The sequence below is a fragment of the Bacillus cereus group sp. MYBKT14-1 genome, assembly GCF_051915185.1.
GTDB lineage: Bacteria > Bacillota > Bacilli > Bacillales > Bacillaceae_G > Bacillus_A > Bacillus_A cereus.
Genome location: NZ_JBQAEF010000001.1, coordinates 286,672 through 517,357, shown reverse-complemented (window position 1 = coordinate 517,357; position 230,686 = coordinate 286,672). Strand labels below are relative to the sequence as shown.

Here is a 230,686-nt window from a genome sequence, read left to right as displayed (position 1 = left end):
CTTTTTTCACCACTTTTTCTGTCAAAGCGAATACATTTTGCTCAACGGATTTTGGTACAAGCTCTGCAACAAGTTTCGTCGTAATCTCTCCGCCCATACCAACGTATAACGTTAACTTGTCCATTTCCTTCGCCAACATTGTTACATTACTTCCCACAAGCTCTAGCAACAAACTAACAGCCGTGTTATCAATATGCACATGCACTTCATCTGCACGAGCAACAATCCACTTCTGAACATCCTGTATTTGCATCGCATTTGCTTCTACTACATCTGCTGTTTTCTTTAATAGTTTTGTAATTTTTTTTCGCTCATCAAGTTTTTCGTAAGGCGCAACAAAAACAAGAATAGAAAATGGAGAAGGTTCACCAATGTATTCTTCTAAAATTTTTATATTTTGCTCTAACTTTTCTTTTTGCGAAGTCAAAAATAGCGGTGATTTTATTAACAGTACTTTCCGTTCTCCGAAGAAAGGAAGCGTACGCGCATCCTCAACCACATCTTCTAAATACGCTTCTTCTAAATCGTATGTCACAACATTAAACTCTCGATCTTCTTCTTCAAGTGCTTCTGTCGTAATAAGCTTTATCGTTTCATTTATAAAAAAAGCTTCCGTTCCATATAGTAAATATAACGGAGCAAACTGTTTCTTTTTAATTTTTTTATGTATATCACTCATACTTTTTCCTACTCCCTAACTTGGCAATATATATTTATACTAATGCCCTAGCTTTTGTTTTACAAGTACAAAGGAACAGGCTTTATAACCCGTCCCTTTATTTATATTAAACGCCACGCAATAAGCCCCGGGTTTCTTATTGGTGTGCGGTAATCACCTTCCCTTTATTATTCGCAATAAAAATTTGAGTATAAGTGCCAACTGTTAACATGCTTGGAAACGAAAAACTCACATTACTTCATGATTTAAAAGTAGCAAAAAAGCTCGTTTTCTCTTCATATGGAAATTGTAGATTTTTTTCTGACAATATTTTATACTAAAGTGGAATGTTGGGGAGGGATTCTAAATGAATGATTTTGAACAAAACGTTCAAAGTAAACGCAATGACGCTATTGATTCAGGGGTAGGATTTATCGTCTCATTTGGTTTTTTCGCAACACTTTTCATCATTGCAACTGTTATTAAATTTATCGGTTCTTAAAGACTGCCACTTCATGGCAGTCTTCTCTTTTTCATCTATTATGTGTTTTATCATATGTGATTTTACTTTTAAAGGTTCCATTTTCCCCTTTAAAAACATAGGAAATAGCACCTTGCTTGTCCGTGCGCCATATCGCACTCCCCATCTTCTCAAAACGCTCTATCACTTCTTTATGCGGGTGTCCATACCTATTCTGCTTACCAACAGATATAATCGCTACACGAGGCTGTATGACGTTCAAAAAAGGCTCTATAGATGACGTATTACTCCCATGATGAGCAACTTTTAAAACATCCACTTGTAAATCTGGATATACCTCTACTAAAATCTTTTCCCCTTCTTCTTCCAAATCGCCTGTAAATAGCCACTTCAACCCTCCAAATTTTGCCCATATTACAATTGAAGCGTTATTTTCGCTTTTTTCTTTTCCTTTTGGAGCTAAAACGAAAAATTCCGCTTCATTTACACTCCAACTCGCCCCTTCCCCCACTTCAGTTATTTTCATTTCCTTTTCTAATGCCTGTTTCTTGACTACTTTTTCTAATACTGCATCTTTTCCCTTTCGGCCAAATACCACTTCTTTTACAGGTATATATGATAATAATTCTTGCGCAGCACCTATATGATCTGCATCTCCATGCGTTACGATTAATTTATCAATTGTTTTAATACCTTCTTTTTGTAAAAAGGGTATTAAAACATCATTCCCAACAGAAAATTCATGCTTTTTTTGTTGCCATTCTTCCTTATTCACACGAAGCGTTCCACCTGTATCAATAAGATAAATCCCTTTATCATACGGAAGGCGAATTAATATTGCATCACCTTGTCCAACATCAATAAATGTTACACTTCCGCTTCCTCTAAAATATGGATATACATAATGACATGTGCTAATAAAAATAAATACACTCGCAACTATACAAACCATTTTTTTCGGCGCTCTTCTTTCCCAAACCATCAATATACTGACAATACTCGCGCAATATACAGCTACAAGATTGAAGGGCGTTTCCCCGAAGATAAGCTGGGTAAATGGTAAACTTTCACAATAACTTAGAAAATCATTAGACATACTCAAGCCTATTGATAATACATCCGCAAATCCTTTTGCGAGAAACGGGACAATTGGCATACACAGTAAAATAATAATGCTACATGGTAATACAATGATAGATAAAAACGGAACGTATAAGAGATTGAGGAGAATGCTATATGGAGAAAAATAACCAAAGTGATATAACAAAATCGGAGTACTAACGAGCTGTGAAATGATAGAAATATAAATAGAATTTCGGATTACTCCGTTGCTACTCCCTAACAATAACGGAGCAGACAAAAGTAAAGCGAAGCTACCTACAAAAGAAAACTGAAATCCAATATTAAAAACAAGATAAGGGTCATATATAAGCATACATATAGCTGTTACACTTAAAGCATCTAAACTAGATAAACGAATCGAGCACATAAAAGCAATCAACATCAAAACCCCTGTTATAGAAGCTCTTATAACAGAGGGTGAAGCCCCTGCTAAAACCATATACAAAGGAATACAAATGATAAGGCAAATTGTTGCTACCTCCCTCGTCGCACCGCTTCTTAGCAAAATAAAATATACTATCACCATCAACAATACAATGTGTGAACCTGAAATTGCTAACAAATGTACAAGACCAAATTGTTGATATTGCTCTTCCACTTCAAACGTCATTTGTTGTCTATCACCAAAGAGTAATGCATTCATAAAAGCACCTGATTGCTCTGGAAACATTTCTGTAACTTTCGAGATTGCTTGTTGCCTTAAAAGAAGAATCCATTGCGTGAGCGACAATGATGTTTTATAGCATTCAGAAATATATGTAGCCTTAAATGTGAAATGAATATGTTGCTTGTATAAATAATCACGGTAATTAAAACCATGAAAATTCCGAGCTGTTTCCGGTTCTTTCCTCTCACCCTCGAATACACATGATATCCCTGCGTATAATTGTTGCATTTTTTTCTTTTCCAAAGCTGATTTTATTCTATAACTTAACTGCACTATATTTTTATTCTGATCTTCAAATTGAAAAGATAGGCGATCCCCATTAACAAGCGGTGTGTTTTGTATAACCCCTCTTGTAACTGCATAGGGCTTCCCTAGAGGCTTATTCCATACTTGAACATAGGAAGTGTATATAACGCTACTAAAGCACGCTACAATACAAAAAATGAAGGTTTTACGCGAAGTGCGATATAAACAGAAGAAAACATTTAAAAAGAGGCAAAAAACTATCAATAAAAGTGACGAGGAAAAGGCAATTGCAATCCCTATTATAAACGAGATTGCAACATACCCCCATTGTTCTTGCAACTTATACTCACTCCTTATAGCATCATTTTTGCTTTCGTGAATACATGCTGTAATTCTTCCATTGATAAATTATCTTTTTCTAAAGACACAAATAATTCTTTCAACTCTGTATAACGTTTTTGATCCTCTAATGCAGCAATATCATATTCTAGCGGAACGTGTTTCACTGTTACATTCGCTTGTTCAAATAACTCTATGGCGTATGGATGATTTTTATAATCCTGCGCATAATAAACCGCTGTAATACCACTTTGAATAATTGCCTTACAACATTGTAAACAAGGGAAATGCGTAACGTAAATTTCTGCTTCCTCTGTTTTCGCACCAAACTTGGCACATTGTAATAAAGCATTCATTTCGGCATGAATTGTCCGAACACAATGATTATCGATTACGTAACAACCATCATCTATACAATGTACGCCACCTTTAATTGAACCATTATATCCACCAGCAATAATTCGTTTATCGCGAACGATTGTCGCTCCTACCGCAAGCCTTGTACATGTACTACGCAAAGATAGTAGATGGCTTTGCGTCATAAAATATTGATCCCATGAAATTCGTTCCATATTTTTCACCTACTTTTTTGTCTACTTGTAGTGTAGCGAAAGAAGAAAAACTTCGTCAATCTTTTACGGAATAATAATTTGATCTTTTATCTTTTCAAGAGACTTCGCACCAATCCCATCAATCTCTAATAAATCTTCTATTTTCTGAAACGGACCATGTTCTTCTCGATATTTCAAAATACTTTCTGCCTTTCGAGAGCCAATCCCTGTAATTTTTTCTAGTTGTTCTTTCGCCGCTGTATTTATTCGAATCTTGCCATCTTCCTTAGAAGAAGTAAGCACCCCTTGTTCTGATTCATTTTTACTCGGTATATAAAGAAGCATTTGATCTTGTACAATTTGTGCTAAATTCACTTTTTTCATATCTACTTCTGATAAAAAACCACCAGCCTTTTGAACCGCGTCCTTTACGCGATCTCCTTCCTTCATTTCATATACCCCTTCTTTACTAACCGCTCCTTTCACATCAATTATAATTGTTCTTTTCTGTTCCTTTGTATCCGATATTTTCGGTTTACCCTTTTTTTCGATCTCCTTCTCTTGTACATTCATTGTAATAGGCATTCGTTCTACACTCTGATTCGTTTTCCAAAAAACAAGAAAAAGTAAAGTTCCAATAATAGCTACTAAACCTAACCACTTTTTCGGAAAATCCCACATCATTTTACACCTCTAATCATAAATTTATAACATCATTCATATTGTTTAGGAGAAAGCTGTTACGAAGGAGGGATGAAACTTTGAACATAGGAATTATAGGGACAGGAAACATGGGGAATATACTAATCGATGCATTTTTAGAAACCCGTGCTGTCAAACCTTCGTGCCTTACAATCATTAATCGGACGCCTGCAAAAGCATATCATATAAAAGAAAAATACCCTTCTGTTCATATAGCAAAAACAATCCCGGAAGTAATCGAACAATCACAACTTATTTTTATTTGTGTCAAGCCGATAGATATATACCCTATCCTAAAAAAATACGCTGAACATTTTTCTGATGAAACGTGCTTAGTTTCTATTACAAGTCCAATATCTCCATCACAATTAGAGACTCTCGTACCTTGCCACGTCGCGCGTATCATTCCAAGTATCACAAATCGCGCGCTCTCTGGCGCCTCACTATTTACATTTGGAGATAATTGCTCTGAAGAATGGCAACAAAAACTACTTCGTCTATTCAAAAACATTTCTACACCTCTTGTAATAGAAGAAGATATAACGCGCGTTTCATCTGATATAGCAAGTTGCGGTCCTGCTTTCTTTAGTTATTTACTACAATGCTTCATTAACGCTGCTGTAGATAAAACAAATATTACACACGAAGAGGCTACTACTTTAGTAAGTGAAATGGTCGTGGGGATGGGGAAATTACTTGAAAAAGAAATCTTCACATTACCTACCTTACAAGAAAAGGTTTGCGTGAAAGGCGGCGTTACTGGGGAGGGCATTCGGGTTTTAGAAGAGCACGTTGGAGATATGTTCCATAAGTTAATCGAGCGAACACATGAAAAATTTGATGAAGATTTAGAATGCGTTGATCAGCAATTCAATAAACACACATAATAAATACGTCATTTTCATTCCAAATCCTTTTTATAAATACTTACTTTTTTACAATACATTTTCACTTCAACTACTATTCCCACACTTTACGCATACAATCTTCAGATTATGCTAGAACTAAAAATACATCTTCTTTATAAAACAAAAGCAACCTTCTCGGTTGCTTTTGTTTTTATCCGTTTTTCTTCGCCATGAAGAAAATACGCTCTGTTTGTTCTGTAACTTCAAGTCGCTCAAAATCACCTGTTACACGAAGCACTGTAAAACCTGCTTCTTCAAGCCATTTCGTTAACTCTTCCACTTGATATGCACGTTGCACGTGACATTCGTCAAACCGATGGTACACATCTTCTTCCGGATCTTGAACAAAGAATGTTAAATCATGCTCTACACTATTTGATTCTTCACCAGGGAAGCAATTCCAAATAAGAGATATTTCTTCTCCATTCACTGTATACGTTTCATTTTGAAATACATGATGTATTTTATATAAAGAATGTACATCAAATAAAAACAAACCATCTTGACGTAAATGGTGAAATACTCTTCTAAATGTTTCTTGTACTCCATCTTCTTGCAATACATAATTTAACGAATCACAAAAGATGGTTACACAATCAAACTCACCTGGAACATCAAGCTCTCGCATGTCTTGTTGATAAAAAGGAATAAAGTATCCCTCTCCTCCTAGTTTTTGCTGAGCGACTGTTAACATTTCTTCTGAAAGATCGACACCTATTAAATCGTAACCCTTTTGCACAAGCGGCAGGGTTACATTACCCGTACCGCATGCTACATCAAGAATTTTTGCCTCTTTCATATCTGCCTGCTGTAAACTTTCCTCTGTAAATTCCACCCATTTATCATAAGGGACATCATTCATTAGTTCGTCGTACAACAATGCAAATTGTTCGTATTTCATTGGCCTAACTCTTCTGTAATATCTTCACGTGGCACATCGCCCCATAGACGCTCTAAATTATAGTGATTACGCTCATCTTTATGGAATACATGAGCAACTACATCTCCAAGATCAACTAATACCCAACGTGCTTCGTCAAACCCTTCCATACGTTGTACGTCGATTTGGAACTCATGTGCTTTTGATTTAATTTCACGTGCAATTGCTTGCACTTGTTTGTCTGAATTTCCGTGACAAATAATGAAATAATCTGCAATTGGTGAAATACCTTGCATATTTAGGACAACCATATCTTCTGCTCTCTTATCATCAGCTGCTTTTGCCGCTAATACTAATAAATCTTTATCGTTCATTTACTCATTTCCTCCTTGATAACTGCATTGTATGTTTGGAATGTTAATGGATAAATCGTCTGATTTTTTTCCATTAAAAATTGAATTGTTCTCTTTAACGCAAATAATAAAGCTTGATTTATATCCGTATATGCGAGTTTACGAGCCTCTTCCACTCCTGGAAACTTTCGCCCAGGTTCAATGTAATCAGCTACATAAATCACTTTATCTAACATCGTCATATTCTCATGACCACTTGTATGATATGTAATAGCTTGCAAAATTTCAGAATCCGTAATGCCTACTTCTTTTTCTACTAAGTATGCCCCAACAGGTGCATGCCATAACTCTTTGTTATAGCAAAGTAAGTCTTTCGGCAAATCTTCACGTTTAATAATTTCTTCCATCTCTGAAATTGCTCTACATTTCGCATAATCATGGAATATAGCTGCCATCTCTGCTTTTTTTTCGTCCACACTGTATAACTTAGCAAGCTCAATCGCTGTCTCCATTACACCAATTGTGTGTATATAACGTTTTTCATGCATTTGTTGTTTGACAATATGCAGTGCATTCTCACGATTCATACAACCCATTCCTCTCGATATATACCTGTACTTTTTCGGGAAGTAAATATTTACACGTTTTCTTCTCCTTATATCTCTCACGTAATAAGGATGAAGAAACTGCAAATTCCGGAATTTCCACTGTAGTAATCTTATATGGTGTATGCAATGTATACCCAGGTCTTGCAACTCCAACAAACGTTACAAGATTAAGTAAAGCTTCAATGTTATGCCACTTCGGTAAATACTCAACCATATCCCCACCAATAATAAAGTGAAACTGCACATCCGGATACTTCTTCGTCAATTGTAACATAGTGTCATACGTATAAGATGGGCCCTTCCTACTTAGCTCTTCTAAACAAATAGAAAAGTGCTCTTCTGCCTCAGTCGCGAGCTCTAACATATGTAAACGACTTTCTACACTTGTAATATTCCGCCCTTGTTTATGTGGCGGAATCTGGTTTGGCAAGAACCATACTTCTTCCAAGTTCAAAGCATGATATACTTCATTTGCAATTAGCAAATGTCCATAGTGAGGCGGATCAAATGTACCGCCAATGATGCCAATTTTTCTCAAAAGAAACGCCCCTTCCTTTTACATACAGCAACTCTCCTCGGTTAGGAATGAAGAGAGTTGCTATTAATAAAAGTTCAATTGGTTTCGCTCTCTACATCATTACGCATAAACGATAAAAATAGCGCATGCTAGTCTTTTTATCGAGGAAGCTTAATTTGTTTATTTTCTCTTGATTCTTTGTATAAAACGATTGTGCTTCCAATTACTTGAACGATTTCAGCACGTGCACCTTTTGCAAGTTCTTCCGCAACCTCACGGCGATCAAATTCACAGTTTTGTAATACACTTACTTTAAATAACTCACGAGCTTCTAAAGTATCTGCGATTTGTTTAATCATATTTTCATTTACTCCGCCTTTTCCTACTTGAAAAATTGGTGTTAAATGATGTGCTTGTGCACGTAAAAATCTTTTTTGTTTTCCTGTTAACATATATGTTAGCCTCCAAGCTTTTCTATAACTAATTGTTTCATTCTCTCGATATTTGGCGTGCGTCCTGTCCACATTTCAAATGCAAGTGCTCCTTGATAAACAAACATATCAATACCATTTTGAATGATTGCGCCTTGCTCTTTTGCCTCACATAAAATTTTCGTTTCAAATGGATTATAAATTATATCTGATACAATCGTTCCTTTTTTTAACGAACAAATTTGTAATGGCGTATGTTCTACGTGTGGATGCATACCTATCGTTGTCGTCTGAATGATAATATCATAATTTCCTTGTTCTTCTGTCGCTTTTTCTAACGACAAAGCAACAGAATTAACATCGGCCGTACGTGCAGCAATAAGTTCCTTCGCCTTATCTACTGTACGATTGGCTACATCAATCTCTTTTACACCTACATCAGCAAGAGAAAAATAAATAGCTCGGCTAGCACCACCTGAACCAAGTAACAAAATACGTTTCCCTTGAAGTGGTTCATTACTAATTGACTGCAGCGCTCGAACAAAACCAATCCCGTCTGTGTTATAGCCAATTAATCTTCCATCCTTATGAACCACTGTATTTACTGCACCGATTTTCCTTGCCAATGGGTCAATCTCATCCAAATACTCCATAATAGCAACCTTGTGCGGAGTTGTTACATTAAATCCTGAAATACCTAATGCTTTTAAACCTCTTACTGCTTCCCCTAGCAATTCCTCTTCAACAAGGAACGCATGATAATGGGCATCCATATTCAAGTGTTCAAATGCATCGTTATGCATAACGGGTGATAATGAATGTCCAATTGGATTTCCGATTACACCATATAATTGTTTCATAAATCCCTCTCCATATTAAATTAAAGATTTACGTAGTGAAACACTTACTCCTTTTGGTACGTGTGCAACAATTTTTGCTCCTGGTTCGTTCACAGTAACCCATCCTAATCCAGAGAATACAACATCCGTTTTAGGTTCACGAATATTAAATTCGTATTTCACTAGCTCAGGCATATTTGCTAATTCTTCTGGCGTTGGTGGGCTTAGTAAATCCCCGGCATGATTTTTATATAATTCATCTGCTTTCTCAAGCTTTGTACGATGGATTGTTAAGCGATTCGAGAAGTGACAAGTAAATGCACGACGACCACCACTTACATAATCAAAACGTGCCAACCCACTAAAGAATAACGTTTGTTCTTCATTTAATTGGAATACCATCGGCTTAATTTCTTTTGTTGGTGTAATAAGCTTTAAGCTTTGCTTTCCAACATAATGAGCCATTTGGTGGTGGTTAATAATACCTGGCGTATCATATAAAGAAGACTCTTCGTCCAATGGAATATCAATTAAATCAAGTGTTGTTCCTGGGAAATGAGATGTTGTAATTACATTTTCAGTCTCATCACTAAATTCTTTAATCATACGATTAATAAATGTCGATTTCCCTACATTCGTACATCCGACAACATAAACATCTTTGCCGCCGCGATAATACTCAATAGCATCTGCTAGTTCAGCGATTCCTTGTCCCTTCGCTGCACTAATTAAAAAGACATCTTCTGGTTTTAATCCTAGCTGCTTTGCACTATAGCGCATCCAATGTTTTACTTTATCATGTTTTACTGACTTTGGAATTAAATCAGCTTTATTTCCAACAAGTAATACTTTATTATTCCCTACGAAACGATGTAAGCCAGGTAACCAGCTACCATTAAAATCAAAAATATCTACAATTTTGACTACTAATGCATCTGATTTTCCAATTCCATTTAAAATGCGTAGGAAGTCATCATCTGTTAACGATACATCTTGAATTTCATTGTAATGCTTCAAGCGAAAACAACGTTGACAAATAACTTGTTCTTTCTCTAAAGATGAGGCAGGAGCATACCCCACTTCGTTTTTATTTTCTGTTTGAATTTCTACACCGCAACCAATACATTTAATTGTTTCAGTCAAACTTTATTCCTCCCAGTTAATTAAACCTTTTTTCTTCATATTTTTCATAATTCTTCGTTCAATTTTTCGATTAAAACGCGTTACTAATCCGTCCGTTTGTGCTACCGGTACAACTAAAATTGTATGAAGGCCTACTCGGTTGCCACCAAGCACGTCCGTCAGTAACTGATCTCCAATTACTACAACTTCATCTGGCTGCAAACGCATCTCTTGTATCGCACGCTTAAATGCGCGAACAAATGGTTTACGTGCACTATGAATAAATGGAATACCTAATGGATCAGCAAAATCTTTTACACGTTGCTCATTATTATTTGAAACGACCGTTACTTGAATGCCTTGCTCTTTCATTTCCAAGAACCATTTTTCAAGTTGCGGTGTTGCATTGGGACGATCCCATTCAATTAAAGTGTTATCTAAGTCAGTAATAACGCCTTTAATCCCACGTTTTTTTAAATCTTCTGGTTGAACATGATATACATTTTTCACATATTCATTTGGTAAAAATAGTTTCAATTTCTTTCACCTCTTTGAGGATTTTTCATAAAATTTTTCGACAACATTTTTCGATATATAACCTGTGGATAAAATTGTACACATTTTCCACATTAATTTTTCAGTTAATTTGGAATTTACTAACAAACTATACACACTTTATCCACCTAGGTATGTGGATAACCACTCATTTGTGACTGTCATATTTTTTTGGTACATTAAATGCATCAACGAATCAATCCTTATATTATTAGGAGGTGACTCACCTTGAAAACAAAACATATGGAACAGTTATCCACTGAGTTACTCACTGAGTCTTATTATAAAGCAAAAGAACTAAAATTAAATCCCGACTTCATTTTACTTATAAAACAAGAAATCATTAGACGCTCATTAGAGGACAAGCTTGTCAAATCATCTTGATTACATATAAAGTGAAAGTTTAATCAGCCCTTACCAATTAAACAGTTAAAGGATAATTTATTGGATGCCCTGTAAAAAGAGCCATCCTACGATGGCTCTCGAATAAACAAGTACTCCCATCTAGGGGATTTCATCATTAAGTATCTTTGCCCATAACTCTTACTTACGGTTATAAAAGCTTTTCTTTATTTATGAGCTAAGCGAGTAGCTATTTTTTCACCAAGACGAAGCTCTTGTCCACTCTTTAATTCCTGCACTACTTCTATCATATCTTTTTCAAACAATAACACAACTGTTGAACCAAATGTAAAGTATGCCATTTCTTCACCTTTTTGAACAGTGTCTCTCTCATGTAAAAGCTCAATACTATTAACAAACATGGCCCCTACTTTTACAAGAGCCATATGCTCGCCATCACTGCTTACTTCTGTAACAGAACGATAATTTTTTGACAGTGGTTCTTTCCCGTATTCCATACCAGCTGCATTTACCGGATATGATTTTCTACCGAGTACAAATCTTTCAGTCACAGAACCAGAAAGCGGACTATGAATGCGATGATAATGACTTGGACTCAAATAAATTACCATATATGTACCGCCTGCATATCGCGTTGCACGTTCTTCATTACCTAGCATATCCACAATTGAATAGCGCTTTCCTTTAATATAAAATGTTTTTGTATCCTCAATAGGACCATGATCTGCAAAAACACCATCAACAGGACTAACGATACTCGATGCATCTGTATCAATACTACGCTTTCCTTCTTTTAGCTTACGCGTAAATAATTCATGCAATGTTCTATATTCCTTCAAACCCTTTTCCATCTCATCTTGATTAATTTGAAAAACTTTCGCATACGATGGAATAATGATAGAGCTCAAACGAGATTGTGCAAATTTACGTAATATATAAGAAGTAAAGCGACCATTTGTAAGTTCTATCATAAGTCGATATAATGTACGTCGCAAATTGCGAAACCCCCTAATCAGTCTATAACTTTAGTTTTCCCTTCTTTTCTTTCTATATCATATGTAAAATTGGTTCTTATTCCCACATATCATATAAAGCAGCCTTATTATATATACAGAAAACTAAGTATGGTATTATTCTTAAATTATTTAGCACCTTCTAATATTACAGATAGAATCCGTCATTTTCAACAGTGAACATGTATTTCTTCTTAGCATAACGCGTTTTCTTTTCTTATTTACAATAAGAAAAGCAGCCCATTTTAAATATGGCTGCTTCTAATACACTTTACTCTTTCGCTTTTTTCTCTTTCTCTGCCCTGACAAACTCGTGGAACATTTTCATTAAAGCACGCTTTTCAATCCGTGATACGTAGCTTCTAGAAATACCAAGCGCCTTAGCGATTTCCCGCTGTGTTTTCTCCTTATCTAGCCCAAGTCCAAAACGTTTCACAATCACTTCTTTTTCTCTTTCGTCTAAAATATCGATATACTCTTTAATTTTTTCTAACTCCATACTAAGCTGAATCATATCAATTACATCTTCAGACTCTGATTTTAATATATCAATAAGCGATATTTCATTGCCCTCTTTATCTTGCCCGATCGGATCATGAAGTGAAACATCTTTTTTCGTTTTCTTTAGTACACGTAAATGCATCAAAATTTCATTTTCAATACAGCGTGCTGCATACGTCGCAAGCTTCGTTCCCTTTCCTGCAGAATAGCTCTCGATCGCTTTAATGAGCCCAATCGTACCAATTGAAATTAAATCTTCTGCATCTTCTCCTGTGTTCTCAAATTTTTTAACGATATGAGCTACAAGCCGTAAATTATGTTCAATTAAAAGATTTCTCGCTTGAGCATCACCTTGCTCCATTAACTCTAAGTACTTTCTCTCATCATCTGATGATAACGGCTGCGGGAACGCATTATTCTTCACATAAGAAACAAAGACAAACACTTCTCGAACCATATATCCAATTGCGGCGAATAGACTCAAACCTTTCACCTCCGCCAAAATAGTGGTCTTTATTATGTGTATGTGGGCGTGAGGTTGTTTGTGTCTGTACAGTTTATTTATAAAACTCAACACTTCCAACATTTAAAATAATTTATTGTTATATTATAATTATATAAAATTGTTATTTATATATGAATATGCTATTAAAGGGGACATTATTCATGCTTACATTAGATCGATTATTAAATGTAACAATTTATTTAGGAGTATTTTTACTTTTCATTTCGTTCATTACTTTTGTTATTAAAAGAGGGCCTGATTTATTATTTTTTCAATTTGGGATTTCTTTGTTTTTTGGAGCTCAAATTATAACTGGAATAAAATTTTTTCATAACTATGGTTTCTCCTTTCACTCAAAACTAGAACTACTTATCTTTATTTTCTATGTAATTGGAATTATTACATGTATATTATTGTTCTTTCATTTTCAAAATCTGTATCGAATTTTTTTATTAATTTGTAGTTTTTTATTTTTAACTGGATCCAATTATTACTTTAAAGAAACATTAAATTTTAGTAAAAAAATTCCAAAGCAACATAAAACTTTTTTAAGTACACAAGAAGACTCTTTTCCAAAAGAAGTCCGTAAATTTTCAGAGGATTACAATAACATAATAAGGAATGACTTTTATGAAATACCGATGATTCCTACTGAATTACAGATTACAAGCAAAAAAGATTCTTCCCATAGTACATCTTTCTTAGTTGAACTTCATAATAGCGAGAATGAAATTACTGATGACTCTGTACAATTAACTCCATCAGACCGTTTTTATGTGCTGTTAAATACACAAAAAACAAAAATATCAAAAATAGTATATGAAGGGCAGAATTTTTTCACATTTACAGTCACACTAAAGGCTCTTAATTTACAGCAAGAACCAGAAATTCATAATATGTTTTTAGAAATAGATAAACGTAGAGCGATGAATCTTCTTAATTTTGAAATTAAAGCCCATACTAAAGAATGGAAAGTAATATTTAAAAGTGATAGTTCTCATTCCAATCTTCCTATCACATTTACTTTTGAAAAGCGAACAGGCAAATTATAAAAATAAAAAGAGTTATTTTCTTTGAAAAATAACTCTTTTTATTTTACTTACTCCAAATCTTTCTCCCAGTTTGGGCATCAATATAACGAATTTCCCGACTACAATCAAAAGGTTCTTTATGTTTTTCATCTGTCGTTTGTTTGTACAGTAGTTTGTATTTCGTTTCCTCTGCATCATGATCTACAAACCATTCTAATTTAACTCGGATAGCCTCTCTGTATATTTCTAACGCTTTTTCTTTTGTTACTTTTGGTGTTGTTTCATATGTAAGTAATTTTTTTATAAAGTTGCTAGACTCCCCCGAGTAGTGCATAACAGCACCATTTTCTGCATTGATGTTGATCATAAATTGGTTATACTCTGCCGGAATATCATTTATATATACAGAAAAGATAAATCTTTCAATCCCATCTTCTGCTTCTTCACGTTCCTCCCAAAGACGCAGATATTGTTTGATATCTGGAATAACTCGTTCTAAAAATTGAAGTGCTTTTTGTAAACATTCCTCTCTAGACAGTATTTGCTTTACTTTTTTATCATCTGTCAGTTTTATAAAACCAGTTAATTCATTGGTTAATTTATCAATTGTAACGCTAACTAAATTATTATATTTCAACATCGGTAAATGCTTGTTAAAGAATTCATTCATTAAATACGGATTCTTTTCTTCTTTCTGTTTTTGTAATTCCTCTTTCGGAACAAATTTCATCCTTATTTCATCATCATTTTCCGTCTCATCTACTTTTGTAAAACCTTCTTTATTCCAGTCAAACAAATCGAATACATCATCTTGTTGGCTACCCCTTTTTTGTTTTCTAACAGCCACTGTTGGCGGTAATTTATAATGATCTGGTCCAAATAAATCTTTACCTGTACTTGCATCAATAAATACATGACTAGGTTCTGGTACATACACAAGGTGGTACCCTTTTACTTCTTCTCCATTTTCATATTTACATAAAGAATGTGTTAAATCTACAAATACAAGCCTCATATCTTGTTTAGCCTTTAAGTTGTCTAAAACGATATTCTCCTCAACAATCTCACTTGGCCATAACGGCTTTTCTTTTATGCTTTCTCGTCCGTTATAATGAAAATTCACAACATTCCCTGAAGGATGCACTTGCACCACACATCCTGTATCCGGTAATGGATATCCATTTACTTCTTGCATATAATTTATTTCTTTCCAGCCACGCCAATCATCCTGGATAGTTACATATGTATAAAACTCTAATCCTTCTTCCACGTGTTTTTTTATAAATACATTTGCAATCTCTCTTACCCTATTCTCCTCTATAACTTCCTTATCACTCGAAAAATAATTTCCATCATCTATCCTAAATTCAATTAAATTACCAGTATGTCTATTCAATGTAATTTGTATCGTTCTCTCCTGATCCTCTTTATGCTCCCACCATAATAGATGATACGGGTCATCAACCCCTTCTTGATCATCTACAACAAGACTATATTCATCTGGAATGTTAATAATATGAGCCACTCGCTCTTTTCTTTCTTTATCTTTTTGATTCATCATACCGCTCCCTTTATTACATTTTAAGGTAATTATAGAAAAAAAACCAAGTAACTATAAAAAAAAGACTAGAGATATCTCTAGTCTTTTACTTCGTCTCACGATGTAACGTTACTCGCTTTAATCGTGGACAATATTTTTTTAGTTCGATGCGTTCTGGATTGTTTCGTTTATTTTTCTTAGAAATGTAATTACGATCGCCGCACTCCGTACAAGCTAATGTAATATTTACACGCATATTTAATTCTCCTTTCTTTCAAAGATTGCAACTAAAACGTAATGATTACGATTTATATATTATAAAACTTCATTCTATTTGTCAATTGCAAAAACAAGAAGATTCCATTTAGAATCCCCTTGTTTTTATAGTTAAATCAATTTTCTCCCGCATTAACGGGCAGTAAGACCCCCACTAATTAAAAGTTTCACTTTATTAAAACGATTCGTATGTAACAAATTCACTAATCGGCTTTCGATATCCTCGTGGGCGAGTTTTAGTCATATCACTTTTTCCTATCGTAATCATTAAAACAGGTACTATATGCTCCGGCATATTTAATTCACTTTGTACTGCTTTTTCATCGAAACCAATCATTGGACATGTATCATAGCCATAATATTTAGCTGCGTACATAAAAGTCATCGCGCTTAACGAAGCATTTCTAATCGCTTCATCCTCCATGAAACGCTCTCCTTTTCCTTCATATAAACCTTTCGTTTGCCTAATTGTATCTTCATATTCACATTCATCAATCATTTTTAAAACTTTCATACCGAAGTAAATATTTTCAACATTTTGGTATGCCTTTTTATCACCACAAACGAGCACTACCGCTGATGCACTCGATACTTTATATTGACCGAAAGCTAATTCTTTTAATCTTTCTTTTCGCTCTTGATCACGAATTACAACATAATGTGTGTGCTGCAAATTATAGCAAGATGGAGAAAGCTTAGTTAACTCAAATATTTTTTTAAAATCCTCATTAGGGATTTCTATACCTTGTATAAATTTCATTGCAGAACGTCTAGCAATTGCTAATTCTTCAAAGTTCACCATATATCCTCCTCAATAACTATAAATTCAAATATACATTAATTTATACAAATAGATAAATCAAATAAAAACACTTTAAATCCGAATAATAATTATGATTAACAGCAAAAAAGACAAAAAGCTGAAACAATTAGTTCATACGAAATTCACACGAATCTATTACTATAGAAACTGTACATAGTGAACTTATTAACAATCACGTTTATTTATATAAAATCTTACTCGAAAGGAGTTGAAAGTATGAAAACTAAATATCGCTTTATGATCTCATCATTTGCTGCTTGCGCTTATATGATTTGGTATTTAGTATAATAACGACCTCACTTGCAAATAGGAAAAGGTGTGTATATAAATGGAATATAATCAATCAACAGTTAACTACTGGAAAGCTTTTGTATTACCATATACATTTGCTTTAGAAGAGTTAAAAACTAAATTTGAAATTATGAACCGGGAAGCTCAATTTCTAGAGGATTACAACCCGTTTGAACATATAAAAACAAGACTAAAACAACCTGAAAGTATTATTAAAAAACTAGAGCGCAAAAGCTTATTACCAACAGTTGAAAACGCCCAAACACATTTACAAGATATTATTGGTATTCGTATTACATGTTGCTTCGTAGAAGATATCTATCATTTGAAAGAAGTCATTCAAAAACGCGAAGATATGGAAGTCATAGAAGTAAAAGATTATATCGCTAATCCAAAACGAAACGGATATAAAAGTTTACACATGATTATTAAATACCCTTTATCACTAAATTCTGGTACAAAAGATGTATTTGCAGAAATTCAGTTACGTACACTAGCAATGGACTTTTGGGCAAGTTTAGAACACAAACTTTATTATAAATATGAAGGGAAAATACCGGAGTATTTAAAAGATGAACTACATGATGCAGCAATGAAAGCTGAAGATCTTGATAATAAAATGGCCACAATCCGTCAAGATATTGATGATATTGAGGCATGCTCAAATCAAATTATGCTACCACTATAAAAAAAGGTTCTCGCCAATGAGAACCTTTTTTCTACCATTTTGGGAAGTACGACTCCTACACTTATTAAAGTTTCACGTTATTTTTTCTCTATTGTTCGAACCTCTTCAATCTTCCATTTATCCTCTTCTTTTCCAAGGGCATACTGTACTTTCTTTTGAAGAGTGATACTGTCGTCTACTTCCTTTTCTTTCGTTTCAACAATAACATACCCTACTTTACTAACTTTCATATCTATATGTTCCAATTCAATTTTCTTATTTCCCTTTTGAAATGCGGCTTCTTTTTGTGTTTTTAAGTCTTCAGCACTAGGCATCTTCTTTGAAAATAACTCCATATGTTCTGCAAGATTTTTTTCATTCGTCGTTCGCACAAATGTATGAATAACATCTTGAATAGATCTCTCTTCTTCTTTTGTTATTTGTACCTTTTCCTCAGTTTTTTTAGTAGTAGATTTTTGTTCTACATTATTCTCTTCTTGTTGACATCCAACTAGTAATACTACAAATACTAAAAGGAATCTTAATTTCCTAAATAACTTTTTCATATTCCCAACTCCTAAAAAGAAAAGTGAGGCATTTCGCCTCACTTTCGCTCTTAATTAGCGTCTTCCTTTATTCGGATCGCCGCCGCCAACAATATCAAAGACACGTTTCGCTATATTTGTATTCTCTTGAACGCCAGAGAACAAGTATTTACCTGGACCAAATGCATATACGTTCACATCTTCCCCTGTATGTCCACCCGTTGTCCAGCCTGTAACCGAGCGCTTATTGAAAATATCTTCAATTGCATTATCAATCTTTGTTACATCTTTTGAAGGAGCTATATCATTTACAGCTTGAATTTCTTCTGGAGTTAATTGTAAATCAATATACTTTTTCAATGTTTCTTCTACATTTGCACCTTTTGCAATCTCATTTGCCATAAAGTCTGGTGTACGCTTTGCAGCTTTAATTGGATCTACTTTAAAGTTATACTCGCCATTGGCACCTAAAGATAATCCACCAGTAGCGTGATCTGCCGTTGCAACAACTAACGTATTTTTATCTTTTTTCGCAAACTCAATTGCTGCTTTGAAAGCTTTTTCGAAGTCTTCCATTTCACTCATTGCACCAACAATATCATTATCATGTCCAGCCCAGTCGATTTGACTTCCTTCCACCATTAAGAAGAAACCATTTTTATTTTTGTTCAAACGCTCAATTGCTGCATTAGTCATTTCTTCTAATGAAGGTGTTTTCTCATTACGGTCAATCATTTTATCTAATCCACCTGGTGCAAATAAACCAAGAATTTGATCATTTTTATCATTTAACAATTGATCTCGATCCGTTACATAGCTATAACCAGATTTCTTGAACTCTTCTGTAAGATTACGATCTTTTCTAACAAAGTTCTTTACGCCGCCGCCAAGCATAACATCTACTTTATGCTTCCCTTTAATTTTCTCATCAAAATAATCATTTGCAATTGCGTCCATATTTTTACGGCTAATGTCATGCGCACCGAAAGCAGCTGGTGTTGCATGTGTAATTTCAGAAGTTGCAACGAGTCCCGTTGATTTCCCTTTTTCTTTCGCTTGCTCAAGAACTGTTTTCACTTCCGCTTTATCATTATCAACTGCAATTGCAGCATTATATGTTTTAATCCCTGCTGACATAGCTGTTGCTGCCGATGCAGAGTCTGTAATATTTTCATGTTCATCTTCTGGGTATGTTTTTTGTGTTCCTACAAGATGCTTATCAAATTCTGTAGATTCCATTTCAAAGGTTTTTGGATTATCTTTCATATAACGGTGAGCCGTCATATATGAAGGGCCCATACCATCCCCAATTAATACGATAACATTTTTAATCTTTGCATTGCTTCCGTTCTCATCTGCATTAACCTCACTAGAACGAGTAAAATTCCATGTTGCTACCGAAGTAACTGCTAATGATGCCACAACTGCAAATGGCCATGCTTTTTTCACAAACTTTTTCACTGTCTTGTCCCCCTAATTAGGTTATTCATTTCCCACTATCAAATTTAATGGAAGACTATTAAGAGAAAATTAGCTGTATGTAAATTTTTTGTTAACTTATGTAAATATCAGTTATAATTTGTATAACTTTGTCTTTTTGTATCAATCATCCCGCCCTTTACAATTTAAATATAAACAAGTTGGATTTCATTTAACGTAAATCTCTTTTTTTACATTTTGACTCTATTTTTATGAAAATAAATAGAAATGCGGTGAGCCTTTATGAAAATAGTAAAGCTAAATGAGTCTTTTATTTTTGAATTACTTAATCTTTGCAAATCTGTTGGATGGTTACACGATGAAATTTTTATGAAAAAACAATTCGAAATGTATCTTTCTATCGGCACACTTGTAGGTTACATTCATGAAAACAAACTCATTGCGACTGGAGGAGTATTTCCCTTTCCAAGTAACTTCGCTTCCATTGGTATGTTAATCGTTCACCCTAATTTTCAAGGACGCGGATTAGGGCGCATGTTGCTAAATCATTGCTTGGAACAAATTCATCCAAAACAACCCATTGCACTTATTGCGACAAAAGCTGGCGAACCTCTATACACATCATGTGGATTTCAAACAGCAACAACGATTCATCGTTTTGAAAAGCAGACTATTAAGACGTATCCTTCTCACTTACAACAAGTACAAGAAGAAGACCTTATATCTCTTACTTCTCTGGATCAAATTGCAACTGGTATGAATCGTTCTCTACTTTACTCTTTGCTATTACCAAGGGCCGTATACTCTTTTAAAATTGAAAGAAATAACTGTATAGAAGCTTTTTCATTATGCATACAAAAGGGCAATATATTATGTATCAATCCACTTATCGCCAAGCAAGAAGAAGATGCTATCCAATTATTAAAAAAGATATGTGAATGTTGGAATGGTATAGTACGAATTGATGTTCCACACTCACAATTTACATTTCGTCAATTTCTTCAAACAGAAAATTTCCAAGAAACGCTCCTTTCACCTCTTATGATAAAAAATGGTAGCCAACTTCCTGGAAATCGTAATATGCTATTTGCTATGATAGATACAGCGTTATGTTAGAAAGGAGACACCTAATTGAAGCGATTTAGCTATTTTATGGTAGGTTGTCTTACTCTTACACTATTAGTAGGATGTAGTGCAGCAGAAAAGCCAGTAGAACAAGTAAAACAAGTTAAAAATACAATTACAGCGAAACTAGCTACCGAGGAAAAAATGGTAGAAATAGATGGTCAAACCATTTACTTTAAAAAGATTGGTAATGAAAAACCACCTTTACTTATGATTCATGGCTTTGGAGGGTCATCAGATGGTTTTCAAAAGATTTACTCCGATTTAGCAAAAGATCATACAATTATTTCTGTAGATGCTTTAGGATTCGGGCGCTCATCTAAGCCAATGGATTTTTATTATTCTTTTCCAACTCATGCAAATTTGTATTATAAATTAATGAAAAAACTAGGGTATGATTCATTCGCAATACTGGGGCATTCCATGGGGGGAGAAATTTCTCTAAATTTAACATATTTATATCCTGAAGCAGTTACTCACCTTATTTTAACTGATGCTACAGGTGGCCCTCATACATTCATTAATAAACAAGGCTCACCAAAACCACAATTGTCGACTGATTTAAATGCCGTTTCTTCTATTACAGATTATGATGAAAGCAAAGTGAAATTCAAACGTAATGATGAAGAGCATTATAATAAAATGAAATTATGGCCTAGACGTCTTAAAATTAATGCAAATGAAATAAAACAGCCAACTTTAATTATATGGGGCAGAAATGATAGTAGCGTTTCCTGGAAAGAAGGAGAAACGTATCATCAATTCTTAAAAAATAGCACTTTACATATTATTGAAAAAGGTTATCATGCACCATTTCGCCAAGAACCACAAGAATTTGTCGGGTATGTAAAAGATTTCTTTAAGAACAATCCGATTAAAGTTGAAAAATAACATAAACGGGTATCTCAAAATGAGATACCCGTTTTCATATATTAAGCAGCTTGCTTTTGGCGTTTTGGAGTTTTTGATCCTAATACTTTCGGGATAACGAAGCCATCCATTCCAAATTTCCCAGCGTTCATACCGGAAACAAGAACAAACATAGATAAGATAACCATCTCAGGGTTCACACCAATTGACCCACTAAACATATAGGAAAAGTTCATTACAAGACCAAAAAAGACCGCTGTTTTTGTTAAACAGCCTACAATTAAACCAATTCCGACTAAAATTTCTCCCCATGTTACAAGTGTATTAAACAAATCTACATTTGGAATTGCAAATTCTTGTAAGAATGATGCCCACCAAGATTGAACAGCCGGTTGTGCACCTTTAGATTTTTCAATTGCCCCTTGCAAATAACCTGTTGCATCGAATCCTTTTCCTTGTAGTTTACCGATTCCAGCCATTAACCATGTGTAACCAAGATATACTCGAATTACTGCTAATGCAAAAGAAACTGCTTTGTTTTCTCTTAAAAATTGAATAACCATATCTTCCTCCTAAAGTTGTAATTAAGTTAGTTACAGATAATATAATAACATTAGTTACTTATTTTTCAAATGTTAATTATGAATAATCTGTGACATGCGTATGAAACATTAAAAGCTAACGTTTATATAGTAACTTTTATTACCTGTAAAAACTTGAACATATCATACCACAAGTGATAACCATTTTCATTGAAAAAAATGTAAAAAAAATGTGAGTTAAATGTGAAACACGTTTATTCGAATATAGAATAAACGTGTTTCACACTAATTATAGAATCGAAATGTATGTGTCTCCTCATCAATTAAACTCGCTTCTTGAAAGGCTTCTTCTAACGTTTTCCCATGGTTAATAACCCCATAAAATAAGCGTATAGTAAACATAAGTGCTGCATTTCCATCTACATAATCAATCGATCCAATATATGATTTCGCACCACTATGTAAAAAAGATTTTGCTAGATTTTGCTCCCCTAACGTGCACCCGCTATTTACAATATGTGTATTATGCAATTTTGCATATTTATAAATTTCTTCTGTACCAAAATACCCTCTCGGTTCATCTTGTTCATATACTTCTTCGCCTAACTCTTCCATGACAAACTTCCCTTCTTCACCATGAAAGCAAAAAATAATATAATTAATATCGTTAAATAAGTTCTTTCCAGAAAGAACTTCTACAAAATCTTTCGGTCTACCAATCCAATATGTCACAACCCTTGCACCAAAATATTCAAGAGATGCTCGGATTGATTGCGCCTCTAAATCCGAATTAAAACCAACTACTAATGCAATATTCAACATACAACCCCCATCCTATAATCAGCCCTTATCAATCAGAATTTTATGGGATAAATCCATTTCATATATGCCCGTTTCTTTCAAAAAAGCTGATCTAGTTAAAACGACTTTCTGTAAATATTGCCTATATGCTGTAATTGTTCCATCGTGAGATACAATGCAAATTCTTTCCGCACCCAGTTCATAACACCAAAGAAGAAATTTATCTACGATTTGCTGAAAACTATTCTCTGAAATAGTGTTTATACCTTCCTTCCATAACTGATTATTTGAGCTTTTCTCTATCGAAAAATGCGGAAGTAAATTTGTTATTACCCCCTGATCTACTATGTGGTCACATGGTAATGTTTTTGCTCCTTCTCGATAAGGAAAAATACGCGGAGATACATATGGATGAACGATTTTTTGACAAGCAACTTTCGCACTCCATATTGTCGCCGTTTGCAAAGTTCTAAGTGTAGGACTAGCAATTAATATATCCGCCTCTTGTAATGGCACATTGCATTGAAGTAATTTAGCCTGATTCCTTCCTTCATCCGTCAATGGCGGATGAAGCATTTTTAAACTTGATGGCAAATCCCTTGTATGTTCTCCTTCACCGTGCCGAACAAAGACGAGTTTCATACCCATCCTCCTCTCAATATGGAATCCTCTTACATATTTCTTCCCTATTTGATCCTTTATTCCTGCTACATACAAAACTGATATGTAAAAAATATTTGACACAACAAATTGGAAAACATTACAATTGTATATGTAAAATACTTTTTACAAGAGAGAGGAGAAACATACATATGAAATGGGTAACCATCTTAATTGGCATGATTATATGGGGATATATAAACGGATTTTTTAGCAGTGATAAAACTGCCAATCCTTGGATTACAGATGATGAACGTGAAACAAAAATTAAACAGAAAGCAATTATTGCAAGCTGGTCCGGTGTTTTTATGTTTTGTACCATTAACCTCTTAAACAAATGGTTAGGTGTAGAAACAAACAATACATCACCTTACTTACCGTCTTCTATCGCAACTATTTTAAAAGAAAATATAGAGTTACAAATTTTATTTATGCTATTTATTACGTATGGCATCTTTTACATATACTATCGAAGAAAATTAAGCGCTTAACTTTTTATCTCATGATTATCCTCCTAAATGGTTATAGTAATTAGGACAAGATGAAAGGAGCGATAGAAAAATGAGTAACTCGAATGACTTTTTAGATACACTGCATGAAAAACAAGCAAAAGATGAACAAAATAGAAAACGTCAAGGGAACGGAAACCCAGCGAAAAAGAAGCCAAATAAAACACATAAATAACAGTAAAAAACTGCCTAAAACAATCTTTTAGGCAGTTTTTTATTCTTCTTTCACCGAGATAACATTTTCCCAATTCCATTTCTCATAATACCACTCTGGTATATCTACATTTTCAATCCACTTTTTTTCATGTTTTCCATCACTATGAGCTATCCATATATTAGCTTTCTTACGATCTGAACGTATCCATATTAATTGATTGCTCTTCTTCATGAAAATTGGATGATAATCGCCTTGCTTATTAGATGACTTTGTAATTTGATATTGTTTATCGCTTGTGCTATTTATCTCATATAAAGATGGGAATGGCCTTTTTTCTGGCAGAGTTTCAAACCCTCCCTCTTTTGCTCGTGAAACGATAATTACATTATCGTTCTTCCATGTAAAATCCCAATCCACATATCCTTTCGGCGTAAATGTTTGCTGCTGGAGTACTGGCAGTTCTTTTATTTTTAAATGTTTATTCTCTAATGCAACTCTCCCGCTTCCTTCAATATAAGCCAATATGTTTTTTGATGGCGCCCATTTGAACCATTCTGTATTTAATAGCATTTGATCTACTATTTCAAACCGACTACCATCTGCTCGAACTAAGCAAAGCGTATTGCTATCAGCTGACCATGAAGCTGTCGGTACTGCTAAAAATGAAATCCACTTTTGATCTGGCGACCACTGAAAGCCACTTGCAACTAATGCTAGGAAATCATCATGTTCATTTGGTAATGCATACAAATGCTTCATTTTGTGAGGATTCATATGTGCATCTTTTTGCACTTCATATAGCTGAGCCCCTGTCCATCCTGTTGGAAGTAAGTGTGCTTCAGAGGATACAAAAAACTTCTTTCCATCAGGATACCATGCATAATCTCCTACACCTGCCGATACATTTTCAAAATCTGTATTCTTTTTTTCTACATCAAATGTATGTAATGTACCTGTAAATATAAATGCAATTATATTTTCTGTTGGTGACCATTGATAATTCGATGCTTCTGAGTGAAACGGCGTAACTTTCTTCCCATCTTTCAGCCGATATAACTCAAGAATACTTTGTTTCTTCCCTTTTACATACGCTAGCCACTCCCCATCATATGACCACTTCGGCCCTGTTATGTACTCTCCTTTTGTAATCTGTATTTCTTTCCCATCAACTTTAATCCAAAGATTATGATGACGAATAAAAGCAACTTTCACACTATTATTTTCTGCACTAGTAATAGTGATAGAACATAAAAACATAAACAACACTACACTACTACTTACTATTAGCCTTTTCATACCATCACTCCATTTCCCTCATAGCATTCCTCACTTTATCCCTACAATATGTGAAAAATATCGATTCGACATAATCAGAAAAAATTTCCCAAGAAATTTCCAATCCATAGAGGATTGGTATGAATTATGTCGAAAGTATAGTTTAGCCAACATTTATATGTATAATTTCTAACTAAAATGCAAGATTTTTTCTGAATATTAGCACTTTTTATTAGGGGGAGTATCAATGAAAAAAACTACATCTACACTATTAAGCATGGCGCTTGTCTTTTCTAGTTTTGGAGCTTTAAGTGCTCATGCTGAATCACTACAAAAGGAGAAGCAATTTAGTCCACAATTAAAAACAACGATTGAACAGTGGGGAGAACATAAAATCGCTCAAAATGTTGAAACGAAAACAACAAAAGAAATATCAGTAATTGTAGAATTACAACATGCACCTCTCGCTGCTCAAAGTAATATTCAGCATGCTCCAGATTTACAAAATAGTAATGCACAGTCTTATCATGCTGAGCTCAAAAAAGCACAAGAAGATACGACTAAGAAAATAAAAGAAAAAGCACCTGGTGCAAAAATTAAAGAAGTGTATAATACGTTATTTTCCGGATTCTCTATTTCAATTCCTGGAGATCAAATTACCTCTCTTGCCTCTTTACCTGAAGTAAAAGCAGTCTATCCGAACTTAACATATAAATTGCATGAAACATCAAAAAGTACTACTAACGAAGAAGCACCAAATATCGGTGGACCGACAATTGGTGCACCTGAAGCGTGGAATTTAAAAGATCCATCTGGCAAACCGCTTGATGGAAAAGGCATGAAAGTAGCCATTATCGATTCTGGCGTAGACTATACACACCCTGACTTAAAGGCAAATTATATCGGTGGATATGACACGGTTGATGAAGATAGCGATCCAATGGATGGTAACGTACATGGTACTCATGTAGCTGGAATTATTGCTGGTAACGGAAAAATTAAAGGCGTTGCTCCAAACGCTTCTATTCTAGCCTATCGTGTAATGAATGACGGTGGAACTGGTACAACAGATGATATTATCCAAGGGATTGAGCGAGCGATTCAAGATGGTGCGGATGTGTTAAACCTCTCCCTTGGGCAGGATTTAAATGTACCTGATCAGCCTGTAACATTAACGTTAGAACGAGCAGCGAAACTTGGTGTTACTACTGTCGTTTCAAATGGAAATGACGGACCAAAACCTTGGTCTGTTGATGCTCCCGGTAACGCAAGTAGTGTCATTTCTGTTGGAGCATCTACGGTTTCTATCCCGTTTCCAACATTCCAAGTAGCTGGTCCAGCAAAACATATCAAGGGTTACCGTTATCAAAATCCGATTTTCCAATAGGAAATGATTCCCCTCTTGTATACGTTGGTTATGGCAATCCAAGTGATTATGCAAAACAAGATGTGAAAGGGAAATTCGCACTTATTTTACAAGGTACTTCTAGTACATTAGTAAAAGCAGAACAAGCGAAGCAAGCTGGGGCACTTGGTGTGTTATTAATCTCTAGCGAAAAAGAAATTAATATGATGCCGGAATATTTTTCACGTGAACATCTAGCTGTCCCAGTAATGCAATTATCAAATACAAATGGGGAAGAATTAAAAACTTTAATTACAAAACGAAAGAAAAATATAAAAATTGGACAACCAAAGCAAACAGAACTTATCGGTAACTTTAGTTCAAGAGGACCATCACAAGGAAGTTGGCTAATAAAGCCTGATGTTGTTGCACCTGGAGTACAAATTACTAGTACAGTACCGCGAGGCGGCTATGAATCGCATAACGGAACAAGTATGGCTGCTCCGCAAGTAGCTGGAGCGGTTGCCCTCTTGCGTCAAATGCATCCTGATTGGACGACAGAACAATTGAAAGCGGCTCTTGCTAACAATGCAAAAACATTACATGATGTCAATGAAAATACATACCCTGTTATGGCACAAGGATCAGGTTTAATTAACATTCCGAAAGCAGCTCAAACAAATGTATTAGTAAAACCTAACAATGTCAGCTTTGGTCTTATTAAGCCAAATAGCGGAAAAGTAAAACTGACCCAAAATGTTACATTACAAAACCTTTCTAGTAAAAAGAAAAGTTTTTCAACTCGTGTGGAATTACTAGATGCAAACACAAACACAAAAGTAAGAGCTTCTGTCCCTTCATCGATTAGCATACAACCAAATAGTAGTACCGAAAAACCATTTACTATCAATGTAGATAGCTCACTACCACAAGGTGTGTATACTGGAAATGTATATGTAAAAGAACAAGGGGCAAAAGAAAAAATTCGAATTCCATTCACATTTAGTATCGATCCTAAAGATTATAAACGTATCGATGGACTTGAAATTATTAATTCTACTTTTAGCCCAAATGGCGACCACGTACTAGATGATAATCTCATCAACTACTATTTAGTTGCGCCTGTGGATGATGTCACATTGCATGCAAATTTAGTTACGAAAGAACGTGTAACGTATCAAGGGATTATCCATCAAGCTAAAAATGCAACTCCTGGATACAAACCTTTCAAATGGAATGGTACAAAAGCCGATGGCACTCCTTTAGCTGACGGGCTATATCAAATCGAAGCAGTTGCTTCTAATTCTGGCGGAGAAACAAAACAAACAGCTGCTGTATTTCTTGATCGAACTGCACCTAAGTTAACATACGAAGTTGACCAAGAAAATCTCGTAATTAAAGGAAAAGTTGATGATATTCTACTAGATTGGATGTCAGAATCTGGTTGGATAGCACCTGGTATTCCAGTGAGAATGCAATATGAAATTAACGGAAATGGTGTATGGGACCAGGCATTCCTGAACCCTTGGGAGAAAAGCTATGACATTTATTTCGATCGTACTCAATTACAAGAAGGAAAAAATACTATTCACATTGTAGCAACTGATGCAGCTGGCAATACCTCTAATTTAACTGTTAATTTAGAAGTGAAATAAAGTGAAACTCTAATCAGTGGAGATTTCGTTCATCCCCACTGATTATTAGCCTTCACCAATCGGGAGTTACGGGCAGTTAATCTCCCCTCTCACTTCTTTACTCCAACCGAATTTTGAGGTAGGAATTTTACTGCTCATTAACACGGGATAAAAAAATTTTGTTGACAATTTTTTTAATATAGTTTTATAATACAAAACATAGTTTAGTTGAACGAATTATATATCGGCTTTGAAGGAATACTAGTAGCGACTTATATCACTGTCTCAGAGAACTGATGGTTGGTGCGAATCAGTACATATACAAGCGTGAATTACAATTCTGGAGCTTCTTTCCCGTAATGCTTTTTATGCATGAAGAGAAAGACGGATCTTTCCGTTATCGTAAAGTGAGTGGTAAACAATTAGTTGTTTACAAATAGGGTGGTACCGCGATTTTTATCGTCCCTATCGGATTTTCCGATAGGGACTTTTTTGCGTCCATCCTCTTACACAATTTCATATATACGCGTTGAAAGAATCGCAGTAGTATCTTATATCCCTGTTACAGAGAGCTAATGGTCGGTGGAAATTAGCACATATATAAGTATGAATTACAATTCTGGAGCTTCTTTTTCGTAGTGCTTTTATGCATGAAGGAAAAGACGGAATTTTTCCGTTATCATTAATTGAGATGTAAGTATATTTTCACTTACAAATAGGGTGGTACCGCGATTCTTTCGCCCCTATCGGACTTTCCGATAGGGGCTTTTTCTATTTCTCACAGAAACAGATGTTAAATAATTCCGAATCTTATGATAAAATTTTATAAGCGCTTACAAAAATGAAAGGAGGTGATACAAGCTATACGAAATCGATATTCAATTTTATTGAAAAAAAGGAGGATGTCTAAATGACAAAGAAAACAGAAATTCCATCACATTTAAAACCATTCGTATCCACACAACATTATGATCAATACACACCGGTGAATCACGCTGTGTGGCGTTATATTATGAGACAAAATCATAGCTTCTTAAAAGACGTTGCTCATCCAGCCTATGTGAACGGACTACAATCATCTGGTATTAATATAGATTCAATTCCAAAAGTAGAAGAAATGAATGAGTGTTTGGCACCAAGTGGCTGGGGTGCTGTAACGATTGACGGACTTATTCCCGGCGTAGCATTCTTCGATTTCCAAGGACACGGATTACTACCGATCGCAACAGATATTCGGAAAGTAGAAAATATCGAGTACACACCAGCGCCAGATATCGTACACGAAGCCGCAGGACACGCACCGATTTTACTTGATCCTACATATGCAAAATATGTGAAACGTTTTGGGCAAATTGGTGCAAAAGCTTTCTCTACAAAAGAAGAACATGATGCATTTGAAGCTGTTCGTACATTAACGATAGTAAAAGAAAGCCCTACTTCTACTCCTGATGAAGTTAAGGCTGCTGAAAATGCTGTAATTGAAAAACAAAACTTAGTTTCTGGTTTATCAGAAGCTGAACAAATTTCACGTCTTTTCTGGTGGACAGTAGAATATGGATTGATTGGAAATATAGATGATCCAAAAATATATGGTGCTGGTCTCCTTTCTTCTGTTGGCGAAAGCAAACATTGCTTAACAGACGCTGTAGAAAAAGTTCCATTTTCTATCGAAGCATGTACAGGGACAACTTATGACGTAACAAAAATGCAACCACAACTATTCGTTTGCAAGTCCTTTGAAGAATTAACAGATGCGCTTGAAACATTTTCTAAAACAATGGCCTTTAAAACAGGTGGAAAAGAAGGTTTAGAAAAAGCAATTCGCTCTGAGAACTATGCAACAGCTGAGCTAAATAGCGGATTACAAATTACAGGTACATTTAGCGAGACAATTGAAAACGATGCAGGTGAATTAATTTACATGCGAACAAATTCGCCAACGGCATTAGCACTTCATAATAAACAGTTAGCGAATCATTCTACTTCTGTACACAGTGACGGATTTGGAACACCAATTGGATTACTCACTGAAAATATTGCATTAGAAAATTGTACAGACGAACAACTACAATCATTAGGAATTACAATTGGAACTATCGCTGAGTTTACTTTTGCAAGTGGTATTCATGTAAAAGGAACAGTAACAGATATTGTAAAAAACGATAAGAAAATTGCTCTTATTTCCTTTATCGATTGCACAGTTACTTATAACGCCCGCGTTTTATTTGATGCTTCATGGGGCGCATTTGATATGGCTGTTGGCTCACAAATCACTTCAGTATTCCCAGGTGCCGCAGATGCAGCAGCATTTTTCCCAATGGATGAAGAAGTTCAAGAAATTCCTGCTCCACTTGTACTGAATGAACTTGAACGTATGTATCAAACAGTTCGAGATATTCGAAGTGAGGGGATTTTACACGAAGCGCATATCGATCAATTAGTAGCAATTCAAGAAGTATTAAATAAATTTTATGCGAAAGAATGGTTGCTGCGCCTTGAAGTATTAGAGTTACTTTTAGAGCATAACAAAGGGCATGAAACATCTGCAGCATTACTACATCAACTTTCTACTTTCACAACTGACGAAGCTGTAACACGCCTTATTAACAATGGTCTTGCGTTACTTCCAGTAAAGGATGTGAAAAATGATGCTAAGATTAACTGAAGAAGAAGTTCACGAGGAATTATTGAAGGTAGATAAATGGATGGTAAAAGATGAGAAATGGATTGAACGAAAATATATGTTTTCCGACTACTTAAAAGGAGTCGAATTTGTCTCTGAAGCCGCCAAACTATCAGAAGAACATAATCACCATCCATTTATCCTTATCCAGTATAAAGCAGTTATTATTACTTTGTCATCTTGGAATGCAAAAGGTTTAACGAAACTAGATTTTGAGCTTGCAAAACAATTTGATGAACTATTTTTACAAAACGAAAACGCAATTATAAGAAAATAAAAAAGAGAAGCCTTTTTAGGCTTCTCCTTTTATTTTGAAATGGATACAATGTCCAAATGGATCCTCGACTTGTAATATTCCATCTTTGTACGTAGCAATCTTGCCAATATTTTTTAAGCTTTCACATACTTGCTCTTTTTGTTTTTCATCCGCTAGTACAATTGTGAAATATTTTAAACCAACAGAACCTGGCATTTGCGGTGGTACCCCTTCACCTTGCCACGTATTTAAACCGATATGGTGATGATAACCACCTGCTGATACGAACAACGCTCCATTACGAGCTGGGATCGTTACTTCAAAACCAAGACCATCAACATAGAAACGTTTCGCTTCCTCTAAATCAGCTACATGGAAATGAATATGCCCCATCACAGTACCAGCTGGAAATCCATTCCATGTACTTCCTTGCTGTAATAATTCTTCACCAGCTAACGGGTTACTAACAAATGGGAGTTCTCCATTCTCATCACGCCAAACTTCTTTTTGTCGATCATGATAAATTTCAATCCCGTTTCCATCTGGATCAGCTAAATAAAGAGCTTCACTAAAGTAATGATCGGCTCCGCCATGTAGTGGATATACCATCTCTACAAGATGACGAAGAACATTCGCTAAATCCTGCCTACTTGGTAATAAAATTGCGTAATGATATAACCCTGTTCTTCCTCTTTGTTTCGGAAAAGCTTCTTTCTTTTCTTCAATGATAAGAAGTGGTTCATCATTTTCATTCCCAAATGTAACGACTGCTTCTTCTTCTTTTAGCACCTTCATACTTAGTACTTCCGTATAAAACTCTAGTGATTTCTTTACATTAGATACGTATAAATGAACAACATCAAGTGTTGTATCGGGATGAAGTTGAAAACTCATCTTGTTAGCCCCCCCATTTAAATTAGTTCTTCTTTGACATTTTTTCTTTTAAGAAATTATCTACAAAACCATCAGCTTTTGCAACAAATAAATATGCACCCATTGCTAATAATGCAAGTTCTAATTCGAAACCAGGATTTTTTCCATCTCCCAATAAACCAGCTGACCATTTCACTTTTACGATTGCTCCAACCATAACAAGCGCAAATAATAATCCAATATATCTTACACCTAAACCTAGAATTAATAATAGGCCTCCAACTAATTCAAATGTTGCTACACCGTATGCAAGTCCTCCTGGTAAACCAATGCTTGTAAACCACCCTGCAATATTGTCAATTCCTGATTGGAATTTTGTTAAACCGTGCATGAAGAATGTTACCCCTAACACGATACGAATAATTAAGTTACCAATATGTTGATTCATTTCTTTCTCTCCTTTATAGTTTTCTTATACAAAACTTTTATTTACATTACAAAACATACACTAATTTTTTTTATTCGTCAATTCATTTTCACTGGGAAAAAATATATTTTTTTTGCTATGATACAAATAGTTGTTTACAAAAAGGAGCTTGATTTTATGAATATTGGTTCTGCAATACGTGAAATTCGTCAACGTAGGGGCATAACAATCGCACAAATTTGTGAGGGAACAGGTCTTTCTAAAGGATTTATGAGTCAGGTTGAAAATAATAAAACATCACCATCTATCTCAACTTTAGAAACGATCTCCAATTTTTTAAACGTTCCCCTTCCCTATTTATTGTTAGAGCAAAAAGATCGATTAAAAATTGTCAAAAAAGAAGAACGGAAATACAGTGTATACGGCAAAGATGAGCAAAGAATTGAACATGTTGCGGAGCAAGGGGGCCTTCGCCTATCTTTAGTAGAAATCCCTACTGGATTCCCGAAAGAAAATTCACCAAATGCCCATGAAGGGGAAGAATGTCACCTTGTATTACGCGGAAAATTAGAAGTTCAGCACGGTGAAGATATTGCAATTGTAGAAGAAGGTGATTCTTTCTCATGGAATGCATGCGTTCCTCATATTGTTCGTAATATAGGAGAAGAAACTGCATTATTACTCATCTCTAGTTATGCAGAAAATCGAAAACGTGTTTACTAAATAATAAAAAAGAAGCCTGTTAAACAGGCTTCTTTTTTATCCCCTTATAATTCCATAACTTGTCCCAACTAGTACAGTCTTTTCATGCTGATTGCGATAAACTGACTCGATTGAAACTTTTTTATAGCCTTCCATTTGCTCAACATTTGTTAAAGTTAGTTCACAAGTGATCGTATCTCCTGTGAAAACTGGTCTAATAAACTCACTTACTAATTCTCTTGCTATGTAATGTAACTCTTCTCCCACTTTCGTCCCAATGCTAGCAGTCAATAAACCATGAACCATTAATCTTCCATTTTCATCGTATTCCACATGGTGTCTACCTTTATCACCGGTAATATTTGCAAATTCAAAAACTTCTTCCTCAGTAAATCTTCTTTCATATTTAAATACATCCCCAGCTTTTACACTCATTTTTATCCCCCTAATAATAAACAGAATTTTCTTTTATTTTATCATAAAACGAGCCTCAATCCATTCTCTATTATCAAAAGTCTCAAAATTACCTCGCTATACTTTTTTACTTTCCATTCATTTATCGGTGACCATCTCTTTTTGCGACTTGATATCCATAATACGCACATGTTCCATTTCTCGATAGCTCTCTAACTTCAAATCCACAGCTTCTATAAAAATCAAAATTGTTCGCTGATGTATGCGCAAACCAATCACCGTGGGGAAGTTTTTGCAGGCAAAGAGCTACAAGCTTCTTACCTAATCCCTTCCCTCTATATTCACACTTCACAACTAAATTTACTATGTTCGCAATCATAATTCCATCAGAAATGACTCTAACCATCGCAATCATCTCTTCCTCATCCCAAATTGTGAAAGCCCATGTTGAATTTTCAAATGCTATCGTAAATTTTTCAATTTGCCAAGAAGGGATATTATCATTACTCCAACCAGCATCTTCAAACAAAGCTTTAATTGCATATGCTGGTACGCTACTCGTTCCCTCACGAATAATAAGTCCATTATGATAAATGTACATGTAACCCCTCCCTTTATTTTCATATACCATTCTTCAAAAAATGCAATTTACCTTTAAAAAAGTAATTTTTTCATCCAACACGCTTAATAGAATAAACTAGAACATCGATTCCATGAAATGACGTTGTTTTCTCATAGCTGAGCCCAGTTTTTCTAGCAACAAATATTGAGGCGGGATGATTCGGATTAATAAGAGAAATTAATTTATTCATTCGTAATGCTTGGAAACCATAGTCACGAAATGCTGCCGCCGCTTCTTTTGCATACCCTTTTCCCCAATACTGAGGAAGTAACCAATAACCAATTTCAATTTCCTCTTTTCCATCTATCTTCTGCTTTACCAGCCCTGCATGACCAATTCTTGTTCCCGTTTCCTTTTCAATCAATACAAATAAACCGAGACCGTTTTTATAGCTAGGAATCACCCATTCCTCCAGACTTTTTTTACACTGCATATATGTTTTTAACGTCCCATTTCCAATATAACGCATTACCTTCTCGTTCCCCCACAGTGAAACGTAGAACTGTAAATCATCCATTGTATATTTGCGAATTTGTAAACGTTCTGTATGAAACATGCTGGCACTCCTTTCCACTAATTTATTCTTCATTTCACGATCATGTTTTGTATGTATACGGTATGTTACTATTTATTATAAAGTGAAACTTTAATCAGTGGGGAATTTTGTTCACCCCACTGATTATTAGCCTTTACCAATCGGACGTTTACGGGCAGTGGATCTCCCGTCTAACTTCTTTGCTTTAACTGAATTTTTAGGCAAGAGTCTTACTGCCTGGAAAATAGCGGGATAAATGAACCAACGATAAAATACACAATATTCATTCCAAATAACTAAAAAAAGCAGTAGACAAATATTGTCCACTGCATCCATATCATAACTAGCATAAAGAAAACTACAATTGAGGGGGGTGTAGGATTTTCAAATATACTAGATACTTATCCCGTTCTAACGGGCGGTAAACTTTCCAATTGTTTCAAGTGAAAAGTTTACCGCTCATAAGAACTTCCTTCGTTCATTAAGATAGTATTGCTAAATAATCATATACACGCTTAGATTTCTCTCCACCCATTCGTGCATGTTGAAGAAGAGAAATACCATGAGGGCCAGATGCGCGCAATGCTTCTGGTTGAGCTACTAAAATAGCTTGTACAACTTCTAATTCACCAAGCATAGCTGCTGCAAAAATATCCATCCGAGCACCCTTTTCTAGTAAATAAAGAGCAATATCTTTACGACCTACATGTGCCGATGCGCCTAACGCACTTTCCCAATCTGATCCACCCCAATTATAAGAAGCGTGAAGTAAGCTTGGTGATTCAACCAATAGCTCTTGTACTTTCTCTAAATCTCCGTGAGCTGCCATAACAAATTCTCTTACTAATTCAGTGGTAATACGCTCTTCTGTTTGCATCGCTCTTCTCCCCTTTTAGAAATTCGTTTCGGTGTAAAAAAAGGCTTGTCACTTCCCTGAAAAATATCTACATCTATGCCAAATACATGTTGAAACATTTCATGGCATAGTACTTCTTCTGGTATACCATCATACTGAATCTTTCCTCGCTTTAATACAAGTAAACGATCACTATATTGAGCAGCTTGGTTAATGTCATGTAAAACCATTATAATTGTCATTCCAAACTCCTCATTTAATCGTTTCACAAGTTCCATTACTTCCAACTGGTGAACGATATCTAAAAAGGTTGTTGGTTCATCCAATAATAAGACATTTGTACGTTGCGCTAGCGTCATCGCAATCCAAGCACGTTGCCGTTCCCCTCCTGATAAAGAATGTAAAAGACGATATTCATACCCTTCAAGATTTGTAACAGACAATGCCCAATCAACAATTTCTTCATCTTCTTTATTTAAGCGGCTACTCCATGATTTATGTGGACCTCTTCCGAACTCAATTAGTTCTTTCACTGTTAAGTCTAATTGATGATCATGCATTTGTGGTAACATTGCTAATTGCTTCGCTACATCAGCACTCTTCATCATATGAATATTTTTCCCATCTAAAATGATGTCCCCTTCGCTTTGTTTCAGTAGCCTTGCTATTAAACGAAGCAAAGTAGATTTTCCCGATCCATTCGGACCAATTAAACTAACGATTTCTCCAACCTTAATATGTACATTCATATTTTGCATTTGAAATCTTTCAGAGTGTGCGTAAAACACTTTGTTAACGGAAATCACTTTGTTTTCCTCCTCTATGAATTAAATATAAGAAGAACGGACCACCTAAGAAGGACAGTAAAATACCAACAGGCAATTCGATTGGGTCAAACCAACTTCGAGCTATTGCATCCGCAAAAACAAGTAATACCCCGCCGCCAAGGCATGATAAAGGTAGCAAATATCTATAATCATTTCCAACTAATAAACGTAGCATATGTGGTACGACAAGACCGACAAATCCAATAAGACCAGACACACTTACTGCAATTCCAGCTAATAATGTACTTACTACGATTAAATAAAACCGACTTTTTTCCACATTATGTCCTAATAACTTTGCCATTTCATCTCCAAGCATTAACACTCGAATATGCTTAATACCAAAGAAAGCTAATATAATGGCGAATATTGCATAATAAATAATCATGTTTAAATGTGCCCAACTTACACCACCAATACCGCCCGCTAACCACGGTAACACCGATTGTACTTTGTCACTATGTAATAACATTAATGCTGACGTTGCTGCACCAATTAATGCATTGATCGACACCCCTACTAAGACGATTCTTGAAGGTGGTGCCCCTTTTTGCCATGATAAAGCATAAATAACCATCGCTGTTATGAAAGCTCCTAAAAACGCCCCTAGTGGTAAAAAAGCTAGATGCTGTGGGAATAAAATCATGATGACAATTGCTACAAAGCCTGCTCCAGATGAAACTCCGATAATACCAGGATCTGCAAGAGGGTTTCTCATAACCCCTTGTAGCAGTGTACCAGATGCAGCTAAACATGTTCCTACTATAAACCCAATAAGCACTCTCGGTATGCGAAGATCCCATACAATTCGATGAACTGTCGAACCTTCCTCTTGTATACCTGTTAAAATATCTCGTATAGAAAAGGATAAACTTCCTGCGAAAAGACCGTACAAGAGACCTAGGATTGTTAATATAACTAAAGCAACTGCTATTATCCATCTTTTTTTCGCAAAAGGATGTTCCTTTTCTCTTACTACTTCACTACTTTCCATACGTATCATTTCCTTACATCTTGTATACTTTTATACATAAAGTCCATTGCTTCTGTAACTTTTGTACCAGGATTAGATCCAAATAAATCAGGTGGCAAAATAACTACGCGGTTTTGTTTTACTGCCTCTAAATTTTTCCACGCTTCATTTTTCATCATTTCGCCTTCGAATGCTTTTTTCACACTTTTTGGATCTCCGTGTGTAATTAAATAAATCACATCTGGATTCGCCTCAATAATACGTTCTACACTTAGCTGTGCATATTGCGGATATTCTTTCGTTTCTGGAAAATCAGAAGCAATATTTTTTCCGCCTGTTTTTTCTAAAATATCACCTGATAAAGATGTTGGTAATGCCGCTAAATAAGTACCTGGTGCGCCATACACTAGCAATGCTTTCACATCGCTCTTTTTCTCATATTTCTTCATTTGATCATTCATTTTTTGATTAATTTCTTTTGCTTTATCTTCTTTCTTCATTACCGTTCCATATAATTCAATATTCTTTTGAATATCTTGTACAGAATTCGCAGAAGAAATGATAACTTGCGTTCCTTGTCCTTCAACCGTTGGCACATTCTTTTGGAATCCATTGTTAGCAACAAGTACATCGGGCTTTAAACTAGCAATTTGCTCAAAATTCGGTTGATGTGCATTCCCAATTACTTGTGCTTTCTTTAACTCCTCTGGAAGAGTTAATTTCGTATCCGGGCGACCTACTATTTTTCCACCTAAAGCATGAATAATATCCATGTCCCCCATACTTAATGTTGCAAAACTTTCTGGCACTTTATCGAATGTTACCTTTCTTCCTGATAGGTCGGTAATTTCGATTTTCTCTTTTCCTTTTTCTGTTTTGGTTGCAGACGCTTTTTCGTCCCCTTTGGCACTGCAACCTATTAACAAGAAAAAAATAGATAAAATCGCTGTAAATAGCGTAATAGATTTTTTCATTCCTTCACCTCTAATTGATAATGATAATCATTAACTACTATTCTACTTTAATTGATAAGGATTATCATTGTCAACACGAAACGCATACATTTTTCTACAAAAAACAAAAAGCGTGACAAAAAGATTTTTTCTTTTCGCCGCGCTCTAGTTAACAATATTATTCACATTCATTTTCCTCTAGCTGGTCACGCATCACTTTCACACGCTGAAAGAAAAAGAACGATAAACTTAAAAATATAACGATGCTCCCCATCATAACAAAAAATTGGATTGTCTCTTTTGCTCCATTCGGAATCAACAAGCCAACCATTAACAATGTACTTACAGCGAGAAGAATTTGTCCGAACCGAGTATAGTCTTCTATTTTTCCTTTTAATTCTTTCATTATATTCTCACTCCTCCATTTCACTGTATCATATTCTATGAAACTGAAAGACCAGTAAATACATCCATTCTGGGAGATGTTTTCCAATAAAAAAAGAGCCGCTTTACTGCGGCTCTTTTTTAATCATTATTCACCTTTATATGCTTCCATATAAATTTCTTTCAGTTCTGAAATAAGCGGCAACTTTGGATTAGCAGTTGTACATTGATCTTCAAAAGCTCTTTCTGCTAATACTCCAACAACCTCTTCAAATTGCTCTTTATCTACTCCTTGTCCTGCAATACTCATATTAATATTTAAGCTTTTTCCAAGCTCAATAATTGCTTTGACGAGTGATTCCACCCCTTCTGCTGCCGAGCTTGCTGGAAGCCCGAGCATTCTCGCTATATGTGCATATCTTTCATCTGCCACAAAGTGCTCATATTTTGAGAACAATGCGTGTTTTCTTGGCTTAATAGCATTATAGCGGACTACATGCGGCATTAGAATGGCATTTGCGCGTCCGTGCGGAATATGGAATTCTGGTCCAATTTTATGTGCTAAGCTGTGATTAATACCGAGGAAAGCATTTGCAAATGCCATACCTGCAATTGCAGAAGCGTTATGCATTTTTTCTCTTGCTTCTTCATCATTTCCATCTTTATATGCTCTCGGTAAATATTTGAATACGAGATCAATAGCTTTTAATGCTAATCCATCTGTATAGTCATTTGCCATAACAGACACATACGCCTCAATTGCATGTGTTAAAACATCCATACCAGTATCTGCTGTTACATGTGGTGGTACTGTCATTACAAATTGCGGATCAACAATTGCTACATCTGGTGTTAATTCATAATCTGCAAGCGGATACTTTATATTATTTTTCTTATCTGTAATAACCGCAAATGGTGTCACTTCTGATCCCGTTCCTGATGTCGTTGGAATCGCAACAAACTGCGCCTTATTTCCTAATTCCGGATATTTACATGTACGTTTTCTTATATCTAAAAACTTCTGTTTAATGCCATAGAATGTCGTTTCTGGATGCTCATAGAATAACCACATTCCTTTTGCTGCATCCATAGCTGAACCACCACCAAGTGCGATAATTACATCTGGCTTAAAGCTTCTCATCATTTCCGCACCTTTAAAAACAGTTTCATCTGATGGATCTGGTTCGACCTCAAAGAAAACTTCAACTTTCACATCATTTGCATGCTTGTTTAAATAGTGCGCGACTGTATCGACATAGCCATGTTCAACCATTCCAGGGTCCGTTACAATAAATGCACGTGAAATGTTAGGCATATTTGCTAAATAAGCTGTAGCATGTTTTTCAAAATAAATTTTTGGTGGCAATTTGAACCACTGCATATTCTTTTTTCTATTTGCCAGCCTTTTTATATTTAATAAATGAGTGGCTGTTACATTTTGGGAAACTGAATTCTTTCCGTATGAACCACAACCAAGTGTAAGTGATGGAATAAATCCATTATATATATCCCCTATTCCACCTTGTGATGAAGGTGCATTTACAATGAGACGGCAAGCTTTCATACGTAACCCAAATTGCTTTTGCACATCTTTATTTGTAGAATGGATAACTGCTGAATGTCCTAAACCACCGAGGTTCAACATTTCTTCGCAATATGTAAATCCTTCTTCTAATGAATTCGCCTTCACACAAGCTAATACTGGACTCAGTTTCTCACGAGATAACGGATATGCTGCTCCGATACCTTGAATTTCAGCTACAAGCATTTTTGTATGTTCAGGAACAGTAATCCCAACTAAATCGGCAATATACTGTGCTGATTTCCCTACAATATCACTATTTACTGCACATGTATTTTCATTTATAACAAGCTTTTCTAATTTTTCTCTTTCTTCTTCTGTTACAAAGTAACAATTGTTTTCAATCATTTCTGTTTTAACATCATCATAGATTTCTTTATCGACAATGATTGCTTGTTCCGATGCACAAATCATACCGTTATCAAATGTTTTCGATAAAATTAAATCATTAACAGCTCGTTTTACATGTGCTGATTTTTCTATATAACACGGTACATTACCAGGCCCAACGCCTAACGCTGGTTTTCCAGTAGAGTAAGCTGATTTCACCATACCAGCGCCTCCAGTTGCTAGAACGAGTGCTACACCATCATGGTTCATTAATTGTTTCGTCGCTTCAACAGACGGTCTTTCAATCCATTGAATACAGTGTTTTGGTGCACCAGCTTTCATCGCTGCATCATATACTGTTTTCGCCGCTGCCACAGAACATTTTTGTGCGGAAGGATGAAATGCGAAAATAATTGGATTTCTTGTTTTTATCGCAATTAACGCTTTAAACATTGTTGTCGACGTTGGATTCGTTACTGGCGTTACCCCAGCTACTACACCGACAGGTTCCGCGATTTCTATTATTTCTTCATGAGAATCTTCGTGAATAATTCCTACCGTTTTATCTTGCTTTATACTATGCCAAATATATTCAGTGGCAAAAATATTTTTAATGCATTTGTCTTCATATACACCACGGCCAGTTTCTTCAACTGCTAATTTTGCTAGCGGCATATGTTGATCAACACCTGCTAATGCCATTTCATGAACAATGTTGTCAATTTCCTCTTGTGTAAAACTTTCTAATGCTTGTAAAGCTTGTTGACCATTATTTACTAGCGTATCAATCATCTTTTTTACTTCCTGCATTTCATTTACAACTTTCTCTTTGACTACCATGTAAATTTCCTCCTATTCTACTATCACGTTCCTTATATGTCCCTATAGGTCAAAATAAGTCCCAATTAACATAAAAAAATAGAGATGCTTTCCTACATGAATTTCATTGTTTGTGAAATTTTTCACAAGTTTGTTCGTGAGTAACATTTCCTGAATTCAATATACATGAAATCATTTCGTTTGTGTATGTCTATTTTGTGAAATGTTTCACAAAATAATGTAATAAAAAAACGCACTGCTAATATAGAGCAGTGCGTTTTTTTATTATGCTAGCGCTTGTGCTAAATCTTCAATTAAATCTTCACCATCTTCAATACCGACAGAAATACGAATTAATGTATCTGTAATTCCTAATTCTTTGCGGCGATCAGCTGGGATTGATGCATGTGTCATTTGAGATGGAATAGAAATTAAACTTTCTACTGCTCCTAAACTTTCAGCAAGTGTAAAGTACTGCAATTTCTCAAGTACTTTATTTAATGTCTCTTCACTATCTACATCAAATGAGATAATTGCCCCAAATCCATTTGCTTGTTCTGTTGCTAACTCGTGGTTTTGATGTGATTCAAGACCTGGGTAATATACTTTATTTACTTTTGGATGATTATTTAAGAACTCAGCAATAGCGCGTGAATTCGTTTCATGTTCTTCCATACGAATTCCTAATGTTTTTAAACCACGAAGTAGTAAGAAGCTGTCTTGTGGCCCAAGAATACCTCCTGTTGAGTTTTGTACAAAGTGAAGATCTTCTGCTAGTTGTGGGCTATTTACAACTACTAGACCTGCAACTACGTCACTATGACCTCCTAAATATTTCGTTGCACTATGAAGCACAATATCTGCTCCTAAAGAAATCGGCGACTGCCAATATGGCGTCATGAATGTGTTATCAATAATTGTTAATAAGTCTTTCTCTTTAGCAAGAGTAGATATTTTCTTAATATCAGTAATTTTTAGTAGTGGGTTCGTTGGTGTTTCTACATAAATTGCTTTCGTATTTGGACGAATCGCTTCTTCAACTTCCTCTAAGTTTGTTGTATCTACAAATGTATGCTCAATACCGAAACGGTTTAATACTTTCGTAATAACGCGGTATGTTCCGCCATACACATCATCTGTTAAAATAACGTGGTCACCTTTTGAGAACAACATAATTGTCGCTGTAATAGCAGCCATTCCTGAACCAAATGCAAATCCAGCATGCCCATTTTCTAATACAGCAATCATTTCTTCTAAAGCTGCACGTGTTGGGTTACCTGTACGTGAATATTCATATCCTTGATGCTTACCAACTGCTTCTTGTTTGTACGTACTTGTTTGATAAATCGGTACGTTTACAGATCCAGTTGAAGGTTCTCCTATGCGAATACCATGAATTAACTTTGTCTTTGCTCTCATTTTTTATTCCCATCCTTTGTATATGTCTTTACTTAAATAGCGCTCACTGCTATCTGGAAAAATGGTTACAATATTTGTACCTGGTGCTGCCTTCTCTGCCTCAAGTAAGCTCGCATGAAATGCTGCTCCTGAAGAGCTTCCAACGAGAAGTCCTTCTTTTTGCGCTAATTCTTTCACTCGTAAAAATGCATTTCGATCAGAAATCGTATGAATTTCATCAAAATAAGATGTCTTCAAAAATGGGGGGATAAATTCCAGTCCAATTCCTTCGGTCTCATGTGAACCAGCCTTACCACCATTTAAAATAGATCCTTCTGGCTCTACGATAACTGTTTTAATATCTATATTTTTTTCTTTCAAGTAAGATGCAGTCCCCATAAACGTACCGCCAGTTCCTGCTCCAGCAACAAATATGTTAATCTCTCCATTCAATGCGTCCCACAGTTCAGGTCCTAATGTTTTAAAATATGCACGAGGATTTGCCTCATTTGCGAACTGACTTGGAGAGTATGAATTCGGTATTTCATTTACTAACTCTTTTGCTTTAGCAATTGCACCGGTCATTCCTTGCTCAGTCGGTGTATGCATGACAGTTGCACCTAGTGCTTTCATTAATTCTTGTTTTTCAATACTAAATTTCTCTGGTACACAAACAATAACACGTAAATCATGTTCTAATGCTGCAAGTGCCAGTCCAATACCAGTATTCCCAGCAGTCGGTTCAATAATTGTTCCACCCTGGGTAACAAGCCCTTTTTCTAGCGCATCTTCGATTAATTCTCTTCCTAAACGATCCTTAACGCTTCCGCCTGGATTATAAAATTCAAGCTTTGCAAATAAACGGACCCCTGTTGGAAGTGAAAAACGAGTAATTTCTACAATTGGTGTATGACCAATTAACTCATGAACTCCACGATATACATTCATCGTGTTCTCCCCCTTGTTTGCCAATAAAGAAAAGGCAACTGTATGTATTTTCTTTATATGAGACAGTTGCCTTTTTGTTACATTACTTTAACTCTTCTAACACTTTTACGATAAAGTTTGTAGAATGAAGAGCTGCTTGATCTAAAAACTGATCAAATGAAACATTTGATTCTTTACCAGCAATATCAGAAAGTGCGCGAATGATAACAAACGGAATTTCATATTGGTGGCATACTTGTGCAACAGCTGCTGCTTCCATTTCTACCGCATAAAGATTTTCAAATTTATCACGGATGGCTGCAACGCGGTTCGGATCACTCATAAATGAATCACCTGTTGCAATCATACCTTTTACAACTTGAATATTTTCTTCAGCCTGCATACATTTCTCAGCTAATGCAACTAACGCCTCATCAGCTTTAAATCCAGGCGGCATTCCTGGTACTTGACCATATTCATAGTTAAATGCTGTTACATCTACGTCATGGTGACGAACTTCAGTGGAAATAACTACATCACCAACGTTTAGAGAATGATGGAATCCACCAGCTGAACCAGTATTAATGACTTTTTCAGGCTTATATTTTTCTAATAAAATTGTCGTTGACATCGCTGCGTTTACTTTACCAATACCAGACTTTAACAAGATTACTTCATGCCCTGCTAATAGCCCTTTCGTAAATTCACAACCAGCAACCGTTTCTGTTTCTGCTTGTTCTAATTTGTCACGTAAAATACGTACTTCTTCTTCCATTGCTCCAATTACAGCAATTCTCAATCTAATCCCTCTTTCTATTGCTTAGTTGCCTCCATTACCCAAACGAAATGATTTAATCTCGTGAAAGTTACATGGAAGCCATTGTTTTCAAAAATAGTCTGCATAACTGGAATACGTGTATAGTATTCCGTTTGCAAATCGTTTGCTAACTGGTGGAAACCTCTTTCTTTTGCTGTTTCAACAGTTTTATCATATGCATCTTGATCTGCAAATATCGTATCAGCAAACACTATTTTACCACCTTTGTTTAGCAATTGACTATACTTCGCAATCGCTACATTTTTTTCATCATCTGTTAAATGATGAAATGCATAGGTGCTTACAATGGTATCAATTGAATTTGGAACTTCAAACGAAAGAAAATCACCCTCTGTAATTGAAAATTCTTTTGGCAATTTCTCTTTTGCAATCATGCGCATTTCACGCGACGGTTCTATACCGTAAACTGTGCGGCCAGCAAGTAATAATTTATTTGTTAAATTACCTGTACCGACACCAAATTCTAATACATTACCAAATGACTTGTTAACTACATCCTCTAGAATGTCCTCATAATGAGCGAAAACTTCTTTATATTGTATATCTTCGCCTTGTACAAATGAGTCGTACGTATGAGCCCACTCATCAAATAAACCATTAAATTCTGTACCCATAAAAATTCCCCTTTTTCTTATCGGTTTTATCAGTATGATATTCCCTCTTTCTAAAAATGTCAATTGAAATGTACATGGTATTTCCTTCTTTTCTTTGTTACACTATAGTTGATTACATAGGAGAGGGGCCGTCTTCATGTCATTTACCTTTGAAATGTTAGAAGATAAAGTAGAGTTTTTTGAAGCGGGAGACTTAGCTTCTTTAGAACGAAAAATTAGTGAACAAATTGATAATAATAAAGCACTTATGCTTGAAGTTCATCACATCTCTCATCAAATGGTTATGGATCCTGAAAGCAAAAGACCGTATTATAGCGCGGTTGTTCATTTTAAATTAAAGAAATTACGTTAACAAAAAAGAGAAGCTCCTAAGGAGCTTCTCTTTTTTAGTTTAGAGTTTGAACAAGTACTGGTTTCCAGCCCTCATTGTCTACCCAATCAATATTTACGTAATATCTTTTCCCACTTTGCTTATCTTGAACATCACCATAAGCTTTGCTCTTTCCAGTTTTGTCTCTTCCAACAAAATGGAATACTAATTGCTCTTTCGGTATCTCAACACCTGCAGCAATTGCACTTTGCATCTCATTCCAATCTGATGACCCTTGTTTAAACGTCATCGCCGGTGATGAACCTTGTTCTGTTCCTACAGCTTTCCAAGAAGGTTTTGTGTAAGCCTCTTTTGCCTTAGATACAGTTTTTTCAGCTGATACTTTCTCGTTAGCTTTCGCTTCTTCTTCAGCTTTTTTCTGTTCTTCTTCAGCCTTTAGCTTCTCTTCTTCAGCTTTTTTCTTAGCTTCTGCTTGCTCTTGTTCTTTTTCTTTTTTCTTAGCAGATTCTTTATCTTCTGATTTTCCAGCTTTCTCATTCTTTGTTGTTTGTTGAGAGACTTTCTTATCAGTAGAAGATGCTTGCTCTTTCGTACTAGGAACGAACAATTGATATGCTACAATAGCTACTAATAGTAATACAATAGCGATTGCAATATTTAAAACACCGTTTTGACGACGTTTTTGTTGTTTCTGTTGGAATCTTGATCCTCCTGCCATTCTCCAAACCTCCATGCAGTTTTTCCTAATTGCTATTGTAACATTAAATCTAGAAAGGTTGAACATTTACAATGATATTTTCATGAAATGAAGACATTTCACTATAAATTGCAAGATTACTTTTCATTCTCCAATTGATAGATTGCTCCCACCATATCTTTAAAAGTAGGTGTAACTTTATTCACTTTGCTATCAGTCTCTAGATCAACAACAACTAAAGCATATCTTGGATTCTCATACGGAAAATAACCTGCAAACCAGCGATTCACCCTCGTCCCTTTCCCTGTTTGCGCTGTCCCGGATTTTCCAGCAACACTTAGTGGCAACGAACGGAATGCTGTTCCTGTTCCTTTCTCCCTTGTTACAACGCCTCTTAATAACTCTTGTAATGTTTTCACTGTTTCATACGAAAGCTGTTTTCCATTTAACGTATGGCTCTCAAATGTAAAAAAATCCGCTCCATTTTTATATACTATTTTTTCAACAGCTTTCACTTCCATCTTTTCTCCATTCCTCGCAATCGTCGCCATCATATTTGCAATTGCTAGAGGTGATATACGTACATCTTTCTGTCCAATCGCTGTTTGTTCTACCGCTTTTTTATTACTTTTATTTTCTTCATTCCCCCAAATAGTAGTGCCTTTCTCTTCTGGCATTTGCTCAAAATGAGGTGTATGAAATACAGAACCTTTCCATCCAACCTTTTCATTTGCTCCTAGAGCTGCTACGTATGTTTCTAACACCGTCCTATCCTTTTGTAATAGCTCGTTACCTAACTCGGAAAATGTCCTGTTACAGCTCCTAGCAAAGCTCTCTTTAAAGTTAAGCGTACCCATCCTAACTTGCGGGTCGTTTTCACCATATAAATCTTTATTACAGTTAAATGTCCGATTAAACAAATTTACTTTTTGATCAATGACTGCAGCTGCAACTACTGTTTTAAAAACAGAGCCTGGAAAATGTGGCGTTAACATTTGATTTTCAAGTGTAGTTTTATATAAATTCTCATCCCTTACTTGTAAAGACGGCTTACTAACCATCGCTAATATTTCATTTGTCTTTACATCAAGTAATACTAATCCTCCCTTCTTTATTTCGTTTGCTTCAATCACTTCTTCTGCTTTTTGCTGCAACTCTTTATGTAAAGTAGTTTGAATCCTAACTGGATAAAATGGATTTCCTGGTGAAGTGTATTTCGCTTGCTTTCCGAAAATTGGTTCTCCTTGCCGATCTACTTGATATAATACTTTTGCCTCTCCATCAGTCAATAGAAATTCATCAAATGATTGCTGTAATCCTGAAATACCTATCGGCGTTTGTTTTGAAATTTTTTTCAATTCTCCATATCGCTTTTGAAATTCCCTTTCGTTCTCCCCTACATCACCAATTAAATGACTTATCTCTCCAGTTTGTTTTAATCGCACTTCAGCTGCTACAATACCTAATACATGTAATTCATTTACCTTCTCCATCTGCTCTCGTGTCACTCGAAATGGAGCAGTTTCTCCTTGTAGGGTAAATGCATTTTTGTTATTTTTCATTTGTCTTCTAATCTCTTGTCTCGACACACCAATGATATGCGCGATTTTCTCTAACATGTCATTTTTTATTTGTAAAAATGGAAAAATAATTAAAACAGGATATTTTTCCTCACCTATTTCTTTACCATTACGATCTATAAACTGCCCACGTCCATCGTCTACTGTAATAGATTGTGTGCGTTGCGTAACACTTTTTTCAATTAAATTTATTTTGCGATCATTAAATGATTCTGTATCTATAATTTGAATTTGGATTAAACGACAAAGCAATAAAAACATAACGCTCATAAAACAAATTAAAACAATTGTAATTCTCCGTTTTATTTTCATAAAAAACACCTCGTCTATTGTAGTTTAGACGAGGTACTATTTTATTTATACAAGCTCCAAAACAAAAATAGATATTATATAAAGCTATTATTGTTTTTTTGGCTTCTCTAAAAATTTCGTAAGAAGCGATTTAAATTCAGTTTCATTCACTCCAGTGTTTTTAGCAACTTCAATTACAGTAGTTGTTACATTAGCCGCTACTTTTAAATAGTCCTTACTGAAATTATCCATTTCATTTCTTTTTTCTTTTGCATTCTCAACTGTTACAGAATCAATACAAGTAATCATCTTATCTACAATATGTAAATAATTATTTTGTGCATCTATTATTTTTTGAACGTCATCTTTATTACTTACTTTCGATTGTTTTAAATATGTATATGCTTGATTCACTTCATCTTTTAAAATTTTATCATTATTTTTCGCCTGTTCTTGTAACATATTCTTCATATCATCTATTGTTTTTTGATCCATCGAATCTCGCAATAAATAATCTGGATTCCCAATCGCATAATCGTACTTAATCGTTACATCTTGAAATATTTTCATCACAATAGCTAATTGATACGCTACATCAAAATCATTGAATTCCTTTTTATCTTGTGGATTTGCTAAGGCTTTTGAACTCTCAGTTGCTTTTGAACTCTCAGTTGCTTTAATATCCTGTTTTTCTTCTTGCTTCACTTTTTCTCCCTTTGATGATGTAGTTTCCTCTTTCGTTCCGCAGGCAGCAAGTCCTAATATAGAGATACTACAAACCAATCCTGTAAAGATTTTATGTTTCATAATTAGCCCCTTTTCCCTTTTGAAACCTATATTCTCCAATTATGATATCAAAGTTTAAAATGTTTTTTTGACATTTTTTGTCGAATCACTCTAAGGTTTACACAATTTTTTCTATTCTACAGATAAAGTGAAACTTTAATTAGCCCTCACCAAGCGGGCGTTTACGAGCAGTCCGACGCCCACCTAACTTCTTTACTTCCGCTGAATTTTGAAATGAGGGTCTTACTGCCTGGCAAGTAGCGGGATAAAAAAAAAGATTCTCCCGATAGGAGAATCTTTTTTTATTTTACAGAGACAATCTCTACTTGCATTTCTCCGCCTGGTGTTTGGATTGTTACTTTCTCACCAATTTGCTTACCTAATAAGCTTTTTGCGATTGGAGAATCGTTAGAAATTCTTCCTTCGAATGGATCAGCTTCCGCGCTACCTACGATTGTGTATGCTTCTTCATCTCCGTTTGGTAATTCTTTAAATGTTACTGTTTTACCTAATGTAACAACAGTTGATACTTCGCCAGTATCTTTAATAATAACTGCGTTACGAATCATATTTTCTAATTGTGTAATACGTCCTTCTACGAACGCTTGCTCATCTTTCGCTGCATCGTACTCAGAGTTCTCAGAAAGATCCCCGAAGCTACGTGCGATTTTAATACGTTCTACTACTTCTTTACGTCTTACTGTTTTTAATTGCTCAAGTTCGTTCTCTAGTTTTTGCTTACCCTCTTGCGTCATAGGGTATGTTTTTTCTGTTGACATATTTTCCACTCCTTTTATATACCAATCCCCCGAAAAAAAGAGGAGTTCCATATGAAAACTCCTCCGCTTCCATTGTTAGCGGAGGTTTCTAGTACCCTTGCACTAGCGGAGTTGTCACATACAACCCCGTATTTCCAATTCTTCTTTATATAAAGAAGATATGTATGGAAAGTTGATATAAATATGCCCTCACCTATATATAGATGAGGTTGCATGTTTCATTGTATTCGATAGGAAGGGAAAAAATCCCTTCCTATCGAATATCTTTTACTATGCTATTACAAATTTACTTTTTGTTCAAGAATTGTTGCAATTTTTGTCACCATAATATCAATTGCAACGTGGTTTTGTCCACCTTCAGGGATAATAATATCCGCAAATTTCTTAGAAGGCTCAATAAATTGATTGTGCATTGGACGTACAACATTTACGTACTGATCAATAACTGAATCCATCGTACGACCGCGCTCTTTAATATCACGCTGCATGCGGCGCAGAATACGAAGGTCAGCATCCGTATCAACGAATAATTTAATGTCCATTAACTCGCAAAGACGTGGGTCTTCTAAAATAAGAATTCCTTCTAAAATAATTACATCTTTCGGCTCAACTGGAATAATTTCTTCTGAACGCGTATGCAATGTATAGTCATATACAGGCTTATCAATTTGCTCATATGCAAGCAACTGCTGCAAATGTTCAATTAACAGATCATTATCAAACGCAAGCGGATGATCATAATTTGTTTTTAAACGCTCTTCCATTGGTAAATGGCTTTGATCTTTGTAATAATAATCTTGCTCTAAGATTAAAATAGAATGACCTTTAAAATGGTCAAAAATCGCTTTCGTTACACTCGTTTTACCTGATCCCGAACCACCAGCAATTCCAATTACAACAGGCTTATTCGTCCCCATTCGACTATCACTCTTTCTTATTGAAGTATGCTTTTGCGCATCATATTATTCACATACACTCGTTGATCCACTTTGAATTTCACGATTTGCAACGGATGTCTCGCTGCATCTAATTCGTTTCCATCCTCATCCCAAATTTTCTCCACCGTTTGCGTAAAGTTTTCTATTTCTGGTCCAAAGAACTCCACTTCATGTCCTGGTTTGAAATGATTACGTTGCTCAATCGTTACGATGCCCGTTTCTTCATTATAATCTAACACTAAACCAGCAAAATCATACGTTGTTTTCTTACTATGATTTCCAAACATTTGCTCTTGATGTCCTGGAACCCCTTCAAAGAATGCAGGAGCTGTATCACGATTTGCACATTTATCAAGCTCATCTAACCATTCTTGTTTAAACTCAAAGTTATCTGGATCCGCACAATAAGCATCAATTACTTTACGATATACAGTTGCTACAGTCGCTACGTAATGGATTGATTTCATACGTCCTTCTACCTTTAAGCTATCGATTCCGATTTCAATCATTTTCGGAATTGATAAAATTAAATTTAAATCTTTTGGACTCATCGCAAAGTGAGCATCTCCTTCTTGGAATAGAGGAAGCTCTTTTGCATCTTTATGTTGTGATACTGTTTGAACTAAATCATAATCCCAGCGGCAAGATTGGCAACAACCACCACGATTAGAATCACGCGCTGTCATATGGTTACTTAATGTGCATCTTCCTGAATATGCGATACACATTGCACCATGTACGAATGCTTCAATTTCAATATCCACTTTTTCTTTAATTTCTTTCATTTCTTCATAGCTTGCTTCACGAGCTAATACAAGACGATGTAAACCTTCTTCTTTCCAATACTGTGCTGCTTTCCAGTTGGATAGTGATTGCTGTGTGCTTAAATGCACCTCAACAGAAGGCGCTACGCGTTTACAAGTCTCAATGATAAGCGGATCAGCAACGATAATTCCCGTTACGCCAGCTTTTTCAATCCCTTTTAAATATTCCTCTAGCCCGTCCATATTTTCATTATGTGCAAAGATATTTGTTGTTACGTATATTTTTGCTCCATACTTCTTTGCAAACTCAACGCCTTCTGCCATTTCTTCTAGCGTAAAGTTACCTGCATTCGAACGAAGACCAAATTCTTGTCCACCTAAATATACAGCATCTGCCCCGTAATGGATAGCTACTTTTAATTTTTCTAAGTTACCCGCAGGGATTAACAGTTCAGGTTTCTTCACAATAACACGTTTGCCATCGATCACTCGTGAAATTTCTTGTACAGTCATTTCCTACACCCTCCTCGTTTAGTAAACCGTTTCTTTAAAGAAGAATCCTGTATCTAACGGACGATTTACTGGTTGCATTTCTTCTATTTCTTTATATAGATCATCTTTCACGTCATAATATGCATCACGATCTTCTACGCATAAATCAATCGCTTGACGATATTTCTTCGTTACTTCAATAATGTATTCAGAGCTTTTTAGTACACCGTCGATTTTTAAGCTATCAACTTCAGCTTCGATTAGTTCCTCTAATTCATCGATGAAACAAATATCGTTGGGACTCATAATGTGAGTACCATTTTCATCTTCATAAATTGGATATTTATTGTTACGCTCTGGGTCATATAAGAACATATTCTCTTCATATTTTTTCTTTTCAATGTCAAGATTACGTCCTTGATACTCAAAGTAGTTTCCTACTAATGAACGCTTCGATTGGAACATACAAGTCATACCGTGAATTTGTACTTCTAGTTCCACTTCAGCATTTTCTTTTAAATCAACAATTTCATCTAAGCTCAGCTCACGAGCTAATACAGCACGCTTCGCTCCTCTTTGTCCCCAGTAATTACAAGTGAACCAGTTTGTTGCTGTCGTTTCTGTATTCCAGTGCAACTGCATATTTGGTGCTACTTCGCGAACAGCCATTAATACCGCTGGATCTCCGAAAACAATTGCATCTACATTTACTTCGTTTAAAAATGAAACGTAATCTGTTAATTCTTCTACTTTATCGTTGTGGAACATAGCGTTCATGGCTACGTATACTTTCACACCATTTTCATGTGCAATCTTCACAGTTTGTTTTACATCTTCACGTGAAAACTCCCCTGCTAAACGTAAACCAAACTTTTGCTCACCGATCATTACCGCATCTGCTCCTGCTTTCGCAAGAGGTTCGATATCCGCCACCGCTCTTGGCGTTACTAACAATTCAGGTTTCTTCATACCTTGGTCACCCTCTCTTTTTACTAACAGCTACTCCATCACCAATTGGGAAAATCGTTGTATCATATCCTTCATGATTCATAAGCCACTCATTGTACGTCTTAATACGACGGATTAAACCACGTGTACGTCTGTTTTCAATTTTCTCTTTTGTCGTTACAAGACCGTGGTACATAACATTATCTGAAATAATTACGCCACCAGGATTTAATAACGGTTCATATAAGTCAAAAAAGCGACGATACTGTCCTTTTGCTGCATCAATAAAAATAACGTCAAATGTCCCGTGTTCTTTTACTTGTTCACCTGTCTCTAACGCATCACCGTAAATAACTGAAATACGATCTGTTACTGGGGAACGTTCTATATATTCAAGTGCTTTTTCATATCTCTCACGATTGCGCTCAACTGTCACAATACGTGAATTTGGAATAGCTTGCATCATACGAATACTAGAATAACCGATTGCTGTTCCAAGTTCTAAAATGCTTTTCGGTCCAATTAAACGTAAAAATTGCAGCATAAATTCCATTCCAAGTCGATCCATAATCGGCACATGATTTTCTGTTGCATATTCTTCCATTTCAAGAATTAATTTATCTTTCGGATCAATAAATGATAATAGGTACTCGTTAACTGCATCCTCCATAAATGGTCCTCCTTATTTACATGGAGAAGTGCCTCTATGACGTCTTTTCACACATAGAATGCAATAAAAATACAAGCCAGCTTTACCCTTAGCTTGTACGTCCCGTTTTGATATTAAAAACGATTCTTCTGCCAGTTTTTAACCCGATATATTTTACCACAAAAAAGAGGGATGTGCGACTTTTTTCGCTATCCCTCCCCATTTCACTGTTTTTTCGTAATGTATTTTTGCTTTAATGCATTATGCTCTTCTAACGTTTTCGCATAATACACTTCACCACTTGGTGCAGCTAAGAAATAATAATAATCTGTTTGCGCAGGTTCTAACGCAGCTTCCACTGAATGTTTACCAGAGTTTGCGATCGGCCCTACCGGCAATCCTTTTACAACATACGTATTATACGGTGAGTTGACCTTTAAATCTTCGTATAATACACGTTGTTTATGCTTTCCAAGTGCATATAATACCGTTGGATCCGTTTGAAGTGGCATACCTTTTGTTAAACGATTATAAAAGACACTAGAGATCTTTTGACGATCTGTAAAACCAGTTGCCTCTTCTTCAATAAGTGAAGATAATGTTAAAAGCTGATGAACATCCCAATTCTTCGCTTTCATTTTCGCCTCATTTTGAACAATGATTGCATTTGTTTTCTCAAGCATTGGAATTACAATTTCTTCTAACGTCGTATCTTTCTTATAAAACGAATACGTTGCAGGATATAAATAACCTTCTAATGGGTATTTAATATTACTATCAAAGATTTTATCTGTTAATAACTTCGGATACTTTTGCTGCATTTTTTGAATAAATGCTTTATCGTTTAATTGACGCGTAACATCATCTTTATTCCACTTTAGTTCTGTCGCAATCGTTTCTGCAATTTCAGTTACTTGCGCCCCTTCTTTAATCGTCACTTTATAAAGAGCTGGACGATGCACGTTGCCAGATGACATTTGTTCGATTACATCTTCAGCATTCATTGAAGGATTTAATAAATATGTACCTGCTTGTAAACTTTTCGATTTAGCCTTTGTATAAAAACTAAAAACTGTACCGTTTTTTACAGCGCCTTTTTCTTCTAAAATTTCTCCAATTTTACTTGTAGATGATCCTTTCGGAATTTCTACTTCAATCTCTTTTTTATTCCCGCTATCAACTGGTCCTAATGCGGATGAAATATACGCATAGACTGAACCACAAACTAAAAGCAGTGCAATAATCGAAAATAAAAAGATGCGTCTACGCTTCTTTTTCACTTGATTCTCTATCAAAACATTTCCTCCTTACTTAATTGTAGACCGTATGTACACCTTTCTATACAGCACGATGTAAAAACGCAACAAATTCACTTATCTTTTTTAATTGACACTTTATTTTTCTACAATCCGTCTCATTATACTACAAAGACTTACACAGTTTCGACAAAAAATCTTTCATTTTACATATAAATACAAAAAAAGATGGACTGTATGTCGTCCATCTTTTCAGTACTTATTATTCAGCTTCTTGCTCATCAGCAATAGTGTTAAACGTTTCTTGTACCATTTCCCACTCTTCTTCTGATTCGATTGGAAGTAAAACTCCGCCCTCTTCTTCATTTTGCTCATAAGCCATTGCATCATAAATTGGGTCTCCATCTTCATCTACTTCACCGATTGGAGAGAAGATTACGTATGATTTTTTACCAAATTTGTCAGCATCAAAAGTGAAAATAATTTCACATAAATGTTCGTTACCTTTTTCGTCTACAATTGTAATTTGACGTTCTTCCATTTTGGTCACCTCTTATTTTCTATCTAAAAATCCTTGTAAGATTACGACTGCAGCCATCTTATCGATTACTTGTTTTCGCTTCTTACGACTTACATCAGCTGAAATGAGTAGACGTTCCGCTGCCATTGTTGACAAACGCTCGTCCCACATTACAACGTCTAATTGTAACAGCTCTCGTAGGTTTTCTGCAAATTGTTGGCACGCTTCGCCACGTGGGCCAATTGTACCATTCATATTTTTAGGTAAACCTACTACTATTTTGTCCACATTGTACTGTTTTACTAACTCAGAAATACGATCAAAACCAAAGTGACCTCGTTCTTCGTTAATCTTAATTGTTTCTAATCCTTGTGCTGTCCAGCCCATTTCGTCGCTAATTGCAACTCCGACTGTTTTTGTACCTACATCTAAACCTAATATCCGCATAAACTACTCCTCACGATGATGTTTCAAGTAAGACTTCACAAGCTCTTCAATTAACTCATCACGTTCAAGCTTGCGAATGATGCTACGTGCATCTTTATGGCGAGGTATGTATGCTGGGTCTCCACTTAATAAATAACCGACGATTTGGTTAATCGGATTATAGCCTTTTTCTTGAAGTGCATCATACACAGTTAAAAGTACATCATTTACATGGACACTCTGTTTTTCATCTTGAATGCTAAACTTCATTGTTTTATCAAAACCGTCCATTTCAAGCACCTCACTTATATAGTAAGTATAGGGAGAAGAACTTCTCCTCTCCCTACCATTGTACACTACTATCTCTTTATTTTGAAACAGATTTAACGTACTCTTGTACAAATGCTAAAGCTTCTTCGACTTGAGCTGGGTTTTTACCGCCTGCTTGTGCCATATCAGGACGGCCACCACCGCCACCGCCGCAACGAGAAGCTACTTCTTTCACAAGTTTACCAGCATGGTAACCTTGGCTAATTAAGTCTTTCGTTACACCTGCTAGGATGTTTACTTTATCGTCATTAACAGACGCTAATACAACAACTGCTGACTCTAATTTATTTTTCAGATCATCCATCATCGTACGTAAGTTGTTCATATCTGCAACATTTACTTTCGCTGCTAATACATTCACACCATCAACTGTCATTACAGAATCAGTTAAGTTTCCAGCTTCGATATTGCTTAATTTCGCAGCAAGAGATTCATTTTCTTTTTGCAGTTGTTTCACTTCAGCAAATAGACCATCAACTCTTGTTAAAATATCTTTCGGATTTGTTTTCATTTTTCCTGCTGCTTCTTTTAATAAACCTACTTGATCGTTCATTAATTCGTATGCAGACTTACCAGTTACTGCTTCAATACGACGAGTTCCTGCACCAATACCAGACTCAGCAACGATTTTGAAAATACCGATAGAAGCTGTATTATCAACGTGACAACCACCACAAAGCTCTAAGCTGTAATCGCCAACTTGTACAACGCGTACAACATCTCCGTATTTTTCACCGAATAATGCCATTGCGCCCATTTCTTTCGCTTCTTCGATTGCTTTTTGAGAAATCTCAACATCAATACTTTCCCAAATTTTTTCGTTTACCATACGCTCAATTTTTTCTAATTCGTCAGCTTGTACTTGACCGAAGTGAGAGAAGTCAAAACGTAGACGTTCAGAAGTTACAAGAGAACCTGCTTGGTTAACGTGTGTTCCAAGTACGTCTTTTAATGCTTGGTGTAGTAAGTGAGTTGCTGTATGATTTTTTACAACGCTACTACGGTTTTTCGTATCGATAATAGCTTTTACAGCCGCATCTTTCGTTAATGTACCTTCTTCAACAACAACTTTATGCAAGTTTTGGCCGTTTGGTGCTTTTTGTACGTCTTTTACAAGAACTTTCACACCATCTGCAAGAAGGTAACCACGGTCTGCAATTTGTCCACCACTCTCAGCATAGAATGGTGTTACATCAAGAATTAACTGTCCTTCTTCACCAGCTTGTAAGCTGTCTGTGTATTCGCCGTTTTTCACAAGTGCAACAACGTTACTTTCTGTTGCAACTGTACCGTAACCAACGAATTCGCTCGCTACTTTAATTTCTCCAAGGACACCACCTTGAACTTGCATAGAATCAACGTCTTGACGAGCAGCACGTGCACGCTCACGTTGTTTTTCCATTTCATTTTCAAAACCTTCATGATCAACTGTCATGCCAGCTTCTTCTGCATATTCTTCTGTTAATTCAATTGGGAAACCGTATGTGTCATATAGACGGAACGCATCTACTCCAGAAATAACAGTTGTTTTTTCTTCTTTTGCTTTTGCAATTACTTCAGCTAAAATCGCTTCACCATCATGAAGTGTTTCATGGAAACGCTCTTCTTCGTTCTTCACAACTTTCGCAATGAAATCTTTCTTTTCAAGTACTTCTGGATAGAAGTCTTTCATTACTTCTCCAACAACCGGTACTAATTCAAACATAAATGGACGGTTGATGTTTAATTTCTTCGAATAACGAACAGCGCGGCGTAATAAACGACGTAATACATAACCACGGCCTTCGTTAGATGGAAGAGCACCGTCACCAACAGCGAATGTTACTGTACGGATATGGTCAGCAATTACTTTGAATGCCATATCTTTTTCTAAATCGCCATTACGATATTTTTCACCAGAAATTGTTTCTGTTGCACCAATCATCGGCATGAATAGGTCTGTATCAAAGTTCGTAGGTACATCTTGAACGATAGATGTCATACGCTCTAGACCCATCCCTGTATCAATGTTTTTCTTAGGAAGTGGTGTATATGAACCGTCTGGATTATGGTTAAATTGAGAGAATACAAGGTTCCATACTTCTAAGTAACGCTCGTTTTCTCCGCCTGGATATAATTCTGGGTCACTAAAGTCATTACCGTAAGCTTCTCCGCGGTCATAGAAAATCTCTGTATTCGGTCCACTTGGCCCTTCACCGATATCCCAGAAGTTTTCTTCTAAGCGAATAATACGCTCTTTTGGAACGCCCATTTTCTCATTCCAAATTGTGAATGCTTCTTCATCTTCTGGATGGATTGTAACTGATAGTAATTCTTTATCGAATCCGATCCATTTGTCGCTCGTTAAGAATTCCCAAGCCCATGTAATTGCTTCTTCTTTGAAGTAATCACCAATTGAGAAGTTTCCTAACATTTCAAAGAATGTATGGTGACGAGCTGTTTTCCCTACGTTTTCAATATCGTTTGTACGAATTGATTTTTGAGCATTTGTAATACGTGGATTTTGTGGGATTACACGTCCATCAAAATATTTTTTTAATGTAGCTACACCACTATTAATCCATAGAAGAGATGGATCTTCATGTGGAACTAGTGATGCACTAGGTTCTACTGCATGTCCTTTTTCTTGGAAAAAGTCTAAAAACATTTGACGAATTTGTGCGCCTGTTAGTTGTTTCATTGTATTTTCCTCCTTAAATATAAAAAACTCCCGTCCCTATAAAAGGGACGAGAGTTAACTCGCGATACCACCCTAATTATGAATTGATTACAATAACAATCAATTCATCACCTCATGGTGCCGTAACGTGGCAAGACGGCAGTGATTAGCTGCTCTCAGGATTAGCTTTCTGTTACCCTTCATTTAAAGCTTCTTTCAGCCATATGGAAGCTTCTCTCTGTAAATGGACTGTAACGTACTTGTTCCGTCATTGATTTAATGTATTATATGACTAAATATAATAGAATTCTCTTAAGTTTGTCAATGTAGATAATCATTTATATTGTATTAATTGCTTATTTATCATAGGTATTCTACTATTCATTCTTAACAGCCTTTTCATATATTATGCGTTTATTAACAAATCGGAATCTCCTTATAAGAATGATTTATAAAAATTTCTAAATATTACTTTTTTTGCTACAATTAAATTATTGTTAATAAAATAAAGGAGCGATCACAATGACAACCTTACTTAGCAAAGCTAAAAACATATTAGCGACTGACGAAACGATATTATTTTACGCAGCATGTTCATTAGACATATTTATTTATCGTTCCGTCGCAAGGCCAGGATTGCTAATTTTAACGAACAAAAGACTATTCTTTTATGGGCCAGATGTAAGTAAGAATCCAATATTTGAAGAGTACTCTTTCGCAAAAATTTCTAATCTAAAAGAACAAAAGCGGCTTTTCAATAATCAAATTATATTTATGTATGATAACGAATGGAAAAAAATAAAACATATTCAAACAAATGATGTGAGCTCCCTCGTTCAAAAAATACACGAGCAACTTTCTAAATAAATATATGATTAGCCCTCTATTTCTTACATAGAGGGCTTCTATACTTACACATCTTCTTTTTTCAAGAGCGGTCTCACATGAACAATGACAGTGCGAATAACTGCTAAAATCGGAACCGATATTAGCAATCCTACAATCCCAGCTACCTCTCCCCCAACTAGTAAGGCAAGCATAATAATAACGGGATGCATACGAAGTGACTTACCAACGATGTAAGGCGATAAAATGTTACTCTCCACAAATTGCAAAATCGCAATCGTGATCCCCGCCTTAATAAGTAAACTCGTTGATACTGTTGCTGCAATCATTAACGTCGGGATCGCTCCTAAAATAGGACCGAAGTATGGGATTATATCCGTTACCCCAATAATAATGCCAAGCAATAATGGATATTTCATACCGATAAACCAAAAAGAAAGAGCTGATACTCCCCCTAATACTAAACAAACAAATAACTGTCCTCGAATATAGCTTCCAAGTGACTTATCAATTTCTTTCGCAAGCATTTGCCCCGTACCTCGCCATTTACTTGGGACTAGTTTCCAAAAGATATGATAAAACTCACCATAATCTTTTAATATGTAAAATACAATAAACGGTATTAAGAAAATAATGAGCAATGAATCGAGTACACCACGAGCTGTACTCATCACTTTATTTAAAAGCGCTTGAATCTTCGTTTCCACACCCACAAAAAGTTGCTTCACCTTTTCATGAATGAACGAAGGGAAATTCGCTGTTTGTTCTGTAACGCCATCCATCCACGAATCGTACATCTTTGTAAACTGGGGAAATTGTTCATTAATCTCTTGTAACTGTTTAATAACAACTGGTGTTCCTTTATAAATCCCATAACCAATTCCGCCAAAGAAAAGGATATAAATGAGCAAAATGGCAAGTGTACGGGGCATCCCTTCCTTATGAATTTTTTCAATTAAAGGGTGCAATAAATACGCAATAAAACACGCGATAAGAAACGGCGTGATTGCTACTTTAAATACAAAAATAATCGGTGCCCATAGCGGCTTAATTTTTAAAAAGACGAGCAGACAAAGAAAAACAAGTAACAATAATCCTAAACGATATATCCAAATGATTTTAAGATTCTTCACATGAAAAACCTCCTCCACCTTTATTTTGAAAATAAATGGGGTAGGTTATGTGCGAAACTTTTAAAATCTTTTCATACGGACCATACTGTTTTTTAAAGACGTACATATAAATAACATAGCAAGGACAACCACCCCTGAGAATACAGCATGAATTAATATAATCAGGAGGGCTAATTATGGTTTTGTTTATGCTTGGATTATCAGCACTTTTTATGATTCTTGAATGGATTTGTATCGGGTTCGGTATTTGGAAGGGGTTCTTTATTCATTCCTCACGTAAAGAAAAAGCGAAGCAATTATGGCAGTATGGAATACTTGGCGTTGGCTGCTACGGTCTATCTTATCTTTTCTCAGAGATCGGACTTTTTTATTTGCATATGGGTGCATAAAAAAACTCCCTTGTCTACAAGGGAGTTTTTCAATTTATCGAAATGATTATAAGTAAGACTTAATCATCTTACGTGCTTTTTTCATATTGCGTTTTGAAAATACATCTTGTTTACGAGCATATTGATATGCTGCAGCTCCAACACCTAATGCGATTAATGAATTGCGTAGATTCAAAGTAAATCCCCCTTTTCGTTATCCGATCGTTCTTTCATTCTCATCAAATAAATCATCAAGAGAGCTTAATGAACCGTCTTCCTCAACTTGATGTGTATGGATTTTCCCCTTTGAAACCGATAATTCGATATAACAATTCCAGCAATAAAATTGGTTGACACCTATTTTTCCAATGTCTTTCCCTTTGCAATTTGGACAAATGAACATATGGCTTTCATCTCCTTACAGTCTCCCAGATTCTATTCGCCATTATGTCCAAACTGCATTCATTTATACATTACTGGAGCCTTTCAACGCTATGCGTTTGAAAGTTTCACTATATAATTTCACCTTGTTACATGAAATCATACGGTGAAATGTTTTCCACGTCCATTTCCTCGCCATTAACTGTGACCATCTGTACTTCTCCTTGTGATTCTTGCAAGCGACTAGCTAAAGTTGTTTGACGCATTGCATCATCAAGGCGATTTACACCAGATTGGAAAGCTGCTTCCTCCCCGCAAATAATAAGGAACTTCTTACTTCTTGTAATACCCGTGTAAATTAAATTACGACGTAACATACGGTTGTAACTTTTCACGATTGGCATAATAACAATCGGAAATTCACTACCTTGTGATTTATGAATGGAACAACAATATGCATGCGTAATTTGATTTAAATCGGGCTTCGTATACGTTACCTCAATTCCATCAAATGAAACGATAATCATATCTTGTTGCTCAACGTTTTCTTTTGCATAAAACACCGAAACAATTTCCCCAATATCACCATTAAACACTTGGCTCTCCGGCTGATTCACGAGTTGCAGTACTTTATCACCTCTTCGGTACACAACATCACCGTAAGCAATTTCTTTACTCTTTTCCCTCTTCGGATTAAATACTTGTTGCAGCGCTTCGTTTAATACATTAATACCAGCAGGCCCGCGGTACATCGGTGCTAATACTTGTACATCTCTTGCGCTAAAGCCTTTTGTTTTAGCATTTTCACAAACTTTTTTCACAACCTCAACAATTTGAGCTCCTGTACAGCCGATAAATGAACGATCTTTTTGATTTTGTGCTAAATCGGGTGGTAGAGTTCCATTTTTTATCGCATGGGCAAGTTGAATCACTGATGAGCCTTCCGCTTGACGATAAATTTCAGTAAGCTTCACTGTCGGAACTGCGCCTGCATTTAATAAATCTTTTAATACTTGTCCAGGTCCTACAGATGGCAACTGATCTTCATCACCTACAACGATAACTTGAATGTTCGTCGGCAACGACTTAAATAGCTGATTCGCAAGCCAAATATCAACCATTGAAAATTCATCGATAATAAGGAGCTTACCTTGGACAGGATCCGTTTCATTACGCTGGAAAGATCCTTCTGGCGTCCAACCAAGTAAACGGTGAATTGTGCAAGCTGGAAGTCCTGTCGATTCACTCATCCGCTTCGCTGCTCTTCCTGTTGGAGCTGTTAATAGTATTGGAAATGGATTATCATCACTGTATTCATTCGGATTTAACGATAACCCGTGTAGTGATGCATACATTTCAACAATCCCTTTAATAACTGTTGTTTTCCCTGTTCCTGGTCCACCTGTCAATAACATCATCGGTTTATGAAGTGCCGTTTGAATTGCTTCTTGCTGAAACGGTGCATATTGTACGTTGAGTTGTTCTTCAATTTCACCTAACGTTTTTAACACTTCTGCTTCTGGAAATGAAGGTGTTTCTTCTTGATTCATAAGCCTGCGAATAGACTTTACAACACCTTTCTCAGAGTAGAATAACGTTGCTAAATACACTCGTTCTTCTTCTATGATGACTTTCCCTTCACTTTGCATCGTTTCAATACAACCTATAATATCTTCCTCAGTCACTCTTCCTTCTTGATTGTTTAAAAGTGACATCGTTTCTCTTACAAGTTGATCTTTCCTCATATAAACGTGACCAAGTTGTAATGAGACATTCTCTAATGTGTAAAAACATCCTGCGCGTACACGGTCGTCATGATTACCCGATATCCCTAACGCACGCCCTATATCATCCGCTCTTCCAAAACCAATCCCGTCCACTTCTTCGATAAGTTGATACGGATTATTACGAATCACTTCTAATGTCATCTCTTTATATTGCTGGTAAATCTTAATAGAAAGTTTCGTTCCAAAACCGTAGCCATTTAAAAAGCTCATTACTTTCTCTAGCCCTTGATGTTCAACAATTGTCTCATATATTTCCTGAGCCTTTTGTTTATTAACAACACCATTTAATGCCTCAGGGTCATCCATAATTTTAGAAATAGCATGTTCTCCGAGATGGTCCACAATTTTTTCAGCTGTACGCTTTCCTATCCCTTTAAATAAATCACTCGCTAAATATTGCACCATACCTGCTTTTGTTTGCGGCAATTCTTTTTTAAATGTTTCAACCATATATTGTTTTCCATACTTTGGATGGTCCTTAAAATGACCTGTCAATGTAAACACTTCATCTTCATGCATGCGGGGAAAATGACCGTTTATCATTACTTTCTTTTCGTCATACGTTTCATTCGTTTCAATGACTTTCATACTGACAACGGAATAGAGGTTTTCTTCGTTGTGGAAAATGGTATGAAGAACTTGCGCTTTTATAAACTTTTTCTCTTCCTCAAACAAATCCATTGCATGTTGATTTCCCATTTTTCCTCTCCTTTCCGGTATTTTCACTTTAATAAGCAGTACATCCCCCACCTTTTTAGATGAGGGATAACTACCCATTAAACTATATTTTTATCTTATTCAGCTTCTTGCTCTAATAAACGAACGCCATTACCCGCTAAAAAGTGATCTGGCTGAATTTCAGTTGCTTTCTTAAATAAAGCGAGAGCCTTCTCATTATTTTCCTCAAATACGTACGCAACACCTAAATTGTAATACGCATCTGCATGCTCCTCATCCATTTCTAATACCTTTTCAAAATAAGGTTTCGCCTCTTGAACGTGTTCTAATCGCGCGAAGCAAAGTCCGCACTGGAATACAGCTTCTACATCGTTTTCATCTAATTCTGTTGCTCTTTGTAAGAATGGTAGTGCAAGACGATCATTTCCAAGCTGTACATGTGTGATACCTAACATAAATGTTACATCAGCTGATTGTAATCCAGCTTGCATTGCTTGTTCAAATACAGCTTTCGCTTCAGTAAATTGCTCTTGGCCATAATATACATTTCCTAAACCATAATAGGCTGCTGCAGATTTATCATCTAACTCTAGTGCACGTTTATAAAATAAAATCGCTCGCTCGCTATCACCTAATACGTCTAATAAATTTGCAAAATTAATGTACCCAAGCGCATCTTTCGGATTTTCTTCGATTGCTTCTGTAAAATTTTTAGCTGCTTCTTCCCAGTTTCCTTCTTGCATATATTGAATACCTGTTTCAAGTTTGTTTGACATGTCCTTCACCTCTACAACAAATTATAACAAAGAATGTATTTTCCAAGCGAACGAAAATTCGCTTTATGTAAAAGAAACCTCTAACCGCTAATCGGCAGAGGCTTCTCATTTATCCTAAATAATCCAATTTCTTACCACTACGGTATACTTCATCAATTGTAGCACCGCCTAAGCACTCATCTCCATCATAGAAAACGACTGCTTGTCCTGGTGTAATTGCACGAATTGGCTCATCACAAAGAATACGAACTGTATTTTCATCAACTATTTGAACCGTTACTTTATTGTCTTCTTGACGATAACGGAATTTCGCCGTGCACTTAAATTCTGTTTCTTTTTCTTTGTTACTTACCCATCCTACATTCGTAGCAATAACTTCATCACCATATAGAAGTTCGTTATGGAATCCTTGATCAACATATAAAATGTTTTCTTTTAGATTTTTCCCAACAGCAAACCATGGATCACCATTACCACCAATTCCAAGGCCATGACGTTGTCCAATTGTATAATACATTAAACCGTCATGCTTCCCTTTCACTTCACCAGATAATGTTTGCATTACACCTGGTTGTGCCGGTAAGTAGTTACTTAAGAAATCTTTAAAGTTACGCTCACCAATGAAGCAAATACCTGTACTATCTTTTTTCGCCGCTGTCGCTAAGCCAGCTTCTTTCGCCATTTCACGAATTTGCGGTTTCTTTAATTCACCTAACGGGAACATTGTTTTTGATAATTGCTCTTGGCTTAATTGATTTAAGAAATATGTTTGATCTTTATTGTCATCAACACCGCGAAGCATTTTATATTCGCCGTCCATATAAGCAACGCGTGCATAATGGCCTGTTGCCACATAATCCGCACCAAGCGCAATTGCATGCTCTAAAAATGCTTTAAATTTAATTTCTTTATTACACATTACATCTGGGTTTGGTGTACGACCAGCTCGGTACTCATCTAAGAAGTACGTAAATACTTTATCCCAGTATTGTTTTTCAAAGTTTACTGCATAATACGGAATACCAATTTGGTTACACACTTCAATTACATCATTGTAATCTTCTGTTGCTGTGCAGACACCATTCTCATCTGTATCATCCCAGTTTTTCATAAAAATTCCGATTACATCATAACCTTGCTCTTTTAATAAAAGTGCTGCTACAGATGAATCGACGCCACCGGACATTCCGATGACAACGCGTGTTTCGTGAGGTAGTTTGTTCATCATGTCACCTCCCATGCTAATTTTGTGTTAATCGCTTCACGATTTTCACTGTTTCGTACGCCGCTTTTTCAATTTGCTCTTTCGTATTTCCAAGTCCAAAACTAAAGCGTACGGATGAACGTATTTGATCGGAGTCTTTTCCAAACATCGCTACTAATACATGTGATGGATCAATCGAACCAGCTGTACAAGCAGAACCGCTTGATACTGCAATACCAGCAAGGTCTAAGTTCACAAGAAATGGTTCAATGTTCATTCCTGTAAAACTTACATTAAGTACATGCGGTAAGCGATGTTCTAAGTTTCCGTTTACCTCGAAAGTAATGCCTTCATTTTTGAAGACAGATACCATTATATCTTTAAACTCTTCATATTGGGCATTTTTTTGCTCACGAGTTTTTTCAGCTATAAGAATTGCATGCTGAAGCCCAGCAATACTAGGCACATTTTCCGTACCAGCACGGCGTTTTCTTTCTTGCTCTCCGCCTATTAATAACGGTTCAAATTTCACATTTGCACCAGCGTATAAAAACCCTACACCTTTTGGCCCATTAATTTTATGAGCTGAAATTGATAATAAATCAATTCCAAACTCTTTCACATTAATTTCTACTAAACCGTAAGCTTGTACCGCATCTGTATGGAAATAAGCTTGATGATCTTTTAGCAACTTTCCTATTTCCACAATTGGTTGCATTGTCCCTACTTCATTATTCCCAAACATAACAGATACAAGAATCGTCTCTTCTGTTAATGCCTTTTGTATGTCAGAAACTTGAATAAGCCCTGTTTCATCGACAGGTAAATATGTCACTTCAAACCCTTCACGCTCTAACAATTCGCACGTATGCAAAATCGCATGATGTTCAATTTGCGTCGTTATTATGTGGTTACCTTTATGACGGTTCGCACGTGCTACACCGATAAGCGCTAAATTATCAGCTTCTGTACCACCGCTCGTAAATATAATTTCATTCGGATTCGCATGAATGCTGCGTGCACACACTCGTCTCGCCTCATCTACTGCATGGCGAGTTTGACGTCCATAAAAGTGAATACTAGACGGGTTCCCGAATATTTCTGTCATATATGGAATCATCTTTTCGACCACTTCTGGGTGAGTCGGAGATGTCGCAGCATGATCTAAGTAAATGCGTTCCATTAAATCTCCTTCTTTCCAAATCGTTTCACAAGGAATTAAATGTAAAACATATAGCCCCCGTGATTTTCTTCCTCATAACGTACTAAATCTTCTAACGTTGTACTATCTAACACTTCTTGCACCGCATCACGAACACGCATCCATAACTGGCGCTGTGCTGGCTCTTCTTCTTCTATCATTTCTACAACACTAATCGGTCCCTCTAATACACGGATTACATCCCCAGCTGTAATGTTAGCCGGTTGATCAGATAATACATATCCGCCGTATGCCCCGCGCGTACTCTTTACAAGACGAGCGTTACGAAGTGGTGAAATTAATTGCTCTAAGTAATGCTCGGATAAGTCATGCGCCTGCGCAATTGATTTTAATGAAATCGGACCTTCACCAAACTTTTTTGCAAGATCAATCATAATTGTTAAGCCATAGCGGCCTTTTGTTGAAATCTTCATCTATTTTGCACCTCTTTTCAAATTTTCACTTCTATTGGTTATATCTTATTTATAAAAAGAACACAATTTAAAATCCTATGAAATTATAGCATAATATAGTATTATAAGAAATTTCAACTTGTGTATCAAAATGATAACATAAAATCACATTGAAAAACTCGGAAATTATTACAATTGAAAGAAAAATGAAAATATTAACCTTCATTTTTCCCATAAAACAGCATCCTATTTCAAATTCCGTAGAAAAAAATGATACGATAGAACGAGATTATATATTAAGGGAGACGGTCCAAATGAAACAACCACTCGCACATCGAATGCGCCCTACAAATATTCAAGAAATTATTGGGCAACAACATTTAGTTGGTGAAGGAAAGATTTTATGGCGAATGGTCCAAGCCAATCATTTTCAATCTATGATTTTATACGGTCCTCCAGGTACAGGAAAAACATCCATTGCCAGTGCAATTGCAGGAAGTACCGGTACCCCGTTTCGTCTATTGAACGCTGTTACTCACAATAAAAAAGATATGGAAGTTGTCGTACAAGAAGCGAAGATGCATCGACACCTCGTTTTAATTTTAGATGAAGTTCACCGTCTAGATAAAGCAAAGCAAGACTTTCTATTACCTCACTTAGAAAGCGGACTTCTTACTTTAATTGGTGCTACGACAAGTAATCCATTCCATGCAATAAACTCCGCTATTCGAAGCAGGTGTCAAATTTTCGAATTACACGCACTAACAGAAGAAGATATTTTAATTGGGTTAAAAAGAGCTTTAGAAGATAAAGAAAAAGGGCTTGGAGAATATGCAGTAACGGTAACAGATGAAGCACTACATCACTTTGCAAACGCCTCTGGTGGTGATATGCGTTCCGCTTATAACGCACTTGAGCTTGCTGTATTATCTAGCTTTACTACAGACGATCAAGCGGCTGAAATCACACTCGAGATTGCAGAAGAATGCTTACAAAAGAAGAGCTTCGTCCACGACAAAGGCGGCGATGCTCATTATGATGTATTATCAGCATTTCAAAAATCAGTGCGCGGAAGTGATGTAAATGCAGCACTCCATTATTTAGCACGCCTTATTGAAGCAGGTGATTTACAAAGCATTGGCAGACGCCTTCTTATTATGGCTTATGAAGATATTGGACTTGCTAGCCCACAAGCTGGACCACGTACACTAGCTGCAATTGAATCAGCTGAACGAGTTGGATTCCCAGAAGCACGCATCCCACTTGCAAATGCCGTTATCGAGCTATGCTTATCACCAAAATCAAATTCAGCTTATAAAGCACTTGATGCTGCATTACACGATTTACGCAACGGTCAAACAGGTGACATTCCAAGCCATTTAAAAGATAGTCATTACAAAGGCGCAGAATCACTTGGAAGAGGCATTGGATATTTATATCCGCACGACCATCCAAACGGCTGGGTAAGGCAACAATACTTACCTGATAAAATAAAAAGCAAGCAATATTATAAACCGAAAACGACAGGAAAATTTGAGCAAGCACTTTCTACTGTTTATGAAAGATTACAAACTTCGAATAAAACGAAAAATAAAGGGTAACATAAACGAAAACGTCACCATTATGGAGGCTTCGCTTATGAAAACACGTCAAGATGCATGGACAAAAGAAGATGATCTCCTTTTAGCAGAAACTGTTTTACGACATATTCGCAGCGGAAGTACACAAATAAAAGCATTTGATGAAGTTGGCGATGCGTTGAACCGGACTTCAGCAGCTTGCGGCTTTAGATGGAATGCTGAAGTAAGACCGAATTACGAAGATGCGGTGCAGCTTGCAAAAAAACAACGTAAAGAATTAAAACGTTCTGAAGCTAATATAGAAAAAAATCGGTTCACGAAAACGAAACAACTCGTAATTGACGCCGATTTTTCAGAAGATATTACGCCAAGTAAACAAGATCTTACAATGCAAAATGTCATTTCATTTTTACAAAATTTAGAACATAACAATCCTTCACTTGCAAAGTTGCAAACTGAAAATGATGTATTACAAGCTCAACTCACCTCTCTGCAAAAAACGAATCATGAACTTGAAACGAAATTAGCGGTACTCACAAAAAAACAACAAGCAATCGAAGAAGATTACGCGATGCTTGTTCGAATTATGGATCGTGCTCGAAAACTTGTTTCAGTCGAAGAGCAAGAAGAGCAAATTGCCCCGATTTTCAAAACCGATCAAAATGGGAATTTAGATATTATTTATTCTGCAGAGAATTAAAAACAGGGATGTCACTTTTTTAACTGAGTGACATCCCTGTTTGTTTTCGGTAAACCATATATAGATATCGGTAAATGAAATTATATTAACGGTTTTTCGAATATATCTATCACAACTTGCAATATATCAACGATTTTTCAAATATATCTATCACAACTTGCAATATATCAACGATTTTTCAAATATATCTATCACAACTTACAATATATCAACGATTCAATAAAGGATATCGATTTAACGACAAAGATTGACAATAACATTCCTCCTTGTCATACAAGGAAACTCCTAAAACGGATTAGATATTTTTTACTAAAATGTTATTATAAACATATACCTTTAAAGGGAGATGGTTGCTATTTCATTAATAATCTTCAAAATAACTCTTGGCCTTCTCGTCCTAACTTTAGCTCTTTTCACCATTAACAGTCTAAAAAAGACATCCGCCTATAAATCAGATAAATATGATTATTGCTTACTAACCTTACTTACATTTGAACTAGTAGTGATGCAAATATTCATATTTCTTTAATACATGTCAACTCCCCCCACTGAGATGAAACATTTCAGTGGGGGCTTGAGTTAGAACGCTAGGTCTTTTCGTCTATCGCTAGACAGTTGACGCTCTAGTATTCATGCCACCTTACGGTAACACCCCAAGTATGTTTTTGGTTGGTACTGGCAACGAACGATTGTTTTCCCACTTGCACCACCCTTTCGAAAAAGAGCAATTCTTCCTTATAGAAGAAGCCACCACTCAGATGACTCCGGCGTGTGCTACAAGCCCCGACAAGTCGAGTACACATGGATGGTTGACGCACCCACTAAGCTATGCGCGAAGCAACAGCCTTACATTGTTGCACTTCTAATAGAATCGGCGTTTTCACCTTGAGATTGTCATCCAATTCTACAACTCTTGATTTTTGCAATGTATTCAATGCACCATTAATATCAGCATGGATACATGTTCCTGCTTTACTTTGGTACAGACCACGAGTCATTCGTTTGCCACTAAAGTGATAATACTTCTTATCATCCTTAGACCAAACAGGAATCGGATCTTTGTCTAGGAAACTGGCTTTTGAAGTATAGCTTTCTTCTTGTTTCAAAAATCGGATGCCTTCTTTTACACACTTATTCTCAATTGCTGCAATCAGTTTATGAAATGGGATTTGAACAAACTTTTGATTATTCTTTTTTCCCATATCTGATTTTTGTTTCCAACCAGCATTATACCCTACGACAACCGTATCTATGCCAAATACTTTCACTTTTTTGAACAACAAGCCTACAGTTTGTGAAATGTAACCATTTATTTGTCGTTCTCGTTTATGCCAAAGTGCGGCCATTTTATTCGTTACAACGCGTTTTGAAAGTCCATTTTCCATATTTTTCAGTTGCAGATTACGTATCGCTTTGTTGAAATATTGGTTTATGGATTTTAATTTTTTTCCATCAATTAAAAATGTATCACCCATATTTGTCACGCAACTTACTAATCTGTCTACACCTAAATCGCAACTCAAAGCGCTACTAGTAGTCGTGGATTGTTTCTTCATTTGAGAAACGTACATCTCATATGTGTAATGCACCTCAAAGAACCGACCTTTTTGCTTCGGTACAATCTCAATGTAGGAGATTTTTTTATTTCTCAAGTTTTTAGGCATACATATTTTAATGGAACCGAATTTTTTTCTGAATGCCACATTCATCGGAATGATCCAATACCCGTTATCATCCACTTTTGGAACTTGATAGATTTCAATGATTCGTTTGTCATTTGAACGAGAATAATTTGGAAACTTAGGACGACCTGTGAATGTTTCAGTTTTTTTCTTCCACTGTTCCAATGCCTTAAAAAAGCTTTTTACTTCTGCATATAAGGCTCTACGAATTGCTTGGACAGAGTTTGATTGAATGCCCCAGTAGTTCATATCGGTTTGCATGGCAGTGTCCACTTCTTTTACAGTAGCCATTTTATTATGATTCAAGTAACTTTGTTTCATCGTGTACAACCCAACATTTCGTAACGCTTTTGAACTATGTGACATGCGTTGCAGTAAGCGGAATTCTTTTGCAGTCAAGCAAGCTCGCCCAATATTCTGTTTCTGCGTGAATCGTTGCATGTTTTCTCTTTTCTTTTGTTTACGTAATACTTTCACTGCTTTCTTTCTAACCATTGCTTTCACCACCTTTCTTAGAGAGTTTATTAAAATTATTTCTTTTAGCTCAAGTAACCAAATTATTATTATCCAATTTCGTTATCTTACGATATATCCCCTCCTTATCTAAGGGCAGATTATATCGTAAGACAAAAAGAAACAAATATTCGCCCTCAAGAAATTGTTATGAACGAAACAAAGGTGTTTGGTCTACCTTCTTACGGCAACTCATCTCCACCTGAATTGTTGATTTTCACCCGTAACACAAATCAGATGGAGTTTTCTTTCCCAAAGAGATAAAAAAGCATATATCCAAAATGGATATATGCTTTTCTTTTATTCTTGCCCTACACGTTTCACTTCTACGTTTTTAATGCGTTCACGTACAACGTGACTTGCCATAATTAAGCCTGCCACAGATGGTACGAATGCATTTGATGAAGGCGGTAATTTCGCCTTACGAATTTTTGCATTCTCGTCTGGTACAATTTCTTTACGTACTTCTTCACGAATTACGATTGGGTTTTCGTCAGAGAAGACAACTTTTACACCTTTTTTAATACCCTCTTTACGAAGCTTCGTACGAATGACTTTCGCAATTGGATCTGTATGTGTTTTAGAGATGTCCGCAATACGGAAACGAGTTGGGTCCATTTTATTCGCTGCACCCATACTTGAGATAATTTTAATTTTACGACGTAAACATTGTTTAATTAAATGAATTTTGAACGTAATCGTATCAGATGCATCCACTACAAAGTCTAAACCGTACTTAAAGAACTCTTCATATGTTTCATCTGTATAAAACATTTCTAGTCCAATTACTTCACACTCTGGGTTAATGTCCGCGATACGCTCTTTCATTAATTCTACTTTTGAACGTCCTACAGTAGATACTAAAGCGTGAATTTGACGGTTTACGTTTGTAATATCTACAACGTCTTTATCAACTAATACGAGACGTCCTACGCCAGAACGTGCTAACGCTTCCGCTGCAAAAGAACCTACGCCGCCAATTCCTAAAATACCGACTGTACTATTTTTTAATATTTCAAGTCCTTCTTTACCGAAGGCTAATTCATTACGTGAAAATTGATGTAACATTCAGCTCTACACTCCTATTACAAAAATGGTCTACCATGTATTCTAGCGTTTTTCCGACTATTTGTATAGAAAAAGTTATAGAATTCCTAAAAATACATATTTCGAGAATGAAAACATAGACCAGAATTTTATTTCTTCCTAAATACACGTTTAAAAAGGAGGATTTAGAGAACCGAGCAGATCGAGGCGCTGAAGCCAGGAGGAGCGCAGTGTAGAAACACTACTCGAGCACCGGACTGGCGAAGCAACGATGAGATGCGACAGTTATCTAAACCGGACTTTTTAAACAACCTCTCAAAAAAAGTCTAGACGGTTATAGTATAACCATCTAGACCCTATTCTTACTTCTCTTCTTTCAAGCTTAATTTTAAGTTCAGTTCTTCAAGCTGCGCTTCTGCAACTGGGCTTGGAGCTTCTGTTAATAAGCAGCTTGCGCTTGCTGTTTTCGGGAATGCAATTGTATCACGAAGGTTCGTACGGCCTGCAAGTAACATAACAAGACGATCTAAACCTAATGCGATTCCGCCGTGTGGTGGTGTACCGTATTCGAATGCTTCTAATAAGAATCCGAATTGCTCTTGCGCTTCTTCTTGTGAGAATCCAAGTGCTTTGAACATTTTTTCTTGTACGTCACGCTCGTAAATACGAAGTGATCCACCACCAAGCTCATAACCGTTTAATACAAGGTCATATGCTTGTGCACGTGCTTTTTCTGGTGCTGTTTCTAGTAACTCAACGTCTTCACGGAATGGCATTGTGAATGGGTGGTGAGCTGCGAAGTAACGATCTGCATCTTCATCGTACTCAAGTAGTGGCCAATCAGTTACCCATAGGAAGTTAAATTTACTTTCATCAATTAACTCAAGCTCTTTACCTAGACGTAAACGAAGTGCGCCTAAGCTATCTGCAACAACGCTCTTCTTATCTGCTACGAATAGTAATAAGTCGCCAGCAGTAGCTTCTAATGTGCTCATTAACACATTTGCATCTTCTTCACCGAAGAATTTCGCAATCGGTCCTTTTAGGCCGTCTTCTTCAACTTTAAGCCAAGCTAGACCTTTTGCACCGTATACTTTCACGAATTCAGTTAATGCATCGATGTCTTTACGAGAATATTTACTTGCAGCACCTTTTGCATTAATTGCTTTTACTTGTCCGCCGCTTTCTACAGCACTTGTAAACACTTTAAAGCCACAATCTGCTGCAAACTCAGATAAGTCTGTTAGTTCCATTTCAAAGCGTGTATCTGGCTTATCAGAACCGTAGCGAGCCATTGCATCAGCATATTTCATACGAGGGAATGGTGCACTCACTTCTACACCTTTTGCATCCTTCATAACTTTCGTCATCATACGCTCCATCATATCTAAAATTTCATCTTGTGTTAAGAATGAAGCTTCGATATCGATTTGCGTGAATTCTGGTTGACGATCCGCACGTAAATCTTCATCACGGAAACAACGTGCTACTTGATAGTAACGCTCAAATCCGCCGACCATAAGAAGCTGTTTAAATAACTGTGGTGACTGTGGTAATGCATAGAATTCACCATCATGTACACGACTTGGCACTAAATAGTCACGAGCTCCTTCTGGCGTGCTTTTCGTTAAAATTGGTGTTTCTACTTCTAAGAACTCTTCTGTATCTAAGAAGTTACGAATTGTTTTTGTTACATCGTGACGCATTTTGAATGTGTTGAACATTACAGGACGACGTAAGTCTAAATAACGATATTTTAAACGCACATCTTCTGATGCATCTGTATCATCAGCAATGATAATTGGCGTTGTTTTCGCTGCATTTAGTACATTTACTTTTGTCGCTTGTACTTCAATACGACCAGTTGCCATATTGTCATTAATTGCGCCTTCACCACGTTCAACAACTGTACCTTCTACGTGTAATACGTATTCGCTACGAATTGTTTCTGCTACTTCTAACGCTTCTTTTGATGTTTCTGGGTTAAATACAACTTGTACGATACCTGTACGGTCACGTAAATCGATAAAGATTAATCCACCTAAGTCACGGCGTTTTTGTACCCAACCTTTTAATTGAACTGTTTGTCCAACAGCTTCTACTGTTACTTTTCCACATGCATGTGTTCTTTCAGCCACTGTAAGTTCCCCCTATATTAATTTCTCTGCTACGTATGAAGCAAATACATCTAACGCCACTTCTTCTTGTTCACCTGTTGCCATATCTTTTAAGTTAATGATGCCTTTATCTAGCTCATCTTCTCCTAATACAGCTACAAATTTCGCCTTTAGACGATCTGCTGATTTAAATTGTGCTTTCATTTTGCGATCTAAATAATCTTTTTCAACTGACAATCCAGCTTTACGAAGATCGAACGCAACTTTTGCAGCATGGTCTTTCGCTTTTTCGCCAAGCGCTACAACATAACAATCAATGCTATGTTCAAGTGGTAATTCAATGTTTTCAGCTTTTAGCGCCATAATTAAACGTTCAATACTCATTGCAAAACCGATACCTGGCATTTCTGGTCCACCGATTTCTTGTACAAGTCCGTTATAACGGCCACCACCGCTTAATGTAGTGATCGCACCGAAACCTTCTGCCTCACTCATAATTTCAAAAACAGTGTGTTGATAGTAGTCTAAACCACGCACTAAGTTCGGATCTTTTTCAAATGGAACATCCATCATCGTTAATAGTTCTTGAACTTTGTCATAGTATACTGCTGAATCTTCGTTTAAGTATTCTGTAATAGATGGTGCTGTTCCCATTAATTCATGGTTACGGTCTTTCTTACAGTCTAAAATTCGAAGTGGGTTCTTTTCTAAGCGAGATTGACAGTCAGAACAGAATTCGCCGATACGTGGCTCAAAGTGTGCGATTAATGCATCACGGTGTGCTTGACGGCTCGCTGCGTCACCTAAACTGTTTAATACAACTTTAATATTTTTTAAGCCCATGCCGCGGTAAAATTCAACAGCAAGTGCAATTACTTCTGCATCAATTGCAGGGTCATTACTGCCGATTGCTTCGATACCGAATTGTACGAATTGACGATAGCGACCTGCTTGTGGTCTTTCATAACGGAACATTTGACCGATATAGTATAATTTCGTTGGTTGTGTCGCATCACCAAACATTTTATTTTCAACGTAAGAACGTACAACAGGTGCAGTACCTTCTGGACGTAATGTTAAGCTACGCTCTCCACGATCTTGGAATGAGTACATTTCTTTTTGTACGATATCTGTCGTATCACCAACACCGCGTAAAAATAGCTCAGTGTGTTCAAAGATTGGTGTACGAATTTCTTTATAATTGTAACGACGGCAAATTTCGCGTGCTTGCCCTTCGATATACTGCCATAACTCAACAGTGCCTGGAAGAATATCTTGCGTTCCGCGTGGGATTTGAATAGACATATTCAGTTCCTCCTCAAATTGTTTTAATCTTAATAAAAATAAAAAAACTCCCGCCTCTACTGTTTAAACAGTAGGGACGAGAGTATTATACCCGTGGTGCCACCCTAATTGAAGCACGTATGCTTCCACTTTTTTAATAACGCTTAAATATGCGTTCATCCCTACTAAGCATATATGCCGTTCAAGTTGAAACCTCTAGAGTGTCATTCAATCAGTCATCATGCAGAAATGTTTTCAGCCTAAGACATTCCTTCTCTTTCCATGTGTGTCTCATTTACTCTTCTCTATCAACGGTTATATTCATATGTAAATATAAAATTACTATACGTTTGTTAAGTAGGATTGTCAAGTGCTCTAAGAACGTTCAATCTGCTTCTTTAAACGCTTTACATCTTGAAGAGAAATCCCAAACTCGGAAGCAAGCTCCATTGAAGTATTGTTTTGCTCTTTTGAAATAAAATCATGAAAATTCACGTTAAACAGTTGATTTGCACCATTTGTAACAGAATGCCCTTTTTCATTCATACGCATACGTATATCCCTCACATTCAATATGGATGTTTTACTTTTTATTGTTCCATATTGATGAGAGAGTTATACATAACCGAAACTGCTATTGATTCCAAATAAATGAACAAAACATACAACAATGTATAAAAAAGAGAGGATTATATAACCCTCTCTTTTTTATGAACACTATTTACTTTCTACAATTAAGGTCACCGGACCATCATTGATCAAAGAAACGTCCATCATTGCTCCAAACTTTCCTGTTTCCACATGTAATCCTTGTTTACGAACTTCTTCATTAAAGAAATCGTATAAACGCTCTGCATAGTCAGGTTTCGCAGCATCCATAAAGTTTGGACGTCTGCCCTTGCGGCAATCTCCGTATAATGTGAATTGCGAAATAGATAGAACTTGTCCTTCTACATCAAGTACAGAATGATTCATCTTTCCGCTCTCATCTTCAAAAATACGTAAGTTTGCAATTTTTTCCGCAATGTAAGTTGCATCTTTTTCTGTATCTTCGTGCGTAATGCCAACTAGTAATGTTAAACCGAACGGAATTTGTCCTACGATCTCACCGTCTACTGTGACAGACGCTTTCTTTGATCGTTGTAAAACAACTCTCATCTTTCTACACTCCCTATTAATGCATCATGCGTCGTACTGCATAAATTTCTGGAACGCGTTTAATGCGTTCTACTACTTTTTTCAAGTGTTGTAAGTTACGAATCGAGATTGACATATTAATTGTTGCCATCTTATTACGGTCACTTCTACCAGAAACAGCTGAAATGTATGTTTTCGTCTCTGTAACAGCTTGCAGTACTTCATTTAATAAACCGCGGCGATCGTAACCTGAAATTTCAATATCAACGTTATACTCAATTTCTTTTTCAGGGCTACCTTCCCACTCTACCTCTAATAATCGTTCTACAGCTTCTTCTGTATGAACATTTACACAATCACGGCGGTGAATTGATACACCTCGGCCTTTCGTAATATACCCAACGATATCATCGCCCGGAACTGGGTTACAGCATTTCGATAAACGGATTAATAAATTATCAGCACCGCTTACCTTTACACCAGAATCCCATTTTCGAATTTTCATCGGTTTACGGACTTCTTTAACTTCAACAATTTCTTCTTCTTCGCGTTGTTTGCGGAACTTGTCCGTTAGTCGCGTAACAATTTGCGAAGCTGTAATTCCGCTATATCCAACTGCTGCAAACATATCTTCTTCATTTGCAAAGTTAAATTTCTCAGCGACGCGTTTTAAGTTATCCGGCGCCAATACTTCTTTCATCTCATACTCTAGACCACGTACTTCCTTTTCAACAAGTTCACGGCCTTTTTCAATATTTTCGTCTCTACGTTGTTTCTTAAAGAATTGACGAATTTTATTTTTCGCATGAGATGTTTGAGCAAGTTTTACCCAATCCTGGCTTGGGCCATATGAATGTTTCGACGTTAAAATTTCAATGATGTCGCCTGTTTTTAATTTATAATCCAGCGTCACCATTTTCCCGTTTACTTTTGCACCAATTGTTTTATTCCCAATTTCCGAATGGACACGATACGCGAAATCAATCGGAACAGATCCAAGTGGTAATTCCATTACATCGCCTTTCGGTGTAAAGACGAATACCATGTCAGAGAATAAATCAATTTTTAATGACTCCATAAATTCTTCTGCATTAGAAGCTTCATTTTGCCATTCTAATATTTGACGGAACCATGTGAGTTTCTTCTCTAATGTACCTGTTGTTTCTGCTGTTTTTCCTTCTTTGTATGCCCAGTGTGCCGCGATCCCGAATTCTGCAATTTCGTGCATTTCTTTCGTACGAATTTGCACTTCAAGTGGATCACCTTTCGGTCCAATTACAGTCGTATGAAGAGATTGATATAGATTTGCTTTTGGCATTGCAATATAATCTTTAAAACGACCTGGCATCGGCTTCCAGCACGTATGAATAATTCCAAGCACAGCATAACAATCTTTAATACTATTTACAACGACACGTACAGCTAATAAATCGTAAATTTCATTGAACTGCTTATTTTGCAGTGCCATTTTACGATAAATACTGTAAATATGTTTCGGTCTTCCAGAAATCTCAGGTTGAATTGCAACTTCTTTTAATTTCTCACGAATACCAGTCATTACTTCGTCTAAATATTCTTCACGTTCTGCACGTTTACGCTTCATTAAATTTACAATACGATAATATTGTTGTGGATTTAAATAGCGAAGTGACGTATCCTCTAGCTCCCATTTAATAGTACTAATTCCGAGTCTATGTGCCAAAGGTGCAAAGATTTCTAACGTTTCATTCGCTATGCGACGCTGCTTCTCTTGAGGCAAATGTTTCAATGTACGCATGTTATGAAGACGATCAGCTAGTTTAATTAAAATAACTCGAATATCTTGAGCCATTGCAATAAACATTTTGCGATGGTTTTCTGCTTGTTGTTGTTCGTGAGATTTATATTTGATCTTCCCAAGCTTTGTAACGCCATCAACAAGCATAGCAATTTCTTTGTTAAATTCCCGTTCAATATCTTCTAACGTAATCTCTGTATCTTCCACTACATCATGTAAGAAACCTGCTGATACCGTAGCTGGATCCATGTGTAAATCAACTAAAATACCTGCAACTTGAATCGGATGAATAATATACGGTTCACCCGATTTTCTATATTGTTCGCTATGCGCATCACGTGCATATTCATAGGCACGTGCCACTAGCTCAATATCTTCATCCGCTAAATATTGACTTGCTTTCTCGAGTACCTGTTCAGCTGTTAGTACCTGCTCATTTGCCATCGAATCACCTTTTATTGAAAATTGACTTTATCTTTATTTAATAGAATAAATTATATTCTATCATTATAACCCAATGATTGTGAATTGTGAAAAGGAAAAGATTTTACTGACATTTCACCATAATTTTTTGTTCAATTATACAAAAGTACCCGCTCCTCTCCAAGAGATTCACGGGTACTTTTTATCACCGTAGTTTTACCTATATAGTGATTAGTATTTTTCTAATACTAATACATCGTAACCATCTAACATTTTACGACCATCTAAGTAAGTAAGTTCTACTAAGAATGCAATTCCTGCTACAACTCCGCCTAGCTCTTCAACTAGCTTAATTGTCGCTTCGATTGTTCCACCTGTAGCTAATAGATCATCTGTAATTAATACGCGTTGACCTGGCTTAATTGCATCTTTATGGATTGTTAAAACATCTTTACCATATTCTTTACCGTAGTCAACTGTAATTACTTCACGTGGTAATTTTCCTAATTTACGAACTGGCGCAAATCCTACTTCTAACGCATAAGAAACTGGGCAACCGATAATAAAACCACGAGCTTCTGGTCCTACTACAACATCGATATCTCTTTCTTTTGCGTACTCTACGATTGCATCTGTTGCTGCTTTGTATGCTTTACCGTCATTCATTAAAGGTGTAATGTCTTTAAACACAATACCTTCTTTCGGATAATCCGGTACAATTGCGATATGTTGCTTGAAATCCATATTTCTGAATCCTCCTCAGATCTAAAAGGTTTGTAAATACAAATCCTTTACCCTAACTGTTCTACTTCTTTATGATTACGAATCGTTTCAAACCATGTATATAGTTGCTGATATGTGCTATAAACCAATTCTTTTTCTAATTGTAAGTGGTTCATTTTTTCACGATATGTGTTCGATTCAATTAAATCACGCTTTTGTTTTTTGTCTGCCATAAAAATGACGCCATCTTTTATTGTAACAAATTCTAACTCAAAAAACACCTGTGTCATGAAATTTACTGTATCTTTTGACCAACCTTTATGACGACATAATTGTTCTCCATATTGCCTTAAAGAAAATGGTGTTTTTTGGCTTAAGAAAGAATAGTACCATTTAAAGTGTTCTCTCGTCGGAACTGTACTAAATAAGTGGTTATTCTCTTGATAAAATAGCGTATAAATTCGCGCTGGGAATCCTACTTTAAAGAGCTCACGTAATTCATCTGTTCCTTTTGGTAAATCAAGTAACACGATATATTGATCATCTAAATGCGTTACTTCTGAAGCATGCATGAGCTTTTCTTTATAGCCCTCTAAAGAAAATTTATTCAATACCTCTTCAGAAAAATACACCATTGTTATTTTTTCTTTCGGAAGTTCTGCTAAATTTGCTTCTGCATTGCGCATACTACGCCAATCAAATAATTGCCACGCCTCTACAGCAATATCTTGTACCATTAGTTGTGGCTTCTTAAAATTATTCCATTCATTGATGGATGCTTCTCCTATTACAGATACTTTTGCAACTGGAGAGATTTCTTTCGCATATGCACCAAAACCAAATCCAATTGTATCCAGTGTTGCTTGTCCATCACGAAGAGCCATTTTTAAATGAGAGCCATCTGATCCGATTGCGCGAATGCTTTCTAACTCTGCATCTTTTACTGCAATACGTGGTTTCGGATTTCCAACACCAAACGGGGCTAGTTTTTGCATATCTTCGATTGCTGCTAGCGTTACATCCTCTACTTTACAAAAAACATCAACTGCTGTAATTGGAATAAAATCTTCTTCTGTTAAAATTGCATCTGCTTGTTCATTTAAGCGGCGACGTAATTCATCTACATCATTCATATGTAGCGTCATTCCCGCTGCCATCGGATGTCCTCCGAAGTGTGGTAATAACTCTCTACAATCTGATAAATTTGCAAATAAATCAAATCCTGCTATACTGCGTGCTGAACCTTTTGCTGTTTCTTTTATAGGATCAATGCTTAATACAATCGTCGGACGATAAAAACGTTCAACTAATTTCGAAGCAACAATTCCAATTACCCCTGGGTTCCAGCCTTCTTTTGCAAGTACTAATACTTTATTTTCTTCTGGCGGGAAGTTATTTTCAACTTCAGCGATAGCCTCTTCTGTAATTTGCTTTACAATATCTTTTCGCAGTTTGTTCAGCTCATCAATTTCTTCAGCTAGCTCTTTCGCTTCCTCTGGATCATCTGATAATAAAAGGTGTACAGCCGGCGCAGCATCTTCTAAACGCCCAACCGCATTAATACGAGGTGCAATTGAGAAGCCAATACTCTCTTCGGTAATTTCACTTTGCGAAACGTTAGCAACTTTAAACAATGCCTTCAAACCAATATTTCTTGTCATACGCATATGTTTTAAACCGCGTTTCACTAGCAACCTATTTTCACCATGAAGTGATACTAAATCGGCTACTGTACCGATTACTGCGATCTCTAATAAATGTTCTGGTACACGGCCTAATAGTGCATGCGCAACTTTAAACGCAACACCTACACCAGCTAAATAGTGAAACGGATATACACCGCCATCTAATTTCGGATGTATAATCGCAAGTGCTTCTGGCAATTCTGGCGGTGGCTCATGGTGATCTGTAATAATTAGATCTATTCCAAGCTCTTTCGCTACATTCGCTTCATGTACTGCTGCAATACCAGTATCGACAGTAATAATTAGCGAGAACCCTGCGCTATGCGCCCAACGAAATGCTTCTTCGTTCGGTCCATACCCTTCTGTAAAACGATTTGGAATGTAAAATTCTACTTCTGCACCTAATTCTTGAAGGGCAAGATATAAAACTGTCGTACTACTTACTCCGTCCGCATCGTAATCACCAAATATTAATATTTGCTCTCCATTTTGAATCGCCTTATTTACACGTTCTACCGTTCTATCCATTCCTTCTAATAAAAATGGATCATGAAATTCTTGATTTTCTGTATTTAAAAAATCTAAAATCTTATCTTCTGTATCTAGTCCTCTACCGAGGAATAATGAAACGACAAGTGGCGATAACTGTAATTTACTTGCTAATTCACTCACTCGCTCGTCATTATATTCTTTTTCTTTCCAACGCGTCTTCGGTTGTAACACGAAATCACCCCTTAACCTGTTCATTATACAAGACAGATTAAGGGGTGACAATATAATGCAAACTACGATGCAATATCTATATACTAAAATGTTAATGATGTTTAATTTGGAGAATACGGATTTATATGTACGAATACATTTTGTACATTATCTTGTTTCATAAGTATTTCTTTCACATGTTTTCCAATACGGTGTCCTTCTTCTACAGTAATGTATGGATCTACAGACACTTTAATATCGACAATAACATAATGACCATGCTCCCGTGCATATAAAGAACCAATTTTTTTCACACCATCCACTTGAAGAACTGCTTCTCTAAGAGGAATAACATCCTCCTCATGAAGAACATGGTCAAGCGTTGCATGAATTGCTTCCGCTCCAATGTTCCATGCCATTTTTACAACAAGAAGTGAAACAACTAATCCCGCAATTGGATCAGCGTATACAAGCCAGTCTATACCAAGCTTACCACCTATTATAGCTGCACAAATACCGATTAAAGCTGCAATTGAAGAAAATACATCCGAACGGTGCTCATATGCATTTGCAATAATTGCATCACTGTTTACTCTTTTCCCTAATCGGAATTTATATTGAAACATTCCTTCTTTCACGACGATTGAAAGAACAACAGCAAATATCGTAATTCCTTTCGGCGGTTCTAGTTCTTGCGAAAAAGCTTTTATAGACGAAATCGCGATTTCAAGTCCCACAATAAATAATAATACCGCAACAATAATCGCTGAAATCGATTCCGCTTTACCATGACCATACGGATGATCCTCATCAGGTGGCTGCTTTGCCGCTCGCAATCCAAAAAGTACAGCTAGCGAACCTATTACATCTGATGCAGAATGCACGGCATCCGCTAATAGCGCTTTACTGTTCCCAATATAACCAATTACCGCCTTTACAATCGCTAATATAATATTACCAACGATCCCGACAATAGCACCAAACTCGGCCTGTTTAAAACGTTCATCTTTTTCCATAATTAAAATCCCTTCTTTTCTTAACCTATCTTTTTATTTTAACAAAAACAGCGATAACACCACCACTTTCTTCCATCTTCTTTCTGTCAAAAAGTTGCTATCTTATTGTATCCACAAACGAAAAAAGAGATGCCTCATAAAGAGACATCATCTTTTCTATACTTGCGGTTCAGATTCTACTTTCTCAACCTTCTTCTTGTTTTTCCCCTTTTTCAAACGACGGTTTTCAAGCATTAACCAAATTTGAGAGGCAACGAAAACAGAAGAGTACGTACCTACAATTAATCCAACAAGTAACGCAAACGAGAAGTTACGTAGTGACTCACTACCGAAGATAAGCAGTGCAATTACTGGGAATAACACTGTTAATACGGTGTTAATCGAACGACCAAGCGTTTGGCGAATACTTGCATTTACAATTTCTTCTAGATCTTTTATATCGCGCACTCGTTTTTTCTGTTTGTATAATTCACGGTTTCTATCAAATGTAACAATCGAGTCATTAATAGAATAACCGATGATTGTTAGTACTGCCGCAATAAACGTTAAGTCTACCTCTAGTTGGAAAATACTAAACATAACAATCATAACGAATGCGTCATGTAATAATGCAAGTACTGCAGATAACGCATACGTAAATCGGAAACGAATACTTACGTATAAAATGATAACCGCAGAAGCAATCAGTACTGCGATAAATGCATTTCGTGCAATTTCTTTACCGATTGTCGGTGAAACTGTACTTACGTTTGGATCTGTACCATATTTATCGTGGAAGAATGTTTTTGTTTTCGCAATTTCATCTTTTGATAAAACACCTAATGTACGAACTGCGAAACCTTTATTGTCATCTCCAGTCGGTACAATATTTTCTTCCTTCACATCAATGTTCAATTCTTTAAAATCTTTATGAACATCAGACACAGTAACGGCTTGTTTTGATTGCAAGTCGATACGTGTACCACTCGCAAAGTCAATACCAAGATTCAATTTGAAAATTGGTAAGATAATTGCACCCGCAATTACAACTACAATCGAGAAGATAAGGAATTTATGACCGATATTTACGAAATTAATACGATCAAATCTTGTTGGCGGATGTACTACACCTTTTGTTAAAGGAATAATATCCTTTTGTTTCACACCAAAATATCCTGGTTTTTTATCGAAGTAACGGCTCTTTACAAGTAAACTTAGTAAGAAACGAGTACCGAATACGTTCGTAATAAAACCAACTAAAATACTTACGATTAAACTTGTTGCGAAACCTTTTACAGAGCTATTACCGTAAACAAATAATACACCAGCAGCTGCAAGAGTTGTAATATTCGCATCTAAAATTGTTGCTAATGAACGATGGTTACCAGCACGGAACGCTGACATCATGGACTTACCGATTTTCAGCTCTTCTTTCAGTCTCTCGTACGTAATAATATTCGCATCAACTGCGATACCTACTCCGAGCACTAACGCTGCAATACCTGGCAACGTAAGAACTGCATGCATCCAGTTAAAGACAAGTAATGTAACGAAAATGTATAACCCTAACATAATAACCGCTACAAGTCCTGGTAAACGGTAGAATACAAGCATAAATAAGAAAATAAGAGCGATACCAATCGCACTAGCGAAAATCGTTTGCTCTAACGCTTGTTGACCAAATTTCGCTCCAACAGATGTTGAATACATTTCTTTTAAATCAACAGGAAGTGCACCTGCATTTAATAAAGATGAAAGTTGTTTCGCACTTTCAACTGTGAAGTTTCCACCTACGATAGATACTTCAGCTTGGTTAAATACTTGGTTTACTGTTGCTGCTGATAAGAACTTCGGATTCGGTTTTGCAGATTCTGCTTTATATGAATCTTTTCCTTCTTCAAAATCAAGCCAAATTACCATTAAGTTCGTTGGTGGTGGCATTTTTGAAATTTTTTCAGTTACTTCACGGAATTTTTCAGCGCTTTTTAGTGTAAGACCTACGCTTGCACGGCCTTGCTCATCAAATGTTTGCTTCGCTCCGCCGCCTTTTAAATCCGCTCCATCCATAAGGAGATTGTCATCTACATCACGGAATGTTAATTTCGCTTGTGTCGATAACATTTCACGCGCTTTTTGCTGATCTTGTACACCAGCAAGCTGTACACGAATTCGATCTTGCCCTTCGATTTGAATGTTCGGCTCACTTACACCGAGAACATTGACACGATTTTCAAGAGCACCTACTGTACTTACAAGTACATCTCGATCGATTTTATCACCTTTTTTGGCTGGTTTTACTTCATACAGAATTTCAAAACCACCGCGAAGGTCTAGTCCTAGACTAATTCCTTTTGCTATGTCTTTTCCTGCCGCACCAATTACTCCACCGATTAATAAGACGATGAGGAAAAAGGCGGCAATTCTCGTACCACGCTTTGCCATATGTACCCTCTTTCTGCTACTAACACTTTCAATAAATCTCTTACGATTCACTGCTATACGTGTGCATACGCCTAGTTAGTAGACTTCCTTTCTATAATTTTTGCTAGTTCATCACTAGCTCTATAGGTAAGCTTTTACACTACCTACACTTCCATCATTTATTTTCCTCTTCACTACCTCCTTTATATATAATCTTAGACATAATTATTTCCTCTTTATCAATACATATCATTATACTGCAAAAGGAAGAACAAACCAATTGCAGTCGGTTATTTATTTTCGTACTCATCAAATGACCAAAGTGGCGCTTGGTAAGCTTCAACAGTTAAATATGTCATATATTCATTAGCTGTTACTGTTAATACGTCATTAACTAATTCATACAATCTAACATCGCTGTCTATCTTCTTCCACTTTTTCACTTTAAGAAACTTCCAAATGTCATCATCTGTCACTCGGTCGTAACCGAACATTTGAAACTCTTCTACTTTACTTTCTAAAACGACTTGTAACTGTCCGCGGTATGATTCTACCAAAGCCTCTCTATCTAACATCTATAAACATCTCCTTCTTATTTCAGCACGAAAAAGTCGCTTTAATCCCGCTCTAATGGACAGCAATAACTACTTTCAAGAGCACTATCATACTTCACTCTCTTAAATGCTTGTCATTCTTGTCTCGTACGTGCATATAAATTATTGTAAATCATTCCATTGATTTTGAGAAGGTAGGAGAAGAACATGACGAGACAAAGCTTTTTAAAAGGCGCATTTATTTTAATGATAGCCGGCTTTATTACAAAAATACTCGGCTTTATCAACCGCATAGTAATGGCACGTATTTTAGGAGAAGAAGGCGTTGGTCTTTATATGATGGCCGTTCCTACATTCATTTTAGCAATTACATTGACACAAATTGGTCTTCCTGTCGCAATCGCAAAATTTGTAGCAGAAGCGGAAGCTGTGAACGATAAACAAAGAGTTAAAAAAATATTAACCGTATCACTAGCTGTTACATCCGTTATTAGTATCATTTTAACAATCGGAATTATGTTCCTCACACCTATTTTAGCAAAAACATTATTAACCGACGAAAGAACCTACTATCCATTAATGGCCATTTTGCCCGTTGTTCCTGTTATTGCTGTTTCTTCTGTGTTGCGTGGTTACTTTCAAGGGAAACAAAACATGAAACCTAGCGCTTATGCGCAAGTTCTAGAACAAGTCGTCCGCATTACCATTATCGCTATATGCATTCAATTATTTTTACCTTACGGCATAGAATATGCTGCAGCCGGCGCTATGTTATCAGCTGTTCTCGGTGAAGTTGCATCCTTATTATTTTTACTCACGTTATTTCAGCGAGAAAAACATTTATCAATACGCTCTGGATTTTTCACTACTGTAAAGGAAAGCAAAGGGACATTTTATTCTCTGATGGATATTGCCCTTCCAACTACAGGAAGTCGTTTAATCGGCTCCGTTTCATATTTTTTTGAACCTATTGTCGTTATGCAAAGCTTAGCAATCGCTGGTGTCGCTGCTTCTGTTGCAACCCAGCAATACGGTATATTAAACGGTTATGCATTCCCGCTCCTATCACTACCCGCCTTTATTACATACGCTCTCTCTACAGCGCTCGTTCCTTCTATTAGTGAAGCAATGGCAAAAAGACAACATAAATTAGTAGAGCACCGTTTACAACAAGCACTTCGAATTTCATTAATTACCGGCGGATGGTCTGTCGTTATATTATACGTATTCGCTTCTCCTGTTTTAACTCTTATGTATGGATCAGACAGCGCAACAGCATTCATTCAACTTCTTGCGCCTTGCTTTTTATTTCATTATTTCCAAAGTCCACTCACCTCTGTTTTGCAAGCTTTAAACTTAGCAAGAGCCGCAATGATGAATACATTTATTGGTGCCATCGTGAAATTAATCGTTATTTTTGTACTAGCATCAAGGCCAGAGTTTCAAATGATGGGGGTTGCACTTGCTATTGCTGCAAATATTGTAACAGTAACATTTCTTCACTACGCTACTGTTTTAAAAAAGATTACATTTACCATTTACGCAAAAGACTATATTTTCGGCGGACTTGCCATCGGTATCGCAGGCGCCTTCGGTTTTTATCTTCATAAATATATTATTTTCTCTCATTCCCTTGGCATACAAACATTATGGGAAATCACTTTAACAACAATTGTTTATATCGTACTTCTCTTCACTTTCAAACTCATTCGAAAAGAAGAGTTAAGTCGTCTCCCTATCATTCGTAAGCTTTCATTTTTGAAATAAGGTGAAACTTTAATCAGTGGGGTAATCTCCACTGATTATTAGTTATACTAATCATCCTTACTCTTCCAAAGGATAAGTCTCTAATTTTCTTTTACATCAACAAAAAATTGTCCATTTTGAAAACTACAGTATAAAATTTGTGTTATATCGTTATAACCTAAGTTTTTTAATTTCTCAATAAGCCATTCATCTGTATGCTCAATCATTTGTAAATGACTAGATTGAATTTCTCCATCAATAATAAGAGGAAGCGTAAACTGCAATGTATCTTGTTTATTTTTTTGTTTTTGAAAGACAGATAACTTCCCAGACGGTTCCAAAATAGCATATTCTACATCCCGAATATCTCCAACTCCTTGTTCCCTTAGTTGCATCATTAAATCATCAATATTATATCGTTGGTTTCTCATCTTTTTTTCATCAATCTTTCCCGCATTAATAATAATTGCTGGTTCACCTTCTATTAAATGCCGAAATCGTTGAAACTTTAATGAAATGACTGACAAAATGATTTGTATGCACATAAGAAAAGTCATCGGAACTAATTGATGCCAAAGTGATTTATCGGTATTTTCAATTGCTACTACAGCCATTTCTCCAAGCATAATAAATACGACTAAATCTAATACACTTAGCTCTCCTATCTCACGTTTACCCATAAGACGAAAAATAATTAAGATGATGATATACAAAAGCATTGTCCGTCCAATTACCGATATCCATTCCATTTCTACATCTCCTTTTTTACGTATAGACTCCCCTATAAAAAAGAAACTAGTCTAACTTGAGCAAAAGGAAAATATGCTTGTATTAAAAAGGGGGAATGCATAAATGGATGGAACGAAAAAATTATCAACCGCAATTGGCTTCGGTATTGTTACGCTACTAATTCTCGCATCTATTACTAGTATGATTATGGCTCTTTTATTAAAGTTTACGAATATAAATGAAGGGACATTAACCGTTACTATTTTTATACTCGCTCTTTTATCTATGCTTATGTCTGGATTTACTGCCGGCAAAAAGGCTCAAGGAAAAGGTTGGCTAGTAGGTTTCACAACAGGGCTCACGTTCACTATACTCGTCTTTCTAGTTAACTATTTAGGCTTTTCTCAAACCTTATCGAACTCACAATTACTATATCAATTAGCATTAATGGGGGCGAGTACACTCGGTGGTATTTTCGGTGTAAATATGTCAAAGCAAAATAACTAAAAAAGGCCCTGCACATTTCATGCAGGGCCTTCCACATTAGTTTTTCACAACTTCACGAATCGCATTGCGATCGAAAGTTAAGTGTGAACCACCAGATTTAATAACGATTTTTGTCTCATCTACTGATTCGATTGTGCCGTGTAAACCACCGATTGTTACGATAGCATCACCTTTTGCTAACTCACTTTGCATTTGAGCAACTGCTTTTTGACGTTTTTGTTGCGGGCGAATTAATAAGAAATAGAAAATCGCAAACATCGCAACGATCATAACGATATTCATCATACCTGCATTCATCTTTTGTTCCTCCTTTTAAATTATGTATTAGAAGTTTTTAGCATTCGGTTTATTAAAGCCATACTGTTCAAAGAACTCTTCGCGGAAATCGCCAAGACGGTCTTCACGAATAGCTTGTCTCACCTGCTCCATTAAGTTTAACAGAAAATGAAGGTTGTGATAAGACGTTAAACGAATTCCGAACGTTTCATCACATTTCATTAAGTGACGAATGTACGCACGTGAGTAGTTTTTACATGTGTAGCAATCACAGTTTGGATCAAGCGGACCGAAGTCTCTTGCGAATTTCGCATTTTTTACAACAAGGCGACCTTCACTTGTCATACATGTACCATTTCGAGCGATACGAGTTGGAAGTACACAGTCAAACATATCAATCCCACGAATTGCGCCATCGATTAACGAGTCAGGAGAACCTACACCCATTAAGTAACGAGGCTTATTATCTGGAAGAAGTGGTGTTGTAAACTCAAGAACACGGTTCATAATATCTTTCGGTTCACCAACAGATAAACCACCTACAGCGTAACCAGGGAAGTCCATTGAAACAAGATCTTTCGCACTTTGACGACGAAGCTCTTCGTACTCCCCGCCCTGTACAATACCGAATAAACCTTGATCTTGCGGACGTTCATGCGCTTTTAAGCAACGTTCTGCCCAGCGGCTCGTACGCTCTACAGATTTCTTCATATATTCAAAAGTAGCTGGGAATGGTGGACACTCATCAAATGCCATCATAATATCTGAACCTAATGCATTTTGGATTTCCATCGCTTTTTCTGGTGATAAGAATAATTTATCTCCATTTAAGTGATTACGGAAGTGAACGCCTTCCTCTTCAATACGACGGAAGTCACTTAAACTGAATACTTGGAAACCACCAGAGTCTGTTAAGATTGCACGATCCCAGTTCATAAATTTATGCAAGCCGCCTGCTTCACGAATAATTTCATGACCTGGACGTAGCCATAAATGATACGTATTACTTAAAATAATGCCAGAATCCATTGCTTTTAATTCTTCTGGTGACATTGTCTTAACTGTTGCAAGTGTACCAACTGGCATAAATGTTGGTGTATCAAATGAACCGTGCGGCGTATGCACACGACCTAAACGGGCACCCGTTTGTTTACATGTCTTAATAAATTCATAACGAATTGCTGTCATAACTTACTCCTTTTATTTGTTTCTCATTTTAGCGTGAGATGCAACGAACATTGCATCACCGAAGCTAAAGAAACGATATTTTTCTTTTACTGCTTCATTATAAGCATGAAGTACATTATCTCTATTTGCAAATGCACTTACAAGCATAATTAATGTTGATTTCGGTAAATGGAAGTTTGTAATTAAACCATCAATTGCTTTAAATTCATATCCCGGATACATGAAAATATCTGTCCATCCAGAAGCGGCGCAGAGCTTACCGTCATGATCTGTTGCAATTGTTTCTAACGTACGAGTTGATGTCGTACCTACAGTAATAATACGTCCACCATTCTCTTTCACACGATTTAATAATGCCGCTGTCTCTTCAGACATATGATAATATTCTGCGTGCATATGGTGTTCTTCAATCGTGTCTGCAGAAACTGGTCTAAATGTTCCAAGTCCTACGTGAAGTGTAATGAATGCTAACTGAACGCCTTTTTGCTTTAACTTCTCAAGTAACTCTTCTGTAAAGTGAAGTCCCGCAGTCGGCGCTGCTGCTGAACCGATTTCTTTCGCATATACTGTTTGATAGCGATCGCGATCTTCCAGCGTCTCTTTAATATATGGAGGAAGCGGCATTTCCCCAAGTTCATCTAAAATTTCATAGAAGATGCCATCATATGAAAATTCAAGCTGGCGTCCACCTTGATCTGCAGTTCCTGTGCAAGTTGCTTTTAATTTCCCTTCGCCAAAAGAGATAACAGTTCCTTCTTTTACACGTTTCGCTGGCTTTACAAGCGTTTCCCACTTATCACCTTCTTCTTGTTTTAAAAGAAGTACTTCAATGTGCGCGCCTGTATCTTCTTTCACACCGTGCAAACGAGCAGGCATAACTTTCGTTTCATTTAAAACTAAGCAATCCCCCTCATGTAAGTAAGAAAGAATATCCGTAAAATGTTTATGCTCAATATCACCTGTTTCACGGTCTAACACCATTAATCTTGATGTTTCACGATCTTCTAACGGGACTTGTGCAATAAGTTCTTCTGGTAAATGAAAATCAAACAGATTTATATCCATAGCTATATCCACCTATTTCTTATTTAAATCGATTTATTATATACATAATAAAAGATAATACAATACTTAACACAATACATGTAATGATAGGAAAATAAAAGGTAACGTTTCCTTTTTTCACAAAAATATCGCCTGGAAGCCTTCCAATGAACTTCCAAGCTAATCCAACAACGATGAGTAAGATCCCGGCTGTAATAAGCAGCTTTGGCATCTCCGTCATACTTTTGGTATCTCCATTCCGAAATGTTCATACGCAAGCGGCGTTACAATTCGGCCCCTTGGCGTTCGTTGTAAAAAGCCAATTTGTAATAAATACGGCTCATACACATCTTCAATCGTATGAGATTCTTCTCCAATTGTTGCTGAAACCGTTTCTAATCCAACTGGACCGCCACGGAATTTCTCAATAATACCAAGCAGTAATTTATGATCAATATGATCTAGACCTAATTTATCTACTTGCAGCAATTCTAATGCCATTTGTGTAATTTCCATCGTAACCGTTCCGTTACCACGAACTTGCGCGAAATCACGTACACGTCTTAAAAGACGATTCGCAATACGAGGTGTACCACGAGCACGTCTTGCAATTTCTAATGCAGCTAACGAATCGATTTCAACTTCAAATACTTCTGCTGTACGTTCAACAATCGCAGAAAGCTGATCTACTGTGTAGTACTCTAACCTTGAAAGTACACCGAAGCGGTCACGAAGCGGTGCCGATAATGCTCCAGCACGTGTTGTTGCTCCAACTAATGTAAATGGCGGTAAATCTAGGCGTACAGAACGTGCTGAAGGCCCTTTTCCAATTACAATATCAAGGCAAAAGTCTTCCATCGCAGGATACAATACTTCTTCAATTGATCTATGCAAACGATGAATTTCATCAATAAATAATACATCCCCTGGCTGAAGCGCTGTTAATACAGCAGCTAAATCTCCTGGTCTTTCAATTGCGGGACCTGAAGTTGTTCTAACATTAACGCCCATCTCATTGGCAATAATATTCGCAAGCGTCGTTTTACCAAGACCTGGTGGTCCATATAAAAGCACGTGATCTAACGTTTCTTCACGCATTTTCGCCGCTTCAATAAATACTTCTAAATTATGTTTTGCTTTATCTTGGCCAATATACTGACGGAGCGTCTGTGGCCGTAATGAATATTCTAAATCCGCATCTTCATATGCAGATTCCCCTGAAAGGAGACGTTCGTCCATTATACTCACCTCTTACCATTTAGTAAAAGACTAAGTGCCTTTTTAATATACTGATCCGTCGTTAATGATTCTTTTAATAACTCTGGTACAACACGAGAAACTTCGCGTTCTGCGTATCCAAGTGCGCGCAGAGCTTCCAGTGCCTCATCAAGCTCAGCTGATGAACCTTTCTTCTCATCAAAACGTTCTGTGTCTGAGAATAAATCAACGAATGCATCTGGTACGACATCTGCTAGTTTTCCTTTTAAATCTAAAATCATTTGGCGTGCTGTTTTCTTTCCGACGCCTGGGAATTTCACTAAAAACTTCTCATCTTCATGCTCAATCGCTTGAACAACCTGTCCTGTTTGACCAGAAGCTAAAATGGCAAGAGCTCCTTTTGGCCCGATGCCAGACACGCCTAACAACTTTGTAAATAATAAACGCTCTTCACGTGTTTTAAACCCGTAAAGTGCCATAATATCTTCTCTCACATAATGATATGTATAGACACGGATTTCTTGCTTACTTCTTTGAAATACATACGGATTCGGTGTGAAAATTTGATAACCAATTCCATTATGATCAATTACGACATATTCCGGCCCTACATACTCCACGTAACCTGTAACATATTCAAACAAAATACGATCTCTCCCTCTTAAATCATGTATTCCATTTTAACATATTTAATGATAGAAAAGCGAGACTGCCCCAACAAATGTTCTCCACTTGAAACTTCTGTTATTTTCCATTGACAGAAAGGTTAAAGCACCTTAATATACAGAGGACGATAATGATTATCAATACTAATTAAAGGGGTTACATCAGGATGAAACGTAAGCTATTTATTTTATTTACTATTATGCTTGTTGTTCTTTCTATCGTTGGCTGCTCTTCTCAAAAAGAAGAATCGAAAGCAAAAGAACAACCGAAAACAAAAGTTGTAAAACATGCTAAAGGTGAAGCTACAATTCCAGTAAATCCAAAGAGAATTGTTGACTTATCTGGATCAACAGAAGAACTATTACTTCTTGGACACAAACCTGTTGGTACAGCAAATACATATAAAGATAAAATCCAAAATCACTTAACAGACAAGTTAGATGGAGTAAAAGCAGTAGGTTGGTACTGGGCACCTAAAGTTGATTTAGAAGCTGTTACTGCTTTAAAACCAGACTTAATTATTTTAAACAACCGTCAATTAAAAATTTATGATCAACTAGAAAAGGTTGCACCTACAGTTGTTCTAGAAACAAACTTAGAAGACTGGCGTGGTAAGTTTAAAGAAGTAGGTAAGCTATTTGACGAAGAGAAGAAAGCAGACAAATGGATTGCAGACTACGATAAGAAAGCAGACTCTTTATCTAAAAAAATTAAAGAGAAAACAAAAGATGAGAACTTTATGTTCGTTGCAGTTACACCACAAAACTTCCGTGTATACGGTAGCTTCGGATACGGTGACATCATCTTTAATGACTTAAAACTTCCAGCAACAAAAGGTACGGATTTAAAACAAACGATGGCGCAAGTATCACTAGAAGGTCTAGTTGCATTCCAGCCTGACCAAATGTTTATTGTAAACTTCGGCGGCGAAGCTGATAAAGTTTACGAAGACTACAAAAACAGTGCCGTTTGGAAAGACAATAAAGCAGTTAAAAATAATCACGTATATGAAGTATCAAATGAAGTCTTCAATACGAAAGCATTCAATCCAATCGGGAAAGATATGCTAATTGATGAAATCGCAAAAGAAATTTTAGCTAAAAATAAATAAGAGAAAAAAGCAGCTCACCATGAGCTGCTTTTTTTCTTACTTTGCACTGCGTATTGCTTCATTTTTTCAATCGTCTTCACAAAACCTTCTTTTGATTTAATACGAATGCCACGTTTCAATTTCGCACGCTCATAGCTCTCAAGCTTTTTCATATCAATTTGAAAGAAAGAATGGATCGCATTATCACTTTTCGGTACACCTTTGAAAATTTGTAATATCCCTTCCTCTGAAACACCAAAATACCCGCTCGTTTTCAATAACGGAGAAATATCATCAACTTTCTTTTGCAATACAATTTGTACATCATCACGATCAACGAGCTGCCATTCTTTATACTGCTGTAAAAACTTTTCTAAATCCGTCACTTTTTCTGTAAGTATTTCTTCGCTTACTTCGCCATCAACATACATACGCTCTAATAAAATTGTAACCTCAGGTTCTTTTTTCGTTACTTCTGGTACTGGCCCTTCCGCCTTCACATTCGTTCCATAAACGAAACAAAACATCATAACGAAAGCTTGCATCGCAATCAGTATCCATTTCATTTCCGTTCACCTCTTTTAGGCAAGATCATACTTTCATTAGTAGTTTTTCCGGAAATGGGGGTTTTATCCATATTACATTTCTTTCGAAAAATAAAAAATGCAGATAAGGGTTTACCTCATCTGCATGTATCATTTACTTTTATATAAAATGAAAGACGCCTGCAAAGCAGGCGTCTTGATGCGTTTACGGCGAGAGACCAGGCGACCACATTCGCGTGTTTAGCACTTAAGCACATCTCTCGTCTTACGTAAATTAGCTCATCGCTTTGCTAATATAACATTAATAAAGTATAAGTGCAACATGTTTATAAAAATATTTTATTTCCTCTTTCATCCAAATTATTTTATGTAAATTATAAATTGATAATCGCAATATATATGTTACAATTAATGTGACAGCGAAATCATAATAAGCAGGGGATGAATATTATGAAAAAAATAAAGGATGAACGCCTCATTCTTCAAATGTTAAAAAACATACGTATTGTCTTTCTTTTTCAATACATTGGCGTAGTTGGAATTTTAGGCTATATCGGATTCACTGAAGGCATTGATCAAATTACGAAATCTCCATTGTGGCTATTATTTATGTTTACAAGTATTTTACTTGCTTATTTACAGTTAAGTGTTTCAATCGATGTAGAAGAAGGCGAAAAGGAAATACAGTTAACTCCTTATTACAAACTTGTCTTCCACTCCCTTATTGTAGGAATCGTTACGGCTATTATTTATATTATTTTCAGTCCAGAAAGACCTCTATTTGAAGCTATTTCAACAGGTAGTATTCTTTTCATATGCTTTTTAGTTTCTTATTCCGTTAGTTATTTTATTAAAAAACGTCGCTTACAAGACAACGATGAATAAAGAGGAAGGGCTATCCCTTCCTCTTTTGTTTTGTTATCGCACTGTACCAGTTAAACCGTAACGAATGTCTCGGAACATATTCACTATGTCACGATTAAAATCGTTTGTAACTGTACCGTTACGTAGACGCGTACTCATTGCATCGACACGAGTAAACATATCATTTCTTACAGAAACATATACGTTTCTGTTTCCAACTTCATTTGCAACAGCTTGACGAATTTCGTTAGCCATCGCCGTTTCATTTGTCACTGTGTTACGTGGTTTTACCGCAATCGCTACATCGTTTCCATATACAACTGTAGACACACGGTCTACGTTATTCATACGTTTCACACGATTTGTTATTCTTTCAGCTGTTTTACCATCATTGTTAATGTATGAATTGTTCATTGTAATATTACGAGTTGGATGCGGATTAGCAATTTGTCCATTGTAATTTACATCTCGATAATAATTGTATCCTGTATCGTTACGACCATTTCTATATGTTACATAATCTGTATAACGATCATTACGTGTCACATTATCACGATACTGGTGTGTATCATTATAAGATGTACGCTCGTAATTGTAGTTACGTCCATCCATTGCATTATTATCTTTCGGTGTACCACATGCAGCTAATGCACTGGTAACTAACAAAGAAGCAGCAATCACTTTTACTTTCGTATTCAATACAAAAACCCCCTCTGTTAGAATGAACTTCTCTACTGAAAAGCTCCCTCTTATGATGAGTAACCGAGAAGGTTTTTACACTGTTAATATTTCACTAGGAATTTTCTAGCACTTCATAAAAAAACTTCATTTTCTTAATTAACAGGAATGCAAAAAAGGCGGGAATACTCCCGCCTTTTTAAACTTCTTCTTCGTCCTCTTCTTCTGAAACGGGCTCTCCAAATACATTCGGTGGATCTGGTTGATAATACATCGTTCCTGGCTGTGGTGCATATGCAGACTGAGTTGGTTGATAATATAAAGGATTCGCATATTGCGGACCGCCTGGTTGTGGACTATATAGTCTACTTTCTCCTCCGCATCCACAATCTTCCTCACCCTGCACAAGCGGCGGCATATTATTATCCATTGGCATCATATTCGGGTTTGGCATAGACGTATATTGCGGTCCAAACGGCGCTCCTTGCTGATATGGCATTTGATATGGATTTGGTTGTTGATAATACGGATTCGGCGGCATCATGGGCTGTTGATACGGCATTTGATAGGGCATCATATTGGGTGGTTGATTGTTATCCATAATCGGCATCATATTCGGCATTTGATTGTTATCCATGATTGGCATCATATTCGGCATTTGATTGTTATCCATAATTGGCATTATATTCGGCATTTGATTGTTATCCATAATCGGCATCATATTCGGCATTTGATTGTTATCCATAATCGGCATCATATTCGGCATTTGATTGTTATCCATAATCGGCATTATATTCGGCGGCTGGTTGTTATCCATAATTGGCATTATATTCGGTGGCTGGTTGTTATCCATAATCGGCATTATATTCGGCGGCTGGTTGTTATCCATAATTGGCATTATATTCGGTGGCTGGTTGTTATCCATGATTGGCATTATATTCGGTGGCTGGTTGTTATCCATGATTGGCATTTGAATATTTGGCATTTGAATATTTGGCGGTATGACTTGTGGAATCACTACATTTTCTTTCGATACATTTGGCGATACTATATTCCCTACGTTTTCTTTTTTCACTTGCGGTGACACTATATTCCCTACATTTTCTTTTTTCACTTGTGGCGATACTATATTTCCTACATTTTCTTTCTTCACTTGCGGCGATACTATATTTCCTACATTTTCTTTCTTCACTTGCGGCGATACTATATTTCCTACATTTTCTTTCTTCACTTGCGGCGATACTATATTGTTTTTTTTCGTTTGCGGAGAAATGATATTGTTAGGTTTCATTTTACTAATTTGAGGAGCAATTAACTCACTTCCTTTTTTTATTACATCTGAAATTTTATATTCTTTTTTCGGTTTTATTGGTGGTTGTGGCGGCTGCGGTAATACATTTACCGAAAACTTCGTGTTTTCTTTTTCCGCCGGTTTTTGTTTTTCTATCACAGGTGGTTTTTGAATAACAGACGGTTTTTCAACTGGTTTTTCTTTTTGAATTGGCTGTTCTTTTTGCACTTCTTTTTGTGGCTTTACCTGCATCTCCTTCTGTGGTTTCACCTGTACTTCTTTTTGCGGCTTTACCTGCATCTCCTTCTGCGGTTTTACTTGCACTTCTTTTTGTGTTTGTTGCATAGCTGGCTGCTGTGTAATTGGTGCTGATTGATACGTAACTTCTTCTTCATCTTCTATTCCAAGCGGAGTTGGTGTTGCTGCAAATTCTTTTTGCTGCACTTCTTTTACGTATTGCTTTGGAGGCGCTGAACCTGCTCCAGCCTGTTGTTTCATGTGAACACTCTTGGATGGCACTTTAATTTTCATACCTGGCATAATTAAATCTGGATTACTAAGTTGTGTATTTGTTTTTTTCAACGTGTCAAAATCCACTCCGTACTTTTTCGCAATTTTCCAAAGGGTATCCCCTTTTTGCACGATATGAATTTTCAAATTTTCCCCCTCCTGTATAACTTATCTATAAGTAACAAATCTCATGAAGTAACTCTTTCTAAATAACATTAACTTCTTTTCACTTTTATCACTTCTTCGATTTTCAATATCATTCGAAGCGGAATAAGCATAAAGAACCACAATGATTTCTTCAAAACAATGTATGCCCATTTCGTTCTCGTTATGATTATATGTATGAAAAAAAGCAACAGGAATACCGTTGCTTTACACACGCTCTAACATACGATTTAATGCAAGAACCGCTTCTGCCGTTACTTGTTTGTCTACGCTAATAACGTTAATTTCTTCTCCTCTTTCTATCGTTTCAAGTGTCCATAATAAGTGAGGCAGATCAATTCGGTTCATCGTTAAGCACGGACACATAAATGGATTAAGTGAAACAATTTCTTTATCTGGATGTTGCTGAATAATTCGGTTCACTAAATTCATTTCTGTACCAATCGCCCATTTGCTACCAGATGGCGCTGATTCAATCATATCAATAATATATTTCGTTGAGCCTGCATAATCTGAAGCAGCTACAACTTCATAGCAACATTCTGGATGTACAATAATATTCATATCAGAATGATTTTTTCGTACGCTCTCAATGTTCTTCACTGTAAAATTTTGATGAACAGAACAATGCCCTTTCCATAAAATTACTTGAATTTCTTCTATATCCCCATCGTACTCTAATGAATCTGTGTGTGGGTCCCATACTGCCATTTTATCTAACGGGATACCTAAATCGTACGCTGTATTTCTCCCTAAATGTTGGTCTGGTAAAAAGACGAGACGTTCTTTTTGAGTAAACGCCCAAGATACCATTTGCTTTGCATTAGAAGATGTTACTGTTGCTCCTCCGTTACGACCACAAAACGCTTTAATTGCAGCTGTAGAGTTCACATATGTTAACGGAATCATCGTATCTCCAAATAATTTCGTGAGCTCTTTCCATGCTCTTTCTGTTTGTTCAATATCTGCCATATCCGCCATCGAACAACCTGCACGCATATCTGGTAAGATGACAACTTGATCATCTGTCGTTAACATATCTGCTGTTTCCGCCATAAAGTGCACCCCGCAAAACACAATATATTTTGCGTCTTTATTGCTCGCTGCAACTTGTGCAAGCTGAAGTGAATCCCCTGCTGCATCTGAAAATTGTACCACTTCATCTTTTTGATAATGATGCCCTGGAATGAATAACATTTTCCCCATTTTCTCTTTAATTTCACGAACACGCTTTTCCATATCTTCCGTTGACATCGTGTAATAACGCTCTGGTAACATCGTTTCAATTGGCTGTACTTGTTCTAAAATACTCATATACGTTTCTCCCCTCTAAGCCACTTTCCTTATCCTTCAATATTGAAACTAATATCAAGTGCTTTCACTGAATGTGTTAACGCTCCAAGTGAAATATAATCTACCCCTGTTTTTCCGTATTTCGGTAAATCTTCAATTGTGATGCCCCCTGAAGCTTCTGTAACGATAGCACTTGGTACAATTTTTGAAAACTCCCGGATTTCATCTGGCGTACGATTATCGAACATAATAATATCAGCACCAGCAGCAACAGCCTCTCTCACCTGTTCCTCAGTTTCTGTTTCTACTTCTACTTTCACCATATGTCCTAACTTCTCTTTCACTGATGTAACAGCTTTTGTAATAGAACCAGCAAACACAATATGATTGTCTTTAATCATGACACCATCATATAAACCGAAGCGATGATTAAATCCACCGCCGCACACGACTGCATGCTTATCAAACATACGTAGTCCTGGCATCGTTTTTCGCGTATCACAAATGCGAGTATGACTGCTATCTAAAGCAAGAACCGCTTTACGCGTCATCGTCGCTATTCCGCTCATACGCTGAATAACATTTAATATAACGCGCTCTGCTGTTAATAACGATGCAATTGGACCTTGCACAGTTGCAATGATTTCGCCTTTTTCTACAAGGTCCCCATCTTTTTTATGAAGCTCTACTTCAATTCTCTCATCAATTAATTTAAATCCTGATTCAATTACTAAACGTCCTGCAAAGACCCCTGTATCCTTCGCAAGAAACGTTCCTTTCGAAAGCAAGTTATCTGGAAAAATAAGCTGAGATGTTACATCTCTTTCCCCTATATCTTCTAAAAAAAATCGATTTAATGCTTCTTTAACTTTTATCGTGTTCATAAAGCCCCTCTTCCCCTCATTACACAAGTTGTCGTTTTCTCTTTACTCGAACAATCTCTTTCTTTCCTATATTTCTATCTGGATAATCACTCCGGTAATGCCCGCCAATACTTTCTTCTCTTTGCAAGGCTGACACAACTATAAGCTCACAAACCGTTAACATATTAATAAGCGTTATCTCTTCATTCGTAAGAACATCATGTTGTAATATCATATTTCGAACACCATACTTACTAAGCCATCTCTTCGCATAAGATAAACTTTGCTCTGTTCGCACAATCCCAACATATTTCATCATGCATTTTTGTATTTCTTCTTTCGTCGGTAAATGATTCAGAACGATAAACTTTGCTTCCTTTTCGGCTAGCATGTTCACCTTTTCTTTTGTCTCTCTAGATAAAATGTGTCGTCCGATTCTTTTTCCAAACACAAGACCTTCTAATAATGAATTACTCGCTAATCTATTTGCACCATGAACCCCGTTACAAGCTACTTCACCGACTGCGTATAAGTTCGGAATAGACGTCTCTCCATCACAGTTCGTTTTCACGCCGCCCATGTGAAAATGAGTACCAGGCACGACTGGAATAAGTTTTTTATTTATATCGACTCCATTTGTTTTACATATCGATGACACGGTCGGAAAGCGTTGTTCAAAGTTTTGAATCATTTCGATGTTTAAGTACACTTTTTCACCCGCAAGTAGCTGTTCATGAATAGCCCTTGCGACTACATCACGAGGCGCTAAATCCTGTTCGGAATGTATATCCATCATAAAACGCTGCCCTTTTCCATTTATAAGGACAGCTCCTTCTCCGCGAACAGCTTCGGACACAAGACCAGAACAACGCCCACCCGCGTATAACATCGTCGGATGAAATTGTATAAACTCTAAATCTACAAGCTCTCCGCCTGCACGGTACACCATTGCAAGTCCATCGCCTGTAATCGTCTCATCATTAGAAGTAAAGGCGTATAAACCGCCAATACCGCCTGAAGCTAACACCGTATAATCTGCATTGTAACGTTTCAATTCTCCTTTATTGTTGCGAGTTAAAGCCCCAACACATTTATCTTTTTCTATAATAAAATCGAGCACCATTTCCTGTTCCACTACCGTAACGTATGGAGCTACTTCTTGAATAAGATGCTCTAATAAATTCTTTCCTGTTGCATCGCCACCTGCATGTAAAATACGACGTTTTCGATGCGCTCCTTCTTTTCCAAGATGAGGACCTGTTTCATCTCCATCAAATTTCATTCCATTTTCAATAAGGTTATTAATTTCTTTCGGTCCTTCCTCGACTAAATAACGGACCACTTCTTCATTGTTATAATGACACCCTGCTACTAGCGTATCTTCAAAATGATCATTAGGATTGTCGTATGTAGCTACCGCTGCGGCAATTCCACCTTGAGCTAAATGTGTATTATTATTACGTTTCGTCTCCTTTGTGATAATAATCACATTCTTTTCGTGACAAATCTCTTTTGCAACACGAAGTGCCGCAACGCCACTTCCAATAATTAAGACATCTGCGCTTGGCATAATTGTTGCCTCCTACTTTACACTTTTCAACTGTCTTGACACCTATATTTACATAGTTTTAAAATAATGACAAGAGTTTTTTTATAATTCTTATTTTCACTACCATTTAAAAAGTAAAAGAAATGTAACTCTTACTAGAGAGAGGAACTTACATGATGATATATCTTGACTATGCAGCTACTACACCTATGAGCGAGGAAGCGTTACAAACATATATGAAAGCAGCTTCACAATACTTCGGAAATGAACAAAGTTTACATGATATTGGAGGAACGGCTTCTTCTTTATTACAAGTTTGCCGAAAAACATTTGCGGAAATGATTGGAGGCAAAGAACAAGGAGTATTTTTCACAAGCGGTGGATCGGAATCGAACTATCTTGCGATTCAATCACTTCTAAATGCCCGAAATAAGAAGCATATTATTACGACACCTATGGAACATGCATCCATTCGAAGTTATTTTCAATCTCTAAAATCAAAAGGCTATACGATCACTGAAATTCCTGTTGATAAAAATGGACTCATTTGTTTAGTAGATTTAGAGGCAGCTATTACGGAAGATACTGTGCTAGCAAGTATACAGCATGGAAACTCTGAAATCGGAACCGTTCAAAACATTACAGAAATCGGGGCACTTTTAAAAAAATATAATGTTTTATTTCATACGGATTGTGTGCAAACGTTTGGTAAACTGCCTATCCATGTTTTTGAGATGGGGATTGATAGTCTTTCTGTTTCAGCACATAAAATATACGGACCAAAAGGTGTCGGCGCTTGCTACATAAATCCGCAAACTCGCTGGGAACAAGTATTTCCAGGAACTTCTCACGAAAAAGGATTTCGCCCAGGTACAGTGAACGTTCCCGGCATCGCATCTTTTTTAACAGCTGCTGAAAATATATTAAAAACTCAATGGGAAGAAAGTTTACGTTTTAAAGAGTTACGATCCTACTTTTTAGAGCAAATACAAACACTTCCGCTAGAAATTGAAGTAGAAGGTCATTCTACTTCTTGTTTACCACATATTGTTGGGGTTACAATAAAAGGAATAGAAGGTCAATATACTATGCTAGAATGTAATCGCCATGGTATCGCCATTTCCACCGGAAGTGCTTGCCAAGTCGGTAAACAAGAACCTTCGAAAACTATGCTTGCAATTGGAAAAACGTATGAAGAGGCAAAACAATATGTCCGCTTCTCTTTCGGACAACAAACAACGAAAGATCAAATTGATACTACTATTCATGCACTACACACAATTGGAAATCAATTTTATAGAGGTGTTAAATCATAATGAAACAAAATGAACAAAAAAAGATTTTAGGTGAAGAAAGACGACAGCTTATCCTCCAGTGGCTTCTTGCTGCAAATGAACCGTTATCGGGGAATGAACTATCGAAAAAGACGAACGTAAGTAGACAAGTTATCGTGCAAGATATTTCCTTGCTTAAAGCACGAAACGAACCAATTATTGCGACTGCTCAAGGTTATTTATATTTAAAGCCACAAGAGAAGCAACAAACTTTTGAACGCGTAATCGTATGCCAACATAAACCAGCAGAAGTACGTCAGGAACTTACAATGCTTGTTGACCATGGCGTTACGATTAAAGACGTAAAAGTTGAGCATCCTGTATACGGTGACTTAACAGCCTCCATTATGGTAAGCAATCGCTTTGATGTAGAGCAATATTTACAAAAAATCGAAAACACAAATGCTTCCTATCTTTCACAACTAACAGATGGTATTCACTTACATACAATCGAGGCAGATTCTAAAGAAAAATTAGATGCTGCTTGTGAGGCGTTAGATAAAGCAGGATTTCTCGTTTATTAATGTAAAGCACAGAGTTTTTATCATTCTCTGTGCTTTTTTAATGCTATAATATTGTAATCAATCGTAAAGGAGATCAAATATGGGAATTGAACTCGTTCACTTTAGCATTGGCAAACCGAAACAAATGAAATATGGCGAAGATAAAGAAATGATAACAGGTATATGTAAAGATCCTACAGAAGAGGCCTTTCTCTCAAAAGACGGATTTCGTGGTGATGACGTAGCGGATTTAAAACATCACGGCGGACCTGATCGCGCTGTTTGTGTGTACCCACACGAGCATTACGCACTATGGGAAGAGGAATTTCAAACTACGCTTCCCGCTTCCACATTTGGTGAAAACATTACCGTAACAAATATGTTAGAGCATGACGTATGCATCGGAGATACATATCAACTAGGCGAAGCAATCATTCAAGTAACGCAAGCTCGCGTACCTTGTAGCACAATTTCAAAACGTCTTGGCATCCCTGGCATACTGCCGCGTATTGTAGCAACTGGATTTACTGGCTACCTATGCCGCGTTCTTCAAGAAGGTACTGTACGTAAAGATTCAAAAATTACATTACTAGAACGTCAGCCGAGCAATGTTTCTGTTTTATTCTCTAACGAAATTTATTTTCATAATAGAAAAGATAAAGATGGCATCGAGAAGATTCTTGCTGTTCCAGAACTAGCTGATATTTGGCGTGGTCAATTAGAAGATCGTCTTGCGAAGTTAAAATAAAGAATCCCACCTTCTGCAGGTGGGATTTTATTAATCTATTAAAAAATATATTAGGCAATGAAATGATATTGACGATTAGACAAACACCAACATTCCATCTACATCTTACAACCAATAAGAAGAATAACTCCCCAGCACAGTAACAGAAAAACCGAGTGCTTCAAGTTCCATCGTTACGCCTGGCAATAATACGTCATCGTATGCTTTATCGACATCGATTAAGAAAAAGTAATTTCCAAGACCTGTTTTCATCGGACGCGATTCGATTTTTGATAAGTTTAATTTTCTCCATGCGAAAGCTGATAACACTTGATATAGGGCACCTGCATAATCTGCAGGTAACGTTATCATAAGCGTCGTTTTCTCTCCGCGGTTCTCTCCGTTATTCGGGAGTACTGCTTTCTTTTTCTTATGGAGTACTAAGAAACGTGTGTGATTATTTTTATGCGTATGAATACTACGTCTCACAATTGTTAATCCGTATTTTTCTGCAGCCGCTTCATTTGCAATAGCGGCAATTTTCTCTTCAGGATGTTCTTTCACATATTGTGCAGCAGCACTTGTAGATGTCATATCTCGAACAGTTACTCCTTTTAATTCTTCATTTAAAAATTTATGGCACTGTGCAATGGCATGCGGATGAGAATGCACTGCATATACTTCTTCCCACACTTCTGCATACTGCGGATGTACAAGTAAATGCTGCTGAATTGGTACTGTAATTTCTCCTACAATGGAAAGCGGCTGCTCATGTACAAGGTAATCAACCGTTATATTCACTGAACCTTCTATTGCATTTTCTAACGGTACAACTGCGAAGTCTACATTTTCATTTGCAGCTGCATCTATACAATCTGGAATCGTTCGATACGGTACATGCTCTGCTTCCGGAAAAAAACGACTCACCGCCATATTTGTAAATGTTGCTTCTGGTCCTAAATATCCTACTCGAATCATCGTCTTTTCCCCTCTTTTTCGTTTTCTTACTGTTATACCATACTTTTTTATATTCTTCTATGTAAATTTCGAATATTTAAAAAAGACTAGCATTCGCTAGTCTAAATGTTTCTTATACTCTCTTTGAGCGAAGAAGAAATAAATGATACATGCTGCGATATAAAACAGAATGAACAAACCTACTTTTCTTAATGATCCATCCATAAAAAGCGTATTATGAAACGTATATAATGCAACTGCACTATGCATACTCCCTACTATAATTGGCGCAAAAAATAGCATACATAATTGCCAACGAGAAATTTTCCATACTTCTTCCTTCGTCATTCCAAGTTTAGAGAGTGCACCATACTGCTTTCGGTCCGATGCAATATTATGGAACCATTTAAAATACACGATACTACATGAAGTGAGAAAGAATAATATACTAATAAATGAGCCTACAAATAGAGTAATATCGCCGCCTTCTTTCATATTTACATACAACTCCATATTGCTTCGAAATGCATTATTATTATCTTGTTTTATATGTCTCCGTAAATCTTCATTTAATTTCTTCGTCTTTTCGATATTTGATAATGTGTAGCCTCTATATATCATTTTTTCAGAATCAGGAACCTGATTTGCTATACTGTCAAAATCTTCATCATTCATAACGAAGAACAGACCATTAATGTACGAAGGGTGATGGTTAAATTGAACCCCTTCTTTCTGACCGTTAAATACGAATTGATATGGTTGATTCATTACTTGCAATTGAATCTCTTTTTGATTATATACATTCGAATTATTGTATTTATTATAATAAACGAGTGTCACTGTACCTTTTTTAGGACGATACGTTTTCTGTCTTTGTTTCCTTGCTTCTTGGTTATATTCACTTTCTTTTATAAGCGGTACTATTGTTGTTTCTCCCTTATTAGACTGAAAGGATGCATAAACTCCAACAAAACTCATATATTGAAAATCATCATACTCATATTGATGCAGTAATTTTTCAACCGCACCTTCCTCAAAGACTTCATGAGTAGAAATACCTTTTTCTATGTACGAAAACGAGTGTACCCCTCCAGTTCGCCACATATCTTGCATGCTAGAAAAATATAAGAACACCGTACCTGTTGCTGTAACTACAAACGTCGTTGCCATAGACATCAGAAAGAAAAAGCGACCATTTTCCTTCATTCGATGTGACAATTGATTCACTATAAATAAATACGGATATGTATACATAATCTTTTTATTTCGCTTTATCATTTCTAACACTTGGGTAGCTCCATGTGTAAAAGAAAAGTACGTTCCAAAAAAGACAAGTATAGACACAGGGAAAAAGTATATTGCTATCGTAGTCATCGTCACTTGTAGCGCTAACGCATACCCGCCCACTAAACAAGCAAAACCGAATAAACAAAGCCACTTTGATGTTTTCTTCTCTTTTTTATCTGTTCGAAATTCTTTCAATAACCGAATAATTTTTATATTCCATATACGTAAAGCACTTATAAAAGATAACAAAATAAAAACGGCCATATATGTAATAAATGTTACACCAATCGCCCTTACGTCAAATATCACAGGGAGTTCTTTCGGAAGCCCCAGTAACATACTAAATACCATAAAAAAGAGTTTTAAAAATATCATACCGAGCACAATACCGAAAATATTCGCGAAGACCCCGATTAAAATTTGTTCGGTCATAATCATTCCTATTACGTTAGATTTCGTTGCTCCCATTAACATATATAACCCTAATTCTTTCTTACGTGCTTCTATGAAAATAGAAGTAGAGTACAAAATAAATATGACGAAAAAAGAAATGATTATAACATTACATATGATAAGTCCCCAACGTACGTTTTGATACCACATCGTCTCTTGCATATACGGATGCACAATGACAGACATATATGCGTAAGAAGCAAATATTGCAAAACAACTACTTAAGAAAAACACTTTATAATTACGCCAATTTCCTTTTATATTTTGCAGCGCTAGTTGCCAAATGTTCATCTATCGTCCTCCTGTAACTTACTACATAGGCAAAAAGCTAGAGGTTCCCCTAGCTTTTTACGTGTTTTAAATATCCTCTTTGCGCGATCATAAAGTAAATGGCAGAAGCTAAAATGTATGCTCCAATTACAAGCGCACCTGATTTCCATAAATCAATATAAAGCATTTTCCCTAACGTATGAAGAGCAACTCCACTATGAATGGAACCGATTAAAATTGGGATAAAGAAGATAACTCCCATTTGTCGAATCGCAATTTTGCGAATTTCTTTATCTGTCATACCGATTCTCTTTAACGATTTAAATTGAATACGATCTTGTTCTTTATCGTTAAACCATTTAAAGTATGTCATACTACAAGCGAAGAAGAAGAACAGTACCGCTACGAAGAAACCGATGAACATTGTAATTGCTCCACCTTCCCTTATATCCTTATACGCAAACACTGAATTTCTCAATTCTCCTTGCTTTTCTGGTGCAATTTCATTTTTCAAATCTAATACAAGATTTTCTGTATTTTTCCAATCCTCGATATAATAACCGTAATATTTCGTCTTTTCTTCATCTGGTACGAGTTTTGCATATTTCTCAAAATCTTGATCATTTACAATAAGATATTCACTATCATTAAAAACAGAATACTGCGTTGGATTATTTAATTGAACAGACTGCTTTTGCCCGTTAATTGTAAATTCATACGGTTTCGTACGATCTATCTTCATCAGTTCATTTGACATATCAACCATAACCATCGTTGCACTACCTGGTGCATTATGAACTTCTGTAGGTTGCTCTCTCTTTTGTTTGCGCACTTCTGCATTATATTCTTTTTCTGAAATAATCGTCATCGGTACTTCATGTTCACTATTAAACAACGTTATTTTCTGTGTTGCCGGTAGTTTAACGTAGGTTACTTTTCGCGCATCTTCAAACCCGTGTCTCTTCACAAGCTCCTGTACCTTTTCTTCATTAATAAGATTATGCGTATTTAACCCCTTTTCCTCATATGAAATAGCATGTGGTGTAAGTTCTACCGTTTTCGCACTCATATTTTCAAAATATACGTACAGTGTACCTACTGCTGAAGATACTACCGCCGTAATAATAGAAATTACAAATAGAAAACGAGCATTATCTTTCATTTTATAAATAAGATTGCTAAGAACAAACATATTTGGATACGTATAGAAAGATTGCTTTCTTTTTTGTAATGCTTTTAATACAACTGTACTACCTTGTGTAAATAATAAATACGTTCCGCCAATTGTCAGTCCTACCACCGGTAAAAAGAGGATGAGGAAATTCAGAAACGTTACTTGGAAGCTAAGTACATATGCAACAATAATACATCCTATACCAACTACACATAACCATGTAAATGCAAACGGCTCTACTTTTTGCTTTCTAGCTTCTCTTAATAAATCAATAATTTGCAAGCGTCCTACCGTCCAAACGCTAAACAATGATAGGATTAAAAATAGGATAAAGTATACGCCAGCTGTAATAAGAACTGCTTTACTATTCCAAACAAGTGGAAGTGTCTTATCTATTTTCAATAATACGCTTAACGCTTGGAAAAATAATTTTGAACAAAGCATTCCAACCCCAATACCAATTACAATTGCAATACTACCTAACATCAGTTGCTCTAATATAATCATTCGGCCGAGCTGCGATTTCGTTCCGCCTATTAATGTTAGTAGACCAAACTCTTTTTTTCTTGCCCGTAAAAACGTTGAATTTGCATATAAAATAAAGAGTGCCGAGAAGATGACCACAATATAATTCATCGATTCTAATCCTTTTGTGATCATCTTTCTCATACTAATATTACCGCTTACGACATCTGGATGATAAATAAAAGAAGCATACATGAAAAATACGACAATCGATAAACAACTACTTATAAGAAACGCTTTATAGTTACGCCAATTTCCTTTTACGTTATTAAGCGCGAGCTGGCGAAAGTTCATGATATTCTCCTCCTAGCATCGCAAGTACGTCCAGAATTTCTTGGAAAAAGGCTTGTTTCGTTCTTCCTTTATGTATTTCCGAGAAAATTTCCCCATCGCGTATGAAAAGGATACGTTCACAATAACTAGCCGCTACTGGATCGTGCGTAACCATTGCAATCGTTACTTTCTTTTGCTCGTGTAAATCTTGCAGAGCGCCCATTAGCGATTTCGCTGACTTCGAGTCTAAGTTTCCAGTTGGCTCATCTGCTAAAATTAACGTCGGTTCATGAATGATTGCTCTCGCTGCTGCTGCACGTTGTTGTTGTCCCCCAGATACTTCGTATACTTTTTTATTTAATATTTCTTCAATATTTAAGAACTTTGCAATCTCAAGCACTTTTGCATCTATTTCATTTACAGATTTCTTCGCCATTACAAGAGGTAAAATAATATTTTCTTTAATCGATAGCGTATCAAGTAAATTAAAATCTTGAAAGATGAACCCTAAATGTGTACGGCGAAACTCCGCTAATTTTGCAGCACGCATTTGATTAATTTCTTCACCATTTACAAGCACATGACCTGAAGTTTGCTTATCAATTGTTGCTAATAAATTTAAAAGCGTCGTTTTCCCGCTTCCTGAAGGACCCATAATCCCTACAAATTCGCCTTCTTCTATTTTAAAATTTATATCGTTTAAAGCAGTCGTCGCTACTGAACCTTTTGATTGGTACACCTTCGTTAATCCTTTTACTTCAAGAACACTCATTTCTAATCCCCCTACGTGTTTTCTTCTTACATTTACTATAAGAAAAATAAGAAAAAGAAACGAGTGATTTCCCTTACAAAACGTTTTGTTATCTTACAGTTTTGTCATTTTTCTCATCAATGTATGATATTCTTCATCTTTTGCAAATTGGAACGTGAATGTTGTCCCTTCTCCTTCAGCCGATTGAACATACATTCCATGATGTAAATTATCGCAAATTTCCTTCGTAATATATAAACCCATTCCAGTCGCTTCTCTCGTTTTACGGCCATTTACCCCCGTAAAGAATGGATCAAATATACGCTTTACATCTTGCTCTGGAATACCGATTCCATTGTCCTTAATATGTAATAACACCTTTTGGTCTTTCTCTTCAATTTGAAATTGAATTTCTTTTTTCTCTGCCGCTGAAATTTTTGTATACTTAATTGCGTTTACAACAATTTGACCTATAGCAATACTTAGCCATTTTCTATCAGAGGCAACCATACAAGTATCTTCTTCAAACATCACTTTCGGAAATACAGACGATTGAATGAAGGATTTCCGATTTTCATTAATAATACCTCGCACGACATCTATAACATTTACTACTTCTACCTTATAATCTTTCGCAAACTGCTCTAGTCTTGCCATATGTAACGCTAAATCTAAACCATTTAGTATACGGTTATTTTCTTCACGAATACTTTCAACTGTTGCTCTTGCCTCACGATGCTCTTTGCCAAACTTTTGCAGCAATAATTCAATAACAGATACTGGTGTTTTCATTTGGTGAATCCATTGGTTCATAAATATCATTTGCTGTTGCTCTTTCGCATGCTGTTTATGAACTTCATTCATATATTGCTGTCTTAATAACGTAAAAGATTCAACGACCATTTCTTGCTCTGATGTATAAGATTCATCAATAAGTAAAGAGTCATGTAATGTATTTCCACCAGTAACATACTTTTCGATCCTCTTTAAAAACACACTCCGTTTTCGGTAATCGTAAATGAGGTATACAGTAAACACAACTGTTCCTAATAAAAGTCCATATAACCATGTACTCCAATCAATGGATCGCTTTTCTAAAAGACTTTGCAACTGTAAAACGAGCCCAAATAAACAAAGGCTAACAATATAAGAAAGAATTAAAGAAAAGCGGTCCATGAGGTAAATTTTAACCTTCATGCCCTTCGCCCCACTCCGTAAGAAGCGCATAACCATATCCACGTTTCGTTACAATTGCATTTTTAATGCCTAACTCCTCTAGTTTCTTCCTTACACGTTTTACATTTACGGTTAATGTATTATCATCCACAAATGCTACTTCATCCCATAGAGCTTCTAACAGTTCTTCGCGCGTTACATATTGATTCACCTGTTTCATTAAACACTCTAATAAGTAAAACTCATTTTTTGTCAGTTCAGTTTGTTGTCCTTGCCACTCAACAATATGCTGAGACGGGAATAACAACAGTCCATTTACACCTAAACAATCACTCTCAGCAGCAGAAGCATACTCTCCGTAACCACGGCGAAGCGCACTCTTCACCTTTGCCATTACGATATCTAAATGGAATGGCTTCGTAATATAATCATCGCCGCCATTTTCAATCGCCATTACTTGGTCCATTTCTCCTGTTCTTGCAGAAACAAAAATAATTGGCGCATTCGATACAGTACGAATTTGACGACACCAATAAAAACCGTCAAAGTACGGTAAATTAATATCAAGTAACACGAGATGAGGATTCACTTTTACAAACTCATCTTTTATTTGACGTAAATCACTTGCTCTAAATGATTGATAGCCATATCTTTCTAAATGCTCTTCTAATATTCCCGCGATTTTCTCATCATCTTCTACAATTAATATTTTATACATGTTCGTTTTCTCCCCATAAAAAATTCTTCTAAAAACCACTCCCTTTTTATTATAAATTGAAAATTTAATTAGTGGGGATTTTTTCCTATATAAATCCGATTTTTACGATATAAAAAAAGACTGCCGTATTTCGGCAGTCTTAATCGATAAATTCAAATTCATATTCAAGAATTTTTACAATATCTCCGTCTTTTGCACCACGTGCACGAAGCGCTTCATCAATACCCATTCCGCGCATTTGACGAGCGAAACGACGTACAGATTCATCACGTGAGAAGTCTGTCATCTTGAATGTTTTCTCGATATCGTAACCAGAGATAACAAACGTGCCATCACTTTCACGTGTAATTTCAAATTTAACACCTTCAGTATCAAATTTGTACATTACACTTGTATCAGACTCATCCGCAACTTCATGTATTGGGAATTCTGGTGTTGTTTCTATTAAGTTCGCTACTTCAAACAGTAAGTCACGAACACCTTGTCTTGTTACAGCTGAGATTGGGAAGATTTTTACTTCGTCTCCCACTTTCTCTTTAAATGCTTGTAAGTTTTCTTCTGCATCTGGCATATCCATTTTGTTTGCAACAACAACTTGCGGACGCTCAGTTAAGCGAAGATTGTATTCTTTCAATTCATTATTAATCGTTACGTAATCTTCATATGGATCACGGCCTTCTAAACCAGACATATCAATAACATGCACGATTACACGTGTACGCTCAATATGACGTAAGAATTGGTGTCCAAGTCCGACGCCAGCATGTGCGCCTTCAATTAGTCCTGGAAGGTCAGCCATAACGAAGCTGCGGTTATCACCAGTTTCAACAACACCAAGATTCGGAACGATTGTTGTGAAGTGATACTCTGCAATTTTCGGACGCGCTGATGATACAACAGATAATAATGTAGATTTACCTACACTTGGGAATCCAACAAGTCCAACGTCTGCTAGTACTTTAAGTTCTAGAATAACATCACGCTCTTGACCTGGTTCCCCGTTCTCAGCGATTTCTGGCGCTGGGTTCGTAGCTGTTGCGAAACGTGAGTTACCACGGCCACCACGGCCACCTTTTGCAATTACAGCAGTTTGTCCATGCGTTACTAAATCGGCAAGAATTTGACCAGTTTTTTCATCTTTTACTACTGTTCCTGGCGGAACCTTTACAAGTAAATCTTCAGATTTACGTCCGTGCTGACCTTTACTCATTCCGTGCTGACCGCGATCAGCTTTGAAATGACGTTGGTAGCGGAAGTCCATTAATGTACGTAAGCCTTCCTCAACTACGAAAACAACATCTGCACCTTTACCTCCGTCGCCACCTGCTGGGCCACCTTTTGGTACATACTTCTCACGACGATACGCAACCATACCATTACCACCGTCGCCGCCTTTTACATATATCTTGACCTGATCTACAAACATTATTTCACCACACTTTTTTCAATTGGTTGTAATATAACTGAGACTTCTTCGTCTCGCACTGTATAAGAAATGGAATACCATTTATTGTTTTGGGTCGCAAGCCAATTCTGTAGTTCTTCTACACTCGTTAGCTTACCACGAAAATCAAAAAAGAAACGAGCATTATCCGCGTCACATTCAATTGTGATACAAACATAATTTTCAACATATACGTCTAAACTATGCTGAAGCATCGAGAAAAATTGATTCGTCCATGTACATACAGTCTCATCTAAGTGAGATAAGTTATGTAATTTCCCTAATACTTCGTACTCCAATAAGCACGGCTGCTGTTTCCAATTATATGTTAAAATCCACTCTGAAAATAAAGGCATTGATAGCCCCATCAGATTGGATTCTTGTCTCGCTTCTTGGACAAAACGATCGATGAGACTATGAATTTCTTCCACTTTTCCAAGGGAAAGGTTTCCTTTCACCATCTGCATACGATTGAGCCAATCATGTCTTGAATGGCGCAATGCATCTATAATTGTCCATTTTTCATTCATTTAGATACCCCTTAATATAGAAAAACTCTAACCTGCACTCAGGTTAGAGTTTTCCGTGAGTTCTTATGCTTCTTGAGCAACAGGATATACGCTCACTTGTTTGCGGTCACGACCAAGACGCTCAAAGCGTACTACGCCGTCAACTTTCGCGTATAAAGTGTCATCGCCACCACGACCAACGTTAACACCTGGATAAATTTTTGTACCGCGTTGACGGTAAAGAATTGAACCACCTGTAACCGTTTGACCATCTGCGCGTTTAGCACCAAGACGTTTTGACTGAGAGTCACGACCGTTCTTTGTACTACCTACACCTTTCTTAGATGCGAAAAACTGAAGATCTAATCTTAACATACGTTACACCTCCTGCACTTTTTCTATTAAACGGATATACTTTCCGTAATCAAGTTCGATCGTCTTAAGCGAAACAACTAATCCTTCTAAAAGCGTTTGTGCTTTTTCTGCTGCATGAACGTCTAAATCATTAGGCAATTCATACGTTAAGAATCCGCCATCACTTCCGAGTTCAATAGTTGCTTGCACATTACAAAGTTCTTCCACTGCATTTATAGAACCAAACACAACCGCTGTAGTTCCAGCACAGACAAGGTCTTGTCCATGTGGCGCATAATCGGCATGTCCAGTCATTTTAAATGATTGGATACTTCCTAATTTCGTGCGACTTATCGTAATTTTAATCATGTTAACCAGAATTAAGCGTTGATAGCTTCAACAACTAGCTTAGTGTAAGGTTGACGATGACCTTGTTTCTTACGATTGTTCTTTTTCGCTTTGTATTTGAAAACGATGATTTTCTTAGCGCGACCTTGTTTTTCAACTTTCGCAGTAACTGTTGCACCTTCTACAACTGGGCTACCAACTTTAACGTTTTCGCCACCAACGAAAAGAACTTTGTCAAAAGTAACAGTTTCACCAGCTTCAACATCTAATTTTTCAATGTAGATTGCTTGACCAGCTTCAACTTTAATTTGTTTTCCACCTGTTTCGATAATTGCGTACATACTTGCACCTCCTCTTAATTACTAAGACTCGCCAAAAACGAGGTAGACATAAATGCCTTTAGGGAACCTGTCTTGTGCGGTTGTAGCATATAGCCGTTTAGGTGCTATAAACTATAACATAAAGATGTTATCATGAATCATAGACGGTTGTCAATAAATGTTCTGCTAACTATTTTTTCCGTTCTACAATTTCTTTTTTACTTCCAAAACGAACGATAGCATACTTTTCGATAATATCATCTTTGAAATAAATTTCAAATGGAATATTTTTTTGTAATCCTTTTTGCAAAAACTGTTTTTGCAGTTCTTTAGGCGCAGCGATTAATACTGCTTCATCTTCTATATTGCCATATGTGATTAGTTCTCTCTCTAACTCATACGCAATTGTTTCATGCGACATCACATAACCCGTCGCTTTGCAAGGTACACACTCTTTTAATAATACGTCCCGTAAAGAATGCTTTTTACGTTTACGTGTCATTTCCAAAATCCCTAGCTCCGTAAAGCCGAGCACCCTTGTATATGTTCGGTCATCTTGCATAGCAGCTATGAGACATTCTCTTACCTTTTCTTTATCTTCTCTTTTTTTCATATTAATAAAATCAATTAATATCATACCACCAATATCACGAAGTCTTAATTGGCGTGCAATTTCTTCAGCAGCTAGCTCATTTGTGCGAAGTACTGTATCTTGTAAATTTTGTTTTCCCGTAAACTTGCCCGTATTCACATCAATTACAGTCATCGTCTCCATTTGTTCTACAATTAAATAAGCACCATTTGGAAGCCAAACAATTTTTTGGAGTGCTTTCTCAATCTCACGCTCTATTCCAAAATGGTTAAACATCGAAGACTTTTCATTATAAAAAGATACTTTTTCTTTTCCAACTTTGTCTTCTAATTCCTTTACTATACTTCTTGTATCTACAACTACTTTTTCAATTGTTTCAATTGGGTTCTCTTGAAATACACGATCTAAAAAGGTCGCCGGTCGATGAAGTAATAACGGCACCTTTCCTTGACCCTCTTTTCTTTTTAACTCTTCATACAACTGTTGTAACCCTTGCATTTCAGCTTGTATTTCTTCAATTGCTCCTTTTTCAGAAGCAGAACGGAAAATGTACCCCCCCGTTCCCTCTATTTCAATTTGGAGTAACTGTTGTCTTCTTTTATTATTTTTTATTTTTCGAGAAACAGCGCGCATCTCATCAAACGGCATATAAACGACATATTTCCCGGTAAATTCTATATTCGCTGTCAATTTAGGCCCTTTCGTATCAATTGCCTCTTTCACAACTTGTACGAGTATCGCTTGCCCTTCATGTATACGATAAGAAGATGGTACATCATCGTATGAAAGGTAAGCATGTTTTTCTAAACCGATGTTTACAAAAGCTGCATTCATTCCAGCAATTGTTCTTACGACACGTCCAACATAAATATGCCCAACAATCTCTTGCTCTTCATTACGTTTCCATAAAAACTCAACAATCTTTTTCTTCTCTTCAATTGCAACGCGCTTTTCCGAACCAGCGTAATTCACATATAACGTTTTCAAAATTATTTCCTCACTTTATAATCTTCTTTGCTTTTACAATAATAAAAGGTTAGTGCTATCGTCAACACTAACCGATTAATTCTTCAACTGATGAAGTTGTTCGTTTTTCAGTAAAATATGCATAGAGCAATTCATTTTCATCCAATGTGTAATGCTCTTTATATTTTCCACGGACGATAATAGAATGCTTATATCCTCTACGAAATTTTGTGAAGATCGTATATAAACGATCTTCCGTTCGCACTTCAATAGGTGCAATCTTTTCGATTCCTCTTTTGTTTCCATAATAACGTTCTAATAAAAAACGCATAAATGCATACCGTCTTTGTTTCCACTCTTGATATAATGACACTGCTAAAAATATGAGTAGTACCCACATCATAATATTGTTACTATTCCAGAGTAACTGCCATCCTAATATTACACTAAAAAAAACACATGACAATTGCATCATCTTTTCATGTGCTTGTAAATAAGGGAAACGATATGATAATACATTAAACAATACTTTCCCGCCATCTAACGGCCAAATAGGAAGTAAATTAAATGCTAAAATAATTATATTATTCCACATGAAGAAATAATATAAATCTGCATTCAACCAACCAGCTTTGAACAACATATAACCTACCAGCATCATCCAAACATGTTGAATCGGTCCAGCAATTACGACAACAAGTTCCTCTTTCAATGACTTATTACCATGTTCCTCAAGCTCGGCAACGCCACCAAACGGCAAAAGCTGAATTCTTTTTATACGCCAATTATAGTGTGCTGCTGCAAAAGCATGCCCAAGTTCATGAATAAGAACAATACAAAATAACAGTAGTAACTCTTTAAAACGCGCAGTAAAAATACCAATGACAATAATAACCCAAAATAATGGATGCACGGAAATTTTCGTTAAAACGTCCCTATATTTAATCAAATGATATCACCTGGATCGGATCAATAAATTTCTCATTCTTTTTTATCGCGAAATAAAACTTTCCATTTTTATCATTTGTATCATTACTCACCGTTCCAATTTTTTGTTTCTTTGAAACGTAATCATATAATTTCACTGACATATCGTTTAAGTTTGCATACCATGACTCCGTACCATCTGCATGTTGAATTTGAACTGTATTTCCAAGTTCCTCTTTCTTGCCTGCAAAAACAACTAACCCTTCATTTACTGACTCCACTTTTGCATTTGTAGCTGTTTGGACAAATACACCTTGGCCATTTTTTTGAAACCCTTGCATTACCTTTCCAGAAGCAGGAATTGCATAATCTTTTTGCTGAATACTTCCTTCTTTTTTCTCGTTCGGCGAATAGAATACAAGCGGTTTTCCAAATTGCTTTTCGTACCATTTCGCTACAGTAGCAAACTGAAATTCCTCTTTCATCACTTTTTCTGTAACAGCTTTAGCTCCATTGAATGAAGAAGGAGCATTCTTATATAAAATAGCAACCGAAAGAACTAATATTGCTGATAATAAAACTTTGAAGAAAAAGACTTCCTTTCGAAATAAAGGATGCATTTCCTTTTCTCCATCTTCAATAAATACTGCTTCACTATCAAAATTCCCTCCGTTAAAATACTGCTCTTCCTCCATCCTTTCTTGCTCGGCCTTCCTTTTTGCAATCCGCTTTTTAATTTCTTCTACGCGTCTATTCTTCATACTGTCTCCTTTCTTTCGTTAAGCTAATTTCATTAGAAACAGTTGTATACAGTTTGTACATATGTATGAGCTAAGAAAGAAAGATATTCGTGTGAAGAAAAAAGAAAGCACCTCGCATATGTGCGAAGTGCTCTTAACGGATTCCAAAGAAGTTTTTCACCTTTGCAAATACCGATACCTTTTCTTGTTCAAATGCTTGTAATGGTACATTCTCACCTAACAAGCGTCTTGCAATATTACGATAAGCCAACGCTGCTTTTCCGCTTGGTTGCAACGCCACAGGTTCACCTGTATTTGTAGCTCGAATAACTTCATCGTCATCTTCGACAACACCAAGAAGCTCGATTGACAATGTACGTACAATTTCATCAACATCTAACATATCCTGTTCATGAAGCATATGACTACGTACACGGTTAATAACAAGTTTGGGTGGTTCAATATCCTCTTTTTCTAAAAGCCCAATAATACGATCCGCATCGCGCATTGAGGATACTTCTGGAGTCGTAACAACGATTGCTTTATCCGCACCAGCTACCGCATTTTTAAATCCCTGCTCAATCCCCGCAGGACAATCGATTAATATGTAATCATAATCTTGACGTAATACTTGTATTAATTCATCCATTTGTTCAGGTGTTACCGCTGATTTATCACTCGTTTGTGCTGCAGGTAATAAATAAAGATCATCAAAACGTTTGTCTTTAATAAGAGCCTGAGGTAAACGGCAACGCCCTTCAACGACATCAACAAGATCAAATACAATACGATTTTCCAGCCCCATTACTACGTCTAAATTTCGAAGACCGATATCTGTGTCAATTAAGCACACTTGCTTTCCAGATAACGCTAGGGCCGTACCAATGTTCGCAGATGTAGTAGTTTTACCTACTCCGCCTTTTCCAGATGTAATTACTATTGCCTCTCCCACAGCTATACAATTCCCCTTTCTAACTTTGTTAAATTAGGTCTAAGATGAGTGAGAAGTTGCAGGCGATCGACAACAATGTGATTGTTCTCATTAATATACGCACATTCTGCCGCCTCCGCTCCGTCTTCTTTCTCTTCCGGAGCCCGCATTGCCACATCACTAATTCGAAGTTGCATCGGGTTCATAACAGATGCAGCGATTACAGCATCCGAATCCCCATAATACCCAGCATGTGCAATTCCTCTTAATGATCCTACGACAAAAATATTCCCCCCAGCGATAACCGTTCCGCCTGGATTAACATCTCCAATTAACAACAAATTTCCTTTTACATGTAAAACTTGTCCAGAGCGAACAATTTTGGAAATAGGGACAATTTCTGTTTCTTCTTTCCAAGCTATTGCTTCTGCTTTAGTGATAACATCACTTTCAATTGAATCCACAACAAGATTCTTTTTATTACGAATTAACGTACGAATCTCTTCTTGTTGGACTTCTGTTAAATAACGATTTCCTACTTTCACATGCACTTCAATTAAAGAGCGCCCATCACCATCGTAGTAATGTGTAGAAAGTTTTTCGTCTAATTCCATCAATAATTCTGAGAATGAACAACAATCATCTAAATGAAGCGTTATCCCATCTTTTGTCCCTTTTATCGTTACATTTTGTTGCTTTTTTTCTTCCACTAAAGTTCACCCCACCGATTCAATTCGACATAAAATTAGAAAATCCTTTTTTCTTTTTCTTCCATCGCTTTTGAAAGACGCACTATATATCGTCTCAGTGGGAAACAAACTATCAATAAGAAAATAGCATTTAACAATAAAGTAGAAAGGAGACGATCTGTGAAAAAGACATACGCTGGCATATGAGTACGTCCTAATAAAGTTAAGAATCCATACACATAATACTCTAGTGCTACAACGCTAGCTAATATGATAGAAACAACAATAAATAAATTCAATTGTAGTACTTTCATCACACTATATACTAAATAAGCTAAAATCGGATAAGCAAAAATATATATCCCGACAAGTTCTGTGTATACGGTATCAAATAAGAAGCCAAATAATAGTCCGTAATAAATCCCTTGGACCGGACTATAATACACTGTAATAAAACATAAGACGATTATAAAGAAATGCGGTGCTGCTATGCTGTCTTTCCAAAATACATCCGTTGGAACAACAGTAGCAAACATATTTTCAAATAGAAACACAAAAAGGAGCAAAAGAGGAAGAGCTGCTCTTTTTAATATCTTCATCATCTCTTCTTCTCCTCCTATTCTAATGGCGCTGAAGGTGTTGCACGTTTAGCAACCGTAATATGCTCTACGTCATTTAAATCAGCGGCAGGTTTTACATAAGCTGTTTTTGTTAAGCCATATGCATCCGGCTGAACTTCAACGATTTTTCCAATTACAAGACCTTTCGGGAAAATATCACCCAGTCCAGATGTTACAACTAGTTGATCTTTCTCTACCGGTGCATCAGAGCCAATCTTTGTGAAAAGAAGTAATTGCTTTTCTTTGTCATAACCTTCAATCAATCCAAAGATTTTCTCTTGCCCTTGTACAATAGCAGAAACGCGATTTGTTCGGCTCATAGAACTTAGTAATTCTACTGATGATGTAAACTGAGATACACTTTTCACTCTTCCAACTAACCCTTGTGAAGTTACTACAGCCATATCTTTTTTAATTCCTTGCTGTGCCCCTTTATCAATTCCAATTAAATCGTACCATTTATCTGGATTACGAGAAACAACAGTAGCTGGAATTTCAGTATACCCGCTATTTAACTCTTTTTTACCAGTTAGCTCTTGTAACTTCTTGTTATCATCTTCTAATTGTTTTACTTTCCCTGATAGACCTGCATAATTATCTAATTTTGCTTTTAATTCTTTATTCTCTTCATACGTGCGCTTTACATCCTCTACATTTTCGAAGAATCCAGCTACGTATTTCGCTGGCTTTTGGAATACACGTTCTACAACACCGACAGTATCTTTAACAAACTGCTCTGGCCATGTTAAACTGTTCCGTTCTTTCAATGAGATTCCAATCAATGCCACGAGAAGAATAATACTAACCAACAAAACAATTAATCTTTTGTTTAAGAAAAACTGTGGCACGTTCACACCCTCTTAATTTCACTGATTTTTATTTTGCAATATTATCGAGCAGCAGTTTTGAAAAGATCGATATTGTCTAATGCTTTACCTGTTCCAATTGCTACGCAATCTAATGGATCTTCTGCAACAAGAACTGGCATTTTCGTTTCTTCACTAATTACTTTATCTAAATTACGTAGTAATGCCCCGCCACCTGTTAATACGATACCGCGGTCCATAATATCAGCCGCTAATTCAGGTGGAGTTTTTTCTAACGTATTTTTAACTGATTCTACAATCGCATCTACTGTATCTTTTAATGCATCTGCAATTTCTTCTGGCTGAATTAGTACTGTTTTTGGTAAACCACTTACTAAATCACGACCGCGAATTTCCATAGGCTCGATACCTTCTGGCTCGCCTGCAGAACCAATTTCTAATTTTAATGCTTCAGCTGTTCTTTCACCGATCATTAAGTTATAGCTTTTCTTAATGTACTGAATGATTGAATCGTCCATATCATCACCAGCAACACGGACTGACTGGCTTGTTACAATACCACCTAGAGAAATAATTGCAACTTCTGTTGTACCGCCACCGATATCAACAACCATACTACCAGTTGGTTCCCAAACAGGTAAGTTTGCACCAATTGCTGCTGCAAATGGCTCTTCGATAGGATAAGCATCACGAGCACCCGCTTGACGAGTCGCATCGATTACTGCACGTCTTTCTACAGCTGTAATACCAGATGGTACACATACCATTACATACGGCTTACGTGAGAAGAAACCGTTTGATTTTTGAGCTTGTTGAATGTAATATTTCATCATTGTTGCAGTTGTTTCATAATCAGCAATTACACCGTCTTTCATCGGGCGAAGTGCCACAACGTTCCCTGGTGTACGACCAATCATTTGTTTTGCATCGCTACCTACAGCAACGATTTGTTTCGTATCAGTTTGTAACGCAACTACTGAAGGTTCACGTAAAACTACACCTTTTCCTTTTACATATACAAGCGTGTTCGCAGTTCCTAAGTCTATTCCAAGATCGCGAGTAAATCCACCAAATCCAAACATATTATTTATCTTCCTTTCTTGTTTTCACGGACTCATTTTTTCTTACTTTATATTATAAAAACAGTACGTTTTTTATATCTTTATCCTTTTTGTAGATAAATTTCTACAAAAAACTCATAAATCACATTATAAAACAAAATAAGTAAAAAGCATAGTCTTAAATATGACCTTTTTCCTTTAAACTCACGAATTTATGGTCACCTATTATAATATGATCAAGCACTTCAATTCCGATAATCTGGCCGCATTCTACTAAGCGTTTTGTTACTGCAATATCTTCACGGCTCGGCGTGGGATCTCCTGAGGGATGGTTATGAAGACATATGATAGAGGCTGCTGCACGACGGAAGGCTTCTTTAAAAACTTCCCTCGGGTGTACAATTGACGTGTTTAAACTTCCAATAAAGATCGTTTGCCTATGTATAACTTGATTTTTTGTATTTAAATATAAACAAACAAAATGCTCTTGTTGTAAAAAACGCATTTCTTCCATCATGTATTTCGCACAATCTTCTGGACTTCGAATACTATATCTATTTTGATATTCTAAACGTACCATTCTTCTGCCTAGTTCAAAGGCTGCCATAAGTTGCGATGCCTTTGAAATCCCAATACCATGTATACTAATTAGCTCTTCTAATGTTGCATCTTTCAACATACGTAAGCCATCAAATTGATGTAAAATTTTATCTGACAACTTTAAAACTGTTTCTTCTTTAGAACCTGTTCTGAGTAACACTGCGAGAAGCTCTCGATTTGATAAACTTCCAGCACCTTCTAACAATAAACGCTCCCGTGGCTGTTCTTCTCTTACAACATCACGAATACCGTTCATCTCTCCACCCCTTTATTTGTTCTCTCAAAGAAAACCCCATGCAATTTTACGCATGGGTTACATCAATATCAAATTGTTTTAATTCCCGAACGAGACGTGCAATTGGTAAGCCAACTACACTATAGTAGTCCCCTTGAATATTTTGAACGAAAATAGATCCTTTACCTTGAATCCCATAACTACCGGCTTTATCAAGAGGTTCTTTCGACGCGACGTATGTATCAATTTCCTCTTCTGTTAACTCCCAAAATGTAACTTCTGTACGCTCATAAAAAGTAACCGTTTTTTCTTTTGCTATAATTGCAACACCTGTATACACTTCATGTGTTTTCCCTGATAGTAATTGCAACATCTCTTTCGCCTCATCCTCATTAGAAGGCTTACCAAGAATACGCGACTCATATGTAACAATTGTATCTGCACCTAACACAATGTGATCACTATTATTTTCTGCCACCGCTGATGCTTTTTGCAAGGCAAGCGACATTACAATATCAGAAGGCGATGAATATGCACCAATTGTTTCCTCTACTTCACTTACAACGATTTCAAATGGCACACTAGCTAACTCAAGCAATTCCTTCCTCCGAGGTGACCCTGAAGCTAAAATTATTTTTCTCATATTTTCTCCTTCCTTTCTCACATGAAGCAGAACAATTTATATTAATCGTATCAAAGGAATAGTTTGTCCACAAATGAAAGAAATATTAATTTCGCTAACTAAAATAACACTTCTTTATTGCATACGATTATATTCCTGTCATAGAGAAAGCACTTTGCTCTAAATTCAAAAGAAAAGAAAGAAGTACATGTACTTCTTTCTTACTCATTTTATTATCCTATCATTTCACTTTCTACGAAACAATTTTTTCATACGAGAGTAAACCATCAATAATAACTTGATTTAATTTCGCCAAAGATTCCTTATCCATCTTCCCATCTTTTACTGTTTGTACAGCTACCGACGTATACATATACAGTTTCTTTGCTTCTTCTTGTTTCATACTTTTCCCTTCTTTTTCAACCTTTTTCCATTCTTTTTCAATTGCTTCTATATCTTTTGCGCTGCTTTTTCCACCAACTTGTACGCTAGAAGCATATTTTGCTAAATGAGTGTATAATGGCTGCACTTTTGTTAAAAATGTTCCTACTTCTTTATCATCTTTCAGCAATGCTTTATCTGTTATATCCCAGTTCTTTTTTAAAACGGAGACACCATCATTTTTATACTTAGTCATTAATTGATTTATAGACTGTTCATCGCTAGCAATACCAACAACTATTGCATACTTATCACCGCTCGGTCTTAAAGCACCAATGCCCCCATTGCCTTTCCATTCTTCAAGAGCTGCCTGTCCCTTTTCTTCAGAAGAATAAAGCCCCCCTTGAACAAAAAATAATTTCATTGGATCCAATGACGTTCCTGCTTGTGCTTTTTGTTTTTCTTCTTTCGGTGCTGGTGTTTGTTCTGCCGTTCCACCCACCTTTGATTCTCCATTTCCAGTCGGCCTTGAAGCTGTCACTTCACTTCCTCCTGTCGTTCCTTGTCCAGTAAGTAAATGAAGCATCCCCATTCCAAACGCCGTACCGATAATGATTGCAGTTGCAACGATTACAATTAATGTATTACTCCACTTCTTTCGGTATTTTTCCACAGACATTGATTTCGCTTTTTGAAACGGAACAACATTTTTCGGTCGTTCACTTTCTACTACCATCCATTCAAATTCATCTTTCTTTTTTTCCTCATACTTCGCTTCTGTTCCATTCACTTTCACTGAGATCGTTCGTGATTGCTTGTCCATACACTCACACCTCACCTCTTATCGTTGTCCGCATCATATCATATTCATTTCATAAAAAAACGAGATATTTGTCAGAGGAATTCGCCAAATAACCCTATATATTTATCTTATATGTATGCATTTGACTTCATTTGTAGAACAAAAAAACTAGATAGCAAAGACTATCTAGTTTTTCTCGCAAATATATTTTCGTACTTCAGAAATGAAATAAAGAGAACCTGTTATGATAAAAACATCATTTTCTGCTATCATTTCAACTTTTGTATCAATTGCCTCTTTCCAATTTTCAAAAACTAATTTTGATTCTTTCTGTGAATATGATGCAAGCTTATCAGCAGAAATAGCACGATCAAAGGCGAATGTTGTAAAAATAATTTCATCTGCAATGGTTTCTAATTGGCCTACCATGTTATGTAATTGTTTATCACCAAGGGCAGTAAATAACACTATTACATTTTTATCTTTGTAATGCGCTTCTACTGTTTTCACAAGGCTTTCGATACCTTCTGGATTATGAGCACCATCTATAATAATATCTGGATTACTTTGCAGTTTTTCAAAGCGCCCCACCCAATACGCTTCCTGTAATCCAGTTCTTATTTCTTCTTCCTCAATTAAAAATGATAAGTATGTTTTTACATACATGACTGCCATAAGCGCAAGTGCTGCGTTTCCTACTTGGTGGCTGCCTTTCATTGTGATTCGCACATCTTCAAAAGAGGCGAAAGGACAAGTGAAATCGAACTGTTCTCCATCTTCACTAGACTGTTTATGTAATGCTGTAAAATGATTGCCCATCTCGTATAAGTTTGCATAATTTTCCTTTGCAACATTTTGAATGACTTGCAAAGCTTCTTCATCTTGTACACCAGTAATTACCGGCACGCCAGACTTAATAATCCCCGCCTTTTCATATGCAATTTCTCCTAGTGTATTTCCTAAAATATGCATATGATCGTGACCGATATTCGTAATAATCGTGAGAACAGGGTGTATAACATTGGTAGAATCAAAACGTCCACCAAGCCCTGTTTCAAATAAAACAACATCACAGAAATTGAATTTGCCGAAATAGCAAATCGCCATAACAGTAATAATTTCAAACTCTGTCGCTTCCCCTAAATCCGTTTCATCTAGTTTTTCCACGACTGGTTTTACCAGCTTTACAAGTTCAGTAATCTCTTCGTCTGCAATTGGTGTTCCATTCACACTAATGCGTTCATTAAATGATTCGATGTAAGGAGAGGTAAACGTTCCTACCTTATATTTCGCGCCTTCTAACATGTAACGCATATATGTTAACGTTGAACCTTTTCCATTTGTACCAGCAAGATGAACACATTTGATATGACGCTCTGGATTTCCAAGTTCTTCTAACATCCATCTCATTCTTTCTAATCCTGGCTTAATTCCAAATTTCAATCGGCTATGGATCCACCCTATCGCTTCTTCGTATGTATGTATCACGTATATTTTTCCCCTTTCAAAAGACAACTTTCATAGTTCTATTATACGCAAAGAAAAGAGACTCACCAATATAGTGAGTCTCTAAAAATATTTTTACTTTTCAAGATCTGCTAGACGTTGACGAACTGCTTCGCGTTTTTCTAGGTAATCTTGCTCTTTCGCACGCTCTCCTTCAATAACCGCTGCAGGAGCTTTCGCTACGAAACCTTGGTTAGAAAGTTTCTTCTGTACACGTTCTACTTCTTTATCGAACTTCTCAAGTTCTTTCTCAAGACGAGCTCTCTCTTCATCAAGATTGATAAGATCAGCTAACGGTAAGAATAACTCTGCACCTGATACGATTGCAGTCATTGCCTTTTCTGGCGCTTGTAAGTCTGTTTGAATTGTTAATTCGCTTGGGTTACAGAAACGCTCAATGTAAGAGCTGTTTTTCGTAAGTTGAGCAAGTACAGCCTCATCTTTTGCTTTAATTTGCATTTGAACTTTTTTGCTCATTGGCGTATTTACTTCTGCACGGATGTTACGAACAGAGCGAATGATATCAACTAGAAGGTGCATTTCTGCCGCAGCCTCCGTATCTTGTAAATCTTCGCGAACTGTTGGCCACGCAGCTACTGTAATAGACTCGCCTTCATGCGGTAAATGTTGCCAAATTTTCTCTGTTACGAATGGCATGAATGGGTGTAATAGACGCATTGTTTGATCTAATACGTAAGCTAAAATAGAACGAGTTGTTTTCTTAGCTGCTTCATCTTCACCGTATAGTGGAAGTTTCGCCATTTCAATATACCAATCACAGAAATCGTCCCAAATGAAGTTGTATAATGAACGACCAGCTTCACCGAACTCATATTTATCCATGTTACGTGTTACGCTTTCGATTGTTTCGTTTAAGCGAGTTAAGATCCACTTATCCGCAACTGATTTTTCACCAGTTAAATCGATTTCTTCATACTTCATATCATCCATGTTCATTAATACGAAACGTGATGCGTTCCAAATTTTATTAATGAAGTTCCAAGTAGATTCTACTTTTTCCATGCTGAAACGTAAATCTTGACCTGGTGCACTTCCTGTTGATAAGAAGAAACGCATTGCATCTGCACCGTACTTCTCGATAACATCCATTGGATCAATACCGTTACCAAGAGATTTACTCATTTTACGACCTTGCTCGTCACGAACTAAACCGTGAATTAATACATCTTTAAATGGACGCTCGCCTGTAAACTCTAAACCTTGGAAAATCATACGAGATACCCAGAAGAAGATGATATCATAACCCGTTACTAGTGCATCTGTTGAATAGTAACGTTTGAAGTCTGCTGAATCTTCATTTGGCCAACCAAGTGTGGAGAATGGCCATAATGCTGAACTGAACCATGTATCAAGTACATCGTTATCTTGATTCCAGTTTTCAATATCTGCTGGTGCTTCTGTACCTACGTATACTTCACCAGTTTCTTTATGGTACCAAGCTGGAATACGGTGTCCCCACCATAATTGACGAGAAATACACCAGTCATGAATATTTTCCATCCAACGTAAATATGTGTTTTCAAAACGCTCTGGTACGAACGTTACTTTTTCTTCTTCTTTTTGTTGAAGCGCTACTGCTTTTTCAGCAAGTGGAGCCATTTTTACGAACCACTGTGTTGATAAATAAGGCTCAACAACCGCACCGCTACGCTCACTATGACCTACTGAATGCATATGTGGCTCGATTTCTACTAATACGCCAGCTTCTTGTAAGTCTTTTACTAATTCTTTACGGCATTCGAAACGATCCATACCGTTATACTTACCAGCTTTTTCGTTCATCGATCCATCTTCGTTCATTACTAAGATGCGTGGTAAGTCATGACGGTTACCTACTTCAAAGTCATTCGGGTCATGAGCTGGTGTAATTTTTACAACGCCCGTTCCGAAATCTTTTTCTACGTACTCATCAGCAATAATCGGAATCTCACGGCCTACGATTGGAAGTGTAACTGTTTTTCCGATTAAATGTTTGTAACGATCGTCTTCTGGATGAACTGCTACTGCTGTATCACCAAGCATCGTTTCTGGACGAGTAGTAGCAAGACGAATGTGACCAGAACCATCTGTTAACGGATAGTTCATATGGTAGAATGCACCTTGAACTTCTTTATGAATTACTTCAATATCAGAAAGAGCTGTACGTGTTGCTGGATCCCAGTTGATGATATATTCACCACGGTAAATTAAGCCTTTTTCGTATAATTGAACGAATACTTTATTAACCGCATCTGATAAACCTTTGTCTAATGTGAAGCGTTCACGAGAATAGTCTAGTCCTAAACCAACTTTCCCCCATTGTTGACGAATGTGAGAAGCATACTCTTCTTTCCACTCCCAAGCTTTTTCAAGGAATTTTTCACGGCCAAGATCGTAACGTGAAATACCTTCTTCACGAAGTTTTCCTTCTACTTTCGCTTGTGTTGCGATACCAGCATGGTCCATTCCTGGAAGCCATAGTACATCGTATCCTTGCATACGCTTCGTACGAGTTAAAATATCTTGAAGAGTTGTATCCCAAGCATGACCTAAGTGTAACTTACCAGTTACGTTCGGAGGTGGAATTACAATTGTATACGGTTGTTTCTTCTCGTCTCCTGTTGCTTCAAAATATTTGCCTTCAAGCCACCATTGATAAAGGCCTTCTTCAACGGACATATGATCATATTTAGTTGGTAAATTCTTTTCCGTGTTTGACATTATTTTCCCTCCTTAAAATAAAAAATGTCCCTCATCCAAAAAGGACGAGGGACATCGCGGTACCACCTTTATTTACAAACAAATTCATAATTTGCTTATACTCTTAATTTGATAACGGACAAATCCGTCTTTTCCTAATAAGAACTATTCCGTTCAGAAAAGATGCTCCAGGGCTACCTTCTAACATAACTATCTAGAGAATCTCCCAGCTAATGATTCTCCTCTCTGAAGACGTTTCATGTTATACTCTTCCCCTTCAAGGCATTTATATGATTGTTAATTATTATATACAATAGTGTAAAAAACGAAACCTTATTCGTCAAGATAAATTTAAAACTACAGCTTTTCATGCCAAAAAGAAGATAAGTAGAATCCTCTACTTATCTTCTTTACCCCGCTATTTGTGGGCAGTAAGACCTCCACCTCAAAACTCAGCTGAAGCAAAGAAGTTAGATGGGAGCCCTGGTGCCCGTAAACGCCCAATTAGTGAAGGCTAATCATCAGCGGGGAATGTTTACTTTATCCGTTCCCTTGCTGGGCAGCTTGTAATTGCGACAAGAAATATTCTATATTGCTAACGAGCCAATGCGATTGTTGCAAACTCTTTACTCCGCGCAGTTCATTTTCCTCGTTACGATTATCTCTTCTTTTCTTATAAGACTGGATTTGCCGAATAAATTGCGATGGATACGTCATATACGCAAACATAAGTAGTTGCTCTTCTTTCGTAAAAGGGAAATTTTTTTGATACATTTGAAACCATTCAAACCGATCACTTCTTGCGATTGGATATGTGTTTAAAGACCTTGAATAAAAACCTACTATATCTTGCACAGGCGTTGCAAACTTCGATTTTTCTAAACTAATAAAATAGCCATTCCGTTCATAGTCAAATAAAAAATGATTCAGTGACACATTACCATGCACAAAAGTAATACGCGTTTTCTCCTTTTCTTTCATCGCATCGTTCCACTCATTTAATTGCTTCGTTGCAAATTCACGCGCTCTCATTACATGATGATAGTACGTACAATATTGCAATTCAAACGGGGACATATACCATTTTGATTCAGATTCTACGAGAAACTCTTCTAACATCTCACCATCATTTTCCCAACGATCGGATATACTTGTATAATGTTTTTCTAAATCTTCTTCCGTATACGTTTCTTCCTTCACAGTTTTTTGATGCAACGTTCCAAGTGTCTGAAACATTTTATGGTATTGATCATTGTCCTCACCGTTTCCTTCTGCACGTTCTAACCAAGGCATTAAATAATAATTATACGTCCCGTCACTTAAAATATAACTTCCATCCGTCGCATGATATATAGGTACATAATTTGAAAAACCTTTCTCCTTCAAATATTGAATATGATGCAGAAAGTTATTCCGCTCTAACTTTCTGCCTTCTATTTTCTTGAGTGCATATGGACCTTGATTCGTATAAATTTTCATTACATTTCCGTGCTCTTCCATATGCTGCGTATCCAATCTATATTGCCTCACGATAGGTTCATAGTGATTTCGCAACTCAATATCCATACGAATAACCCTTTCTATTCAAAACATAGCCTCTAAGAAAGGAAGTGAGTGAAAACACTCACTTCCTTATTTCGCCTTTACCCTTGAAACGGGAATATAAATAATTTGCCCCGTATTTAAAAATATATCTTCTGTTTGATTGGCACGGTATAAATTTTGTACAGACGTTTCATAACGGTCTGCAATAGATTCAATTGTATCCCCTTCTTGCACGAAATACATTCTTAACTTTGTAAATTCTTCTTCCGGTTCTTTCGTAAATAGTTTTGTTAAATAAAGCGCATTTTCATCTCGCTGTGAGTACTCTTCTTCTTGTTCTTCCTGCTTTTTCGCTTTTTCTTTCTTGAAATCTTTTCGTCCGAACAGTTCAAATTGCGGCGTTGTTTCTTGCTCCTCTTCACGCTCCACAAATTCATGTTCCTCTATCTTCTCTTCTTCTAATTCCTGCTCTTTTCTTTCCTCTAATTGGAACGGTTCAAATGCGTAATCTTCCCACTCATCTGATTCCTTATATGCTGGTTCTTCTACATGCGGCGCCGGTCTATTTTCATCCTCTTGCGCTGAATCTTCTTCTAACTCGGCATACACTGTTTCTTCCTCTTCAGCTTCATCCTCGTTTCTCTCTTCATCACACAAACCGCTAATAGATATATCCGCTAATAATTGTAAGCAACCATTTTCCTTTAATTCATAATCAAATTCCTCAATTGATACATATAGCTCTTCAATTACTTTCACTCGATTTCTCGGAATTGATATTTCAAGCGGAAAGGAATGAACAAGTTCATTAACCCCATCTTCCCTTGTTTCTACATAATCAATTGACTTTGCTGGCGATAGTTCTCTTAATGAATACGCCGAATCATCTTTTCGTGCAACATACTCTCCCGTTAAATCTAATTGCCCTCTCACGATTACTTCATGATCAAGCTCTTCTATCTCAACGTCTGGATCTAACGAAATTGACAAAAGTTCATCGACTTCCTGTCCCTTTTGGAACCAAACAGATTCTTTTAATGAAAATCGTAACGAATGATCTGTAGCCACTTCTTTTCCCCCTCCCAAACTATATGTCATTACAGATTTATGTGTGGGAAGCTTACTTTATGAATAAAAAAAATCGCCCCCCTTATGGAGAGCGATTTTTCTCTAATACATTATTTTAATTTTGACATTGCAATTTCAGCTGCTGCAATCGTCGCTTCAATATCTGCATCACTATGTGCTGTCGATAAGAATAAACCTTCGAATTGAGATGGTGGTAAGAATACACCTTGTTCTACCATTTCACGATAGTAAGCCGCAAAGAATTCTAAGTTTGAAGATTTTGCTGCATCGTAATTAATAACGGGTTCATCTGTAAAGAAAATACCAATCATAGAGCCTGCACGGTTAATATGATGCGGAATGCCATGTTTTTCAGCTGCTTTACGTAATCCAGCTTCTAACATTTCAGCTTTACGCTCAAATTCTACATATGATTCTGGCGTTAACTGTACTAACGTTTCATAACCTGCCGCCATTGCAAGTGGATTACCTGATAAAGTACCAGCTTGGTAAATCGGTCCGCTTGGCGCAACTTGGCGCATAATTTCCGCTTTACCACCGTATGCTCCTACCGGTAAACCACCACCGATTACTTTACCTAGGCATGTTAAATCAGGCGTTACGCCATAATAACCTTGGCCACAATTATAAGCTACTCGGAACCCTGTCATTACTTCATCAAAAATAAGCAATGCACCGTTTTGTTCTGTTACTTCACGAAGACCTTCTAAAAATCCAGGCTGCGGAGGAACAACCCCCATATTTCCTGCTACTGGTTCTACAATTACACAAGCAATATCATCACCGAATTGTTCAAACGCGTATTTTACGCTTTCTAAATCGTTATAAGCTACTGTAATCGTATTTTTCGCTACACCTTCTGGTACACCAGGACTATCTGGTAAACCTAAAGTCGCCACACCAGAACCAGCTTTAATTAATAACGAATCACCATGACCGTGGTAACAACCAATAAATTTCAAGATTTTATTACGACCTGTATAACCACGAGCTAAACGTAGTGCACTCATTGTTGCTTCCGTTCCAGAGTTAACCATACGCACAATCTCAATTGATGGCACGCGCTCAATAACAAGTTTTGCTAATTTATTTTCAATTTCTGTTGGTGCACCGAAGCTTGTACCTCTTTCAGCAACAGATTTTAACGCTTCTACAACACGATCATTTGCATGACCATGAATTAAAGGACCCCATGATAATACGTAGTCGATGTATTCATTCCCATCGATATCATATACTTTAGAGCCTTTTCCACGCTCCATAAACAACGGATTCATCCCAACAGACTTAAAGGCACGAACCGGGCTATTTACGCCACCAGGCATTAAGTCTTGCGCCTCTTCAAACGCTGCAATTGACTTATCAAACTTTTTCATTATTTAGCGCCTCCTTCTTGTAACCATCTTGCTGCATCTTTTGCATGATACGTAATAATTAAATCTGCCCCTGCACGTTTCATACTAATTAATTTTTCAAGAACAACTTCTTTTTCATTAATCCAACCATTTTGCGCTGCCGCTTTAATCATCGAATATTCACCACTTACATTATAAGCGACAACTGGTAAATTAAAGTTATTTTTCACATCACGAACGATATCTAAGTAAGAAAGAGCTGGTTTTACGATTAAGAAATCTGCACCTTCCATTACATCTGATTCTGCTTCACGGAATGCTTCCATACGGTTTGCCGGATCCATTTGATATGTTTTACGGTCACCAAATTGCGGTGCACCGTGCGCAGCATCACGGAATGGTCCATAAAATGCTGATGAATATTTCACAGCGTACGACATAACGGGCACGTGTCCAAAACCATTTTCGTCTAATGCATGACGAATTGCTGTTACGAAGCCGTCCATCATGTTTGATGGCGCAATAATATCCGCTCCTGCTTTCGCTTGACTTACAGCTGTTTTCGCAAGAACTGCAAGAGACTCGTCATTTAAAATAATCCCATCTTCAATTACACCGCAATGACCATGGCTTGTAAATTGACATAAACATGTATCTGCAACTACTACTAGCTCAGGGAAATCACCTTTAATTTGCTGAATAGCACGTTGTACAATTCCATGATCACAATATGCTGATGATCCAACTTCATCCTTTTCAGCAGGTAAACCAAATACAATAACAGAACGAATACCTAAATCAACAACTTCTTGCATTTCAGCTTGCAATAAATCTAAAGACATTTGATATACGCCCGGCATAGAAGGAACTTCATTACGAACATTTTCACCTTCTAATACAAAAATAGGGTAAATAAAATCTTCGGTATGTAAAAACGTTTCACGCACAAGTGCACGCATGCCCCCGCTTTGTCTTAAACGACGATGACGATTAAATTGTAAAGAGTTCATAGATTTCTATCCCCATTCTTTCATTTTATAGATTCACAAACATATTGTAGTAATGCTTCTACAGTGTACTCTTTCGGCACAATAACAGACGGAAAATAAAGACTTGCCTCTTTTTCCGTAATAGGTCCTATACAAGCAATTGTACATTTTTTTGTCCATTCTCTCCAGTTTGTACCCTCAAGTAAACGAACAAAACTAGTAACAGTTGAAGGGCTCGTAAATGTAATAATGTCTACTTTCCCTAATTTCAATGCTGCTATAAGTTCTTGCTTTTTTTCTATATTCACTTTCGTACCGTATACGATTAGCTCATCTAGAGAAACACCAATTTCCCGAAGTGCAACCGGAATTACCTCTCTTGCTAAATTCCCTTTCGGAAATAAAATACGTTCGTTTCCACTTAATTCTTTTAGAAACTCTTCTGCAAATGCTTCTGCAACAAATGAAGTCGGAACAAAATAAACTTGATAGCCCCTTTTTTCTAACTCTAATTTTGTTTTCACACCTACCGCAGCGATTTTAATGGTTAGCGGTAGTTTCTTTTTTAAACTATCTAGAAAGAAAGCTACACCATTTCTGCTCGTAAAAATAACCCAGTCGTATGAATGTAGCTGCTCTTCAATATGTTGAATTTGCCTATGAGACATACCTTCCATACGCAAAAGCGGAATTTCCAATGGAATTCCGCTCATTTCTTTCACCGCTACACTCATTTGTTTTGCTTGATGCTGGGCACGTGTAACCAATACCGTTTTGCCAGCGAGAGCGTTCATATTTATTGTTGCCCCTTATTTGCAGCAAGAATGAGTTCTTTTGCGCCTTGGTTAATTAAACGGTCCGCAGCCTCTAATCCTACTTTCTCTGGATCAGTTCCTACTACTGTCTCTTTCAATAAAACCGAACCGTCCATAGACCCGACAAGAGCTGTTAATTCGATTGCATCATTTTCTGTAAGAGTTGCATATCCAGCGATCGGAACTTGGCATCCACCTTCAAGTTTATGAAGAAATACGCGTTCTGCTGCCACTGTTTTTTCTGTTATTCCATCATTCATATGAGCTAACAACTGCAGTAAATCCTTATCATCCTCACGACACTCAATCGCTAATGCACCTTGTCCTACAGCAGGTACACATAACGTCTCATCTAAATGTTCTGTAATAACTTCATTATCCCAGCCCATTCTTTGTAATCCTGCTGTCGCTAAAATAATTGCATCGTAATCTTCTTCTTTTAATTTACGTAAACGTGTATCGATATTTCCGCGAATCCACTTCACTTGTAAGTCTGGTCTCGCAGCGAGTAGCTGTGCACTACGTCTTAAACTACTCGTACCTAAAATAGCGCCTTCTGCTAACTCTTTAAACGACGCTCCGCTTTTTGAGATAAAAGCATCACGAGGGTCAACACGCTTTGGTGTACAACCGATCATTAATCCTTCTGGAAGTACGGCCGGCATATCTTTCATACTATGTACAGCCATATCAATTTCTTTCGTAAGTAGCGCATGTTCAATCTCTTTCACAAACAAGCCTTTTCCGCCTACTTTTGAAAGAGTAACATCTAAAATAACATCACCTTTTGTGACAATTTCTTTCACTTCAAATTCATATGGTAGACCTAAGGCTTTTAACTGATCAATAAACCAGTTTGTTTGCGTTAATGCTAGTTTACTCTTTCGTGATCCTACAATAATTTTGCGCATAATTCTCTCTCCTCATTATAAATACCAAAAGTGGAAATTGGACAAACTGTTTAATAGAAAAATGTTTACTAGCATTACGAGAAACGATCCGATATTCCACTGTACAATTTTCTTACCTTGCAACACATCTGCCGCTCGTAAATATAAACCTGTGCAATACACAAATAGAACGACAAAAGATCCGATTACTTTCGTATCATACCAATGGAAATTATCCAATTTTGTATATCCCCATATACATCCTAATAAAATTGCTAGTAAGAAAAATGGAACAGAAAATAAATTTAATCCGTAAGACATAGATTCTAGCTTCGGTAAATTCCCTAACCTTCTTAATCTCGCATTCCATTTTTTCTTTTTTAATAGGCGATATTGCAATAAATACATAATAGAAAAAATGAACGATACAGTAAACGTTGCGTAAGAAATAATTGCCATACCGACATGCACGTATACAAGTTCTGAAACTAATTGTTCCGCAAGTACTGGCGACATCTTTCCGAGCGGTGTAAAAATAGAAAAAGCGCTTACGCCAAATGCTACAACATTTGTAAAAAAGACTAAAAAGTCAATTCTCATAAATCGATTAATAACTAACGACATCGTAATCAATAACCAAACATAAAAATAAATCCCTGATAATAAAGTTAAAATAGGATTCGTTTCTGAATCTGTAGCTCTAAGCAACATAAAAATAGACTGCAGGACCCATACAATCGCAAGTAACCAAAAAGCAAATCGGTTCGCCTTTCGGTTACTTTGGAAATAATCTATAAAATATAAACTAATGCTACAAGCATATAAAATAATTGCAATATGATAAATAATACTGTTATTTAAAAAACTCATCCGATCATCCTTCCAAATTATAAAGATGGAACGGATGGTGTCCACACTCTTTTATGTTCTACTTCTTCCGCACGACTCTCTACTTCTTCCGTTTCTAAATCAAAAATCTTTGCAAATAACGCTAATTTTTCGCTCGCTCCCTCTTCAGCAGCTATTTCTTTCGCTACTAAAATTGGGTCTTTTAATAATTGATTAATAATACTTTTCGTATGCTTACTAATAACTTTTTTCTCACGATCACTAAGGTTTGGTATTTTTCGCTCTAGGCTTACCATCGTTTCACTTTGGATTGCAAGTGCCTTATCACGAAGAGCTGATATTAATGGAACAACACCAAGTGTACTTAACCACGTTTTAAATAGAACAATTTCCTCTTCAATCATAAATTGAATTTTCTCTGCCTCTTTCAAACGCTCAGCACGGTTTGCCTCCACTACTCCTTGTAAATCATCAATATCATACAAGAAAGAACCTTCTAGCTCATCAATCGCTGGATCAATATCACGCGGCACTGCAATGTCAACCATAAATAATGGACGACCAGAGCGCATTTTCTCCACCTTTGTCATCATCTCTTTCGTAATGACATACTCAGATGCACCAGTTGAACTAATTAAAATATCTGCTTCTAATAATGCACATTGTAATTCGCTTAACGATTTTGCATGTCCCATATATTTCTCAGCCATTACTTCTGCTTTCGAAAGCGTCCTATTCATAACTGTTACTTTACGAGCACCACTTCCATATAAGTTTTGTAGTGCAAGTTCGCCCATTTTACCAGCACCAAGAATAAGCACATGACAATCTGTTAACTCGCCAAATATTTTCTTTCCAAGCTCAACAGCAGCATAACTAACAGACATTGCACTTTCCCCGATTGTTGTTTCTGAGTGGGCACGTTTTGCTAATGTAATGACTTGCTTAAACAATTCATTAAAAATTGTGCCTGTTGCTTTAACTTGTTGCGCTTCTAAAAAGCTATCTTTTATTTGACCTAAAATCTGCGTTTCTCCGACTACCATTGAATCTAAACCGCACGTTACGCGGAATAAATGATCTATTGCGCCATCTTGTTCAAAAATAGTTAAATATGGCGCGACTTCTTCTATTTCAAGCTGAAACCAATCAGCTAAAAACTTCTTAATATAATACCGTCCCGTGTGTAATTGATCGACAACAGCATAAATCTCAGTGCGATTACAAGTTGACACAATGACATTCTCTAACACGCTCTTTTGATTTTGTAATGTAGTCATCGCTCGCTCTAGTTCTGCTGCCTGAAATGTGAGTTTCTCACGAAATTCTACAGGGGCTGTTCGATAATTTACACTAACAACAAGAATATGCACGCAGCATGTCCCCCTTCACCCGTTTTATCACTTTATCTACTATCATAATACAACTTTCCTCTTATGAATCTGACAATCGTGTGAACAACCGATTATTTTTTAATTATTCTCCGTATGTAATAAAGGAGATTCAGTAACACTAATAAAAAAATTTCTACTTTATAATGATTATAAATTAATAACTCTATTTGTACGTTACCAAAAAAAGCCCTCATAATCAAGTGATGGAAACTATTCCATATAAATTATAACATCATCTTCCCTATCTTCTTTCATCATGAAGGAAAATATGTATGATTGTTCCAAAATGTAACAAAGACTTTCTCAATACAATGTATTTGACATTGCATTTCTTTTTCGTTATATTAGTTTTACAAAATTAAATTGTGCACAACTTAATTAGAAGGGAGTTATTTATGACAGAAGACTCTTTGCATCTAGATAACCAACTTTGTTTTTCTATTTACGCCTGCTCTAGAGAGGTTACTCGTTTTTATCGACCTTATTTAGAAGAAATGGGTATTACGTATCCCCAGTACATTACTTTACTCGTACTATGGGAGCAAGATGGACTAACAGTAAAAGAAATTGGAGAACGTCTATTTTTAGATTCTGGTACGTTAACACCTATGTTAAAACGTATGGAATCATTAAAACTTGTAAAACGTGTTCGTTCCAAAGAAGACGAGCGAAAAGTTTGTATTGAATTAACAGAACAGGGCAAAGATTTAAAGGAAAAGGCTTGTTCATTACCGACAACGATGGCTACAAACTTAGGAATTACAGAGCAAGAATATCGCTCTTTATTAATTCAACTAAATAAACTGATTGACACAATGAAAACAATTAATGATGGAAAAGGGGAATAAATATGGATAAATTATATACTGCTTCAGTAACAGCAACAGGTGGAAGAAATGGGAAAGTAGTTTCAGATGATGGCATATTAAATCTTGATGTAAAAATGCCGAAAGCACTAGGTGGTGCAGGCGGAGAAGCAACAAATCCAGAACAACTATTTGCAGCTGGTTATGCAGCTTGTTTCGATAGTGCATTACAACTTGTCATTCGTACAAAACGTGTGAAAGTAGAAAGTACAGAAGTAACTGCTCACGTTTCTATCGGAAAAGATACAGATGGTGGTTTCGGCCTATCTGCTGTACTTGATGTACATGTGGCTGGCGTTTCACATAGCGAAGCACAAGAACTTGTAGAAGCGGCTCACGGTGTATGTCCTTACTCGAAAGCAACACGAGGAAATATTGAAGTTACATTAAACGTACGCTAAAAAATTTAGCAAAACAAAAACGCGCGACATTCGTCACGCGTTTTTTGTTTTTGTAAATTTATGAATTGCTTTCCACGCTTCTTCTTTTCCAAGTCCTGTTTCAGAAGAGAATAGAACAATTTCATCGCCAATTTCAACAGCAAGCGTTTCTTTTACAACTTTTAAATGCTTTTGCCATTTTCCTTTCGGAATTTTATCGGCTTTCGTCGCAATAATAATTGTTGGGATTTCATAATGCTTTAAGAAATCATACATCATCACGTCATCACTTGTTGGTTGGTGACGTAAATCAACTACTAATACAGCTGCGTCTAATTGTTCACGCGTTGTAAAGTACGTTTCAATCATTTTCCCCCATGCAGCGCGCTCCGATTTAGATACTTTCGCATATCCATAACCTGGAACATCAACAAAGTGCATCATCTCATTGATTAAGAAAAAGTTCAGCGTTTGCGTTTTTCCTGGTTTAGAAGAAATACGTACTAACTTTTTACGATTTAAAATTTTATTAATAAAGGAAGACTTCCCCACATTTGAACGACCTGCTAATGCAATTTCTGGTAAATCACTGTCTGGATATTGTTCTGGTTTAACAGCACTAATTACAATATCTGCTTTTGTTACTTTCATTGTTTCACTCCTACTAATGCGTGCTCCAATACTTCATCTAAATGAGATGCAAGCACAAACGTAAGGTTTTCTTTTACGCTCTCTGGAATATCATCTAAATCTTTCTCGTTTTCTGCTGGCAAAATAATTTTTGTTAAGCCTGCGCGGTGAGCACTTAATGTTTTTTCTTTTAAACCACCAATTGGTAATACACGACCACGAAGTGTAATTTCACCTGTCATACCCACTTCTTTACTTACAGGAATACCTGTTAGCGCAGAAATAAGTGCCGTTGCCATCGTAATACCTGCTGACGGTCCGTCTTTTGGAACCGCTCCTTCTGGAACGTGAATATGAATATCATTTTTCTCATGGAAATTCGGATCGATCTGAAGCTCTTCTGCACGAGAACGTATATAACTAAACGCAGCTTGTGCTGATTCTTTCATAACATCCCCAAGTTTCCCTGTTAAAATTAGTTTCCCTTTTCCTGGCGCTACAGAAACTTCAATGGCAAGTGTATCGCCGCCTGCTGCTGTGTAAGCTAGACCTGTTGCCATACCAACTTGGTCTGTTTTTTCAGCTTGCCCATAACGGAATATGTGTTTACCAAGTAAATCAACAATCTTTTTCTCTGTCACAACGATACGTTTACGTTCTGCTGTAACGATAATCTTCGCTACTTTACGGCAAACTTTTGCAATTTGGCGCTCTAGCGTACGAACACCAGCCTCACGTGTATAATAACGAATAATCTCAAGCAGCGCTTCATCACGCACTTGTAAATTACCTTTTCGTAAGCCATGTTCTTTTAATTGTTTCGGCAATAAATGCTCACGAGCAATGTGTACTTTTTCAAGTTCTGTATAGCCAGCAATCGAAATGATTTCCATACGGTCAAGTAATGGACCTGGAATACTTGAAAGTGTATTAGCAGTTGCTACAAACATAACTTTTGATAGATCATATGGTTCTTCAATGTAATGATCACTGAAGTTATGGTTTTGTTCTGGATCTAACACTTCAAGTAATGCCGCTGATGGATCTCCACGGAAATCGTTAGACATTTTATCAATCTCATCTAATAAGAAGACTGGATTAACTGTTTTCGCCTTTTTCATACCTTGAATAATGCGTCCTGGCATTGCTCCAACATATGTACGGCGGTGACCACGAATTTCAGATTCATCACGCACACCACCAAGAGATACACGGACGAAGTTACGATTCAATGATGTTGCAATTGAACGCGCTAACGAAGTTTTGCCGACCCCAGGAGGGCCTACTAAACAAAGGATAGGTCCTTTTAATGAATTCGTTAACTTCTGTACAGCTAAATATTCAAGTACACGCTCTTTCACTTTTTCAAGACCGTAATGATCGTTATTTAAAATCTCTTCCGAATGAGCAAGATCAATTATATCTTCTGTTGCCTCTGTCCACGGAAGCGCTAATAACCAATCAATATAATTGCGAATAACACCACTCTCCGCAGAACTTGCTGGTAACTTTTCATAACGATCTAATTCTTTCAGCGCAGCCTTCATTGTTTCTTCCGGCATTCCTGACTGTTCAATTTTCTCACGAAGTTCTTCTACTTCTCCGCCCTTGCCTTCTTTGTCGCCAAGTTCAGTTTGAATCGCCTTCATTTGCTCACGTAAGAAATATTCTTTTTGCGTGCGCTCCATGGAACGTTTCACTTTTTGCCCAATTTTCTTTTCTAGGCTAAGTAACTCTTGTTCATCTTGAATAATTGAAATAAGTGTTTGTAATCGTTCTTTTACAGATACAATCTCTAGAATCTCTTGTTTCTGCTTCGTTTTAATCGGCAAGTGAGAAGCAATTAGATCAGCTAATCTCCCTGGTTCTTCCACATCAGCTACCGTTGCAAATGTTTCATTTGAAACTTTTTTCGAAACTTTAATATATTGTTCGAAATGCTCCAGTGACGTACGCATAAGAGCTTTCTCTTCTAAATCATCTTCTACTTCTTCAGTTACCGTTTTAATCGACACTTGTACTACATTTTCTTCTTCGATAAACTCTATTACTTCTGCTCTATGTAAACCTTCCACAAGGACACGAAGCGTACCGTTCGGCAATTTTAACATTTGCTTCACTTTCGCCACCGTACCTACACTATATATGTCATCTTCTTTCGGATCATCGATATTCATTTCTTTTTGCATTGCTAAAAAGATGATATTTTCATCCATTGCCGCCTGCTCTAGTGCTTGTATCGATTTATCACGTCCTACATCAAGATGCAAAACCATCGTTGGATATACGAGAACGCCTCTTAATGGTAGGAGGGGCACGATTCTTTCGTTCGTATTCATACTAGACATAGCACCTCCATAATAAATTAAACTCCTGTTCAACTATTTTATATTACAATACACCTAGATGCAATTGCTGAGATTCCGCGCAATTGTAAATAGCTTGTTTTTCTACCTCACGAAAAGAAAAAAGACTCCGATTAAGCATACAAACTTAAACGAAGTCTGGCAAATTTTATTATTGTTTATTTTCACATAGATTGTGCATCTGTTTCGTCTACGTGAGTATGTACCTCTAGCTCTCTATGCATATTTTCTTGCATAAACGTTAACTCAAATACTTCTTTTAACTTACGGACAGGAATAATTTCAATTCCCTTGATCGTATACAAAAATGGTTGCATATTTTCAGCAGGAATAATGACTTTCTTAGCTCCCGCTTTTTTCGCAGCTTTTATTTTTGCGTACACGCCACCAATAGGTTTTACTTCTCCGTGTATACTTATTTCCCCTGTCATCGCTACTTCATTATTTACATACGTGCGGTGCACCGCAGAATATACACCTGTTGCCATAGCGATTCCTGCAGAAGGTCCATCAATCGGGATACCACCTGGAAAATTAATATGTATATCATATCCTTCTGGCAACACATCTAAAGAACGAAGTACTGTTAATACATTATCAACAGAGCCTTTCGCCATACTTTTACGACGAATCGATTTCGTTTGACTACCAATACTTTCTTCTTCCACAATTCCGGTAACATTTACCGATCCTTTATCTTTCGCCTTGATTGCTGTTACTTCAATTTCTAATAACGCACCTGTATTTGGTCCGTATACAGCAAGACCATTTACAAGACCAATCCTTGGAATCGGATAAATGCGCTTTTCATATTTCGGTGTAAGCTGACTTGAGTGAACAACCCACTCTATATCTTCATCCTTAATGAAAGAACGTTCTTCATTTATCGCCATACCAGCAGAGATTTGCACGAGATTAATCGCTTCTCGTCCATTCCTTGCATACATCCCGATCATTTCAATACCATTTTCACCTATTTGCATTTCCACTTTTTCCGCGGCATTTTTCGCTACTTTTTGAATTTCTTCCGTATCTAATTCACGGAAAAATACTTCTAAGCAACGTGACCGAATAGCAGGAGGAATTTCCTCTGGCGAACGTGTCGTTGCTCCAACTAAGCGAAAATCTGCCGGTAAGCCTTTTTGGAAAATATCATGTATATATGTTGGGATCATCGTATTTTCTTCACTATAGTACGCACTTTCTAAAAATACTTTTCGATCTTCTAACACCTTTAACATTTTATTCATTTGAATCGGATGGAGCTCGCCAATCTCATCAATAAACAAAATACCACCATGTGCATCTGTTACAGCACCTTTTTTCGGTTGCGGAATACCTGCTTGCCCCATCGCCCCAGCACCTTGATAAATCGGATCATGCACCGAACCTATTAAAGGGTCTGCGATACCACGTTCATCAAACCGAGCTGTTGTCGCATCAAGTTCAATAAATGTTGCATTCGTACGAAATGGAGATTTAGGATTTCGTTTCGCTTCTTCTAATACAAGACGTGCTGCCGCTGTTTTCCCAACACCTGGCGGGCCATATATGATTACATGTTGCGGATTCGGACCACAAAGAGCCGCTTTTAACGACTTAATTCCGTCCTCTTGCCCTACAATATCTAAAAAGGTTGTAGGACGCACCTTTTCTGCTAGCGGCTCTGTTAAAGAAATCTCACGCATTTTACGAAGCTGTTCTAATTCTTTTTTCGATTCTCGATCAATTGAAACTTTTTGTGTTCGTTGATTTCGAAGTAAATGCCAGAAATACAATCCGACAATTACACCAAAAACAAGTTGAACAACTAAAAATATATTTGTCCAGCTCATTATTTATTTCCTCCCGCAATATTTTATCTCTTAGTATTTCCGCGGAGGAACGTAGCTAAACATAAAGAAAAACAGCAATTATAAAAATTGCTGTTTCCCTTTCGCATTATGCAGATGTTTTTGTATCAAGTACAGTACCGTCTTGTAACACCAATTTTGGCGGCTCATTATCAGCTACTGTTTCTTTTGTAAGAATACACTTCTCGATATCTTTACGAGATGGAAGTTCGAACATTACATCAAGCATTAAGCCTTCAATAATAGAACGAAGTCCACGAGCACCCGTTTTACGTTCAATTGCTTTTTTCGCAATTTCGATTAGTGCACCTTCTTCAAACTCTAACTCAACATCGTCAAGCTCCAATAATTTTTGGAATTGCTTAACAAGTGCATTTTTCGGTTTCGTTAAAATATCAACAAGAGCATCTTCATCAAGTGGCTCTAGGTTCGCAATAACTGGAAGACGACCGATAAACTCTGGAATTAAACCAAATCTTAAAAGATCCTCTGGTAATACGTGAGATAAAACATGCTTCTCATTCACATCAGCATTTTTCTTCTCAGAACCAAATCCAATTACTTTTTCACCAAGGCGACGTTTAATAATCGGCTCAATGCCATCAAACGCTCCACCACAAATGAATAAGATGTTCGTTGTATCAATTTGAATAAACTCTTGGTGCGGATGCTTACGACCACCTTGAGGTGGAACGCTTGCTACAGTACCTTCTAAAATTTTCAGAAGTGCCTGCTGCACACCTTCACCAGATACATCACGTGTAATTGATGGATTTTCGGACTTACGTGCCACTTTATCAATCTCATCAATATAAATAATTCCTTTTTCCGCTTTCTCTACATCATAATCAGCTGCTTGAATTAATTTTAGTAAGATATTTTCTACATCTTCCCCAACATATCCAGCTTCTGTTAAAGATGTTGCGTCCGCGATTGCAAATGGAACATTTAGAATACGCGCTAACGTTTGTGCAAGTAATGTTTTACCACTACCTGTTGGCCCGATAAGTGCGATATTACTCTTCGCTAATTCTACATCATCAATTTTGCTGTTAGAATTAATGCGTTTGTAATGGTTATATACCGCTACCGCTAGTGCTTTTTTCGCGCTATCTTGCCCGATGACATACTCATCTAAGATTTCACGAATTTCTATCGGTTTCGGTACATCTTTGAATTCTACTTCTTCGTCCTTCGCAAGCTCCTCTTGTACAATTTCAGTACAAAGTTCGATACACTCATCACAAATGTAAACACCTGGACCTGCCACTAACTTTCGAACTTGCGTTTGTGTTTTACCACAGAAAGAACATTTTAATTGCCCTTTTTCATCATTAAATTTAAACATATTTTCACACCCCTTACAAAGTGCTAACCTCTTGCCTTCGTATGTACACGATAAATGTATCGTATGTAAATACATATTATGTCACTACGTGGCGAGAAATACAAATAATATGACTAGTTATGTACAAATAAAAAATTTTTAAAACTTTTGAAATATGTATATTCGACTTGTAAAGGAACTTTTCCTTCTCCATCGAAAAGTTTTATAAATATATTTCTATATTTATAAAACAAGGCACGATTTTAATCGTGCCTTGTTATTTTATTATGCAGCGTTTTCTACTAAGAAGTCTACAGCTTTACGCACTTTAAGATCTTCAGCTAAAGCGTCTACGCTTCCAAGAGCTTGCTTGATAGCGTCTACTGGCATACCGTACATTTCAGCCATTTTTTCAACTTCTGCAGTTACTTCTTCTTCAGTAACTTCGATGTTTTCAGCTTCAATGATAGCTTCAAGAACAAGATTGATTCTTACACGTTTTTGTGCATCTTCTTTCATTTGCTCTTTTAATTTGTCAGCATCAGTACCTGTGAATTGGTAGTAAAGCTCAAGGTTCATACCTTGTTGGCTTAAACGTTGCTCGAATTCACGAACCATACGATCTAACTCAGTGTTGATCATAGCTTCTGGAATTTCGATTTCAGCGTTAGCAGCAGCTAATTCTACTACTTCGTCACGTACTTTGTGCTCAGCTTCGTGCTTTTTGCCTTCTTCTAAGTTTGTGCGAAGTTTTGCTTTTAATTCATCAAGAGTTGCAACCGCTTCGTCTGCTTCTTTAGCGAACTCGTCGTTTAACTCAGGAAGTTCTTTTGTTTTGATTTCGTGAATTGTTACTTTGAATGTTGCTGGTTTGCCAGCTAATTCAGCAGCATGGTACTCTTCTGGGAATGATACTTCAACGTCTTTAGACTCACCAGATTTAAGACCGATTACTTGCTCTTCGAAACCTGGGATGAATGTACCAGAACCGATTGCTAGAGAGTAGTTTTCGCCTTTTCCGCCTTCAAATGCTTCGCCATCAACGAAACCTTCGAAGTCGATTACAGCTGTATCACCGTTTTCAACAGTTCCTTCTTCTTTAACAACTAGTTCAGCTTGACGTTCTTGTAAAGATTTTAATTCGTTCTCTACATCTTCGTCAGTTACAGTTGTTTCAACTTTTTCTACTGCTAAACCTTTGTACTCACCTAATTTAACTTCAGGTTTCACTGTAACTTTTGCAGTGAAGATAAGGTTAGCATTTTTTTCGAACTTCTCGATGTCGATTTCAGGATGATCAACTGGGAAGATACCAGCTTCTTCAATCGCTTCACCGTATGCTTTTGGTAAAATGATATCTAAAGCATCTTGGTATAAAGATTCAATACCAAAGCGTTGTTCGAATAATGGACGAGGCATTTTTCCTTTACGGAAACCTGGTACGTTAATTGTTTTTACTACTTTTTTGAACGCAGCGTCGATAGAGTTGTTTACTTCTTTAGCATCAACTTCGATTGTTAAAACGCCAACGTTACCTTCTAATTTTTCCCATTTTGTAGACATTTATTCTTTCCCTCCAACTATAATAATGTATGCACATACCTCTATAGATTAAGATCTTCATTATCTCTTTTTTGAAATAACAAATACACAAATAATCCTCTAGCAAAAGCTTTCAGATATAATGTTCCAATCTACTAATTGCCCAGAAGACAACTACGGTATATTTTGTTCGAGAATAATATGAAACATATTAAGTAAGAGAATTACACTTCTCTTCTCTTACAAACAGGCAGTTTTCTGCCTTTTGCAACCCTTACATTATAACATAGAATATGCTCGTTTCAAGAACTGAACGATTCTTTTTCATAATTATACGGGCAAATATCCTTCTCTTTCAACACGTAATAACCATTGATAGGCAATATGAAACTCTTCCAATTCGATATTGTATGCTGCCATAAGCTCTTCTTCATCAATAGCCAATCCGAAACGCTTTCTTCCAATTCTCTCTAAAACAGCTGACCAAATCTCTTCTTTATCCATTAATAGAGCAAATGGGAAAACACTAATTTGCAATTCTTTCCAATATGTAACCATTGCTTCAAATATATCGGGATAATTTTGCTCTAATCGACTTGATAATTTATGTATAATGTTATTGGATTGCTCCTCATTATGACCTGTAAATGCTGGAATTACCTTAATCGTATTCCCAAACTTTTCTACCTCTATTTCCTCTTCTACCTGACTTTCTATCATTTTATACAAAATAGAAGTTTTCAAATAGGGGTGTTGCTCTTCTTCTATTAAAAATTTCTTTAAAACAGGTAATGCAAGATCTAAGTCTTTTAACGAAAGTCGCTGAATCGCTCTTAGCTTCTGTCCAAAGTTTTCTCCAAAAATTTCATTAGTAAACTCATCCAACTCAAAATTTGAATCGACTAGCGATGCGTCTCCCTCATTGAGCATACCTTCTGCAAATAAAGCAAGTTGCGCTAATTTTTCCTTTTGATCAGGCATTATATCTTTCGTTTGTAAAACCTTTTCAACAGTTTCAATAACACCTTCATAATCATTTGTTTGAACTAAAATAGTCACGTACGTTTCAAGAATATCACCAAATAAGACAACTCCTGTTTTAAGCAACTGTTCACATTTGTCTTTCGCTTCTTCCATACGTTTTAATTCGAGTAAACAAATAACTGAAGCTAATTCCGTTTGTTCCGTTTCCGCATTATACTGACGTAATATTTCAAAGCAGCGCAATGCATCTTCGAACTTCCGCTCTTTCAGCGCTAAAAAACCTTCATCAATATAGCGCTCTGATAGTTGTGGAAACAATACGACCGTATTTTCTTTTTTATCCATACGTCCGCCTCTTTTTCTTGATTTTAATTATGTTCAAAGTAAATATATCAAATGCGTAATGAGAACACAACATCCCAAAACTATTTGTTTGAAATATAAAAATATTTAATTTTTACATTCCAATACGAATAAATCTCTACTAAAAATTAAAATTGTACAAATAAAAATCCCCAGCAACAAGCGCAGAGGATTCATCATTAATGGAAAGCTTTTATAATTGTGGGGTATATTACAAGGGTAATAATTTGGAGAACAATAATTGCCATAACAATCATGCTAAAATAGAAGATTGGTTTACTTCGCTTCATTAAAAACATAATAATAAGCATCGTACAAGCAAACAAACTTAAGAAGAACAAACTTGTTGTCGAACTAAGTATACCACTTGGGACAAAGAACAATAACACTACACTACAAGTACCTATAATTCCAAATAACCATTCCATTCATTCACTCATTCCCTTTCCCTCTCATGGCTGTTTTCTCTAAGCAATCAAATGTTTCACAACATCAACTACATACGTTAATTTCTCATATGCTACAAATCCAAAAGCAACCGTTAAGCCCGTTACAACTAATCCTTTCATCATTTCTGCCTCCTCGTTTTATCGTTGTTATCTTCATTATAAAAGATTAGCAATTTGTTACCATCGAACTACCTTACAGTTACCTTACAGAATTGTAAGATTTCAAAAGAGGATAGAAAAACACCTCACATAGCTTGAGGTGCTTTCACGGAATTTCTCTATAATCACTTGCAAAATTAACTTTTTTCTCTTGGTTATTTTTCGGAGAATCCAATCTTAAACTAATAGATTTACTAAATAATTTAGGATCAAAATAATTATTCATTACTTTTCTTAACTTACCTTCAGATATTTTCGTATTACAAGAAAACAAAGGATGAAAATCATGTTAATATATTTTTATACAATTAAGAATTTAATTTACAAGGGGGATTATATATGTTTAAAAAAATGGCCGCAGATGTATTAGGACTAAGCGATGTAGGTTCTGTTATTACACCTAAAGACTATGATAAGGTCGATGCCGATGATTATGTAATGCATGAAGATGGAGAGAAAATTTACTTTCTAATTAAATCAAAATCAGATGAATATTGCTTCACAAACAAAGGGTTAATTCACTTAGACGGTACAAGCGCAACAAGTAAAAAACGTACACTACGCCGCTTTCGTTATAGTAAATATCAAATTAAAAACGTAGCGCTCGAAACTGCAGGAACGATTGATTTAGATGTAGAAATTAAGTTTCAAATGGGCGATGAACATTACTCAATTGATGTTCATAAAAAACATATTGAAGAATTAAAAGATTTATATAAGGCTTTACTTAAAATCGAAGAAATTTCATACGACAACGATATTACATTACAATATGCACATAAAAGTTTAGATATGGCATCTAATGCCTTTAGCCGCATTTCAAACGCACAAGTAAATTTAGCAGAGCAATTTAAAGAAATGAACGAGATTGCCTTTAACTGGCTTGTTGATACGAAGAAACAATATAATGTGAAAGATTATGGTTTTGTATTTGAGAAGTTTATTAATAACTAAACAGAAAACCTTGTTATCAAAAGATAACAAGGTTTTTGTAGCTTACCAGGAGAAATTCGAACTCCCGCTCCGCCCATTTCCGTACTATTTTATATATTTTGATCGCAGTCTTAATATATCTTCTCCTTCGCGAATGCCTGCCGATCCCTTCCTCACATTTTTTACGACAGTCCAATTCGGGTTAGTTTCATCACCGATGTTCTGTACTGTAAAATTGCCATCACCATATTTTCGGTGGCCTTCTGCCAATTTCTCCGTTAAATCATTCTCATTTGATCTCGCCATCTTTGCGCCATCTCCCTTTTTTATACGACCTTCTTAAACCATCTAACCAATCACAGGTCCAGTCAATTGGAGATTCTCATTTTCCGCTTCTATTAATTGTAACACACTGCCGGGGATAAGTTCCGATAACTGCTGCTCAACCGTACTAGAATGGTAAAGAATTTTATAATATTGCAAGTAAACAATTAAGAGAATCTGGATATGGATTTGAGTTCCGTCATAAACCTATTAATTCTTTAAATTAAATAAGATGAATAGGGCGCATAAATGGCGCTCTTTTTATTTAAGAAAAAAAGTACATATGCAACTGCTTAATATCAAAGGAAAGGTCGCAAATATTAAGCATGAACTACACTTATAACCCAAACATCAAATTTTAGACAAACAAAAAACCTTGTTATCTTTTGATAACAAGGTTTTTTTAGCGTCCCAGGAGAGATTCGAACTCCCGACCGTACGCTTAGAAGGCGTATGCTCTATCCGGCTGAGCTACTGGGACATGGAGCGGGTGAAGAGAATCGAACTCTCGACCAGAGCTTGGAAGGCTCTTGTTTTACCACTAAACTACACCCGCATATGTTATTTTCTTTTCTTCGTTAGCGCCGTTGCCCTATCGACAATATTTATTATATGTATAACCACACATAAAGTCAACACCTTTTTTAAAAGAGGATAAATTTTCTTATCCTCTTTTAAAAACTGCCTGTTCAACTAGTTGTCCGTCTAACGTTTCAAAACGAACTTCCATTTGATTTTCATCCATTTCTAATAAAGCAAATGTCTTTTCTACACGCTGACGTGGTAATAAAATACTGCCTGGATTAATAAATAAAACGCCCTCGATTAATTCCGCACCTAATACGTGAGAATGTCCGAAGCATGCAACTTGCGCTCCCACTTCTTCAGCATGGTACGCTAGCGTTTGTAATGTCATTTTTACATTATGTCGATGCCCATGTATAACTAAGAAGCGAATTCCATCTACATCAGTTACAATTTCATCTTGAAAGTTAGCATAATCACAATTTCCTTTTACAACATGGAAACCTTGCAGCTCTTCATGAGCAGGCGTTAGCTCTGAATCACCGCAATGAATCATGATATCTACTTTCCCTTCATACTTCTCTTTTAACTGCTGTAATTCCTTCACAGAGCTATGACTATCGCTTACGATTAAAGCTTTCATCAATCTCTCTCCCTTATTCTCCTAAAAACCATTCAGGGATTTTTTCTTCTAGCTTACGAAGAGCACGTCCGCGGTGACTAATAGCATTTTTTTCATCTGAACTTAATTCCGCCATTGCTTTTTTGTATTCTTCCACATAAAAGATCGGATCGTATCCAAAGCCATTTTCTCCGCGGCGTTGTTCTAAAATAAATCCTTCACATGTCCCGTTTACAATGACAGGCTTTTTATCACCTTCAGGGAAAGCTACTGCTAATGCACAGTAGAAGCGAGCTTTACGCTTATCAAACGGTATTTCATTTAATTCTTGTAAAACTTTATCAATATTCGCTTGATCATCTTTTGGCTCTCCAGCAAAACGAGCTGAATACACGCCTGGTTTCCCGTTTAACGCATCTACAATAAGACCTGAATCATCCGCAATTACAATTGCATTCAACTGTCTACTCAAACTATCCGCTTTTAAGATCGCATTTTCTTCAAATGTTTCACCAGTTTCTTCGACTTCTTCAATATGAGGAAAATCGTGTAATGATTTCACTTCTAAATCAAATCGCTCAAATAACTCAGCAAATTCACGTACTTTCCCCATATTTTTTGTCGCTACAACAACTTGTTTCATACTTTCCACCTCTACTCTATATGAGATACGATGTCACCTAACGCTTCTTTTTGCATATCAATCAGTTGGAAAATGCCTTGTTCTGCTGCATCAAGTAATTCATTTAACTGCGCTCTACTAAACGTCGCTTCTTCTCCAGTTCCTTGCACTTCAACAAACTGACCTTTTCCAGTCATAATTACATTCATATCAACGTCTGCTTTAGAATCTTCTGCATAGTTTAAATCTAAAACAACACCTTGCTCTTCAACAATTCCTACTGACGTTGCTGCTAAATAATCTTTTACTGGAATTTTAGATACTTTTTCTGCTTGTAATAACTTCTCAAACGCTAATACCATCGCTACGTATGCACCTGTAATAGAAGCTGTTCTCGTTCCACCATCTGCTTGGATGACATCACAGTCAATCCAAACTGTTCTCTCGCCAAGCGCTTCTAAATCAACTACCGCACGTAATGCTCGTCCAATTAAGCGCTGGATTTCCATTGTACGCCCTGTTACTTTCCCTTTGCTTGACTCCCTAATCGTACGTTGTTCTGTTGCACGCGGAATCATCGCGTATTCAGCTGTTACCCATCCTTTTCCTTCTCCACGCATAAACGGTGGTACACGCTCTTCAATTGTTGCTGAGCAAATCACCTTTGTATCCCCAACTTCAATTAATACAGATCCCTCTGGATGTTTTAAATAATTCGTATGAATATGTATATGGCGTAATTCTGTTTTCTCTCTACCATCTACTCGCATAAAAATAACCTCCTCTTAATTACTACTCGTTAGTATAGCCAAATTTAAATGTATGATATGTATACAATAAAAGAAGGAGAACCCAAAAAGCAATTCTCCTTTCTTACTTAAGTATATCAAATTATTCAAGATTAAAAACTACCTGTATTCACGTTTTCTGGACGATCTACAGGTTTTATTAACTTTCCGCCCTTTTCATCTATAAGATTTGCTTTTCCATTCACTTCAATAGAAATATTTTTCACACCTTTCTTTTCTGTTAAAGATAAAACTAACGACTTCAATACGTAATTTGAGATCATATTTTTATCTGGGTTTACAAATATATTTTCATTAAAGTTTAATGTAAGATTTCCGTCTTGTAATTTCGGATTCGTAATAAGCTTAACGCCTGGATTAAAATCATTCAGGAGCGATTGATGGATTGGACCTTTTACAAGTTCATCTATAATTGCTGCATAGTCATTTTCTTTACCTTCCGCAACGCGGCGTGTGACTGGTACGTAGTATTGCTGTTTATTATTATTTTGCGCCATAAAATACAGTGTGACTGGTTTTGTATTTGTTACATCTGCTACTTGTTCATCATCGAAGTTAATACCATTTGCACGGCTCACTCCTTCACCAAGCGGTGTACCACCAACCGGCATCTTTGCCAATTTCTCACCATTTATTTGGAACTGCACTTGTTTTATCTCTGTAAATTGCGTCAACGTCCAAGCTATAGATTCAACGATTTGACGCTCTTCTTCTTTCGCATAGTTTTTCATTTCTTTAGAGAAATCAATAACTGCCGTTCCGTCCTTTTTCAAATCTAAAGTCATCGTTGTATTCGCCGGAATGACTGCACGAAACCCATTCGGTAATAAATTCGTTACCGGTCCATCTTTCACAAGGTATTCTAACGTTTGCTTCACAGTCTCATTTGCTTTCGGAGTAGGTATAGCTAACGTTTGTGGTACAACATAACCATTTTTATCAACAAGGTATAGTTCTCTGTTTACCATTTGCCCTTGCTTATCTTTTTTAGCTACTTCTTTCTTCCCACCCTCTGTATACGTAACTTGTTTTGGCGGATCAATTTGTTCAGTTGCTTTCTCTTGATTTATAAAGCCACACCCTGTTAGTAAAACAGCGCTCACAGTAGCACCAACAACCCATTTAAAAGTGGATTTAGGCATGCCATTCCCCCCTAAAATCTAAGTTTGTACTATTATGTATACGAGCTGTTTCATGTTTTAGAACAAGCTGCGCCTCTTATAAATTGAAACTTTAATCAGTAGGGGTCTTACTCCCCAGCAAATAGCAAGATAAAACAAAAACTCCTGATTTCTCAGGAGCTCACTTATATAAATTCTACTATTATTCTTTTTCTAAATGAATATGCTTCACATTTTCAATCGGTTGACCGAACCATTTTGATGCAATTTCTTTAAACAAGCCTATTTTTCCTGTTGTTAAGAAGAGATGATCGCTTTGTTCTTCTCCTTCATTCAACATTTTACTATGATATAAGATTGTACTTACTTCACGTGCTGTTTCATCACCAGAACTAATTAGTTGCACTTTATCTCCCATTACTTTTTTAATAACAGGTCCTAAAATCGGATAATGTGTACACCCTAATATAAGTGTATCAATATCGGTACTTTTCAGTGGTTGCAGCGTTTCTCTTACAACTTCATACGCCATTTCACTTTCGAAATTCCCACTCTCTACAAGTTCAACGAAAGGTGGACAAGCTAAACTTTCTACCATAACACGGTTATTAATAGACTTTAACGCCTCTTCGTATGCACCACTTTTCACCGTTCCAATCGTTCCAATAATCCCAACGTGATACGTGTTTGTCACTTTTAAAGCTGTACGTGATCCTGGGTGAATAACTCCTACTACTGGAATTGGTAATTGTTTTTGCATCTCTTCTAATACAACTGCAGTTGCTGTATTACACGCAATAACTAACATTTTAATATTTAAGTCTAGTAAATGCTCTGTCATTTCCCACGTAAATTGACGTACTTCTTCTCGAGAACGTGGACCATAAGGACAACGTGCTGTATCTCCTAAATATATGATACGCTCTTTCGGCAACTGACGAATTAATTCCTTCGCTACTGTTAAACCGCCAACTCCTGAATCGATAACACCGATTGCTCTATTCAACTTCATCACCCGTTTTCTCATTCATCATCTTTTATGTTTATCATTATATTTTACACACTTTAAGTTCGCTCACTTCAAATGCTTCTGTATGAAAATTTTCATTTTCCCATGTATAGACTAGGACCTTTTTTATTTTGCTCCTTTTTTTCGTAATTTGCAAGATAGAAAAATAACCGACCTTCTATAAGAAAGTCGGTTTCTTCTATATAAAGTGCATATTCATTGCTCCATCTTTTTTTGAAAAGAAGACATTCCCATCAATAAGAAGAAATGAGCAGCAATTAAAATGACGATCAAAATAAAATTTAATCGATAACTATTTGTAGATTCCATAATTTTGCTCGCTACAGCTGGTCCAAATGCCATACCGAAAAAGTTAATTAAATTATATAAACCAAGACCGACTCCAACTTTAGCTGGATTTAATGTTTTCGGGATAAATGTGTTTAATGATACTTGAATTGCCGAATAACTCATAAATGTTAAAATAACCGCAAATAAAATAAAGAGTAAGTTCCCGTCCGGAATAATCCCTAAAATTAAAAAGCCAATGATCATAACTACAGAAGCTACATACATCATCTTCACATTCCCAAACGAAGGAATAATCTTTCCGGTAATAAAACTAGATACAATACCAAAGAGAGATGCAATAAACAATACAATTCCAATAACGAATGGAGACAATCCATGTCCTCTTCCTAACAGTAATGGTAATAATAATAAACTAGCACATAACGCCACATTAATGATAAATCCGACCGCTATTAAACGAAGTAATGGTTTATTTGTAAATAACTCAATATCAATAAACGGCGACTCTGTTCTCTTCATATGAGCCTTAAATAAAAATAGAAAAACAACAGATAACACAAAAAGCCAACTATTAATATTAACTCCTAATAAAATGGTCGTAATCAATACAAATAATAAAACTGCTCCAATGAAATCAAAGCGAAACACTTCATCTGTATGTCGCGCCTCTTCTGGCATAAATTTTACGAGTAAGAAAATACCAATCATTGAAATAACCATAAATAAAAATAAATACGGCCACCCTAACGTATTTGTAATTGCCCCACCTACTAAAGGTCCAATACCAACCGCTAATGCAATAGAAGAACTAATCATTGCTAACGCACCTGGTTTTTTAGCTGGAGCAACTAATTTCGCCACCGCAATCATACTAAGCGCAATAAACGCTGCTCCCCCGCTCGCCTGCACTAACCTTGCGAAAATGATAATTTCATAAGATTGATTCATAAATCCAACAATAGAACCAGCTACAAATATGATAATAGAAATAATTAATAGTCTTTTTACACTGTAACGATCAGCCAGCTTTCCATATATTATCGAACCAATACCGACAACTAAGGAATACCCTACTACAACCCAGCTTACTTTCGATTGACTAATTGATAAATCATTGGCAATATCCTCTAGCGCTACATTAAATAACACAGCGTTCATCGGTCCTAACAAAACAATAAAACATAATGTAAAAACAAACCATTTCGAATGGTTTCTTATATCTTTCCCCATGTGTAACACTCTCCTGATTGCAATTTTAAAACTATCAAACTATAGATAAAAAAATGAACTTATTTAAATGTTGTATCACCACTAAACAACTTCATTAAATGTGTAAAAGTTGCTAATTTATCGCGCGATAAAGTGAAACTTTAATCAGTGAGGTTTGTGTTCATCCCCCACTGATTATTAGCCCTCACCAATCGGGCTTTTACGGGCAGTTGATCTCCCACCTAACTTCTTTGCTTCCGCTGAATTTTGAGATGGAGGTCTTACTGCCCGTTAATGCGGGGTAAATTGAATTCGAAACGAAACACGTATGTTGTTCGATATTCATGGAACTATCATAGTTTCAGCATTACAGTTTGTCAACGAAAAATATACAAAATAAACTAATTAAGCCTTTTTAGTTTACTTTGTTCAAAAGTTATTATACACTAATTTCGAAGCCGATATAAGGAGGACTGGCATGATTATTCAAATTTACATTTTTTAACTTAATAAAATAAAACGCATACAGAACTTTTATATAGAAGAGACATTATAGGAGGAGTATGATGAAGAGAAAAATGTTAGTTGTATTAACAAGCGTAGAAAAATACCCAAATTTAAATAGGGCTACCGGACTTTGGCTTGGTGAAGCTGTACATTTCGTAAAAAAAGTAGAAGAAGCGGGTTACAAAGTTGATTACGTCAGTCCACAAGGCGGTTATACACCAATTGATCCACATAGTTTAGCAATGGCGGAGAGCATCGATTGGGAATGGTATCAAAAGAAAGAGTTTATGAATCGCCTCGGTTCTACAATGAAACCAAGTGAAGTGAATCCAGAAGACTACGCTGTTATTTATTACGCAGGTGGCCACGGGGTTATTTGGGACTTCCCAGAAAATAAAGAACTTCAAAATATTAGCCGCAATATTTATGAAAACGGTGGAATTGTTTCTTCGGTTTGTCATGGAGCTGCTGGTTTATTTCATATTACATTAAGCAATGGGGATCGTTTAATTAGCGGTAAGAAGGTAACAGGCTTTTCAAATGAAGAAGAAAAATTAGCTGAATTAGATCAATTCGTTCCATTTTTAACAGAAGATGAACTCATTAAAAATGGAGGACTTTACGAAAAAGCCGCGCAACCGTGGGAAGCTTATGCTCTAGAAAATAATCGTGTTATCACTGGTCAAAACCCAGCTTCAGGTGGTCTAGTAGCCGAATTAGTATTAAAACAGTTGCAAAAATAATATGTACTAAAAAAGCAGATTCTCCTCTATTAAGGGAGATCTGCTTTTTTACGAAATCATTTGCAAAATAGCAATAACTTCTTTTTCAATTTCAGAATCATCAATTGCTTCTATATACTCTGGTTTAAAAAGTTGATACTTCTTTAATTGATAAAAATCAAGTATCGCTTTCTTTAACGTAATATCGTACTGAATACAAAAAGAATGATCTATAATACGTCTTAACATCACATCATCTTGTACCATAAATAATTGTGCATTCATTTTATTAAAATAACCTTGTTCCATACCCGCTTCAAAAAACATTTGCAAATTATGGTTACGATTTTGTTGGGCAGCGACTAATTGATCCGACAAATGCGGATATGCTTCTTTCAAATCTTGCAAAAAAACATCCGAAATATATGTCACACATTTTAAAGAATGGATAAACGTCTTTTGGAAACGTTCTGTAAATGACATACTTTCATCTTGATTATCCGCATCACCTTCGAGTAGATAGTTCATGAAATCCTCTACTACCGCCTCAATAATTTCATCTTTCGAAGAAAAACGTTTATATAAAGTAGCTTTACTAATATCCATATATTTCGCAATTTCATCTATTTTCAATTGGCTAAAACTTGTCTTTCTAATAATGGGCTTTATTTTATTAATATAAGTATTTGCACATGCGACTTTTCTCATTTAAAAGAGCCTCCCCTTTTGTCCATACAAAACAGTATAGCAAATTCACGAATGATTATAAATGAAGTTATTATACTCACTATGCCTTTTTAGTTTATTACATTTTCATATACTATACATAAAAAACTATAATCAATTATTACCAACTGGACGGTTACAAACCAATTTCGAGGCGGGAATTTTAGAATACAGTGAAACTTTAATCAGTGGGGGGGCGTTCATCCCCACTGATTATTAGCTCTCACCAATCGGGGGTCCTACTGCCCGGCAAATAGAGGGATAAAAATACCCACTACCTTTGTTAGTAGCGGGTACTTTTTCTATAATTTATTTACAGCCCTTTTTATAGCCTTACCTATTTCCACGCTAGACTGTGGATTTTGTCCTGTAATTAAATGACCATCTACTACTACATGCGGCGTAAAATTGGGGGCTACATAAAACAAAGCTCCTTCTTCTTTCAACTTACTTTCTAGCAAAAACGGAACGCGCTTTTCTAAATGTACAGCTCTTTCTTCATCGTTTGTATAACCTGTTATACGCTTACCCGCAACAAAAAACGAGCCATCCTTATTTTTCACACCGACTAAAGAGCTTACTCCGTGACAAACAGCCGCTACAATCCGGTTATTGTTATACATATTCTCAATCAAATTTGCTACATATGGATTACCTGGAAAATCTACAATCGCCCCGTGCCCACCACCAAATAAAACCGCATCATAATCCGAAAAATGAACATTTGAAATCGGCCTCGTATTTTGCAATAAAGAAGCTACATGCTTGAATTCGCGAGGTATACCATTCGGAATAGACACTCTATCTATAGGTACTCTCCCGCCTTTTATTGACACAATATCAACATCAAACTTAGCCTTTTTTAATACATGATAAGGAGCCGCGAGCTCTTCAAGCCACAAACCAGTCGGGTGTCCATTCATATCATGAGCACTTGTTGAAACTAACAGTATCCTTTTCAACATATCCCCTCCTTATTACCTATTTATGTATGAAACGTTTTTATCATTCATATAGCAAGTGAAGCAAACAAAAAAATAGCCGACTTTTATATAAAAGTCGGCTGCTTTCTTATAATTCGAGCTCTCCCATACGAAGAAGCTCCACAACTGCTTGTGAACGTCCTTTAACCCCTAGCTTTTGCATTGCGTTTGAGATGTGGTTGCGAACTGTCTTTTCACTTATAAAAAGTTCACCTGCAATTTCCTTCGTTGTTTTATCTTGAACCAGCAATTCAAATACTTCTCTCTCTCTCTTTGTGAGTAAAGGTTTAGATTGATACGCTTTTTCCTTCAACTGGTATAACCCTCCTTGCTTAAGCCAGAGCTGTGTATGTGTAAGTTGGGTGTTTATTTAGTCAAGATATTGTATGAACGAAATGTGCAGGTGGTGAATGAAAATGGGCTTTATTTCCTATGTTATTTTAGACTTTTATACAGTGCGTACACTCTTTTTATCCACTTACTTTCCAACGCGCCATATTTGTTCTAGCAATATACTTACAACCGTACCTACAAATAAGCCATTACCGAATATATATTGCATAACAGACGGCAAGGATTGGAGTGCTCCAGACGGTAAAAACATAACGCCGCTGCCAAATAATACTGCAACGCCTAAAATCGTTACATTCCTTTCACTCATCGGCACTTGTTTTATATTATTAAATCCAATTCCAATTAACTGTACGAACGAAGCCATTAAAACAGCCGATGCGACAGCTGATGGTAAAGATGCTAAGTAACGAATAATACTTGGAAAAAGAGACATTACGACTAGTAACGCACATGCCATTAAGAACGATCGGATATATTTTTGTTTTGTTAAACGTATAAATCCTGCCGTTGCTGGTAACGGAACGACACCTACAGTTGAAAATACAGAAGAGATGATATGCGAAATCCCCCCAACCCATGTTCCATCTTTCAACTGTTTTTGTTCAATAGTCGCTTTATGAATAGTTGCTTGATTAATTGCTATAATAGCTGCCACCGTATTCGAAACTAAAATACATACCATAACAAAACTTGATACAGCCATACCTGTATTCCATTTTGGAAGTCCCCAAGCAAATATATGTGGAAGTTGCACAAAATGAGTTACTTGAGATGGGATTGTCACTTTTCCTGCAATGAGAAAAATAATCCACCCACTAATTAATCCTATTAAAACTGCATAACTTTTGACAAAGCCTTTTCCAAAATTAGATAGTATAATAACGAACAGAAATATACTAAACGCGATCATTGCTGTAAATCCGTCGATTTGAGAAATAGTAGCTGTAATTCCTAACATTCCTTTTAAAAATACACCACTTAATTGTAAACATAATAAAAGTAAAAACGTCCCTGTCACAAGCGGCGTAAATAAAAATAAAATACGTCCTATAAAACCAGTTACTCCTAATCCTATTAAAATAATACCGGAGATTATCATTCCTAATTCTAAAATTTGCAGTGTACTATGTAATTGATCTTGTCCGGCCGTTGCATAAGCAAGTACGGTAAATACACCAACCCAAGATCCAGCCGGCCCATCCGCAATTGGTAGTCTATGCCCAAGCCATCCTTGTAAAAAAGAAGATATACCAACTACAAAAAACGTACGCTGCATTAAATAAAATATTTCTTCCGTCGTAAGATGAAATAATCCGCCAACGACAATTGGTAGTGCGATTGAATTCGCTAATAAAAATATAAACCATTGTAAAGTTCCCATAATATGATTTTGGTTATGTTGATTGTCCAATTTTTTCATCCCTTCTAGCTTTCCTATAAAAATATATTGTAAGAATAAAAAAGAAGAGTTCTATACTCACCATTAGAACCCTCCTCAAAATATTTAAACGATTCTTCTACACAAGATTATTTAATTCCACCTCATTTAAACTTCCAACAACAATATTTCCTTTATACACGACTAAACGTTTTTCTGTTTGACGCGCTACTGCTTCAGCAGCGCATGTCGCATTCGTCAAAACAAAGCTCGCTTCATCCCCTACATTCGGCCATACTCGCTTCCCTTCCTTATTTAACGTTTCTTTTCCTCCTGTAATAAAGCGGAGTGCTTTTCCTAAAGACCTTTCGTCACTCCACCCAAAACGCTCTGCTAATCGATTCGCCTTTTGAAGCATATCACCTGTTCCAAACGGTGACCAATGATCTGTAATGCTATCATTGCCTAATGAAACCGTAACACCTTTTTTATCTAATAACGGAATTGGGATTACTTGTTTACCAATTGGCACTGTTGAAGTAATATCAATATTTACATTTGCGAGTCTTTCTGCCACTTCTTCAGCCTCTTTATCAGTAACACCACCAAGTCCAAGTGCATGACTAATCGTTACACGGCCTTGCCATCCTGCTTCTTCTGTTAAACTTGCCAATCTCTTCATCGTAAACGTTCCAAGATTATTCGCATCGTGCAAATGAATATCAACATCCGCATTAAATTCTACTGCGATATCCATAATTGTATGTAATGACTTTTCAATGTCATTATCCACTGTAGCTGGATCTACTCCTCCGACTAGATGGGCACCCATACGCATCGCATCTTTCACGAGTTGCACAGAATTACTGCGCAATAATCCATGTTGCGGAAACGCAACAATTCTACTAGATACTCGATTTTTATATGTTTCTAATGCCGCTAACGTCGCCTCCAAATTACCAAGCCCAATAATTGGATCAACATTACAATGCGTTCTAATATTCGTTGCACCATTTTGCAGTAGTAACTCTAGCATATTTTCCGCTCTATTTTGAGCAGTCGCTAATTGCTTTGGTAAAATTTTTTCTTCTTCATTAAAACGTGTAAAAATACTTTCTGCTGGCATACAAGCTTTCCATGGGCCACTATAATATGTTTTATCAATGTGAATGTGCATCTCTTTGAAAGCTGGCAACATTAATAAGTTCTTAGCATCAAAAGTTACTATATCTTCCTCTTGAACAATCCCTTTTATAATTTTTTTAATTCGACCATCTTCAATAAGTAAACTGCATAATTCTGTTTCTGTTTGTGAAATTCTCTCTTCTTCATATGTATATCCTGATTCAAGCATTACGTTAGTCAACCAATATACTGTCATCTCTATTTCCCCACCCTTTATTAAAAATCACCTCATAACTACAAGTTTAATATCCACTGAAAACTAAGACAATTAATACGATCGCTTCTCACAAAAAAATGTAATACAACCCCATAGTCTTCTCATAAATTTCCATATAGAATAAAAGTATGCAGTTTGATATAAAAAGGAGTTGATTGGAATATGTCAAAAAAGTTATGTAAATCCGAAACTGATAAAATGCTATTTGGTATATGTGGTGGTTTAGGAGAATATTTTGATATTAGCTCTACTCTTATTCGTATCATTTGGGTTATTGCTGTTTTATGTTTTGGGACAGGATTTTTAGTTTATTTCATTTGTTTATTACTTATGCCACGTTCGTACTAATGGCATCATTTCACATACTTAAGAAGAGCAAATCACCTATAGAATCCTATAGGTGATTTTTTCATGAAGAATATTTCATCGTTAAATGTAATACCGCCACTTCTTCTTCTTCATTTTTATAAATATGCTTCTTATTCGCTTCAAATTGAATGGAATCAAACTCATTTAATTCGTATACATCATTCTCCACTTGAATAGACACTTTCCCTTTCATTACCGTTACAAGCTCAATCGCACCTTCATGATGAGCTTCTGGCTCATATATACTATTTGATCGTAAACAAGCACGGTGCATTTCCATCCCTGTTTCTTTCGTATAACGGAACATCGTTTCTAAATGCCACGCTTGTCCTTCATCTACTGCAAATCCTTCTCCACAGCGCGCAACAGCTACAGGTTCTCCAGCAACCATTAATCTGGATAAAGGAATTGATAACCCTTTCGTTATTTTCCAAATGACAGCTAGTGTCGGATTTGTTTCCCCTCTTTCGATCTTTCCTAATGTTAATTTACTAACTCCTGTTTTATGGGCTAATTCTTCTAAACTTAATTTCTGTTCATTTCGAATTTGTCTCAATAACTGTCCAACTTGTTGAATGACTTCTTTCGTTTGCATATCTTCATTTTCTTTCATATATAAAACCACCTCAAAGTATAAAATAGTTTACTTTAAACAATTAAAAGTATATCATACTATACATAATTATTTATTTTCGAAAGGAGTGCTATACTTCATGCGCGCAATTTTATTAGGTCTTTTATCATCGGCCTTTTTTTCTGCAACCTTTATTATTAATAGAGCAATGAATGTATCTGGAACGAGCTGGGCTTGGACAGCTTCCTTCCGTTTTTTATTTGCTCTTCCTATTTTATTCCTTATCGTTTTATTTCGCAAAAACTTTAGGGGATTATGGGAAGAGTTAAAAAAACATCCATTGGCATGGATCGGATGGGGTTCTGTTGCCGGTATTGGTTTTTATTCTTTATTAAGTTTCTCAGCTGTCTTTTCTCCAGCTTGGCTCGTTGCTGGAACTTGGCAAGTTACGATTTTAGCTGGTTTACTACTATCACCACTATTTTTCGTAAAAATAGAAACAAAATCAGGTACGAAACTTGTACGCGGAAAAATTCCACTTCGTAGCTTATATGTTGCATTATTTATTTTACTTGGTGTAATTTGTATGCAAGCAACTGCCGCAGGCCATATTACAATGACTCAGTTCATTTCAGGTTTTTTACCTGTCGTATTAGCCGCTTTCTTATATCCGTTCGGTAACCGAAAAATGATGGAGCTTGTTGGTGGACGCCTTGATACGTTTCAACGTGTATTAGGAATGGCAATTGGAAGTCTTCCTATAACAATCTTGCTTGGTATATACGGATTTTCTACTACTGGCATTCCAACATCCAACCAAATGCTTCAAGGATTTTTGTTAGCATTATGTTCCGGCGTTATTGCAACGATGACATTTTTCTTTGCTACTGACTTAGCAAAAGATAACCTCGCTCTACTTGGAGCTGTTGAAGCAACACAAGCTGGAACGATGGTCTTTACCGTACTTGGAGAAATCATTTTCTTAAATGGTTCACTCCCTGGAGGACTTTCTCTCATCGGAATGATTATTATCATGTTAGGAATGGTTGCAAATAGTATTTTAAACCGTTCTGTTCCAGTCGTTAAACAGAAAAAATCGGCATAAAAAAAGGGTATGGTTCTATAGAGATGAACCATACTCTTTTTTATTGTCCCCCTATTTCGCCTTATCAGAATAGTATTTCATTGGCTGTTTATACTAAAACTTATGTTATAATACGTTTCATGCGCATTAATAGGAGGTAAATTATGTTAAAAAAAGCAATCGCTGAATTTATTGGTACATTTGTACTTGTATTATTCGGAACTGGAGTAGCTGTCACTGGCGGCGGAATTGAAGGAATTGGAACATTAGGAATCGCTATGGCTTTCGGCTTATCTATTGTAGCTATGGCATATAGCATCGGAACAATTTCTGGATGTCACATTAACCCAGCAGTATCGGTAGCTATGTTCATCAACAAACGAATGAACGCTATGGAACTTTGTTATTATGTATTAGCTCAAATTTTAGGTGGTTTATTAGGAACTGCAACGTTAGTAACAATTTTAAAATCTGCTAAAACACCTTTAGATAATTTAGGACAAAATGGTTTCGGAACTCTTGGTTTATCTGGAGCATTTTTAGTTGAGTTCATTTTAACTTTCGTATTTATTTTAGTTATCGTTGCTGTAACAGGTAAAAAAGGAAGTTCTTCTTTAGCTGGACTAGTAATTGGTTTCACATTAGTTTTAATTCACTTATTAGGAATTCCGTTAACTGGAACATCTGTTAACCCAGCTCGTAGTATCGCACCAGCTTTATTTGTTGGTGGAGAAGCACTTTCTCAACTATGGGTATTCATCGTAGCACCAATTCTTGGTGGTATCTTCGCAGCTATCGTAGGTAAATTCATTTTAAATACTGAAAAATAGAATTTTCAATATTTCTGAATAAAAAAATGCGAGCCCTCATTATGAGGAAGCTCGCTTTTTTTATTCTTTCATTTTAGACTTTAAATTTGTAACTAATTGATCTACCGTTACATTTGCAAGTACGTTTTCCATCGCTTCTTGCGCTTGCATTAAAATAATTTCTAATACTGATTGAATATTAGCTCCTACTGGACATTCAATGTTGGGATTTTCATGGAAGGAAAATAGTTGTCCTTCTTCTACAACTTCCACTGCTTTATATACATCAAGTAATGTAATTTCTTCTAAATCTCGAGCAAGTGTCGTACCACCTTTACCAGCTTGTACATCAACAAGTCCTGCTCTCTTCAACATTCCTGTAATGCGACGAATCACAACTGGATTTGTATTCACACTACCGGCAATCCATTCAGAGGTACAGCGAGAGTTTCGATCTATCGCAAGTAATGTCAGCATATGAACACCTACTGTAAAACGACTACTAATCCCCATCTGCACACCCTCCTTTTTATTCATTCTATTAAAAGACGACTCTTATTATTATATACTATTTTTAATTTATACATAAAGAAAAAGCATGATTTCAATAGGAAATCATGCTTTTCTCTCATTATTGACGCTTTATAAATTTCGCTAAATCTTTAAATTTCACTTTATCTGAGTAATTCATTACGCCGTTTACGTAAATGCGGCTTGTAACAGCATTTAATACTGCAATTGTCGCCAATAAGACTGCTAATGTTATCGTAATTTCTAGCATACCTGCTTCACCAGCTACAATACGTGAGAAGGTAACCATCGGTGTAAAAAATGGAACGTAAGAACTTACAACAACGATAGTACTATTCGGATCACTTAATGATTTAATACTAATAAAGAATGCAGCCATAATTAAAATCATTACCGGGAAAGATACAGCTTGTAAATCCTCCGTCTTAGATACGACAGCTCCAGCAGCAGCATACATCATCGCATAAAGTAAATATCCCGTAATGAAATAAACAAGAAACATGCTGATAACTTTTGCATCTAATTTCGTAAAGTCAATTGGAATACCAAATAGTGAGGCACTTTCTAAATCGACCCAACCTAACAAATATGGAATAAGATAACCACACGCCAATACGACAAGTTGCAATAACGCCGTTGAAACAACCGCTAAAATTTTCGCATACATCATCGTAAGAGGCTTCACTTTCGGAAGCATTACTTCCATTACACGTGACGCCTTTTCAGATGCAATATTCATTGCGATTGTATTTCCGAACGCTACAATAAACATATATAAAGCAAATGTAAAGAAATAGGCAATTCCGAAAGAAGATGTACGATCTTTTATCGCTTCTTGCTTTACTTGAATTTCTGTTTGTAATTGCTGTGCAATTTCTGGTGAAACATTATTTTTGGCAATCGTCACCATCGTATATTGTTGCTTTAAATATCCTGCCATAATTGCAGAAATTGCTTGGCTTGGAAATCCATTATACATATATGTAATCGATGGAGCCCCCCCCTTTTCCGTCACATGGAATAGACCATCTAAATCGCCTTCTTCTACTTGCTTATGCAGTTTATCAAAATCATCCTTTGAACCAATTGTTATTTTTGCTGATGGCAATAGCTTATTTAGCTCATCTTTTTGTACTTTATATGTGGAACTCTCTACTACAACTGCAATTTTATCTTTATCCTTATTTTTATCATCGCCTGAAGTAAAATGATTAAATGCAAAAATCCCAAACACAACTAAAAATAAAATCGCACTCGTAATTAATGATTTCTTAGATAAAAACGCTTCCCTAAAATAAAATGAAAATACGTGAGAAAATTTACGCATCGTTATTTCGCCCTCTCTACAAAGATTTCGTTTAACGTCGGCTCTAACATTTTGAATTGTCGTAAGCTAACACCTTGCTCTTGCAACTGTTGCAAAATCTTGAGAGCTTCCGCATCGTCTTGTACTTTCACATAAAGAAGGCCTTGTTGTTTTTCATACGATACATGTATAGCTTCTAATCCCTTTTCATTCTCTACTGTATCTTCAATCGTTAAATTACGGAAACCGTATTCTTTCTTAATATCACTTAGCTGTCCTTTTACGACTGCTTCACCTTTTTTCAAAATACATACATGTTGGCAAAAAGCCTCTACTTGTTCCATACGATGACTTGATAAAATAATCGTCTTTCCGCTCTGTACTTGTTCTTCAATAATACTAGCTAACATCCCAGCATTAACTGGATCAAGGCCGCTGAATGGTTCATCTAGAATGAGAAGTTCCGGATTATGAAGAAGAGCAGCAATTAATTGGATTTTTTGCTGATTCCCTTTTGAAAGCTCTCCAGCCGTTTTAAATTTATATTCTGGTATCGCTAAACGCTCTAACCAGTGATCAATAGCGTGATCCACTTCTTTCTTCGACATTCCTTCTAATCTACCAAAATATCGCAGCTGATCTATTACTCTACTTTTTGTATATAAACCTCTTTCTTCTGGTAAATACCCAATTGTTACACCACTATTTCCAAATGCTTTTCCATCCCATGTAATCGAACCTTCATTAGGCGTTAATAATCCGAGAAGCATTTTGATTGTTGTTGTTTTCCCTGCACCATTTCGTCCAAGTAACCCTAGTACTTCACCTTTTGGTAACGAAATTTGCAAACCGTTAACTGCTTTTGATTCCCCAAATTGTTTCGTTAAGTTTTGAATTTGTAAACTCAAGTATAAAGCCTCCCCTTTAGTATCATTCGTACTCTCTTTCAAAGACTATGTTTATTCAAGACAAAATATAGCACCACGCTTCATCCTCTTATATGTAAACATCGTCATGAATCCATCATTTGTTCTATTTAGTTAAAATTGTAAATAACAAAGTTCTTTTTGTCAATTATAATTGTCATTACGACAATAAAACTTGTCAAAACAGCTATTATTATTTTGCTCATCTTTCTAATATAGGACATACTACTATATATACAAAAGACAATATGCAAATGTTCATATAAAAATATTATATTTTAATATATAATATAAAATGATTTTCTAACATCAAGGAGGATACATATGAAGATGAAGAGGGGCATTACCACTTTATTATCTGTAGCGGTTCTATCTACATCACTTGTAGCATGTTCAGGAACACCAGAGAAAACAGTGGCGAAAGAAGAGAAAGTAAAATTAACAGAACAACAATTAATGGCTGATTTATGGTATCAAACAGCCGGTGAAACGAAAGCACTTTACTACCAAGGGTACAACATTGGTCAATTAAAGCTTGATGCAATTCTTGCAAAAGGGACAGAGAAAAAACCTGCTATCGTGCTTGATTTAGACGAAACTGTTTTAGATAACAGTCCTCATCAGGCAATGAGCGTAAAAACAGGCAAAGGCTATCCTTACAAATGGGATGATTGGATTAACAAAGCTGAGGCTGAAGCCCTTCCAGGCGCAATTGATTTCTTAAAATATACAGAGTCTAAAGGTGTAGATATTTACTACATCTCAAATCGTAAAACGAATCAACTAGATGCAACAATTAAAAATCTTGAGCGTGTAGGTGCTCCTCAAGCAACGAAAGAACATATATTACTACAAGATCCGAAAGAAAAAGGAAAAGAAAAACGCCGTGAACTCGTTTCTCAAACCCATGATATTGTCTTATTCTTCGGTGATAACTTATCTGATTTCACAGGTTTTGATGGAAAATCTGTAAAAGATCGTAACCAAACAGTAGCAGATTCAAAAGCACAATTTGGTGAGAAATTCATTATTTTCCCGAATCCAATGTATGGCGATTGGGAAGGCGCTTTATATGATTATGATTTCAAAAAATCAGATGCAGAAAAAGATAAAATCCGTCGCGACAACTTAAAATCATTTGATGTAAAATAAAAGAGGATGGCATTCGCCATCCTCTTTTATTTTACTTTCTCTGTTAAAGGCAAGATAAATACTTCCACACGTCTATTCTTTGCCTTTCCTTCTTGTGTATCGTTTGGAGCAATTGAACGGTATTCTCCGTATCCAATCGCACTAAATTTTTCTGGTTGTAATTCTTTATTTTGCAGTAATACTTGCATAAAATTAACTGCCCGCTGCGTACTTAATTCCCAATTCGACGCAAACTGCGCATTGGCAATAGGGACATTATCCGTATGACCCGATACTGTAATTTCACGAGGTGACGCTGAAACAAGTAAGCTAGACATCTCTTTTGCAATCCCTAAAGATTCTAATTTCACATCTGCTTTCCCCGAATCAAACAGTATATTTTCTAATATTGTCACCATTAATCCCTTTTCAGTTAATTTAGTTTGAAAAGAAGAAGATAATTGTTTTTCATTAATATATTGATCAATCTTTTTTTGTAATGCTTTCAATTCATCCATCTCTTTTTTTTCTTTAGCTCTAGCTTCTTCTTGTTTTTTTGCTTGTTCTGCCTCAAGGCTACTTGCTGATAATTCTTTTTCATCATTTGGCTTTTGATCACTTAAAAATTCTTTGTTACCTGTTCCCCCAGCTAATTCACTTCGAAAAGCAACTGCCATCTGTTTAAACTTCGCAGCATCTATACTACTCATTGCGAATAAAACGATAAACAATGCAAATAACAACGTTAACATATCAGAATATGGGATTAACCACGTTTCATCGATATGCTCATCATGTTTTTTCTTTTTGCCTCTTCTATTTTTCTTACTCCGCATTTTTTTCTGCTCCTTTTTCTAGCTTTTTACGCTCAGTTGCAGAAAGTGCACCTAAAATGCGGTTCTTCATAATAAACGGATATGTACCTTCTTGTAACATTAATAAACAATCAATGATTAAACGTTTTTTCTCAATTTCAGCTGAAGATTTTTGCTTTAACTTATTTGCAAATGGATGCCATAATACATAACCTGAAAAAATACCAAAAATCGTTGCAATAAACGCACCCGAAATAGCATGACCTAACTTTTCAATATCAGTTAAGTTACCAAGCGCAGCTACAAGACCGATAACAGCACCTAAAACTCCTAATGTCGGTGCATACGTACCAGCTTGTGAAAAAATAGCAGCTCCCTTTGCATGTCTTTCTTCAATTGCTTCTAATTCAGATTCCAAAATCTGCTCTAAATCTTCTGCGGATACGCCATCAATCACAAATTTCATACCGCGCAAAAGAAATTCATCTTGAATTTTGTCTAATTGTTGCTCTAAAGACAAAATACCGTATTTTCTACTTTCAGATGTCCAATGAACAAATAATTCTAGCAACTGTTCATAACTTAAATCCTTTTTATTTGAACCAAAAAGAACTTTAAATAGTTTTGGAACCCTTTTTAGTTGATTCATCGGAAATGCAATACATACTGCAGCAAATGTACCGATAAAAATAATTAATGCTGCGGCAGGATTTAATAAGGCTGTTACGTCAGCGCCCTTGACGACCATCCCTACTACCACTGCTACAAATCCTAAAATAAGTCCAATAATTGTTGCAAAATCCATTCCCATTCACTCCTAGTCTATACAAGAAGTTCTTTATTCTCGATAATCGCTACATCTTCTTATGTATATATATTACATAAAAAATGCAAATCATGAAAGATAAGAAATGAATTATATAAAAAAATACTACAAATTCACACATTTTCTGACATTTTCTTTGCATTTCTATTACGTTATGACTCTTATATTCCTTTTCCAACAAACTAGATTTATAATAAAAAAAACAATACACATTTTATGAAGAAGGGACTGTGATTACAAGGCATCATGAAAAAGATAATAATTATTTCTGCCACTACTATTGTAATCGGGATCACATCTTTCGCTTACTTTGGTTCTAAAACACCACTACATAATGAAGCAAAAGCTGTCGAAAGTCAAAAGCATAATAACCATAAAAAAGAAGAGATTCCTGCTTTTCCAAAAGCTGATCATAATGCAAAGAAAATAGACAATGACTTTTCAGTTGTAACAAATCCAAAATCTAATCTTGTCTTAATTAATAAACATCGAAAACTACCAGATGGATACATTCCTAAAGACTTAACGAGACCAAATGTACCATTTATTAGTCCAAAAGATAAAGAAAAAACATTGCTGCGCAAAGATGCTGCCGAGGCACTTGAAAACATGTTCAAAGCTGCGAAAAAAGAAGGGCTTGATCTTACAGCTGTATCTGGTTATCGTTCATACAAACGCCAAAAATCGTTGCATGATACATACGTTAGACGTCAAGGAAAAGCCGAAGCTAATTCGGTAAGCGCAATTCCTGGTACAAGTGAACACCAAACGGGTTTAGCAATGGATATTAGTTCAAAATCAGCTAAATTTCAATTAGAGCCTATCTTCGGAGAGACAGCAGAAGGAAAATGGGTCGCGGAACATGCTCATGAATTCGGCTTTGTCATTCGTTACTTAGAAGATAAAACAGATACAACAGAATATGCCTATGAACCATGGCACTTACGCTACGTTGGTAATCCATACGCTACATACCTATATAAACATCACTTAACATTAGAAGAAGCGATGGAAGACAAAAAATAAGAGAGCAAATTGCTCTCTTATTTTTCTTTCACTCTATTATTGTAGTAATTTCTTCTTCCATTCTTCAGGCCATGGTTCGCCTCTTCCTGTTTTTTTCGAAGCTTGAACCATCATTCCGCGACCTACTAAACAAACCTCTCCTGCTGCATTCTTCACCATATAATGTAAATCTAAAGAAGAATTCCCGACCGATCCTGCCTTTACATACACCTTCAGCTGTTCATCAAAATATATTTGCTTAATAAAATTACATTGTAAATCCGCAACAACGATCATCGTTTCTGATGATGCATGTGTCCACTCTTGCATAAATCCAAGTTCTTTAAACAACGCAATACGAGCTTCTTCAAAATAAGTAAAAGCAACGACATTATTTACATGTCCAAACATATCTACTTCACCAAAACGAACCTTTACAGGGTTGTAAAACGAAAAACCACTTTCCCATTGCTCAAAGTCTTCAATATAAGAAATCCTCTTCATTGTTATCTCTCCTTTTCACCTTGAAATAAACAGAATAAACAGAAAAATAAAGTTATAAATATTGCCTCTTCGATATGAAGAGGCAATATTTATTAATAGTTATTATCGCTACCAAAGAAATCTTTGAACGATTGAATTGTTGTATCACGGTTTAATGCCGCAATTGAAGTTGTTAAAGGAATACCCTTCGGACATGATTGCACACAGTTTTGAGAGTTACCACAGTTTGCTAGTCCTCCATCTCCCATAATTGCACGTAAGCGATCTGCTTTATGCATTTCACCCGTTGGATGTGAGTTGAATAAGCGAGCTTGTGATAACGGTGCTGGTCCAATAAAGTCAGACTTACTGTTTACGTTTGGACATGATTCTAAGCAAACACCACATGTCATACATTTTGAAAGCTCATAAGCCCATTGACGCTTTTTCTCAGGCATTCTTGGTCCTGGACCTAGGTCATACGTACCATCAATTGGAATCCACGCTTTAACGCGTTTTAGAGCATTAAACATGCGACTACGATCAACTTGTAAGTCACGTACAACCGGGAATGTCTTCATCGGTTTTAAGCGAATTGGTTGCTCTAATTGATCGATAAGTGCCGTACATGATTGACGTGGTTTTCCGTTAATCACCATCGAACATGCACCACATACTTCCTCTAAGCAGTTCATATCCCAGGCAATCGGAGTTGTTTGGTTCCCTTTTGAATCAACAGGATTACGACGAATTTCCATAAGTGCTGAGATAATATTCATATTCGGACGATATGGAATTTCAAACTCTTGGTCAAACGCTTGCGCATCTGGCCCGTCTTGTCTCGTAATGATGAGGCGGATTGTTTTCTCAGACATGTTGTTTATCCCCCTTCTCTTCACCCTTAGCAGCTACATCGTGTTTTGAAGAATAATCACGTTTACGCGGTTTAATTAACGAAATATCAACGTCCTCGTAATGGAATGCTGGTGCATTTCCTTCTCCCTCAAATTTTGCCATCGTAGTTTTTAAGAAGTTTGCATCATCACGATTTGGGAATTCAGGTTTGTAATGCGCCCCACGGCTCTCATTACGGTTATATGCGCCAATTGTAATAACACGTGCTAACTCAAACATATTTGCAAGTTGGCGTGTAAATGAAGCACCTTGGTTACTCCATCTTGCTGTATCGTTAATGTTAATACGTTTGTAACGAGCCATTAATTCTTCAATTTTCGCATCTGTTTCTAATAATTTTTTATTTTCACGAACTACTGTAACGTTATCTGTCATCCATTCTCCAAGCTCTTTATGAAGAACATACGCATTTTCGTTACCATCCATCGTTAAAATATTGTTAAATTTCTCTGTTTCGATTAATTCATTTTGCTCATATACAGTAGATGAAACAGCATCAGATGATTTAGAAAGACCTTTCATATACTCAATTGCGTTTGGTCCTGCTACCATACCACCATAAATTGCTGATAATAGTGAGTTCGCACCAAGACGGTTACCACCGTGCATAGAATAATCACACTCACCTGCTGCAAATAAACCTGGAATGTTTGTCATCTGTTTATAATCAACCCATAGTCCGCCCATTGAATAGTGAACAGCTGGGAAGATTTTCATCGGTAGTTTACGAGGATCATCCCCTGTAAATTTCTCATAGATTTCAATAATTCCACCTAGTTTAATATCTAGTTCTTTTGGATCTTTATGAGAAAGATCTAAGTACACCATGTTTTCACCGTTAATACCTAGTTTTTGCTCTACGCAAACATCAAAGATTTCACGCGTTGCGATGTCACGAGGTACAAGGTTTCCGTAAGCCGGATATTTTTCTTCTAAGAAGTACCATGGTTTACCATCTTTATATGTCCAAACACGTCCACCTTCACCACGTGCAGATTCACTCATAAGACGTAATTTATCGTCTCCAGGAATTGCCGTTGGGTGAATTTGAATGAACTCACCGTTTGCATAATATGCGCCTTGTTGATATACAGCAGAAGCTGCTGTACCTGTATTGATAATGGAGTTTGTTGATTTTCCGAAAATGATACCAGGGCCCCCTGTTGCCATAATCACGGCATCTGCTCCGAAACTTCTAATCTCCATAGTTTGTAAGTCTTGTGCAACGATTCCTCGGCACACACCTTCATCATCAACAACAGCTCGTAAGAAATCCCAACCTTCATATTTCGTTACAAGTCCTGCTACTTCGTGACGACGTACTTGCTCATCTAATGCGTAAAGTAATTGCTGTCCAGTTGTTGCACCAGCAAATGCTGTACGGTGATGTTGCGTTCCACCAAATCGACGGAAATCAAGAAGTCCTTCTTCCGTACGGTTGAACATAACACCCATACGGTCCATTAAATGAATGATACCAGGTGCTGCTTCACACATTGCTTTAACTGGTGGTTGGTTCGCTAAGAAGTCCCCACCATAAATTGTATCGTCAAAGTGGATCCATGGAGAATCCCCTTCACCTTTCGTATTTACGGCACCGTTAATTCCGCCCTGAGCACATACAGAATGTGAACGTTTTACTGGTACTAAAGAAAACAGTTCAACATTTACTCCTGCTTCTGCCGCTTTAATCGTTGCCATTAAGCCAGCCAAGCCACCGCCGACTACTATAAGTTTCCCTTTCATGCTCTCCCACTCCTTACTGGTTTGCTAGCTGTGGATCGATGAACGCTAATAATGCACTCACACCTACATAAGATAAACCTAAGAAAATAGCTAATGTTACATAAGTAGAGATTCTTTGTGAACGTGGAGATACTGTAATTCCCCAGCTGATGCAGAATGTCCATAGTCCATTTGCAAAGTGGAAAATTGTTGAAACAACACCAACTAAGTAGAATGCAAACATAGCTGGATTGTTTAAAATATCTGCCATCATATCATAGTTTACCTCTTTACCTAACATTGCTTGAATACGAGTTTCCCAGACGTGCCAAGAAATGAAGATCAGCGTAACGATACCTGAAATTCTTTGGAAGACGAACATCCAGTTACGGAAATAACCGTAAGAAACCGCATTGTTCTTAGCTGTAAATGCAATATATAAGCCATATATAGCATGGTACAGTATCGGTAAAAAGATGATGAAAATTTCTAGCGCATACCGGAATGGAAGGAGCTCCATAAAGCCTGCAGCTTTGTTAAAAGCCTCTGCTCCTCGTGTTGCAAAGTTGTTTACAATTAAATGTTGCGTCAAAAAGACACCAACCGGGATGACCCCCATTAATGAGTGCCACTTACGAAACGTATACTCGCGGCCTTTCATGTCCCCATTACCCCCCTTGAATGTTTGACTGCTGTTTTCAGATTAGTTTATGACAATAATGTTTTTTCACTATTGGCATAAGAAAAACTGAAAAAATTATTCGAAATATTTCAGCATAATTTGATACCAAGTTCATTTTACTCCTATTTTTGTCGAAGCGTCAAGAAAACGTATACATAATTTGCATATAATTTGCCAATTCTTTTTTTCTTCTTATATATTCAGATTTTCCTAAAGAAAAATCTGTTTTTATAAATGTGAAATGTTATATAATAATCCCTATAGAAAGAGGGGAATATTGTGAGTAAAAATACAATCGATACAACATCTTTAGAAGATGTTTCATTGAACGCCTTCGCTTATGAATTGCTACGTGAAGAATTACTACCTGATTTAATCGGCAACGATTTAGATGGTATTTTATACTGGTCTGGTAGAAACCTTGCAAGAAAATATCCGCTAGAAACAATTGAAGAAGTCATTCAGTTCTTTGAAAAGGCTGGCTGGGGCACTTTAAGCATTGTTGAACATAAGCGTCGTGAAATGCAGTTCCAACTTAAAGGCACACTCATCGCAGAACGTCAAAAACAAAAACGACATTCTTCTTATCAACTAGAAGCCGGATTCATCGCTGAACAAATCCAAAAGCAACGGAACGTCGTTGCAGAGTCATACGAAGAAAAGAAAAAACGTTCTGACTCTATTACATTTCTTGTAAAATGGGATATAAAAGATCTCATTGAAGTGTAAGCATTACCTACAGTCAACTAGACATATCAGTTTAGTTGACTTTTTTGTATTTTCATTCAGATGAGTTTATTTTAAATCTTCAGAAATTATACCAAAAAACAGAAGACGTTGTAAACTACAACGTCTTCTTATCTGTTAAATACGTATAAATCGTCTCCGCGACATTTTTCGGCATACCCGCTTCGACAAATTCCTCTATAGAAGCTTCTTTCATCTTCTTTAATGAACCAAAATGTTTTAACAATACCTTTTTCCGTTTATCACCGATTCCTGGAATATCATCCAATGCTGATTGAATGACAGATTTCCCATGTAATTGACGATGGAATGTAATCGCAAATCGATGCACCTCATCTTGAATACGCTGCAATAAATAAAATTCTTGGCTATTTCTCTCAAGCATCACAGGTTCCGGTGGATCCCCAATAATTAAATGGGAGGTTTTATGTTTATCATCTTTTACAAGACCTGCCATCGGAATATATAATCCGAGCTCATTCTCTAAAATATCACTTGCAGCCGCTAGATGGCCTTTTCCTCCATCAATAATAATCAAATCAGGTAAAGGTGAATTTTCTTTAAGCGCCCTTGTATAACGGCGCCTCACAACTTCTCTCATAGACTCATAATCATCTGGCCCTTGAACCGTTTTAATTTTATATTTTCGATACTCTTTCTTCGCCGGTTTCCCATCGATAAAAGCAATCATTGCAGAAACGGGATTTGTTCCTTGAATATTTGAGTTATCAAACGCTTCAATACGATACGGCGTTTCAATCCCAAGCTGCTTCCCTAAATGATCTACCGCTTTAATCGTTCGTTCTTCATCACGTTCAATTAAGTAAAACTTCTCTTCAAGAGCAATCTTCGCATTTTTATTTGCCAATTCTACAAGGTCTTTTTTCTTACCACGTTTCGGCTGCGTCGCTTCCACTTCTAAAAAGCGCTCTACTAATTCCGAGTCTATACTTCCTGGAACGACAATTTCCTTCGGCTTAAAATGACTACTGTTTTCATAAAATTGGCCGATAAACGTTAAAAAACCCTCTTCTGGTTCATCGTAAATTGGAAACATAGAAACATCACGTTCAATTAGCTTTCCTTTTCGAACGAAGAAAACTTGAACACACATCCATCCTTTATCCACTGCATATCCAAACACATCACGATCTACTAAGTCACTCATAATCATCTTTTGTTTTTCCATAATCGCATCAATATGAGCAATTTGATCACGCAACTCTTTTGCACGTTCAAACTCTAGTTTCTCTGAGGCCTCATACATTTTTATTTCTAGTTCTGAACGAACTTCTTTATGTCCACCATTTAAAAACTTAATAATTTCATCTACAATTTCTTTATTTTGTTCTTCCGTCACTTCTTTCACACAAGGCGCTAAACATTGACCCATATGATAATACAAACAAACTTTATCTGGCATATTCGTGCATTTCCGAAGTGGATACATACGATCTAGCAGTTTTTTCGTTTCATGAGCAGATTGTGCATTTGGATAAGGACCAAAATATTTCCCTTTATCCTTTTTTACGTTTCGAGTAATGAGTAAGCGCGGTTGCTTCTCCGCCGTAATTTTAATAAAAGGATATGTTTTATCATCTTTTAATTGAATATTATATTTCGGATCATATTTTTTAATTAGATTTAACTCTAAAATAAGTGCTTCTAAATTCGAAGAGGTTACAATATATTCAAAATCAACAATTTCTCCTACAAGCCGCAGTGTTTTCCCATCATGTGAACCAGTAAAGTACGAGCGCACACGATTTTTAAGCACTTTTGCCTTTCCGACATATATAACCGTTCCTTGCTTATCTTTCATCAAATAACAACCAGGTTGATCTGGTAAAATAGCCAACTTCTCTTTCAAATGTTCGTGCACTCGTCTCCCTCCATTTCTACATACTTAGCATTTTTATTTTCCCTTGAAAACATACTATGCCCAAACACCCAACATACGTTCTTTTATTGTAACGGAAAGACTGTAAAAAAGAAAATAAAAAAAGCTACCAAATGGTAGCTTTTTTTATTTTAGAAGTGTTTAGAAACTAATTCTACTAACGCTTCTTTCGGTTTGTAACCTAACGCTTGATCAACTACTTTACCGTCTTTTAATACGAAAAGAGCTGGAATGCTCATTACTTCGAATTGACGAGCCGTTTCTTGGTTTTCATCAACGTCTACTTTTACTACTTTTACTTTTTCGCCTAGTTCTGCATCAATTTCCTCTAATACAGGAGCGATCATTTTACAAGGTCCACACCAAGGTGCCCAGAAATCTAATAATACAACACCTTCGCTAGTTTCTGCTGCGAAGCTTTGGTCATTTGCGTTTACAATTGCCATTTTATTTCCTCCTTCAAGTATATTCTACCAAGAGTATATCATTAACTTATATACGTGGCGAATAATATGTATCGTTATGTATTGTAACAAAAAAATGTTCCTTTATACTATATAAAAATACGGATTAAATACTAAAAAGATGAGAGACAGGGGATCTCTCACCTTTTTCTATATATAGGGGTACTTCACTTGGAACTCAAGGGTACTTAAATCATGAATGTACTTTTAACTTTTTAAGCTCTTCTGTTAAAAGAGGTACAACTTCGAATAAGTCACCGACAATACCATAGTCAGCTACTTTAAAGATACTTGCTTCTGGATCTTTATTAATCGCAACGATTATTTTTGAGTTAGACATACCTGCTAAATGCTGAATCGCACCAGAAATACCACATGCAATGTATAAGTCTGGCGTAACAACTTTACCAGTTTGACCAATTTGTAATGAGTAATCACAGTATTCAGCGTCACAAGCACCACGAGATGCTCCAACAGCGCCGCCTAGTACGTCTGCTAACTCTTTTAATGGCTTAAAGCCTTCTTCACTCTTCACACCACGTCCGCCAGCGATAATAACTTTTGCTTCAGAAAGATCCACACCTTCTGCTGTTTTACGGACAACATCTTGAATGATTGTACGTAAATCTTTCACATCAACTGTAATAGAAGATACGTCACCGCTGCGAGACTCATCTTTTTCCAGAGTTGCAATGTTATTTGGACGCACTGTCGCAAATAAGATGCCGTCTGTTACAATCTTCTTCTCGAATGCTTTACCAGAGTAAATTGGACGAGTGAAGATAACATTTCCACCTTCAACCTCTAAAGCAGTTACGTCAGAAACTAAACCAGCTTCAAGCTTCGCTGCTAATTTTGGTGATAAATCTTTACCAAGTGCTGTATGTCCAAAAACGATACCTTCTGGATTTTCTTCAGCATGTACAGCTAAAAACGCTTGTGCATAACCATCAGATGTATATGATTTTAATTTATCATTTTCAACTGTCACAACGCGATCTGCACCGTAATGAATCAATTCATTTGCAAAAGAGGCAACGCTGTCTCCAATTAGAAGACCTACTACTTCACCGCCTTCTGCAATTGTTTTTGCTGCTGCTACCGCTTCAAAAGAAACGTTACGTAGCGATCCATCACGAACTTCACCCATTACTAATACTTTACGAGCCATAGATTTTCCCTCCTGCATATATAATTTCGTATTTTATTAGATTACTTTCGCTTCTGTATGGAGCAACGATACAAGTTCTTTTACTTGATCTTGCAGCTCGCCTTGTAACACTTTTCCTGCATCTTTCTTAGGAGGCAAATAGATTTCAATTGTTTTTGTCTTTGCTTCCACATCATCTTCTTCTAAATCTAAATCATCTAATTCTAATTCTTCTAGCGGCTTTTTCTTCGCTTTCATAATACCTGGAAGCGATGGATAACGCGGTTCATTTAAACCTTGCTGTGCTGTTACTAAAACTGGTAATGAAGTTGCAATCACTTCTGTATCACCTTCAACATCACGCTCAATCTTCACATTTGTACCGTCAATTTCAAGTTTTGTAATTGTCGTTACATATGGAATATTTAACGCTTCAGCTACGCGTGGCCCTACTTGTCCAGATGCACCATCAATTGCAACGTTTCCGCCTAAAATTAAATCTGCATCTTTATCTTTTAAATACTCAGCAAGTACTTTTGCTGTCGTGAACTGGTCACCATTTTCTACATCATCTTCAATATTAATTAATACCGCTTTATCACAGCCCATTGCTAATGCAGTACGAAGTTCTTTCTCACTATCTTCGCCACCGACTGTTACAACTGTAACTTCTCCACCTTGTGCGTCTCTTACTTGAATTGCTTCTTCAATTGCATATTCATCGTAAGGGTTGATGATGAATTCCGCTTCGCCATCGTAAATTGCACCGTTTTTAATTACGATTTTTTCTTCTGTATCAAATGTTCGTTTCATGAGTACGTAGATGTTCATTCCATTTACCCCCTTGTTTTTTCAGAAAGATTCTATCAATTTTAATTTTCTGTTAATTTATATTAAAAAAATAATTGAACTACCTGCCACTAAATGAAGGTTTACGCTTTTCTAAAAATGCGGCTACACCTTCTCTTCCATCTTCACTCGTAAATACTTCACCAAAAATTTGTGATTCACGTTGTACACCTTCATAGTAATGAGACGATTTTGTCGTTTGCAATAACTCTAGTACAGCGCGAGTTGTTGCTGGACTTTTTCCAGCAATTTGTTTTGCAACTTTAAGCGTATCATCTAAAAGAGATTCTTCAGAGAACAATCCGTTAACAAGTCCCCACTTTAATGCTTCTGCACCAGTAATTGGTGTACTTGTTAACATCATTTCACAAGCTTTCGCTTTCCCAACATAACGTGGTAAACGCTGTGTACCTGCAAAGCCAGGAATTAATCCAAGTGTTAATTCAGGTAAACCAAGTTTTGCACTTTCAGTTGCAAAGCGCATGTGGCAAGACATAGCAAACTCAAGGCCGCCGCCCAGTGCCGCTCCATGAATTGCCGCAATAACTGGTTTTGAACATTTTTCAACACGCTCAAACGTAACTTGTCCAAGCTGTGCTAATTCTGTTGCTTGCTTCGCTTCAGTAACAGATGTAAATTCTTTAATATCTGCTCCTGCTGAGAAGAAACGTCCTTCACCGTGAATAACAACAACACGAATGTTATCATCCTTTTCCACTTGATCAATTAATTCAGTAACGTCATGCATAACTTGTGAAGACATCGCATTCGCTGGTGCGTGATTTAACGTCGCCACCGCGATATGATCTTCAACTCTTACAGATAGGAATTTCAACATGATCCCTCCCATTATTGACGATAACCACAAGCTGCAATAAGTAGCCCGTGTACCGTTTTTGAAAGTGCGACCAGATCATACTTATGATCGCTCATTACCCAATTGGTCACAACTTCATCTACTGTTCCAAAGATCATTTGTCTTGCCACGCGAACATTTAAATCTGCTTGAAATTCACCTTGTTTTATACCAGTCTCTAAAATCTCATCCATAACTTGTAAGTAGCCTTTTAATACTTCATTTATTTTAAGGCGCAAGTCTTGATTGGACTGCCTTAGCTCTAATTGCGTAACGATAGCAAGAGGATCATTTTGCGACAACAGCAAGAAGTGCGTTTCTACCAACATGAATAACTTCGATACAGCGCTTTCAATTCCTGCTGTTTTTTGACGAATTGTTTCGACAAATTCTCCCATCTTCTCTTGGAATAAGGATATTAATATATCTTCTTTATTTTTAAAATATAAATAAATCGTGCCATCAGCTACCCCAGCTTGCTTTGCGATTTTAGAAACTTGCGCTTGGTGGTACCCATTCTCCGCAATCACAATGACTGCCGCATCAATAATTTGATTGTATTTCGGTCTATTTTTCTTCACTTTACTGTCCCCTTCAAGAAGATGACTGAATGAATAGTCATTCATATTCTTATAATACTGACTATTTAGAAAAGTGTCAATCCTATTTTTTCAAAAAGAAAGGGCCTTAGCCCGTTTGCTCATCCTCATTCTTTCTCTTCTCTTCATCTATTAGAACACGGCGTAAAATTTTCCCTACTGTCGTTTTTGGCAATTCATCTCTAAACTCATATACTTTCGGCACTTTATAAGCCGCTAAATATTTACGTGCAAACTGATTTAATTCTTCCTCAGAGCACTCCGTACCTTCTTTTAACACAACAAATGCTTTAACTGTCTCTCCTCGGTACGGATCTGGAACTCCAATTGTCACTACTTCTTGCACTTTTTCATGCTCATATAATACTTCTTCAACTTCACGAGGATACACATTAAATCCACTCGCGACAATCATATCTTTCTTGCGATCTTTTACATAGAAGAATCCATCTTCATCCATGTAGCCAACATCACCTGTATGGAGCCAGCCATCTTGCAATACAGCCGCTGTTTCCTCTGGCTTATTCCAATATCCTTTCATAATTTGAGGGCCTTTCACTACAATTTCCCCTATTTCTCCTGGCTGTAATGCCTCACCAGTTTCAAGCGACATAATGATTGCTTCTGTATCTGGCCACGGAACTCCGATGCTACCTGGCACTCGCTTTTCCCATAAAAAATTACTATGTGTAACCGGAGAGGATTCTGTTAAACCATATCCCTCTACTAGTTTACCACCTGTAACTTTTTCGAACTTTTCCTGTACTTCTACTGGCAGTGGTGCTGATCCACTAATACAAGCACGAATAGAAGAAATATCGTATTCTTTTAAAAGCGGACTATTTAAAAGAGCGATATAAATAGTTGGTGCCCCTGGAAACAATGTCACTTTATGCTTCTTAATCGCTTCAAAAACCATTTTCATATCAAACTTTGGAATAAGGACCATTTTGTATCCTTGCATAATACTTAAATTCATAACAGCTGTCATGCCATAAACATGGAAAAATGGAAGAACCCCAAGAACGACTTCTTCTCCTTCTTTGCAATTATATAACCATTGAACTCCCATTAACGTGTTAGAGACGAGGTTTTTATGCGTTAACATAACTCCTTTCGGAAATCCGGTTGTTCCTCCTGTGTACTGTAAAAGGGCTAGATCATTTTCAGGATCACAAGGCACCTCAACATTCGTATTCACTTCTTTTTCTACTGAATTCCAAAGATGAATCGTTTCACTCTCTGATACTTTCACAACTAAATTCGACTGTTTTTTCTGCACAAATGGATACAATAGATTTTTAGGGAATGGTAAAAAGTCTGCAATACGAGTTACGATAATATGCTCAATTTTTGTAGCAGATTGAACATTCGTTACTCTTGGAAACACTAAATCGAGACAAAGAATTACTTTTGCTCCCGAGTCATGAAGCTGATATTCTAATTCTCTTTCTGTATACAGTGGATTTGTTTGTACTACGATACCTCCCGCAAGTAATGTGCCGTAATAACCAATTACAGCTTGCGGACAATTTGGCAACATAATAGCAACTCGATCACCCTTTTCCACACCGAGCTTTTGAAGATAATTTGCAAACCGCTTCACCTTATCATGGAAGTCCGAAAACGTAATATCCTTCCCTAAAAAGTGAAGCGCTTTCTTTTCTGGGTAGCGAGATGCCATCTGTTCTACATATCTATAAAGCGGCTGAATATCATAAGAAATCGTACTAGGAATTTCCTCTGGATAACTTTTCAACCATGGTTTTTCCACCTTCATTCCCCCTTCAAATACATAAAAAATAAATGAATGTTCATTCATGATGGTTATTTTCATTATATTATAGTCACCATAACGTTACAATCATAATATTCTGACTTTTATATAACTATGCTTTACTTCATTAACTTAATCTTATAATTGTTAATACCGCTCCTGGGGTAGTTGTTGATAATGTCGCAACAGCTAACAAACCAAATAATTGCAAACTAATTGCACTCCCCGCCGCAAGAGTCGTAATAATTGTCGCACTAAATGATGTCGTTGCTAATGCAGGAGAATTAATAGTCCCAGCAAGCGGTGCCCCATTAATTGTAATTCGTGAACTAACTAATAATGCAGCCGTTATATTAATTGAATATGAAATATAATAATTCCCTGCATTTGCAGCCGTAAATACTGTGTTCCCCCCAGACACTGTAATACCTGGACCGATATTCTGATTGTTTGGAAGCGGGACATTTGTTCCACCTAGTAGTACCGATATTGCTGTACCCGACGTATTATTTGCAAAGGCGTATGTTGCCGTTATACTTGTGCCTGTTGCTCCTGTTGGACCTGTATCGCCTGTTGGGCCTGTCGCTCCCGTTGGACCCGTTACTCCTGTCGCCCCCGTTGGACCCGTTGCCCCTGTTATTCCTGTTGGGCCTGTTGCTCCTGTTGGGCCTGTGTCGCCTGTTACCCCTGTCGCCCCCGTTGAACCCGTTGCTCCTGTTGGGCCTGTTGCTCCTGTTATTCCTGTCGCTCCTGTTGCTCCCGTTGCCCCTGTTATTCCTGTCGCTCCCGTTGGGCCTGTTGCTCCTGTTATTCCTGTCGCTCCTGTTGGACCCGTTGCCCCTGTTATTCCTGTCGCTCCCGTTGGACCTGTGTCGCCTGTTACTCCTGTCGCCCCCGTTGGGCCTGTTGCTCCTGTTGCCCCCGTCGGACCGGTTGGACCAACCTTAGGAACTGTCCCATCGCAACTAAAACAGCATGAATCAACATGTACACCATTTTGATTATTACACCCACAATATCCATTTACGTTATTGCTCCATGAAGACATGTTGATCACTTCCTTTACATTCGATCTTTTTAGCGCAATCACCGACTTAAAAAACACCTATCTAAATAACAAAGAAATACTTTGCCTAGTTGGGGATAAAACACAGATTTCCTCCATACATTCTAGTAATTATTACATGCGATTCACTCTCCTTTTGCTTGTACTTTCGCCTTATCTCCACAGACTATTAACAATACACATTACACTATCGTACACAGCCACTTTCCCATTTAAACTTTCCACATTCGCCAATATTTTTAGTAAAGAGGCTTATTCTTCATAAATAGCGACTATAATATATAAAAATCCGTATAGTTCGTTATTTTTCGTCAAAATTTTAAAAATATATTGACACTTAAAATATCCTCATAGTATGATTTGGGTGTTGTAATTGATAACCATTTTCACTTATGGTACTAGTTACAAAAAACACTTAATTTGGGGGCAGAAGATGAAGAAAATTCTCAGTATTTTCATAGTAGTTCTTCTATTCGCAGTTGGATGCGGACAGCAAAAAGAGGAGAAAAAAGAAACAAAAGCGGACAATAAAAATCAAGCTATAACAATTAAACACGCTGAAGGGGAAACGAAGTTAGATAAACCAGCAAAAAAAGTAGTTGTACTTGAGTGGGTATATTCTGAAGACTTATTAGCACTTGGTGTTCAGCCAGTAGGGATGGCAGACATTAAGAATTATAATAAATGGGTAAATACAAAAACAAAACCGAGTAAAGATGTTGTAGATGTAGGGACACGTCAACAACCAAACTTAGAAGAAATTAGCCGTTTAAAACCAGACTTAATTATTACAGCTTCATTCCGTGGTAAAGCAATTAAAAATGAATTAGAGCAAATTGCACCAACAGTTATGTTTGATCCATCAACAAGCAATAACGATCACTTTGCTGAAATGACAGAAACATTTAAACAAATTGCAAAAGCAGTTGGAAAAGAAGAAGAAGGTAAAAAAGTATTAGCTGATATGGATAAAGCATTCGCTGATGCAAAAGCAAAAATTGAGAAAGCAGACTTAAAAGATAAAAACATCGCAATGGCACAAGCATTTACTGCTAAAAACGTACCAACATTCCGTATCTTAACTGACAATTCTTTAGCTTTACAAGTTACAAAAAAATTAGGTCTAACAAATACTTTTGAAGCAGGAAAATCTGAGCCAGATGGTTTTAAACAAACAACTGTAGAATCATTACAAAGTGTACAAGATTCAAACTTCATTTACATTGTAGCGGATGAAGATAACATTTTTGACACGCAACTAAAAGGCAACCCTGCTTGGGAAGAATTAAAGTTCAAAAAAGAAAACAAAATGTATAAATTAAAAGGCGACACTTGGATTTTCGGTGGTCCTGAGTCTGCAACATCTTTAGCAACACAAGTAGCAGATGTAATGACAGCGAAGAAGTGATTACACGATGAATAGCCTAAAACATACACTTCGAGCAAGTCTTGTATTCGGAGGAGGAGCAGCTCTCTTGCTCCTCCTTTTCTTTATTCATATCGGACAAGGTCAAGCAAACATTTCCTATAGTATGATTATTGATGCTCTTATCTCACCGAACCAATCGCTAGAACATCAAACTTTAATCATGCTTCGATTACCTAGAGCTGTAATTGCCATTTTAGCTGGAGGCGCTCTTGCTGCATCAGGGGTTATTTTACAAACGTTAACGAAAAATCCACTTGCTGAATCCAGTACAATGGGTATTCACTCTGGCGCATATTTCTTTCTAGTAGCGGCTACAATTTTCTTACCGAAAGGTTTACAAATTAATTCTCTTCTGTTCACATTTATCGGCGGTGCTATTACTGCTTTATTTGTATACCGTATTTCTGGTGGAAAAAAGGGAACCCCACTTAGAATGGCATTAGCTGGTATGGTCGTTACATTAATGCTCTCTGCCTTTACCGGAACGATGCAGCTTTTCTATGAAAATGAAACAGCTGGTTTATTTTTATGGGGAGCTGGCTCTCTTATTCAAAATAACTGGGATGGCGTTCAATTTGCTTTTCCATTTATCATTATTTCTTTCCTAGTTTTACTATTTATGTCTCGTAAACTCAACATTCTCTTACTTGGTGATGATGTTGCTATTTCTCTTGGTGAAAAAACAGCAGTAACACGTCTTATCGCCTTCATTGCTGCAATCTTTTTAACAGCAGTAATTGTTACTGTTGTTGGACCAATTGGCTTTGTCGGCTTAGTTGCACCTCATTTAATGCGCCTTATCGGATACCGTCAACACTTTACTCTTCTTCTCTCTTCTTTCTTATGGGGGGCAGTATTATTGCTTGGAGCAGATGTTGTCGGTAGATTAATAGATCCAACCGGTGCAGAACTTCCTGTTGGGGCAGTCACAGCAATGATTGGATCTCCTTGGCTTATTTACTTAGTGTATCGAATGATGAAGTCGAAACAATATATGAATGATAACGGTGCGAATGCAGCTGGAGCTAGTTCCCGCTATTACTCTTATAAAAAGGTAATCATTATATCTATCACACTTTGTATTGTGACGATTGCTCTTGGTGTTACAATCGGTAGTAACGCTTATATCGAAAGCATTATAAATGTTATATCAGGTCAATTAACACAATTTGATAAAAATATGATGATGAATCTTCGTTTACCAAGAATGCTCGTTGCTGCTATTGCTGGCGCATGCCTTGCAATAAGTGGGCTTGTTTTCCAAGGTATATTACGAAATCCACTTGCCGATCCTTCTATTATTGGTATTTCATCGGGAGCTGGTGTTGGTGCTTTAACTATTATGTATGTCTTTCCTGCACTTCCTGGTTTCTTTCTACCAATTGGTGCATTTATCGGAGGACTACTTGCAGTAGGAATTGTCCTCTTCTTTTCATGGAAATCAGGATTTAGTCCAACAGCTCTCGCTTTAATAGGGATTGGTATTTCTGCGCTTGGCTCAGCAATTATTCAAATCTTTATCGTTAGAGCCAATTTGAATGTTGCCGCTGCTTTAACATGGTTATCTGGCAGTACGTATGCAAGAGGATGGAATCACTTAGAAAATATCATTCTATATCCATCTCTAATTCTTGTATTCATTATCTTTTTCTTAATAAAACAACTTGACGTTCTCGTACTTGGAGACGATTTAGCAACTGGACTTGGGCAACCAGTAAATAAGACACGGCTTGCTCTAATTGTGCTAGCGACACTACTTGCATCAGTAAATATCGCTGCTGTCGGTACAATTGCCTTTTTAGGCCTTGTCGCACCTCACTTAGCAAGAATTGTTGTTGGTATGAATCATCAAAGACTATTCGTTTGTTCAGCACTATTTGGAGCAATCCTTCTTTCTGTTGCTGACTTACTTGGACGTACAATCGCATATCCGAAAGAAATTCCTTCTGGTCTTGTCGTTGCTGTACTTGGAGCACCTTATTTCTTATGGTTGATGAGGAAGAGTGGGAAGAAAGTTAATTAAAAGACGGCTTCATATATGTGAAGCCGTCTTTTCCTATTATGGCATAAAATTAATATAGGCTTTGTACATAATATATATAACAAGTGAATACATGATTATATTGAGCACACTTCGTTTTAAAGTTAACTTTCTCTTTAATTTCTTATCTTGTAATCTCAATTCTATTCCATTCGCTATTTTCAACCTACCTACTATTTGAAATAACTCTCTGTAATCATCAGCATTTCCCAATAATACGTATTCTTTATCATTTTTATACTTTATATGCAGAAACTCACTTCCACCTTTACGGTCTAATATTGTTTTCATATAAGCTACTTCATTCCATACACATACTTTTAAATCAACTTCATTATAATAACGATCCATAAAAAACACATACAACCGTTAACACCTTACTCTGTGCCGTATCTAAAATACTATGAACTACCTTATAAATTAAATCTCCATATCGATCAATTGCTGTATGTAATGCTAACATATCTTGTTTTCGAAGACCTTCTACTATTTCTATATCCTTCACCCTTATCACCACTCTTTATCCCATTCTTTATTCATTATATATACGAATGAGCACATTCGTTTCCTGACACTTTTACAAATATTTTCCAATTGTTTTCATATTGTAGCAATCCTTAATTAATTATTTCTTGTGGAACAGGGATTATATTATCTCTCACGAATTTAATCTATGAACAAAAATAGGAGGGATAACTATGTACCAAACCATTGACGGCTTCTTGCAATCATGGACATACGAAGCAGAGTCTACTCAGAAAATGCTTGATTCATTAACCGATGCATCTTTATCACAAGAAATTGCACCTGAACATTGGACTTTAGGAAGAGTTGCTTGGCATATCGTGACGGCAATTCCTGTTATACTATCTGGCACAGGGCTAAAGTTTGAAGGAGAATCGAAAGATTATCCTGTTCCAACTTCTGCAAAAACAATTGCAGATGAATACCGTAAAGTAAACGCGGCTTTTGTTGAAACACTTCAAAGTAAATGGACTGATAAAGACTTAGCTACTATTAATGACTTCTTTGGTCGCCCTATGCCGAATTCTATATTTTTAATGACACTCATTAATCATCAAAATCACCACCGCGGACAAATGACGGTTTTAATGCGACAAGCTGGCTTAACAGTTCCTGGCGTATATGGCCCCGCAAAAGAAGAATGGGCTGCGGCTGGAATGGAAGCTCCTAAAATGTAACGACAAAAAAGACAAGGTGTTTACACATCTTGTCTTTTTCTGTAACTTGTTTCATGTGAAACTATTTTTTCTTAATGGTTGTTTTATGGAAAAGATAGGTTAAAATGAATACATATTACGAAGAGGAGTAACCAAATTGAATACAAAAAATAAAAAAATAGCTATGGGAACTATTTTACTAACTTCTCTTATTGGAGTTATTAGTGTATCTCTTTATTTCACCTATTATGGTACCCCTTGGGGAAAACAAGTAGCAATTACGGAATCAAAAGAATATATTACAAAATACTTCGATTTAGATGCGGTAGTCAAAAATACTTCTTACGATGCTAAAATGAATAGCTATGCGATCTCCTTTAAAACAAGTACTGACGGAGAGTTTACTATCGAATATAAAAGTCCAAATAACTTTAACATTTCTCCAGGAGTACAAGATTATTTAAGTAAACACTCTAAATTTACAGAGTAGTAACGAAGCATATATATACAAAAAAGGAGTTAGTATAACACCAACTCCTTTTACGTATTCTTATCATACTGCTATATCTTCCTTCTCTATATTTTTAATGCCGTAATACGCAATCACAACTCCAATTGCTGCCAATGCTAGTTGAAGAGGAAGAAAAGTTGCTGTAGAAAACGATGGGTTGCTATTCATTGCAATTGAGACAACGATAAGAGATGAAACAATTGTAGTTGGCACGGAACGTTTACGCATTCCGAAATATAATGGGATTAAACTCATTCCCGCAGTTGCAATGGCTAAAGGAACTAATTTTATTCCTTCTTGCATCAATTGATCTACTGTGAATGAATTAGGAAGAATTGAAAAATAACTATCTATCCCAAAGAAAATTCCTACTACTAAAATGTTAGATACAATAACTGTTATAAATGTTACTATCGCTGTAATAGCCAACTTACTAGCCATCATTTTCTTTCGGTTAATAGGATAAGAAAACATAAGTAGTATTGTTTTATTTTTATATTCACCAATTATTAGCCTTGCGATTAATACACTACCAAAAATAATAAACGTTGCTCTTACTATTGCGCTAGCCATTAACAATATCGTCTCTGGATTCCTTATTTCTGCATCACCTTCTACTTGAGCGATGATGCTCACAAAGATCATTAATGCCAGTATAAAAACATTTGCAATAATTGCTCTCTTCACGTACCAACCAAGCTTAAACTTTTTCAATTCTAGCTTCATTAAATGTAGCATGATAGTGTCCTCCTTCCTCCTAAGATTTAATCAATATAAATGACTCCTGTTTCACTTAAAATCTTCGCTTCATTTTTTGCATCACCAATCGTTCCTACTTTTATTTTTTCTGTATTTTTATCTTTCTTAAGTCCTTTTAAATCCACTATTACGTCAGTCAAATTACTTTTAGCCGTAAGTTGTAAAGAAGTCGGAACCCCTTTATATCGTACGCCAATATCCCCTGATTTTGTTTCTATAAATAATGATTTTCCTTCTGTCATATCTTTCAGCAATACTTCCCCAGATGTTGAAGTGATGTTCATATTTGAGTTACTTACATTTGTTATATAGTTATCACCAGTCGTAGACTTTATATTTAATTCTTGTACTGAACTATCTTTTACAACTAACTCTCCACTTTGCGATATGAATTCACCTTTCTCGGCTGATAGTCCTACAATCATTCCATCCCCAGATTTGCCTTTCGTCATGATACTTTTTACTACTAGATCTCTTATTTTCACATCACCCGATTTATTATTTACTATAATTTTATCTATCTCTTTCTTCGGAATAGCTATACATATACTATTTTTCTTTCTAAACGTAAAACCATTAAAAAATTTGGCTGCCTTTTGTTTTTGCTTAATCACAATTTTATTTTCGTCATTTTCTATTTTGACGGGATCTATCTCTTTATCTACTTGTTCACCTTGAACGGAAATTACTATTTTATTAGCATCTGTACTTTTCAATTCAATATCCCAGTTTTCATTGTCTACTTCTATTTCTTTTATATTATTTATCTCAAAAGACTTTTCTTTCTTAAAATCTTTCCCCTGAAACACCTTAAAACCAAAAACCGCACTAGCAATTGTAATGAATAATATTGCAATTACTATTATTTTTTTCACCAGTCATACCCCAATTCGTTTTCGTTTTAAGCTTGCTTCACGCCACATCGATCTTGTCGATTTTACGAAACGATAGATAACTAATGAAAATTCCTAATAAACAGAGCACGATTGGGATAGCTATAAAATCAAACATACTTACTTGACCGTTTCCAGGACCATAGTTACCACTAATCAGCAAGCCAATTATTACTGCTGAAGTAATCGTTGTCGGTGTCGATTTCTTTCTCATTCCAAAAAATAAAGGAATTAAACTTATACCAGATATCATAAATGCACTTATAATAGTACCTGGAACGATAGCTATTATTTCACCTATCGTAGCAGGTGTTTCAATCAGTCCCATCATTGGACTCACAAAATATACGAGCAAGCTAATAATGAAAGTCGCGATAATCGTGCTCACAAAACAAAAACAGAAAACAATTGTTAATTTCGCACTCATTAGCATTTTCCTTTGTAGCGGATACATAAATGATAGTTGTATCGTTTTGTTCTTATACTCATCAATTACTAAACGTGATAAAATGACTGAACTAAAAATAATGAATGTTATCCTAATAAAAATATTTACTAAAGCCATGTTCTGTGTGAAGTCAAAGAAGAGCACGTCTTCTTCGGCTTTCATTCCCCATGCCATAAGGCTTACTGCAGCGAAAATTGCTATAATACAAATTGCTACACTTTTAAAGTAACTAGATAATTGATGTTTCTTCCATTCGAGCTTCATTAATTTAAACATATAAACCACGCCTCCATTCTTTATATACCTGTCTCTACGCTGCTAACATTCTAATTCCAGCAGTAACGAAGCTTAACATTCCTATCACTAGTAGGATTAACAACCATTTCCGCTCTGGTTTTCTATAATATAAAATTCCACTTACTAGCATTACGATAAATCCACTTACCAGGTTCAGCCACAGTCCATTAAGCATGAATACCTTCTCCATCCATTACATTTAAGAAATATTCTTCTAAGGAACTATGTTTCTTATTAATACTTTCAATTTCCACATCGTTCATAATAAGTGCTTTGGAAATGGCTTGCTGTGTCACCGCCACTTCATAAACCCGAATCATGTTTCCACTCATTATTTTGTAGTTTTTTATACCAAGTTTATCTTCTAAAATATAAGCTGCACGCTTCACATCAGGAACAGTAATTTCAATGTACTCTGTTTGTTTTCCGTTAATACTCTTCATTGAAACTTCTTTTATTAGTTTTCCATTTTGAATGACACCAATTGTATCCGCCATTAATTCCATCTCACCTAAAATATGGCTAGAAACTAATAATGTAATGCCATATTCTTTGCAGAGCATTTTAAATAAGTCTCTTAATTCTTTAATACCAATTGGATCTAAACCGTTAATGGGTTCATCTAAAATGAGTAATTCTGGCTTTGTTACGATTGCCCTTGCAATACCGAGTCGTTGTTTCATTCCCAATGAAAAATCTTTTACTTTTTTATTATCTATCCCTTGTAGTTTCACTAAATGTAATGCATGGTCAATTTCATTTTTATCGTAATAACCCATATATTCACAATGTAGGTCTAAGTTTTCTTTCGCCGTTAATTTATCATAAAAGATTGGGTATTCAATAATTGTCCCCATTCTTTTTAATACTTCATAAGATGTATCTGTTAATTTCTCACCGAAAATTTCAATATCACCACTCGTTGGTTTTATTAAATTTGTAATCATTTTCATAATCGTTGTTTTACCAGCACCGTTTGGTCCTAAAAAACCGTAAATTTCTCCTTTTTTCACATGCATGTTAACACCGGAAATAACTTCTTTCCCTTTAAACACTTTCGTTAACTGATTTGTTTTTAATATATATGTCATGTTACTTTCCCCTTTCGCAATACTCTATATTTCTATAATAGACAACGGAAATCTCTTTTTTCTTACCCGTTTCTTACAAATTCCTTACGGTGAAAAAAAGCTTGTAGAATCTACTGCTCTACAAGCTAAAACTGTATCTTTGTTAATACAATTGTAAAAATTGTTTTTTCATACGGTTTACTAGAAAGATGGATTTTCCCGTCCATCGCTTCCACAAGCCGTTTCGTAATCGTTAATCCGAGACCACTTCCTTGGTACAATCTATTTCTTGAATCTTCAAGTGTGTACATACGCTCAAACACTTTATCAATATGAGATTCATCAATCCCTTTTCCTTTATCCCATACATCTATATACACGCCCGTGTCATCATCTCTTAACGTCATACCAAGTGCCTTTCCATCGTCTCCATATGTAATTGCATTTGATATTAAATTATTCAATACCCTACCTAATACTTCTACATTTCCAAGTGCGTATATATTTCTTTCTGGTATATCAATATGAACCTGAAAACCTTTCGTCGTCACTAAATCATAAAATGATAAAATCTTCTCGCGGCAAACTTCATTCATATTTACTTTTGTCATCTCGATTGCCTTGTCACCAGATTCTAGTTTTGCTAAATCAAAAAACTTATGAATCAGTTCCATTACTTCTAGTGTTTTCACATGCACCTTTTCAAGTAATATTTGCTGTTCTTCTTTATTCATCGTTTTATCCTTATTTAACATTTCCGTATATCCAAGAATAACTGTTAGTGGCGTCTTTAAATCATGTGAAATATTTGAAAGCATTTTTCTCATCGAAATTTCTACTTTTGCATGATCTGCATTCGTTTTCTGTTTTGCATCTAATAATTGATTAATTGCCACTAATAATTTTTGCAATTCTAGATCATCTGTCATAACGAGTAGCGTCTCGTCCGTTTGTGAATTTACAATATTTTCTAATTTTTCATATGTGTATCGTAAATTTTTACTACTATTTTTTCTCATTTTATATTGTATGTAAATGACACATAACAATATAAAAATAATACTTATTAACAAATTGACCATATTACATCACTTCCAACTTATAGCCGATACCCCATAACGTTTTAATATATTCTGGATTAGATGGATCACTTTCGATTTTCTCACGCAACCTTCTCATATGAACATTAATAACGTTATCGTCACCGTAATACTCTTCGTTCCAAATTAGTGTATATATTTGTGCTTTTGTAAATACACGATTTTGATTTTTCACAAACAATTTTAGAATCTCAAATTCTTTTAAAGTAAGTTTGAGAGGCTTCCCGTTTTTTTCCACAGTAAAATTAATTGGATCAATCGTTAAATCACCAATTTGAATCATCTTTTCTGTTGTTTCTGTAGCCGAATATTTCGTAGATCTTCGAATACCTGCCTTTACACGTGCAGCTAATTCAATCATAGAAAATGGCTTACAAATGTAATCATCTGCTCCAAGTCCTAATCCAACAGCTTTATCAACATCTGTATCTTTTGCCGACATCATTAAAATCGGAACAGCACTTTTTTCTCGAATGATTCGTACAACCTCTAAGCCATCTAGCTTTGGCATCATAATGTCGAGGATAATCAAATCAAATGAACCTTTTAAATATGTGTTCACGCCTTCTTCTCCATCAGACGCAATTGTTACTTGAAAGCCCTCTTTTATCAAATACTTTTCCACCATCTCTTGAATTGAGAGATCATCTTCAACTAATAAAATATGATGTGACATATGTCTATCCCCTTTTTACAAACGTTAACAACTCAATTGTATCGTAACTACTACAGACTTGAAACAAATATATGAATTTTCAAACCAACTTCCCTTCCTTCCTTAACAATGATATGATGAAATTCACTATGATTGTTCATAATTAACTTTATATAAAGGAGACTTATCATGTCAGAAAACAAAAAAGTAAGCTTAGCTGATTTAATGCGCGAACAACTTGCAAAGAAAAAGCAAGGCAACAGTAATGGTCAAAATGCCAAAAACCAGAGCCAAGAAACGAAAAAATTACAAAACCAACAAACGAAAAAAACAAACAACCAACGTAGACGTACAGGTGTGTAAATGAACGGACAAAAACGTTCTAATATCGCGCCCGGTCTTGAAGTTGATATTGTATTAAAACAAGATCAACGAACAGGCAAATTAACACGTGGAATTGTAAAAGATATTTTAACAAACTCCCCTTCCCATCCGCATGGCATTAAAGTGCGATTGCAGGACGGACAAGTCGGTAGAGTACAAAATATCGTTCAATAAGAAAAGGAGCTCAAGTAAACTCGAGCTCCTTTTCTTTATTACCCTTTAATTTTCTCGATGAAAACTACTTTTAAGTAGTCTCCTTCTTTAAATTGATCAATGGTACGGAAATCTTCTGGTAAAGAATGTTCTTCTAATATTTTATATTTGCCATTCATTTCTTTAAAGGCTGTATCGATAAAGCCTTTAAACTTTTTCATATCGAATGCGCTACAATTTGTAGAGGCAACGATAATACCGTTATTTTCTGTAATAGCAATTGTTTCTTTTAATAAATTTTTATAATCTTTCGCTGCACTAAATGTATATTTTTTTGATCGGGCGAAGCTTGGAGGATCAAGTACGACCATATCAAATTTCATCTTTTTCTTAGCTGCATATTTGAAGTAAAGAAATACATCTTCTACAATAATATCTTGTGCTTCATAATCAACTTCATTTACACTAAACTGCTCAATCGTTTTACTTAAACTACGATTTGCAAGGTCAACACTCGTCGTTTTACTCGCTCCGCCAAGCGCTGCAAATACAGAGAAAGCACCTGTATAAGAGAACATATTTAACACTGTTCTTCCCTTTGCATATTTATCACGAATTTGTTTTCGAACGTTACGTTGATCTAAAAATACACCAACCATTGCCCCATCATTTAAATAAACCGCAAAGTTTACACCGTTCTCTTTTACGACAAGTGGGAACTCGCCGCGCTCTCCTGCTACGAAATCATCGCCTTCAATGTATTTCCCTTTCGTATCAAAACGCTTCTTCTCATAAATACCTTTAAAGTTTGCTACTTTTTGAAGAGCGGCTATAATCTCATCTCTGAAAGTGTAAATCCCTTCACTATACCAACTTACTACGTAGTAGCCATCATAATAATCGATAATTAGTCCTCCAAGACCATCACCTTCACCATTCACCACACGGAATGCTGTCGTATCACTTGATTTGTAAAATTGCTTTCGTTTATGTAAGGCAGATTTTATTTTACTTTCAAAGAAAGATTGATTAATTTGTTCACTCTCTTTTCTCGTTAAAATCCAGCCGTATCCTTTATTTTGCTTTCCATAATAACCTTTTCCGACAAAGTTGTTCTTCTCATCTACTACTTTGATGATTGTTCCTTCTTCACGAACATCATTTAAATTTTGAATCGCATCTTTTAAAATAAGCGGATATCCACTTTTAATTTCTTTTATAAATTTCGGTTTTATTTTTACAGTTACTTCTAATCGCATATAATAACTTCCTTTCCATTTGCATGCTTTCTCTACAGGAAGCATTTGAAAAACGAGACTGAAAAAACAGCCTCGTTTCACTATACCATATTATTGCTTTGCTAGTACAACTAGCTCATTCTCGTACTTAACCGCCACATATTTACTACGTTTTGAAATGAAAATCTCACTGTCCAAAATAATAGAAAAAAACTTATATATTTCACATTTACCATTGACAATGATAATGATTTTCATTATCATTTGATGTATATGAGTTCTTGAAAATATAGCTACATTTATAGGAGGAATAAACATGATTATTGTTACAAATACAGCTAAAATTACAAAGGGAAATGGGCATAAATTAATTGAGCGTTTTAATAAAGTAGGTAAAGTTGAAACGATGCCAGGCTTTTTAGGTCTAGAAGTTCTTTTAACACAAAATACAGTTGATTATGATGAAGTAACAATTAGCACTCGCTGGAATGCAAAAGAAGATTTCCAAGGTTGGACAAAGAGCGCTGCATTTAAAGATGCTCACTCACATCAAGGCGGAATGCCAGAATATATTCTTGATAATAAAATTGCTTACTATGATGTAAAAGTTGTACGTATGCCAATGGCTGCAGCACAGTAAGAACAGTCCTTTTTTAAAGTATAGAATATGAGAAGCGTTATCTATCACTTCTCATATTCTATACTTTTTTCTTTAATTTCTTTTTACTAATTTTGCGTGTACAACTAGCCTTCCAGCCTCTGGATCAAGCGCATAATCACAAGTAGAAAGTGTTACGATTTCATCATTAGCCGTCAATTCCGTATCCGTTTTGTACAGTGATTTTTCTTGAATTTCCTTTAAGAACGATGCATATGCTACATCATTTCCAAAATCCGTTTCAATGTAATAAAAGTCCGTTGTTGTCGTGTATACTGAAAAAACTTCAACGTCGTATCCTTCAAATAATGTATCGTAATATAATTTACGATGAGACATAAAAAAGTCTTCATCCAACATTTTTTTTAAACTACCAAACATAGAACCATCTTTCATACGATGGCCATATAAAATCGTATTTCGATTTTGAGATTTCACATCATTACGATGGTCCATAAAAATGCTTCCCGCTCTCATATCTTCACCTTTATAATTACGAAATAAATAGTAATCATTATCTTTTGCTTGAACGATTGGATAATTAATTTGTGTATCATCCATCGTAATCCATCCGACTATCTCTGGATTAATTTTCTGGAGATCCTGAAACTGTTTACGTACCTCTCCGTTTTCTGATTTTTCTTCCATTGGACTTCTTTTATAAATATGTTGTGCCTCAGCCATTACTTTACGATTTTCATAATAATCCATGAAAATCCCGCCCAACTCATACATTGAATAGAAAAAGATTCCTAAAAACACAATTGTAAGTATGCGTTGAAAAAAAGAATTCTTTTTCCGTCCTTTCTTACTATTCAAATTATCACCTCAAAACGGATTATGCTCAGCCTTTAGATTCCCATAGGTACCATGTACAATCCGGTATCTTCATCCTGCTTTACAATGACATCTACACCATATATTGCTTTAACCATTTCTTCTGTTATTACATCATTAGGAATACCTTTCGTAATGATTTCTCCATCTTTCATAACGATAATATGGTCGCTATAACGAATGGCTTGATTAATATCATGTAATACCATTACAATCGTTAGTCCATGCACTTCATTTAACTCTTTCACTAACTCTAATATTTCTAACTGATAGTAAATATCTAAATATGTGGTCGGCTCATCTAAGAAGAGCATTGGTGTATTTTGAGCTAATGTCATCGCGATCCAAACTCGCTGCCTCTCTCCACCAGATAAAGCATAAATTGGCTTATCACGCTTACTTTGTAAATTCGTACATACTAGTGCACGCTCAATCGCTTCTCTATCTTCATCTGTTTGCGGAGAGAATATATTTTTATATGGCATACGCCCGAAGCTTATTAGCTTTTCCACTGTAATATCTGCTGGAGCCTCATTTTGTTGATGGACAACTGCTAGCTTTCTAGCAAACTCTTTCGGTTTATATTCACCAATCGCTTTCCCATCAAGTATTACTTCTCCACTGCTAGGAGCGTGGTTTCTAGACATGACACTAAGTAATGTTGATTTCCCACATCCATTCGGTCCAATGATTGTTGTAATTTTCCCAATTTCTATTTCACTACTAACAGACTTTAAACGATTTGTTACGTTATCGTATGAAAAGGTTACATTTTTAATTTCCATGAACTTTATCACTCTTTCTAAGCAAAAATATTAAGAATGGACCACCAATAACCGCCATAATTGTTGCTGCTGGAATTTCGTTAGGTGGCACAATTAACCTTCCAATTGTATCTGCCGTCAAAATTAATAACGCCCCTGCAAGCGCAGAAAATGGAATTAATACTTTATGGTCTGAACCGACTAATTGTCTTGAAATATGCGGAACTAGTAATCCTACAAAAGCAATAACACCTGCAATCGCTGTTGATACTGCCGCTAAGAGTACTGCAATGGCAGAAATAATAAGACGAACTCTCGTCACGTGCAAGCCTAAGTTTTTCGCAGTCTTATCTTGTAGCGATAATAAGTTACACCAAGCTCCTACGAACAGAGCAAGAATAAGACCAATCGTTCCATAAGTCACCATTATTTCTACATCGCCCCACGTCTTCATTGTTATGTTAGAAGTCGTCGCTTGCTTAATACTCTTAATAAAATACCCACAAATCGTAACGAATGATTCATTTAATCCAGTAAACATTGCATTAATGGCAATACCAATTAAAATAATGCGAAGCGGGCTTAATCCTGATTTCCATGAAAACGAATAAACGAGATAACATGCAAGCGCACCACCTAAAAAGGCGAATACGGGTGTCCAGAAAAAGAATTGCGGGAACAACGTAATAATAACGAGTGTCATAAAACTTGCTCCTGAAGATATACCGATTACCCCAGCATCGGCGAGTGGATTTTTCATAACAGCTTGAAAAAGCACACCTGAAACAGCGAGAGCCGCTCCAGTGAACAACGCAATAATAATACGCGGGAAACGTAAATCTTTAATGACTTCAACATCTTCATTTCCACCTGTAAATATCCCTTGTACAAGTTCAACAATACCTACTTCTAAACTCCCTTTCATCGCTGACAATGATGTCATAACAATAAGCAATGCAGTAACAATGAGGAAACTCCAAGTTTTTTTATTCATTCTACTCTTCCTTTATATTAAAATGCATCACGGATACATCATTTTTTTCAATTCATCTAACGCTTCAATTGCTGCTAAATTGCCTGTCGTTCCAAATAAACGCTCTTCTAAATCGTAAACACGGTTATTTTTAACCGCAGCAAAGTGTTTCCAAATATCATTTGTTTTAAATTCTTTATCAAACATTTTTACAACTTCATCAGGCATACCATGAGCTGCTCGTAAAATAATATCTGGATCAGCTTTCTTTAAATACTCTGTATTAGAAGCTAAATATTCTACTTGTTCACCTTGCACAATATTTTTACCACCTAGTTGTTTCACTAAATCTCCAATATAAGAATGCTCTGTTGCTACTAAATAACTTCCCGGCACACCTAATAAAATAAGTACTGTCGGTTCTTTCTTTCCTTTTACTTCTTTTTGAATGCTAGCAACCTTTTTATCTAATTTAGTTACTACTGCTTCGGCCTGTTTTTCACGCCCATATTTCTTACCTAAATCGCTAATAGAACTTTGCATATTTTTCAAACTCGTTAAATCTAAAAAGTTTGCTTTCATACCCACACCATCAAAAACTGGCTTTAATTCATATTCAAGTGTTGTCACAGATAACACTTCTGAAGGCTTTAATGACTTTACCTTTTCCATATCTGGACTCATTGGATTCCCAACTTCAGGTAAACCTTTATATCGCTTCGGTAAAGTTTTAGAGCTTGTTGGAACGCCAACTAAATCTACTTCTAACGCATCCATAATTTCAGTAACAGCCACTGTTGTTGCAACAACGCGCTCTTTACTCTCACTCTTTACCTGCTTTGCTGTTTCTTTTTTTGGTGATGAGCACCCAGCTATACTCATTAACAAAATGATAGCCATTAGTACACTTGCAATTTTCTTCACTCTCAATCACCACTCCTTTCCATACAATATGAAACAAGTCTTGATGCACGCGAATATGCATCAAGACTCCAAAAATTACAATCTACCTGCTCTATATTTACGAACTAGTAAAGCAAGTGAACCTAGCAGTAACACCATATATAAACCAAGTTGTGCTGTATCTGCAGTTTTTGAGTTTTTCTCTTTTTTCGAATCATTTTTTGTATCTTCTTTTTTCTTCTGACCATCTGCATTTCGGTTAAAATCAGGAGTACCTACTGTTTTTACATTATCTACTTTCGGTGTAGTCACTGGATTTTTCGGTTCATTTTTCGGTTCCTCTTTAAGAGTTCCTAACGCGCCGATATTATTTGTATCAAATTGAATTTGCACATCGTAGAAATGATGGTAGTTCATCTCATCGATGTCTACCTTTACTTTTGCGTTTAATTTTTTAAATAGATCTTCTACTTCAAACTGTACTACTCGCGTATTTACATTTTTATCTTCGCTTACTACTTTTGCATCAGCGAATAGTTCATTGTTTTCCGTTTGGAATTTCGTAATCCACGCACTATTTTTCAGCGTCATCTCAATATATTTTTTACCATCTTTTACAATTAATTTCGCTGGATTTACAACATAGTCATTCATCTTTGAAATCTCATCTGTCTTATCTTTTAATACTTTAAATGTAATATCATATTGGCCATCTACTAAATTTTTCGGATCAACTATTACTTTCGGGTTATTATTTCCACCTTGGTTGTTGTTTCCGCCTTGGTTGTCGTTTCCACCTTGGTTGTCGTTTCCGCCTTGGTTCCCTAAGGCTTTAATACTGTCTTGATCAAATACAAATTGAACATCATAGAAATGGTGATAATTCATTGAATCAATATCTACTTTTACTTTTGCATTTAATTTTTTAGACAAATCGTTTACTTCTACTTCTACTACTCTTGTATTTTGTTCTTTATTTTCACTTAACACTTTTGCATTAACGAAAGAACCATTTTTCTCAAATTCAAATTTCGTAATCCATGTACTATTTTTTAATGTAAACGATACGTATTTCTTACCATCTTTTACTTTTAATACACCTGGGCTTTTTGTGTATGTGTTCATCATTGAGATTTCATCTGTTTGATCTTTTAACACTTTAAAGCCAATTCTGTATTCACCATCTTTAAGAGCTTTTGGATCAATTGTTGTGTTATTATCTTGGTTGTTGTTTCCACCTTGGTTGTTGTTTTCACCTTGGTTGTTGTTTCCACCTTGGTTGTTGTTTTCACCTTGGTTGTTGTTTTCACCTTGGTTGTTGTTTTCACCTTGGTTGTTGTTTTCACCTTGGTTGTTGTTTTCACCTTGGTTATCTAACAACTTAATGCTACCTTTATCAAATGCAAATTGAATATCGTAAAAATGGTGATAATTCATTGAATCGATATCTACTTTTACTTTTGCATTTAACTTTTTCGATAAATCTGGTACTTCTACTTCCACTACGCGTGTATCAGTTTTTTTATCTTCACTTATTACATTTGCATCAACAAACGAACTATTTTTCTCAAATTCAAATTTTGTAATCCAAGAACTGTTCGTTAACGTAAATGATACATACTTCTTACCATCTTTTACTTTTAGCACACCTGGACTTTTTGTATATGTGTTCATCATTGAAATTTCGTCTGTTTGATCTTTTAATGCCTTAAAATTGATGCTGTATTCACCATCTTTAATTGTTTCAGCATCTGGTTTTTTATTTTCATCTGGTTTTTCTACTTCCGGTTTTTCTACTTCTGGTTTTTCTGCTTCCGGTTTTTCTACTTCTGGTTTTTCTGCTTCCGGTTTTTCTACTTCTGGTTTTTCTGCTTCCGGTTTTTCTACTTCTGGTTTTTCTGCTTCCGGTTTTTCTGCTTCTGGTTGTTTCTCTTCATTTTTAATTTGTTCAAGTTTATCTTGTTCAAATAAAAGTTGTACATCATGCATTTGCTTATAATTTCTTGATGCCATTTCGATAAATACTTTTGTATTTAGTTTTTTAGATAAATCGTTTACTTCAAACTCTACTACTCTTGTATCTTTTTCCTTATCCTCACTCACTACTTTTGCATCAACAAATGCGCCATCTTTTTCCGTTTGGAAATTTTTAATTAATGAGCTACTTTTTAGTGTTACAATTGCTTTTTTCTTACTGTTTTCTACTTTTAATACTCCTGGATTTACCATGTAACTATTCATCTTAGATTCTTCATCTGTTTGATCTTTTAACACTTTAAATGGAATGCTGTACGCACCATCTGTAATTGTGTTAGAATTTGGTTGTTGATCTGGGTCAGGCTTTTGGTCGGGCTTCTGACCTGGATCGGTAGTTTCATTTGGATCTGGCTTATTAGCTGGGTCCTCTTTTTCATTTGGTTTTTCTACATGAATTGGTGTAATGCTATTTTGATCAAATGCAATACGAACGTCGTACTCATGATGATAATTTAAAAAATCAATATCTACTTTTACTTTTGCATTTAATACCTTCTCTACATCTTCTACATCAAATTCTACTACTCTTGTATCTTTTTCTTTATCTTCACTAATTACATTTGTCGCAACTAGCTTACCTGCTTTTTCTGTTTCAAATTTCGTAATCCATGAACTATTTGTTAATGTAAAGGATACTTTCTTTTTCCCATCCTTCACTTTTAAAGTTCCCGGACTTACTGAATATTGATTCATCATCGATTCTTCATCTGATGTATCTTTTAAAACTTTGAAGCCAATTGAATATTCACCGTCAGCCAACTTGGTAGCTGCTTGAACTGCAAGTGGTTGTAATGTTGATACGAATGTAAATATCATTAAAAACATAGCAACAATAATTTTTGTATACCTGTTCAATGGAACGACTCTCCCTTTTGAAAATTATTTAATACTGTTCCCATCAAATACAAAGCGAATATCATACGAAGCATTATAATTAATAATTGGAATATTAATTTTCACCTTGCCATTTAGTTTTTTTGACAAGTCCGCAACTTCAAATTCTACAACTCTAGTATTATCGTTTTTGTTTTCACTTAACACGGTTGTTTCTACAAATTGACCATCTTTTTCTACTTGGAAACTTTTAATAGAAGCACTATCTTTCACTTTAAATGAAACATATTGTTTTCCATTTTTAACTGTTAATGTTGCTGGGCTTTCAAAATAACTATTCATTCTAGACGATTCATCTTTATCGCCTTTCCATACAGTAAAAGCAATATTATATTTTCCATCAGCTAGTTTTGTAGCAGCCTTTGCATCTTGTAAACCTAGTGTTGCGATAAATGTAAATAAAACAGCAAATACGGCAATAATCATTTTAAATTGTTTAAACATATATTCATCACCCTTCAAAAGATTTATTTACTCAATTTCACTTTACGAATTAAGAAAGCACCTGAAATAAGAATTAACGCTGCAAACAATCCAATACGTGCTTCATCGCCTGTTTTTGGGTTATCTGTTTTTTCAGCTTTTCCATTTTCATTTTTTGTTTCTTTATTCACTTCTTTAGCTGTTTCCTTACTCTCTACTTTTGTTTTCTCTTCTTTTACTTGTGTATCTGTTTTCGCTTGATCATTATTTTTTGTTGTAGCAGCTACGCCATTATCGCCACCTACAGCTTTTACATTTGCATCAAAAGCAAAACGAATTGTGTAGTGGTGGTCATAGTTTGCACTTGGTACAACAACATGAATTTTTACAGCTGCCGGTTTGGATAAATCATCTACTTTAAACTCTACTGTTCTTTTATCTGCCGATTCATCTTTACTAACAACTTTCGCATCAACAAAATTTCCGTTCTCTGGTGCTTTAAATTCTGTAATCCAAGCACTATGATTCATCGGAACTTGTAATCTCATCTCACCGTTTTTCACTATTAATTTTGCCGGCTTTTCAAAATAGTCATTTGCCATTGAAGCTGAATCATTTTCCGCTTTTTGAATTACGTAATTAATATCGTAAGTACCATCAGCTAGTTTTGCTGAAGCATTCCCGTATGGCATTACAAGAAAAGCTAGCATACATATGAACGTTATAATAAAAGCGGGTAATACAGAAACCTTTTTCATTTTTCTTGTTTCCTCCTTGGTTATCTTTCATTTCACTTTTTCTGAAAATGATAATTATTCTCAATTCATAAGAAAAAAATAATCTCTTCTACCTATTATTTAATTAGCATTCTTTTATGTAACATAAGTGTTATTGATTATCATTCTCATTGGATATTAAAAATAATATCTCACCCTATTCCTTATACGAAGGCATAGAAACTGAGAAAAAATTATAAAACGTATTTATTGATTATCATTCTCAATGTAAGTCAAAAAAAATAAACTTTCTCTTCTCCTCTTCCCCTCTTCTCCTCTTCTCTTCTTTCACCTCTTCCCATAACAACACTATAGTTATAGAAACCCCGTTTCCCTCACTTCCCTTCCAATATTTCCACAACTAAGTCAATCTTAGCCTACTCATAAATTTTTTGTCAACTATATTACGTATAAAATTTTTAATATCTAAATTTCTCTATATGCGGCTTTTTTTACAAAAAAAGAGACTTTCTATTATAGAAAGCCTCTTTTCTCTATTTTTCTACAGCAATTTCCTGCTTTTGAAACTTAGAAACTATATAACCAAATCCTATACCGATTATGCCTGGAACTAACCAACCAATTCCTACACTATATAATGGAATCTTATCTAAAATAGGTGCTAGCGCTGCAATTTGAAGGTTTGCATTGTGTAACCCATCAAAGAAACTTATTGCAAATGCTCCTACAATCCCGCCCACATACATCGCTAATGGAAGACGAACGTAGTTTTCAACAAGTGATAATACGATAAGTACGATTCCAATTGGATAAATTGCGATTAAGATTGGTAATGCTAATGCATTTAACTGAGTTAACCCAAGGTTTGCTACCATAAATGCTAATACACAGAAAATGAAAACGACTTTTTGATAAGAAAGCTTTGGTAATAAAGAAGAGAAGTAATCACCACAAGCTGCAACAATACCTACAGAAGTTGTTAAACATGCTGCTGTAATTGCGATCCCTAGTAATAAAGTTCCGTAGCTACCAAATAAATGATTCACGACATTTGTTAAAATAATTCCTCCGTTTGCGCCCATTCCAAGTGACACACTAGAAGCTCCAAGATAAGCAAGTGCTAAATACACAAGTAGTAGACCTAGCGCTGCAATAAATCCTGCAAAGATTGTTACTTTTGCAATACTGTTTTTATTTGTAATGCCTTTTTCTTTTAACGCATGAATTACAACATTTCCGAATACCAGTGCTGCAAGTCCATCTAAAGTTAAATATCCATCAATAAATCCTTTAAAGAGAGGAGCACTATACGCTTCTGTCGGTGCACCAAATTCTCCAATTGGTGTAATAAGTGCTTTACCTACGATAATTGCAATAACAGCTAATAGTATTGGAGTTAGCACTTTACCAATACGACCCACTAATTTCGAAGGATTTAAAGCTAAATAGAAAGTGACTGCAAAGAAAATAAGTGTAAAGATAACAAGTGGATATGACTGACCAGCTATCTCACTTGGTAAAAACGGTGCAACACTCATCTCATAAGCTACTGTTCCTGTACGCGGCACACTTACGAATACGCCTAAACATAAATAAATTGCAGTGATAAAAACAAGTGCGAATATAGGATGTACACGTCCTGCTAGCTCATTAATATCTCCCTTTAAAGCTATAACAATTACTCCTAATAAAGGTAGTCCAACGCCTGTTACGATAAAACCAAACAACGCAATCCATACGTCTGTTCCAGCGCCTTGTCCTAATGCTGGTGGAAAAATCATATTACCCGCACCAAAAAACAGTGCAAATAACATTAAACTTATTGCAAACATCTCTGAAAACTTTAAAGATGATTTCATTTCTACTAACCTCCTAAAATAATAAATTAACAAAATATTCTGAATTAAAATCCGTTACATATCCTCTTTCAAGCATACTTCCCCGTAAAAGAACGCAAAAAACACCCGTCCCTAATAAAGGGACGAGTGTTGAAATCGTGGTTCCACCCTTATTCTAATAAAATGAATTTATAACGAAATAAGCTCATTTTATAGCTCGTGTAAATTGATAACGGTTTTATCCGCCAAGAATTACAATGCATCATGTATGCAGTTCACTCTTGAAGTTTAGAGGTGGTAAGCTTGTCTTTTCGTATTAGGAAGCTCACAGCCTAAGGCTTCCCTCTCTGAGAATCGTAAAATACAACTCATGTCCTCATCATTACTTTTATAAAATATCTTGTCGAAACTTGTTGTTTTTTATTATATGGGCTATTTTTTAAAAAATCAATAGTTTTATTTTTTCTGACAAAAAAATATAGGGAGAAAATTTTTCCTCCCTATAACTGCCCTATTAAAATTTCTAACTCTTCAGCTGTAACGCTCCGCCACTTTCCAACTTCAAGCTCATTTAGCTCTATATTCATAATGCGTACTCGCTTTAGCTTTATTACAGTAAATCCGAAAGCACGACTCATTCTACGAATTTGCCTGTTCATTCCTTGCGTTAAAACGATACGAAATGTTGATTGATCGACTCTTGTCACTTTGCACGGCTTCGTCATTCCATCTTTAATCTTTACACCGCGGGACATCTCATCAATAAACCAGTCCGTAAAAGGTTTATCGACTGTGACAACATATTCTTTCTCGTGCTCATGATCACCGTGTAAAATTTGATTGGCCATCCCGCCGTCATTCGTTAATAAAATAAGTCCTTCCGATGCTTTATCTAATCGCCCAACTGGAAAGGTTCGCTCTGGGTAATTGATATAATCAATAATATTATCTTCAATATGATTGGCTGCTGTACAAGTAATGCCAACTGGCTTATGAAAGGCTATATACACCTTTTCTTTCTCTTCTTTTACAATAACTTGCCCATCAATCGTTACCCTATCACCATCGCTTACGAGTGCACCGTGCGTACAAATTTCACCGTTAATAGCCACGCGTCCAGCTTTAATAAGGCGATCTGTTTCACGTCTGGAGCAGGATTTTGCTTCGCTTATGTATTGGTTGATTTTCATGTTCTATTCCTTTTCACATATATTAAAAGCGTCAATCTATGGCAATATCATTCTGCCACGATTGACGCTTTTTCACTTCGCAAAAACAACTAAATAAATAACCCCAATCACCAAAAATATTCCACAACAAGCTAACAATACTTTTGCAAGTTTGTCCATAAACATATAATGGTTTCCCCTTTGTTTCGTTGTTTTCTATTTTAATTCGACAACTGTTACGCCTAGGCCTCCCTCGCCCATGTCACCGTAACGGAAGGTTTTTACACCGCGATGCTTCTTCAAGTAATCTTGTACACCTTGGCGAAGTGCTCCTGTCCCTTTACCGTGAATGATTGATACGCGAGGATAGCTTGCAAGCTGGGCATCGTCTAAGTATTTCTCAACGCGCGCCATTGCATTTTCAAATCGTTCACCACGAAGATCAAGTTCTAATGAAACGTGATAGTCTCTACCTTTTACCGTTGCAACTGCTTTTTTCTCTGTTTGCTTCGGTGTGTTAATGTATTCCATATTAGATTCTTTCACTTTCATCTTCAGAATACCGATTTGTACGCTCCACTCTGTATCGCTTACTTTTTCAAGTAGTTGACCTTTTTGACCGAACGTTAATACTTTCACTTCATCACCTGCACGTAACTGTTGTTTCGGTGCAGTGTTTTTCACATTTACTTTTTGTTTCTTAACAAGCTCTGGCGCTGCGCCTTCTAGACGACTCTTCGCTTCAATTAGCTCGTGGTCTTTCACATTTGCAAGCTGTGCTTTACGCAATTGACGAAGTTCTTGAATAATGCCTTCTGCTTCTTTCTTCGCAGCTTCGACTTTTTCTTCCCCTTCTTTTTGCGCTTTTAATAATCGTTCGTCGCGATCTTCGTTAAATTCAATAATTTGACGTTGTAACTCACGATGAAGTTTCTCAGATTGTTTGCGAAGCGCTTCTGCTTCGTTCCAGTCACGCTCTGCGTTCTTCTGGCTTTCTTCTAACTTCGCAATCATATTTTCAATTTTATTCGTATCTGTACTAATGTGATTGCGTGCTTGGTCAATAACGCGATCAGATAATCCAAGACGTTTCGAAATTTCAAAGGCATTACTACGGCCTGGTACACCGATTAATAATTTATAAGTTGGACTTAATGTATTTACATCAAACTCAACACTCGCATTAATAACTTGCTCACGGTTATATCCGTATGCTTTTAATTCTGGATAATGCGTCGTTGCAACAACGCGAGCACCGCGATTACATACTTCATCTAAAATTGAAATGGCAAGTGCAGCCCCTTCTTGCGGGTCTGTTCCAGCACCTAATTCATCGAATAAAACTAAACTTTCAAAATCAGCTTTTTCTAAAATATCAACGATGTTCACCATATGTGAGGAGAACGTACTTAAACTTTGTTCAATCGATTGCTCATCACCGATATCAGCAAAGATATTTTTGAATACACAAATCTCTGACTCATCCATTACTGGAATGTGAAGGCCAGATTGCGCCATTAACACACAAATACCAACTGTTTTCAGCGTAACTGTTTTACCACCTGTATTCGGTCCTGTAATAACAATTGTCGTGAAATCTTTACCTAACATAATGTTATTTGGCACGATTATTTCTGGATCGATTAGCGGATGGCGAGCTTGTCTTAAATCCATATAACGCTCGTTATTTACGATTGGTTTCGTTGCTTTAATTCGTTTCGCATAAAAAGCTTTCGCAAAGATGAAATCAAGATTTGCAACTACTTCTACGTTTGATAAAACGATATCCGCTTCTACTGCCACTTCTTCTGTTAACATTAATAAGATGCGTTCGATTTCTTGTTTTTCTTTCACACGTGCTTCTTGCAGTGCATTATTTAATTCTACAATGACTTGTGGCTCAATAAATAACGTTTGTCCAGAAGCCGATTGATCGTGAACAATACCACCATATACGCCGCGATATTCTTGTTTTACTGGGATTACGTAACGTTCGTTACGAATCGTTACAATCGAATCAGACAGCATCTTTTGCGCGTTTGAAGAGCGCGTCATATTTTCTAACTTTTCACGAATACGACTTTCCGCAGTACGAATTTGAGTACGAATACCACGCAGTTTATCACTTGCGCTATCGACTACTTCACCGCCGTCACCGATGCAATTTGTAATTTTCTTTTCTAAATCATATAAAGATACAATTTGAGCGACGTGAGTTTCTAAAATCGGAAGCTCGACACCGTTATCAGCCATATCTTCAATGAAACGTTTCATATTACGACTACCATACATCGTATTCGCAATATCAAGTAATTCATTTGGACTTAACATACTCCCAATTTTTGCACGCTTCACATTTGAGCGAATATCCGTAATACCACCTAATGGTGCACTACCTTTTAAACGGATAACTTTCGCTGCTTCATCCGTTGTATCTTGCATTTCTACAATTTCTTCAAAATCAGTGCTCGGCACTAAATGCTTCACTTTGTCACGACCAAGTGAAGATGCTGTATGTTCAAGTAATTGTTCTTTTACTTTATTGTATTCTAATACACGCAACGTTCTTTCTAACATGTTGCAGGTCCCCCTTGTATTACTTATTACGTTTAATATAGTCTAATAAACGTTCAATATCCCACGTGTTAATCACGTTATCTTTTTGAATCCAACCTTTACGTGCTGCTGCTACACCTGTTTCCATATCTTCTAACATTTCAAGCGTATGAGCATCCGTATTAATCGCTACTTTCACACCAGCATCTTGTGCTTGTTTTAATAATTTCGCGCTTAAATCTAGACGGTTCGGATTCGCATTTAATTCTAAAACTGTATTTGTCTCTTTTGCTAGTTCAATTAATAAATCTGTATCTACATCATAACCCTCACGACGCCCGAGAAGACGTCCTGTAGGATGGGCAATCATTGTGACATGTTTATTCTCAAGTGCAGTACGTAGACGCTTCATAATCGTTTCACGGTCTTGTGAGAAGCTAGAGTGAATCGCTCCAATGACATAATCTAATTCTGCTAATACTTCATCATCAAAATCAAGCGAGGCATCTGGTAAAATGTCCATTTCAATTCCGCGTAAAATTGTAATGTCTGGATACTTTTCATTCATACGTTCAATTTCTTTCGCTTGCTCACGAAGACGCTCTTTCGTTAAACCGTTCGCCACTTTTAAGTATTGCGAGTGATCAGTAATCGCCATAAACTTATATCCACGAGCACGGCACGCTTGTACCATTTCTTCAATAGAAAAAGCACCGTCACTCCAAGTTGTATGCATATGTAAATCACCTTGTATATCGGAAAACTGAATTAAGTTCGGATACTCTTTAATTAATTCAATTTCTTTTCCATCTTCACGCACTTCTGGCGGAATAAATGGCAAACCGAAATGAGCAAAGAAGTCTTCTTCAGTCTCAAATGTTTTCACTTCACCTGTTTCCAAGTTCTCTACACCGTACTCACTAATTTTCTCGCCTTTATCTTTTGCGATTTGACGCATTTTTACGTTATGATCTTTTGATCCAGTGAAATGGTGAAGAGTTGTAATAAACTCTTCTGGTTTTACTAAACGGAAATCAATTGAAATATCATATTCATATTGAAGACGGACAGAAACTTTTGTATCTCCACTTGCTATTACTTCAATCATATTATCAAATTGTAGTAAATGCTCACGTACCGCTGCTGGTTCTGTCGTTGCAATGATAAAATCTAAATCTTTCACTGTTTCACGAACACGGCGCAAACTACCAGCGCGAGAGAAACGAATTACTTCAGCAATATTCGACAATTTCTCCTCTATTTCCCCGGCAATAGGCAATACCATCGCAATTGGTAAACGCTCTGGACGAGAGCCTACTTGATCGATTGCTTCTAATATTTTCTCTTCTGTCTTCTTACCGAAACCTGCTAAAGCTTGTACTTTATTTTCCTCACAAACAGCTTTTAGCGATTCCATATCAACAACACCAAGTTCTTTGTATAACTTAGCTACCTTCTTACCACCAAGACCTGGTAGTTTTAATAACGGCAATAAGCTACTTGGTACTTCTTTTTCAAGTTCTTGTAATACTTCAGATGTTCCCGATTCTATATATTCTTGAATAACTGCTGCTGTTCCTTTTCCAATGCCCGGAATCTTCGTGAAATCTTCAATCTCAGAAAGACTACGATCATCACTTTCTAATGCTGCTGCCGCTTTACGAAATGCAGATATTTTAAATGGATTCGCGCCCTTTAATTCCATAAAAAGCCCGATTGTCTCTAATAATTTGATAACTTGTTTTTTATTTACTTTCATCATTGCCCCGCCTTTCTTTCATAGAAAAAAACTTCTCTTTCCGAAAAAAGAGAAGTTATACTCTGCTACCTGTCTGCCATAGTTCCTTCACCTTTTCAGATAGAATCGGTGTATCGTCTACAATTATTTTGCTAATTGATGATTTTTGTAATGGTGTTTGTACTTGTTCAATCGGAAGAATGTTTCCAATGATAATTAAGACAAACAAAATAATATATACTTCTAAAAATCCGAGGATTGCCCCCGCAAACGCATTTACTTGCTTTAAAACCGGTATTTCTGCAAACATATTTAACAAATTACCAAGTAATGAAAGTGCAATTTTAGTGATAATAAACAATATGATAAACGCAAGCGCTTGATAAAATACTGTCTCAATATTATTTGCATCAATCCATTCTGGAACAGATACGTTTTTATCAAATGGATACGGAATAAATTTCGCAAGTGCTGGCGCTAAATCTTTACAGTACCAGTATGCAACAAGGTATGCGATAATAAAGCTTGTTAACTTTACAAGTTGCAGAATAAACCCTCTGCGTAAGCCGAGGAAAAATCCCATAACAAGCAGTAAAATGATAATAATATCAATCATGTTATTCCATTCCTTTTTTTGTCATACTTTCTTTCAATTTCTCATGTTCTTCTTTTAATTTTATGTAATCGTGTATGACGTTTACCGCCGTCAATACCGCTAGTCTACTCGTGTCAAGCGAAGGATTCTTGGCATTGAGTTCGCGCATTTTATCATCCACAATCGCTGCTACCATGCGGATATGACTTGTACTTTCATCGCCAACAACTGAATATTGCTGACCATAGATTTCTACATTAATTCGACTTTTCTTTCCCTTTTGTTGTGACAACTCACCGGCCTCCAATCACGTACAGAATCCTAAAGTTTATCATACCATGAACCTTCATAATATGGAAACAGAAAGAACAATCCGATATGATAAAAATAACAATATAAAAAAAGGGGCGACCATTATGTCAAATTCTATCGTAATTCAAACAAATTCTACAGTAATTGAAGACATGAAACAACAATATAAACATTCGCTTAGCCCGAAAACTCCGCAAGGCGGGATCTTCATGGCAAAGGTACCATCTTGCACGATTACAGCGTATAAATCTGGAAAAGTAATGTTCCAAGGAGGCCGCGCTGAAGCAGAAGCTTCTCGTTGGCAAACTGTCTCTCAAACACCGAAAACAGCTGCAAAAAAATCTGTTGATTCACACCGTTATGCACCGCCTGCTTCCATCGGTACAATGTCTATTGTAGGGTCTGATGAAGTTGGTACTGGTGATTTCTTCGGACCGATGACAGTCGTTGCTGTATATGTGGATGCAAAGCAAATTCCACTACTAAAAGAACTTGGTGTAAAAGACTCTAAAAACTTAAATGACGATCAAATTACTGCCATTGCGAAACAACTTCTACACGTTGTTCCTTATAGCTCTCTTGTCCTTCATAACGAAAAATATAACGAGCTATTTGATAAAGGAAACAACCAAGGTAAGTTAAAAGCTTTACTACACAATAAAGCTATTACAAACTTATTAGCTAAAATGGCACCTACAAAACCTGAAGGCGTCTTAATCGACCAATTCACACAGCCTGATACATACTACAAATATTTAGCAAAACAAAAACAGGTACAACGTGAAAATGTTTACTTCGCAACGAAAGGCGAAAGCGTCCATTTAGCAGTAGCCGCCGCCTCCATTTTAGCTCGTTACTCATTCGTAAAACAATTTAACGAACTAAGCAAAAAAGCTGGTATGCCCCTTCCAAAAGGTGCAGGTAAACAAGTTGATATCGCCGCCGCTAAATTAATTCAAAAGCTTGGTAAAGAACGATTACCTGAGTTTGTGAAACTGCATTTTGCTAATACGGAAAAGGCGCTTCGCTTACTAAAATAGTATCGACAAAAACAGGAGCCTACAAACTCCTGTTTTTTGTTTTATCCTACTATTGTCCTTATAGTTTTGTTATAATTAAAATATACAGATTATTCTAACATAGGAGGAGATTCCCATTGCTACTTCTACAAATGATTCTAAATATTTCACTAGGTAATCCACACGAAAGGCAGTTTGAAATTAGAGAAAACATTCAGCTGCTAAGTGAACAACGAGCGTTCAACGATTTAATAGAGCGCTATGGCCGATCTTTCTTATTAAACTTTCGGATCCGCAGGTTTATCGGGAAACACGATGCTCGCTCGTTAATACATAATCCAGCAAAACTACAACACTTCTGTGAGGAACTTGAATGTATGATTAGAAAAAGGCGGTCTTTCATATGAACGCTGTAAAAGTTAAAAAGGTACTTTATGCATTCGTACACATCGTAGGTCCTCTATCTTACCTCACTATTTCTACCATTTGGGGAGCTTTTTTCACTACTAAATCTACATTTGAAAATATATCTGATAATCTTGGCGTGATGGCCATCTATTACAAAAGAGATTCATGATAAAAAGATGTAACACATAAAAAGGAGAGTCGCCAAGACTCTCCTTTTTATGTTAGCTTTGTTTCTGCTTCTTATTAGATGAAGATACTTTATGAGAACCTGTTTCATGTGTTGTCGTTCCTTGTCCTTCTACTTCTGGAGAACCTAGGCCCGATCTCGAATGATCTTTTTTCACTTTTTTACTCATTTATATTCACCCCTTCGCGTTACTTTTTGCTACAGGAGAATAAACTATACAAAATAAAAAGCGAGAGGATTTCCTCTCGCTTTTTTCATATTTTAGAATTCAGAAGAACCTGGAGTTCTTGGGAATGGAATTACGTCACGGATGTTAGCCATGCCAGTGATGTACATTAGGAAGCGCTCGAAACCTAGACCGAATCCAGCGTGTTTTGTACCGCCGTATTTTCTAAGTTCTAAGTACCACCAGTAGTCCTCTTCGTTCATACCTAATTCTTTAATTCTGTCTACTAAAACGTCCATTCTTTCTTCACGTTGACTTCCGCCGATTAATTCGCCGATGCCAGGAACTAGAAGGTCAGTAGCAGCTACTGTTTTACCGTCTTCATTCAAACGCATGTAGAATGCTTTAATGTCTTTCGGATAGTCAGTTACGAATACAGGGCGTTTGAAGATTTCTTCTGATAAGTATCTTTCGTGCTCTGTTTGTAAGTCGATTCCCCATTCTACTGGGTATTTGAAGTCAGCACCTGATTCTTGAAGCACTTTAATTGCTTCTGTATAAGTGATGCGACCGAAGTCAGAGTTAATTACGTTGTTCATGCGCTCAAGAACTGTTTTATCAACGAAGCTGTTGAAGAATTCCATTTCTTCTGGTGCATGCTCTAATACGTATTTCATTGCATATTTCAGCATATCTTCTGTAAGGTTCATTACGTCCCCTAGTTCAGCGAATGCAATCTCAGGCTCAACCATCCAGAACTCAGCAGCGTGGCGAGTTGTGTTTGAGTTTTCTGCACGGAATGTAGGTCCGAATGTGTATACATCACGGAATGCTAATGCATAAGCTTCAGCGTTCAGCTGTCCACTTACTGTTAAGTTTGTTTCTTTACCGAAGAAGTCTTTTGACTCATCAACTTTTCCGTCTTCACCTTTTGGTAGGTTATTTAAATCTTGCGTTGTTACGCGGAACATTTCGCCAGCACCTTCTGTATCACTACCAGTGATGATAGGTGTATGAACATGTACGAATCCACGCTCTTGGAAGAATTGGTGAATCGCAAATGCTGCGATAGAACGTACGCGGAACGTTGCAGAGAATGCATTTGTTCTTGGACGTAAGTGAGCGATTGTACGTAAGTATTCAAATGTATGACGTTTCTTTTGAAGTGGGTAATCAGAATCTGATAAGCCCTCGATATCAATTTTTTCTGCTTTAATTTCAAATGGTTGCTTCGCTCCAGGCGTTGCAATTACTTTACCTTCTACTTTAACTGAAGAGCTAAGTGGAAGTTTTGCAATTTCTTTGAAGTTCTCTAATTCTGTATCGAAAACGATTTGAACGCTTTTGAAGAAGCTACCGTCGTTTAATTCGATGAAACCAAATGCTTTTGAATCACGTAAGTTACGAATCCACCCTGATACTTGTACTGTTTGATCTGCATACTTTTCTGTATCTCTATACAGACTTTTTACTAATGTGTTTTCCATAGTGAAATTCTCCTTTGCTCATATATTTAAATACAAAAAAACCTTTCATCCATAAAGGGACGAAAGGTTAAACTTCGCGGTACCACCCAATTTGTCATAAAGACCAACTTTAACTCGTATGTAATACATACTTCCCGGTTTGTAACAGGCCGGATTCCCGTCTAAGTCTACTCTTGAATACAAGATTCAATTTCGGTTAGCAACTCCAAGGTGTTCTTCACATATACCGCCTCATCAGGCTCTCACCGTCCCTGACTCGCTTTGGATTATAGTATATACTACTTTTCCTTATCATCGTCTTTCATTTTGTTAAACTAAAATTAATGTACTACATTCGAGAGAAAGATGCAAGGTGTCGGAAAATATATGAGCGATTTTTGTAATATATCGACTTACCGACAGTGTCCGACAACTAACCCAATAAAAAAATTGCCGGAATATATCCGGCAATTTTCTAATTACTTACGTAACTCCGCACCGAATTTCTCTTCTACCGTTGTTAGTACACGGTTATGTGCTTCTGTTACTTCTTCGTCTGTTAATGTACGTTCTGCATCGAAGTAAGTCATAGAGAATGCAAGTGATTTCTTGCCTTCTTCCATTTTTTCACCTTCGTATAAGTCGAATAGTGTTACGTCTTTCAGAAGTTCTCCGCCAGCTTCAGCAATGACTTGCTTCATTTCACCAGCTTTTGTTTCTTTTGTTACTACAACAGCCATGTCACGTGTCATAGATGGGAAACGTGGAATTGCTGCGTAGTAAGTTTCTTCAGCGTCTGCACCGAATACTTTTACAAGAGATAATTCAAATACGAATGTATTTTTCACATCTAATTGTTTTTCTGCTTCTGGGTGCAATTGACCGATGAAACCAATTACTTCGCCATCTAATACGATGTCAGCTGTACGGCCTGGGTGCATACCTTCACGTTTTGCTGGTGCATATGTGATTTGGTTTGCAACGCCAAGTACGTCGAATAGTCCTTCTAGTACACCTTTCACAACGAAGAAGTCTACTACTTTCTTCTCACCTTGCCATGCATGGTGAAGAGCAAGACCTGTCATAACACCTGCAAGATGTTGTTCTTCTTTCGGAAGTTCTCCTTCTTCTGTCGGTAAGAAGATAGAACCTACTTCGTATAAAGCAACGCTGTCATTTTTACGAGCGACATTGTATGAAACTGCTTCTAGTAATTGCGGTACTAAGCTTAAACGAAGTTGGCTACGTTCTTCACTCATTGGAAGTGCAAGACCTACAGGCGCCTTTTCGTTTGGCTCAACCATATATTGTTTCGCTTTATCAGCGCTTGTTAATGAATATGTGATTGCTTCATATAAACCAGCACCCTCTAAGAAGCGGCGTACTTTACGACGTTTCGTTTGTGCTGATGTTAATTTACCACGAGTCATCGTTCCAGAAGGTAATGTAACTGGAATGTGGTCATAACCGTATAGACGGCCTACTTCTTCTACTAAGTCTTCTGAAATTGTAATATCAGGACGACGTGCTGGTACATTCACGTGGAATGTTCCTTCTACTTCTGTGAATGGGAATTTCAAGTTTGTGAACATTGTACCCATTTCACTCGCAGAAATATTTGTACCTAATACACGGTTTACTTTTTCAGCAGTAACAGATACTGTACGCTCTTGTACTTGTAAGTTGTCAGCTTCTACTACACCTTCAAGTGCTTCACCGCCAGCATATTTCGCCATTAAAGCAGCTGCGTGTTGAATTGCTTCAAATGTACGTGTTGGGTCGATTCCTTTTTCGAAACGTGCACTTGATTCACTACGAAGACCTAAGTCTTTTGATGTACGACGTACTGTTTGACCTGCAAAGTATGCAGACTCAATTAGAACGTTTACTGTCTCATTTGTAACTTCAGAATCCGCCCCGCCCATTACACCAGCAACAGCTAAAGCTTTCGTGCCGTTTGTAATTACAAGGTGGTGGCTTTGTAATGTACGCTCTTGATCATCTAACGTTTCAATTTTTTCGCCTTCTTTTGCAAGACGAACAACGATTTCTTTTGAACCTAATTTATCGTAATCGAATGCATGTAACGGTTGACCGTATTCCATTAAAATGTAGTTTGTAATATCAACTACGTTGCTAATTGGACGAATGCCAGCTGCCATAAGACGAGTTTGCATCCACATTGGTGATGGACCAATCTTTACGTTTTTAACCATTTTTGCAATGTATAATGGGTTTTCTTCTTTCGCTTCTACACTTACAGAAATATAATCAGAAGTTTTTTCTGCTGTTTCTTGTAAGTCGATAGCTGGAAGTTTTACTTCGCGGCCATAAATAGCAGCTACTTCGTAAGCAACACCTAACATGTTTAAGCAATCTGCACGGTTTGGTGTTAAGCCAAGCTCAAGTACTTCATCGTGTAAGTTTAAAATTTCAAGTGCATCTGCACCAACTTCAGCGTCACTTGGGAAGATGAAGATACCATCTGCGTATTCTTTTGAAACTAACTTTCCATCAATACCAAGCTCTTGAAGAGCACAAACCATACCGTGAGAAGCTTCACCGCGTAGTTTTGCTTTTTTGATTTTGAAGTTACCAGGAAGTACAGCTCCAACTTTTGCAACTGGTACTTTTAAACCTTTTGCAATGTTAGCAGCTCCACAAATAATTTGAACTGGCTCTTCTTCACCGATATCGATTAAGCATTTGCTTAATTTATCAGCTTCTGGGTGTTTTTCACATTCTAATACGTGACCAACTACAACACCTTTTACACCTTTATTTAATACTTCAACGCCTTCTACTTCAATACCACTTTTCGTGATTTTGTCTGCTAGTTCTTGTGCTGTTACATCTTTAATATCTACATACTCTTGTAACCAACGATATGATACGAACATACTTATCCTCTCCTTCCCTTACGCTCGTTTGAATTGTTGTAAGAAACGTACATCATTTGTATAGAAATGACGAATGTCATCTACTCCGTATTTCAACATTGCGATACGCTCTGCGCCCATACCGAATGCGAAACCTTGATATTCTTTTGAATCATAACCAGCCATTTCAAGTACGTTCGGGTGAACCATACCTGCGCCTAGAATTTCAATCCAGCCAGTTCCTTTACAAGTGCCGCAGCCTTTGCCATGACACATCATACAAGAAATATCCATCTCTACAGATGGCTCTGTGAATGGGAAGAAACTTGGACGAAGACGGATTTCACGATCTTCACCGAACATCTTTTTCACGAATACTTGCAGTGTACCTTTTAAGTCACTCATACGAATGTTTTTATCAATTACAAGACCTTCAATTTGCATGAACTGATGTGAATGCGTCGCATCGTCGTCATCACGGCGATACACTTTACCAGGACAAATAATTTTAATTGGGCCTTTTTCTTTATTATTTTCCATCGTACGTGCTTGCACAGAAGATGTATGTGTACGTAGTAACGTTTCTTCTGTGATGTAGAATGTATCTTGCATATCACGCGCTGGATGATCTTTCGGTAAGTTTAGTGCTTCGAAGTTGTAGTAGTCTTTTTCTACTTCTGTTCCTTCAGCTACTTCATAACCCATACCGATGAATACATCTTCAATTTGCTCAACAACAGCCGTTAACGGATGGTGACAACCTGTTTCAACAGGACGACCTGGCAATGTAACATCAATTGTTTCAGTAGCTAATTTCGCTTCAATTACTGCTTTTTCTAAGTTACTAATTTTGTCGTCTAGACGCGTTTGAATCGCTTCACGTACTTCATTTACTAATGCTCCCATACGTGGACGCTCTTCTGCTGATAATTTTCCCATGCCGCGTAATACTTCTGTAATTGGACCTTTTTTTCCTAAATACGCTACGCGTACGTCGTTTAAGCCTTTCAGCTCTTTCGCTTCTTCAATAAGCTCTAACGCTTTTTGCTTTAGCTCTTTTAAACGTGCTTCCATTTTGGAACCCTCCTAATTTTAAAAATAAAAAAACCTCGCTCCCAAAAAGGGACGAGGTAAATTCGCGGTACCACCCTAAATTGACAGAACATGTCTGCCCACTCATTAGTTATAACGATCAATTCTGACCGGAACGCCTTTACATATACATGGTCCTGGCGTCAACTCCAGAGGTGAATTCACTTTCGTCTACCATAAGAATGCTTTCAGTCTACGACATTCTCTCCCTATATGGCGATTTTGTAAGCTACTCTTCTCTATCAACGTTTTTCGTTATTTAACTTTTAATATAATGTACTTCAACTTATTATAAGAAGTTTTTTATTTGTTCGCAACCGGGCTTTGCAAATAATACGTTAAAATCCCTGCTGCAACCGCAACATTTAATGATTCTGCCCCGCCGTAAATCGGAATATACAAGTTTTGATCCGTTTTTGCAAGAATTTCTTGGCGTACGCCATTTCCTTCATTTCCTACAATTAATGCAAAACTGCCAGCCGGCGTTACTTCACCATACGGAACTCCATTTTCAAGAGCTGTTCCATATACAGGAACGTTATTTTCTTTTAACTTGTCTACCCATTCTTCTAAGTTCCCTTTTACAATTGGTAAGTGGAAAATAGAGCCTTGTGTAGAGCGGAGTACTTTACTATTGTAAACATCAACACAACCTTCTCCAAGCACAACGGCGTGAATACCAGCTGCATCAGCTGTACGAATAATTGTTCCTAAATTCCCTGGGTCTTGCAGGCCATCTAATAAAAGGAATTTCCCATCAGTAAGAGCTACTTCTTTCTCATGCTTCTCACAAACAGCAAATACACCTTGCGTCGTTTCTGTTTCACGAAGTATTTTTACAATCGCCTCAGGTACGATGTACATTTCCACATCATTAACTGTCCAATCTTTCGGAAGGTCTGTCTGATCTGAAACGATAAGTTCTGTTACAATTCCTGTCTTCAAAGCTTCCTCGACTAAGTGGAATCCTTCTACAAAAAATAAACCTTTTTTATCGCGTTCTTTTTTCGTTTGCAGCTTTTTCCACTGCTTTACACGCGGATTTTGTACTGAATCAATGTTTTTCATAATATGTATTTCCCTCTCTTCTTGTCTTATCATTATAGCCTATTTTTCATACATATTTACATAAAAAAGAACAAAAACTAACGTCAGTTTCAATTCTGAAGAAGAGGTGAAAGCAATGAGTTTTAATTTACGCGGTGCCGTATTAGCGAATGTATCTGGAAATTCACAAGATCAATTACAAGAAACAATCGTCGATGCAATTCAAAGCGGTGAAGAAAAAATGCTTCCAGGTCTTGGCGTTTTATTTGAAGTCATTTGGAAAAACGCTGATGAAAATGAAAAGCATGAAATGTTAGAAACACTAGAGCAAGGATTAAAAAAATAAGCAATTTGAAAATCACCTTTGCATAAGCTAAGGTGATTTTTTTGCAGAAAAATTTTTTCTTCTCCTAAACATTTCTACTTTACTAACGAACTATGATGGAGTACAATGTTCAAAATACATTTAAACCGATCGATTTTTCTTCATATACACCATAAGATAAAAGGAGTGAATGTTTTATGCACCGTATTACGCTTGAACAAATTTTTAAACACCACATTACACAAAAATACGTAAACCGTTCTGGAATGGTCCACGCGATCGCTGTCGCTTACCATGCGTTTCACCTAGCCAAAAAGCATCACGCCTCAGTCGATGCTGCCACAAAAGCTGGCTTCCTTCATGATATCGGACATCATACGTGGTACACAGGCGGCGAATGGGATTATGACTTATATAAAAAGAATGATATCCATGCAATTAAAGGCGCTGAAAGAGCACATAAATTACTTATTAGATTAGGAGAACATCCAAAACTAGCAAAAGAAATTTCTATTGCAATTCTTCTTCATACAGATTCTTTCTTAGTGGAACAAGAAATTGAAAGAACATCTCTTCAAAATATTATTAAATGGGCAGACGAAGCAGATGAAGAACCGGGCGGAGCGCATCATTATCGAACAATTTCTTATGAAAAAGCACTTAAAGCAATTCAGCAATTAGATCGATTGGTAGAGCGTGAATTGCAAATAGAGCAAGCAAAATTGAATAACAAGACAGAACATAGTTATCAATGAGAAAGAGGCATCACTACAGGGTGATACCTCTTTTATTATTTTATGAAAAATATACCTTTATATGTAATATTTAAATATTACGCCTGAAAACAAAATCCATTATAATTAAATATACAAATATAAAGAGGTGATTCTACATATGCAACCCGCTACACAACTTTCTAATGAACAGAAATACTCTATGTCATGGGGACAATTTATTAGCTCCGTTGTATTCGCTTTTTTCGGAACCGGACTTATTACTGTGTTCCTCGCAATGCCATTAACAATTTATACAGCTGGTCTCACAGATAAAAAACAAATTGCCCTGTATGAATCTATTGTAAATACCGCAAGTATCGGATTACAACTAGCCGTATTGTTATTCTTCATTTTTAAATTTGAACCCGCAAAAAAACTATTACTACAATCCTTTAACTTTACAGCACTTAAAAAATGGCGCACATACGTATACTTACTTCTTTTCTTCGCTATAAACATTTTACTCAATTACATCTTGTTAAATTATGTGTTCCAAGACGCAACAAAGCAGCAATCTTCCGCACTAAACTTAGATGTCTTTAAGCAGTATCAAATATTATTACTTCTCGGCTTTGCAATACTCACACCAATTTTTGAAGAGCTTATTTTCCGTGGCTTTATACTTCGCTTTTTCTCAGAACGCTTTCCATTTTGGATTGCAGCAATTATAACAAGCTTCTTCTTCGGTATCGCTCATACATACTCACTTGGCGTAATGGTCATTACTTTCTTCATGGGATTATTAATGGCTATTTTATGTAAAAAAACAAAATCCATTATTCCAGCTATGTTATTTCATATTATGAATAATTTGTTGGCATTCTTGAATTAGAAAGAGGTATCCTCACGATACCTCTTTTATTAATTCGTATGATCACTTCTCATCTCTATCAATTTATACATATTTATTAATAATATCCAAAATAAACCTCATGTAGTAAAATATAACTTAATTCATATAAAGGAGTTTACATATGTTCAGTGTTATTTGGATGCTTTTCACGCCACTTCTCTTACTATGCGGAATTGCTGGCGGTATTTTTTTAGTAGTAAAAGGAATTAAACATCGCAAATTGCTCGTTGGTGTAATGGGGCTACTTAGCCTATCTTTCGTCACACTACCTTTTGTTTTTTTTAGTATAGGAATTAATATCGATACAATCTTCCCCATTCCAACTTCTCTATACTGGACGCTATTTTCTTTAACTGGATTATTAGCAGGGATAAATGGATTACAAGCAAAACTTAAAAGTATACGTAATACGGGATTCATTATTTTTACCGCTGGAATATTAGGGGTTATTTTCTGGATTCTCATGTCTGTAGGTGATTCATTCTATATATAACATTTTTGTGAAATCCACAAATCGGAGGTAATACAGAAGTGTTCGGAATATTAACTTGGATGATTTTAGCTCTTACTTTGATGTTATGCGAATTCATCGTCGGCATTTTTTTAATTATGGCTGGCATGAAACATCGTAAATTACTTACTATTATAACTGGTTTAATTAGCATATTACTTATCGTTGTTCCTATCGTTTGTATAGGTACTGGAATAGATTTAGAGGAGATGGTTCCAATTTCGGGAACTTTATATTGGTGCTTCTTCTCTTTAGCTGGACTATTAGCTATTATAAGTGGCAGGCAAATATCGAGTATTTGTTCTATGGGGACGATTTTGTTTATAACAGGGCTGTGCTCCGTAACTGGTTATCATCTTTTATATGTTACTGCATAAAAAAGCACAAAAAAGCAGGGAAATTAATTCCCTGCTTTTCTATTTGGTTTATTGCCTGATTGTAAGAAGAACGATAACACCCAAGCGATACCTGCAAGTATCGTTGCGATTAAGAAGGCATCGTTAATACCGTTAATTGCAGATAGCTTTGAAATTTGTCCATATAATAGTTGTGTGCTCATCGCGTCTCCTGCTTGAGCTGATCCAGCTAAGGCCGCTAAGCTTTGACCCATGCCGTGTACTTTATCAACTAAAATTGGGTTTGATGTTGTTAACATGTTGCCGTAATCTGCTACGTGAGCAGTCGTTTGTTGCGTCATAAGTGTAATTAAAATAGCTGTTCCGATTGAACCCGCTACTTGTCTTGACGTATTTTGCGTTGCTGTACCGTGAGAAATTAATTTCATCGGCAGCGCGTTCATACCAGCTGTCATAATTGGCATCATAATGAATGACATACCAATTGAACGTATAATGTAATCCGTCATAATAACGCTATACGGCGTATCCATCGATAATTTTGTAAATTCATATGTCGCATACGTCGTAATTGCCAATCCAATTATCGCTAATGGACGAATGCCATATTTATCGAATAATTTACCCGCTACTGGTCCCATGATCCCCATAATTAATGATCCTGGAAGAAGTAGTAAACCAGATTCAATTGGCGTAAAGCCACGAATGTTTTGCAGATATACTGGAAGCAATAACATACCTCCGAATAATGCCATCGTAACGATTGCATTAATTACTAAAGTAAAAGTAAATACTGGATATTTAAATACTTGTAAATCAAGCATTTTATTGTCCGTTGTTAACTCTCTCCAAATAAATAACGCTAAACCAATTACACCGATAACAAGTGAAATAATGACTTCTGCACTAGTCCAACTATTATTTCCAGCTTCACTAAATCCGTACAATAAGCTTCCTAGTCCAATACTTGAACTAACCACACCGAATATATCTAATTTCGTTTTAGACACCGGCTGAGCTAGTGTAAAGAATTTTAAAGATAGGAACGTAATAATTAAACCAATAATAAACATCGCATAGAACATTAAGTTCCAGCTATAGTTTTCAATCACCCAACCTGTTACAGTTGGTCCGATAGCTGGTGCTAAAATCATCGCTACACCTAGTAATCCCATCGCCGCTCCGCGTTTATGAGGCGGGAATAACGTCATGAAGATATTCATACCAACCGGCATTAAAATACCCGCACCAACTGCTTGAATTACGCGACCTGTCATCATCATTGTAAAGTTTCCTGAAGTAGCACAAATGATAGATCCTACCGTGAAGAATAACATTGCTGCTACGAATAATTTACGATACGTAAATCGTGAAACTAAAAAGGCACTAATCGGTACTAAAATACCATTTACAAGCATGAAGCCTGTAATTAACCATTGTGCTGTTGAAGTTGATACATTAAATTCATTCATTAACGGAGGTAATGCAACATTAATGATTGTTTGGTTTAAAATAGAAACGAACATGCCTAGAATTAATACAGCTACAACTGCTTTTACGTTCACATTCTCTACAGGCATAGACATTTGTTTTTTCGGCACTTCTTTTTCTTGTTTTACTTCTTCTTGCTTTCCTGTTTCTAACTCAACTACATTAGAAATTTCCGATTCTTGCTTTCGTTCAATTTCTTTCTCTTCTGTTTCAACTTTACTTACTTCTATTTTACTTACGGCTGGGACTTGTTCTTCTCCCATTTTCGTTTTTTTCTTTCGTAAAAGACGATTTACAAGGAAGAAGACGATTATACAAAATAGTGCATATCCTGCAATTACAATTGAGGACATCTCATCTCCCCCTTACTTATGAATACGAACTGTCACATTCATGCCAGGAACAATATTTACTGATTTGCTATGATCTAAAGAAATTTTAACTGGTACTACTTGTGTTACTTTCGTATAGTTCGCTGTTGCGTTGCTTGATGGCAACATAGAGAATGTATTCGCTGTTGTTAAGCCAACTTGTTCTACTTTTCCTGTTAACGTTGTATCTGGGTATGCATCTACATACACATCTACATCTTGACCTTTTTGAACATCATCAACATCTGTTTCTTCAATGTTTGCTGTTACCCATAAATTGTTCATATCAAATGCATAAGCAATCGGGCTACCCGCTCCAACGAAAGCATTTGTTGTCGCGTTTGATTGTACAACTGTTGCATTTTGTGGAATTGTTACATCTACTGTTTGTTCTCCATTAGCTGCCGCTACAGTAACAGTACCTAATTTATCGTTCTCATTATAATTTTTTCCTACTTCAGCTTTCCAGTCAGTTAGTTTACCTGCTACTGGTGAAGCAACCGGAATTACCTTTCCATCAATCTTTGCATTGTCTGTTTTTAAGTAATTTTCCGTTTGATTGTAATAGTAATAACCGCCAATACCGCCGCCAACTAGTACAATTAATGTGATAATGTTGATAATTACCATTCTTCGAAACTGATTCATTGCATTCCTCTCCTTATATCGCATATAATTTTTTTCTAAACTATTTATGTCCTTATTGTTTAGATTGCTTAATTGTTAATTATATTAACCTTTTAACAAAAAAATCACACCATCTGCAGCGTAAATCGAAATTTATCTACCTGCGAGCGGTGCTGATTTCTGAAGGACTATCGTTTATAATTATAAATAATTATTTTGAATCTACAACCGACAATTTACGTATGAAATGTCGTTTAAACAACAATATAATACCAATATGTTGTTTAAGTATAGAAAATTAAACGAGGGGAAATAAAAATGTCTATTAAAAATACAAATGATCCACGTGTAAAACGGACGAGACAACTCATACAGGATGCTTTTGTCGCTTTAGTAGGCGAAAAAGGTTTTGAAAATGTTACTGTTCAACATATCGCAGAACGCGCTCCTGTAAACCGCGCTACATTTTATAGCCATTACCACGATAAATATGACTTACTAGACAAAAGCATTGAAGAAATGTTAGAAAAGCTAACTGAAGTAATTAAACCGAGAAATAGAAATAAAGAAGATTTACAACTAACATTTGATTCGCCACATCCAAGTTTTTTGGCCTTGTTCGAACATATTGCAGAAAACACTAACTTCTATAACGTCATGCTTGGTGATAAAGCTGCTGGAAACTATACGTATAAGATGATGAAAGCAATTCAAACGCATTTAACATTAAGCCTCTCTATTTCACAACCTAACGATGAAAAACTAATGGTTCCACGCGATATTCTCATTAGTTATGTTACTGGTGCCCACCTAGGAATGATTATGTCATGGCTAAAAAGAGGGATGATATATACCCCGCATTTTATGGCGATGCAATTAACTCGTTTAATTATTTTAGGGGCTCATACTGCTGCAGGATTAGAAAGGCCTTTTTAAAACATAAAAAAGCGAAGGAGAAGCTCCTTCGCTTTTTCTATTAATTAAATGTAATGTTATGTACAGCCTCTTTATCAAGACGTTTAATAACTTCTACAATTAACTTCACTGCATTTTCATAATCATCACGATGTAACATTGCCGCATGAGAATGGATATAGCGCGTTGCAATTGTAATTGCCATAGAAGGAATACCATTTACAGCAATGTGAATCGCACCCGCATCCGTTCCTCCGCCTGCTACTGAATCATATTGATACGGGATTTGTAATTCATCAGCAACATCAACTACGAAATCACGTAAACCTGTATGTCCAATAACAGAAGCATCATATAAAATGATTTGTGGTCCATCGCCCATTTTACTTTGTGCTTCTTTTGACGTTACACCCGGTGTATCTCCAGCGATACCAACATCTACTGCGAACGCGATATCTGGTTTAATATAATTCGCAGATGTTTTTGCGCCACGAAGACCAACTTCTTCTTGTACAGTTCCAACGCCATATACAACGTTTGGATGCTTTTCATCTTTTAATTGTTTTAATACATCAATTGCAATTGCACAA

Annotated in this window: 231 protein-coding genes, 2 tRNA genes, 3 pseudogenes and 9 other annotated features (2 of these 245 running past the window's edge); of the genes and pseudogenes, 50 read left to right on the top strand and 186 right to left on the bottom strand. The window is 36.3% G+C overall.

Annotation, left to right across the window (positions count from 1 at the left end):
* Positions 1 to 679: the 5' portion of a DNA polymerase III subunit delta gene (gene holA, locus ACTFO4_RS02795; RefSeq protein ID WP_001279917.1), read on the bottom strand. It extends 332 nt beyond the left edge of the window; only the first 679 of its 1,011 coding nucleotides appear in the window; its start codon is at positions 677 to 679; its stop codon lies beyond the left edge, outside the window.
* Between the two features lie 346 nt (positions 680 to 1,025).
* Between holA and ACTFO4_RS02790 the strand changes: the two genes are divergently transcribed.
* Positions 1,026 to 1,160, top strand: coding sequence for a YqzM family protein (locus tag ACTFO4_RS02790; RefSeq protein ID WP_000997609.1), 135 nt, complete (start codon positions 1,026 to 1,028; stop codon positions 1,158 to 1,160).
* Between the two features lie 31 nt (positions 1,161 to 1,191).
* Here ACTFO4_RS02790 and ACTFO4_RS02785 read toward each other — a convergent pair whose 3' ends face one another.
* The 3 genes from ACTFO4_RS02785 to ACTFO4_RS02775 all read right to left on the bottom strand — a co-directional run bounded on the left by ACTFO4_RS02785 (position 1,192) and on the right by ACTFO4_RS02775 (position 4,748).
* Positions 1,192 to 3,513 carry a DNA internalization-related competence protein ComEC/Rec2 gene (locus tag ACTFO4_RS02785; RefSeq protein WP_440013172.1) on the bottom strand — a complete coding sequence of 774 codons (2,322 nt, stop codon included), beginning with the start codon at positions 3,511 to 3,513 and terminating at the stop codon, positions 1,192 to 1,194.
* A 14-nt stretch (positions 3,514 to 3,527) separates the two neighbouring features.
* On the bottom strand, positions 3,528 to 4,085 hold the full coding sequence (locus ACTFO4_RS02780) for a ComE operon protein 2 (protein WP_000439770.1): 558 nt from the start codon (positions 4,083 to 4,085) through the stop codon (positions 3,528 to 3,530).
* Positions 4,086 to 4,148: 63 nt separating this feature from the next.
* The gene (locus ACTFO4_RS02775) at positions 4,149 to 4,748 is read right to left on the bottom strand and encodes a helix-hairpin-helix domain-containing protein (protein WP_000989932.1); all 600 of its coding nucleotides are present in this window, start codon (positions 4,746 to 4,748) and stop codon (positions 4,149 to 4,151) included.
* Between the two features lie 77 nt (positions 4,749 to 4,825).
* Here ACTFO4_RS02775 and comER point away from each other — a divergent pair, with 77 nt between their 5' ends.
* Positions 4,826 to 5,653 carry a late competence protein ComER gene (gene comER / locus ACTFO4_RS02770; protein ID WP_001020554.1) on the top strand — a complete coding sequence of 276 codons (828 nt, stop codon included), beginning with the start codon at positions 4,826 to 4,828 and terminating at the stop codon, positions 5,651 to 5,653.
* Between the two features lie 172 nt (positions 5,654 to 5,825).
* Here comER and ACTFO4_RS02765 read toward each other — a convergent pair whose 3' ends face one another.
* From ACTFO4_RS02765 to ACTFO4_RS02730, 8 genes are all read right to left on the bottom strand, one after another.
* Entirely contained in the window at positions 5,826 to 6,575 is a 750-nt protein-coding gene (locus tag ACTFO4_RS02765) for a class I SAM-dependent methyltransferase (RefSeq protein WP_000873069.1), read from the bottom strand.
* Positions 6,572 to 6,928: a ribosome silencing factor gene (gene rsfS / locus ACTFO4_RS02760; RefSeq protein WP_000998173.1), complete on the bottom strand. Its 357-nt coding sequence runs from the start codon at positions 6,926 to 6,928 to the stop codon at positions 6,572 to 6,574. The genes ACTFO4_RS02765 and rsfS overlap by 4 nt, the downstream gene beginning before the upstream one ends.
* Positions 6,925 to 7,494: a bis(5'-nucleosyl)-tetraphosphatase (symmetrical) YqeK gene (gene yqeK / locus ACTFO4_RS02755; protein ID WP_061457713.1), complete on the bottom strand. Its 570-nt coding sequence runs from the start codon at positions 7,492 to 7,494 to the stop codon at positions 6,925 to 6,927. Before yqeK ends, rsfS begins: the two co-directional genes overlap by 4 nt.
* Complete coding sequence (gene nadD, locus ACTFO4_RS02750; protein WP_440013174.1) at positions 7,484 to 8,053, bottom strand: nicotinate-nucleotide adenylyltransferase; 570 nt, start codon at positions 8,051 to 8,053, stop codon at positions 7,484 to 7,486. Before nadD ends, yqeK begins: the two co-directional genes overlap by 11 nt.
* A 137-nt stretch (positions 8,054 to 8,190) precedes the next feature.
* On the bottom strand, positions 8,191 to 8,484 hold the full coding sequence (gene yhbY / locus ACTFO4_RS02745) for a ribosome assembly RNA-binding protein YhbY (protein ID WP_000955224.1): 294 nt from the start codon (positions 8,482 to 8,484) through the stop codon (positions 8,191 to 8,193).
* 5 nt (positions 8,485 to 8,489) lie between these two features.
* Entirely contained in the window at positions 8,490 to 9,323 is an 834-nt protein-coding gene (gene aroE, locus ACTFO4_RS02740) for a shikimate dehydrogenase (RefSeq protein WP_000812076.1), read from the bottom strand.
* 15 nt (positions 9,324 to 9,338) lie between these two features.
* The gene (yqeH, locus tag ACTFO4_RS02735) at positions 9,339 to 10,445 is read right to left on the bottom strand and encodes a ribosome biogenesis GTPase YqeH (protein WP_000140799.1); all 1,107 of its coding nucleotides are present in this window, start codon (positions 10,443 to 10,445) and stop codon (positions 9,339 to 9,341) included.
* Positions 10,446 to 10,448: 3 nt separating this feature from the next.
* Positions 10,449 to 10,961 carry a YqeG family HAD IIIA-type phosphatase gene (locus tag ACTFO4_RS02730; protein ID WP_000765314.1) on the bottom strand — a complete coding sequence of 171 codons (513 nt, stop codon included), beginning with the start codon at positions 10,959 to 10,961 and terminating at the stop codon, positions 10,449 to 10,451.
* A 246-nt stretch (positions 10,962 to 11,207) separates the two neighbouring features.
* Between ACTFO4_RS02730 and ACTFO4_RS02725 the strand changes: the two genes are divergently transcribed.
* Positions 11,208 to 11,363 carry a sporulation histidine kinase inhibitor Sda gene (locus tag ACTFO4_RS02725; RefSeq protein WP_000850094.1) on the top strand — a complete coding sequence of 52 codons (156 nt, stop codon included), beginning with the start codon at positions 11,208 to 11,210 and terminating at the stop codon, positions 11,361 to 11,363.
* 185 nt (positions 11,364 to 11,548) lie between these two features.
* On the opposite strand, the gene ACTFO4_RS02720 is transcribed toward ACTFO4_RS02725, so the two are convergent.
* Positions 11,549 to 12,337 (bottom strand): phosphatidylserine decarboxylase, encoded by a 789-nt coding sequence (locus ACTFO4_RS02720; RefSeq protein ID WP_017673520.1) that lies wholly within the window; start codon positions 12,335 to 12,337, stop codon positions 11,549 to 11,551.
* 289 nt (positions 12,338 to 12,626) lie between these two features.
* Positions 12,627 to 13,340: an RNA polymerase sporulation sigma factor SigK gene (gene sigK, locus ACTFO4_RS02715; RefSeq protein WP_000051382.1), complete on the bottom strand. Its 714-nt coding sequence runs from the start codon at positions 13,338 to 13,340 to the stop codon at positions 12,627 to 12,629.
* A gap of 152 nt (positions 13,341 to 13,492) precedes the next feature.
* Between sigK and ACTFO4_RS02710 the strand changes: the two genes are divergently transcribed.
* Positions 13,493 to 14,413: a hypothetical protein gene (locus ACTFO4_RS02710; protein ID WP_004407978.1), complete on the top strand. Its 921-nt coding sequence runs from the start codon at positions 13,493 to 13,495 to the stop codon at positions 14,411 to 14,413.
* A gap of 43 nt (positions 14,414 to 14,456) precedes the next feature.
* On the opposite strand, the gene ACTFO4_RS02705 is transcribed toward ACTFO4_RS02710, so the two are convergent.
* The 3 genes from ACTFO4_RS02705 to ACTFO4_RS02695 all read right to left on the bottom strand — a co-directional run bounded on the left by ACTFO4_RS02705 (position 14,457) and on the right by ACTFO4_RS02695 (position 17,010).
* Entirely contained in the window at positions 14,457 to 15,953 is a 1,497-nt protein-coding gene (locus ACTFO4_RS02705; protein WP_440013177.1) for a YcdB/YcdC domain-containing protein, read from the bottom strand.
* Between the two features lie 85 nt (positions 15,954 to 16,038).
* On the bottom strand, positions 16,039 to 16,188 hold the full coding sequence (gene rpmG / locus ACTFO4_RS02700) for a 50S ribosomal protein L33 (protein ID WP_001265617.1): 150 nt from the start codon (positions 16,186 to 16,188) through the stop codon (positions 16,039 to 16,041).
* A 195-nt stretch (positions 16,189 to 16,383) separates the two neighbouring features.
* Positions 16,384 to 17,010, bottom strand: a complete 627-nt coding sequence (locus ACTFO4_RS02695) for a nitroreductase family protein (protein ID WP_000245983.1) — start codon at positions 17,008 to 17,010, stop codon at positions 16,384 to 16,386.
* Positions 17,011 to 17,359: 349 nt separating this feature from the next.
* Between ACTFO4_RS02695 and ACTFO4_RS02690 the strand changes: the two genes are divergently transcribed.
* Positions 17,360 to 18,010: a GTP pyrophosphokinase gene (locus ACTFO4_RS02690; RefSeq protein ID WP_000456230.1), complete on the top strand. Its 651-nt coding sequence runs from the start codon at positions 17,360 to 17,362 to the stop codon at positions 18,008 to 18,010.
* A 77-nt stretch (positions 18,011 to 18,087) separates the two neighbouring features.
* On the opposite strand, the gene ACTFO4_RS02685 is transcribed toward ACTFO4_RS02690, so the two are convergent.
* Positions 18,088 to 18,555, bottom strand: coding sequence for a hypothetical protein (locus ACTFO4_RS02685; protein WP_000732796.1), 468 nt, complete (start codon positions 18,553 to 18,555; stop codon positions 18,088 to 18,090).
* Positions 18,556 to 18,609: 54 nt separating this feature from the next.
* Entirely contained in the window at positions 18,610 to 19,995 is a 1,386-nt protein-coding gene (locus ACTFO4_RS02680; RefSeq protein ID WP_000714912.1) for an alkaline phosphatase, read from the bottom strand.
* Between the two features lie 261 nt (positions 19,996 to 20,256).
* Between ACTFO4_RS02680 and ACTFO4_RS02675 the strand changes: the two genes are divergently transcribed.
* The gene (locus ACTFO4_RS02675) at positions 20,257 to 21,090 is read left to right on the top strand and encodes a GNAT family N-acetyltransferase (protein WP_000706687.1); all 834 of its coding nucleotides are present in this window, start codon (positions 20,257 to 20,259) and stop codon (positions 21,088 to 21,090) included.
* Between the two features lie 15 nt (positions 21,091 to 21,105).
* The gene (locus ACTFO4_RS02670; protein ID WP_440013179.1) at positions 21,106 to 21,990 is read left to right on the top strand and encodes an alpha/beta fold hydrolase; all 885 of its coding nucleotides are present in this window, start codon (positions 21,106 to 21,108) and stop codon (positions 21,988 to 21,990) included.
* 41 nt (positions 21,991 to 22,031) lie between these two features.
* Here the strand turns inward: ACTFO4_RS02670 and ACTFO4_RS02665 are convergent, their stop codons facing one another.
* From ACTFO4_RS02665 to ACTFO4_RS02655, 3 genes are all read right to left on the bottom strand, one after another.
* On the bottom strand, positions 22,032 to 22,532 hold the full coding sequence (locus ACTFO4_RS02665; RefSeq protein ID WP_000236592.1) for a DoxX family protein: 501 nt from the start codon (positions 22,530 to 22,532) through the stop codon (positions 22,032 to 22,034).
* A 264-nt stretch (positions 22,533 to 22,796) separates the two neighbouring features.
* Complete coding sequence (locus ACTFO4_RS02660; RefSeq protein ID WP_000931925.1) at positions 22,797 to 23,333, bottom strand: hypothetical protein; 537 nt, start codon at positions 23,331 to 23,333, stop codon at positions 22,797 to 22,799.
* Positions 23,334 to 23,351: 18 nt separating this feature from the next.
* A complete protein-coding gene (locus ACTFO4_RS02655) occupies positions 23,352 to 23,954 on the bottom strand; it encodes a histidine phosphatase family protein (protein WP_440013181.1) in 603 nt (200 codons plus the stop codon).
* A gap of 170 nt (positions 23,955 to 24,124) precedes the next feature.
* On the opposite strand from ACTFO4_RS02655, the gene ACTFO4_RS02650 reads away from it, so the two are divergent.
* Positions 24,125 to 24,463, top strand: a complete 339-nt coding sequence (locus ACTFO4_RS02650; protein WP_001973447.1) for a hypothetical protein — start codon at positions 24,125 to 24,127, stop codon at positions 24,461 to 24,463.
* 70 nt (positions 24,464 to 24,533) lie between these two features.
* Positions 24,534 to 24,656 carry a DUF4023 domain-containing protein gene (locus tag ACTFO4_RS02645; protein ID WP_000071861.1) on the top strand — a complete coding sequence of 41 codons (123 nt, stop codon included), beginning with the start codon at positions 24,534 to 24,536 and terminating at the stop codon, positions 24,654 to 24,656.
* 39 nt (positions 24,657 to 24,695) lie between these two features.
* On the opposite strand, the gene ACTFO4_RS02640 is transcribed toward ACTFO4_RS02645, so the two are convergent.
* Positions 24,696 to 25,934, bottom strand: a complete 1,239-nt coding sequence (locus ACTFO4_RS02640) for a TolB family protein (protein WP_440013182.1) — start codon at positions 25,932 to 25,934, stop codon at positions 24,696 to 24,698.
* A 226-nt stretch (positions 25,935 to 26,160) separates the two neighbouring features.
* Between ACTFO4_RS02640 and ACTFO4_RS02635 the strand changes: the two are divergent.
* The 3 genes and pseudogenes from ACTFO4_RS02635 to ACTFO4_RS02625 all read left to right on the top strand — a co-directional run bounded on the left by ACTFO4_RS02635 (position 26,161) and on the right by ACTFO4_RS02625 (position 31,852).
* A pseudogene (locus tag ACTFO4_RS02635) lies at positions 26,161 to 28,913 on the top strand (S8 family peptidase).
* Positions 28,914 to 29,133: 220 nt separating this feature from the next.
* Positions 29,134 to 29,362, top strand: a binding site (T-box leader).
* A gap of 50 nt (positions 29,363 to 29,412) precedes the next feature.
* Positions 29,413 to 29,640, top strand: a binding site (T-box leader).
* Positions 29,641 to 29,802: 162 nt separating this feature from the next.
* Positions 29,803 to 31,557 carry an aromatic amino acid hydroxylase gene (locus tag ACTFO4_RS02630; protein WP_000163213.1) on the top strand — a complete coding sequence of 585 codons (1,755 nt, stop codon included), beginning with the start codon at positions 29,803 to 29,805 and terminating at the stop codon, positions 31,555 to 31,557.
* Entirely contained in the window at positions 31,538 to 31,852 is a 315-nt protein-coding gene (locus tag ACTFO4_RS02625; RefSeq protein ID WP_000979538.1) for a 4a-hydroxytetrahydrobiopterin dehydratase, read from the top strand. The genes ACTFO4_RS02630 and ACTFO4_RS02625 overlap by 20 nt, the downstream gene beginning before the upstream one ends.
* Before the next feature lie 15 nt (positions 31,853 to 31,867).
* On the opposite strand, the gene ACTFO4_RS02620 is transcribed toward ACTFO4_RS02625, so the two are convergent.
* A complete protein-coding gene (locus ACTFO4_RS02620; RefSeq protein ID WP_000009840.1) occupies positions 31,868 to 32,725 on the bottom strand; it encodes a VOC family protein in 858 nt (285 codons plus the stop codon).
* A 22-nt stretch (positions 32,726 to 32,747) separates the two neighbouring features.
* Entirely contained in the window at positions 32,748 to 33,152 is a 405-nt protein-coding gene (locus ACTFO4_RS02615; protein WP_001071553.1) for a DoxX family protein, read from the bottom strand.
* Positions 33,153 to 33,308: 156 nt separating this feature from the next.
* Here ACTFO4_RS02615 and ACTFO4_RS02610 point away from each other — a divergent pair, with 156 nt between their 5' ends.
* Positions 33,309 to 33,854 carry a helix-turn-helix domain-containing protein gene (locus ACTFO4_RS02610; RefSeq protein WP_001020693.1) on the top strand — a complete coding sequence of 182 codons (546 nt, stop codon included), beginning with the start codon at positions 33,309 to 33,311 and terminating at the stop codon, positions 33,852 to 33,854.
* A 36-nt stretch (positions 33,855 to 33,890) separates the two neighbouring features.
* Here the strand turns inward: ACTFO4_RS02610 and ACTFO4_RS02605 are convergent, their stop codons facing one another.
* From ACTFO4_RS02605 to ACTFO4_RS02545, 13 genes are all read right to left on the bottom strand, one after another.
* Positions 33,891 to 34,268, bottom strand: a complete 378-nt coding sequence (locus tag ACTFO4_RS02605; RefSeq protein ID WP_000111564.1) for a MaoC/PaaZ C-terminal domain-containing protein — start codon at positions 34,266 to 34,268, stop codon at positions 33,891 to 33,893.
* 121 nt (positions 34,269 to 34,389) lie between these two features.
* Positions 34,390 to 34,848, bottom strand: coding sequence for a GNAT family N-acetyltransferase (locus ACTFO4_RS02600; protein ID WP_000276126.1), 459 nt, complete (start codon positions 34,846 to 34,848; stop codon positions 34,390 to 34,392).
* Positions 34,849 to 34,918: 70 nt separating this feature from the next.
* Positions 34,919 to 35,458, bottom strand: a complete 540-nt coding sequence (locus tag ACTFO4_RS02595) for a GNAT family N-acetyltransferase (protein ID WP_128809284.1) — start codon at positions 35,456 to 35,458, stop codon at positions 34,919 to 34,921.
* A gap of 427 nt (positions 35,459 to 35,885) precedes the next feature.
* Positions 35,886 to 36,281, bottom strand: coding sequence for an ankyrin repeat domain-containing protein (locus tag ACTFO4_RS02590; protein ID WP_001192766.1), 396 nt, complete (start codon positions 36,279 to 36,281; stop codon positions 35,886 to 35,888).
* Complete coding sequence (locus ACTFO4_RS02585; protein WP_000626552.1) at positions 36,248 to 37,066, bottom strand: ABC transporter ATP-binding protein; 819 nt, start codon at positions 37,064 to 37,066, stop codon at positions 36,248 to 36,250. Before ACTFO4_RS02585 ends, ACTFO4_RS02590 begins: the two co-directional genes overlap by 34 nt.
* Complete coding sequence (locus tag ACTFO4_RS02580) at positions 37,053 to 38,081, bottom strand: FecCD family ABC transporter permease (protein ID WP_440013184.1); 1,029 nt, start codon at positions 38,079 to 38,081, stop codon at positions 37,053 to 37,055. Before ACTFO4_RS02580 ends, ACTFO4_RS02585 begins: the two co-directional genes overlap by 14 nt.
* Before the next feature lie 5 nt (positions 38,082 to 38,086).
* Entirely contained in the window at positions 38,087 to 39,034 is a 948-nt protein-coding gene (locus ACTFO4_RS02575; protein WP_000748457.1) for an ABC transporter substrate-binding protein, read from the bottom strand.
* Between the two features lie 157 nt (positions 39,035 to 39,191).
* A complete protein-coding gene (locus ACTFO4_RS02570) occupies positions 39,192 to 39,419 on the bottom strand; it encodes a YrhC family protein (RefSeq protein WP_000661263.1) in 228 nt (75 codons plus the stop codon).
* A 126-nt stretch (positions 39,420 to 39,545) separates the two neighbouring features.
* Positions 39,546 to 42,149 carry a bifunctional acetaldehyde-CoA/alcohol dehydrogenase gene (gene adhE / locus ACTFO4_RS02565; RefSeq protein ID WP_061457717.1) on the bottom strand — a complete coding sequence of 868 codons (2,604 nt, stop codon included), beginning with the start codon at positions 42,147 to 42,149 and terminating at the stop codon, positions 39,546 to 39,548.
* Between the two features lie 264 nt (positions 42,150 to 42,413).
* A complete protein-coding gene (locus ACTFO4_RS02560) occupies positions 42,414 to 43,547 on the bottom strand; it encodes a bifunctional cystathionine gamma-lyase/homocysteine desulfhydrase (RefSeq protein ID WP_001201908.1) in 1,134 nt (377 codons plus the stop codon).
* 3 nt (positions 43,548 to 43,550) lie between these two features.
* Entirely contained in the window at positions 43,551 to 44,474 is a 924-nt protein-coding gene (locus ACTFO4_RS02555) for an O-acetylserine dependent cystathionine beta-synthase (RefSeq protein ID WP_061457718.1), read from the bottom strand.
* Positions 44,475 to 44,556: 82 nt separating this feature from the next.
* Positions 44,557 to 45,252, bottom strand: a complete 696-nt coding sequence (gene mtnN, locus ACTFO4_RS02550) for a 5'-methylthioadenosine/S-adenosylhomocysteine nucleosidase (protein WP_001217024.1) — start codon at positions 45,250 to 45,252, stop codon at positions 44,557 to 44,559.
* A gap of 14 nt (positions 45,253 to 45,266) precedes the next feature.
* Positions 45,267 to 45,905, bottom strand: coding sequence for a class I SAM-dependent DNA methyltransferase (locus ACTFO4_RS02545; RefSeq protein ID WP_000536320.1), 639 nt, complete (start codon positions 45,903 to 45,905; stop codon positions 45,267 to 45,269).
* A gap of 136 nt (positions 45,906 to 46,041) precedes the next feature.
* Between ACTFO4_RS02545 and ACTFO4_RS02540 the strand changes: the two genes are divergently transcribed.
* Complete coding sequence (locus ACTFO4_RS02540) at positions 46,042 to 46,257, top strand: YrzA family protein (RefSeq protein ID WP_000010984.1); 216 nt, start codon at positions 46,042 to 46,044, stop codon at positions 46,255 to 46,257.
* A gap of 34 nt (positions 46,258 to 46,291) precedes the next feature.
* Here the strand turns inward: ACTFO4_RS02540 and ACTFO4_RS02535 are convergent, their stop codons facing one another.
* The 13 genes from ACTFO4_RS02535 to alaS form a co-directional block, all read right to left on the bottom strand.
* Positions 46,292 to 46,954, bottom strand: a complete 663-nt coding sequence (locus ACTFO4_RS02535; RefSeq protein WP_000897098.1) for a YrrS family protein — start codon at positions 46,952 to 46,954, stop codon at positions 46,292 to 46,294.
* A gap of 116 nt (positions 46,955 to 47,070) precedes the next feature.
* Positions 47,071 to 48,825: a peptidoglycan D,D-transpeptidase FtsI family protein gene (locus ACTFO4_RS02530; protein WP_440013187.1), complete on the bottom strand. Its 1,755-nt coding sequence runs from the start codon at positions 48,823 to 48,825 to the stop codon at positions 47,071 to 47,073.
* 87 nt (positions 48,826 to 48,912) lie between these two features.
* Positions 48,913 to 49,611, bottom strand: a complete 699-nt coding sequence (locus ACTFO4_RS02525; protein WP_000680872.1) for a hypothetical protein — start codon at positions 49,609 to 49,611, stop codon at positions 48,913 to 48,915.
* A 281-nt stretch (positions 49,612 to 49,892) separates the two neighbouring features.
* Entirely contained in the window at positions 49,893 to 50,369 is a 477-nt protein-coding gene (gene greA, locus ACTFO4_RS02520; RefSeq protein ID WP_000102591.1) for a transcription elongation factor GreA, read from the bottom strand.
* Positions 50,370 to 50,647: 278 nt separating this feature from the next.
* Positions 50,648 to 51,286 (bottom strand): uridine kinase, encoded by a 639-nt coding sequence (gene udk, locus ACTFO4_RS02515; protein ID WP_000537078.1) that lies wholly within the window; start codon positions 51,284 to 51,286, stop codon positions 50,648 to 50,650.
* 17 nt (positions 51,287 to 51,303) lie between these two features.
* Complete coding sequence (locus ACTFO4_RS02510) at positions 51,304 to 52,584, bottom strand: peptidase U32 family protein (RefSeq protein ID WP_000217974.1); 1,281 nt, start codon at positions 52,582 to 52,584, stop codon at positions 51,304 to 51,306.
* Positions 52,585 to 52,602: 18 nt separating this feature from the next.
* Complete coding sequence (locus ACTFO4_RS02505) at positions 52,603 to 53,532, bottom strand: peptidase U32 family protein (protein ID WP_000742801.1); 930 nt, start codon at positions 53,530 to 53,532, stop codon at positions 52,603 to 52,605.
* Positions 53,533 to 53,539: 7 nt separating this feature from the next.
* Complete coding sequence (locus ACTFO4_RS02500) at positions 53,540 to 54,181, bottom strand: O-methyltransferase (RefSeq protein WP_000389102.1); 642 nt, start codon at positions 54,179 to 54,181, stop codon at positions 53,540 to 53,542.
* A 203-nt stretch (positions 54,182 to 54,384) separates the two neighbouring features.
* Positions 54,385 to 55,455: an endolytic transglycosylase MltG gene (gene mltG / locus ACTFO4_RS02495; protein ID WP_000572139.1), complete on the bottom strand. Its 1,071-nt coding sequence runs from the start codon at positions 55,453 to 55,455 to the stop codon at positions 54,385 to 54,387.
* A 223-nt stretch (positions 55,456 to 55,678) separates the two neighbouring features.
* Positions 55,679 to 55,957 carry a DUF1292 domain-containing protein gene (locus ACTFO4_RS02490; RefSeq protein WP_000392730.1) on the bottom strand — a complete coding sequence of 93 codons (279 nt, stop codon included), beginning with the start codon at positions 55,955 to 55,957 and terminating at the stop codon, positions 55,679 to 55,681.
* A gap of 12 nt (positions 55,958 to 55,969) precedes the next feature.
* Positions 55,970 to 56,383 (bottom strand): Holliday junction resolvase RuvX, encoded by a 414-nt coding sequence (gene ruvX, locus ACTFO4_RS02485; protein WP_001221192.1) that lies wholly within the window; start codon positions 56,381 to 56,383, stop codon positions 55,970 to 55,972.
* 3 nt (positions 56,384 to 56,386) lie between these two features.
* Positions 56,387 to 56,653, bottom strand: a complete 267-nt coding sequence (locus tag ACTFO4_RS02480; protein ID WP_000348590.1) for an IreB family regulatory phosphoprotein — start codon at positions 56,651 to 56,653, stop codon at positions 56,387 to 56,389.
* Positions 56,654 to 56,729: 76 nt separating this feature from the next.
* A complete protein-coding gene (alaS, locus tag ACTFO4_RS02475; RefSeq protein ID WP_000811825.1) occupies positions 56,730 to 59,372 on the bottom strand; it encodes an alanine--tRNA ligase in 2,643 nt (880 codons plus the stop codon).
* A gap of 40 nt (positions 59,373 to 59,412) precedes the next feature.
* Positions 59,413 to 59,632 (bottom strand) — a binding site (T-box leader).
* A gap of 241 nt (positions 59,633 to 59,873) precedes the next feature.
* Between alaS and ACTFO4_RS02470 the strand changes: the two genes are divergently transcribed.
* Positions 59,874 to 60,218: a PH domain-containing protein gene (locus tag ACTFO4_RS02470; RefSeq protein WP_000209578.1), complete on the top strand. Its 345-nt coding sequence runs from the start codon at positions 59,874 to 59,876 to the stop codon at positions 60,216 to 60,218.
* Between the two features lie 44 nt (positions 60,219 to 60,262).
* On the opposite strand, the gene ACTFO4_RS02465 is transcribed toward ACTFO4_RS02470, so the two are convergent.
* Positions 60,263 to 61,330, bottom strand: coding sequence for an AI-2E family transporter (locus ACTFO4_RS02465; RefSeq protein ID WP_000793128.1), 1,068 nt, complete (start codon positions 61,328 to 61,330; stop codon positions 60,263 to 60,265).
* A gap of 176 nt (positions 61,331 to 61,506) precedes the next feature.
* On the opposite strand from ACTFO4_RS02465, the gene ACTFO4_RS02460 reads away from it, so the two are divergent.
* Positions 61,507 to 61,719 (top strand): hypothetical protein, encoded by a 213-nt coding sequence (locus ACTFO4_RS02460; RefSeq protein ID WP_000242535.1) that lies wholly within the window; start codon positions 61,507 to 61,509, stop codon positions 61,717 to 61,719.
* Between the two features lie 46 nt (positions 61,720 to 61,765).
* Here the strand turns inward: ACTFO4_RS02460 and ACTFO4_RS02455 are convergent, their stop codons facing one another.
* The 7 genes from ACTFO4_RS02455 to cymR form a co-directional block, all read right to left on the bottom strand.
* Positions 61,766 to 61,894: a YrzQ family protein gene (locus tag ACTFO4_RS02455; RefSeq protein ID WP_001053553.1), complete on the bottom strand. Its 129-nt coding sequence runs from the start codon at positions 61,892 to 61,894 to the stop codon at positions 61,766 to 61,768.
* Between the two features lie 18 nt (positions 61,895 to 61,912).
* On the bottom strand, positions 61,913 to 62,101 hold the full coding sequence (locus tag ACTFO4_RS02450) for a hypothetical protein (protein WP_000469281.1): 189 nt from the start codon (positions 62,099 to 62,101) through the stop codon (positions 61,913 to 61,915).
* Positions 62,102 to 62,228: 127 nt separating this feature from the next.
* A complete protein-coding gene (recD2, locus tag ACTFO4_RS02445; RefSeq protein ID WP_000528086.1) occupies positions 62,229 to 64,565 on the bottom strand; it encodes an SF1B family DNA helicase RecD2 in 2,337 nt (778 codons plus the stop codon).
* 95 nt (positions 64,566 to 64,660) lie between these two features.
* A complete protein-coding gene (locus ACTFO4_RS02440; RefSeq protein WP_000066409.1) occupies positions 64,661 to 65,320 on the bottom strand; it encodes a tetratricopeptide repeat protein in 660 nt (219 codons plus the stop codon).
* 109 nt (positions 65,321 to 65,429) lie between these two features.
* Complete coding sequence (gene mnmA, locus ACTFO4_RS02435; protein WP_001038010.1) at positions 65,430 to 66,545, bottom strand: tRNA 2-thiouridine(34) synthase MnmA; 1,116 nt, start codon at positions 66,543 to 66,545, stop codon at positions 65,430 to 65,432.
* A 16-nt stretch (positions 66,546 to 66,561) separates the two neighbouring features.
* A complete protein-coding gene (locus ACTFO4_RS02430) occupies positions 66,562 to 67,707 on the bottom strand; it encodes a cysteine desulfurase family protein (RefSeq protein WP_000439881.1) in 1,146 nt (381 codons plus the stop codon).
* Between the two features lie 35 nt (positions 67,708 to 67,742).
* Entirely contained in the window at positions 67,743 to 68,159 is a 417-nt protein-coding gene (gene cymR, locus ACTFO4_RS02425; protein ID WP_000704116.1) for a cysteine metabolism transcriptional regulator CymR, read from the bottom strand.
* A 293-nt stretch (positions 68,160 to 68,452) separates the two neighbouring features.
* Between cymR and ACTFO4_RS02420 the strand changes: the two genes are divergently transcribed.
* A complete protein-coding gene (locus ACTFO4_RS02420; RefSeq protein ID WP_000812943.1) occupies positions 68,453 to 69,739 on the top strand; it encodes a replication-associated recombination protein A in 1,287 nt (428 codons plus the stop codon).
* A 37-nt stretch (positions 69,740 to 69,776) separates the two neighbouring features.
* Complete coding sequence (locus tag ACTFO4_RS02415; RefSeq protein ID WP_000857713.1) at positions 69,777 to 70,418, top strand: RsfA family transcriptional regulator; 642 nt, start codon at positions 69,777 to 69,779, stop codon at positions 70,416 to 70,418.
* An 821-nt stretch (positions 70,419 to 71,239) separates the two neighbouring features.
* Here the strand turns inward: ACTFO4_RS02415 and ACTFO4_RS02410 are convergent.
* The 12 genes from ACTFO4_RS02410 to ACTFO4_RS02355 form a co-directional block, all read right to left on the bottom strand.
* A complete protein-coding gene (locus ACTFO4_RS02410) occupies positions 71,240 to 72,595 on the bottom strand; it encodes an RNA-guided endonuclease TnpB family protein (protein WP_440013190.1) in 1,356 nt (451 codons plus the stop codon).
* 318 nt (positions 72,596 to 72,913) lie between these two features.
* Positions 72,914 to 73,681 (bottom strand): tRNA threonylcarbamoyladenosine dehydratase, encoded by a 768-nt coding sequence (locus tag ACTFO4_RS02405; RefSeq protein WP_000903179.1) that lies wholly within the window; start codon positions 73,679 to 73,681, stop codon positions 72,914 to 72,916.
* 341 nt (positions 73,682 to 74,022) lie between these two features.
* Positions 74,023 to 75,798 (bottom strand): aspartate--tRNA ligase, encoded by a 1,776-nt coding sequence (aspS, locus tag ACTFO4_RS02400; protein WP_000840891.1) that lies wholly within the window; start codon positions 75,796 to 75,798, stop codon positions 74,023 to 74,025.
* Positions 75,799 to 75,810: 12 nt separating this feature from the next.
* The gene (gene hisS / locus ACTFO4_RS02395; RefSeq protein ID WP_000027084.1) at positions 75,811 to 77,082 is read right to left on the bottom strand and encodes a histidine--tRNA ligase; all 1,272 of its coding nucleotides are present in this window, start codon (positions 77,080 to 77,082) and stop codon (positions 75,811 to 75,813) included.
* Between the two features lie 69 nt (positions 77,083 to 77,151).
* Positions 77,152 to 77,382, bottom strand: a binding site (T-box leader).
* A gap of 54 nt (positions 77,383 to 77,436) precedes the next feature.
* Positions 77,437 to 77,613 carry a hypothetical protein gene (locus tag ACTFO4_RS02390; protein WP_001242605.1) on the bottom strand — a complete coding sequence of 59 codons (177 nt, stop codon included), beginning with the start codon at positions 77,611 to 77,613 and terminating at the stop codon, positions 77,437 to 77,439.
* 165 nt (positions 77,614 to 77,778) lie between these two features.
* Positions 77,779 to 78,219 carry a D-tyrosyl-tRNA(Tyr) deacylase gene (locus ACTFO4_RS02385; RefSeq protein WP_001266965.1) on the bottom strand — a complete coding sequence of 147 codons (441 nt, stop codon included), beginning with the start codon at positions 78,217 to 78,219 and terminating at the stop codon, positions 77,779 to 77,781.
* A 16-nt stretch (positions 78,220 to 78,235) separates the two neighbouring features.
* Positions 78,236 to 80,419 carry a GTP diphosphokinase gene (gene relA, locus ACTFO4_RS02380; protein WP_001262795.1) on the bottom strand — a complete coding sequence of 728 codons (2,184 nt, stop codon included), beginning with the start codon at positions 80,417 to 80,419 and terminating at the stop codon, positions 78,236 to 78,238.
* A gap of 210 nt (positions 80,420 to 80,629) precedes the next feature.
* A complete protein-coding gene (locus tag ACTFO4_RS02375; RefSeq protein WP_000346215.1) occupies positions 80,630 to 81,142 on the bottom strand; it encodes an adenine phosphoribosyltransferase in 513 nt (170 codons plus the stop codon).
* A 47-nt stretch (positions 81,143 to 81,189) separates the two neighbouring features.
* Positions 81,190 to 83,529: a single-stranded-DNA-specific exonuclease RecJ gene (gene recJ, locus ACTFO4_RS02370; protein ID WP_061457723.1), complete on the bottom strand. Its 2,340-nt coding sequence runs from the start codon at positions 83,527 to 83,529 to the stop codon at positions 81,190 to 81,192.
* Between the two features lie 101 nt (positions 83,530 to 83,630).
* Complete coding sequence (locus ACTFO4_RS02365; RefSeq protein ID WP_061457724.1) at positions 83,631 to 84,524, bottom strand: cation diffusion facilitator family transporter; 894 nt, start codon at positions 84,522 to 84,524, stop codon at positions 83,631 to 83,633.
* Positions 84,525 to 84,680: 156 nt separating this feature from the next.
* Positions 84,681 to 86,945, bottom strand: a complete 2,265-nt coding sequence (gene secDF / locus ACTFO4_RS02360) for a protein translocase subunit SecDF (RefSeq protein ID WP_063537531.1) — start codon at positions 86,943 to 86,945, stop codon at positions 84,681 to 84,683.
* A 269-nt stretch (positions 86,946 to 87,214) separates the two neighbouring features.
* Positions 87,215 to 87,499, bottom strand: a complete 285-nt coding sequence (locus tag ACTFO4_RS02355) for a post-transcriptional regulator (RefSeq protein ID WP_000886980.1) — start codon at positions 87,497 to 87,499, stop codon at positions 87,215 to 87,217.
* A 186-nt stretch (positions 87,500 to 87,685) separates the two neighbouring features.
* On the opposite strand from ACTFO4_RS02355, the gene spoVB reads away from it, so the two are divergent.
* On the top strand, positions 87,686 to 89,245 hold the full coding sequence (gene spoVB, locus ACTFO4_RS02350; protein WP_000198301.1) for a stage V sporulation protein B: 1,560 nt from the start codon (positions 87,686 to 87,688) through the stop codon (positions 89,243 to 89,245).
* 80 nt (positions 89,246 to 89,325) lie between these two features.
* On the opposite strand, the gene ACTFO4_RS02345 is transcribed toward spoVB, so the two are convergent.
* Complete coding sequence (locus tag ACTFO4_RS02345) at positions 89,326 to 89,973, bottom strand: DUF421 domain-containing protein (protein ID WP_000454838.1); 648 nt, start codon at positions 89,971 to 89,973, stop codon at positions 89,326 to 89,328.
* A gap of 103 nt (positions 89,974 to 90,076) precedes the next feature.
* Between ACTFO4_RS02345 and ACTFO4_RS02340 the strand changes: the two genes are divergently transcribed.
* Positions 90,077 to 90,460, top strand: a complete 384-nt coding sequence (locus tag ACTFO4_RS02340; RefSeq protein ID WP_410987764.1) for a TIGR04086 family membrane protein — start codon at positions 90,077 to 90,079, stop codon at positions 90,458 to 90,460.
* Positions 90,461 to 90,496: 36 nt separating this feature from the next.
* Here the strand turns inward: ACTFO4_RS02340 and yajC are convergent, their stop codons facing one another.
* The 6 genes from yajC to ruvA are packed head-to-tail and all read right to left on the bottom strand — an operon-like array spanning position 90,497 to position 94,830.
* The gene (yajC, locus tag ACTFO4_RS02335) at positions 90,497 to 90,757 is read right to left on the bottom strand and encodes a preprotein translocase subunit YajC (protein ID WP_000991115.1); all 261 of its coding nucleotides are present in this window, start codon (positions 90,755 to 90,757) and stop codon (positions 90,497 to 90,499) included.
* A gap of 27 nt (positions 90,758 to 90,784) precedes the next feature.
* Complete coding sequence (gene tgt, locus ACTFO4_RS02330; RefSeq protein ID WP_000125365.1) at positions 90,785 to 91,924, bottom strand: tRNA guanosine(34) transglycosylase Tgt; 1,140 nt, start codon at positions 91,922 to 91,924, stop codon at positions 90,785 to 90,787.
* Positions 91,925 to 91,936: 12 nt separating this feature from the next.
* Entirely contained in the window at positions 91,937 to 92,989 is a 1,053-nt protein-coding gene (queA, locus tag ACTFO4_RS02325) for a tRNA preQ1(34) S-adenosylmethionine ribosyltransferase-isomerase QueA (protein ID WP_000354014.1), read from the bottom strand.
* Between the two features lie 19 nt (positions 92,990 to 93,008).
* Entirely contained in the window at positions 93,009 to 93,209 is a 201-nt protein-coding gene (locus tag ACTFO4_RS02320) for a DUF2905 domain-containing protein (RefSeq protein WP_000138162.1), read from the bottom strand.
* On the bottom strand, positions 93,206 to 94,207 hold the full coding sequence (gene ruvB, locus ACTFO4_RS02315) for a Holliday junction branch migration DNA helicase RuvB (protein WP_000344449.1): 1,002 nt from the start codon (positions 94,205 to 94,207) through the stop codon (positions 93,206 to 93,208). The genes ACTFO4_RS02320 and ruvB overlap by 4 nt, the downstream gene beginning before the upstream one ends.
* 5 nt (positions 94,208 to 94,212) lie before the next feature.
* Positions 94,213 to 94,830, bottom strand: coding sequence for a Holliday junction DNA helicase RuvA (gene ruvA / locus ACTFO4_RS02310; RefSeq protein ID WP_000464511.1), 618 nt, complete (start codon positions 94,828 to 94,830; stop codon positions 94,213 to 94,215).
* A gap of 188 nt (positions 94,831 to 95,018) precedes the next feature.
* On the opposite strand from ruvA, the gene ACTFO4_RS02305 reads away from it, so the two are divergent.
* On the top strand, positions 95,019 to 95,963 hold the full coding sequence (locus ACTFO4_RS02305) for an iron-hydroxamate ABC transporter substrate-binding protein (protein ID WP_000823606.1): 945 nt from the start codon (positions 95,019 to 95,021) through the stop codon (positions 95,961 to 95,963).
* A 14-nt stretch (positions 95,964 to 95,977) separates the two neighbouring features.
* Here the strand turns inward: ACTFO4_RS02305 and ACTFO4_RS02300 are convergent, their stop codons facing one another.
* On the bottom strand, positions 95,978 to 96,508 hold the full coding sequence (locus tag ACTFO4_RS02300) for a BofC C-terminal domain-containing protein (RefSeq protein ID WP_000871192.1): 531 nt from the start codon (positions 96,506 to 96,508) through the stop codon (positions 95,978 to 95,980).
* A gap of 429 nt (positions 96,509 to 96,937) precedes the next feature.
* On the opposite strand from ACTFO4_RS02300, the gene ACTFO4_RS02295 reads away from it, so the two are divergent.
* Positions 96,938 to 97,372 carry a hypothetical protein gene (locus ACTFO4_RS02295; RefSeq protein ID WP_000721223.1) on the top strand — a complete coding sequence of 145 codons (435 nt, stop codon included), beginning with the start codon at positions 96,938 to 96,940 and terminating at the stop codon, positions 97,370 to 97,372.
* 33 nt (positions 97,373 to 97,405) lie between these two features.
* On the opposite strand, the gene ACTFO4_RS02290 is transcribed toward ACTFO4_RS02295, so the two are convergent.
* The 5 genes and pseudogenes from ACTFO4_RS02290 to nadB form a co-directional block, all read right to left on the bottom strand.
* Entirely contained in the window at positions 97,406 to 98,050 is a 645-nt protein-coding gene (locus tag ACTFO4_RS02290; RefSeq protein WP_001093536.1) for a YhcN/YlaJ family sporulation lipoprotein, read from the bottom strand.
* Positions 98,051 to 99,820: 1,770 nt separating this feature from the next.
* Positions 99,821 to 99,977 (bottom strand): annotated as a pseudogene (gene safA, locus ACTFO4_RS02285) (SafA/ExsA family spore coat assembly protein); the annotation flags it as partial.
* Between the two features lie 225 nt (positions 99,978 to 100,202).
* Complete coding sequence (nadA, locus tag ACTFO4_RS02280) at positions 100,203 to 101,309, bottom strand: quinolinate synthase NadA (RefSeq protein ID WP_000025339.1); 1,107 nt, start codon at positions 101,307 to 101,309, stop codon at positions 100,203 to 100,205.
* Between the two features lie 29 nt (positions 101,310 to 101,338).
* On the bottom strand, positions 101,339 to 102,172 hold the full coding sequence (nadC, locus tag ACTFO4_RS02275) for a carboxylating nicotinate-nucleotide diphosphorylase (protein ID WP_017673424.1): 834 nt from the start codon (positions 102,170 to 102,172) through the stop codon (positions 101,339 to 101,341).
* 19 nt (positions 102,173 to 102,191) lie between these two features.
* Entirely contained in the window at positions 102,192 to 103,721 is a 1,530-nt protein-coding gene (nadB, locus tag ACTFO4_RS02270) for an L-aspartate oxidase (RefSeq protein WP_001138531.1), read from the bottom strand.
* A 152-nt stretch (positions 103,722 to 103,873) separates the two neighbouring features.
* On the opposite strand from nadB, the gene ACTFO4_RS02265 reads away from it, so the two are divergent.
* The 3 genes from ACTFO4_RS02265 to ACTFO4_RS02255 all read left to right on the top strand — a co-directional run bounded on the left by ACTFO4_RS02265 (position 103,874) and on the right by ACTFO4_RS02255 (position 106,285).
* The gene (locus tag ACTFO4_RS02265) at positions 103,874 to 105,016 is read left to right on the top strand and encodes an IscS subfamily cysteine desulfurase (protein ID WP_000973777.1); all 1,143 of its coding nucleotides are present in this window, start codon (positions 103,874 to 103,876) and stop codon (positions 105,014 to 105,016) included.
* A complete protein-coding gene (locus tag ACTFO4_RS02260; RefSeq protein WP_000812275.1) occupies positions 105,016 to 105,558 on the top strand; it encodes a transcription repressor NadR in 543 nt (180 codons plus the stop codon). The genes ACTFO4_RS02265 and ACTFO4_RS02260 overlap by 1 nt, the downstream gene beginning before the upstream one ends.
* Before the next feature lie 79 nt (positions 105,559 to 105,637).
* On the top strand, positions 105,638 to 106,285 hold the full coding sequence (locus ACTFO4_RS02255) for an MOSC domain-containing protein (protein WP_000510667.1): 648 nt from the start codon (positions 105,638 to 105,640) through the stop codon (positions 106,283 to 106,285).
* Positions 106,286 to 106,390: 105 nt separating this feature from the next.
* On the opposite strand, the gene pheA is transcribed toward ACTFO4_RS02255, so the two are convergent.
* The 32 genes from pheA to hemA all read right to left on the bottom strand — a co-directional run bounded on the left by pheA (position 106,391) and on the right by hemA (position 139,927).
* Positions 106,391 to 107,242, bottom strand: a complete 852-nt coding sequence (pheA, locus tag ACTFO4_RS02250) for a prephenate dehydratase (protein WP_000621705.1) — start codon at positions 107,240 to 107,242, stop codon at positions 106,391 to 106,393.
* A gap of 96 nt (positions 107,243 to 107,338) precedes the next feature.
* Complete coding sequence (locus ACTFO4_RS02245; RefSeq protein WP_017673423.1) at positions 107,339 to 109,252, bottom strand: ABC transporter permease; 1,914 nt, start codon at positions 109,250 to 109,252, stop codon at positions 107,339 to 107,341.
* A gap of 49 nt (positions 109,253 to 109,301) precedes the next feature.
* On the bottom strand, positions 109,302 to 111,224 hold the full coding sequence (locus ACTFO4_RS02240; protein ID WP_001011413.1) for an ABC transporter permease: 1,923 nt from the start codon (positions 111,222 to 111,224) through the stop codon (positions 109,302 to 109,304).
* Positions 111,199 to 111,975: an ABC transporter ATP-binding protein gene (locus ACTFO4_RS02235; protein ID WP_000114529.1), complete on the bottom strand. Its 777-nt coding sequence runs from the start codon at positions 111,973 to 111,975 to the stop codon at positions 111,199 to 111,201. Before ACTFO4_RS02235 ends, ACTFO4_RS02240 begins: the two co-directional genes overlap by 26 nt.
* A 93-nt stretch (positions 111,976 to 112,068) precedes the next feature.
* Entirely contained in the window at positions 112,069 to 113,151 is a 1,083-nt protein-coding gene (locus ACTFO4_RS02230) for a HAMP domain-containing histidine kinase (RefSeq protein WP_000865181.1), read from the bottom strand.
* Positions 113,141 to 113,848, bottom strand: coding sequence for a response regulator transcription factor (locus ACTFO4_RS02225; RefSeq protein ID WP_000276723.1), 708 nt, complete (start codon positions 113,846 to 113,848; stop codon positions 113,141 to 113,143). Before ACTFO4_RS02225 ends, ACTFO4_RS02230 begins: the two co-directional genes overlap by 11 nt.
* Positions 113,849 to 113,987: 139 nt before the next feature.
* Positions 113,988 to 115,274, bottom strand: coding sequence for a GTPase ObgE (obgE, locus tag ACTFO4_RS02220; RefSeq protein WP_000497128.1), 1,287 nt, complete (start codon positions 115,272 to 115,274; stop codon positions 113,988 to 113,990).
* On the bottom strand, positions 115,274 to 115,822 hold the full coding sequence (locus ACTFO4_RS02215; RefSeq protein ID WP_001003584.1) for a sporulation initiation phosphotransferase B: 549 nt from the start codon (positions 115,820 to 115,822) through the stop codon (positions 115,274 to 115,276). The genes obgE and ACTFO4_RS02215 overlap by 1 nt, the downstream gene beginning before the upstream one ends.
* Positions 115,823 to 115,885: 63 nt before the next feature.
* Complete coding sequence (gene rpmA, locus ACTFO4_RS02210) at positions 115,886 to 116,176, bottom strand: 50S ribosomal protein L27 (protein ID WP_000944958.1); 291 nt, start codon at positions 116,174 to 116,176, stop codon at positions 115,886 to 115,888.
* 3 nt (positions 116,177 to 116,179) lie between these two features.
* Positions 116,180 to 116,524, bottom strand: a complete 345-nt coding sequence (locus ACTFO4_RS02205) for a ribosomal-processing cysteine protease Prp (RefSeq protein ID WP_001973720.1) — start codon at positions 116,522 to 116,524, stop codon at positions 116,180 to 116,182.
* A gap of 11 nt (positions 116,525 to 116,535) precedes the next feature.
* Positions 116,536 to 116,844, bottom strand: coding sequence for a 50S ribosomal protein L21 (gene rplU / locus ACTFO4_RS02200; RefSeq protein WP_000270907.1), 309 nt, complete (start codon positions 116,842 to 116,844; stop codon positions 116,536 to 116,538).
* Between the two features lie 14 nt (positions 116,845 to 116,858).
* Positions 116,859 to 116,936 (bottom strand) — a sequence feature (ribosomal protein L21 leader region).
* Positions 116,937 to 117,013: 77 nt separating this feature from the next.
* Positions 117,014 to 118,402: an Rne/Rng family ribonuclease gene (locus tag ACTFO4_RS02195; protein WP_000855491.1), complete on the bottom strand. Its 1,389-nt coding sequence runs from the start codon at positions 118,400 to 118,402 to the stop codon at positions 117,014 to 117,016.
* Positions 118,403 to 118,469: 67 nt separating this feature from the next.
* The gene (gene spoIVFB / locus ACTFO4_RS02190; RefSeq protein WP_000599059.1) at positions 118,470 to 119,330 is read right to left on the bottom strand and encodes a stage IV sporulation intramembrane metalloprotease SpoIVFB; all 861 of its coding nucleotides are present in this window, start codon (positions 119,328 to 119,330) and stop codon (positions 118,470 to 118,472) included.
* Positions 119,323 to 120,069 (bottom strand): stage IV sporulation protein SpoIVFA, encoded by a 747-nt coding sequence (spoIVFA, locus tag ACTFO4_RS02185; RefSeq protein WP_000797471.1) that lies wholly within the window; start codon positions 120,067 to 120,069, stop codon positions 119,323 to 119,325. Before spoIVFA ends, spoIVFB begins: the two co-directional genes overlap by 8 nt.
* A gap of 133 nt (positions 120,070 to 120,202) precedes the next feature.
* A complete protein-coding gene (minD, locus tag ACTFO4_RS02180) occupies positions 120,203 to 121,000 on the bottom strand; it encodes a septum site-determining protein MinD (protein ID WP_440013195.1) in 798 nt (265 codons plus the stop codon).
* A gap of 2 nt (positions 121,001 to 121,002) precedes the next feature.
* Complete coding sequence (gene minC / locus ACTFO4_RS02175; RefSeq protein ID WP_000391521.1) at positions 121,003 to 121,689, bottom strand: septum site-determining protein MinC; 687 nt, start codon at positions 121,687 to 121,689, stop codon at positions 121,003 to 121,005.
* 35 nt (positions 121,690 to 121,724) lie between these two features.
* Positions 121,725 to 122,270: a rod shape-determining protein MreD gene (mreD, locus tag ACTFO4_RS02170; RefSeq protein WP_000975766.1), complete on the bottom strand. Its 546-nt coding sequence runs from the start codon at positions 122,268 to 122,270 to the stop codon at positions 121,725 to 121,727.
* 14 nt (positions 122,271 to 122,284) lie between these two features.
* On the bottom strand, positions 122,285 to 123,136 hold the full coding sequence (mreC, locus tag ACTFO4_RS02165; RefSeq protein ID WP_001135488.1) for a rod shape-determining protein MreC: 852 nt from the start codon (positions 123,134 to 123,136) through the stop codon (positions 122,285 to 122,287).
* Positions 123,137 to 123,177: 41 nt separating this feature from the next.
* Positions 123,178 to 124,197 carry a cell shape-determining protein MreB gene (gene mreB / locus ACTFO4_RS02160; RefSeq protein WP_000466736.1) on the bottom strand — a complete coding sequence of 340 codons (1,020 nt, stop codon included), beginning with the start codon at positions 124,195 to 124,197 and terminating at the stop codon, positions 123,178 to 123,180.
* A gap of 157 nt (positions 124,198 to 124,354) precedes the next feature.
* Positions 124,355 to 125,032, bottom strand: a complete 678-nt coding sequence (gene radC, locus ACTFO4_RS02155; RefSeq protein WP_001013390.1) for a RadC family protein — start codon at positions 125,030 to 125,032, stop codon at positions 124,355 to 124,357.
* A 46-nt stretch (positions 125,033 to 125,078) separates the two neighbouring features.
* Positions 125,079 to 125,654: a Maf family protein gene (locus ACTFO4_RS02150; protein ID WP_001226291.1), complete on the bottom strand. Its 576-nt coding sequence runs from the start codon at positions 125,652 to 125,654 to the stop codon at positions 125,079 to 125,081.
* Between the two features lie 232 nt (positions 125,655 to 125,886).
* Complete coding sequence (locus ACTFO4_RS02145; RefSeq protein WP_000361007.1) at positions 125,887 to 126,837, bottom strand: hypothetical protein; 951 nt, start codon at positions 126,835 to 126,837, stop codon at positions 125,887 to 125,889.
* A 165-nt stretch (positions 126,838 to 127,002) separates the two neighbouring features.
* Positions 127,003 to 128,304 carry a bifunctional folylpolyglutamate synthase/dihydrofolate synthase gene (locus ACTFO4_RS02140; protein ID WP_017673419.1) on the bottom strand — a complete coding sequence of 434 codons (1,302 nt, stop codon included), beginning with the start codon at positions 128,302 to 128,304 and terminating at the stop codon, positions 127,003 to 127,005.
* Positions 128,305 to 128,397: 93 nt separating this feature from the next.
* Positions 128,398 to 131,043, bottom strand: coding sequence for a valine--tRNA ligase (locus ACTFO4_RS02135; protein ID WP_000072244.1), 2,646 nt, complete (start codon positions 131,041 to 131,043; stop codon positions 128,398 to 128,400).
* Positions 131,044 to 131,080: 37 nt separating this feature from the next.
* Positions 131,081 to 131,312, bottom strand: a binding site (T-box leader).
* Between the two features lie 250 nt (positions 131,313 to 131,562).
* Positions 131,563 to 132,588 (bottom strand): spore coat protein YsxE, encoded by a 1,026-nt coding sequence (gene ysxE, locus ACTFO4_RS02130; RefSeq protein WP_000350658.1) that lies wholly within the window; start codon positions 132,586 to 132,588, stop codon positions 131,563 to 131,565.
* Between the two features lie 66 nt (positions 132,589 to 132,654).
* Positions 132,655 to 133,665, bottom strand: coding sequence for a stage VI sporulation protein D (gene spoVID / locus ACTFO4_RS02125; protein WP_128809274.1), 1,011 nt, complete (start codon positions 133,663 to 133,665; stop codon positions 132,655 to 132,657).
* Positions 133,666 to 133,745: 80 nt separating this feature from the next.
* Positions 133,746 to 135,032 carry a glutamate-1-semialdehyde 2,1-aminomutase gene (gene hemL / locus ACTFO4_RS02120; protein WP_000712942.1) on the bottom strand — a complete coding sequence of 429 codons (1,287 nt, stop codon included), beginning with the start codon at positions 135,030 to 135,032 and terminating at the stop codon, positions 133,746 to 133,748.
* Positions 135,032 to 136,021, bottom strand: a complete 990-nt coding sequence (hemB, locus tag ACTFO4_RS02115; protein WP_001087065.1) for a porphobilinogen synthase — start codon at positions 136,019 to 136,021, stop codon at positions 135,032 to 135,034. The genes hemL and hemB overlap by 1 nt, the downstream gene beginning before the upstream one ends.
* Positions 136,022 to 136,041: 20 nt before the next feature.
* Positions 136,042 to 136,794, bottom strand: a complete 753-nt coding sequence (gene hemD, locus ACTFO4_RS02110) for a uroporphyrinogen-III synthase (protein ID WP_017673417.1) — start codon at positions 136,792 to 136,794, stop codon at positions 136,042 to 136,044.
* A 2-nt stretch (positions 136,795 to 136,796) separates the two neighbouring features.
* Entirely contained in the window at positions 136,797 to 137,726 is a 930-nt protein-coding gene (gene hemC / locus ACTFO4_RS02105; RefSeq protein WP_001226422.1) for a hydroxymethylbilane synthase, read from the bottom strand.
* A 15-nt stretch (positions 137,727 to 137,741) separates the two neighbouring features.
* On the bottom strand, positions 137,742 to 138,575 hold the full coding sequence (locus ACTFO4_RS02100; RefSeq protein WP_440013199.1) for a cytochrome c biogenesis protein: 834 nt from the start codon (positions 138,573 to 138,575) through the stop codon (positions 137,742 to 137,744).
* Positions 138,576 to 138,592: 17 nt separating this feature from the next.
* A complete protein-coding gene (gene hemA, locus ACTFO4_RS02095; RefSeq protein WP_000547868.1) occupies positions 138,593 to 139,927 on the bottom strand; it encodes a glutamyl-tRNA reductase in 1,335 nt (444 codons plus the stop codon).
* A 416-nt stretch (positions 139,928 to 140,343) separates the two neighbouring features.
* Here hemA and ACTFO4_RS02090 point away from each other — a divergent pair, with 416 nt between their 5' ends.
* Both ACTFO4_RS02090 and ACTFO4_RS02085 read left to right on the top strand, forming a co-directional pair.
* Positions 140,344 to 140,796: a MarR family winged helix-turn-helix transcriptional regulator gene (locus ACTFO4_RS02090; protein ID WP_000133916.1), complete on the top strand. Its 453-nt coding sequence runs from the start codon at positions 140,344 to 140,346 to the stop codon at positions 140,794 to 140,796.
* Between the two features lie 2 nt (positions 140,797 to 140,798).
* The gene (locus tag ACTFO4_RS02085) at positions 140,799 to 141,215 is read left to right on the top strand and encodes an organic hydroperoxide resistance protein (RefSeq protein WP_000359781.1); all 417 of its coding nucleotides are present in this window, start codon (positions 140,799 to 140,801) and stop codon (positions 141,213 to 141,215) included.
* A 33-nt stretch (positions 141,216 to 141,248) separates the two neighbouring features.
* Here ACTFO4_RS02085 and ysxC read toward each other — a convergent pair whose 3' ends face one another.
* From ysxC to ACTFO4_RS02050, 7 genes are all read right to left on the bottom strand, one after another.
* Entirely contained in the window at positions 141,249 to 141,845 is a 597-nt protein-coding gene (gene ysxC / locus ACTFO4_RS02080; protein WP_000869116.1) for a ribosome biogenesis GTP-binding protein YsxC, read from the bottom strand.
* Positions 141,842 to 144,172, bottom strand: coding sequence for an endopeptidase La (gene lon / locus ACTFO4_RS02075; RefSeq protein WP_440013202.1), 2,331 nt, complete (start codon positions 144,170 to 144,172; stop codon positions 141,842 to 141,844). The genes ysxC and lon overlap by 4 nt, the downstream gene beginning before the upstream one ends.
* 182 nt (positions 144,173 to 144,354) lie before the next feature.
* Positions 144,355 to 146,025 carry an ATP-dependent protease LonB gene (gene lonB / locus ACTFO4_RS02070; RefSeq protein WP_119683963.1) on the bottom strand — a complete coding sequence of 557 codons (1,671 nt, stop codon included), beginning with the start codon at positions 146,023 to 146,025 and terminating at the stop codon, positions 144,355 to 144,357.
* Positions 146,026 to 146,131: 106 nt separating this feature from the next.
* Entirely contained in the window at positions 146,132 to 147,391 is a 1,260-nt protein-coding gene (gene clpX, locus ACTFO4_RS02065; RefSeq protein WP_029443373.1) for an ATP-dependent protease ATP-binding subunit ClpX, read from the bottom strand.
* Between the two features lie 264 nt (positions 147,392 to 147,655).
* Positions 147,656 to 148,933, bottom strand: coding sequence for a trigger factor (gene tig / locus ACTFO4_RS02060; RefSeq protein ID WP_000105215.1), 1,278 nt, complete (start codon positions 148,931 to 148,933; stop codon positions 147,656 to 147,658).
* Positions 148,934 to 149,242: 309 nt separating this feature from the next.
* On the bottom strand, positions 149,243 to 150,241 hold the full coding sequence (locus ACTFO4_RS02055) for a hypothetical protein (RefSeq protein ID WP_000358277.1): 999 nt from the start codon (positions 150,239 to 150,241) through the stop codon (positions 149,243 to 149,245).
* A 197-nt stretch (positions 150,242 to 150,438) separates the two neighbouring features.
* Positions 150,439 to 150,687 (bottom strand): hypothetical protein, encoded by a 249-nt coding sequence (locus ACTFO4_RS02050; protein ID WP_001983650.1) that lies wholly within the window; start codon positions 150,685 to 150,687, stop codon positions 150,439 to 150,441.
* 519 nt (positions 150,688 to 151,206) lie between these two features.
* Here ACTFO4_RS02050 and ACTFO4_RS02045 point away from each other — a divergent pair.
* Positions 151,207 to 151,821 (top strand): PH domain-containing protein, encoded by a 615-nt coding sequence (locus tag ACTFO4_RS02045; protein WP_000473863.1) that lies wholly within the window; start codon positions 151,207 to 151,209, stop codon positions 151,819 to 151,821.
* 84 nt (positions 151,822 to 151,905) lie between these two features.
* On the opposite strand, the gene ACTFO4_RS02040 is transcribed toward ACTFO4_RS02045, so the two are convergent.
* The 9 genes from ACTFO4_RS02040 to ACTFO4_RS02000 form a co-directional block, all read right to left on the bottom strand.
* Positions 151,906 to 152,106, bottom strand: coding sequence for a hypothetical protein (locus ACTFO4_RS02040; RefSeq protein ID WP_000124460.1), 201 nt, complete (start codon positions 152,104 to 152,106; stop codon positions 151,906 to 151,908).
* A gap of 425 nt (positions 152,107 to 152,531) precedes the next feature.
* Positions 152,532 to 152,605 (bottom strand) — tRNA-Arg (locus ACTFO4_RS02035).
* Position 152,606: 1 nt separating this feature from the next.
* A tRNA-Gly gene (locus tag ACTFO4_RS02030) sits at positions 152,607 to 152,680 on the bottom strand.
* Positions 152,681 to 152,788: 108 nt separating this feature from the next.
* Positions 152,789 to 153,292 (bottom strand): metallophosphoesterase, encoded by a 504-nt coding sequence (locus tag ACTFO4_RS02025; protein WP_017674020.1) that lies wholly within the window; start codon positions 153,290 to 153,292, stop codon positions 152,789 to 152,791.
* Between the two features lie 13 nt (positions 153,293 to 153,305).
* Positions 153,306 to 153,914, bottom strand: coding sequence for an XTP/dITP diphosphatase (locus ACTFO4_RS02020; RefSeq protein ID WP_000815939.1), 609 nt, complete (start codon positions 153,912 to 153,914; stop codon positions 153,306 to 153,308).
* An 11-nt stretch (positions 153,915 to 153,925) separates the two neighbouring features.
* Positions 153,926 to 154,663 carry a ribonuclease PH gene (gene rph, locus ACTFO4_RS02015; protein WP_001261765.1) on the bottom strand — a complete coding sequence of 246 codons (738 nt, stop codon included), beginning with the start codon at positions 154,661 to 154,663 and terminating at the stop codon, positions 153,926 to 153,928.
* A 131-nt stretch (positions 154,664 to 154,794) separates the two neighbouring features.
* Positions 154,795 to 155,844, bottom strand: a complete 1,050-nt coding sequence (gene gerM, locus ACTFO4_RS02010; protein WP_001126746.1) for a spore germination protein GerM — start codon at positions 155,842 to 155,844, stop codon at positions 154,795 to 154,797.
* A 181-nt stretch (positions 155,845 to 156,025) separates the two neighbouring features.
* Positions 156,026 to 156,835 carry a glutamate racemase gene (gene racE / locus ACTFO4_RS02005; RefSeq protein WP_000774005.1) on the bottom strand — a complete coding sequence of 270 codons (810 nt, stop codon included), beginning with the start codon at positions 156,833 to 156,835 and terminating at the stop codon, positions 156,026 to 156,028.
* A gap of 213 nt (positions 156,836 to 157,048) precedes the next feature.
* Positions 157,049 to 158,374, bottom strand: coding sequence for an MFS transporter (locus ACTFO4_RS02000; RefSeq protein ID WP_000513854.1), 1,326 nt, complete (start codon positions 158,372 to 158,374; stop codon positions 157,049 to 157,051).
* 545 nt (positions 158,375 to 158,919) lie between these two features.
* Here ACTFO4_RS02000 and ACTFO4_RS01995 point away from each other — a divergent pair.
* Positions 158,920 to 159,603 (top strand): type 1 glutamine amidotransferase domain-containing protein, encoded by a 684-nt coding sequence (locus ACTFO4_RS01995; RefSeq protein WP_420685168.1) that lies wholly within the window; start codon positions 158,920 to 158,922, stop codon positions 159,601 to 159,603.
* 48 nt (positions 159,604 to 159,651) lie between these two features.
* Here ACTFO4_RS01995 and ACTFO4_RS01990 read toward each other — a convergent pair whose 3' ends face one another.
* The 5 genes from ACTFO4_RS01990 to ACTFO4_RS01970 form a co-directional block, all read right to left on the bottom strand.
* Entirely contained in the window at positions 159,652 to 160,290 is a 639-nt protein-coding gene (locus ACTFO4_RS01990) for a TetR/AcrR family transcriptional regulator (RefSeq protein WP_001233006.1), read from the bottom strand.
* 320 nt (positions 160,291 to 160,610) lie between these two features.
* Positions 160,611 to 161,273 carry a type 1 glutamine amidotransferase domain-containing protein gene (locus ACTFO4_RS01985; RefSeq protein WP_000919610.1) on the bottom strand — a complete coding sequence of 221 codons (663 nt, stop codon included), beginning with the start codon at positions 161,271 to 161,273 and terminating at the stop codon, positions 160,611 to 160,613.
* Between the two features lie 106 nt (positions 161,274 to 161,379).
* Positions 161,380 to 161,604: a spore germination transcription factor GerE gene (gerE, locus tag ACTFO4_RS01980; RefSeq protein WP_000659484.1), complete on the bottom strand. Its 225-nt coding sequence runs from the start codon at positions 161,602 to 161,604 to the stop codon at positions 161,380 to 161,382.
* 165 nt (positions 161,605 to 161,769) lie between these two features.
* Entirely contained in the window at positions 161,770 to 163,065 is a 1,296-nt protein-coding gene (locus ACTFO4_RS01975) for a purine/pyrimidine permease (protein ID WP_000732140.1), read from the bottom strand.
* Positions 163,066 to 163,162: 97 nt separating this feature from the next.
* Positions 163,163 to 164,404, bottom strand: coding sequence for an amidohydrolase family protein (locus tag ACTFO4_RS01970; protein WP_061457734.1), 1,242 nt, complete (start codon positions 164,402 to 164,404; stop codon positions 163,163 to 163,165).
* Between the two features lie 183 nt (positions 164,405 to 164,587).
* Between ACTFO4_RS01970 and ACTFO4_RS01965 the strand changes: the two genes are divergently transcribed.
* On the top strand, positions 164,588 to 164,773 hold the full coding sequence (locus ACTFO4_RS01965; RefSeq protein ID WP_000038411.1) for a PspC domain-containing protein: 186 nt from the start codon (positions 164,588 to 164,590) through the stop codon (positions 164,771 to 164,773).
* Positions 164,774 to 164,834: 61 nt separating this feature from the next.
* On the opposite strand, the gene ACTFO4_RS01960 is transcribed toward ACTFO4_RS01965, so the two are convergent.
* Positions 164,835 to 165,407: a helix-turn-helix domain-containing protein gene (locus ACTFO4_RS01960; protein WP_000661920.1), complete on the bottom strand. Its 573-nt coding sequence runs from the start codon at positions 165,405 to 165,407 to the stop codon at positions 164,835 to 164,837.
* 100 nt (positions 165,408 to 165,507) lie between these two features.
* Between ACTFO4_RS01960 and ACTFO4_RS01955 the strand changes: the two genes are divergently transcribed.
* Positions 165,508 to 166,473, top strand: coding sequence for a DMT family transporter (locus ACTFO4_RS01955; protein WP_001201636.1), 966 nt, complete (start codon positions 165,508 to 165,510; stop codon positions 166,471 to 166,473).
* Between the two features lie 143 nt (positions 166,474 to 166,616).
* A complete protein-coding gene (locus ACTFO4_RS01950; RefSeq protein ID WP_000913213.1) occupies positions 166,617 to 167,282 on the top strand; it encodes an aquaporin in 666 nt (221 codons plus the stop codon).
* Between the two features lie 60 nt (positions 167,283 to 167,342).
* Here the strand turns inward: ACTFO4_RS01950 and ACTFO4_RS01945 are convergent, their stop codons facing one another.
* The 3 genes from ACTFO4_RS01945 to ACTFO4_RS01935 all read right to left on the bottom strand — a co-directional run bounded on the left by ACTFO4_RS01945 (position 167,343) and on the right by ACTFO4_RS01935 (position 170,006).
* On the bottom strand, positions 167,343 to 167,774 hold the full coding sequence (locus tag ACTFO4_RS01945; RefSeq protein ID WP_000512998.1) for an Rrf2 family transcriptional regulator: 432 nt from the start codon (positions 167,772 to 167,774) through the stop codon (positions 167,343 to 167,345).
* Between the two features lie 118 nt (positions 167,775 to 167,892).
* The gene (locus ACTFO4_RS01940; RefSeq protein WP_440013205.1) at positions 167,893 to 169,119 is read right to left on the bottom strand and encodes an ABC transporter permease; all 1,227 of its coding nucleotides are present in this window, start codon (positions 169,117 to 169,119) and stop codon (positions 167,893 to 167,895) included.
* A 2-nt stretch (positions 169,120 to 169,121) separates the two neighbouring features.
* Positions 169,122 to 170,006, bottom strand: coding sequence for an ABC transporter ATP-binding protein (locus ACTFO4_RS01935; protein ID WP_000058117.1), 885 nt, complete (start codon positions 170,004 to 170,006; stop codon positions 169,122 to 169,124).
* A gap of 342 nt (positions 170,007 to 170,348) precedes the next feature.
* Between ACTFO4_RS01935 and ACTFO4_RS01930 the strand changes: the two genes are divergently transcribed.
* A complete protein-coding gene (locus ACTFO4_RS01930; protein ID WP_000782767.1) occupies positions 170,349 to 171,176 on the top strand; it encodes a 5'-nucleotidase, lipoprotein e(P4) family in 828 nt (275 codons plus the stop codon).
* A 26-nt stretch (positions 171,177 to 171,202) separates the two neighbouring features.
* Here ACTFO4_RS01930 and motB read toward each other — a convergent pair whose 3' ends face one another.
* Positions 171,203 to 171,991 carry a flagellar motor protein MotB gene (gene motB / locus ACTFO4_RS01925; RefSeq protein ID WP_001256734.1) on the bottom strand — a complete coding sequence of 263 codons (789 nt, stop codon included), beginning with the start codon at positions 171,989 to 171,991 and terminating at the stop codon, positions 171,203 to 171,205.
* Positions 171,981 to 172,775, bottom strand: coding sequence for a flagellar motor stator protein MotA (motA, locus tag ACTFO4_RS01920; RefSeq protein WP_000344859.1), 795 nt, complete (start codon positions 172,773 to 172,775; stop codon positions 171,981 to 171,983). Before motA ends, motB begins: the two co-directional genes overlap by 11 nt.
* Before the next feature lie 267 nt (positions 172,776 to 173,042).
* Here motA and ACTFO4_RS01915 point away from each other — a divergent pair, with 267 nt between their 5' ends.
* Complete coding sequence (locus ACTFO4_RS01915) at positions 173,043 to 173,822, top strand: M15 family metallopeptidase (RefSeq protein WP_061457737.1); 780 nt, start codon at positions 173,043 to 173,045, stop codon at positions 173,820 to 173,822.
* A 36-nt stretch (positions 173,823 to 173,858) separates the two neighbouring features.
* Here the strand turns inward: ACTFO4_RS01915 and ACTFO4_RS01910 are convergent, their stop codons facing one another.
* The 4 genes from ACTFO4_RS01910 to sdhC form a co-directional block, all read right to left on the bottom strand.
* Positions 173,859 to 174,305 carry an acyl-CoA thioesterase gene (locus ACTFO4_RS01910; protein ID WP_000822734.1) on the bottom strand — a complete coding sequence of 149 codons (447 nt, stop codon included), beginning with the start codon at positions 174,303 to 174,305 and terminating at the stop codon, positions 173,859 to 173,861.
* 92 nt (positions 174,306 to 174,397) lie between these two features.
* Positions 174,398 to 175,159: a succinate dehydrogenase iron-sulfur subunit gene (gene sdhB, locus ACTFO4_RS01905; protein ID WP_001291827.1), complete on the bottom strand. Its 762-nt coding sequence runs from the start codon at positions 175,157 to 175,159 to the stop codon at positions 174,398 to 174,400.
* On the bottom strand, positions 175,152 to 176,945 hold the full coding sequence (gene sdhA, locus ACTFO4_RS01900; RefSeq protein ID WP_000676750.1) for a succinate dehydrogenase flavoprotein subunit: 1,794 nt from the start codon (positions 176,943 to 176,945) through the stop codon (positions 175,152 to 175,154). The genes sdhB and sdhA overlap by 8 nt, the downstream gene beginning before the upstream one ends.
* A gap of 13 nt (positions 176,946 to 176,958) precedes the next feature.
* A complete protein-coding gene (gene sdhC, locus ACTFO4_RS01895) occupies positions 176,959 to 177,585 on the bottom strand; it encodes a succinate dehydrogenase cytochrome B558 (protein WP_000678354.1) in 627 nt (208 codons plus the stop codon).
* 300 nt (positions 177,586 to 177,885) lie between these two features.
* Here sdhC and ACTFO4_RS01890 point away from each other — a divergent pair, with 300 nt between their 5' ends.
* Entirely contained in the window at positions 177,886 to 178,335 is a 450-nt protein-coding gene (locus ACTFO4_RS01890) for a YslB family protein (protein ID WP_000042226.1), read from the top strand.
* A gap of 115 nt (positions 178,336 to 178,450) precedes the next feature.
* On the opposite strand, the gene uvrC is transcribed toward ACTFO4_RS01890, so the two are convergent.
* The 8 genes from uvrC to ACTFO4_RS01850 form a co-directional block, all read right to left on the bottom strand.
* Positions 178,451 to 180,235, bottom strand: a complete 1,785-nt coding sequence (uvrC, locus tag ACTFO4_RS01885) for an excinuclease ABC subunit C (RefSeq protein ID WP_000544296.1) — start codon at positions 180,233 to 180,235, stop codon at positions 178,451 to 178,453.
* A 149-nt stretch (positions 180,236 to 180,384) separates the two neighbouring features.
* Positions 180,385 to 180,699 carry a thioredoxin gene (gene trxA, locus ACTFO4_RS01880; protein ID WP_001018943.1) on the bottom strand — a complete coding sequence of 105 codons (315 nt, stop codon included), beginning with the start codon at positions 180,697 to 180,699 and terminating at the stop codon, positions 180,385 to 180,387.
* A gap of 211 nt (positions 180,700 to 180,910) precedes the next feature.
* Entirely contained in the window at positions 180,911 to 181,888 is a 978-nt protein-coding gene (gene etfA / locus ACTFO4_RS01875) for an electron transfer flavoprotein subunit alpha (protein ID WP_017674017.1), read from the bottom strand.
* A 36-nt stretch (positions 181,889 to 181,924) separates the two neighbouring features.
* Positions 181,925 to 182,698 carry an electron transfer flavoprotein subunit beta gene (etfB, locus tag ACTFO4_RS01870; RefSeq protein ID WP_001029028.1) on the bottom strand — a complete coding sequence of 258 codons (774 nt, stop codon included), beginning with the start codon at positions 182,696 to 182,698 and terminating at the stop codon, positions 181,925 to 181,927.
* A gap of 79 nt (positions 182,699 to 182,777) precedes the next feature.
* The gene (locus ACTFO4_RS01865) at positions 182,778 to 183,554 is read right to left on the bottom strand and encodes an enoyl-CoA hydratase (RefSeq protein ID WP_000911292.1); all 777 of its coding nucleotides are present in this window, start codon (positions 183,552 to 183,554) and stop codon (positions 182,778 to 182,780) included.
* Positions 183,555 to 183,565: 11 nt separating this feature from the next.
* Positions 183,566 to 184,153, bottom strand: coding sequence for a TetR/AcrR family transcriptional regulator (locus tag ACTFO4_RS01860; RefSeq protein ID WP_000742223.1), 588 nt, complete (start codon positions 184,151 to 184,153; stop codon positions 183,566 to 183,568).
* 106 nt (positions 184,154 to 184,259) lie between these two features.
* On the bottom strand, positions 184,260 to 185,945 hold the full coding sequence (locus ACTFO4_RS01855) for a long-chain-fatty-acid--CoA ligase (protein WP_061457738.1): 1,686 nt from the start codon (positions 185,943 to 185,945) through the stop codon (positions 184,260 to 184,262).
* 130 nt (positions 185,946 to 186,075) lie between these two features.
* A complete protein-coding gene (locus ACTFO4_RS01850; protein WP_440013208.1) occupies positions 186,076 to 186,996 on the bottom strand; it encodes a BclA C-terminal domain-containing protein in 921 nt (306 codons plus the stop codon).
* Positions 186,997 to 187,447: 451 nt separating this feature from the next.
* Here ACTFO4_RS01850 and ACTFO4_RS01845 point away from each other — a divergent pair, with 451 nt between their 5' ends.
* The gene (locus tag ACTFO4_RS01845) at positions 187,448 to 188,422 is read left to right on the top strand and encodes an ABC transporter substrate-binding protein (RefSeq protein WP_000722821.1); all 975 of its coding nucleotides are present in this window, start codon (positions 187,448 to 187,450) and stop codon (positions 188,420 to 188,422) included.
* A gap of 7 nt (positions 188,423 to 188,429) precedes the next feature.
* On the top strand, positions 188,430 to 190,466 hold the full coding sequence (gene fhuB / locus ACTFO4_RS01840) for a Fe(3+)-hydroxamate ABC transporter permease FhuB (RefSeq protein WP_017674014.1): 2,037 nt from the start codon (positions 188,430 to 188,432) through the stop codon (positions 190,464 to 190,466).
* A gap of 36 nt (positions 190,467 to 190,502) precedes the next feature.
* Here the strand turns inward: fhuB and ACTFO4_RS01835 are convergent.
* Both ACTFO4_RS01835 and ACTFO4_RS01830 read right to left on the bottom strand, forming a co-directional pair.
* Positions 190,503 to 190,853 (bottom strand): annotated as a pseudogene (locus ACTFO4_RS01835) (hypothetical protein); the annotation flags it as partial.
* Entirely contained in the window at positions 190,819 to 190,989 is a 171-nt protein-coding gene (locus ACTFO4_RS01830) for a hypothetical protein (RefSeq protein ID WP_002026384.1), read from the bottom strand. The gene ACTFO4_RS01830 and the pseudogene ACTFO4_RS01835, both read right to left, overlap by 35 nt.
* A gap of 193 nt (positions 190,990 to 191,182) precedes the next feature.
* Between ACTFO4_RS01830 and ACTFO4_RS01825 the strand changes: the two genes are divergently transcribed.
* Positions 191,183 to 191,686, top strand: coding sequence for a DinB family protein (locus ACTFO4_RS01825; protein WP_000284950.1), 504 nt, complete (start codon positions 191,183 to 191,185; stop codon positions 191,684 to 191,686).
* 136 nt (positions 191,687 to 191,822) lie between these two features.
* Positions 191,823 to 192,155: a YfjL-like protein gene (locus ACTFO4_RS01820; RefSeq protein ID WP_001093303.1), complete on the top strand. Its 333-nt coding sequence runs from the start codon at positions 191,823 to 191,825 to the stop codon at positions 192,153 to 192,155.
* 63 nt (positions 192,156 to 192,218) lie between these two features.
* Here the strand turns inward: ACTFO4_RS01820 and ACTFO4_RS01815 are convergent, their stop codons facing one another.
* The 7 genes from ACTFO4_RS01815 to ACTFO4_RS01785 all read right to left on the bottom strand — a co-directional run bounded on the left by ACTFO4_RS01815 (position 192,219) and on the right by ACTFO4_RS01785 (position 197,419).
* Positions 192,219 to 192,914: an ABC transporter permease gene (locus tag ACTFO4_RS01815; protein WP_061457740.1), complete on the bottom strand. Its 696-nt coding sequence runs from the start codon at positions 192,912 to 192,914 to the stop codon at positions 192,219 to 192,221.
* 26 nt (positions 192,915 to 192,940) lie between these two features.
* On the bottom strand, positions 192,941 to 193,810 hold the full coding sequence (locus ACTFO4_RS01810; RefSeq protein WP_016125944.1) for a DUF4097 family beta strand repeat-containing protein: 870 nt from the start codon (positions 193,808 to 193,810) through the stop codon (positions 192,941 to 192,943).
* Positions 193,811 to 193,847: 37 nt separating this feature from the next.
* Positions 193,848 to 194,552: an ABC transporter permease gene (locus tag ACTFO4_RS01805; RefSeq protein ID WP_017674011.1), complete on the bottom strand. Its 705-nt coding sequence runs from the start codon at positions 194,550 to 194,552 to the stop codon at positions 193,848 to 193,850.
* Between the two features lie 34 nt (positions 194,553 to 194,586).
* A complete protein-coding gene (locus ACTFO4_RS01800; RefSeq protein ID WP_000931817.1) occupies positions 194,587 to 194,748 on the bottom strand; it encodes a hypothetical protein in 162 nt (53 codons plus the stop codon).
* Positions 194,741 to 195,664: an ABC transporter ATP-binding protein gene (locus ACTFO4_RS01795; protein ID WP_017674010.1), complete on the bottom strand. Its 924-nt coding sequence runs from the start codon at positions 195,662 to 195,664 to the stop codon at positions 194,741 to 194,743. The genes ACTFO4_RS01800 and ACTFO4_RS01795 overlap by 8 nt, the downstream gene beginning before the upstream one ends.
* Positions 195,665 to 195,789: 125 nt before the next feature.
* Positions 195,790 to 196,725 carry a HAMP domain-containing histidine kinase gene (locus ACTFO4_RS01790; protein ID WP_017674009.1) on the bottom strand — a complete coding sequence of 312 codons (936 nt, stop codon included), beginning with the start codon at positions 196,723 to 196,725 and terminating at the stop codon, positions 195,790 to 195,792.
* Between the two features lies 1 nt (position 196,726).
* Positions 196,727 to 197,419 (bottom strand): response regulator transcription factor, encoded by a 693-nt coding sequence (locus ACTFO4_RS01785; protein WP_000018056.1) that lies wholly within the window; start codon positions 197,417 to 197,419, stop codon positions 196,727 to 196,729.
* A gap of 168 nt (positions 197,420 to 197,587) precedes the next feature.
* Here ACTFO4_RS01785 and ACTFO4_RS01780 point away from each other — a divergent pair, with 168 nt between their 5' ends.
* A complete protein-coding gene (locus ACTFO4_RS01780; protein ID WP_326263115.1) occupies positions 197,588 to 197,761 on the top strand; it encodes a hypothetical protein in 174 nt (57 codons plus the stop codon).
* Entirely contained in the window at positions 197,762 to 197,956 is a 195-nt protein-coding gene (locus ACTFO4_RS01775; RefSeq protein WP_001014310.1) for a YwbE family protein, read from the top strand. It abuts the gene before it with no gap.
* A 38-nt stretch (positions 197,957 to 197,994) separates the two neighbouring features.
* Here the strand turns inward: ACTFO4_RS01775 and ACTFO4_RS01770 are convergent, their stop codons facing one another.
* Positions 197,995 to 199,194 carry a class I SAM-dependent rRNA methyltransferase gene (locus tag ACTFO4_RS01770; protein ID WP_078421219.1) on the bottom strand — a complete coding sequence of 400 codons (1,200 nt, stop codon included), beginning with the start codon at positions 199,192 to 199,194 and terminating at the stop codon, positions 197,995 to 197,997.
* 295 nt (positions 199,195 to 199,489) lie between these two features.
* On the opposite strand from ACTFO4_RS01770, the gene isdG reads away from it, so the two are divergent.
* Entirely contained in the window at positions 199,490 to 199,813 is a 324-nt protein-coding gene (gene isdG, locus ACTFO4_RS01765; protein ID WP_000587818.1) for a heme oxygenase, read from the top strand.
* Between the two features lie 72 nt (positions 199,814 to 199,885).
* On the opposite strand, the gene srtB is transcribed toward isdG, so the two are convergent.
* The 13 genes from srtB to zapA all read right to left on the bottom strand — a co-directional run bounded on the left by srtB (position 199,886) and on the right by zapA (position 215,587).
* On the bottom strand, positions 199,886 to 200,650 hold the full coding sequence (srtB, locus tag ACTFO4_RS01760) for a class B sortase (protein ID WP_001086127.1): 765 nt from the start codon (positions 200,648 to 200,650) through the stop codon (positions 199,886 to 199,888).
* A 32-nt stretch (positions 200,651 to 200,682) separates the two neighbouring features.
* Positions 200,683 to 201,453, bottom strand: a complete 771-nt coding sequence (locus ACTFO4_RS01755) for an ABC transporter ATP-binding protein (protein WP_000403758.1) — start codon at positions 201,451 to 201,453, stop codon at positions 200,683 to 200,685.
* Positions 201,443 to 202,426 carry a FecCD family ABC transporter permease gene (locus ACTFO4_RS01750; protein ID WP_440013215.1) on the bottom strand — a complete coding sequence of 328 codons (984 nt, stop codon included), beginning with the start codon at positions 202,424 to 202,426 and terminating at the stop codon, positions 201,443 to 201,445. The genes ACTFO4_RS01755 and ACTFO4_RS01750 overlap by 11 nt, the downstream gene beginning before the upstream one ends.
* A gap of 27 nt (positions 202,427 to 202,453) precedes the next feature.
* Positions 202,454 to 203,335: a heme ABC transporter substrate-binding protein IsdE gene (isdE, locus tag ACTFO4_RS01745; protein ID WP_002182955.1), complete on the bottom strand. Its 882-nt coding sequence runs from the start codon at positions 203,333 to 203,335 to the stop codon at positions 202,454 to 202,456.
* A 69-nt stretch (positions 203,336 to 203,404) separates the two neighbouring features.
* Positions 203,405 to 206,200 (bottom strand): NEAT domain-containing protein, encoded by a 2,796-nt coding sequence (locus ACTFO4_RS01740; RefSeq protein ID WP_440013218.1) that lies wholly within the window; start codon positions 206,198 to 206,200, stop codon positions 203,405 to 203,407.
* A gap of 24 nt (positions 206,201 to 206,224) precedes the next feature.
* On the bottom strand, positions 206,225 to 206,683 hold the full coding sequence (locus ACTFO4_RS01735) for an NEAT domain-containing protein (RefSeq protein ID WP_017674001.1): 459 nt from the start codon (positions 206,681 to 206,683) through the stop codon (positions 206,225 to 206,227).
* A 23-nt stretch (positions 206,684 to 206,706) separates the two neighbouring features.
* Positions 206,707 to 207,420, bottom strand: coding sequence for a heme uptake protein IsdC (gene isdC / locus ACTFO4_RS01730; RefSeq protein ID WP_440013220.1), 714 nt, complete (start codon positions 207,418 to 207,420; stop codon positions 206,707 to 206,709).
* A 512-nt stretch (positions 207,421 to 207,932) separates the two neighbouring features.
* Positions 207,933 to 209,258, bottom strand: a complete 1,326-nt coding sequence (gene brnQ6 / locus ACTFO4_RS01725; RefSeq protein WP_000842650.1) for a branched-chain amino acid transport system II carrier protein BrnQ6 — start codon at positions 209,256 to 209,258, stop codon at positions 207,933 to 207,935.
* Between the two features lie 115 nt (positions 209,259 to 209,373).
* Positions 209,374 to 209,629: a binding site (T-box leader), on the bottom strand.
* Positions 209,630 to 209,737: 108 nt separating this feature from the next.
* On the bottom strand, positions 209,738 to 210,427 hold the full coding sequence (locus tag ACTFO4_RS01720; RefSeq protein ID WP_440013223.1) for a 23S rRNA pseudouridine(2604) synthase RluF: 690 nt from the start codon (positions 210,425 to 210,427) through the stop codon (positions 209,738 to 209,740).
* Between the two features lie 195 nt (positions 210,428 to 210,622).
* Positions 210,623 to 212,983, bottom strand: a complete 2,361-nt coding sequence (locus tag ACTFO4_RS01715; protein ID WP_000893713.1) for an endonuclease MutS2 — start codon at positions 212,981 to 212,983, stop codon at positions 210,623 to 210,625.
* 19 nt (positions 212,984 to 213,002) lie between these two features.
* Positions 213,003 to 214,721: a DNA polymerase/3'-5' exonuclease PolX gene (gene polX, locus ACTFO4_RS01710; protein ID WP_000867532.1), complete on the bottom strand. Its 1,719-nt coding sequence runs from the start codon at positions 214,719 to 214,721 to the stop codon at positions 213,003 to 213,005.
* A gap of 55 nt (positions 214,722 to 214,776) precedes the next feature.
* Positions 214,777 to 215,316, bottom strand: coding sequence for a CvpA family protein (locus ACTFO4_RS01705; RefSeq protein WP_000565409.1), 540 nt, complete (start codon positions 215,314 to 215,316; stop codon positions 214,777 to 214,779).
* A 1-nt stretch (position 215,317) separates the two neighbouring features.
* Complete coding sequence (gene zapA, locus ACTFO4_RS01700; RefSeq protein WP_000082701.1) at positions 215,318 to 215,587, bottom strand: cell division protein ZapA; 270 nt, start codon at positions 215,585 to 215,587, stop codon at positions 215,318 to 215,320.
* 124 nt (positions 215,588 to 215,711) lie between these two features.
* Between zapA and rnhC the strand changes: the two genes are divergently transcribed.
* Complete coding sequence (gene rnhC, locus ACTFO4_RS01695) at positions 215,712 to 216,647, top strand: ribonuclease HIII (RefSeq protein WP_017673997.1); 936 nt, start codon at positions 215,712 to 215,714, stop codon at positions 216,645 to 216,647.
* Positions 216,648 to 216,763: 116 nt separating this feature from the next.
* Positions 216,764 to 217,033 (top strand): hypothetical protein, encoded by a 270-nt coding sequence (locus ACTFO4_RS01690; RefSeq protein ID WP_440013227.1) that lies wholly within the window; start codon positions 216,764 to 216,766, stop codon positions 217,031 to 217,033.
* Between the two features lie 222 nt (positions 217,034 to 217,255).
* Here the strand turns inward: ACTFO4_RS01690 and ACTFO4_RS01685 are convergent, their stop codons facing one another.
* The 5 genes from ACTFO4_RS01685 to ACTFO4_RS01665 all read right to left on the bottom strand — a co-directional run bounded on the left by ACTFO4_RS01685 (position 217,256) and on the right by ACTFO4_RS01665 (position 223,925).
* Positions 217,256 to 217,390: a YuzL family protein gene (locus ACTFO4_RS01685; protein WP_000039589.1), complete on the bottom strand. Its 135-nt coding sequence runs from the start codon at positions 217,388 to 217,390 to the stop codon at positions 217,256 to 217,258.
* Positions 217,391 to 217,482: 92 nt separating this feature from the next.
* Positions 217,483 to 218,874, bottom strand: a complete 1,392-nt coding sequence (gene asnS / locus ACTFO4_RS01680) for an asparagine--tRNA ligase (protein WP_000432177.1) — start codon at positions 218,872 to 218,874, stop codon at positions 217,483 to 217,485.
* 52 nt (positions 218,875 to 218,926) lie between these two features.
* Positions 218,927 to 219,178 (bottom strand) — a binding site (T-box leader).
* Positions 219,179 to 219,332: 154 nt separating this feature from the next.
* Positions 219,333 to 221,753, bottom strand: a complete 2,421-nt coding sequence (gene pheT / locus ACTFO4_RS01675) for a phenylalanine--tRNA ligase subunit beta (protein ID WP_000498186.1) — start codon at positions 221,751 to 221,753, stop codon at positions 219,333 to 219,335.
* A gap of 18 nt (positions 221,754 to 221,771) precedes the next feature.
* Positions 221,772 to 222,806 carry a phenylalanine--tRNA ligase subunit alpha gene (gene pheS / locus ACTFO4_RS01670; RefSeq protein WP_000388219.1) on the bottom strand — a complete coding sequence of 345 codons (1,035 nt, stop codon included), beginning with the start codon at positions 222,804 to 222,806 and terminating at the stop codon, positions 221,772 to 221,774.
* Between the two features lie 44 nt (positions 222,807 to 222,850).
* Positions 222,851 to 223,079: a binding site (T-box leader), on the bottom strand.
* 48 nt (positions 223,080 to 223,127) lie between these two features.
* Positions 223,128 to 223,925: a TrmH family RNA methyltransferase gene (locus ACTFO4_RS01665; protein ID WP_002026395.1), complete on the bottom strand. Its 798-nt coding sequence runs from the start codon at positions 223,923 to 223,925 to the stop codon at positions 223,128 to 223,130.
* An 82-nt stretch (positions 223,926 to 224,007) separates the two neighbouring features.
* Here ACTFO4_RS01665 and sspI point away from each other — a divergent pair, with 82 nt between their 5' ends.
* The 5 genes from sspI (at position 224,008) to ACTFO4_RS01640 (ending at position 226,713) form a co-directional block, all read left to right on the top strand.
* Complete coding sequence (gene sspI / locus ACTFO4_RS01660; RefSeq protein WP_000009509.1) at positions 224,008 to 224,217, top strand: small acid-soluble spore protein SspI; 210 nt, start codon at positions 224,008 to 224,010, stop codon at positions 224,215 to 224,217.
* A 176-nt stretch (positions 224,218 to 224,393) separates the two neighbouring features.
* Complete coding sequence (locus tag ACTFO4_RS01655) at positions 224,394 to 224,951, top strand: HD domain-containing protein (protein WP_000554786.1); 558 nt, start codon at positions 224,394 to 224,396, stop codon at positions 224,949 to 224,951.
* 139 nt (positions 224,952 to 225,090) lie between these two features.
* On the top strand, positions 225,091 to 225,804 hold the full coding sequence (locus tag ACTFO4_RS01650; RefSeq protein ID WP_017673993.1) for a CPBP family intramembrane glutamic endopeptidase: 714 nt from the start codon (positions 225,091 to 225,093) through the stop codon (positions 225,802 to 225,804).
* A gap of 142 nt (positions 225,805 to 225,946) precedes the next feature.
* The gene (locus tag ACTFO4_RS01645) at positions 225,947 to 226,318 is read left to right on the top strand and encodes a hypothetical protein (protein ID WP_061457746.1); all 372 of its coding nucleotides are present in this window, start codon (positions 225,947 to 225,949) and stop codon (positions 226,316 to 226,318) included.
* A gap of 38 nt (positions 226,319 to 226,356) precedes the next feature.
* Positions 226,357 to 226,713, top strand: a complete 357-nt coding sequence (locus tag ACTFO4_RS01640) for a hypothetical protein (RefSeq protein WP_061457747.1) — start codon at positions 226,357 to 226,359, stop codon at positions 226,711 to 226,713.
* Positions 226,714 to 226,736: 23 nt separating this feature from the next.
* On the opposite strand, the gene ACTFO4_RS01635 is transcribed toward ACTFO4_RS01640, so the two are convergent.
* Positions 226,737 to 228,536 carry a DHA2 family efflux MFS transporter permease subunit gene (locus ACTFO4_RS01635; protein WP_000095295.1) on the bottom strand — a complete coding sequence of 600 codons (1,800 nt, stop codon included), beginning with the start codon at positions 228,534 to 228,536 and terminating at the stop codon, positions 226,737 to 226,739.
* 12 nt (positions 228,537 to 228,548) lie between these two features.
* Positions 228,549 to 229,202 (bottom strand): HlyD family secretion protein, encoded by a 654-nt coding sequence (locus ACTFO4_RS01630; RefSeq protein ID WP_001071419.1) that lies wholly within the window; start codon positions 229,200 to 229,202, stop codon positions 228,549 to 228,551.
* 297 nt (positions 229,203 to 229,499) lie between these two features.
* Here ACTFO4_RS01630 and ACTFO4_RS01625 point away from each other — a divergent pair, with 297 nt between their 5' ends.
* Complete coding sequence (locus ACTFO4_RS01625) at positions 229,500 to 230,117, top strand: TetR/AcrR family transcriptional regulator (RefSeq protein WP_440013230.1); 618 nt, start codon at positions 229,500 to 229,502, stop codon at positions 230,115 to 230,117.
* Between the two features lie 40 nt (positions 230,118 to 230,157).
* On the opposite strand, the gene ACTFO4_RS01620 is transcribed toward ACTFO4_RS01625, so the two are convergent.
* Positions 230,158 to 230,686, bottom strand: the 3' portion of a protein-coding gene (locus tag ACTFO4_RS01620) for a M42 family metallopeptidase (RefSeq protein ID WP_000163555.1). The gene runs 557 nt beyond the window's last position; the window shows 529 of its 1,086 coding nt (coding positions 558-1,086); its start codon lies beyond the right edge, outside the window — the gene reads right to left on this strand; the stop codon is at positions 230,158 to 230,160.

Bases quoted from the DNA above. Each gene is read 5' to 3' on its own strand.
- ACTFO4_RS02790 (WP_000997609.1), top strand. From the start codon at position 1,026: ATGAATGATTTTGAACAAAACGTTCAAAGTAAACGCAATGACGCTATT.
- ACTFO4_RS02780 (WP_000439770.1), bottom strand. From the start codon at position 4,085: ATGGAACGAATTTCATGGGATCAATATTTTATGACGCAAAGCCATCTA.
- ACTFO4_RS02775 (WP_000989932.1), bottom strand. From the start codon at position 4,748: ATGATGTGGGATTTTCCGAAAAAGTGGTTAGGTTTAGTAGCTATTATT.
- ACTFO4_RS02765 (WP_000873069.1), bottom strand. From the start codon at position 6,575: ATGAAATACGAACAATTTGCATTGTTGTACGACGAACTAATGAATGAT.
- rsfS (WP_000998173.1), bottom strand. From the start codon at position 6,928: ATGAACGATAAAGATTTATTAGTATTAGCGGCAAAAGCAGCTGATGAT.
- yqeK (WP_061457713.1), bottom strand. From the start codon at position 7,494: ATGAATCGTGAGAATGCACTGCATATTGTCAAACAACAAATGCATGAA.
- yhbY (WP_000955224.1), bottom strand. From the start codon at position 8,484: ATGTTAACAGGAAAACAAAAAAGATTTTTACGTGCACAAGCACATCAT.
- aroE (WP_000812076.1), bottom strand. From the start codon at position 9,323: ATGAAACAATTATATGGTGTAATCGGAAATCCAATTGGACATTCATTA.
- ACTFO4_RS02710 (WP_004407978.1), top strand. From the start codon at position 13,493: ATGAATATGCTATTAAAGGGGACATTATTCATGCTTACATTAGATCGA.
- ACTFO4_RS02705 (WP_440013177.1), bottom strand. From the start codon at position 15,953: ATGATGAATCAAAAAGATAAAGAAAGAAAAGAGCGAGTGGCTCATATT.
- rpmG (WP_001265617.1), bottom strand. From the start codon at position 16,188: ATGCGTGTAAATATTACATTAGCTTGTACGGAGTGCGGCGATCGTAAT.
- ACTFO4_RS02695 (WP_000245983.1), bottom strand. From the start codon at position 17,010: ATGGTGAACTTTGAAGAATTAGCAATTGCTAGACGTTCTGCAATGAAA.
- ACTFO4_RS02690 (WP_000456230.1), top strand. From the start codon at position 17,360: ATGGAATATAATCAATCAACAGTTAACTACTGGAAAGCTTTTGTATTA.
- ACTFO4_RS02685 (WP_000732796.1), bottom strand. From the start codon at position 18,555: ATGAAAAAGTTATTTAGGAAATTAAGATTCCTTTTAGTATTTGTAGTA.
- ACTFO4_RS02675 (WP_000706687.1), top strand. From the start codon at position 20,257: ATGAAAATAGTAAAGCTAAATGAGTCTTTTATTTTTGAATTACTTAAT.
- ACTFO4_RS02665 (WP_000236592.1), bottom strand. From the start codon at position 22,532: ATGGTTATTCAATTTTTAAGAGAAAACAAAGCAGTTTCTTTTGCATTA.
- ACTFO4_RS02660 (WP_000931925.1), bottom strand. From the start codon at position 23,333: ATGTTGAATATTGCATTAGTAGTTGGTTTTAATTCGGATTTAGAGGCG.
- ACTFO4_RS02655 (WP_440013181.1), bottom strand. From the start codon at position 23,954: ATGAAACTCGTCTTTGTTCGGCACGGTGAAGGAGAACATACAAGGGAT.
- ACTFO4_RS02650 (WP_001973447.1), top strand. From the start codon at position 24,125: ATGAAATGGGTAACCATCTTAATTGGCATGATTATATGGGGATATATA.
- ACTFO4_RS02645 (WP_000071861.1), top strand. From the start codon at position 24,534: ATGAGTAACTCGAATGACTTTTTAGATACACTGCATGAAAAACAAGCA.
- ACTFO4_RS02640 (WP_440013182.1), bottom strand. From the start codon at position 25,934: ATGAAAAGGCTAATAGTAAGTAGTAGTGTAGTGTTGTTTATGTTTTTA.
- ACTFO4_RS02630 (WP_000163213.1), top strand. From the start codon at position 29,803: ATGACAAAGAAAACAGAAATTCCATCACATTTAAAACCATTCGTATCC.
- ACTFO4_RS02625 (WP_000979538.1), top strand. From the start codon at position 31,538: ATGATGCTAAGATTAACTGAAGAAGAAGTTCACGAGGAATTATTGAAG.
- ACTFO4_RS02620 (WP_000009840.1), bottom strand. From the start codon at position 32,725: ATGAGTTTTCAACTTCATCCCGATACAACACTTGATGTTGTTCATTTA.
- ACTFO4_RS02615 (WP_001071553.1), bottom strand. From the start codon at position 33,152: ATGAATCAACATATTGGTAACTTAATTATTCGTATCGTGTTAGGGGTA.
- ACTFO4_RS02610 (WP_001020693.1), top strand. From the start codon at position 33,309: ATGAATATTGGTTCTGCAATACGTGAAATTCGTCAACGTAGGGGCATA.
- ACTFO4_RS02605 (WP_000111564.1), bottom strand. From the start codon at position 34,268: ATGAGTGTAAAAGCTGGGGATGTATTTAAATATGAAAGAAGATTTACT.
- ACTFO4_RS02600 (WP_000276126.1), bottom strand. From the start codon at position 34,848: ATGTACATTTATCATAATGGACTTATTATTCGTGAGGGAACGAGTAGC.
- ACTFO4_RS02595 (WP_128809284.1), bottom strand. From the start codon at position 35,458: ATGAAGAATAAATTAGTGGAAAGGAGTGCCAGCATGTTTCATACAGAA.
- ACTFO4_RS02590 (WP_001192766.1), bottom strand. From the start codon at position 36,281: ATGCAAACAGAAGAGCGTATTACCACTGAATTAGTAAGAGAATTTGTT.
- ACTFO4_RS02580 (WP_440013184.1), bottom strand. From the start codon at position 38,081: ATGGAAAGTAGTGAAGTAGTAAGAGAAAAGGAACATCCTTTTGCGAAA.
- ACTFO4_RS02575 (WP_000748457.1), bottom strand. From the start codon at position 39,034: ATGAAAAAATCTATTACGCTATTTACAGCGATTTTATCTATTTTTTTC.
- ACTFO4_RS02570 (WP_000661263.1), bottom strand. From the start codon at position 39,419: ATGAAAGAATTAAAAGGAAAAATAGAAGACTATACTCGGTTCGGACAA.
- adhE (WP_061457717.1), bottom strand. From the start codon at position 42,149: ATGGTAGTCAAAGAGAAAGTTGTAAATGAAATGCAGGAAGTAAAAAAG.
- ACTFO4_RS02560 (WP_001201908.1), bottom strand. From the start codon at position 43,547: ATGAGAGCAAAGACAAAGTTAATTCATGGTATTCGCATAGGAGAACCT.
- ACTFO4_RS02555 (WP_061457718.1), bottom strand. From the start codon at position 44,474: ATGAATGTATATCGTGGAGTTCATGAGTTAATTGGTCATACACCAATT.
- ACTFO4_RS02545 (WP_000536320.1), bottom strand. From the start codon at position 45,905: ATGGGTACAGAATTTAATGGTTTATTTGATGAGTGGGCTCATACGTAC.
- ACTFO4_RS02540 (WP_000010984.1), top strand. From the start codon at position 46,042: ATGTCATTTACCTTTGAAATGTTAGAAGATAAAGTAGAGTTTTTTGAA.
- ACTFO4_RS02535 (WP_000897098.1), bottom strand. From the start codon at position 46,954: ATGGCAGGAGGATCAAGATTCCAACAGAAACAACAAAAACGTCGTCAA.
- ACTFO4_RS02530 (WP_440013187.1), bottom strand. From the start codon at position 48,825: ATGAAAATAAAACGGAGAATTACAATTGTTTTAATTTGTTTTATGAGC.
- ACTFO4_RS02525 (WP_000680872.1), bottom strand. From the start codon at position 49,611: ATGAAACATAAAATCTTTACAGGATTGGTTTGTAGTATCTCTATATTA.
- greA (WP_000102591.1), bottom strand. From the start codon at position 50,369: ATGTCAACAGAAAAAACATACCCTATGACGCAAGAGGGTAAGCAAAAA.
- udk (WP_000537078.1), bottom strand. From the start codon at position 51,286: ATGGGGACGAATAAGCCTGTTGTAATTGGAATTGCTGGTGGTTCGGGA.
- ACTFO4_RS02510 (WP_000217974.1), bottom strand. From the start codon at position 52,584: ATGACTGTACAAGAAATTTCACGAGTGATCGATGGCAAACGTGTTATT.
- ACTFO4_RS02505 (WP_000742801.1), bottom strand. From the start codon at position 53,532: ATGAAGAAACCTGAATTGTTAGTAACGCCAAGAGCGGTGGCGGATATC.
- ACTFO4_RS02500 (WP_000389102.1), bottom strand. From the start codon at position 54,181: ATGGAGGATGCAGTTAACGAGTACCTATTATCATTTATTGATCCGAAA.
- ACTFO4_RS02490 (WP_000392730.1), bottom strand. From the start codon at position 55,957: ATGGAAGAACGTCAAATTACAATTGTAGACGAAAAAGGTAACGAACAT.
- ruvX (WP_001221192.1), bottom strand. From the start codon at position 56,383: ATGCGGATATTAGGTTTAGATGTAGGTACAAAAACAGTCGGAGTTGCA.
- ACTFO4_RS02480 (WP_000348590.1), bottom strand. From the start codon at position 56,653: ATGGACGGTTTTGATAAAACAATGAAGTTTAGCATTCAAGATGAAAAA.
- alaS (WP_000811825.1), bottom strand. From the start codon at position 59,372: ATGAAACAACTAACAGGCGCACAAATTCGTCAAATGTTTTTAGACTTT.
- ACTFO4_RS02470 (WP_000209578.1), top strand. From the start codon at position 59,874: ATGACAACCTTACTTAGCAAAGCTAAAAACATATTAGCGACTGACGAA.
- ACTFO4_RS02460 (WP_000242535.1), top strand. From the start codon at position 61,507: ATGGTTTTGTTTATGCTTGGATTATCAGCACTTTTTATGATTCTTGAA.
- ACTFO4_RS02450 (WP_000469281.1), bottom strand. From the start codon at position 62,101: ATGTTCATTTGTCCAAATTGCAAAGGGAAAGACATTGGAAAAATAGGT.
- recD2 (WP_000528086.1), bottom strand. From the start codon at position 64,565: ATGGGAAATCAACATGCAATGGATTTGTTTGAGGAAGAGAAAAAGTTT.
- ACTFO4_RS02440 (WP_000066409.1), bottom strand. From the start codon at position 65,320: ATGTCAAACAAACTTGAAACAGGTATTCAATATATGCAAGAAGGAAAC.
- mnmA (WP_001038010.1), bottom strand. From the start codon at position 66,545: ATGAACAAACTACCTCACGAAACACGCGTTGTCATCGGAATGTCCGGT.
- ACTFO4_RS02430 (WP_000439881.1), bottom strand. From the start codon at position 67,707: ATGGAACGCATTTACTTAGATCATGCTGCGACATCTCCGACTCACCCA.
- cymR (WP_000704116.1), bottom strand. From the start codon at position 68,159: ATGAAGATTTCAACAAAAGGCCGCTATGGCTTAACAATTATGATTGAT.
- ACTFO4_RS02420 (WP_000812943.1), top strand. From the start codon at position 68,453: ATGAAACAACCACTCGCACATCGAATGCGCCCTACAAATATTCAAGAA.
- ACTFO4_RS02415 (WP_000857713.1), top strand. From the start codon at position 69,777: ATGAAAACACGTCAAGATGCATGGACAAAAGAAGATGATCTCCTTTTA.
- ACTFO4_RS02410 (WP_440013190.1), bottom strand. From the start codon at position 72,595: ATGGTTAGAAAGAAAGCAGTGAAAGTATTACGTAAACAAAAGAAAAGA.
- ACTFO4_RS02405 (WP_000903179.1), bottom strand. From the start codon at position 73,681: ATGTTACATCAATTTTCACGTAATGAATTAGCCTTCGGTAAAGAAGGA.
- hisS (WP_000027084.1), bottom strand. From the start codon at position 77,082: ATGTCTATTCAAATCCCACGCGGAACGCAAGATATTCTTCCAGGCACT.
- ACTFO4_RS02390 (WP_001242605.1), bottom strand. From the start codon at position 77,613: ATGCGTATGAATGAAAAAGGGCATTCTGTTACAAATGGTGCAAATCAA.
- ACTFO4_RS02385 (WP_001266965.1), bottom strand. From the start codon at position 78,219: ATGAGAGTTGTTTTACAACGATCAAAGAAAGCGTCTGTCACAGTAGAC.
- relA (WP_001262795.1), bottom strand. From the start codon at position 80,419: ATGGCAAATGAGCAGGTACTAACAGCTGAACAGGTACTCGAGAAAGCA.
- ACTFO4_RS02375 (WP_000346215.1), bottom strand. From the start codon at position 81,142: ATGGATTTCAAGCAACATATCGCAATTGTACCGGATTATCCGAAAGAA.
- ACTFO4_RS02365 (WP_061457724.1), bottom strand. From the start codon at position 84,524: ATGGAAAAAGATGAACGTTTTAAACAGGCCGAGTTTGGTGCTATTGTC.
- secDF (WP_063537531.1), bottom strand. From the start codon at position 86,945: ATGGCAAAGCGTGGTACGAGAATTGCCGCCTTTTTCCTCATCGTCTTA.
- ACTFO4_RS02355 (WP_000886980.1), bottom strand. From the start codon at position 87,499: ATGTTAGATAGAGAGGCTTTGGTAGAATCATACCGCGGACAGTTACAA.
- spoVB (WP_000198301.1), top strand. From the start codon at position 87,686: ATGACGAGACAAAGCTTTTTAAAAGGCGCATTTATTTTAATGATAGCC.
- ACTFO4_RS02345 (WP_000454838.1), bottom strand. From the start codon at position 89,973: ATGGAATGGATATCGGTAATTGGACGGACAATGCTTTTGTATATCATC.
- ACTFO4_RS02340 (WP_410987764.1), top strand. From the start codon at position 90,077: ATGGATGGAACGAAAAAATTATCAACCGCAATTGGCTTCGGTATTGTT.
- yajC (WP_000991115.1), bottom strand. From the start codon at position 90,757: ATGAATGCAGGTATGATGAATATCGTTATGATCGTTGCGATGTTTGCG.
- tgt (WP_000125365.1), bottom strand. From the start codon at position 91,924: ATGACAGCAATTCGTTATGAATTTATTAAGACATGTAAACAAACGGGT.
- queA (WP_000354014.1), bottom strand. From the start codon at position 92,989: ATGGATATAAATCTGTTTGATTTTCATTTACCAGAAGAACTTATTGCA.
- ACTFO4_RS02320 (WP_000138162.1), bottom strand. From the start codon at position 93,209: ATGACGGAGATGCCAAAGCTGCTTATTACAGCCGGGATCTTACTCATC.
- ruvB (WP_000344449.1), bottom strand. From the start codon at position 94,207: ATGGACGAACGTCTCCTTTCAGGGGAATCTGCATATGAAGATGCGGAT.
- ACTFO4_RS02305 (WP_000823606.1), top strand. From the start codon at position 95,019: ATGAAACGTAAGCTATTTATTTTATTTACTATTATGCTTGTTGTTCTT.
- ACTFO4_RS02300 (WP_000871192.1), bottom strand. From the start codon at position 96,508: ATGAAATGGATACTGATTGCGATGCAAGCTTTCGTTATGATGTTTTGT.
- ACTFO4_RS02295 (WP_000721223.1), top strand. From the start codon at position 96,938: ATGAAAAAAATAAAGGATGAACGCCTCATTCTTCAAATGTTAAAAAAC.
- nadA (WP_000025339.1), bottom strand. From the start codon at position 101,309: ATGAGTATTTTAGAACAAGTACAGCCAATTGAAACGATGTTACCAGAG.
- nadC (WP_017673424.1), bottom strand. From the start codon at position 102,172: ATGAACACGATAAAAGTTAAAGAAGCATTAAATCGATTTTTTTTAGAA.
- nadB (WP_001138531.1), bottom strand. From the start codon at position 103,721: ATGCCAAGCGCAGATGTCTTAATTATTGGAAGTGGCGTTGCGGCACTT.
- ACTFO4_RS02265 (WP_000973777.1), top strand. From the start codon at position 103,874: ATGATGATATATCTTGACTATGCAGCTACTACACCTATGAGCGAGGAA.
- ACTFO4_RS02260 (WP_000812275.1), top strand. From the start codon at position 105,016: ATGAAACAAAATGAACAAAAAAAGATTTTAGGTGAAGAAAGACGACAG.
- ACTFO4_RS02255 (WP_000510667.1), top strand. From the start codon at position 105,638: ATGGGAATTGAACTCGTTCACTTTAGCATTGGCAAACCGAAACAAATG.
- pheA (WP_000621705.1), bottom strand. From the start codon at position 107,242: ATGATTCGAGTAGGATATTTAGGACCAGAAGCAACATTTACAAATATG.
- ACTFO4_RS02245 (WP_017673423.1), bottom strand. From the start codon at position 109,252: ATGAACATTTGGCAACTAGCGCTGCAAAATATAAAAGGAAATTGGCGT.
- ACTFO4_RS02240 (WP_001011413.1), bottom strand. From the start codon at position 111,224: ATGAACTTTCGCCAGCTCGCGCTTAATAACGTAAAAGGAAATTGGCGT.
- ACTFO4_RS02235 (WP_000114529.1), bottom strand. From the start codon at position 111,975: ATGAGTGTTCTTGAAGTAAAAGGATTAACGAAGGTGTACCAATCAAAA.
- ACTFO4_RS02230 (WP_000865181.1), bottom strand. From the start codon at position 113,151: ATGAAGGTTAAAATTTACCTCATGGACCGCTTTTCTTTAATTCTTTCT.
- ACTFO4_RS02225 (WP_000276723.1), bottom strand. From the start codon at position 113,848: ATGTATAAAATATTAATTGTAGAAGATGATGAGAAAATCGCGGGAATA.
- obgE (WP_000497128.1), bottom strand. From the start codon at position 115,274: ATGTTTGTAGATCAGGTCAAGATATATGTAAAAGGCGGCGACGGTGGT.
- ACTFO4_RS02215 (WP_001003584.1), bottom strand. From the start codon at position 115,822: ATGAATGAAAAATGGACAATTATAGATGCATTGCGCCATTCAAGACAT.
- rpmA (WP_000944958.1), bottom strand. From the start codon at position 116,176: ATGTTAAGATTAGATCTTCAGTTTTTCGCATCTAAGAAAGGTGTAGGT.
- ACTFO4_RS02205 (WP_001973720.1), bottom strand. From the start codon at position 116,524: ATGATTAAAATTACGATAAGTCGCACGAAATTAGGAAGTATCCAATCA.
- rplU (WP_000270907.1), bottom strand. From the start codon at position 116,844: ATGTACGCAATTATCGAAACAGGTGGAAAACAAATTAAAGTTGAAGCT.
- spoIVFA (WP_000797471.1), bottom strand. From the start codon at position 120,069: ATGAAGAATAGACGCGTAGAAGAAATTAAAAAGCGGATTGCAAAAAGG.
- mreD (WP_000975766.1), bottom strand. From the start codon at position 122,270: ATGATGAAGATATTAAAAAGAGCAGCTCTTCCTCTTTTGCTCCTTTTT.
- mreB (WP_000466736.1), bottom strand. From the start codon at position 124,197: ATGTTTGGATTTGGTGGATTTACTCGCGATCTTGGAATAGACTTAGGA.
- radC (WP_001013390.1), bottom strand. From the start codon at position 125,032: ATGAACGGTATTCGTGATGTTGTAAGAGAAGAACAGCCACGGGAGCGT.
- ACTFO4_RS02150 (WP_001226291.1), bottom strand. From the start codon at position 125,654: ATGAGAAAAATAATTTTAGCTTCAGGGTCACCTCGGAGGAAGGAATTG.
- ACTFO4_RS02145 (WP_000361007.1), bottom strand. From the start codon at position 126,837: ATGGACAAGCAATCACGAACGATCTCAGTGAAAGTGAATGGAACAGAA.
- ACTFO4_RS02135 (WP_000072244.1), bottom strand. From the start codon at position 131,043: ATGTCAAACACGGAAAAGAATTTACCAACTAAATATGATCATATGTCC.
- ysxE (WP_000350658.1), bottom strand. From the start codon at position 132,588: ATGGATATTGAGTTGCGAAATCACTATGAACCTATCGTGAGGCAATAT.
- spoVID (WP_128809274.1), bottom strand. From the start codon at position 133,665: ATGACATATAGTTTGGGAGGGGGAAAAGAAGTGGCTACAGATCATTCG.
- hemL (WP_000712942.1), bottom strand. From the start codon at position 135,032: ATGAAAAAGTTTGATAAGTCAATTGCAGCGTTTGAAGAGGCGCAAGAC.
- hemB (WP_001087065.1), bottom strand. From the start codon at position 136,021: ATGAACTCTTTACAATTTAATCGTCATCGTCGTTTAAGACAAAGCGGG.
- hemD (WP_017673417.1), bottom strand. From the start codon at position 136,794: ATGAACGCTCTCGCTGGCAAAACGGTATTGGTTACACGTGCCCAGCAT.
- hemC (WP_001226422.1), bottom strand. From the start codon at position 137,726: ATGCGCAAAATTATTGTAGGATCACGAAAGAGTAAACTAGCATTAACG.
- ACTFO4_RS02100 (WP_440013199.1), bottom strand. From the start codon at position 138,575: ATGAGTTTTTTAAATAACAGTATTATTTATCATATTGCAATTATTTTA.
- ACTFO4_RS02090 (WP_000133916.1), top strand. From the start codon at position 140,344: ATGACAGAAGACTCTTTGCATCTAGATAACCAACTTTGTTTTTCTATT.
- ACTFO4_RS02085 (WP_000359781.1), top strand. From the start codon at position 140,799: ATGGATAAATTATATACTGCTTCAGTAACAGCAACAGGTGGAAGAAAT.
- ysxC (WP_000869116.1), bottom strand. From the start codon at position 141,845: ATGAAAGTAACAAAAGCAGATATTGTAATTAGTGCTGTTAAACCAGAA.
- lon (WP_440013202.1), bottom strand. From the start codon at position 144,172: ATGTCTAGTATGAATACGAACGAAAGAATCGTGCCCCTCCTACCATTA.
- lonB (WP_119683963.1), bottom strand. From the start codon at position 146,025: ATGAGCTGGACAAATATATTTTTAGTTGTTCAACTTGTTTTTGGTGTA.
- clpX (WP_029443373.1), bottom strand. From the start codon at position 147,391: ATGTTTAAATTTAATGATGAAAAAGGGCAATTAAAATGTTCTTTCTGT.
- tig (WP_000105215.1), bottom strand. From the start codon at position 148,933: ATGTCTACAAAATGGGAAAAATTAGAAGGTAACGTTGGCGTTTTAACA.
- ACTFO4_RS02055 (WP_000358277.1), bottom strand. From the start codon at position 150,241: ATGGATAAAAAAGAAAATACGGTCGTATTGTTTCCACAACTATCAGAG.
- ACTFO4_RS02050 (WP_001983650.1), bottom strand. From the start codon at position 150,687: ATGGAATGGTTATTTGGAATTATAGGTACTTGTAGTGTAGTGTTATTG.
- ACTFO4_RS02045 (WP_000473863.1), top strand. From the start codon at position 151,207: ATGTTTAAAAAAATGGCCGCAGATGTATTAGGACTAAGCGATGTAGGT.
- ACTFO4_RS02040 (WP_000124460.1), bottom strand. From the start codon at position 152,106: ATGGCGAGATCAAATGAGAATGATTTAACGGAGAAATTGGCAGAAGGC.
- ACTFO4_RS02025 (WP_017674020.1), bottom strand. From the start codon at position 153,292: ATGAAAGCTTTAATCGTAAGCGATAGTCATAGCTCTGTGAAGGAATTA.
- ACTFO4_RS02020 (WP_000815939.1), bottom strand. From the start codon at position 153,914: ATGAAACAAGTTGTTGTAGCGACAAAAAATATGGGGAAAGTACGTGAA.
- rph (WP_001261765.1), bottom strand. From the start codon at position 154,663: ATGCGAGTAGATGGTAGAGAGAAAACAGAATTACGCCATATACATATT.
- gerM (WP_001126746.1), bottom strand. From the start codon at position 155,844: ATGCCTAAATCCACTTTTAAATGGGTTGTTGGTGCTACTGTGAGCGCT.
- racE (WP_000774005.1), bottom strand. From the start codon at position 156,835: ATGAAGTTGAATAGAGCAATCGGTGTTATCGATTCAGGAGTTGGCGGT.
- ACTFO4_RS02000 (WP_000513854.1), bottom strand. From the start codon at position 158,374: ATGGGGAAAGATATAAGAAACCATTCGAAATGGTTTGTTTTTACATTA.
- ACTFO4_RS01995 (WP_420685168.1), top strand. From the start codon at position 158,920: ATGAAGAGAAAAATGTTAGTTGTATTAACAAGCGTAGAAAAATACCCA.
- ACTFO4_RS01990 (WP_001233006.1), bottom strand. From the start codon at position 160,290: ATGAGAAAAGTCGCATGTGCAAATACTTATATTAATAAAATAAAGCCC.
- ACTFO4_RS01985 (WP_000919610.1), bottom strand. From the start codon at position 161,273: ATGTTGAAAAGGATACTGTTAGTTTCAACAAGTGCTCATGATATGAAT.
- ACTFO4_RS01975 (WP_000732140.1), bottom strand. From the start codon at position 163,065: ATGAAAAAATTGGACAATCAACATAACCAAAATCATATTATGGGAACT.
- ACTFO4_RS01970 (WP_061457734.1), bottom strand. From the start codon at position 164,404: ATGACAGTATATTGGTTGACTAACGTAATGCTTGAATCAGGATATACA.
- ACTFO4_RS01965 (WP_000038411.1), top strand. From the start codon at position 164,588: ATGTCAAAAAAGTTATGTAAATCCGAAACTGATAAAATGCTATTTGGT.
- ACTFO4_RS01960 (WP_000661920.1), bottom strand. From the start codon at position 165,407: ATGAAAGAAAATGAAGATATGCAAACGAAAGAAGTCATTCAACAAGTT.
- ACTFO4_RS01955 (WP_001201636.1), top strand. From the start codon at position 165,508: ATGCGCGCAATTTTATTAGGTCTTTTATCATCGGCCTTTTTTTCTGCA.
- ACTFO4_RS01950 (WP_000913213.1), top strand. From the start codon at position 166,617: ATGTTAAAAAAAGCAATCGCTGAATTTATTGGTACATTTGTACTTGTA.
- ACTFO4_RS01945 (WP_000512998.1), bottom strand. From the start codon at position 167,774: ATGGGGATTAGTAGTCGTTTTACAGTAGGTGTTCATATGCTGACATTA.
- ACTFO4_RS01940 (WP_440013205.1), bottom strand. From the start codon at position 169,119: ATGCGTAAATTTTCTCACGTATTTTCATTTTATTTTAGGGAAGCGTTT.
- ACTFO4_RS01930 (WP_000782767.1), top strand. From the start codon at position 170,349: ATGAAGATGAAGAGGGGCATTACCACTTTATTATCTGTAGCGGTTCTA.
- motB (WP_001256734.1), bottom strand. From the start codon at position 171,991: ATGCGGAGTAAGAAAAATAGAAGAGGCAAAAAGAAAAAACATGATGAG.
- motA (WP_000344859.1), bottom strand. From the start codon at position 172,775: ATGGATTTTGCAACAATTATTGGACTTATTTTAGGATTTGTAGCAGTG.
- ACTFO4_RS01915 (WP_061457737.1), top strand. From the start codon at position 173,043: ATGAAAAAGATAATAATTATTTCTGCCACTACTATTGTAATCGGGATC.
- ACTFO4_RS01910 (WP_000822734.1), bottom strand. From the start codon at position 174,305: ATGAAGAGGATTTCTTATATTGAAGACTTTGAGCAATGGGAAAGTGGT.
- sdhB (WP_001291827.1), bottom strand. From the start codon at position 175,159: ATGTCTGAGAAAACAATCCGCCTCATCATTACGAGACAAGACGGGCCA.
- sdhA (WP_000676750.1), bottom strand. From the start codon at position 176,945: ATGAAAGGGAAACTTATAGTAGTCGGCGGTGGCTTGGCTGGCTTAATG.
- sdhC (WP_000678354.1), bottom strand. From the start codon at position 177,585: ATGAAAGGCCGCGAGTATACGTTTCGTAAGTGGCACTCATTAATGGGG.
- trxA (WP_001018943.1), bottom strand. From the start codon at position 180,699: ATGGCAATTGTAAACGCAAATGACCAAAGCTTCGCAGCAGAAACTAGC.
- etfA (WP_017674017.1), bottom strand. From the start codon at position 181,888: ATGGCTCGTAAAGTATTAGTAATGGGTGAAGTTCGTGATGGATCGCTA.
- etfB (WP_001029028.1), bottom strand. From the start codon at position 182,698: ATGAACATCTACGTACTCATGAAACGAACATTTGATACAGAAGAAAAA.
- ACTFO4_RS01865 (WP_000911292.1), bottom strand. From the start codon at position 183,554: ATGTTGAAATTCCTATCTGTAAGAGTTGAAGATCATATCGCGGTGGCG.
- ACTFO4_RS01850 (WP_440013208.1), bottom strand. From the start codon at position 186,996: ATGTCTTCATGGAGCAATAACGTAAATGGATATTGTGGGTGTAATAAT.
- ACTFO4_RS01845 (WP_000722821.1), top strand. From the start codon at position 187,448: ATGAAGAAAATTCTCAGTATTTTCATAGTAGTTCTTCTATTCGCAGTT.
- fhuB (WP_017674014.1), top strand. From the start codon at position 188,430: ATGAATAGCCTAAAACATACACTTCGAGCAAGTCTTGTATTCGGAGGA.
- ACTFO4_RS01825 (WP_000284950.1), top strand. From the start codon at position 191,183: ATGTACCAAACCATTGACGGCTTCTTGCAATCATGGACATACGAAGCA.
- ACTFO4_RS01815 (WP_061457740.1), bottom strand. From the start codon at position 192,914: ATGCTACATTTAATGAAGCTAGAATTGAAAAAGTTTAAGCTTGGTTGG.
- ACTFO4_RS01805 (WP_017674011.1), bottom strand. From the start codon at position 194,552: ATGTTTAAATTAATGAAGCTCGAATGGAAGAAACATCAATTATCTAGT.
- ACTFO4_RS01800 (WP_000931817.1), bottom strand. From the start codon at position 194,748: ATGCTTAATGGACTGTGGCTGAACCTGGTAAGTGGATTTATCGTAATG.
- ACTFO4_RS01795 (WP_017674010.1), bottom strand. From the start codon at position 195,664: ATGACATATATATTAAAAACAAATCAGTTAACGAAAGTGTTTAAAGGG.
- ACTFO4_RS01790 (WP_017674009.1), bottom strand. From the start codon at position 196,725: ATGGTCAATTTGTTAATAAGTATTATTTTTATATTGTTATGTGTCATT.
- ACTFO4_RS01785 (WP_000018056.1), bottom strand. From the start codon at position 197,419: ATGTCACATCATATTTTATTAGTTGAAGATGATCTCTCAATTCAAGAG.
- ACTFO4_RS01780 (WP_326263115.1), top strand. From the start codon at position 197,588: ATGTCAGAAAACAAAAAAGTAAGCTTAGCTGATTTAATGCGCGAACAA.
- ACTFO4_RS01775 (WP_001014310.1), top strand. From the start codon at position 197,762: ATGAACGGACAAAAACGTTCTAATATCGCGCCCGGTCTTGAAGTTGAT.
- ACTFO4_RS01770 (WP_078421219.1), bottom strand. From the start codon at position 199,194: ATGCGATTAGAAGTAACTGTAAAAATAAAACCGAAATTTATAAAAGAA.
- isdG (WP_000587818.1), top strand. From the start codon at position 199,490: ATGATTATTGTTACAAATACAGCTAAAATTACAAAGGGAAATGGGCAT.
- ACTFO4_RS01755 (WP_000403758.1), bottom strand. From the start codon at position 201,453: ATGGAAATTAAAAATGTAACCTTTTCATACGATAACGTAACAAATCGT.
- ACTFO4_RS01750 (WP_440013215.1), bottom strand. From the start codon at position 202,426: ATGAATAAAAAAACTTGGAGTTTCCTCATTGTTACTGCATTGCTTATT.
- ACTFO4_RS01735 (WP_017674001.1), bottom strand. From the start codon at position 206,683: ATGTTTAAACAATTTAAAATGATTATTGCCGTATTTGCTGTTTTATTT.
- isdC (WP_440013220.1), bottom strand. From the start codon at position 207,420: ATGAAAAAGGTTTCTGTATTACCCGCTTTTATTATAACGTTCATATGT.
- brnQ6 (WP_000842650.1), bottom strand. From the start codon at position 209,258: ATGAAATCATCTTTAAAGTTTTCAGAGATGTTTGCAATAAGTTTAATG.
- ACTFO4_RS01720 (WP_440013223.1), bottom strand. From the start codon at position 210,427: ATGAAAATCAACCAATACATAAGCGAAGCAAAATCCTGCTCCAGACGT.
- ACTFO4_RS01715 (WP_000893713.1), bottom strand. From the start codon at position 212,983: ATGTTAGAAAGAACGTTGCGTGTATTAGAATACAATAAAGTAAAAGAA.
- polX (WP_000867532.1), bottom strand. From the start codon at position 214,721: ATGAAAGTAAATAAAAAACAAGTTATCAAATTATTAGAGACAATCGGG.
- ACTFO4_RS01705 (WP_000565409.1), bottom strand. From the start codon at position 215,316: ATGATTGATATTATTATCATTTTACTGCTTGTTATGGGATTTTTCCTC.
- rnhC (WP_017673997.1), top strand. From the start codon at position 215,712: ATGTCAAATTCTATCGTAATTCAAACAAATTCTACAGTAATTGAAGAC.
- ACTFO4_RS01685 (WP_000039589.1), bottom strand. From the start codon at position 217,390: ATGAGTAAAAAAGTGAAAAAAGATCATTCGAGATCGGGCCTAGGTTCT.
- asnS (WP_000432177.1), bottom strand. From the start codon at position 218,874: ATGGAAAACACATTAGTAAAAAGTCTGTATAGAGATACAGAAAAGTAT.
- pheT (WP_000498186.1), bottom strand. From the start codon at position 221,753: ATGTTCGTATCATATCGTTGGTTACAAGAGTATGTAGATATTAAAGAT.
- pheS (WP_000388219.1), bottom strand. From the start codon at position 222,806: ATGGAAGCACGTTTAAAAGAGCTAAAGCAAAAAGCGTTAGAGCTTATT.
- ACTFO4_RS01665 (WP_002026395.1), bottom strand. From the start codon at position 223,925: ATGATAAGACAAGAAGAGAGGGAAATACATATTATGAAAAACATTGAT.
- sspI (WP_000009509.1), top strand. From the start codon at position 224,008: ATGAGTTTTAATTTACGCGGTGCCGTATTAGCGAATGTATCTGGAAAT.
- ACTFO4_RS01655 (WP_000554786.1), top strand. From the start codon at position 224,394: ATGCACCGTATTACGCTTGAACAAATTTTTAAACACCACATTACACAA.
- ACTFO4_RS01650 (WP_017673993.1), top strand. From the start codon at position 225,091: ATGCAACCCGCTACACAACTTTCTAATGAACAGAAATACTCTATGTCA.
- ACTFO4_RS01645 (WP_061457746.1), top strand. From the start codon at position 225,947: ATGTTCAGTGTTATTTGGATGCTTTTCACGCCACTTCTCTTACTATGC.
- ACTFO4_RS01635 (WP_000095295.1), bottom strand. From the start codon at position 228,536: ATGTCCTCAATTGTAATTGCAGGATATGCACTATTTTGTATAATCGTC.
- ACTFO4_RS01630 (WP_001071419.1), bottom strand. From the start codon at position 229,202: ATGAATCAGTTTCGAAGAATGGTAATTATCAACATTATCACATTAATT.
- ACTFO4_RS01625 (WP_440013230.1), top strand. From the start codon at position 229,500: ATGTCTATTAAAAATACAAATGATCCACGTGTAAAACGGACGAGACAA.